Here is a 230686-nt window from a genome sequence, read left to right as displayed (position 1 = left end):
TTCGTGCAACCGCGCCAGCCAGCGGCGCAGTTCTTTACGCACCTTGGCATCAAGCGCGCCGAACGGCTCATCCAGCAGCAGTACTTTCGGTTCGACCGCCAAGGCACGGGCCAAAGCAATCCGCTGACGCTGGCCACCGGACAACTGCTCCGGATAACGATCCGACAGCCAATCCAGCTGCACCATGTTCAGCAACTCATGAACCTTGGTCGCGATCTGGCTTTCGCTCGGGCGCTGGTTTTTCGGTTTCATGCGCAGGCCAAAGGCGACGTTATCGAAAACGGTCATGTGGCGGAACAACGCGTAATGCTGGAACACAAAACCGACGTTGCGATCACGCACATCGTGGCCGGAGACGTCTTCGCCGTGGAAGACGATGTTGCCCTGATCCGGGGTTTCCAGACCGGCGATGATCCGCAGCAGGGTGGTCTTGCCGCAGCCCGACGGGCCGAGCAGCGCCACCAACTCACCGCTGTGGATGTCCAGGCTGATGTTGTCCAGCGCCTTGAAGGCATTGAAATTCTTGCTGACGTTACGCACTTCGATCGACATGAATTATTCCTCCGCGGCGCTGGCGCGCAGGCGGTTGATACGGTTTTCGCTCCACTGCTTGAGCAGCAGGATGAAGAGCGCCAGGATCAGCAACAGGCTCGCCACAGCGAACGCGGCCACGTGGTTGTATTCGTTGTAGAGGATCTCGACGTGCAACGGCAAGGTGTTGGTCACCCCGCGAATGTGCCCGGACACCACCGACACCGCACCGAATTCACCCATGGCCCGCGCGGTACACAGCACCACGCCATAGATCAGGCCCCATTTGATGTTGGGGACGGTGACGTGCCAGAACATCTGCCAGCCATTGGCGCCGAGCAAACGCGCGGCTTCCTCTTCCTGCGTGCCTTGTTCCTGCATCAGCGGGATCAGTTCACGAGCCACGAACGGCACGGTGACGAAGATCGTCGCCAGCACGATGCCCGGCAAGGCGAAGACGATCTGGATGTCGTGATCCTGCAGCCAAGGCCCGAACAGGCCCTGCGCGCCAAACATCAGCACGTAGACCAGACCGGCGATCACCGGCGATACCGAGAACGGCAAGTCAATCAGGGTCACCAGCATGCTCTTGCCGCGGAACGAGTACTTGCTCACGCACCACGCGGCGCTGACGCCGAACACCAGGTTCAACGGCACAGAAATCAACACGGCGAACACGGTGAGTTTCAGTGCCGACAGTGCATCCGGTTCAAAGATCGCGGTGAAGAACGCACCGAGGCCATTTTTCAAACCCTGCGATACCACAATGAACAACGGCAGCAGCAGAAACAGGAAAAAGACCAGCCAGCCAAGGCCGATCAGGATTCTGCGCGAAGTGGCACTGCCACGGCGTGCAGCGTTGGCCGAAGAGGCGGCCGCAATAGACGATTGGGACATGTTCGCGCCTCCTTATGGGGTTTCGATGCGCCGCTGCAGCAAGTTGATCAGCAGCAACAGGACGAAGGAAACCACCAGCATCAGCACGCCGATGGCGGTAGCGCCGGTGTAATCGTATTGGTCGAGTTTGACCATGATCAGCAGCGGCAGGATTTCGGTTTTCATCGGCATGTTGCCGGCGATGAAAATCACCGAACCGTACTCGCCGACGCCACGCGCAAACGCCAGGGCAAAACCGGTCAGCCAGGCTGGCAGCAGCGCAGGTACGAGGATGTGGCGGAACACCTGCAAGGGTTTCGCGCCGAGGCACGCGGCAGCTTCTTCGACTTCACGGGGAATGTCGGCCAGCACCGGCTGTACCGTGCGCACCACGAACGGCAGGGTGACGAAGGTCAGCGCCAGAGTGATACCGAGCGGGGTGTAGGCGATTTTGAAACCGAGGTCAGCGGCGAATTGGCCGACCAGACCAGCCGGCGCATACAGCGCGGTCAGCGCGATACCGGCCACCGCTGTCGGCAGGGCGAACGGCAGATCGATCATCGCGTCGATCACCTTGCGCCCCGGGAAGGTGTAGCGCACCAGCACCCAGGCCAGCAACGTGCCGATGATGCCGTTGATGATCGCAGCGCACAGCGCGGTGCCGAAGCTCAGCTTCAAGGCCGCAAGCACCCGCGGTGCGGAGATGATCGCCCAGAACTGATCCCAGGTGAGTTGGGCGGCGTGGACGAACATCGCCGCCAGCGGGATAAGCACAATCAGGCTGAGGTACACCAAGGTGTAGCCCAGCGTCAGCCCGAAGCCGGGTATGACGGGGGAGATACGACGCGACATAAAAGTCCTTGGTTAAAAAGCATTCCGCTGAACGCACCAATGTGGGAGCGAGCTTGCTCGCGAAGAGGGAGTATCAGCCAACTCTACGTCGTCTGACACTCCGCTTTCGCGAGCAAGCTCGCTCCCACATTTTCCGCGCCTGGCTTCAGGCTTGATGTGTGGCTGAAGTCAGATTACTGCGCCTGATAAATCTGGTCGAACACGCCACCGTCGTTGAAGAATTTAGGTTGCGCGGTTTTCCAGCCGCCGAAGTCCTTGTCGATGGTCACCAGGTCCAGTTTCGGGAACTGCTGGGCGTACTTCGCGGCCACGTCCTTGTCACGCGGACGGTAGAAGTTCTTCGCGGCGATCTCCTGACCGGCCGGGCTGTACAAGTGCTTCAGATAGGCTTCGGCGATCTGCTCGTTGCCCTTCTTCTCGGCGTTCTTGTCGACCACCGCCACTGGCGGCTCGGCGAGGATCGACAGCGAAGGCACGACAATGTCGAACTTGTCGGCGCCGCCATCTTCTTTCAGTGCCAGGAACGCTTCGTTTTCCCAAGCCAGTAACACATCACCCTGACCGTTGTTGACGAAGGTAATGGTCGAACCGCGTGCACCGGTATCCAGCACTGGCACGTGCTTGAACAGGGTCTGCACATATTCTTTGGCTTTGGCTTCGTCACCGCCGTTGGCTTTCAGGCCATAGGCCCACGCGGCGAGGAAGTTCCAGCGGGCGCCGCCGGAGGTTTTCGGGTTCGGGGTGATCACCGAGACGTCGTTCTTGACCAGATCGCCCCAGTCCTTGATGCCTTTAGGGTTGCCCTTGCGCACCAGGAAGACGATGGTCGAGGTGTACGGCGTGCTCGCTTCCGGCAGACGCTTCTGCCAGTCGGCGGGCAGGGTCTTGCCGAGTTTGGCGATTTCGTCGATGTCACCGGCCAATGCCAGGGTCACGACGTCGGCACGCAGACCGTCGATCACCGCACGGCCCTGCTTGCCCGAACCACCGTGGGATTGCTGGATTTTAACGGTGTCGCCAGCGTGGTCTTTCTGCCAGAACTTGATGAATTCAGCGTTGTAGTCCTGATACAGCTCGCGCGTCGGGTCATACGACACGTTGAGCAGTTCGTAATCCTTGGCAACGGCGGAACCGGCAAACACAGCACTGGCCAGGGCGGCCAAAGCGTAACGGCGAATCGACGACATGGTGAAAGCTCCTGGAATTCTTGGTGGTGGCTTTTTCTTATGAATATCTGGAATCGGATGTGCCGGCTAAAGATCGTCCGATCGCGGCCCGAACCTTCGGCAGCTCCTACACACAGCCCCCTGTAGGAGCTGCCGCAGGCTGCGATCTTTTGATCTTCAACTCAGCCCGGTTGTTTGCCCGGCTGCTGCAAACGGAATTTCTCTTTGCGTTCGATCTGCACGACTTGCGCGTTGTGCACAGTGATCTCCACCGCGCCGAAACGCAGATCGCGCAGGGCGCTCTGGATTTCACGCAAGATGGTGCTTTCGTCCTGACCGTCAACGCTGCGAAGGGATGCGCTCATGGTGCTGCTCCTTTGAATGGGATTTGCCTGGCAGTGGGCGGCACTGCGTTCGGCGTAGGAGCAATATAAGAGAGGCGCGGATATTCTTAAAAAGACTATTTAAGAATGTTTATATAACTAGAAACCATTATGTGGCGGGGCAAGGGCTTGCAGCCTGTTGAAGCAAAAGATCGCAGCCTTCGGCAGCTCCTACAGGGATCGGTGTAGGAGCTGCCGCAGGCTGCGATCTTTTGATCTTTTAACCAATCACCGGAGTTCTCGCCCAATCAATCTCCTTTGCCGGACTCGGCCGCCCAAACCAGTACCCCTGCCCCAGGTCACATTCCTGTCCCAACAGAAACGCCGCCTGCTCAACCTGTTCAATACCCTCGGCATGCACCTGCATGCCCATGCTCCGGGCCAACGCGATAATCACCCGGACAATCGCCGCGTCATCTTCATCCCACGGCAACCCGGCAACGAAACCCTGATCGATCTTCAATTTCTGCACCGGCAAGCGCTTGAGCCGTAACAGCGACGAATAGCCCGTGCCGAAATCATCGATGGCCAGGCGAATACCCAGTTCGCGCAAACGATGCATCTGCTCCAGAGCCACCTCTGGATCATCCATCACCGCGCTTTCAGTCACCTCCAGCTCCAGATACGCCGGATCCAGCCCGGTGTCGTGCAGCACCTGCGCCACCTGCTGATACAACTCACGCCGGGCAAACAGGCGCGAAGACACATTTACCGCGACAAAAGACAGCACGATCCCGGCCTGCTGCCACTCACACATCTGCCGACACGCCTGCTGCATGACCCAAGCGTCGATTTCGGCGATCAACCCGGTGCGTTCAGCGATCGGAATGAACTCCGCCGGCGACACCAGACCACGCACCGGATGCTGCCAGCGCACCAAGGCTTCGACGCCAATCAGGCGACTGGTTTTCAAGTCATGCACGGGTTGGTAGTAAACCCGCAGTTCCTGCTGCTCCAGCGCGCGGCGCAGCTCGAATGCGATCTCCACACGTTGCTGGGCGTGGGCGGTAAGTTCTTCGGTGTACAAGGCGTAACCGTTGCGACCGCTACTTTTGGCCTTGAACAACGCCGCATCGGCATTGCGCAACAGTTGCTCGGCGCTTAGCGCATCGCTGGGGAACAGACTGATGCCGAGGCTGGCGTTGATGAACAACTGATTGCCATCAATACAGAACGGCTCCTTCAGCGCATCGAGAATGCGTTGCGCCAGCGCCGCCGCCTGCACCGGCTGTGGACAACTTTCCGCCAGTACCGCGAACTCATCGCCGCCGAGCCGCGCCAGGGTAATCCCGGGGCCGAACAGCGCTTGCAAACGCGCCGCCACGGCCTTGAGCAAGCGATCGCCGACGTTATGGCCGAGGCTGTCGTTGATCATCTTGAAGTGATCGAGATCGAGCATCAGCAATGCACAGCCGCGCTTGTGGTTTTGCGCCGAGGCCAGCGCCTGCTCGGCGCGATCGCTGAACAGCAGACGATTGGGCAGATCGGTCAGCGGATCGTGGTGTGCGAGGTGTTTGAGTTCATGCTCGGAATCCTTGATCGCGCTGATGTCGGAAAACACCGCGACGTAATGGCTGAGCCGGCCCTGATCATCGTGAATGACCCGGATGGTCTGCCACTGTGGATAAATCTCGCCGCTTTTGCGCCGGTTCCAGATCTCGCCGCTCCATTCGCCCTGCGACTCAAGAGTAGCGAACATCGCCTGATAGAACCCTGGCGGATGGTGGCCGGATTTGAACAGACTCGGCTGTTGCCCAATGACTTCTTCACGCTGATAACCGGTAATCTCGATGAACGCGCGATTGACGTGCACGATCAGCCCTTGATGGTTGGTCACCAACACCCCTTCGCGGGTGCAATCGAAGACCGCCGCGGCCTGACGCAGGCGTTCGCGATCAGCGTGGCGCTCGCGCAAACGCGCGCCAATCCCGAGAAACTCACACAATCGCGCCCGCGCCAGGAAAATCAGCCCGGCGCTGAGCGCCGCAAAGACGTAACCGTTGATCAGTTGCCATCGGGCAAGATCGACGGAGTTATCGAAGAAATTGTTTAATAAATGATCAGTACCTTGCAGCCAGACAGCGGCAAGCACGAGATAGAGCAGCGCTGCACGCAATGCATCGCGGTAAGTGGCAGGCATTCGGCTGTCCATGTCCCTACAAAAAGGTTGGAATTATAGGTCAAGAAACATTCAGCGACTCTTATCTGAAAGGGTGACTGGTTTTATCTGTGTGCTTGGTGATAATGCAGATAATGCAACGGCTGTTTTTATCTTTATCGAGGGCCCTATAGCCTATGTGGTACGAAGGTTTTCTTGGCTTGTCGGCCTGGTCTCTGGTCGCAGTCACCTTGCTGATGACCCACGTGACAATTGTCGGCGTCACGGTCTATCTGCACCGTTACTCGGCCCATCGCTCGCTGGAGCTGAATGCTGGCCTGAAGCACTTTTTCCGTTTCTGGCTGTGGCTGACCACGGCGCAGAACACCCGCGAGTGGACCGCCATCCATCGTAAACACCACGCCAAGTGCGAAACCGAAGACGACCCGCACAGCCCGGTCATCAAGGGTTTGTCGACGGTGCTGCGCACCGGTGCCGAGCTGTACCGCGCCGAAGCGCAGAACCCGGAAACCCTGCGCATCTACGGCAAGAACTGCCCCGAAGACTGGATCGAACGCAACGTCTACAGCCGCTACCCGCTGCTGGGCGTGGCAATCATGGGCGTTATCGACCTGCTGCTGTTCGGCACCATCGGCATCACCATCTGGGCGATCCAGATGATGTGGATCCCGGTGTGGGCTGCCGGCGTCATCAACGGTCTGGGCCATGCTGTCGGTTACCGCAACTTCGAATGCCGCGACGCGGCGACCAATCTGGTGCCGTGGGGCATCCTGATCGGCGGCGAAGAACTGCATAACAACCATCACACCTACCCTAACTCGGCCAAGCTGTCGGTGAAGAAGTGGGAGTTCGACCTCGGCTGGGCGTGGATCAAAGTCTTCAGCTTCCTGCGTCTGGCCAAGGTTCAGCGTGTAGCGCCGATCGCTCACCGTGTTGAAGGCAAGGGCAATCTGGACATGGACACCGCCATGGCCATCCTCAACAACCGTTTCCAGATCATGGCCCAGTACCGCAAATTGGTGATCGGTCCGCTGGTCAAGCAAGAACTGGCCAAGGTCGATCATTCGGTGCGCCACCAGTTCCACCGCGCCAAGCGTCTGCTGTCGCGGGAAACCAGCCTGCTGGAAGATCGTCACCACGTGCGCATCCAGACCATGCTCGAGCACAGTCAGGCGTTGAAGGTAATTTACGAAAAACGCCTGGCCCTGCAGCAGATCTGGGTCAAGACCAGCGCAAATGGCCACGACATGCTCGCGGCCATCAAAGAGTGGATTCTCGAGGCGGAAGCCAGTGGCATCCAGTCCCTGCGCGAGTTCGCTGACCAGTTGAAAACCTACTCGCTGCGTCCTGCAGCAGTCTGAGACCGTTGATCGGTGCACCCGGCTCCCGGGTGCACCCTTCGGAACTTCGCTAAAAATCGCCTATCTCAAAGACACTTCGCCATCCCGGCGGGCTGTACTGTGGCCGTTGTCGAATTGCGGCACGTCCTTTGAGATCTGTGCCGATGGTCAATAACAACCAAAAAGACTCATCCTTACCGCAGTGGCCCGAGGCCGCGCAAACCCTGATGGCGTTGATGCATGCCCAAGGCGAGGTCGCTCGGCTAAGCGAACGCGAGCAGCTGTTCAGCTCTTTGCTGGTCAGCGTCAACGCCGTGCTCTGGGCTTTCAACTGGGAAACCCGTCAGGTGCTGTACGTCAGCCCCGCCTACGAACGGATTTTCGGTCGCTCCGCCGGCCTGCTGCTCGCCGACTACAACCAATGGCGCGACAGCATCTACCCCGACGATCTGGAATACGCCGAACGCAGCCTCACCGAAGTCCTGCACAAAGGTGCGGTAGAAGATCGCGAATACCGCATCATCGCCGCCGACGGCCAGGTGCGCTGGCTCAGCGATAAGTGCTTCATCAACCGTCAGGACGAGCCGGGGCAACCGGTGATCATCGTCGGCATCGCCGAGGACATCACTGACAAGAAGCAGATGGAAACCGAGCTGCATCGCTTGGCGACCACCGACGTGCTGACGCAAAGCAGCAACCGCCGTCACTTCTTCGAGTGCGCCAACCGCGAGTTCGAAGAGGCGCGTGCGCAGGGTTCGCCCATGGCGTTTTTGCTGCTCGATATCGATGACTTCAAAGTGATCAACGACAGTTACGGCCATCCCGAAGGCGACAACGTGTTGCAGCGGATTGCCGAGTGCGGGCGTGGCTCGTTACGTCGCGGTGATCTGTTCGGGCGGATTGGCGGGGAAGAGTTTGCGGCGGTGTTTCCAGGGTGCGCACCGGACATGGCCATGCAAGTGGCCGAGCGACTGCAGCAGGAAATTCAGCGGTTGAGCTTCAGCCATGACGGCCAGACGTACGGCATCACAGTCAGCCAGGGGCTGACCAGCCTTACCGGGGAAGACGAAAGCCTCGACAGCCTGTTCGCCCGTGCGGATGCGGCCATGTATGAGGCCAAGCGACAGGGCAAGAACCGCATCATTTCTGCCTGACCCGTATCTCAGCTACACAGAGATCCATTGTAGGAGTGAGCCTGCTCGCGATAGCGGTGTGTCGGACACACAGAATTGACTGACACACCGCTATCGCGAGCAGGCTCACTCCTACATTGGAATTGTGTAAGTCAGGTTATTTGCGCATCCGCATCAACTCCGGCAGCCCGATCTTGAGCAACCGCGCCGTGCGGCTCTTCGCCAACTCCTCCACGCCCTCATGCTCGGTCAAGCGGGCCATCTGCGCCGCCATGTTCATCACCAGCGCCTCACGCGAATACACCCCGCCGCCGAGCTGGTAGACCGAGGCAATCAGCTCCCGCAACTCCAGCGGCAGGCGCCAGCGAGTACGCAGAGCCGAACCGTAAGCGGCGCCAAATTCCGCCAGCGCGTCGCCCACCTCCTCCCACTCATCCAGCTCTCCACCGGCCTGCTGCCATTCCTGCAGACAACGCAGCAACGCCAGATCACCCAAGCGATGCAGCATGCCCGCGCAGTAACAGCGCTCCTGATCGAGATCGAGAAGCCGCGCCAACGTGCGCGCATATTCCGCAGTGTGTAGCGACAATCCCCAATAACGCTCGGCGTAATCCGCCAGACACGGATCACTGAGCCTGGCGCTGCGCTTGAGTGCCAGCCCCAGAATCAGGTTCATGCTCTGTCCGGTGCCCAAGCGATGCAGGGCTTGCGCCAGTGTTTGCACCGGCGCGCCGTGGTGCTGCGCCGCGCTGTTGGCCGCAGCGATCAACACCGCCGTGATCTGTGGATCGGTTTTGATCTCATCTTCCAGCAACTTCAGATCGAGGCCATTGGGATTGAGGCTGCGCTTCACCGCCACCTGCACATCGGTCATCAACGGTGCGCCGTCGGCTTGCTCGCGGCGGCGCTCAAGAAATACTGCCAAGGTCATGCCCGGCGCCAATGCCGGCACCTCACAGAACACCTCTTCACCGGCATTCAGCAACAAGCCTTGTAAACGCTCAGTCAGGTTTTCCATGTTCAGTGGTTTGGTCAGATACGCCGTCGGCGCCAACGGAATCGCTTCGCGCACACTGGCGCTGTCGTTGCGGTTGCTCATCAGAATGAACGGCAGCGGTGGATTGCGCTTGCGCTGACGCACGCTGCGCAGCACATTCAAACCATCGACGCCGGGCAGTTCCCAATCGACGATGGCGAGGTCATACGGAATTTCGCTGAGCATCGACATGGCTTGCTGGCCATCGGCACACAGATCCAGCCGTGCATCGCAACGCACGTTCAGCAACACTTGTTTGAGCAAGTCGCGAGACCACGGATCAGCCTCGGCAATCAGCACTCGCGGTACGGCGGGTAAATCAACGGCAGTCATGCGCGCTCTCCCTTGCAATGCCTGAACCTTAGCCAATGCTGGCCATTCGATACAGCGCTAAAGCGCTCGATGTGTTTCAAGGGGCGTAAAAAAACCCGCCGAAGCGGGTTTTTGTCGATCAGGTCACACGGGGTGATCAGAGCTCGGAGAAGCACTCTTCGATGATCGCCAGGCCTTTATCCAGTTGCTCGTCCGGCGAGGTCAGCGGTACGAGGACGCGCAGAACGTTGCCGTAGGTGCCGCAGGACAGCAGGATCAGGCCCTTGTCGCGCGCCTTGGCCACAACCGACGCTACTGCTGCAGCGTTTGGCTTGTGGCTGTCACCGTTTTCGAAGAGCTCGACCGCGATCATCGCGCCCAGGGCTCGGACTTCGCCAATCACCGGATACTTGGCCTGGATAGCTTTCAGGCCAGTGACCAGACGTTCGCCGACAGCCTTGCAGCGGTCCAGCAGTTGCTCTTCTTCGAACACTTCCATCACTGCCAGAGCAGCGGCGCAAGCGATCGGGCTACCGGCGTAGGTGCCGCCCAGGCCGCCTGGCGCAATGGCGTCCATGTATTCGGCCTTGCCGCAAACACCGGCGAGCGGGAAGCCGCCAGCGATGGATTTGGCGAAGGTGGTCAGATCAGCAGCAACGCCCATCTGTTCCATGGCGAAGAACGTACCGGTACGGCCAGCGCCGGTTTGTACTTCGTCAGCGATCAGCAGGATGCCGTGCTGGTCGCACAGCGCGCGCAGGCGCTTCATGAACTCTTTCGGCGCAACGTAGAAACCACCTTCACCCTGCACAGGCTCGATGATGATTGCGGCGATGTCTTTTGGCTCGGCGTCGTTCTTGAAGATGCGTTCGATGGAAGCGATCGAATCGTCGATGCTCACGCCGTGCAGTTCGTTCGGGTACAGCGCGCGGAAGATGCCGCCTGGCATCAGGCCCATGCCAGCCGAGTAAGGCACGACTTTACCGGTCAGACCCAAAGTCATCATGGTGCGACCGTGGTAGGCGCCGGTGAAGGCGATCACGCCAGCACGGCCAGTGGCGGCACGGGCGATTTTCACGGCGTTTTCCACGGCCTCGGAACCGGTGGTGACCAGCAGGGTTTTCTTGGCGAAATCACCTGGGACCTTCGCGTTGATCTTTTCGCACAGCTCAACGTACGGCTCGTAAGCCAGTACCTGGAAGCAGGTGTGGGTCAGCTTGTTCAGCTGTTCGGTCACGGCGGCGATGATTTTCGGGTGCACGTGGCCGGTGTTCAGTACAGCGATGCCGCCGGCGAAGTCGATGAACTCACGACCTTCAACGTCAGTCACGGTAGCGTTCTTTGCCGATTCAGCGAAGATCGGGTGAATCTGGCCAACACCACGTGGAACAGCTGCGGTACGACGGGCCATCAGTTCAGCGTTAGTCTTGCTCATTACAGTCCTCATTCGCCGCTCATCGGGCGGCGTGGTTCAAGGATTAAGCGGGAGAAATCGACGGTGGCAGCATGCGATGATCGACTGCCACGGCGTTTCTGGCCGCAGAGAAAATTCCGGTTTGAAACCACGCAAAGGGACAGCGCTCTCGTGCCCTTTGCGTTTGCAGCGATCCTTGTCCGAGCTTAGATGCCCAGGCAGAGGTATTTGATTTCCAGGTAATCTTCGATGCCGTACTTGGAGCCTTCACGGCCCAAGCCCGAGGCCTTGATGCCGCCGAACGGCGCGACTTCGTTGGAGATCAGCCCGGTGTTGACGCCGACCATGCCGTATTCCAGCGCTTCAGCGACACGGAACACACGACCGAGGTCACGAGCGTAGAAGTACGAAGCCAGACCGAACTCGGTGTCGTTGGACATCGCGATCACTTCGGCCTCGTCTTTGAAGCGGAACAGCGGCGCCAGTGGACCGAAGGTTTCTTCCTTGGCCACGGCGGCATTTTTCGGCACGTTGGTGAGGATGGTCGGCTCGAAGAAGTTGCCTTCCATCGCCTTGCCACCAGCCAGCACGGTGGCGCCTTTGGCTACAGCGTCAGCGATGTGTTCTTGCACTTTGGCCACGGCTTTTTCGTCGATCAGCGGGCCAGTGGTGGTGCCGTCTTCCAGACCGTTGCCGATCTTCAGTTTGGCCACGGCCACTTTCAGCTTCTCGGCGAACGCGTCGTAGACCGAATCCTGAATGTACAGACGGTTGGCGCAGACGCAGGTCTGGCCGTTGTTGCGGTATTTGGAAATGATCGCGCCTTCGACGGCCTTATCCAGGTCCGCGTCGTCGAACACGATGAACGGCGCGTTGCCGCCCAGTTCCAGCGAGACTTTCTTGATGTCCTTGGCGCATTCCGACATCAGCTGACGACCGATTTCGGTCGAACCGGTGAAGGACAGTTTGCGCACGATCGGGTTGCTGGTCAGCTCGCTGCCGATGTCGCCGGCGCTGCCGGAAACGACACTGAACACGCCCGCAGGAATGCCCGCGCGCTGAGCCAGTTCGGCCAGGGCGAAAGCGGAAAACGGAGTTTGCGAAGCAGGCTTGAGCACCATGGTGCAACCGGCGGCCAGTGCCGGGCCGGCTTTACGGGTGATCATCGCGGCCGGGAAGTTCCACGGGGTGATCGCAGCGGTCACGCCGATTGGCTGCTTGATCACGATCAAGCGCTTGTCTGGCTGGTGGCCCGGAATCACATCACCGTAGATGCGCTTGGCCTCCTCGGCGAACCACTCGATGAACGAAGCGGCGTAAACGATTTCGCCCTTGGCTTCGGCCAGCGGCTTGCCCTGCTCGAGGGTCATCAGGCGCGCGAGGTCGTCCTGGTGCTCGATCATCAGTTCGAACCAGCGACGCAGCTTGCCGGCACGCTCTTTGGCGGTCAGTGCACGCCAGGCCGGCAGCGCTTTATCAGCGGCTTCAATGGCACGGCGGGTTTCGGCGGCGCCCATTTTTGGCACGGTACCGAGGATTTCACCGGTGGCCGGGTTGTTGACCTTTATCGTCTGACCGTTGTCCGCATCGACCCAAGCGCCATCAATGAAGGCTTGCTGGCGGAACAACAGGGTGTCTTTAAGCTGCATGTCGGCTTTCCTTAACAGCACCGCGGCCTGCGCGGAGCAAATTATGATTGTAGAAAGGCGCCTCGCGAGGCTGCCGTCAGGGAAATCAGTGACCGGGTGTGGCGCTTCAACCGTGCACGATTCGAAACACTGGCGCTTCAACGCCCGGTCAACGAGCGTTTGAAATCTCAAACGGATCGTAGGATCAAAGGGGTTAAAGGACAATAGGTCGTTCGAAAAAAAGAACAAAAACGGCGTGTTTGTGGAATTTTTCAGATCAACGCGCCAAAAGCCTCAGCCGCCACAAAACCATAGAACAGTCCCGAGAAAGCGCCAAGCGAGGGTTTTGCAGGACGTTACAGCTTTATGGAATGCAGCGATTTGCGCCGACACGCGCACTGACAATCCGTGCCGAAACCCAGCATGGACGCCCCGAGCCGACCTAGGTATGATGTCGCCCGCTGCACCAGTAGCTCAGCTGGATAGAGTACTGCCCTCCGAAGGCAGGGGTCGTGGGTTCGAATCCCGCCTGGTGCACCATTGATTTAAACGAGAAAGCCCCGGACTGTGATGGTCCGGGGCTTTTTTGTGGGTGACGCAAAGGGACCGGAACGACGTTACTCCGTCGTCCAGTCAAACTCGTCGTAATCATCATCATCGTCGTCTTCTTCCTCCTCAACCTCCTCAAAGACGTCGCCTTCATCAACGACATCCTCTTCCGACTGGTTAAGCAGAAACTCCTTACGCGTCTCGGTAATCGCGCGCCGCATCTCCTCGCCCTTCTCCGGGCAGTTGAGCAGTTGGGCGATGCGGTCAATTTTTGCTGCCACGTTGTCCTCCAGCGCATTGGCAATGTCCCGATAGTGCGCGTTTTTGCGGGGCAATGCCAAATGGCTGGGGGATCTGGCGGTCATTTTTTCTGCAACTGTTCGAGTCGGGCGTCGAGATCGGCGTTCGGGTAGCGTTTGTGCAGGTTGTTGAACAGGCTGTCGGCGGCTTGTGACTGGCCGGATTCACGCAGGCGCAGGACTTCGCGCAGTTGTGCGTCGAGGCCGTTGGCCGGGGCAGCGGCGCGCTTGCTGAATTTGGCTTCATCGGCGCTGATGGCTTGATCTTGCATCGGCGCGGCCATTTCCATCATCGGCACAGGGGCTGGCAGGGCGCCGGCCGGGGCGGACAATCGGTGCAGTTGCGCTGAGTCCGTGTCGGTCATGGGCACTGCTAGCTCGGGGGCAGGAATGGAGTCGTACTGACGCAGCGGCTCAGGAGCACGCTGGACAAGCGACAGCATCAATGCCACGCCGACGAGGCTGGCGAATGCGACTTGCCAGCGCGGTTTGCGGCAGACGTCGAGCCAGCGTTTCCACAGGCTTGGTGTCGGCGCAGGGGTTTGACGCTGCGCGGCGTTGAGGATGAACGCATCGAGGTGCGCTGGTGGTTCGGCGTTGTGCTGTTCGCGCACATGTTTGATCAGCGGATCTTCGGGTGTCTGGCGGGCGTCAGTCATGTCAGTACCTCCTCGGCCAGCAGCCGACGCAGTTTTTGCTGGGCGTAGCGCAAGCGGCTTTTGACGGTTTCCAGCGATGCTTCGGTGAGGCTGGCGATTTGTGCCAGGTCGAGGTCGCCGTGGGTACGCAGCAGGAACACTTCGCGCTGGTCGGCGGGCAGGGTTTGCAGGGCGCTTTCCAGACGCTGGTTGTCGCGGCTCAGGCTGAGCAGTTGTTCGGGATCGTTCGCCTCATCGCTGACGGCATGCGCTTGTTCATCATAACTGTCGTGCAGCGGTTGCTGGGCGCCATGCTTGCGCCAGTAATCGATCAGGCGATTGCGCGCGATCTGGAACAGCCACGTACGAAATGTCGCCCGGCCTTGTGGCTGACTGGCGCTGCGAATCAGGCTCAGCCAGGTTTCCTGAAATACTTCGTCGGCCAGTTCCGGTTTGCCGCTCAAGCCGAGCAGAAACCGGTACAGGCCTTGGCGATGGCGCGCGTACAAGATCTCGAACGCGGCGCCGTCGCCCTCGCGATAACGCGCCAGCAGCGATTCATCGCTGCTGGCGGTTGAGCTGTCTGCCGAGGCAAACAGCTGACTGATGAAGCCTTTCAGACGACTCACTTATTCAATCCGTTGTTCAGTGGCCAACGCGTTCGATGCGGTTGAGTTGCGCAAGCTCTGCGCCAGTTCGACCAGTTGCACGAACTCATTGCGCAAACCGAAGCGATCATCACCACGAGCGCCACGGGCCAGTGTCTCCGTGTCTTTCAGGCTGAAGTCGCCGGTGTAACGGCCATCCTTGAGCTGCTGGGAAAACGCGGCAACGGCAGCAGCAAAACGCAGATCCTCGCTAGCCGGCGCGGTCTGATTGGCTATCGGCCGCTCGATCAGCAGACTTTTCCCACCTTCAGGCTGTTGATAACGCACACGCAGCATCGCCAATTCTCCGCTTTTCCCGGAAACAACCGGCTCCGACTTGCCGTAACGCAGCGGCTCCAGCCAGCCCTTCTCGCCCGCCGGAACAATTTCGTACAGCGCGGTCACCGTGTGTCCTGCGCCGATTTCGCCGGCATCGACTTTGTCATTGCTGAAATCCTCACGCTTCAACGCGCGGTTTTCATAGCCAAGCAGGCGATATTCGCTGACCTGCGCCGGGTTGAACTCCACCTGCAATTTGACGTTTTTTGCCACCACGGCGAGGGTCGAACTCAACTGATCCACCAACACTTTGCGCGCCTCGCGCAGATTGTCGATGTAGGCGTAGTTACCGTCGCCGGCGTCGGCCAGTTGCTCCATCAAATGTTCATTGTAGTTATCCACACCAAAACCCAGCGTCGTCAGCGAAATCCCGCTTTTGCGTTTATCCACAGCCATTTGTTTGAGGCTGTCGAAGTCGCTGACGCCGACATTGAAGTCGCCATCGGTGGCCAAGAGGATGCGGTTGATGCCTTTGGGGATGAAGGCTTGCTGGGCCATTTGGTAGGCCAGTTCGATACCCGAGGCGCCAGCGGTCGAGCCGCCCGCGGTCAATTGCTCGATGGCCGTACGAATTTTCGCTTTTTCCCGTCCGGAAGTCGGCTCCAGCACTACTCTCAATTCGCCGGCATACACCACCAACGAAACGCGATCCTGATCGCGTAACTGATCAACCAACAATTTCAGGGTACTTTTCACCATCGGCAGGCCTTCACGGCGATCCATCGAACCGGACACATCCACCAGAAACACTAGATTGGCCGGGGCCAGTTCCGCCATGGCGCGGTCGGAGGCCTTGATGCCGATGCGCAGCAGGCGGGTGTGTGGGTTCCACGGCGAGGCGGCCAGTTCAGTGGTCACGCCAAACGGCGAGCCATCGCTGGGCAGCGCGTAATCGTAGGGAAAGTAATTGACCATTTCCTCCAGCCGCACCGCGCCTTCCGGCGGCAGACGCCCCTGATTGAGCAAGCGGCGGATGTTGGCATAAGCGCCGGTGTCAACGTCAGCGCTGAAGGTTGAAACCGGGGTTTCGGCGACGCTGTGGATCGGGTTGTCGGCCAGTTTTTGATACTGCTCGCGTGGCTCGTCACGGTAGCCCTGTGGGTAACTGTCTGCAGCCGGCATCGCCGCGAAACTGGCCACGGGCGCAGGATAAGCCATGCGCTTGGCCATCGCCCCTCCGGTCATGACCGCTTCCTGCTGAACCAGCACCTCAGGCTGCGCCGGCGCTGGCACAGCAGCGGAATCGGGTGTGGACGAAGCACCGCAACCGGCGAGCGCCAGTAGCACAGCAATCGCAACAGGACGCAAAAGAGCAAGAGACATGGGGGCTGACCTCGGGATGAAATTGATCATTCATCCACTGAGACGGGCAGCCCTTTCAGTTCGGGTTAAACGCCGCGAAAAAATTTCAGCGGTGATAACGCCGCACTGCACTGCTGTTGCGCAGCACATGACCTTTGATTTTCTCCATCAGTTCGGCCCGGGTCAGACCGGCCGGCAAGGCGTCCGGAGCGAGATCCAGCGCGTAGATCTGGATGATGTAGTGGTGCGCACTGTCGCCGACTGGCGGGCACGGCCCTATGTAATGGGTATTGCCCTTGCTGTTGGTGCCACCGACACCTTCTAACGCGGACTTGGCACCGACGCCAGCGGCAATCTGCCGTGTGGTGGACTTGATGCCGTAGTGAATCCAGTGATCGACACCCAGGCCTTTCTGGCCGTCCGGGTCGTGCATGACGATTGCGTAACTCTGGGTGCCGGCGGGACCTGCGTTCCAGCTCAGGGCCGGCGACTGGTTCTTGCCGCCGCAGCCGGCCGCATCGCTGGCCGCGGCCGAGGTGAACAGGCGGTTATCGGAAACACCCGGGATATTCAGGGTGAAACGCTCCTGGGCCTGCGCCGGAAACTGCACGCAAAGGGTGACGGCAATGGCCGCAAGCCAAGGGTTGAGAGAGGTCAATCGGGTCATTCCGGGAGCACCTTGTGCAGTTGGGCCGTGTTCGGCCTGCAAACTATAGCCGTACCGTTCATGCCGTGGCAGTAGCAAATGGCTGAACCTCGCACTACGACGCAAACTCACAAGAGAAATGCCTGCGAGGAAGTCGCTCATGTCCCTGCACCGCGTCGCCCGTATCGCCGATGTCCCTGAAGACCGTGGCCTGCAAGTTGAAATCGGCGACTGCAAGATTGTGCTGCTGCGCGCCGCTGGGCAATTACGCGCATTTCAAGGCGAATGCCCACATGCCGGGGCGCCGCTGGCTGACGGTGCGTTGTGTCAGGGACGCCTGATCTGCCCGTGGCACAAGGCTGCGTTTCGCGCAGAAGACGGCGCACTATGTGAGCCGCCAGCGCTCGACAGCCTCAAGCGGTATCCACTGGAGCTGCGCGGCGATGACGTTTGGGTCGATGATCAGCCGTTGCCGGATCCGCATGCACCTCCAGCGGATGATTCGCGGACTTTTGTAATCGTCGGTGCCGGAGCGGCAGGTACGGCATGTGCAGCGGCGCTGCGGGAAAAGGGTTTCGGTGGCCGCATCGTCATGATCGACCGCGAGGCCGATGCCGGTTACGACCGTACGGTACTGAGCAAATTTGTTCTCGCCGGGGACATGCCCCCGCAAGAAGTACCACCGCTGCGTGAAGATGACTTCTATAAAGAGCAGTGCATTGAACGCCAACGAGGTGAAATCAGCTCAATCAATGCCTCGGCGAAAACCCTTCACCTCGAAGACGGCCAGTCGCTGCGTTACGACGCGGCGGTGCTCGCCACTGGCGGCGAACCCAATCCGCTGGATTTACCCGGCGCCGATCTTCCGCAGGTATTCGTGCTGCGCTCAAAAGCTCAGGCAGAACGGATCATGAACACTGCCAGACCGGAACAACGTGCAGTGATCATCGGCGACAGCTTCATCGCCCTCGAATGCGCTTCGGCCCTGCGTCAGTACGGCCTCGACGTCACGGTGTTGGCTCGCCACGCGATTCCTTTCGCCGCGCAATTCGGCGAGGCCGTGGGCAAAGCAATCCGTACGCTGCACGAACACAATGGGGTGAAATTCATCACCGAGCACGAAGCCACCGAGATCATCGGCGATGGCAAGGTCGAGGCGGTGCTGCTGGACAACGGTCTGCGTCTTTCGGCGGATCTGGTGCTGGCCGGGGTCGGCGTACACCCGGCTACCGAGTCTTTTGCGTCATTACCGAGGGAAAAAGATCAGTCATTGCGCGTCGATGATGGCATGCGTGTCACCGAGGGCCTGTGGGCCATCGGCGACATCGCCACATTCCCGCTGCACGGCCAGCCGCAACGCATCGAACATTGGCGCCTGGCCCAGCAACACGCTCGCATCGCTGCCGCCAACATGCTCGGTGGCGAAGAACATTACCTCGACGTGCCGTTCTTCTGGACCTGGCATTTTGGCAAGAATTACGACTATCTCGGCCACGCTGAGCAATGGGATGAGGTGGAGTTTCTCGGCGAGCCTGAACATCCGCCATTTATTGGTCTGTTCGGTAGAAACGGTATGGTAGTTGCCGCCGTGGCTTGCGAGAAAGAAAGAGCGATGGCGTTACTCACCGAGCGCATGAAGCAACTGCTGCCGATGGAAGAGGCTTGGGAACTGATCCGCGATTAGCGGCCGATTGATCGTTCCTACGCTCCTGCGTGGGAATGCAGCCCGTGACGCTCCGCGTCACTGGACGCAGAGCGTCCCTAGAGGCATTCCCACGCGGAGCGTGGGAACGATCAATTAACGAAGCAAGGGCTCGCGATTGTCATCATCTTCGGCATGCAGAAAGATCACCCGCGGGTGCTCCAGCGGTGCCAGTGGCGGCGGCAACTCCTGCGGCTGAACCGGCCAGAAATGCGTCACCACATGGCTGATGTCGCCTTCCTGATCGTTGTGAATGGTCATCACCCCGGGCGTGCGCAGTTTCTGAAAGCGGTCATCGCAGAGTTTGAAACTCTTGCTCAGCCCTTCATCGTCAATCACCGGCGACGGCAACCGACGCTGGGCGAAACTGCGACTTTTGCGCTGCTGATAACGCGCCCAACCGATCAGAATCACCGCGTTGACCAAGGCAATCCACAAATAAATCTGCAGGGTGCCCAGCGCGTCGAACGCCGATTTATCGATCAGCGGGCCGCCCGCGTGAGTTTCGACCAGCGGCCACAAGCCACGGATCAGCAGAAACAGCAGGCCAATCCACGCCACCACGGTAAGAATCACATCGACCACGACCAGGAACGGCCGCTGACGGGTCCGGATGATTTTCATTTGATGACCTCCTCTTCGTCGTCGCCGATCGGTTTGATGCCCCGGTCAGGACTGACCCAACGCGCACGTTTCTGATGTTGGCCGAACAGCACTTTGGGGAAGCTGACCAACGTGGTCAGCAGGCTGATAAGCCAGAACACCAACGGATACCAGACCACCCAGAACATTGTGCGACCCAATCCCGGCTCATAGCGCCGGTCGATGACGATGCTGACCGCGAACTGCACCAGGCAGACGAAGGCCAGCAGCAACCCGGTAAACGCCGGCGGCATCAAGTGATCCACCGCGATGGCTTCCGGCATGACCACGAACTTGCCGACGCCCCAGAAAATCACCGACAGCAGGAAGGTGAACGCCCAACCGGTCGACAGGCAGTATTCGAACAGCAGCGGCCACAGGTAACGATGGCGGTACTGCCAGATGCCACGAATGTTCTTGAACAGTACTTCGGCACCGCCCTGGGCCCAGCGCAGACGCTGCTTCCACAGGCCGCCGAGGGTTTCCGGCATGAGGATCCAGCACAGCGCGCGCGGCTCGTAGAAGATGCTCCAGTGATCGAGTTGCAGCTTCCAGCTGATGTCGATGTCTTCGGTGATCATGTCCGGGCTCCAGTAACCGACGCGGTTCAGCGCGGTACGGCGGAACGCGACGATCACTCCGGACACAGTAAAGATCCGCCCGAACACCCGTTGCGTACGCTTAATGAGCCCGATGATCGACGAGAACTCACCCACCTGCACCCGTCCGACCAGCGTCGAACGCGTACGAATCCGCGGGTTGCCGGTCACCGCCCCCAGGCGTGCGTTATCCAGCATCGGTGCGACCAGATAGGCTGCGGTGTTCGGCACCAGCAGCGCATCACCGTCGATGCACACCAGATACTCACTGCGTGCCGCGATGGCGCCCATCCTCAGAGCAACGGCTTTGCCCTGGTTTTCCGCCAGATGCAGCACGCGCAGACGCGGATCTTCCTTGGCCAGCGCATCCAGCACTTCGGCGGTGTTGTCCTTGGAGCCGTCGTTGATCGCGATAACTTCGATGTTCGGATAATGCTGGGCCAGTGCTGCATGGATGGTGTCGGCGGCGTTGTCACCTTCGTTATAGCAAGGGATCAGGATCGAGATCAGCGGCTCGCCTTCCAGCGGTGGCGGCAGCGTGTCGTCTTTCCATGGCCAGTGGCGCTCCCAGTGCAGCCAGAAATACAGGCCGCCGGCGATCCACAACCCGGACATGAACAACGGGTAGAAGAACACGAAGTCCATCAGGAACTGCCCGGTGACCAGGAAGATCAGGCCCAGCGGCAAGCCGAGAACGAGCGCCAGAACAAGCAGGGCTAACAGTCTATCCAGCATGTTATGGATTCCATTTGTTGGAGAGTGCAGGCCTTACGGTTTTCAGGTCCGGCAGGTTGTCGAGGAAGTTGTCCGGGTAGTAACCGAAACTGGTCGCACCCTGACGCTTGAGGCGGCCCATCCAGTCCGCCAGATGCGCACCGTCGATGTCGGCCTGATCCTTTTTCGTCCAGTCCCGCGCTTGCAATTCGAACACCGTGCGATCCAGCGCCCCTGGGCGCTTTTTGACCGTGGCCACCAGCGCTTCCAGCCACGGACCGGACTCTGCCTGGGTCTGTTTTTCCATCAGCGGCATGGCCATCGGCGCCGTCCAGTCGTAGGTCACGAGGAAGTCATCGAGGTTCTGTGCGTACCAAGCTTCGCTCTCGGGGTTGAGCATCGGCTCGGCGAAGATATTGCGCGCGGTCAGCACCTGCGGGCCGCGAATCGCACGGACTTTGGCGGTCAGCTCGTTGGTAAAGTCGATGAGGTATTTGCTCTTGAAACGCGTCCAGCGCTGCATCGCTGCCGGATCGTCGCGCAATGCGGCAATCGAACCCGGCAAACCGTGGGCAGCGTAGGCTTTCAAGGCTTCAGGACCGGCATCTTCGAAATCCGACAGTACCGCGTCGTCGTGGTAAAGAATGCCGTTGACCGAGGTCAGGCGCGCCACGTCTTCGTAGATTTCACCGATGATCCGTCGCACTTCAGGATCGAACGGCGACAAGCGTTGGTACTGATCCGGATCCACCGAGGTGATGCCGGTTTTCGGGTCCCAACGGGTCACGCGCGGCAGTTTCGAGTCGAGACCAAAACTCAGCACCGGCATCCACGCGAAGACCTTCACGTTAGCGCGGGTACGCAGTTGCCAGGCGACGCGGTTGAAAATATCCGCACGCACCGGCAAGTGACGGTTGGGGAAGTACAGCGAATGCACCAGGCCATCGCCCTTGGGATCGGCGAAGGCTTGCAGGAACACCGTGTTGGCGCCCAAGTCAGCGATGCGCTGCACCAGCTTTCCGAGGTTGATGTCCTGCTGCGCCGGATCCGGGTCATAAACGTTGTCCAGATCAACATGCACAACGCGCATGACGAAATCCGACTGCACGTCGACGATACTGTTGGCGAAACGCTCGCCGTCAGGATCCGAAGCGACAAGAAAGCGCGGGCTGCTCATCAGGTTGTCGAGGGCGTCGAGACCGTCTTCGAGGGTCAGGGCCATTTCGTAGCCCTCCTCGCCGACCACGGTCAGCGATGTGCCGTCCGCCGCGCCATACGGCCAGACCCAGACGCGTGGTTTTTTACCGGTGACCTTACGGATTTTTTCCGAGATGTTATTCACGTCGGTGCGAATCCGCGCCTGGAAATCGTCCTCGGATTCATAGCGTTTGGTCACTGGATCGTAGCGCCGGGTCGCCGCCGCCGGCTGCATATTGCCCTGCGGGTTGGCCAGAATCCCTTTGTGATTGGCGTCGGTGTGAGCAGCGATTTCCACCAGCCCGGAGTGTGAGATTTCGCGAATCTGATCCCAGGTCAGAAAGTCGGAACGCGCACGCGGAGCACCGGCGAAATCCACCGGTTGATTGAGCGGCGTGTCGATCCAACTACCGACCGGTGCCAGCAACGCATGCCAGTTGTAGGCGCGAAGCACCGGTAACACGCGAGTGTAGAAACTCGAATAACCGTCGTCGAAGCTGAGCAGGATCGCTTTCGCCGGTAGCTCCGGGCCGCCCTTGCGTGCGGCCATGATCTGGTCGACCGTCACTGGTTTGTAGCCATTCTCGCGCAGCCACGCGAGCTGTTCGATCATGCGCTCGGTGCGCACCGCCACCACGGCCTGATCAGGATCGAGGTCTTCGACGTCGTGATAGGCAATGCCGAGCACGTGATTTTTCGGCCACGGTTTTTCGCTGGCCGCCAGCGGACGCTCGGACGGCGGCGCGAAGGCCGGAGCTTGCTGGGCGCAGGCGCTGATCAGCAGCGCTCCCAGCAGAAGGATGAAACGCGAAATCAAAGGCATCTTCAAACTCTTCTAGAAGCGGAAAGTGAGGTCGACGAGCAGACGCAGATCGGTCTCCCGATCACCGTCGTAAGGCCGATTGATCACACTGAACAAACCGCCCACCTCGAACACGTCGTTCCAGGCATAACGCTGACCGTAACCGAGCAGGGCCATGCCGCCGGTGCCGTGCTCACGCTGGCTGTACGTTCCCGCACCGGCCTGGAATTGTTGGCTCCAGGCCGTTTCGTAGCGGTGGTAGAGCACGTGATTGACGTTGACCAGCGGCATCACGCTGAAGTCGGATTTGGGGTTGAAGTACGGCACGTCATCGGACTTGGAGTTGTGGCTGGTGCCGACTTCCAGTCCTGCATCGACCTGCACGTTCGGCGCGCTGTAGACGCCCTCGCGGCCGGTGAGCAAGGCTTCGACGCGGTTGTTGCCGTCGCTGAAGTGCGACGGGCTTACCGACAGACGCCACTCGCGGCTTTCGTTGGCGCGCCAGCGAATGAAACCGCTGCCGCCATTGGCTTTGATGTCGCTGTTGAGCGCGCGCAATGGTGTCTCGGCCGACAGGTATTCGAGGCTGCCGCCGTACTGCCAGTGGTCATTGATGTCGCGAGCGATCGCCAGACGCGCGCCTTGTTTGTCGCCGAAACCGTAATCGTGATTGGACACTTCCGCTTCGAGGGTCATGTCGCGGGTGCGCCGCTCCAGGCCAACGCGCTGGAAGCGGTGGTGCCCGGTGCCTTCGGCGAAGTCGCCGGTGGCATACCCGGCCCCGGCGAACACCCGCCAGTCTTCATCGATCGGCGGGCTGTACAGGGTGGTCTGGATGCCGAAATCGCGGCTGCCGCTGACGGCGCCAGCATCGCCGCTGCCGCCACCGTTGGCCTTGCCGCCGTAGGCCTCGACGCGCAGCTCGGACATGTCATGCACTTCGCGCTCACGGGCCAGACGCTGTACCTGGCGGTTATCCGGATAGCGGGCGACGACGTCGTCGGTCAGCGCATCCATTTGCCGCCATTCCTGTAATTCCATCGCGGTGTGGGCCTGGCCAATTTCCAGGCCCATGGCGCGCGGCACCATGCTCTCGGTTTCCTTGAGCTGCATTTCTGCGCGGCGCGGCCAGTTACGGGCCAGGTACAGATCGGCCTGAGCCAGACGCAAACCGACGTTACCCGGCGCCTGATCGACCAGCGTCTGCAAGCGCTCCTCGCCATGGGGCAAGTCAGCGCTGTAAGTGCCGGCCTGCGCGGCCAGTTGCTGGGCGTCCATCCATTCATCATTGGGGTTGCCGATCGGCAAGCCCTTGAGTTCAACACGCGGACGCTGGGACTTGGCGGCGTCCTCGGCGACTTTGCGCGCCTCATCAGCGCGGTCGCTTTCCAGCAGCGAGTAGTACAGCGCTGTGGTGTCTACGAGTCGGTCGCCGATATCGGCATCCGGCGCCGCCAGCACTTGGCGATACAAGTCCGCGGCGATTTCCGGCTGACGTTGATCCAGATACGACGCCGCTACCCAGCGCAGGGCGTAAGTCGGAATCTTCACGCCTTCGGCTTGCAGCTTTTGGTATTCAGTGATGACGTCGGCGGTGTGCGCCCGGGCCTTGAGTGCGCCCATGCGGTCGATGCGCCAGCGGGTCACGTCATCCTGAGCGCTGGCGTCCGGCGTCCAGGTGGCGAGCAGTTTGTCGTAATCGGCCAGCGCGCGATCGGCGATGACGTAGCGCTCTTTTTCACTGCGGGTGGCGAGTTCGGCGAGACGCACGCGCTCGGCAGCCAGATCGCCTTCGAGGCGACGCAGGGTTACCGGATCAATCAGGCCCGGACGCTGATTGGCCAGACGCAGCGCCGGCTCCGGCAGACGCGCCTTTTGCAGAGCAACCACGTATTCGCGAGCGACTTCCGGTTTGCTGCCGGCGCGCTTGAATGCTTGATCGTATTCGAACAGGGCATCGTACTGTTTGCTGGCGCGGGTCAACGCGTAGCCCAGCGCCAGACGACGGGAAGGATCATCAGGCTTGGCCACCACCAACGCTTTGGCGCGGGTCACCGCTTCGTCGGGTTTGCCGGCATCCGCCTGAGTCAAAGCCAGGCCCAATTGCAGGTCGGCATTATCCGGCTCCAACGCCAAAGCCTTGTTGTAGACCTGAGTGGCCTGATCCCAACGTTTGAGGTTGCGATAAGCGCGGGCGGTGGCGGTCAGCGCCTGAACCGGCAGGACACGGTCGCGGCCCTGGGTTTCATAGACCTGCACCACTTCGGCATCGAGGCCAGCCCAACTGGCGATTTGCAGGTGATCGCTGATCTGCCCGGTGGTCGACTGCCCAAGTGGCACCTGGCGCAAAACCGTCAGCGCAGGCGTGGTTTGCCCGGCACGGGCGTCGCGCACCATCTGATCGTAGGGGGTGTCGGCAAACGCCAGCGCCGGCCAGAGCAATTGGCTGCACAGCGCGACTCGAAACAAAGGGCGTAAACCACGATGTAATACGGGAACATCAATCCGCGGCATTCGTCAGCATCCTTACATGGCCAGCCGGGTCGCAATGCCCTCCTTGCCCTTTCGTAACGGTGGCCGCCAATGCACATGCAACGGCCAAGCTTAGTCAGGCAGTTTTGCACGCAAGCGCAGAGCAATATCCAGAACACAATAATTGTTCAGAATCGTGCTGGCGGTTCAGCCGAAAACCCGAACGCCAGACAGCAAAACGCCCGGCGTCTGTGCGATACAGAGGCCGGGCGTTGCTATCAAGAACGCAGGATTACTGCACTTGCGTGACGCCGGCGAACTTGCTCATCAGGAAGCCGACGAACTGCTCGACGGTCATCTTCTGGCCGTTGAATTCGACCTGATTGGCGGCGTAATGCAACTTGGTCACGACGTTGCTGCCGTCGACGACCGCCAGCTGCGAACCGACCGCCATGCCGGCGAACATATCGGCCGCTTCCTTGGACTGATCGACGATCGCCTTGGCGTCAGTCTGACCATCCAGTTGCGCCTGCACGCTGAGCAGATCGACCAGCATCGGCTTCGATACCTGAATATTCAGGTCCAGCAATGCGATCAGTTGTTTGCCCAGTTGATCCGGCGGCAAATCCATCGATTGCGGCTTGGTCAGGTCGATCACCAGATTGGCCTTGCTCTCGCCGTTGGCGGTGTTGAACGAGAGGTTTTCCAGCGCAAACTGTGGGCCGGCGGCCAGCAGTTTTTGCAGGTCGGCTTTGACTTGCGCATTTTCCGCTTCGGTCAGGTTCAGCTCTGGCGCTGGCAAGCCCTGGGCTGCAGCTTCGGCGGCGGCTTTTTCATAAGGCTGCAGTTTGGTCTGGTAAATCTGCATCAGCGACATGGTCGACGGGATGTCGAGGTTTTTCAGGCTCATGGCCATATTCGCCGAGCCGACTTTCTTGTCGTTGAGGCTGACTTCGCCAACCTTGTAGTCAGCACGACCCGAGGCATTGCTGCCGTTTTCTTCGGTGAGGTTCTTCATTTCGAAGTTCTTCACACCGAGCACCGACTGCTTGGTGCCGAAAGTGGTTTTGCTGTTGGTCAGCACCAGGGTGTTTTCCCCGGTGTAGTAGCCGTAGCTGCTCTTGGCGAGGTTGCTGGCCAGGGTCAGACCGTTGAGTTCGACCTGCACCGGCGCCTGATCTTCAGCGACGGTGACCAGTTTCAGGTTGTCCATGTAGCCGTCCGCCTTGACCTTCTGCGCTTTGGCGTTAGCGGAGATGTTCATGGTCAGGCCGGAGAACTTCAGACTCGACTGCTCATCCAGTGCGGTTTCGAACGGCAGCAAGTCGAGGGTGCTGGTGGTGGATTCGTCGTAGCCGATGCTGGTCACGCCTTTGAGCGGCGCGGCGCCCTTGGTGGCGGCGAACCACTTCTCGGTGGCCGGGTTCTTTTCCAGCTCGTAGTTGCTGGTGGCCATGACCGGCAGCCATTTCAGCGAAACCAGACGCGAGAACGGCAGCGGGCCATGTTCGATGTGGTCTACGAACAGCAGTTCGACCGGTGCATCGCCGAACATCTCGCCTTCACCTTTGAGGCGGTAGTGCGCGGTGCTGGTGAAGGTGTGGCGCTCCAGCGACACCAGTTCCAGCGACGCAGTGCCATTGGAACCGGCCATGGCCGTTTGCAGCTCTTGGTTGGCATTGCTGACGGCGTTGTTGAGCACGCCTTCGATCTTGGTCCCGGTGTACCAGGCCCCGCCTGCGCTGATCGCGCCGATGGCAACAACAATTCCGAGGAGCACGCCTGCTGATTTATTCATGAATGACCTGATCGATTTCCGTGGCTGTGAGTGTGGTCGTCTTCCCTGAACCCGTGACCGGGTCGCGGCTCGACTGCGCTGAATTCAGCGGTGGAGATTAGCACCGGGCGCGCAAGGTGGCCCAATGTTTAAAGGTTAAAGAGTGTCTATGGGGAGAGTGGACAGTGAGCGGGCTGCGAGAGTTTCGGTGTTTTTTAAGTCGCCATCGCGAGCAGGCGAAGGCCTACAGGGGAACGCATTCCAAATGTAGGAGTGAGCCTGCTCGCGATGAGGCCGGTCGATTCGGCGGGAATCAGGAATACTGAACCTCGATCTCATCCAGCTGATGATCAAAGCTTTTCAGCCGCGCGGTCCAGGTGTACACCAGCACTTCAAAGTCCCGATCAATCACCGCTCCGCCCGAGACGTCGGCGCGCGGATCGCAGAAATCAAGTTGATAACGCTCGCGGGCCATGGCTGTAGCGACATCGGACAATTCCCGGGCATTGTTGAGCCAGTGCCAGCCCTCGCCATCAATCTGCTTGTCGAGTTCCAGACACTGCTTTTTCAGCGCTTCGAGACTTTTTTCCAGCGGCGTGCCGGTGAGTTCGCCCATGACTTCGGCGAATGTCCGGCCCGGCTGCCAGTAACTGCCCCAGAAATACCGGTCGAACACGGTTTCGACCCGGCGCAGGGCGACTTTGGTATCCCAGATCAGCACCAGGGTCTTGCCCTGTTCAAGCTGCCGTTTCTTGACCCGCTGCACCTGGAGCGACGCCCACGCCACGACGACGATAGCCATGACCGCAATCAGCGCGACGGCGCTGTCGAGGAAAACCATGGCCTTGTCGATCTGGTGGGCCAGCATGATGCCGTAGAAATAGGTGGCCGAGAGCAGCACCAGCGCTGCGAGGGCGCACCAGAAGCCGAGAGCGTAAGGGTTTTTCATTATTGGTTTCCCCTAGACCAGCACTAGCAATGTGCGCTGGAAGGGTGCTTTGCACGGGGCGCCCTTCCAACACTTCAAAGCATAGCAACGGCCTCAGGGTTTGCTGGCGGTTGTCGCGTGCGTTCGTCCGCTTTCCCAACCGCCGCCCAAGGCGAGGAACAAATCGATCTGGCTCATCGCAACCTGGGTGTTGGCGGCGGCCAGTTGCGCGGTGACATCGGTGTAGGTGCGCGTTGCTTGCAGATCAGCGAGGAATGACTCGCGGCCGGCCTGGAAGAAGCGGTGGGTCTGGTCGGCGGCCAGTTTCGCCGACTCCTCGGCATCGGCCAGTGCGTCGCGGCGTTGCAGCAATGCGCTGTACTGGGCCAGGCCGGTCTGGGTTTCGCGAATGGCGTTGAGCACCACGCCGTCGAAGTGCGCCAAGGCGCCTTGGGTCGCCGCTTCTGCCTCGCGGATTCGCGCGCGGGCGCCGTTGGTCGGCACCTTCCAGCTCAGCGACGGGCCAAAGCCCCAGCGGTTGGTCGACGGATCACCCAAGTCATCGATGAGACCAACAGTGCCGATGGTCGCGCCGATACTGATGTCCGGATACAACTCGCCAGTGGCGACGCCGATCCCGGCGGTCGAAGCGGCCAGACGACGTTCGGCCTGGCGAATGTCCGGGCGACGTTTGAGCAGCGCAGCGCCATCGCCGACTGGCACCAGTTGGGCGATTTTCGGCAGTTCTGCGCAGGTAGCGGTACCGGCCGGCAATTGATCGACCGGTTTCGCCAACAGCATCGACAGACGGAACAGCCCTGCCTGACGCGCGGCTTCATAGCGGGGCAGTTCGGCGCGCAAGGATTTGAACTGGGTTTGCGAGCGAGTGACCTGGGTTTCGTCACCGCGACCGGCGTCGCGCAGACGCTGGATCAGCGTGGTGCTTTGCGATTGCAGGTCGAGGGAATGCTCGGCGATTTCACGTTCTTCATTGGCCGCGCAGACTTGGGTGTAGGCGCGCACGACGTCTGCCACCAAGGTGATCCGCGCCGTGTCTGCCGCGGCCTGGGTCGCGTCGGCATTGGCCTTGGCGCCTTCGATGCCACGCTGCAAGGTGCCCCACAGATCGAACTGATAAGAAGCGCTGATGCCGATGTCGCCGACGTTATCGACCGGGACTTTTTCCGGCAGCAAGAATGCCTGACCAGACTCTTGCAAACGCTGCGCGCCCATCTTCACACCTGCGCTCCAGCCACCCGCTGCTTCGGCCTCATCGACCTGAGCCCGCGCCCGTTGCAGGTTCGCCGCCGCGACGCGCAGATCGGTGTTGGAAGCCATGGCCTGCTGCACCAGTTGATCCAGCCGCGCATCCTTATAAAGACGCCACCAATCCGCCGGCACCGGCGCCGACACTACCGGTTTGCCGGCGACAGCCAGTTCGCCCTGAAAATCCTTGCGTTGAACCGCCGCATCCTCAGGCACGTGATAGTCCGGCCCGACCATCTGACAGGCCGAGAGCATCACGCCCAACCCGGCGATCATCAGGGCCCTGCTCATTGCCCGGGCTCCTGCTTTTTATCGTCGACCTTTGAGTCTTCAATGATCGAGACCGTAGCAGTGCGACCGGCAATCATGCGGAAATCTGCCGGCACATCATCAAAGGCAATCCGCACCGGAATCCGCTGCGCCAGCCGCACCCAGCTGAATGCCGGGTTAACGTTCGGCAGCAAGTTGCTGCCGCTGCTGCGGTCGCGGTCTTCGATACCGGCAACGATGCTTTCGACATGCCCACGCAGTTTGGCGCGGTCACCGATCACACGGATGTCCACCGACTGGCCGACATGAATACCGTCGAGTTTGGTCTCTTCGAAATAGCCGTCGATGTGAAACGAATTGCTGTCGACCACCGACAACACCGGACGCCCGGCGGTGACGAATTCCTGCGGACGCGGCGCGCGGTCGTTGACGTAACCGTCGACCGGGCTGCGGATTACCGAGCGGTCGAGGTTGAGCTGAGCGCTGTCCACGGTGACCATGGCTTCGGCCAGTGCCGATTGCGCGCGAGCGACCTTCGACTGGCTTTCTTCCAGTTGCTCGGCCGGCACGAGGTTACCGAGGCCACGATTACGCTTGGCCTCACGCTGGGCCTGAGCGAGGGTTTCTTCGCGATCGGCGACAGCCGCTTTGGCCTGACGCAGGGCCAGTTTGAAACGGTCCTGGTCGATGCTGAACAGCACCTGGCCGCGCTTGATCAACTGGTTGTCTTTCACTTCCACCTGCTGGATCAACCCGGACACGTCCGGGGCGATCTGGATGATGTCAGCGCGAATGTGGCCGTCGCGGGTCCATGGCGCAAACATGTAATACATCACCATGCGCCAGACGAGGACAACGGCAAAAGTCACGATCAGCAGGGTCAGTACTACGCGACCGATGGTCAAAAACGGTTTTTTCATGTCATCAGGTATCGACTGAGTGAGTCCACGCCGTACAGCAGTACCGCGTAGAGGGCCACGTTGAACAATGCCCGGTGCCAGACCAGACGGTAAAAGTGCACGCGCGTAAGCACGGCATGCACCAGCAAAAACAGCACATAAGTGATGCCCATCAACACCAGCAGGGTCGGCAGGAAAATGCCGCTGATGTCCAGATCACCGATCATAGGGGCGCTCCATCGGGCAGCGGTTCTTCGGAGTCGGCACTGGAGACGAATTCGACGCCGGGCAACAGCGCCAGACGCAAACCGCTCAAGGCGTGCAACAGGTTCAGACGGGTTTCATCGTCGCCGTGGCCATTGAGCGCGCGGCGGGTACGATCCAGGGTCATCAGCAACGGGGCCGGCGCCGGCAAGCGTTCGCCAGCCTTGAGGCAGGCGCGGAAATACTCGCCGACTTCACTGACCACTTGCTGCAACAGCGCGTTCGGCGCGCCGCTCACCCGAGGGGTGTAGGCGAGCAAATCGAGCAGGTTGAGGCCGACGCGCACTTCGCGCATGGCGATGCCGGTGTCCTGGCCGGTGAGGGCCAGACGCGGCAGGTGCTGCATCAGTCGATCGAGCAACTGCACGCCCAGTTTCCGGTGCTCGGCGAGGTTGGCCGGCTCGGTCATGTGGACGATGTCTTTCCAGCTGAAGCGGGTCAGGCGTTTGGCCGCCAGTTCGGCGCCGAACGGACGCGCCACCAGCGTCCAGATAAACGCGAACAACAGCCCTAACGGACCCGCCAGGTTGGAGTTCACGAAGGCAAAAAAGTCCGCGTCGTAAGCCCCCTGAATACTGATGAACGAGGAGGTGTTAACCAGCGTCAGCAGCATGCCGAGGAAGAACCGCGGCTGCACGGTAAGGGTGCCGACGCAGATGAACGGCACGGAAAACGCCAGCACCAGCATCGGGAAGTCATGCAGGTTGGGCAGAATCAAAAACAGATAAAGGCTGGCGAACAGCACCGACATGCCGGTCCAGAAAAAGAACCGGTAAATCTGCGGTGCCGGGTCGTCCATCGAGGCGAAGAAGCTACAGGCCACCGCGGCGAGAATCACCGCACTGCCGCCGTCCGGCCAGCCGAGCAGAATCCACAGCACCGAGGCGGTGATGATCGCCACAACGGTCGAGGCCGCCGAGTAGAGCATCAGCCCACGATCAATGAACGGCGTCAGACGACCGAGGCGCCAGTGACGGTAGACCGCGCGCCAGCTGTCCTGGCGCTCGCATAGAATCGCGTCCTGCAGACTGCGGCAGTCCTGCCATAAATCGATGAATTCGCCGAGGCGATAAATCGAGTTGGAGAACAGCAGTTGTTTGCGGTCTTGCAGTGCTTCGGCACTCGGTTGCAGGGCTTCGAGCTGATCTTTCAGGGCTTGCCAGCGCTCGAGATCGGCGTCCTGATGAGCGAGCCATTCGCGGGTTGCGGCCAGCAGCGGTTCGAACTTTTCCACCAGTTCCGGCGTGCGCCGTTCGAGGGCATAGAGCGAATCTTCCAGCGCATCGATCACCGGTAATAGATGAATCATTCGCCCGCGCAGTTCTTTGGTGTTGCGCACGGTTTGCGGTAGTGCGCCTTCGTGGGGCAACTGGCCAATCATCAATTCGAGGCTGTTGAAGTTGGCAACCATGGCCATGCGCAGTGCGGTGACTTCTTCGGGCTGCACATCGCGACTGAGGAATTTCAGGCTATAGGTCGTTGCGTCGGCGAACCACTTGCTCACCGCGTCATTGAATACGGGCGCCAGACGACGCGGCCAGAACATCGCGCCGACCACGGCGGCAACGGCGATGCCGAGGAAAATCTCTTCGGTGCGCGCCTCTGCTACGTCCCACACTGCCAGCGGGTTATCCACAACCGGCAAGGCAATCAGCGGCAGGGTGTAACCGGCGAGCATCAATGCGTAGTTGTTGGCCGTGCGCAGTTGCAGAGACAGGAACAACAAAATGCCCGTCCACAGCGCAATGACCACCACCAGCACAAACGGACTCTGCACGAACATCGGCACTAAAAAAACCGCCGCTGCCGCACCGAGAAAAGTACCGATGGCACGGTACAACGCCTTGGAACTGGTCGGCCCGAGAAACGGGCTGGAGACGATATACACCGTGGCCATCGCCCAATACGGACGCGGCATTTGCATGAGCAAGGCGATGTACAGCGCGATCATCGACGCTGCAAAAGTCCGGATCCCGTAGAACCAGTCACGGGCCGGCGGAATGCCGGAGAAAAAACCGTTCAAGAATTAACCACCCATGGCGGGTTGGCCGCCTCAAAAGCTCTGAGTACCCGAAGCGTAGCTTCCAGATCGCTTTGCTCGATGCCTTCGAGCACCTCGTGACGCAAGCGCACCAGTTCGATCTCCACCGCTTGCACCAGTTCACGACCGGTGTCGGTCAGGCTCAGACATTTGGCGCGGCGATCCTGGGCATCTTCGGTGCGGCAGACGTAGCCGGAATGACACAACTGATCGAGCAGACGCACCAGCGACGGACTCTCCATCCCGGCCGCCTGCGCCACCTGAACCTGGCGCACGCCCTCGCCCAAGCGGCCGATCATCAATAGCGGCACGGCGCAGGCTTCGGAGATTCCATAGTTGACCAGCGTGGTCTGGCAGATCTTCCGCCAATGCCTGGCGGCCACCACCATGGCACTGCTGATGTTCATTTGGAGAGCGTCGAGGGAATCGGGCACGGGGAAATGCACACTGTTAGTTTGCTAACTATCAATATCGCATTGGAGGGGAATTTCAGTCAAGTTTTGAAACAAATTGCCTGCTTGCCTGTAGGAATTGGCGCTGAGAGCTTATTCAGCGCTTTTTTGCATTCTCGTAAACACTGCTGCGCTCGCGCTTACCGACTGCGACAACCGAAACAACAACGCGCTCATCGATCACCTGATAAACCAAGCGATAGCCGGAAGCTTGAGTTTGATTTTGTAGCAGTTCGGCATCCCGTGTAGAGCATCAGCAGAAACCCTTGGCAGCTTCAACCTCTCGCCCAGCTTCTTTTTGAATTGTTCTCGTAGTGTATGACCCAACTTGTTCCACTCTTTGTGAGCGGATGGCAAAAATTCGAGCTTATAGGTCATCCAGGCTTACCGAAATTGGCGTCTCATGGCTGCGGGCGCGAACGATTTCAGCAAGCTCCAGATCATCGAGTCGCTCCATCATTGCTTCGTACACATCCGCTGGCACCATATAGCCCATGACGCGATTGTGGTTAAGAACGGCCACGGCGCCGCCATGTGCACCGCTCAGCACTGCGGAAGGGTTTTTCTTTAATTCTGAGACACTGACAGCCATATCGGCCAGAACGCTTTGCATAATAAAGGACCTCAATTGAGGTCGTGATTTTGGTCTATTTTTTGATCCTCAACAACCGTTCCACTCAATTGAATGACAAGAGGTGGGCGTCCAGTCAGCCTTCCCGTCCCTTTCGCAACAACACATCCAACCGATCCACTACCTCCGCCCAGTCGGCGTCATCCAGAATCTCGTCACGCAAAAACTCCGCTTGGCTCTTCGTCCAGAAAAACGCATCAGCCAAATGAAGGTTGGGTTTGAGCGGGGAATGGGTGGTGATGAATTTGTCGATGTTGACCGGATCGTCCGGAAGGCCGAGTTGTTTGAACAGGGATGGCAAGCTGTGCGTTGGGCTTTCCATTGATCAACTCCTTCAAAAATGGGCTGTTTGGAAGATTATTCGCGAGCAGGCTCGCTCCCACAGGGGAATGTGATCAACCTGTGGGAGCGAGCCTGCTCGCGAAGGCGTCAGTGCCGGCGCCACAAAGCCTAATCACTCAACTCCCGCACCTCGGCATGCGGCACCATTTTCAGAAACTCGGGCATGCTCATGTGCAGCAGGTAGTTGTGGTTGCCCGCCTCCAGATAAATATCCTTCTGCCGCGTCAGCAACGGGTCGATAACCATGTCCAGGCCATAGGAGTCGCCCAGCGGCGGCACCGCGCCGCGTTCGCAGTCGTCGAAGATGTGCGCCAGATTGCTTTCGCGGGTCAGTTGCCATTCGCCACTGAGGCGCACTTTGCTCAGGTCAAGGTGACGGCTGGCCGGCAGCACGGCCATCAGGTAGTGACCGTGGTGGTCGTCAAGGATGATCGATTTGGCCACCCGCTCGGCGGGCACCCCGGCGACCCGTGCGGTTTCCAGGCTGCTGGACGAGTGACGGTGAGCGACGATGTCGTATTCGCAGTGCGCCCGGTTCAGGCTGCTCTGCACCTTTCTTGCCATACGCATGATGCACCTCGGTGTTGCGCTGAACGGTGGTTGCCGTGCTTTTGAGTCTAGTTCGGCGGGCCGTCGATGCAGGGAAATCCGCTCACTGGACACATCCTCACACTGATCAAAATTCAACCACTGCAACCCTCAACTAGACTGTAAGAACCAGACATGATGCTCGCGGAGGGTCACGTGAACAGCCGATGTTGTGCGTTTGCCTTGCTCCTGCTGATCAGTGGCTCAGCCCTCGCCGCCGACCCCCCGTTGCCACCGATGAGTCCGGCCGGTTTGTGGCTGATTACCTTGGGCATCGTCTTTCTGATCGCCGAAGCGGCGCTGCCCAATTACGGGGTGATCGGCTTGGCCGGAATCATCATGTTCGTCATCGGCGCGCTGATTCTGAGCAACGCCGAATTGCCGGCGCCGATGATGATCGGCCTTGGTCTTATCAGTGCCCTGCTGTTGCTCGCGCTGCTGATCCGCGCCCTGAAAACCCGCCCGCGCCACGCCGTCAGTGGTGACGCCGGCCTGCTCGGCAGCGTGACCGCGATCACCACGGTGCAACCGGGCGATGCGCGCAACGGCTGGGTGCAACTGCAAGGTGAACGCTGGCAAGTGCTCAGCGCCACCCCGCTGCAAACCGGGCAATCGGTGCGCGTGGTCGGGCGCAAGGGACTGTTGCTGCAAGTGGCCGCGACTGAAGCGGCGCCGCTCGGAGAGTGATCATGGGTCTGCAAATCGGTTTTGTTGCGCTGCTGTTACTGGTCATTGCCTTGGCCGGTTCGACGTTTCGCATCTTGCGTGAATACGAGCGCGGCGTGGTGTTTCAGCTTGGCCGCTTCTGGCAAGTCAAAGGTCCCGGCCTGATCCTGCTGATTCCGGTGGTCCAGCAAATGGTTCGGGTCGACCTGCGCACGGTGGTTCTCGATGTGCCGCCGCAAGATGTGATCACCCGCGACAACGTGTCGGTGAAGGTCAACGCTGTGCTGTATTTCCGCGTGCTCGATCCGCAGAAGGCGATTATTCAGGTTGAAGATTATCTGTCGGCCACCAGCCAACTGGCACAAACCACCTTGCGTGCAGTGCTCGGCAAACACGAACTGGATGAACTGCTGGCTGAACGCGAGCAGTTGAACATCGACATTCAGCAAGTACTCGATGCGCAGACCGACGCCTGGGGGATCAAGGTTGCCAACGTCGAGATCAAGCATGTCGATCTCAACGAATCGATGGTCCGCGCCATCGCCAAACAGGCGGAAGCCGAGCGCGAACGTCGGGCCAAGGTGATTCACGCCGAAGGCGAACTGCAAGCCTCGGAAAAACTCATGCAGGCAGCGGAAATGCTCGGTCGCCAGCCTGGGGCAATGCAGTTGCGCTATATGCAAACCTTGAGTTCGATTGCCGGGGACAAGAGTTCGACGATTGTCTTCCCGTTGCCGATCGAGTTGCTCAAGGGCATGGCGGATTTGTCCGGCAAGTCATGACCCGCCTATTCACCCGCAGGTTCGGTCACGAACAAGCGTGCTTGCATCCCGCCCGCATGGACTTCAGCGCTGGCCCGCCAGGTTGCGGGTAGCGGTGAGAACTCTTGTGGCTCGTCGACGGTTCCGACCAGCCAGACCCGGCCTCCGGCGGGCAGCTCGGTCAGGCTGTTCAGATAGACATCACTCGTTACCAGCGTGCCGAACCCGTACTCATTTGGCCGCGTCGACTGGCCATCGGCGTTCGGTGGAGTGAAGAGGCGCACCTGCGCCCCGGTGCGATCGTAGTAGACGTAGCTCAGATACCAGAGCATGTCGCTGGTGACGATGCGGTCACCGGGAAGGAAATGCTGGTTGACGTACTTCACGACCGTGTCGAGTTGATCATGAGTGTCGACCGTGGCGTTGTTGCTCACACCGACCAGTTCCACGCCGACCAGCGCTACCAGCACCGCCAGTGCAAGCATGCGAACGCGGCTATACAAACGATCAATGGCCAACGCCGCGAGCATCGGTAAACCGAGGGCAAATGCCGTCAGATATCGCTCAATGAATACCGGCGTGATGAACGACACCGCGAACACCAGCAACAGCGGCAGACCGGTGTACAGCGCCAGCAGAATGCTGCCGCGCGACACACTGCGATCGCGCATGACGGCCACAACTGCCAGCACCAGCAGTGCCAACGGCAGCGCGCCAAAGACCAGCAGCGGCAGACTCTCACCATCGTCCTGAATCAGCCATGACCAGATCATCGACGGCAACGACCCCAACGTCACCGCTGGCTCCCAGCCGACATCACCGCCGACTTCGAGTTGTTGCATGTGCTGCATCAAATCAAGAAATTTTGGCAACCAGGGCAGATACAGCACGCCGATGGCCAGATTCGCCAGCCACCAGTTCCCGCGCTGGATATGCCGGAACCGGTAACCGCGCTGTACGCGGATCGCGATCAGATAAAGCCAGTGACACAGCGCCGCGAGCACGGCGAAATAGTGGGTGTAGAGCGCGGCGCTCATCAGCAGCAGGTAATACACCAGATAGCGCTGGCGTTGCGGGCGCCGGATCCAGTAGACCAGCGCCAGGCTTGCGGCAATCAGCAGCGCACCGAGCAGCGCGTACATGCGCACTTCCTGGCTGTAGCGCACCGCCGTCGGTAGCAGTGCGAGTAACAATCCGGCGATGAACGCGGCGCGGCGAGTGGCCAGGCGATCCACCAGCCACACGCCCAGCCCGACCGCCGTAATGCCGGCCAGCGCACTGAGAGCGCGGACCGCGAGAATGCCGTCCCCGAACAATTCGACCCAGCCATGCAGCAGCATGAAATACAGCGGCGGATGCACATCGAATGCCGCGTGCTGCCAGATTTCACTCAGTGAGTAGCGCGCCAGCAGCAGACTGGAACCTTCATCGCCCCAGATCGCTGCCGCTGTCAGATCATAAAAACGCACGAACGCGGCCAGCGCGAGAATTGGCCACAGCCAGTGATTTTTTACCCAGCGCACCCAACGCAGGCTGCCGAACCAGGAACCGGGCACGGCAAACGGATCTTGCGTGTCGCCCATTGGCGTGACTCTGTTGACCGCCATCGCTTCCTCTTGCCGCGCCGCAGCGCCACGAGAGTATGACGCGCCAACCTGCCCATCACTTTAGGTCAGCCACGGCGGAACCGTCGATGCCGGTTGGCGCTTTCACGACACCCGGCAACCCGACGGCGACTTTCGCCTCTGGATACACCGATTGCCAACCGCCGCCCAATGCCTTGTACAACCCGACCATCGCCAGCGACACGCCAGTGGAGCTTTCCACCCACTGCTCCTGCGTCGCCAGCAGCGCGCTTTGCACGGTGAGGACGTTGACGAAATCGACCACGCCTTCGACGTATTGCTGTTGTGCGGTGCGCAGGGCGATCTGGTTCTGCCGTACGGCTTCGGCGAGGCTGTCGCGGCGGCGTTGACTGGCGTTGTAGGCGGTCAGTTGATCGTCAATTTCGTGCCAGGCACGCAGTACGGTTTGCTGGTAGGCGACGGCCGCTTCCTGCTGCTGCGCTTCACGCAATTGCAGCACGCCACGCAGACGTCCGCCGTCGAACAACGGCAGGCTGAATTGCGGGCCGATGCCGAACGCGCGTGAGCCCCACGAGCCAAAGTCGCTGAGTTGCATGGCTTGCGAGCCGAGGTTGCCGGACAAGGTGATGCGCGGATAGAAATCGCCCTTGGCCACGCCGATGTTGGCAGTGGCGGCGTGCAGACGCGCTTCGGCCTGGCGGATGTCCGGGCGGCGTTCGGCCAGTTGCGACGGCAGGCCGATGGCGACTTGCCGCGGCGACTGCGGCACGGCGGCGTCTGTGGATAACTCCTTGGCCAATGCCTGTGGCGGTTCGCCCATCAGCAGGCTTATCGCGTTGATCAACTGCGATTGACGTTGTTCCAGCGCCGGCAAGCGCGATTCGATGGCCGCGACTTGCGCGGCGGCTTCGGCGACGTCGAGATCGGTCGCCACGCCGTCGGCCAGACGCAGTTGCGAGAGTTTCAGGCTGTGCCGCGCGACATCAAGGTTCTGCTCGGTGACGGCGCGGGTGTTCTGCACGCCGCGCAGTTGAATGTAGTTTTGTGCGGTGTCGGCAAGCACCGCCAACAGCACCCCGCGACGGTCGTTCTCAGCGACTTCAAGGTTAGCGTCGGCCGCTTCGGTTTCGCGGCGCACGCGGCCCCAGAAATCCAGTTCCCACGAGGCGGAGAAACCGGCGTCCCACAGGTTGAAGGCGGAATCGCCGTTGTGTCCGGACGGGTCGCTCAGGCCTTTGCCGCTGTTGCGTTGGCGCGCGTAGCTGCCGGTGGCCGCAGTGTTTGGATAGCGGTCAGCGGTGATCACCTGGCGAGCGGCGCGGCTTTGTTGCAGTCGGCTGCTGGCCAGTTGCAGGTCGAGGTTGCTCTTCACCGCACGTTGAGTGAGTGCAGAGAGTTGCGCGTCGTGGAAGACTTCCCACCAGCGTTCGTTGAGGGGTTCGCTGACGGCTTGGCTGGGGGCGGACTTGGCGGGTTTGGCCCAGTCGGCGATTTGTGGGGCTTCGGGCTTCTGGAAGTCTGGGCCTACGGTGCAGGCGGTGAGACTCATTGTGAGCAAGGCACTCAGAGTGATTTGCTGCCACTGGCCTCTTCGCGAGCAGGCTCGCTCCCACATTCTGGAATGCGCAGCTCCTGTGGGAGCGAGCCTGCTCGCGAAGGCGTCGGTTCGATCAACATGGCTCATCGCTGAGTCACCTCACGCACCAACGTCGCCGAGCTGGCGGTATCAATACTCGCCTCCACCGACATCCCCACGCGCAAGCGCTCGGCCAATGGCTGACCCGGTTCCAGCATGATCTTCACCGGAATCCGCTGCACCACCTTGGTGAAGTTGCCCGTGGCGTTATCCGGTTTCACCGCCGCAAAGGTCACGCCCGTCGCCGGGGCAATACTCTCGACCCGACCGCTCAACGCTTCGCCGCCAAGGCTGTCGACACGCACCTGCACCTCCTGCCCCGGCTGCACATCGGTCAGTTGCGTCTCCTGAAAATTCGCCACTACATACGCCTGCTGCAACGGCACCACCGCCAGCAGTTTGCTGCCCGGCGTCACATACGCACCTACGCGCACCGCACGCTCGCCGATCATGCCGTCCTGCGGCGCCGTGATACGCGTGTAGGAGAGTTCGAAACTGGCGATTTCCAACGCCGCTTGCGCGTGTTTCAGACTGCCTTCGGCGGCATCCCGCTGAGCCGTGAGAATGTCGACCTGCTTGCGCTCTGCCGCCAGTTTCGCCGTGGCGGTGTCGAGATGCGCAGTGGCCTGATCGATGCGCGTGCGCGCCTGTTGCGCGTTTTGCACCGTGCCGGCGCCAACGCCCGCCAAGTGGTTGTAGCGATTCAACTCCTGCTGAGCGAAAGCCATTTCCGCCTTGGCCGACACCACCGAGGCCTGCGCCTGGGCGATCACCGAAGTCTGGCGTTCCAGCGTCGCTTTGGCATTCTGCAACTGCGCTCGTGCCACCAGGGTTTGCGCGTCCGCTGCCTCAGCTGAAGCGCGCAGATCGCGATCATCGATCAGCGCCAGCAACTGTCCGGCCTTCACTTGCTGGTTGTCCTCCACCAAGACTTCCTTGATAAACCCGGCCACGCGCGGCACAACGAGCGTGTAGTCGGCGGAGACAAAAGCGTCATTGGTGTTTTGCTGGGTACGTTTGCCAAACACGCCGGGCAGCGCCAGGTAAACCAGCACGCCGACCGCCAGTGCGGCGGCGATGGCCACCGCGAGTTTTTGCTTTGCTTGAGTCGTCATAAAAACCTTCTGTTTCAGTACAGCGATCAGGTCGGCGCGCGCGGCGGATAGATCCGCGTCGGCAGCCAGAAAATCAGCAGGATCAGCGCCACCGCGACGCCGGCCATGCACACGTAGAGATCGGAAGAAGTCAGCACCACGGCTTGTTCGTGCAGGCGATGGGCGAGGCCCGGATCGCTGCGATCGGCCAGCGGCGAATTGCCGAGGCTGTCGACCAACATGCTCGAATGGAAATGCAGACGCGACGTGGTCAGTGCCTCGATCACCCCGGTGGCGACCACGGCCGACAGGCCTTTCACGGTGTTGAACCATGCCGATGCGAAGGGACCGTCCAGCGGTGTGATGCTGCCGGTCGAAAGCATCAACAGCGGCAGCACCGCCATCGGCTGACCGAAAATCTGCAGCCATTGCAGGACGTAGAAGTCGTCGCGAATCCACTGCGAGGTCAGCTGCGATCCACCCAGACAGGACAGTGCCAACATGCTCAGACCGATGCCGAGCACCCAGCGGCAATCGACCCAACGCAGGTTGCATAGCGCCGCCACCAGTGGCAGCGCGATCAACTGCGGCAGCGCGGCGATCAGCATGATCGGCGCGGTCTGCACCGGACGATAACCCTGCACCTGCGCCAGATAACTCGACGGAATCAGCACTACCGCCAACAACACCACCAAAACGCCGGCCAGGGTCATCAGTGCGAACGAAAGGTTGCGGATACCGAGCATCTGCAATTTGAAAAACGGAATCGGCTGCGACCACTCGTTGATCAGAAACGCCACCAGCAACAACGAACCGGCACCGAGCAATCCACAAATCAGACTCGACTCGAACCAGTCCAGTCGATTGCCTTGCAGCAAACCGATCACCAACATGCAGATCGCCGGAAAGCCCAGCAGCAGACCTTTCCAGTTGAACGATTTGAGGCGTTCCAAACGCAGCGGGTCCTGCGGAATGCCCCACGCGACCATCGCCATGGCGATCAGGCAAGGCACGATGATTTGCCAGAACGTCCACTGCCAGCCGACGTATTCGGTCCACAATCCGGCCAGCGGCGTGCCGAGGCCGGGGCCGAATGTCGCCGTCAGTGCGTAGCCGGCCAGGCCATAGAGTTTGATGTTCGCTGGCAAAAAGCGCAGGGCGACGGTCATCAACATCGGCGGCAATGCGCCGCCGGCCAGACCTTGCAGGATGCGCATCAGCAGCAGACTTTCGTAATTGGGTGCGAACGGGCACAGCACGCCGAGCAGAGTGAACAGACCGATCGCGCAGAGGGTGAAGCGGCGTAGCGAGAAGGTCACCGAACACCACGGCGCGAAGGCCATGGCCGCGACTGAGGTGGCGGTGTAACTAGCCACCAGCCAAGTGCCTTCGTCGTAACCGATGTGCAGCGCGCCGCGGATGTCGGCCAGGGCCACCTTGGTGACCATCTCGTTGAGGCCCGACACCAGCACCGCCAGCAGCACGCCGACCAGGCCAATGATGATCCGCGCCCCGAACACCGGTGGCGTCGCCGCCTTCGCCGGGCTGGCCGCAGCGATGGGCGCTGCCGCCGTCAGGGATGTCATGAATACTCACTCCGGAGGGAAAAATACCGGAGCATCTTAGTCGGGCTTGGCAATGACGAAAATTGACTTATTGGCAGCTTATAAGTGCGCCGGACGCAATCATTCAAAGCAAGAGATCGCAGCCTTCGGCAGCTCCTACAGGGATATGCATTCCAGTGTAGGAGCTGCCGAAGGCTGCGATCTTTTGATCTTCAAGGCTGGGCAGCCAGCCACGTTTCGTCGCAACAGGCCTTGAGGGTTTCGCGCAGCCAGCGGTGGGCGGGATCCTTGTCGAAACGCGGGTGCCAGGCCTGGGTCAGCATCAGCGTCGGCAACGGGATCGGCAGGTCGAATGAGCGCAGCTTCAAACCCAGGCGACGCACGCTGAGCAACGCCTCTTTGGGCACCGGCAAGATCAGGTCGGAATCCGGCAGCGCAAACATCGCCGCATGGAAACTCGGCGCGATCACCGCCACGCGCCGCTCCAGGCCTAGCGCATTCAGCGCCGTATCGATCGGGCCGCGCGCGATGCCGCGTCGCGACATGCTGATATGGGAAAACCCGGCGTAGCGCTCGGCGGTGATTTCGCCGTCGAGTAATGGATGATCTTCGCGCACCAATCCGACAAAGTGTGTAGAAAACAGGTTTTGCACTTTGACTTCAGGGGTGACGGGCCGGGTGTTGCTGACGCTCAGATCGATGCGCCCTTCACGCAGGGCTTCATCATCGCCGTCGCCCTCTGGGACGAAGCGCAGTTCGCAGTGCGGCGCGAGTTGATCGAGGGTGTCAAACAGCTTGCCGCCATAGACACCGATGAAGAAGTCATTGGCGCGAATGCTGAAGCGCCGGCGCAGTGTGCCCAACTCTACGGTGTCGGCGGAACGGAACAACAGCGCGGCCTGCTCGACCACGTCGCGCACCTGTTCGCGCAACTCCAGCGCCTTGGGTGTCGGCACCAAGCAACGTCCAGCACGCACGAGGATCGGATCACCGATGGCTTCGCGGATTCGCGTCAGGGTGCGGCTCATGGCCGCCGGGCTGAGGTTCATTCGCCGTGCGGCGCCGACCACACTGCCCTCGTCGAGCAAGGCGTCGAGGGCGACCAGAAGGTTCATGTCCGGGAGCTGCATGCTGAGCACTCTTGGCTGATCAGGATTGATCTGGGCGCAATGCTAGCAAACATCCTTCAGCTTTGGCGGCGCCTTCAAAGACGCCTTCGCGAGCAGGCTCGCGATGAGGCCAGCCGCCACACCAAAAATTACCGCTGCATCCCCCAACGCTTGACGGTCACCCGCTCCAGCGTGTCGAACACCAGATTCTCCACCAGCAACCCGATCAGAATCACCACCGCCAAGCCGGCAAACACCTTGTCGGTGTACAGCTCATTACGATTCTGGAAGATGTACCAACCCAGTCCACCCTTGCCACTGGTCGCGCCAAACACCAATTCAGCGGCGATCAACGTGCGCCAGGCAAACGCCCAGCCGATCTTCAACCCGGCGAGAATCGACGGCAACGCCGCCGGGATCAGGATGAACAGCACCAGCCGCAAGCCCGTCAAACCGTAATTGCGACCCGCCATGCGCAGGGTTTCGGAAACACCGAGGAACCCGGCATAGGTGTTCAACGCCAGTGCCCACAACACCGAATGCACCAGCACGAAAATCAGGCTGTTCTGTCCCAGGCCAAACCACAGCAGCGCCAGCGGCAGCAGGGCAATCGCCGGCAGCGGGTTGAACATCGAGGTCATCGTGCTCAACAGATCACGGCCTAACTGCGTCGATACCGCCAACGTAGTCAGGGCGAACGCCAAAACGATGCCGATCAGGTAACCCTTGATCAGCACCACCAACGATATCCACACCTTGGCCAGCAACTCACCACTGAGCAGCCCCTCGAACAGCGCGTGACTGGTCTGCAAAAAGCTCGGCAGCATAAGGTCGTTGTTCTGAATCCGCGCGACCACTTCCCACAGCACCGCCAGCACAATCAGGATCAGACCTTTACGCAACCAGCCCTGCTGCCACAATCGCGTGCCAAGCGATAGTTCGCGCTCGACCGGCACTTCGGTCAGCGGCTCCAGCACACTTTCGAATTCTTCACGCACAGATGATGAATGGCTCATCGGGTAGTCCTCCTGGCCGCTCAATAGGCGATGCGAATATCGTTGAAGTCGTGGTCACGCTCGGTTTCCGGCGACTGGCCTTCGTCGAACAGCAGACGATGAATGCGCCGCGCCGATTCCTGAAACGCCACGCCACCGAGGCTGTGCAGATCGTATTGATGGCTGTGCACTTCGGCGCGCACTCGGCCGGGATGCGGCGACAGCAGCAGGATGCGATTACCGACCACCAACGCCTCTTCAATCGAGTGGGTGACGAACAGCAGCGTGAAGCGCACCTCTTCCCAGAGCAGCAGCAATTCTTCCTGCATCTTGCGCCGGGTCAGCGCATCGAGGGCGGCGAACGGTTCGTCCATCAAGAGAATTTTCGGCTGCATCGCCAACGCTCGGGCAATCGCCACCCGCGCTTTCATGCCGCCAGACAAAGTGTGCGGATAAGCATCGGCAAATGCCGCCAGGCCGACCTTTTCCAGATAGTGCAGCGCACGTTCTTCGGCTTCTTTTTTCTTCAGGGTGCGCGATGCAAGCAGCGGAAACATCACGTTCTGTTTGACAGTTTTCCACGGCGGCAGTTGATCGAACTCCTGAAACACCACGATGCGGTCCGGCCCCGGCGCGTCGACGCGCTGGCCTTGCAGACGGATCTCGCCTTCGCACGGTTGAATGAACCCGGCGACCGCTTTGAGCAAGGTGGATTTGCCGCAACCGGAGGGGCCGAGCAGCACGTAGAGATCGGCTGGATCGATTTCAAAACTGACCTGGTGGGTGGCGCGCACCACGCGTTGCGGCGTGCGGTATTCGAGGCTGACGTGATCGACCGCCAGCAGCGCTTCGCTGCGGGCGATCGGGTTGCTGGCCGCGTGGCCTGGCAAGGGAGCGTTCATGATTTGATCAATCTCCGGCGAATCAGAAAGGCGCGTCGCCCTGGATGGTCGTGCGATACAGCTTGCGGCGCAGGTGCGCCGGGCAGCCGGCGGCGAGATGGATCAGCGAACGGTTATCCCAGAACACCAGATCGCGGGGTTGCCACTGATGGCGGTAGATGTTCTGCGGCAGCACGCTGTGGGCGTACAGCTCGCTCAGCAGTTGCTGGCTCTCGTCTTCCGGCAGGCCGACGATGCGCGTGGTGAAACCTTCGCTGACGAACAACGCCTTGCGGCCGTTTTCCGGGTGCGTGCGCACCACCGGGTGCACCACTTCCGCGACCTGAGCCAGTTGCTCCGGGGTCAGCGTCGGGCGCCAGTTGCCTTCGAATTTGGTTTCGCTGTAACGCGCCGTGTAGGAGTGCGCGGCACTGCGGCCTTCGACCGCTTTGCGCAACGCTTCGGGCAAGTTGTCCCAGGCTTTGTGCATGTCGGCGAACAGCGTGTCGCCGCCCTCCTCTGGCAACTCCTGAGCGTGGAGCATCGAGCCGAGGCTTGGCAGCTCTTTATAAGAAAGATCGGAGTGCCAGAACTTGCCAGCATCACCGAGGCCGATGTTCTGGCCGTTTTCGATGATGTTGGAAACGATGAGGATTTCCGGGTGGTTGGCCAGCAGGAACTGCTTGAGCACATGGATCTGCAACACGCCGAAGCGGCGGCTGAAGTCGATTTGCTGTTGCGGGGTGATTTGCTGGTCGCGGAACACCACGACGTGGTGATCCAGGTGCGCGCGGTGGATGCGCGCAAAGTCCTGATCATTGACCGGCCGAGAGAGGTCGAGGCCAATGATTTCGGCGCCGACGGCACCGCTGAACGGACGGATTTCAAAGGATTGCGGCGCGGCGGTCGCGGCGCTTGGGGAAGCAGTAGCTGCGGACATCTTTCCATCTCCCACGCACGGCACGCTCACGGGCGCGCTCGTCGATCAGACACTCACGCTGGATTGCGTGTTGGTTCAGGTCGTGCGGCGCGCCGATTGGTCGGCAGGTACGCAGGGGGATGACTTTATAGCTATAAGAATAGGAAATTAAATACCGTTAATGAATAACGATATGGCGAATGGTGAGGAATGGACTGAGTGGTGAGTGACGGTTTTTGTCACTTACTGACAGGGATGCGGTATTCCCACTGACGCCTTCGCGAGCAGGCTCGCTCCAGGGATCGCATTCCATCTGGAGAAATGCGATTACTGTAGGAGTGAGCCTGCTCGCGATGAGGCCAGTGAGGCCACTAAAAAATCAACGCTCGTGCAACGCCTCGGCCCGCGCGCGGATGATCGGCTTGAGCAGATAACTCAACACCGACTTCTTGCCGGTAATGATGTCCACCGACGCGACCATCCCCGGGATGATCAGCAATGGCTTCTCGTCCGTGCCGAGGTGGCTGCGCTCAGTACGCACCTTGATGATGTAGTACGTGGTTTTCTTGTCTTCGTCGGTAATGGTGTCGGCACCGATCTGCTCGAGCTTGGCTTTGAGCCCGCCGTAAATGGTGTAGTCGTACGCGGTGAACTTGACGATCGCTTCCTGCCCCGGATGCAGGAAGGCAATGTCTTGCGGACGGATTTTCGCTTCGACCAGCAAGGTGTCATCCAGCGGTACGATTTCGACCATGTCACTGCCTGGCTGGATCACGCCGCCGATGGTGTTGACCAGCAACTTGTTGACGATACCGCGCACCGGCGATGTCACCAGCGTGCGGCTGACGCGGTCTTCCAGCGCCTTGCCGGTGGCGCTGGCCTTGTTCAGGTCGGTGCGCGCCTCGTTGAGTTGGGTCAGCGCTTCGCTGCGGAATTTGCCGCGCGTCTCGTCGATCTTGCGCTGCACTTCCTTGATCGCCGATTCGGCACGCGGAATCGCCAGCGTCGTTGCATCCAGCTGACCGCGGGTTTCCACCTCGGCACGCTTCAGACGCAAGACTTCCACCGGCGACACCGCGCCCTGCGCCACCAGCGGCTCGGACATGTTGATTTCCTGACGCTGCAAGCCGAGTTGCTGACGATACTGCGCTTGCTTGGAGGCGAATTCGCGCAGCTCTTGCTGACGCTGAATCAACTGCTCCTGCAAACCACCGATCTCGTCGTGCAACTGCTGGCGGCGGCTGATGTACAGCGACTCTTCGCTTTTCGCCTGACCCGGCACGGCTTTAAGTACGTCCTCGGGGAAATTCAGCGGGCGGTCATCGACCTCGGCGCTGAGGCGTTCTACGCGCAGCAGCATCGACAGGCGATCAGCTTCGGTTTCGCCAACGTTGGAAGCAAATCGCGTGTCGTCGAGGCGAATCAACGGCGCGCCTGCTTCAACAATCTGGCCTTCCTTGACGAACAGTTCGGAGATGATCCCGCCCTCAAGGTTCTGGATTTTCTGGATCTTCGACGACGGAATCGCCTTGCCGTCGCCCTTGGTCACTTCGTCGATCACGGCGAAGTTGGCCCACAGCAGCAGGAAGATAAAGAAGCCGATGATCGCCCAGATGGTCAGGCGTACGACGCGCGGGGCGTCTTCGATCAGCGCTTTGTTGACCTCCGGCAGGGGCTGGCCCTGCAACGATGCCGAGCCTTTGAAGTAGCGACGGATCGAATCCTTGAAACCCGACTTAAGCAACACTGATCTGCCCCTTCTTCAACGCTTCCATCACGGCGGCTTTCGGGCCATCGGCGAGAATCTGTCCACGGTCGATCACCAGCAGACGATCGACCAGCGACAACAGTGAAGCCCGGTGCGTCACCAGCACCACGGTCTTGTTTTCAATGACGGCGGCGAGGCGTTGCTTGAGGCGTTCTTCACCGGTGTTGTCCATCGCACTGGTCGGCTCGTCCATGAGCAAAATCGGTGGGTTGAGCAACAAGGCCCGAGCCAGCGCAACGTTCTGCCGTTGACCGCCGGAGAGGTTCTGCCCGCGCTCGCCGACTTGCAGTTCGTAACCTTGCGGGTGCAGGCGGGCGAATTCGTGGACGCCAGCCAGTTCGGCCGCCTGCAGGACCAGCTCGTCTTCGACATAACGTGCGCCGGAGACGAGGTTGTCACGCAGGGTGCCGGCCAGCAGTTGAATGTCTTGCGGCACGTAGCCGATGTTGTAACGCAGTTCGCTGACGTCGATCTGACGAATATCCACACCGTCGACCAACAACGCGCCGTCGTCCGGCTGATACAGACCCACCAGCAGTTTCGCCAGCGAACTCTTGCCCGAGCCGCTGCGGCCGATGATGCCGATTTTCTCGCCGGGACGGATCACCAGATTGATGTTCTTCAGCGCCGGGTTCTGTTGTTCCGGATAAGTGAAGTTGAGCTGGCGGCACTCGATCGCGCCTTGCAGAACCTTGCGGCTCAGCGGGCGCTCTTCGAAGTTGCGTTCTTGCGGCAGCTCCATCATCTGGTCGACCGAAGTCATGGTCACCCGTGCCTGCTGGTAACGGGTCAACAAACCCGACAGCGACGCCAGCGGGCTCAGTGCGCGGCCGCTGAGCATGTAGCAGGCAATCAGACCGCCCATACTCAGGTTACCGGCGATGATCTGGTAGACGCCGAAGACGATCATGATCACCCCGGCCAGTTGCTGGATCAGCAGGGTGATGTTCATCGCCAGACCGGAGAGCATTTTCACTCGCAGCTCGAGGCGGCTGAGGGTGCCAATGGTCTGTTCCCACTGGTACTGGCGCTCGCTCTCGGCGTTGTTGACCTTGACCGCGTCGAGGCCGGCGAGGGTTTCGATCAGGCTCGACTGGCGCTCGGCACCGAGGGCCATGGTGCGTTCCATGGTGGCCACCAGCGGCTTCTGCAAGGCGTAGCCGATCAGCAACGCAATCGGGAACGCCAGCACCGGAATCCACACCAGATGCCCGCCGAGAATGGCGATGACGATGAAGATGAGGATGGTGAACGGCAGGTCGATCAGGCTGGTCAGGGTCAGCGAGGCAAGGAAGTCGCGCAGGCTCTGAAACTCGTGGATGTTCTGCGCAAAACTGCCGACCCGTGCCGGACGGTACTTCATGGCCATGCCGACGATGCGCTCGAACAGCGTAGCGGAAATGATCAGGTCGGTTTTCTTCCCGGCCAGATCCAGGCACAGGGCGCGCAGACTCTTGAGCACCAGGTCGAAGATGTAGGCACCGGTGATACCCAACGCCAGCACCCACAGGGTGGCTTCGGCCTGGTTCGGCACCACGCGGTCGTAGACGTTCATCACGAACAGCGGCGCGGCCATGGCGATGATGTTGATCAGGAAACTCGCGGCGATGGCATCGGCGTACAGCCAGCGCGAACGCTTGAGGGTGTCGCGAAACCACGAGCGCGCACGCGGAATCAGCGTGCCGTGGTTGACGTCGAATTTGTGTTGCGGTTGGGCGAAGAACACTTTGCCGGTGTAATCGTCGGCGAGTAGTTCGCGACTGACCACGGATTCGCCGCCATCGCTTTCGCTGAGCAGCACCCGAGCCTCGTCGTCACCTTGCCAGCCCAACAGAACGGCACTGCGGCCATCCTTGAGCAGCAGCAACGCCGGCATGGCGATCGCCGGAATTTCTTCCAGTTTGCGCTGCAGCACTCGACCTTGCAGACCGGCGCGAGCCGCCGCGCGGGGCAGCAACTCGACACTCAGGCGTTGTTTGGGCAGCGGCAGGCCCGTGGTCAGCATCGCCGCGCTGGCGGGTTTCTGATGGAGCATGCAAAGGGCGAGCAGACCGTCCAGTAACGGATCGTCGTGCAACGCGCGTGGATCATGACTGAGTTGAACTCGACTGACTTCTGATTCCACGCTCGACACTCTTTGACAGTTGAAAAGGGATAACTCAATTCATCCCAGGCAGCTGGACCTTGGGCTTCACGTCGTTCTGCACAACGGATGCCAACGGTGCGACCACTCCCTGGCTTCTGAGCAACTCGCCCATGGTCGCCTTGATTCGGTACTGAGTAAATAACTGAATGTTTTTGATTTCAGCCAGACGCCGCGAAGCGGTGAACAACTCGTTTTCGCTGTCAAGCAAATCGAGCAGGGTGCGTTCGCCGAGGCTGAACTGACGCTGGTAGGCGGTGCGCACCGAGGTGCTGTGATCGACGTACTGCTGCGCGATCGGCACCTGCGCGTTAGCGTTGTTCAAGGCGTTCCAGGCCAGACCCAGCTCTTCGTTCAACTGACGCAAAGCGTTGTTGCGGATGTCCAGCGCCTGGTTCGACAGGTACGACTTGGACTCCAGATCGGCCTTGTTGCTGCCACCGGAATACAGGTTGAAGCGCATGCGCAGCATGGCTTGCCACTCGTTGTTGTGACCGTTCTGGCCGTCGAGATCGTTGTCGGCGGTACGGCCCAGTTCGGCGTCGAAACGTGGGTAGAAGGTCGACTTGGCGGTTTCGTACTGCTTCTCGGCAGCGGCGATGTCGGATTCGGCCGAGCGCAGGATCGGGCTGTTTTCCAGCATCTGCTGGCGCGCTTCATTGAGGTTGGCCGGCATCATCGCCATGAACGGCGCCGGACGCTCGAGTTGATCGGGCATCTGGCCGACGGCGCTGAGGAAGTTGGTTTCCGAGTCGGCGAGGTTGGTTTGCTCGGTGATCAGGTTGTTGCGGGCCTGGGCCATCCGCGCTTCGGCCTGATCAAGATCGGCGCCACTGCCGACGCCGCGCTGGGTGCGCAGCTGGATCTGGTCGTAGATGCGCTGGTGGCTTTTGAGGTTTTCTTCGGCCAGACGCACGAATTCGCGACGGGTCAACACGTCCAGGTAGACCTGGGCAACTGTCAACGCTGTGCGCTCGGAAGTGCCAAGCAGCGAATAGGCGCGAGAGTTAACGGTGGCTTGTTGACGCCCGACTTCGCTGGACGTCGCAAAACCGTCAAAGACCATTTGCGAGAGACGTAAACTTGACTCGCTGCGATTCAGGGTTTCGTAGTGGTTACCGGAATTGGCGCGGGTGGTGACGCTGTCGGTACCCTCACGGCCATAACCGCCGAGCAGATCGACCTTCGGCAGGTATCCCCCTTTCGCCGCTCTTAATTGATAATCCGCCGCCAAACGACTGTTGACCCCTGCCTGGATTTCCGGATGGACATCCAGTGCCTGCTGCATGGCTTCTGGTAAGGATTGTGCTTGTACAAAAGAGGCGGCGAGAGCGAAGGGTACGGCGAAAAGCAGGGGCGAACGCATGATAGGAATTTCCCAGAACTTCTTGTCTTGAATCACAGCAAAACGTGGCGCTGCGTCGGATGATGGCAACCAGATTGACCGTATGTCGGAAAGTTCAAAACAGGAACTGGATCACACGCTGAAGGACAGGTCGCCGCGGAAATATCAATGTGACATTAGTGGGGCGATTGTTTAGGATGGCACCCAGAAGGTCAATAGTTTGGCATAAAGTTAATAGCGAAAGAATATAGCCAAATTATTGACGAAAACACGCGTCAAACTTGTTTCGCAAATTTTTAAAGTACGTCCAGACTGAATCGGCGCCCATGCCGTCAGGTCCATGGAAGTCAACTGAACGTGACACCCGGAGAGTCTTCAATGAGCAGTGTTGTTGCCATCGTCAAAAGCATTGTCGGTCAGGTATTCGTGGTGTCCCCAGAGGGCGTGCGTCGCGTACTCGTTGAAGGCGATCGCCTGTTCGTTGGCGACCAGATCGACACCGGCCTCTCCGGCGCCGTGTCACTTGAATTGGCTGATGGCCGCACCCTCGATCTGGGTCGCGAAACCCAGTGGAGCGCCACCGCGCCCGACTCCAGCAAGGACCTGGCTGAGGCCACCGCGCAGGCTGCGCCGTCGGTAGCAGAACTGCAGCAAGCCATCGCCGCCGGTGTCGACCCGACTACCGCCCTCGATGCCACCGCTGCCGGCCCGAGCGCCGCAGGCACTGGCGGTGCCGCCGGTGGCGGTCACAGTTTCGTGATGCTCGACGCCACCGCTGGCCGCGTTGACCCGACCATTGGTTTCCCGACCGCAGGCATCAATGCTGCCGGTCAAACCGCGCAAAACATCACCGGCGGCCAGACCACCGATACCACCACCAACGCCCTGCGTGAGTCGACCCTGAGCCTCAGCGCCACGCCGACCATCACCGAAGCCGGCGGCGTGCTGGTGTACACCGCAACCCTGACCCAGGCGCCGCTGACCGACCTGACCATCACCCTGTCCAACGGCGTGGTGATCGTGATTACAGCCGGCTCCACCACGGGCACCGTCAACGTGCCGCTGGCGCCGAACGACACCGTTTATAACGACCCGACCCAGATCGACGTGACCGTCACCGGCACCACCGGCGGCAATGGCATCACCGTGACGCCGCCGACCACTCCGGCCACGACCCAGGTCACCGACACCATCGACACCACCACCGTCACCCTGACGGCGGGGCCGAGTGTCACCGAAGGCGGGCAGATCACTTACACCGCAACGCTGACCAACCCGGCGCAAACCCCGGTGACCGTCACCCTGTCGAACGGCTCGACCATCACCATCGGCGCCGGCCAGACCACGGGCACCGTCAACGTGCCGACCCCGGCCAACGACGTCTATAACAATGGCAGCACCGTCACCACCACCATCACCGGTGCCAGCGGCGGCAACTTCGAAAACCTGGTCCCAAACACGACGCCAGCGGTGACTACCATCACCGACTCGATCGACACCACTAACCTGACCCTGACCGCCACCGGCACAGTGGTCGAGGGTGGCCAGATCACCTACACCGCAACGCTGACCAACCCGGCGCAAACCCCGGTGACCGTCACCCTGTCGAACGGTTCGACCATTACCATTGAAGCCGGCCAGACCACGGGCACCGTCAACGTGCCGACCGCGGCCAATGACGTTTACAACAATGGCGGCACCGTCAGCACCACCATTACCGGCGCTACTGGCGGCAATTTTGAAAGCCTGGTGCCGAACACTACGCCGGCGACCACCACGGTCACCGATTCGATCGACACCACCAGCGTCAGCCTCACCGCCACCGGCACAGTCGTTGAAGGCGGCCAGATCACTTACACCGCGACGCTGAGCAACGCCGCGCAAACTCCGGTGACGATCACTCTGTCGAACGGTTCGACCATCACCATTGAAGCCGGCAAGACCACGGGCTCGGTCAACGTGCCAACCGCGGCCAACGACGTTTACAACAATGGCAGTACCGTCAGCACCACCATCACTGGCGCTACCGGTGGCAACTTCGAAAACCTGGTGCCGAACACGACGCCAGCGACCACCACCATTACCGACTCGATCGACGACACCAACCTGTCGCTGACAGCGACCGGGACTGTGGCCGAAGGTGGTTCGATTGTTTACACCGCGACCCTGACCAACCCGGCCGGCACACCAGTCTCCGTGACCTTGAGCAATGGTTCGGTGATCACCATCGAGGCGGGCAAGACCACCGGCACCGTGACCGTTCCGGCGCCAGCCGATGACGTCTATAAAGACGCCGGCAAAGTTGAAGTGACTATCAAGGACGCTTCCGGCGGCAACTTCGAGAACCTGGTGCCGAGCACCGTTCCAGCCGTGACCGAAGTCACCGACACCATCGACACCTCGACCGTTAAATTGACGGCCGACACCTCCGTCGCTGAAGGCGGCACCGTCACTTACACCGCCACTGTCGGCGCGCCGGTGACCGGCTCGCCTGTCATCGTGACCCTGGCCAACGGTCAGAGCATTACCATCGAAGTCGGCAAAACAACCGGCACCGTGACCACCACCGCGCCTAACGATGCGCTGACCGGCAATGCGCCGCTGACCAACTCGATCACTGGGGTTTCGGGCGGTAATTACGAAGATCTGGTTGCCGACAAGACTCCGGTTTCAACCAGCGTTACCGATGTTGCCGACACCACCAACCTGTCGCTCAGCGCCACCGGTTCTGTGGCTGAAGGCGGCCAGATCACTTACGCCGCGACCCTGACCAACGCCGCAGGTTCGCCTGTCACCGTAACCCTGTCGAACGGTTCGGTGATCACCATCGAAGCCGGCAAAACCACCGGCACCGTGACCGTCGCCGCACCAGCCGATGACGTCTACAAAGACGCCGGCAAAGTCGAAGTCACGATCAAGGACGCCAGCGGCGGCAACTTCGAGAACCTCGTTCCGAGCACCGCTCCGGCCGTCACCGACGTAACCGATACCGTCGACACCACCACGGTCAAACTGACCGCCACCGAGTCGACGGCTGAAGGTGGCACCGTCACTTACACCGCGACTATTGGCGCTCCGGTGACCGGTTCACCAGTTGTGGTGACCCTGGCCAACGGTCAAAACATCACTATCGAAGTGGGTAAAACCACCGGCACAGTGACCACCACGGCACCGAATGACGCGTTGACCGGCCATGCACCGATCACCAACGCGATCACGGGCGTGAGCGGCGGCAATTACGAAGATCTCGTCGCCGACAAAACCCCGGTCAGCACCACTGTGACTGACACCACTGACACCACCGACCTGATACTGAGTGCGACCGGCACCGTGGCTGAAGGCGGCCAGATCACCTACACCGCGACCCTGACCAATGCCGCAGGCTCGCCCGTCACCGTGACCCTGTCGAACGGTTCGGTGATCACCATTGAAGCCGGTAAAACCAGCGGTACCGTGACCGTCGCAGCCCCAGCCGATGACGTCTACAAGGACGCCGGCAAAGTCGAAGTGACCATCAAGGACGCCACCGGCGGCAACTTCGAGAACCTCGTTCCGAGCACCGCCCCAGCCGTCACCGACGTCACTGACACCATCGACACTTCGACGGTGAAACTGACCGCGACCGAAACCGCAGCTGAAGGCGGCACCGTCACTTACACCGCGACCTTCGGCGCGCCAGTCACCGGCTCGCCGGTCATCGTGACCCTGGCCAACGGTCAGACCATCACCATCGCCGTCGGCCAGACCACCGGCACCGCGACTGCCACCGCACCGAACGATGCGCTGACCGGTCATGCTCCACTGACCAACTCAATCACCGAGGTCAGCGGCGGCAATTACGAAAATCTGGTCGCTGACAAAACCCCGGTCAGCACCACCGTGACCGACACCACCGACACCACCAACCTGACGCTCAGCGCCACCGGTACCGTGGCTGAAGGCGGCTCGATCGTTTACACCGCGACCCTGACCAACGCAGCAGGCTCGCCCGTCACCGTGACCCTGAGCAATGGCTCGGTAATCACCATCGAAGCGGGCAAAACCACCGGCACCGTGACCGTCGCTGCACCTGCCGATGACGTCTATAAGGACGCCGGCAAAGTCGAAGTCACCATCAAGGACGCCACCGGCGGCGACTTCGAGAACCTGGTGCCAAGCACCGTTGCAGCCGTGACCGACGTCACTGACACCATCGACACCTCGACGGTGAAGCTGACTGCCACCGAAACTGCTGCTGAAGGTGGCACCGTCACCTACACCGCCACTGTTGGCGCGCCAGTGACCGGCTCGCCAGTCGTAGTCACCCTGGCTAACGGCCAAAGCATCACCATCGCTGTCGGCCAAACCACCGGCACCGTGTCGACCACCGCACCGAACGACGTGCTCGCCGGCCATGCACCACTGACCAACGCAATCACCAACGTCAGCGGCGGCAACTACGAAAACCTGGTCGCCGATAAAACCCCGGTCAGCACCACCGTGACCGACACCGTCGACACCACCACCGTTTCGCTGACCGCCACCGGCAACGTCAACGAAGGCGGTTCGATCGTTTACACCGCAACCCTGACCAATCCGGCCGGCACGCCGGTGACCGTGACCCTGAGCAACGGTTCGACCATCACCATCGACGCCGGCAAGACCACCGGTACCGTGACCGTCCCAGCCCCGGCCGATGACGTCTACAAAGACGCCGGCAAAGTCGAAGTGACCATCAAGGGCACCGACGGCGGCAACTTCGAAAATCTGGTGGCCAATCCGACGCCAGCGGTGACCAATGTTGCCGACACCATCAACACCACGCACCTGACCCTCAGCGCCGAAAGCTATGTGCTTGAAGGCACGTCGATCACCTACACCGCGACCCTGACCAACGCCGCGCAAACGCCGGTGACCGTCAACCTGAGCAACGGCCAGACCATCACCATCGAGGCTGGCAAAACCAGCGGTTCGGTGACCATCGCCGCGCCGAGCGACGACGTCTACAAAGACGTCAGCAAGCTCACCGTGACCATGACCGATGCGACTGGCGGCAACTTCGAGAAGCTTGATGTCAGCAAGACCCCGGTCAGCACCACCGTCAATGACACCATCGACAAAACCACGCTGACCCTCAGCGCCAGCGACACCGTCAGCGAAGGTGGCCAGATCACCTACACCGCGACCCTGAGCAACCCGGCCGGCACCGCTATGACCGTGACCCTGGCCAACGGCGCGGTGATCAACATCGCCGCCGGCGCCACCAGCGGTTCGGTGAACTTCGCTGCGCCTGCCAATACGCCGTACATCGACGGCGGCAAGGTACAGACTGCGATCGCCAGCCACAGTGGCGGCAACTTCGAACAGGTCGATGCCAACCGTTCCGCGGTGGTCACCACCGTGACCGACACCGTCGACACCACCAATATCAGCCTGAGCGCCACCGGCTCGGTTGCCGAGGGCGGCTCGATCGTCTACACCGCGAGCCTGACCAACCCGGCAGGCACGGCGATGACCGTGACCCTGAGCAACGGCGCGGTGATCAACATCGCCAAGGGCGCGACCACCGGCACCGCGACCGTCGCAGCACCGGCCGATGACGTCTACAAGGACGCTGGCAAGGTCGATGCGAGCATCACCAAGACCACCGGCGGCAACTTCGAGAACCTGGTGGTCGACAAGACTCCAGCGGTCACCGACGTGACCGACACCATCGACAACAGCACCGTTTCGCTGACCGCTACCGCCAGCACCACTGAAGGCGGCGTGGTGGTTTACACCGCCTCCGTAACCGCTCCAGTCACCGGCGCGCCGGTTGTGGTGACTCTGTCCAACGGCCAGACCATCACCATTCCGGTCGGCGCCAGCAGCGGCAGTGTCAACTTCACCGCACCGAACGATGCCCTCGCTGGCGGCAACACGCTGAGCGTGAAAATCGACGGCGCCAGCGGCGGCAACTACGAAAACCTTGTGGCCGACAAAACTCCGGCCGTGACGTCGGTGACCGACACCGTCGACACCACCAACCTGTCGCTGAGTGCGACTGGCACCGTGGCTGAGGGTGGTTCGATTGTTTACACCGCGACCCTGACCAACCCGGCTGGCACGCCAGTCACCGTGACATTGAGCAACGGCTCGGTGATCACCATCGAGGCCGGCAAAACCACTGGCACGGTGACCGTTGCGGCGCCTGCCGATGACGTCTACAAGGACGCCGGCAAAGTCGAAGTCACGATCAAGGACGCCACAGGCGGCAACTTCGAAAACCTGGTGCCAAGCACCACGCCAGCCGTGACCGAGGTGACTGACACCATCGACACCTCGACCGTGAAGCTGACGGCCGACACCACTGTCGCTGAAGGTGGCACTGTCACTTACACCGCCACTGTCGGCGCGCCGGTCACCGGTTCGCCTGTCGTGGTCACTCTGGCTAACGGCCAGAGCATCATCATTGAAGTCGGCAAAACCACTGGCACCGTGACGTTCACTGCGCCGAACGATGCGCTGACCGGTCAGGCGTCGCTGGGTAATTCGATCACTGGTGTCAGCGGCGGCAACTACGAGAACCTCGTGGCCGACAAGACTCCGGTGTCGACCAAAGTTACTGACACCGTCGACACCACCGATCTGTCCCTCAGCGCCACCAATTCGGTGGCCGAGGGCGGTTCGATCATCTACACGGCGACCCTCACCAACCCGGCCGGTACGCCGGTGACCGTGACCCTGAGCAACGGCTCGGTGATCACCATTGAAGCGGGCAAGACCACCGGCACCGTCACCGTTGCGGCGCCTGCCGATGACGTCTACAAAGACGCCGGCAAAGTCGAAGTGACAATCAAAGATGCAACCGGCGGCAACTTCGAGAATCTGGTGCCGAGCACTGTTCCGGCCGTGACCGAAGTCACCGACACCATCGACACCAGCACCGTCAAACTGACCGCCACCGAGTCTGCGGCTGAAGGTGGCACCGTCACTTACACCGCCACCGTCGGTGCACCAGTCACCGGCTCGCCTGTCGTCGTGACCTTGGCCAACGGTCAGAACATCACCATCGAAATCGGCAAAACCACCGGCACCGTCACCACCACCGCACCGAATGATGCGTTGAACGGCCACACCCCGCTGACCAATGCGATCACTGGCGTTTCCGGCGGTAATTACGAAAACCTCGTCGCCGATAAAACTCCGGTCAGCACCACCGTGACCGACACCGTCGACACCACCGATTTGACGCTGACCGCGACTGGCACCGTGGCTGAAGGCGGTTCGATTGTTTACACCGCGACCCTGACCAACCCGGCCGGCACGCCGGTGACCGTGACCCTGAGCAACGGCTCGGTGATCACCATCGAAGCGGGCAAAACCACTGGCACCGTGTCAGTTCCTGCGCCCGCCGATGACGTCTACAAAGACGCCGGCAAAGTCGAAGTGACCATCAAGGACGCCACCGGCGGCGATTTCGAGAACCTCGTTCCGAGCACCACGCCAGCCGTTACCGACGTCACTGATACCATCGACACTTCGACGGTCAAACTGACCGCCACCGAGTCAGCGACTGAAGGTGGCACCGTCACCTACACCGCCACTGTCGGTGCACCTGTGACCGGTTCGCCAGTTGTCGTGACCCTGGCCAACGGTCAGAACATCACCATCGAAGTGGGTAAAACCACCGGCACCGTGACCACCACCGCACCAAACGATGCGTTAACCGGCCATGCGCCGCTGACCAACTCGATCACTGGCGTAACCGGCGGCAACTACGAAAACCTCGTAGCCGACAAAACCCCGGTCAGCACCAACGTGACTGATACCGTCGACACCACCAACCTGTCGCTGAGCGCCACCGGTTCGGTGAACGAAGGCGGCCAGATCACCTACACCGCAACCCTGACCAACGCGGCTGGCTCGCCAGTCACCGTGACCCTGAGCAACGGCTCGGTGATCACCATCGACGCCGGCAAAACCACCGGCACCGTGACTGTCGACGCACCTAAAGATGACGTCTACAAAGACGCCGGCACCGTTGAAGCGACCATCAAAGGCGCGACCGGTGGCGACTTCGAAAACCTCGTTACCAGCACGACCCCGGCCGTCACCACCGTCAACGACACCATCGACACCTCCACCGTGTCGCTGACCGCCACGGCGAACGTCGCCGAAGGCGAAACCGTGGTCTACACCGCGACCGTGACCGCGCCAGTGACTGGCTCGCCGGTTGTCGTGACCCTGTCCAACGGTCAGACCATCACCATCGCTGTCGGTGAAACCACCGGCTCGGTGAACTTCGTCGCGCCGAACAGCCCGTTGGCCGGCGGTAGCTCGCTGAGCGTGACCATCGACGGCGCCACTGGCGGCAACTACGAAAAACTCGCAGTCGACGGCAAATCCGCCGACACCGCGGTTTCGGACACCACCGACACCACCAACCTGAATCTGACCGCAACCGATTCGGTAGCAGAAGGCGGTTCGATCGTTTACACCGCGACCCTGACCAACCCGGCCGGCACCCCGGTAACCGTGACCCTGAGCAACGGTTCGGTGATCACCATCGAGGCCGGCAAAACTACCGGCACCGTGACGGTTCCAGCGCCTGCCGATGACGTCTACAAAGACGCCGGCAAAGTCGAAGTGACAATCAAAGATGCAACCGGCGGCAACTTCGAGAATCTGGTGCCGAGCACCGCGCCGGCCGTGACCAACGTCACCGACACCATCGACACCACCACCGTCAAACTCACCGCGACCGAATCGGCGGCTGAGGGCGGCAGCGTGACTTACACCGCAACCGTCGGCGCGCCAGTGACCGGTTCGCCTGTGGTCGTGACCCTCGCTAACGGTCAGACCATCACCATCGGCGTCGGCCAGACCACCGGCACCGCGACCACCACCGCGCCGAACGATGCATTGACCGGCCACGCGCCGATCACCAATGCGATCACTGAGGTGAGCGGCGGCAACTACGAAAATCTGGTGGCCGACAAGACCCCGGTTTCAACCACGGTCACCGATACCGTCGACACCACTAACCTGTCGCTGAGCGCGACGGGTTCGGTTGCTGAAGGTGGCTCGATCATCTACACCGCAACGCTGACCAACGCGGCTGGCTCGCCAGTCACCGTGACCCTGTCCAACGGCGCCGTGATCACCATCGAGTCCGGCAAAACCACCGGCACCGTCACCGTCGCTGCGCCGGCGGATGACGTTTACAAAGATGCAGGCAAAGTCGAAGCAACCATTTCGACCGCGACCGGTGGCAACTTCGAAAACCTGGTGCCGAGCACCGTTCCGGCCGTGACCGAAGTCACCGACACCATCGACACCTCGACCGTCAAACTGACGGCCGATACCTCCGTGGCTGAAGGCGGCACCGTCACTTACACCGCCACTGTCGGCGCTCCAGTGACCGGCTCGCCTGTCGTGGTGACGCTGGCCAATGGTCAGAACATCACCATCGAAGTCGGTAAAACCACTGGCACCGTGACCTTCACCGCGCCGAACGATGCGCTGACCGGCCACGCACCGCTGACCAACGCGATTACCGGTGTTACCGGCGGTAATTACGAGAATCTGGTGGCCGACAAGACCCCGGTTTCGACCAGCGTCACTGACACTGTCGACACCACCAATCTATCGCTCAGTGCGACGGGATCGGTCGCTGAAGGTGGTTCGATCGTCTACACCGCGACATTGACCAACGCTGCCGGCTCGCCAGTCACCGTGACCCTGTCCAACGGTGCCGTGATCACCATCGAAGCCGGCAAAACCACTGGCACCGTGTCCGTTCCAGCGCCAGCCGATGACGTCTACAAAGACGCGGGCAAGGTTGAAGCGACGATCTCCACCGCTACCGGTGGCAACTTCGAAAACCTGGTGCCGAGCACTGTTCCGGCCGTGACCGAAGTCACCGATACCATCGACACCTCGACCGTCAAACTGACGGCAGATACATCGGTCGCTGAAGGCGGCACCGTCACTTACACCGCCACTGTAGGCGCGCCAGTAACCGGTTCGCCGGTTGTCGTGACCTTGGCCAACGGCCAGAACATCACCATCGAAGTTGGCAAAACCACCGGCACCGTGACCACCACCGCACCGAACGATGCGCTGACCGGTCAGGCGCCACTGACCAACTCGATCACCGGTGTAACCGGCGGCAACTACGAAAATCTGGTGGCCGACAAGACCCCGGTTTCAACCACGGTCACCGATACCGTCGACACCACTAACCTGTCGCTGAGCGCGACGGGGTCGGTTGCTGAAGGTGGTTCGATCATCTACACCGCAACGCTGACCAACGCGGCTGGCTCGCCAGTCACCGTGACCCTGTCCAACGGTGCCGTGATCACCATTGAGGCGGGTAAAACCACTGGCACCGTCACCGTCGCTGCGCCGGCGGATGACGTTTACAAAGATGCCGGCAAAGTCGAAGCAACCATTTCGACCGCGACTGGCGGCAACTTCGAGAACCTGGTTCCGAGCACTGTTCCGGCTGTGACCAACGTCACCGACACCATCGACACCACCACCGTCAAACTGACAGCGACAGAGTCGGCAGTAGAGGGTGGCAACGTCACCTACACCGCGACTGTCGGCGCGCCAGTCACCGGCTCGCCGGTTGTCGTAACCTTGGCCAACGGTCAGACGATCACCATCGGCGTCGGCCAGACCACCGGTACCGCGACCACCACGGCGCCAAACGACGCATTGACTGGCCACGCTCCGCTGACCAACGCGATCACCAACGTGACCGGCGGCAACTACGAAAACCTTGTTGCCGACAAGACACCGGTTTCGACCAACGTCACCGACACTGTTGACACGACCAACCTGTCGCTGAGCGCGACCGGCACCGTGGCTGAGGGTGGCTCGATTGTTTACACCGCGACGCTGACCAACGCGGCTGGTTCGCCAGTCACCGTGACCCTGTCGAACGGCGCGGTGATTACCATCGAAGCCGGCAAAACCACCGGTACCGTGACTGTTCCTGCGCCAGCCGATGACGTCTACAAAGACGCGGGCAAAGTCGAAGCGACGATTTCGACGGCAACGGGCGGCAACTTCGAGAACCTGGTGCCGAGCACGACGCCGGCTGTGACCAGCGTCACCGACACCATCGACACCACCACCGTGAAACTGACGGCCACCGAGTCGGCGGCTGAGGGTGGCAACGTCGTCTACACCGCAACCGTCGGCGCACCGGTAACCGGCTCGCCAGTTATCGTGAATTTGGCCAATGGTCAAACCATCACCATCGGTGTAGGCCAGACCACGGGCACCGCAACCACCGTAGCGCCAAACGATGCATTGACTGGCCACGCTCCGCTGACCAACTCGATCACCAACGTGACGGGCGGCAACTACGAGAACCTCGTGGCCGACAAAACCCCGGTCAGCACCAACGTGACTGACACCGTCGACACGACCAACCTGTCGTTGAGCGCGACCGGTTCTGTGGCTGAAGGCGGTTCGATTGTTTACACCGCTACGCTGACCAACGCCGCTGGTTCGCCAATGACCGTCACCCTGTCGAACGGCGCCGTGATCACCATCGACGCTGGCAAAACCAGCGGCACCGTGACCGTTCCAGCGCCAGCCGATGACGTCTACAAAGACGCCGGCAACGTGCAGGCGACGATCAGCAACGCCACCGGTGGCAACTTCGAAAATCTGATGCCGAGCACGACTCCGGCTATTACCAGCGTCACCGATACCATCGACACCACCACGGTGAAACTGACCGCGACCGCCACTGCCGCTGAAGGCGGTAACGTCGTCTACACCGCAACTGTCGGCGCGCCAGTGACGGGCTCGCCAGTCGTGGTCACCCTGTCGAACGGTCAGACCATCACCATCGGTGTTGGCCAGATCACCGGCACCGCGACCACTACCGCGCCAAACGATGCGTTGACCGGTCATGCACCGCTGACGAACGCGATCACCAATGTCAGCGGTGGTAACTACGAAAACCTTGTGGCTGACAAAACGCCAGTCAGCACCAACGTGACCGACACTGTCGACACCACCAATCTGTCGCTCAGCGCGACGGGTTCGGTTGCTGAAGGCGGTTCGATTGTTTACACCGCGACCCTGACCAACGCCGCTGGCTCGCCAGTCACCGTGACTCTGAGCAACGGCGCCGTGATCACCATCGACGCGGGTAAAACCACTGGCACCGTGACCGTTCCAGCGCCAGCCGATGACGTCTACAAAGACGCCGGTACCGTGCAGGCGACCATCAGCACCGCCACCGGTGGCAACTTCGAAAACCTCGTGCCGAGCACGACTCCGGCCGTAACCAGCGTCACCGACACGATCGACACGACCACCGTAAAACTCACTGCAACCACAACTGCAGCCGAGGGCGGCAACGTTGTCTACACCGCCACGGTCGGCGCGCCAGTCACCGGTTCGCCGGTTGTCGTGACCCTGGCCAACGGTCAGACCATCACCATTGGCGTCGGCCAGACTACGGGGACTGCGACCACTACCGCACCAAACGATGCATTGACCGGTCACGCTCCGCTGACCAACTCGATCACCAACGTCACTGGCGGCAACTACGAAAATCTCGTGGCCGACAAGACACCGGTTTCGACCAACGTCACTGACACCGTCGACACCACCAACCTGTCGCTGTCCGCGACCGGCACCGTGGCCGAAGGTGGCCAGATCACTTACACCGCGACCCTGACCAACGCCGCTGGCTCGCCAGTCACCGTAACCCTGAGCAACGGTTCGGTGATCACCATCGACGCCGGCAAAACCAGCGGCACCGTGACCGTTCCTGCACCAGCGGACGACGTCTACAAAGACGCCGGCACCGTGCAGGCCACGATCAGCAACGCCACCGGTGGCAACTTCGAAAATCTGGTGCCAAGCACGACTCCGGCTATCACCAGCGTCACCGACACCATCGACACCACTACCGTGAAGCTGACGGCAACGACCACTGCGGCAGAGGGCGGCAACGTCGTCTACACCGCGACCGTCGGTGCTCCGGTGACCGGTTCGCCTGTGGTTGTAACGCTGGCCAACGGTCAAACCATCACCATCGGTGTAGGCCAGACCACGGGCACCGCGACCACCACTGCGCCTAACGACGCATTGACCGGTCACGCGCCACTGACCAACGCGATCACCAACGTCAGCGGCGGTAACTACGAGAACCTGGTCGCCGACAAGACTCCGGTCAGCACCACTGTGACCGACACCGTCGACACCACCAACCTGTCGCTGTCCGCGACCGGCACCGTGGCCGAAGGTGGCCAGATCACTTACACCGCGACCCTGACCAACGCCGCTGGCTCGCCAGTCACCGTAACCCTGAGCAACGGTTCGGTGATCACCATCGACGCCGGCAAAACCAGCGGCACCGTGACCGTTCCTGCACCAGCGGACGACGTCTACAAAGACGCCGGCACCGTGCAGGCCACGATCAGCAACGCCACCGGTGGCAACTTCGAAAATCTGGTGCCAAGCACGACTCCGGCTATCACCAGCGTCACCGACACCATCGACACCACTACCGTGAAGCTGACGGCAACGACCACTGCGGCAGAGGGCGGCAACGTCGTCTACACCGCCACGGTCGGTGCTCCAGTGACTGGCTCGCCAGTTGTGGTAACGCTGGCCAACGGTCAGACCATCACCATCGGTGTTGGCCAGACCACCGGCACCGCGACCACCACTGCGCCTAACGACGCATTGACCGGTCACGCGCCGCTGACCAACTCGATCACCAACGTCACGGGCGGCAACTACGAAAACCTCGTGGCCGACAAAACCCCGGTCAGCACCACCGTGACCGACACCGTCGACACCACCAACCTGACGCTGTCCGCGACCGGCACCGTGGCCGAAGGTGGCCAGATCACTTACACCGCGACCCTGACCAACGCCGCTGGCTCGCCAGTGACCGTGACGCTGAGCAACGGCGCCGTGATCACCATCGACGCGGGTAAAACCACCGGCACCGTGACCGTTCCAGCGCCAGCCGATGACGTCTACAAAGACGCCGGCAACGTGCAGGCAACCATCACCGGTACCAGCGGCGGCAACTTCGAAAACCTCGTGACCAGCAACACGCCAGCCGTGACCAGCGTCACCGACACTATCGACACCACCACGGTCAGCATCACTGGCAGCAGTTCGGTGACCGAAGGCCAGACCGCCAGCTACACGGTCAGCCTGAACCACCCGGCGCAAACCGAAGTGACCCTGAAAATCGTCTACAGCGGCACTGCCGCCGACGGTTCGGATTTCACCGGCGTGTACACCGTGAAGATTCCGGCCGGTGCGAGCAGCGCGCAGTTCAACGTCGCGACCATCGATGACAAGATCACCGAAGGCACCGAGAACTTCGTGGTCAAGATCGATTCGGCCACCGGCGGCAACTTCGAGAACCTCGCGGTCAGCGCCACCAACGGCAGCGTCAGCACGTCGATCATCGACAACGATGCGCCGCCAGTCATCGACCTGGATGCCAACAATTCCAGCGGCGCCACCGGTGCCGACTACAAGGTGACCTTCACCGAAAACACCCCGGGCGCGGGCGTGTCGATTGCTGACACCGACATCAGCATCACCGACCCGGACAGCACCATGCTCACCGGTGCCACCGTGGTCCTGACCAACCGTCAGGACGGCGATGCGCTGAACCTGGGCAACAGCGTCAACGGCATCACCATCAATGCCAACAGCACCAACGGCACCGTGACCCTGACCTTGTCGGGTAACGCGACGCTGGCTGATTACATGCAGGCCATCAAGAACATCAGCTTCACCAACGGCAGCGAAAACCCGAGCACCGTACCGCGGATCATCACCGTGACCGTGACCGATGGCGGCAATTACTCCAACACCGCGACCACCACGGTCAACGTGGTGGCGGTCAACGACGCTCCGGTGGCTGCACCGAGCAATGTCACCGGCACCGAAGACACGCCGCTGGTACTCGGCTGGTCGACCTTCGGCGTCACCGACGTCGACAGCCCGGCCAGCAGCCTCGGCATCAAAATCACCCAGCTGCCGGGCGAAGGCAAACTGCAGTATCTGGACGGTTCGACCTGGAAAGACGTCGCCAACAACCAGACCTTCAGCAAGGCTGACATCGACGCGGGCAAGCTGCGCTTCCTGCCGGATGCCAACGAGTCGGGCGTCAACGGTTACGGCGGCACCGGCCTGGGCAACAATCAGGCGGACTACGCGCAGATCAAGTTCCAGCCAACCGACGGCCAACTGTTGGGTAACACCGGCACCGTGAAGATCGATGTCACTCCGGTGGCGGATGCGCCGACCGTGAGCGTCGCCGACAACAGCGTGAAGTCCACCGGCCTGATCAAGGAAGTCTGGACCGGCCTGTCGGGTCTGGGCACCAACGGCAACGGCGCGGATTCGACCACGTTGAAAAACGTCATCGACGGCGCCGGCACACCGAACACCAGCACTAACGTGAACAACGTCCAGTCCGACGGCAGCGTGACCGCCGGCACCGCGTCGAAGACTTCCGGCCTGATTTATCTGGAAGCCGGCAAGACCTACACCTTCAGCGGCATCGGCGATGACAGCCTGTTGGTCACCATTGGTGGCAAGAATGTGGCATCGACCACGTGGGGCGTGGGCGGCAACCTCAACGGTTCCTTCACCCCGACCACCAGCGGCTACTACACCCTGGACATCTACCACCACAACCAGAGCGGCCCGGGCAGCTACGACGTCAACCTGTCGGTCAACGGCAGTACGCCGATCGACCTGAGCAGCGCCGGCGTACCGATCTACACCGGCGTGAAGGATCTGGTGAATTCGGGCGTGACCGTCTCCGATCTGCACGGCACTAACGGCGAAGGCTATTACGACGGCTACAAACTCAACACCGGCGCCGAAGGCACCACGGTGAAACTGTCGGCGGTCACCACCGCCCTGACCGACACCGACGGCTCGGAAACCCTGAGCGTGAAGATCAGCGGCGCGCCAGTCGGCTCGGTGCTCAGCGATGGTGCGGGTCATACCTTTACTGTTACCGCCAGCAGCGGCGACGCCAACGTCACCGGCTGGAACCTCGGCAGCCTGACCGTAACGCCACCGCCGTACTACAACGGCCAGTTCAACCTGACCGTGACCTCGACCTCCACCGAGATGGTCGGCGGCTCGGCCAGCAGCACCGCGACCATTCCGGTCAGCGTGGTGCCGGCCGTCTACAACGCGGTCGTGGCGACCTCGGGCGATGACACCGTCACCGGCACCGATGGCAACGACATCATCGTCGCCGACATCGGTGGCCTGACCGTGGTCCCGGGCACCAACTACAACATCGCGTTCATGGTCGACAGCTCCGGCAGCATGAGCGCGTCGTCGCTCAACGCCGCCAAAGACTCTCTGACGTCGGTGTTCAACAGCCTCAAGCAGAGCCTGGGCGGCAGCAATTCGGGCACAGTGAACATTTTCCTCGTCGACTTCGATACCCAGGTCAACAAGTCGGTGTCGGTAAACCTCAACGACCCGAACGCGCTGACGCAACTTAAAGCGGTACTGGACTCGATGGCCTCCGGCGGCGGCACCAACTACGAGGACGTCTTCAAGACCACGGCCAACTGGTTCCAGAGCACGGAAGCGTTGGCCAACAGCGGCGCGAAGAACCTTACGTACTTCATCACCGATGGCCAGCCGACCTACTACCAGAGCGGCGAGCAGACCAACCCGACGCTGTACGGCAACGTGAAGCTCGACGATGTAGTGAAAACCAGCAACTACAAGCCGGGCGACACCTTCAGCACCTACATCGACAATACCCATGCGTTGACGATCAACAGCGCCGGCACCGTAACCCTGCAAACCTACAATTCGTGGTGGGGCTGGAGCAGCTCTAATCTGGGCACCATCCACGCGCAGGGCGACGGCACTTATGAGTTGTCGAGCCTGGCGGGTACCGGCAACAGCACTAACTCGTCGACGACCAGCAACTCGACCAGTGGTTTTGCCTTGCTCAGCGGTCTGTCGAGCGTCGAGGCTATCGGACTGAACAACGACGTCAGCCTCAACGATCTGAGACCTTACGATTCGGATAAAACACCGCAGACCAACATCGACCCAAAGGATCTGGCCAACTCGATCATCGGCCACACCGAAGCAACGATGCCGGGCAACGACACCGTCAGCGGTGGCGAGGGCAACGACATCCTCTTCGGCGATCTGGTCAGCTTCAACGGCATTGCCGGCGAGGGTTATCAGGCGATGCAGGCGTTCGTTGCCAAGGAAACCGGGGTCGACGTCAGCAAGGTCACCACCAGCAACGTGCACCAGTACATCACCGAGCACTATCAGGCGTTCGATGTGTCCGGTGCGCATGACGGTAACGACACGCTGTTGGGTGGCGCGGGCAATGACATCCTCTTCGGCTCGGGCGGCAACGACTGGCTCGATGGCGGCAAAGGCAATGACATCCTGCTCGGCGGTACCGGCAACGACACGCTGATCGGCGGTCAGGGCAACGACATCCTGATCGGTGGTTCGGGTGCCGACACCTTCGTCTGGAAAGCGGGCGACACCGGCAACGACGTGATCAAGGACTTCAAGGCCAGTGAAGGTGATCGTATCGATCTGCGCGATCTGCTGCAGGGCGAGACCGGTAGCACCATCGACAACTTCCTGAAGATCACCACGGTCGATGGCACGTCGTCGCTGCAGGTCAGTTCGGCGGGCAAGTTCAACTCGGGCGACGCCGCTGCTGCAACCCCGGACGTGACGATCAAACTGGAAGGCAACAACTGGTCGAGCGCCAACATTCATAACCTGATTGCTGGCAGCGATCCGACCATCAAGGTCGACCACAACAACAGCTGATGCGTGAACAAAACGGCCGCCCCATTTGGGGCGGCCGTCACGTTTGCGCCTACCGCGACGGTGACGATTACGTCGCCGCACCGCATACTCGCGTGCAGTTGGCTATGCTGCTGACAGCATGACGCTGGTTCATTTCCGAGGGATGCTCAATGTTTTACGTGCAACGCGATGCGCAAGGTCTGTTGATTCGCGTGGAAGCCGCGGCCTACGCCGAGGCCACGGAAACGCTGCCGGCCGACAGCCATGAAATCCAGGCCTGGTTCGCCAACGAAGTGGTGGAAACCAGCCTGAAACAGCTCAAGCAGAGTGACTTCGAAATGATTCGGGTCCTCGACGACCTGATTCAGGTGCTGACCCAGAAAGGCGTGATCCGCGTCACCGATCTGCCGCCGGCGGCTCAGGCCAAGCTGATGGACCGGACTCAGGCGCGTGAGGCGTTGGGCGGGTTGAGTCAGTTGATCGATGAGGATGAGGGCGGGTTGATCTGATCCCGTCAGAATCAAAAGCCGACCCTCACCCCAGCCCTCTCCCGGAGGGAGAGGGAGCCGACCGAGGTGTCTGGCGTCATACACCGACCTGAGGAATCGAGTCGATTATGGATTCAGCAGGAGCTGACCGAGGTGTCTGGCGCTGTACATCGACCTGAGCAATCGAGTCGATTATGGATTCAGCGCAAATCGCTCACGTCGGCGTATTGCGTCAATATCCCACGGACAGTCCCCTCTCCCTCTGGGAGAGGGTTAGGGTGAGGGTTGCTCTTACCGCCAAGGCCGCGGCTCACCCAACAACTGCCCCTGAACCCCATACAAACCCATCTCGCGAATCACCGACAACTCCCCTTCCGTCTCGACCCGCTCGGCAATCAGCGGCAGATCAATGCTGTGCGCCGCCCGCTGGATCGCCTCGATGAACAGACGCTTGTCACTCTCCTGATCAATCGCACGAATGTAGCTGCCATCGATCTTCAGGTACGCCAGCCCCAACCGCGCCAGGTTGCCAATCATGCTGAAGCGCCCACCAAAGCGCTGCAGGCTGAGCGAAAAGCCGAGTTCACGCAGACGCCGGGTCAACTGCTCCAGCACCGCCTGCTCCGGCAATTGTTCCTCACCGATTTCCAGGGTCAGGCGCGCGCCCAGATTGGAATGCGCGCGCAGAATCTCGAAGACTTTGTTCAGCGCCTGCGGATCAGCCAGGGTCGCCGAGGACAGGTTCAGCGCCAGCGAATCCTCATGCACTTTCATCTGTTCCAGCACGCGTTCGAGCATCAGCCGATCCAGTCGCGCGGTCCAGCCGAAGCGCTCCAGCCATGGCAAGAAGCGCCCGGCCGGAATGGTCTGGCCCTGATCATCGAGCAGGCGTGAGAGCACTTTGTAATGCAGCACCAGTTGCGTGTCTGCAGCGGCGACCACCGGTTGGAAATACAGCTCGAAACGCTGCTGACTCAAGGCCTGATCGAGCAAGCGGTGCCAGGCGTGGTGATCGTCGCCAACGTCCGCCGTCAGGCTCTGATCGATGCAGGCCCAGTTCTGCTCACCCTGCCCTTCAGCCTGCGCCAGCGCCTGATCACCGAGGCTGAGCACCGACTGCGGCGAATCGCCGTGAGCGAACGGCGCCAGGCCGATCGACGCTACCGCCGCCACATCGGTAGCGCCCGTGGCGTGCAGGCTGCTCAGGGCACTGTCGAGATTCTGCGCCAGTTGCAGCGCTTCCTCGCGCACCAGCCCCGGCGCCAGCACGGCGAATTCACCGCCACGAATACGCGTGACGAGGTTCTGGGTTTCCGGGTATTTGGCGCATTCACGCGACAGTTGCTCGCCTACTGCTTTCAACAATTCATCTGTACGCTGACCGCCCAAGCGCTGGTTGAGCCCCGCCAGATCCTTAACCCGCAACAGCAGCAGATAACCAGAACTGGCCTGCTCCGGGTTGCTCACCCGGTTGTTCAACTGCATCTCGAAATAACGCCGGTTGGCCAGCCCGGTGAGATTGTCCTGATAGGACTCGGCGCGCAGTTTTTCACTGCGCTCGGCCTGCTCCTGGAATAGCGCCTTGAGCTTTTCGACCATCTGGTTCATCGCCTGCACCACGCGGCGCAACTCAGGCGTGCGCGGCAGATCCGGCAGGCTGAGGAATTCGCGGCGGGCAATGGCGTGGGATTGCTTGACCATGTAATCCAGCGGCTTCAACTGCCGGCGCAGCAGTAGTGCCCCGAGCACCGCACTCACTGCGCCGCAGATCAGCAGCCAGCCGAGGCTGCCCAACGCGCTCTGCCACAGCTTGGCCACGGCAAACATCGGATGGCTGACCACTTCGACCCGCGCTGCCTGTTCCCAACCACGGCTGACCAGTGCATCGCCACCAGCCGGTTCCAGACCGATCAGTTTGACGAACCAGTCCGGCACATTGCTGACGGCCGGAATGCCGCTGCGCTCGACGATGGTCTGGTCAGTTTTCAGATCCACCACGCGGATGCTCGCGTAATAACCACTGTCGAAAATCGAGCTGACCAGCAGCTCGACCATCGCCGGATCGTCGATATTCGGCGTCAGCGACAAGGCCAGCGCTGTCGCGGCGTCCTGGGCGTGGGAACGCAACTGGTTGACGTACTGGGTACGCGAGCTTTCCAGACTGACCATGAAGCTGCCGGTGAAGGCGACCACCAGGAACAGACAGATAGCGATCAACAGCTGTTTGAACAAAGACATCTGAGCGCGTGCTCCTAGTTAGTCGTCTCGACCGGGAAACCTTCGGCCTGCATTTTCTTCAACACATCCTGCCAGCGTGACAGACGTTTGGTATCACCGACCTTTTTATTGCCCTTGGCGCCCGGCAAGTACAACCCTTCCGCATTGAAAGAGTAGACCGGCAGCAAATCGGTTCGCTGCGATGCCGGCTGAATCGGATCGATCAGGCTGTCGAGCACCAGCGGCATGGCATCGGGGGTGGCATAGTAAGTCAGGACCATGTGTGCACGGTTCTGGCGCAACGCTTTGACATAGGTGATGCGCAGCTTGTCACTGGAAACCCCGAGGTGGCGCAGGCTGAAATACTTGGCGATCGCGTAGTCTTCGCAGTCGCCGGCGCCTTTCCATAAGGCTTCGATCGGCGTTTCCCAATAGTCGACCTCGTGCCACAGATCGATGTCCTCGACGTAGCGCACCTGTTTGTTGAAGAACAGGTTCACCACTTTGAGCTTTTCCATCTCGCTGACCTGCTTCTGCGTGGCCAACAGATTTTGCCAGGCATCGATGCGCTGCTGCCCGGCACCCAGCGGCCCGTAGAGCGCCGTGGCTTTGCGGCTGATCGTGGAAAAATCCCAATCGGCATGCAGACCGCCCAGCATCATGCCGGCCAGCAACAGTGCGCAGCCTAGCCAGCGCAACGTCCGGGGGATCGCGAAACATACCGCCACAGCAGGTTTCCAGAGGGCAGGGAGGAAAGCGTTTGATGGTGAAGCTTAGCCCGGCAAAAAACAATGGCACCATGAGATCATCGCCGGCGCGCTAAACTTCAGCTGCCAGCACATTGTTTTACAAGGTTTGACAACCTGTAGAGCAATCACTAGTGTCATTTGGATCCAAATCAGGCCGACATACAGGGTGCGTAGTCGTGACACAGAAGCCCAAACCGCTGCACAGCATTAAAGTCGACGGACCGATTCCTGCGCATCTGGCCCGGTCGGTGATCGAAGAAACACTGCGCTCGGCGATTCTCGATGGGCGTCTGCCCTGCGGCACTGCCTTGCGCCAGCAGGATCTGGCCGATTTGTTCGGCGTCAGCCGCATGCCCGTGCGCGAAGCCCTGCGCCAGCTCGAAGCCCAGGAACTGCTCAGCGTTACTGCGCACAAAGGCGCAGTGGTTGCGCCCCTGATTCAAGGCGATGCCACGGAAACCTACGAACTGCGCATCTTGCTCGAATCCGAAGCCATGCGGCAGTCGATCCCGCTGCTGACTTCTGCCGATCACGCCCTTGCGGCGAGTTACATCGAGGAACTGGAGGCGCAGCACGATTACACGGAAATCGGCCGGCTCAACCGTTTGTTCCACATGGCCCTGTACAGCAAGGCGCCCAATAAACGCTTGCTGCGCCTGGTCGAAGACGGCCTCAACGAAGAAGAGCGCTTTCTGCGTTTCAACCTTGAGGCCATGGGTCTGGGCAAATTGTCCCAGGACGATCACCGGGCGATGCTGCAAGCCGTGCAGGAACGTGACATTGAACTGTCGATCAAACTCCTTGAACAGCACCTCAATCGCGGTGTTGACGTGATTACCCGCTATCTCGCCACCCCCGCCGCACAAAGCCGCCAAGCCGCACGCTGAGCGCGCACCCTCCGCGAATCACTCTCTTACAAATCCCCACGCGATCTGCCAGCCCTCGGGTGGGCGGATCCGCGTGCCCGCTCTAACCTCCCTGCGCCGTTCAGCCCGAAATTTGCACCTTGGTGGTGACGAATCGGTAATAGCCGTGGCGCTCATTTACCCGCACTCTTGAACGGCCAACCCCATAAAGAACGGGCGACGCGTCGCACTGACGGCGCAGTCCCCGCACCAGGAACCTACGGAAGGAGCCTTGCCACGGGAAAAAGGAAGTCATGGCGCGGGGTCACGGCCAACTTCCGCCCCTTTTAAATCATTCAACTCTTATTACTGGAAAGTTGCTTCGAGTGAGGCATTCACTCTTGTCGATCAATTTTGGCCGTTATTCGCCGAAAGGAGCAACTACGCCCAAATAAAACTTCAACACGAAGTTTTATCGAAACAACTCAACTTCAAAAAACAGCAAACTTTAAATAATTAAAAATATGCTTGTTAAATACTTAGCCGGTGTATTAGCTTTTCTTCGCCAAGTGTGAACTTCGCCCTTCACCTCGGTATCAGCCCAATGCCGTCGGCTCAGCAGTAGCGGCTTATGGGCAGACATGACGCCATGTCAAAGTTATATCGATCCGCACTTACCTATCAGCAAAGAAGCCTGTCGTCCGTCGACAGAAAACAAGTAAGTCGTCATTTAACTGATTGCATAGCTGCCAGAACAGTTCCATTCAACATCAACGATAAAGGACATCATGATGCCCAATAAGAACCAACTCGCCCTGAAGAAAGCCGAACTTAGCATTCACCCGATCTTTTCCGAGATCACTTCGTTATCGGTATTACAACGTTTCATGGAAACACACGTATTTGCCGTGTGGGATTTCATGTCGCTGACCAAACGCCTGCAGCAGGAACTGACGTGTACCCGATTGCCGTGGTTACCGCCGCGCGATCCTCACGCCGCCCGGTTGATCAATGAGATCGTTCTGGGCGAAGAATCGGATGATCGCCTGACGGATGGTCATTACAGCCATTTCGAGTTGTACCTAGATGCGATGCGCGAAATCGGCGCGAGCACCACGGCCGTGGAGCGCTTCGTCACCCTGCAACAGGAAGGCGTGAGCTATGACGTCGCGCTGCAAAGCGTCGAGGTTGATCCGGCCGCCGCACAGTTTGTCCGCGACACCTTGCGCACCGCCCTGCACGCACCGGGACACAGCGTGGCGGCGGCATTTCTACATGGCCGTGAGAGCGTAATCCCGACCATGTTCCAGCGCATTCTTGACGATTGGGGCATCGGTATCGAACAGGCGCCGACCTTTCGCTATTACCTGGAGCGGCATATCGAGGTCGACTCCGAGGATCACGGTCCGGCGGCAGAACACCTGCTCGAACGCCTGGTCGACGGCGATCCGCAACGCGAGGCCGAGGTCTACGCCAGCGCCATCGCTGCCGTGGAAAGCCGCATCGCCTTATGGGACGGCCTACGCCTGAGCATGCGCGAACCGTTGGCGGAGGTAGCCCAATGAACGCCGCCGACTATCAATCCTTCGCCGACGCCTGGGAGAGCCGCGCCACCATCCGCACCCGCCCGCGTCGTGTACTGGAAGACGATGAACGCCTGATCTACCCGCTCAGTCGTCAGCCGCTGGTGCTCAGCGAAACCTTCTTGCGCGAGTGTCCGCAGCAGCGCGATTTCGCCTTGGTGCAGACGTTGTACAAATTTATCAACGATGTGGTGATTTTCGAGACCGAGATCGTCGACAAGACTGCGCGCAGCATCGCCAAGAATCGCTTCGCCGTGGCCTTCCCGTTTGCCTGTCGTTACGACGCGATGACCGTGGTGGTCGACGAGGATTACCACGCGCTGGTGGCGATGGATTTCATGCAGCAAACGGTCGCGATGACCGGTATCGAACCGATTCAGTTGCCCGATGAAATCGAGCTGAGCCGGGCGATTCCTGCGGCCGTAGCGCTGGCACCGGAGCACCTGCGCAGCGCGGTGGAGTTGATCTGCGTGGCCATCGCCGAAAACACCGTGACCGGCGATGTCGCCGCGTTCGCACGCGACGATACGGTCAAGCCATCGATCAAAGGCCTGATGGCCGACCACTTGCTCGACGAGGGTCGCCATTCGAGTTTCTGGGCGCGGATGGTGCGTATCTATTGGCACACCGCCAGCGCGGCAGATCGCGAGGTCATCGCGCAGATTCTGCCGGTGTTCATCGGCCATTACCTGACCAACGACATCCAGAAATCCTTCGACCTGCGCCTGATCGACGCACTGCCGGTCAGCGAGGCCACGCGCCGTTCGCTCAGGGATGAAATGGCCGGGCTGGCGTTCCCGATCAATCGCCACCATCCGCTGGTGGGCAACATCGTCAAGTTCTTCCACAACAGTTCGCTGCTCGACACGCCCTGCGTGCAGCACACCCTGCGTGACTACCTGGTTTGACAAGGAGGCCGACATGAAACGTCTCGACATTTTGCTGATTGGCGCCAGCCAGGCCATGACCGACCTGGCGCTGGAGCTTGAACAACACGGCCACACATTGCAGCGCAGCGGCGTTGCGGCATCGACGGTGGACTTGATCATCGACGATGGCTTCATCGGCGCTGGCGATCGCTGCGCAATCCCCCACCTGCACCTGCGCTTGGGTATCAATGCGCACAGCAAGGCCGGTTTACCTTCACTCGATCTGCTGTGCTTCCTCGGTTCTTCACTGATCAGCCGCGTGCCGATTGCCGATGAGCCGTCCGGCAATGGTCAGTCACTGCGCCAGCGAGCTCTGACGCAGGTGATCGACGAGGTGACGTTGCTGGTCAGCCGCTTCTCTCGTAATGCTGACTATTTTCAGCAGGCCGCGTCGGTGCCGGCGGCGGATTTCGAGCGGATGGAAGACCTGCTGTTCCTCGACAGCCTGGCGTACATCCATCACCTCAACGACACGGCGAATCCGACGCTGCTGGAACAGGCGCAGACTCCGGCAATCGAGCGCCTGCAACAAAGCCTGATCCACCACGCCGAACGACCGGCGCTGCATCTCGCCGAACAATCGATCAGCTATCGGCAATTACACGCCCACAGTCGCGCGATCCAACAGCGCTTGCAGCCCTTGCTTGAGCAACACCCGCAGCCGTGGGTGGTCGGTATCTGCCTGCCGAAAAGCCCGGCGTTGTTCGCCTCGATTCTGGCAATCCTCGGCAGCGGCGCGGTGTACCTGCCGCTGGAGCCGAGCCATCCGCTGCAGCGTCAGCAATACATTCTGCAAAACGCCGGCGCGTTGTTGCTGCTGCACGATGGCGAGCATCCGCTTGGCGAAACCATGGCGGGGCTGGATGTCAGTCACATCGCCAGCGCAGACGCGGATCTGAGCCAACCGCTGATGTGCCGACGCCCAGAGCTCGATGCGCCGTGCATGGCGCTTTACACCTCGGGCACCACTGGCCATCCAAAAGGTGTGCTGCTCAGTCAGGCCAACCTTGCGCACTTCACCACGTGGTACGCCGATTACGTGCAGTTGCAGGCAGAAAGTCGAGTTTTGCAGTTCTCATCATTGAGCTTCGATTCGTCACTGATCGACATCTTTCCGACCCTGCTCGAAGGTGCCGAACTGGTGGTGCCCGACGACACCCAACGGCGTGATCCGCTGCAACTGATCGCGCTGATCCGTCGCCGACAACTGACCCATGCGTTCCTGCCGCCGGCGCTGTTGAGCATCCTGCCGCTGGAGCAACTGGAAGGCGTGCAAGTGATGACCGGCGGCGATGTCTGCGAGCCGTTCGTCATCGAGCAACTGACCCGTCAGGGCACGCTGCATAACCTTTACGGCCCGACCGAAGCCACGGTGCTGATCACTGCGCGTCAACTGATACCCGGTGACAGCAATCGCAGCCTCGGCGCGCCGATCGCCAACAGCCAAGTGCTGATTCTCGATGACGATTTGCAACCGGTGCCGCAGAACACCGTCGGCGAATTGTTCATCGTCGGCCCCGGCGTCTGCCTCGGTTATCTGAACAATCCACAGCAGACCGCCGAGCGTTATCTGACCTTGAATCTGCCGGACGGGCAGACGTTGCGCGCCTACCGCAGCGGCGACATGGCCAAGTGGGGCGAGCACGGTATCGAGCTATGCGGACGTCGCGATAACCAAGTGAAGATTCGCGGCTTTCGGGTCGAGCCGGAAGAGATCGAGCGCTGCCTGCGCGAGAGCCAGTTGTACCGGCAAGTGGCGGTGGTGATCGACAGTCAGCGGCGCATTCTGGCCTTCCTCGCCCAGCCGCAATCAGACACCGCGCGCGAAGCACTGAAGGCTCACGCCCGACAGTTTTTGCCGGACTACATGCAACCCGTGGCGTGGACCGAGCTGCCGAGCATGCCGTTCGCCAGCAACGGCAAGGTCGACCGCAAAGCGCTGCTGGAACTGCCGGTGAACGTGCAGGACAGCGGGCCGAAATGCCTGCCGGCGAATGCCGATGAAGCACTGTTGCTGGAGATCTGGGCGGAATTGCTGGAGTTGCCGAACAGCGATATTTCCACCGACGAAAGCTTCTTCAATCTCGGTGGTCACTCGATTTTGCTGTCGCGCATGTTGCTGCGTTTGCGTGAGGAGTTCGGCCGCAGCATCTCGATCAATCGCTTCATCGAACTGCCGACCATCATCAAACTCGCCACACTGGTGCGCGGCACCGATGACAACGCGGTGCTCAGCGCCCAGGCCATGGCTGACGCCGAGCGTGCGCTGGACATCGAACCGCTGCCGATCAGCCGCATGGGCGATGTGCACAAGGTCATCGTCACCGGCGCCAACAGTTTTGTCGGTGTGCACATCGTCGAGGCGCTACTCGGTTGGGGCGCCAGCGAAGTCGCGTGTCTGGTGCGTGATGGCGGCGGGAAAACGGCGGTGCAACGGTTTGCCGAGGCACTGCGGGAAAACCGTCTGGAGCATCTGGATCTGCGTCGTGTGCGGGTTTACGCGGCAGATATTTCGCGCCCGCAACTGGGCATGAACGACGAAGATTATCAGCGCCTTGATCGCGAGTTCGGCGCACTGGTGCACAACGCCGCCAACGTCAATCACGTGCTCGATTACGAGTCGCTGGCGGCGGACAACGTCGAGCCGATTTTCGCCCTGCTGCGCTTGTGCGAAGGGCAAAGCAAAAAGGTCTTCAACTTCGTCTCGACGCTGTCGGCCTCAAGCACGGTCGATGATGCGGGACGGGTGCTGGAACTGCCCGCCGCGCTAACGCCACCGATCTACATTCGCAACGGCTACAACCTGTCGAAATGGGTCGGCGAACGCATCCTCGAACGGGCGCGGGAGCGTGGTGTGCGGGTCAATCTGTATCGCCCCGGCAACATCAGTTTCAACAGCTTGAGCGGCGTTTGTCAGCCGCACAAAAACCGCTTGATGCTGATGCTCAAAGGCTCGATACAGCTCGGCCAGGTGCCGGCCTTCGCGCTTAATTTTGACCTGATGCCGGTGGACTTTCTCGCCCGTTTCATCGCCTTCCACGCCAGCCGTTATTCGCCCGACCGCGCGGTGTTCAACCTGCACAACCCCGAGCCTTTGAGCTGGGACGCCTACGTTGCTTCGTTCCGCGAAACCGGCAGCGAGTTCGCATTGGTCAGCGTCGCCGACTGGCAGCAGCAACTGGGCCGGGTAGACGCCGACAACGCGCTGTTCGGCGTGCTCGGTTTCTACCTCAACGGCTTTGAAGAAGACATCGGCGACATTTCCCTGATCGGCCACACCAACGCCGAGGCCGGCGTGCAGCAGATGGGCGCGCAATACCCACAGAAGTCCCCAGCGCTGCTGCGTCGCGGCTGCGATTACCTGAAAGAAATCAACTTCATCTGAAGCCACAAAAAAGGAGCAACACCATGAGCACTCTGCAACCCGACACTCTGATCAAAAATCCGCACGGCTGCCACGTTGTCTCTTCGGTAGAAGTGTCGGCGGACGCGGCGCAAGTCTGGGCGGTGGTCGGCCACTTCGGCGGTTTCGACCGTTTCATTCCGGCGCTGTCGCACATAGAAACTATCGGCGAGGGCGTGTCCTCGCTGCGCAAGAAATGCTTCAAGGATGGCAACGTGGTGGTTGAGCAACTGAACTCCCGCGATGAACACGCACGAAGCATGACCTGGACGACGATTTACAACACCTTGGGCGTGGCGAATCTGTGGGCGGCGATGAATGTGCAATCGCTGGGCGCAAGCAAATCCCGGGCGACGTGGACGATCATTGCCGAGCCTGCTTCGGGGGGTGAAGAGGCGCTGCCGGGGTTCAAGGAGTTTGTGCAGGGGTTTGCGGATGATGCGATGGGGAATGTGCTGAGGCTGTTTGTTTAAGGCCTGAGTTCGGCGGTGAGTTCTAGACCGCTATCGCGAGCAGGCGCACTCCTACAGTTGATCGGGTTCCTTCAGATGGAACCCGATTTAATTTGTAGGAGTGAGCCTGCTCGCGAAGAACGATAACGCGGTCTTCAATCTGAAAATCAGATTTTGAAACTGTCGACCAGTTGCTTCAGGCGATTAGCCTGCTGCGACAACGCATCACAATCCTTCAACGTCTCGTTGAGGTTGGCCACGCTCTGCTGGTTCAGAAGGTTGATCTGGTTAACGTCGACGTTGAGGGTTTCCACCACGGCGGTCTGCTCTTCAGTGGCCGCTGCCACCGACTGGTTCATACCGTCGATTTCACCAATGCGCTGAGTCACGCTGACCAGACGCAAACCTGCCTGATTGGCCACTTCCACGCTTTGCTCGCTGGAGGCCTGACTAGCGTTCATGGTGGTCACCGCTTCGCGCGAACCGATCTGCAGCGAAGTGATCATCTTGTGGATCTCTTCCGCCGATTCCTGAGTGCGATGGGCGAGGTTACGCACCTCATCCGCCACCACCGCAAAACCACGTCCGGCTTCACCGGCACGCGCCGCTTCGATCGCAGCGTTGAGTGCCAGCAGGTTGGTTTGCTGCGAAATACCTTTGATCACATCGAGGATGTGGCCGATGTTGTCGGTGCTGGCGTTCAGGGTTTCGATCTGCGTGCACGACAGGCTGATCTTCTGCGACAACTCGGTCATTGCCTGAATCGTCTGCTCGACCACCTGACGACCGTCATCGGCCTGCTCGCTGGCGCCGCTGGCGTGTTGCGAAGCATCGGCAGCGTTGCGGGCGATTTCCTGAGTAGCAGCGCCCAGTTCGTTGATCGCCGCAGCGACGCTGTTGGTGCGTGCACTTTGCTCGTCGGAGCCGATGATCGAGGCGTTGGACGACGCCATCACCCGTTGCGACAAATCGTGCACATGACGGGTTGCCGAGGACACTTCGGAAATCGACGCGTGAATCCGTTCAACGAACTGGTTGAACGCACTGCCCAACTCACCGAATTCGTCCTTGCTCTCAACCACCAGACGACGGGTCAGGTCGCCTTCGCCCTGAGCAATGTCCTGCATCGCGCGGCCCATGGTGGTCAGCGGACGCATCAGAACGTTGATCAACAGGCTCAGCAGCAAGGCAATCGCGGCCACGGCGACAAACATCGCGATCAACGCCGAAGTGCGGAATTGGCTCAGTGCGGCGTAGGCCTTGTCGCGATCGATCGACAGACCGATGTACCACTGCGCATTCGGCAGGTCGCTGACCGGAGTGAACGACAGAATACGTTCCTGACCGTTAAGCACGACGTTCTGGTTGCCCTTTTCGATGCGCACGCTGGTGTTCGGGTAAATGTCTTTCAGGTTTTTCATGACCTGGTCTTTGTCCGGGCTGACGATCACCTGACCGTCGGCGCTGACCAGAAACGCATGGCCCAGGCCACCGAAGTCCACCGAGTTGATGATCTTCACCAGGGTTTCCAGGCTCAGGTCACCACCGACCACACCGAGCAGTTCGCCGTTCTTTTTCACCGGCATGGCAATGGTCACCACCAGCCCGCCGACAGCAGCCATGTACGGCGGCGTCAGCATGGTTTTGTCAGCTACCACGGCTTGCTTGTACCAAGGGCGCTGACGCGGGTCATAGCCGTCAGGCATCTTCGCGTCAGGACGCTGGGTGAACACACCGTTGGCCTGACCGACGTAGGTGAACTGGAAATTCGAGGTGAAGGCCGGTTGATCGACCAGACCCGGGAAATCCGCGTCCTTGCCCTGATGCGCAACATTCTGCGCGAGGTTTTCCAGCACCAGAATCCGCCCGCTCATCCAGTTCTGCACGCTGCTGGCGGTCAGATCACCGGCCTGCTGTACGGAGGACTGGAGGTTCTGGCGAATGGTGTTTCGCTGCAGGTAGTCGTTGTAGAGGGTGAACAGCGCGAACGCCAGGACCACGACGCCCGAGGCGGCCAACAGGATTTTATGGCTGAACTTGAGATTCATTTCATGGGACTTCTTATGCGAAAAGTGGGGATGCGTTCCGGATGCAACATTCCATGTACAGCGCAGGCAGCGTTCTTCTGGCCGCTCTACTTTGGTGCACGCATGTCTCACCAGTCTGTCGGCACGTGTCGGAGAAATCTTAGGGTTGAGCGGGAAATGGATGGTATTTCTGCCGGATTCCCGCCGAACGGCGTGCCAGAGCTTTCGACCAGGTGTTTTCCAGGAGCAATGTTCGAGCGACGGTTGCAAATTCCGTAACCCTTCATGACAATGCGACTAATTATCATTTGTGACGTCCGCGTTCATGTCCTCACCTGAGTTTGCAGTACAGGCGCTTTACAGTAGTCATCACGGCTGGCTTAACGCTTGGCTGCGCGCACGGCTGGGCAATGCGGCGGATGCGGCAGATCTCGCGCAGGACACTTTCCTGCGTCTGCTGCAACGCACCGAACGCCTCGAACTCAAGGCGCCGCGCGCTTTCCTGCGGACCATCGCTCGCGGGCTGGTGATCGACCATTGGCGTCGCGAAGAAATCGAACGGGCCTATCTGGAAACCATTGCTCATTTGCCCGAAGCCGAGACGCCTAGTGCCGAAGCCCGGGCGCTGGTGATCGAACTGCTGGAAAACATCGCGCGCATGCTTGAAGGACTGAAGCCGAAAGTGCGTCAGGCCTTTCTGCTGGCGCAGTGCGAAGGTTTGACCCACAAGCAGATTGCCGAGCAGATGGGCCTGTCGTTGCGCTCAGTTGAGCGTTACGTCGCCGATGCGCTATATCACTGCTACGTGCTGCGGTACGAAAGCTGATGCCTGTAGATCACACCGCACTCGGTCGCCGTGCCGAGCCACAGCAACACGTGGTCAAACAAGCCATCCATTGGCTGTTGCGCTTGCGCAATAACCATGGCAATTCGCGGTTGAATCGCCAGTGTGAGCAATGGCGTGCCGAACACCACGAGCATGAACTGGCCTGGCAACGCGTGCAGTCGCTGCAAGCCGAATTGAGCAACAATCTGCGTGCAGTACCCGGTGCGCAGGTGGCGTTCAATACTTTGGAAAACAGTGCCCAAGGCCTTGGCCGTCGGCAGGCTTTGAAGCTGTTGTCTGGCGCATTGCTGATGGGTTCCGCCGCCTGGCTGGCCAAGGACACTGCCGCGTGGCAGCAATGGAGCGCCGATTACGCTACGGCGACGGGCGAGCGGCGCGCCTTCCAGTTGCCGGACGGTACCCGGATCGAGTTGAACACGGCCAGCGCGGTGGATCTGGATTACACGGCGCAACAGCGCCTGATCAAACTGACTCGCGGCGAGATCATTGTCACGTGTGGTGGCTCCGACGAGGGCGCGCCGACTGATCGGCCGCTGCGGGTACAAAATCGTCACGGGACTTATGAGCCCGTCGATGCCCGATTCATCCTGCGTCAGGACAATGACTGCACGCGGCTCAGCGTCACCCATGGCCAGGTTGCCATCCACTCCGGCGGCACCTCGGTAGAAGCACTCGCCGGGCAGAGTTATCTGATCGACCATCACCAGGTCCGCCCGGCCCCGACGCTGGACATGGACGCTGGCGCCTGGATCGATGGCTTGATCGTCACACGCAATATGCGTCTGGGTGACTTTCTCGCCGAAGTCGCGCGTTATCGGCAGGGCTTTCTGAACTGTGCGCCGCAAGTGGCGGAGCTGCGTCTGTCCGGCGTATTCCGTCTGGAAGACACCGACAAACTGCTGGCGATTCTGCCGCAGACGTTGCCGGTGCAATTGCGCTATCGCACGCGCTGGTGGGTGACTCTGGAACGTGCGGTCTGAAATTTTTTTGGCGGGTTTTTGCAGCAAGTCCGGCTTAGTCAGTAAGCACTTCAACTCAGCCTTCGCGACTGCCTACGGAAACCTACAATGACTGTCCGCGCCACCTGTAAGAACTCTCTGAATTTCATTGCCGAATCTGGCCTGTTGCGCCACGCCGTTCGAGCGGCGCTGTTTTCGACTGCATTGGGCGTTGGTGTGATGCCTGCAATAAGCATGGCGGCGGCTCCCGCTGGCAGTGAAGTCAGCCACCGCTACAACGTGGCTGCGGGCCCTCTCGGTGAGGCGCTGAATCAGTTTGCCCGTCAGGCTGGCATCACGTTGTCGATGACCCCGCAGCAAACTCAGGGCCGGCAATCGCTGGGCGTACAGGGTGAATATTCGACCGATCAGGCGTTGAGCCATTTGCTCGGTGGCTCCGGTATGGAAGCGGTTAGTCAGGACGGCAGCAGTTACATCCTGCGCCCATTGGCTGAGACCGAAGCACTGGCCCTGCCTACCACCGACATCAAAGGCTTCGCCCTCGGCAACGCTTTGGGCAGCATGGATGGCTACAACGCCACTCACAGCCAGATCGCCACCAAGACCAGTACCGCGTTGCTGGAAACCTCGCAAAGCGTATCGGTGGTCACTCGCGAGCAAATGGATGACCAAGGCTCGCAGACTGTCTCGCAGGCAATGCGTTACATCCCGGGCGTGCTGACCAATCCGTATGGCGCGACTCATCGCTATGACTATGTAGCGATGCGCGGTTTCAACGATGGCTCGGTGGACAACATCTATCTCGATGGCCTCAAGTCGATGGGCGACAGCGGTACTTACAGCACCATGCAGGTCGACCCGTATTTCCTTGAGCGCGTGGACATTCTCAAGGGACCGTCGTCGGTGCTGTATGGCCGCAGTTCGCCCGGCGGCCTGGTGGCGCTGACCAGCAAGAAACCGCTTTATGAGGCTTACCATCAGGTGCAAGCCACGGTCGGGACGCAGGGTCAGCGTGGAGTCGGTTTTGATTTCAGCGGCCCGGTCGATGACGACAAGCGTATCGCCTATCGTCTGACCGGGTTAACGGATCAGTCCGACACGCAATTCGACCACAACAAGGAAAAACGCTTCGCCCTCGCACCCACGCTGAGTATCGATTTCAGTGAAGACACTTCGCTGACCCTGCAGGCTTATCTGCAACACGATCCGGATGGCGGTTACCACGGTGGTGTGCCCGCCGACGGCACGATTCATCAGCGCAATGGCAACCGCATCTCGCCGCACTTCTTCGAAGGTGAGCCAGGCGTTGATGGTTACTCGCGCGATCAGCAGTCGTTCGGGTATCAATTCGAACATCGCTTCAACGATGTCTTCACCGCACGCCAGAACTTCCGTTACCTCGATTCCAAAGTGAACATGGATCAGGTCTACGCCTATGGCTGGACCTCGCCGAGCAGCAACGAGCTGAACCGCTATTACACCGGCGGGGACGAGCGTCTGCATGCGTTTATCGTCGATAACATGCTCCAGGCGGAATTTTTTACCGGTGCGACCAAACACACGGTGCTGATGGGCGCGGATTATCAGCGGCGTAAAACCGTGGTCGACTGGACCAGTGGCGGACTCACGCCGATCAATGCTTTCAATCCGGTGTATGGCAACTCGGCGATCGACATGTATGGCGAGACCAGTTACCTGCGCCGTCTGGAACAGACCGGGGTTTACCTGCAAGACTTGATCGAGATGGACAAGTGGCGTTTCTCGCTGGGTCTGCGCCAGGACTGGGTCGAGACTTCGGACGAAAACCGTATCGCTGAAGCCGGACGTCCGGTTGGCACAGAGATCAATGATCGCCGCACCAAGCTCACTGGCCGTGCCGGTGCGTTGTACCTGTTTGATAACGGCTTGGCGCCGTACATCAGTTACTCGGAGTCGTTCAACCCGAACTCCTATGCCGACAGCGCCGGTAATCCGCTGGCACCTACCGACGGCACACAGTGGGAAGTCGGTTTGAAGTATCAGCCGCCGGGCACTGATAACCTGTTCACCGCCTCGCTGTTTCGCATTGATCAGGAGAACCTGGCGACCAAACTGCCGCAGGAAAACTTCTATCGCGCGGTGGGTGCTGTGCGCTCCCAAGGTCTTGAGCTGGAAGCGCACATGCAGCTGACCGATAACCTCAAAGTCCTTGGCAGCTACACCTTCACCGATATCGAATACTCGAAGTCGATGGTCAGTACGTTGAGCACCCCGACCGACGTGATTGAGAACAAAGGCAACTCACCGACGCAAGCGCCACGTCATATGGCGTCGTTGTGGGCGGACTACAAGTTCGACAGCGCGGCACTCGATGGCCTGCGACTGGGCGGCGGCGTGCGTTATGTCGGCTACAGCTGGGCCGATGCGGAAAACACCCTGAAGGTGCCTTCCTACACGCTGTTCGATGCCTCGATTGGCTATGACTTGGGCAAGGTCGGCTTGAAGGGCGTCGATGTGCGTCTGAATGCGAACAACCTGACCAACGAGTCCTACGTCGCTTCCTGCGCGAGCCTGAACTTCTGCTACATGGGTGAAGAGCGCAACGTGGCGGCGACGGTCAGCTACCAGTTCTAAGCCTTTGGTCCTGTGCATAAAAAAGCCAGCCCCTGAATGTTCAGGGGCTGGCTTTGTCGTTTCTGGGGGGAAATTCCAATGCGTGCGTTTTTGGTGTTGTTGCATCGATATATCGGTTTGGCTACCGCAGTGTTTTTGCTGTTGGCCGGGATTACTGGAAGCATTCTGGCGTTCAACCATGAGTTGGATGAATGGTTGAACCCGGAGTTTTATGCTGCCTCTGCGCAGGGCTCTAGACTGCCGCCGGGTGAATTGGTTGATGCGGTGCAATCTGCGCATCCGAAGCTGCAGGTCTGGTACATGGAGTATCCGCATGAGGCGGGGCATACCGCTTTACTGGCGGCAGTTCCACGTAATGATCCGGCGACGGGTAAGCCATTCGACGAACGTAATCAGGTGTTTTATCTGGACCCGGTGAGCGCTGAGCAGACGGGTCAGCGTTATTGGGGGGAGTGCTGTTTTGAACGGAAGAATTTTGTCCCGTTCATCCTTGAGTTTCACTACAACCTGACATTGCCGGGGAACTGGGGATTGTGGCTGATGGGGTTGGTGGCCGTTGCCTGGGTGATCGATTGTTTTGTGGCGCTATGGCTGACATTACCGAGAGGAAAGCCATTCTGGAAGAAGTGGTCGACGGCCTGGAAGGTCAAGGGTGGGCATGCCTACCGGCTGAACTTCGATCTGCATCGTGCGGGGGGATTGTGGTTGTGGCTGTTGTTGTTGCCGATCGCCATCAGCAGCGTAGCGATGAACTTACCGAGCCAGGTGTTCAAGCCTGCGGTGTCGCTGTTTTCGCCGATTGAGCCGAGCGTCTATGAGGCTCGAGGGCGAATGCCTGTTGGTGATCTTGGGGTGACGCAGTTGAGTTATCAGCAAGCGTACGAAAGGGCACTACAGGAGGGGAAAAGGTTAGGACTGACTGCTGCGATCGGGGAGTTGTATTACAGCTTTGAGTACAACTTCTACGGCGCTGGATTTGGGCAGCACGACACTGAAGCCCATGGTAAATCCTGGTTGTTCTTTCACGGTACGGACGGGCGCTTGTTAGGGCAGGAGATTGCAGGGCGGGGAACGTTGGGAGAGCAGTTTTATCGGTTGCAGCTCCCGATACATGGTGGACGGATCATTGGTGTGACCGGGCAGGTAATGATCGCGGTGTTAGGTGTTTTAATTGCAGGACTGTCAGCGACTGGCGTCTACATCTGGTGGCGAAAATGGCAGGCTCGACGTATCAGCAAGGCACGCAAAGCAGTTTGATGATTGGTTTTTGCAGGCGCTGAAATGACAAAACCCCTGTCTGCGTTAGCAGACAGGGGTTTCGGAATTCAATCTTGACGATGACCTACTCTCACATGGGGAAACCCCACACTACCATCGGCGATGCATCGTTTCACTGCTGAGTTCGGGATGGGATCAGGTGGTTCCAACGCTCTATGGTCGTCAAGAAATTCTGTATCTGGCCCGTCAACACGGTAACAAGCCAGCAAAAACGGATGTTTCTACTAAAACAAAACCCCAACTGCTTTCGCAATTGGGGTTTTGGAATTTAATCTTGACGATGACCTACTCTCACATGGGGAAACCCCACACTACCATCGGCGATGCATCGTTTCACTGCTGAGTTCGGGATGGGATCAGGTGGTTCCAACGCTCTATGGTCGTCAAGAAATTCGGGTACTGAGTCGTGGCCTTGTGGCCTCGCTTCAGCAAATTGGGTATGTGACAGCTTTCGGTGTTTTGTGAACATCGAACTTTCGGCTCGTTTCGTCTTCACACACCGCAATCTGGTCTCTCTCGAGTTCGCAAATTGCTTGGGTGTTATATGGTCAAGCCTCACGGGCAATTAGTATTGGTTAGCTCAACGCCTCACAGCGCTTACACACCCAACCTATCAACGTCGTAGTCTTCGACGGCCCTTCAGGGAACTCAAGGTTCCAGTGAGATCTCATCTTGAGGCAAGTTTCCCGCTTAGATGCTTTCAGCGGTTATCTTTCCCGAACATAGCTACCCGGCAATGCCACTGGCGTGACAACCGGAACACCAGAGGTTCGTCCACTCCGGTCCTCTCGTACTAGGAGCAGCCCCTCTCAAATCTCAAACGTCCACGGCAGATAGGGACCGAACTGTCTCACGACGTTCTAAACCCAGCTCGCGTACCACTTTAAATGGCGAACAGCCATACCCTTGGGACCGGCTTCAGCCCCAGGATGTGATGAGCCGACATCGAGGTGCCAAACACCGCCGTCGATATGAACTCTTGGGCGGTATCAGCCTGTTATCCCCGGAGTACCTTTTATCCGTTGAGCGATGGCCCTTCCATACAGAACCACCGGATCACTAAGACCTACTTTCGTACCTGCTCGACGTGTCTGTCTCGCAGTCAAGCGCGCTTTTGCCTTTATACTCTACGACCGATTTCCGACCGGTCTGAGCGCACCTTCGTACTCCTCCGTTACTCTTTAGGAGGAGACCGCCCCAGTCAAACTACCCACCATACACTGTCCTCGATCCGGATAACGGACCTGAGTTAGAACCTCAAAGTTGCCAGGGTGGTATTTCAAGGATGGCTCCACGCGAACTGGCGTCCACGCTTCAAAGCCTCCCACCTATCCTACACAAGCAAATTCAAAGTCCAGTGCAAAGCTATAGTAAAGGTTCACGGGGTCTTTCCGTCTAGCCGCGGATACACTGCATCTTCACAGCGATTTCAATTTCACTGAGTCTCGGGTGGAGACAGCGCCGCCATCGTTACGCCATTCGTGCAGGTCGGAACTTACCCGACAAGGAATTTCGCTACCTTAGGACCGTTATAGTTACGGCCGCCGTTTACCGGGGCTTCGATCAAGAGCTTCGCGTTAGCTAACCCCATCAATTAACCTTCCGGCACCGGGCAGGCGTCACACCCTATACGTCCACTTTCGTGTTTGCAGAGTGCTGTGTTTTTAATAAACAGTCGCAGCGGCCTGGTATCTTCGACCGGCATGAGCTTACGGAGCAAGTCCTTCACCCTCACCGGCGCACCTTCTCCCGAAGTTACGGTGCCATTTTGCCTAGTTCCTTCACCCGAGTTCTCTCAAGCGCCTTGGTATTCTCTACCCAACCACCTGTGTCGGTTTGGGGTACGGTTCCTGGTTACCTGAAGCTTAGAAGCTTTTCTTGGAAGCATGGCATCAACCACTTCGTGTTCTAAAAGAACACTCGTCATCAGCTCTCGGCCTTAAGATCCCGGATTTACCTAAGATCTCAGCCTACCACCTTAAACTTGGACAACCAACGCCAAGCTGGCCTAGCCTTCTCCGTCCCTCCATCGCAATAACCAGAAGTACAGGAATATTAACCTGTTTTCCATCGACTACGCTTTTCAGCCTCGCCTTAGGGACCGACTAACCCTGCGTCGATTAACGTTGCGCAGGAAACCTTGGTCTTTCGGCGTGGGTGTTTTTCACACCCATTGTCGTTACTCATGTCAGCATTCGCACTTCTGATACCTCCAGCAAGCTTCTCAACTCACCTTCACAGGCTTACAGAACGCTCCTCTACCGCATCATCCGAAGATGATACCCGTAGCTTCGGTGTATGGTTTGAGCCCCGTTACATCTTCCGCGCAGGCCGACTCGACTAGTGAGCTATTACGCTTTCTTTAAAGGGTGGCTGCTTCTAAGCCAACCTCCTAGCTGTCTAAGCCTTCCCACATCGTTTCCCACTTAACCATAACTTTGGGACCTTAGCTGACGGTCTGGGTTGTTTCCCTTTTCACGACGGACGTTAGCACCCGCCGTGTGTCTCCCATGCTCGGCACTTGTAGGTATTCGGAGTTTGCATCGGTTTGGTAAGTCGGGATGACCCCCTAGCCGAAACAGTGCTCTACCCCCTACAGTGATACATGAGGCGCTACCTAAATAGCTTTCGAGGAGAACCAGCTATCTCCGAGCTTGATTAGCCTTTCACTCCGATCCACAGGTCATCCGCTAACTTTTCAACGGTAGTCGGTTCGGTCCTCCAGTTAGTGTTACCCAACCTTCAACCTGCCCATGGATAGATCGCCCGGTTTCGGGTCTATTCCCAGCGACTAGACGCCCTATTAAGACTCGCTTTCGCTACGCCTCCCCTATTCGGTTAAGCTCGCCACTGAAAATAAGTCGCTGACCCATTATACAAAAGGTACGCAGTCACCCAACAAAGTGGGCTCCCACTGCTTGTACGCATACGGTTTCAGGATCTATTTCACTCCCCTCTCCGGGGTTCTTTTCGCCTTTCCCTCACGGTACTAGTTCACTATCGGTCAGTCAGTAGTATTTAGCCTTGGAGGATGGTCCCCCCATATTCAGACAAAGTTTCTCGTGCTCCGTCCTACTCGATTTCATGACTAAGAGATTTTCGCGTACAGGGCTATCACCCACTATGGCCGCACTTTCCAGAGCGTTCCGCTAATCTCAAAGCCACTTAAGGGCTAGTCCCCGTTCGCTCGCCACTACTAAGGGAATCTCGGTTGATTTCTTTTCCTCAGGGTACTTAGATGTTTCAGTTCCCCTGGTTCGCCTCTTGCACCTATGTATTCAGTACAAGATAACCATCTTATGATGGCTGGGTTCCCCCATTCAGACATCTCCGGATCAAAGTCTGTTTGCCGACTCCCCGAAGCTTTTCGCAGGCTACCACGTCTTTCATCGCCTCTGACTGCCAAGGCATCCACCGTATGCGCTTCTTCACTTGACCATATAACCCCAAGCAATCTGGTTATACTGTGAAGACGACATTCGCCGAAAATTCGAATTTCTCAACTAAGAGAACTCACAAATTTTACCTTAGCCTGATCCGTTACCAGTGAAAGTAACGTTCAGTCTATCTTTCTATCACATACCCAAATTTTTAAAGAACGATCTAATCAAAAGACTAGAAATCAATATTCTCAATGGAATACTCATTTCTAAGCTTTCAGAAGCAGTTATATGGTGGAGCCAAACGGGATCGAACCGTTGACCTCCTGCGTGCAAGGCAGGCGCTCTCCCAGCTGAGCTATGGCCCCATAACAAAATTGGTGGGTCTGGGCAGATTCGAACTGCCGACCTCACCCTTATCAGGGGTGCGCTCTAACCAACTGAGCTACAGACCCAATTTCGAGCGCGTAACTGTTAGCTTGGAGCTATCAGCTTGGAGCTTAAAGCTGCTTCTATCGTCTTCTTCAATGAATCAAGCAATTCGTGTGGGAACTTATGGAGCAGCTGATGTCGTCGATTAAGGAGGTGATCCAGCCGCAGGTTCCCCTACGGCTACCTTGTTACGACTTCACCCCAGTCATGAATCACACCGTGGTAACCGTCCTCCCGAAGGTTAGACTAGCTACTTCTGGTGCAACCCACTCCCATGGTGTGACGGGCGGTGTGTACAAGGCCCGGGAACGTATTCACCGTGACATTCTGATTCACGATTACTAGCGATTCCGACTTCACGCAGTCGAGTTGCAGACTGCGATCCGGACTACGATCGGTTTTATGGGATTAGCTCCACCTCGCGGCTTGGCAACCCTTTGTACCGACCATTGTAGCACGTGTGTAGCCCAGGCCGTAAGGGCCATGATGACTTGACGTCATCCCCACCTTCCTCCGGTTTGTCACCGGCAGTCTCCTTAGAGTGCCCACCATAACGTGCTGGTAACTAAGGACAAGGGTTGCGCTCGTTACGGGACTTAACCCAACATCTCACGACACGAGCTGACGACAGCCATGCAGCACCTGTCTCAATGCTCCCGAAGGCACCAATCCATCTCTGGAAAGTTCATTGGATGTCAAGGCCTGGTAAGGTTCTTCGCGTTGCTTCGAATTAAACCACATGCTCCACCGCTTGTGCGGGCCCCCGTCAATTCATTTGAGTTTTAACCTTGCGGCCGTACTCCCCAGGCGGTCAACTTAATGCGTTAGCTGCGCCACTAAGAGCTCAAGGCTCCCAACGGCTAGTTGACATCGTTTACGGCGTGGACTACCAGGGTATCTAATCCTGTTTGCTCCCCACGCTTTCGCACCTCAGTGTCAGTATCAGTCCAGGTGGTCGCCTTCGCCACTGGTGTTCCTTCCTATATCTACGCATTTCACCGCTACACAGGAAATTCCACCACCCTCTACCATACTCTAGCTCGACAGTTTTGAATGCAGTTCCCAGGTTGAGCCCGGGGATTTCACATCCAACTTAACGAACCACCTACGCGCGCTTTACGCCCAGTAATTCCGATTAACGCTTGCACCCTCTGTATTACCGCGGCTGCTGGCACAGAGTTAGCCGGTGCTTATTCTGTCGGTAACGTCAAAATTGCAGAGTATTAATCTACAACCCTTCCTCCCAACTTAAAGTGCTTTACAATCCGAAGACCTTCTTCACACACGCGGCATGGCTGGATCAGGCTTTCGCCCATTGTCCAATATTCCCCACTGCTGCCTCCCGTAGGAGTCTGGACCGTGTCTCAGTTCCAGTGTGACTGATCATCCTCTCAGACCAGTTACGGATCGTCGCCTTGGTGAGCCATTACCTCACCAACTAGCTAATCCGACCTAGGCTCATCTGATAGCGCAAGGCCCGAAGGTCCCCTGCTTTCTCCCGTAGGACGTATGCGGTATTAGCGTTCCTTTCGAAACGTTGTCCCCCACTACCAGGCAGATTCCTAGGCATTACTCACCCGTCCGCCGCTGAATCCAGGAGCAAGCTCCTCTCATCCGCTCGACTTGCATGTGTTAGGCCTGCCGCCAGCGTTCAATCTGAGCCATGATCAAACTCTTCAGTTCAAACATCTTTGGGTTTTTAAGAAACCCTAAACTTGGCTCAGCAATCGTTGGTTACATCTTTGATTTCTCGCGGAGTAACTTGTGATGCTGATAATCTTGTTGACTATCAGTCTGACTCCACAAGCACCCACACGAATTGCTTGATTCAGTTGTTAAAGAGCGGTTGGTTAAGATCTTTCGTCTCAACCGAGGCGCGCATTCTACAGCAGCCTCATTTGCTGTCAAGTGATTATTTTCAGAAGTTTTCGAAGATTTCTTCAACAACTTCAACCACTTGCGCCTCCGATCTCTCGTCAGCGGGAGGCGAATTCTACAGCGTTACACGCTGCTGTCAACACCTCTTTTTCAACTTCCTTTTGGCTTCGATGAACTGAAGCAACCTGCTGCCGAAACCTGCATAACTCATTGAATCTCAAGGAGTTTTCCGTTTCGACTGCGCCGGAAGTGGGGCGAATTATAGACACCTGAAATCTGCCGTCAACCGTTAATTTCGCTTTTCCTTCAATCACTTGCAGATTGGTTAAAAATCGACCAGAAACCTCGACGTATAGCGAGAAAGCACGATCCCTTCTATATAGAAGGGATCGTCAGAGCACCCCAGCCGCCTTCAATTCAGCCACCGCACCCGCCCCCAGGCCCAGCACACTCTGTAGAACCTCCAGCGTATGCTCACCCAATAAAGGAGGCGCTCGGCGATATTCAACCGGTGTCTGCGAAAGACGAATCGGGCTAGCTACTTGGGGCACCATTCCCGCCAACGCATGCGGCAACGCTATCGCCAGACCACGCGCCTTCACCTGCGGATCGTCAAACACCTGCGACAGATCATTGATCGGCCCACAAGGCACGCCCGCCTGCTCCAACTCGGCAACCCACTCGGCAGTCGTCTTGAATACCGTCGCCTGGCGAATCAGCGGAATCAACACCGCCCGATTCGCTACTCGCAGCTTATTAGTAGCAAACCGCGGATCGTCAGCCCACTGCGGCTGCCCGGCCACTTCGGCAAACTTGCGGAATTGCCCGTCATTACCCACGGTGAGAATGAAATCGCCGTCGGCCGTAGGAAAGTCCTGATAAGGCACGATGTTCGGATGCGCATTGCCCAGACGCTTCGGCGGGTTGCCCGTCGTCAGGTAATTCATCGCTTGGTTAGCCAGACACGCAACCTGCACATCCAGCAACGCCATATCGATGTGCTGACCACCACCGTCGTGATCGCGATGAGCCAGCGCCGCCAGAATCGCCACCGTCGAATACAGACCGGTGAGGATATCCGTCAACGCCACACCCACCTTCACCGGGCCGGCACCTTCATCACCCTCGGGACGACCGGTCAGGCTCATCAACCCTCCCAGCCCCTGAATCATGAAGTCATAGCCAGCACGCTTGGCATAAGGCCCGGTCTGGCCGAACCCGGTAATCGAGCAATAGATCAGGTTCGGATTGATCGCCTTCAGCGACTCATAGTCCAGCCCATAAGCCGCCAGACCACCGACCTTGAAGTTCTCGATGAGGATGTCCGACTTGGCCGCCAACTCGCGCACCAGCTTCTGACCCTCAGGGCGGGTGAAGTCGATGGTCACCGATTGCTTGTTGCGGTTGGCCGACAGGTAATAAGCCGCTTCCGAGGTGTTCTCACCATAAGCGTCTTTAAGGAAGGGCGGTCCCCAGGCACGAGTGTCGTCACCATTGCCCGGACGCTCGACCTTGATCACCTCAGCGCCAAGGTCGGCGAGGATCTGCCCGGCCCACGGCCCGGCCAACACGCGCGATAAATCCAGTACCCGCAGATGCGACAGCGCGCCCATGGTCGCTCTCCTATTAATAGAACGCTTGCAGGCCGGTTTGCGCACGCCCCAGGATCAGCGCGTGAACGTCGTGAGTCCCTTCATAGGTATTCACCACTTCCAGGTTGACCAGATGACGGGCCACACCGAACTCATCGGAGATACCGTTGCCGCCGAGCATGTCGCGCGCCATACGGGCGATGTCCAGCGACTTGCCGCAGGAGTTGCGCTTCATGATCGAAGTGATTTCGACCGCAGCGGTACCTTCGTCCTTCATGCGACCCAGACGCAGGCAGCCTTGCAGGGCCAGTGTGATTTCAGTCTGCATGTCCGCCAGCTTCTTCTGGATCAACTGAGTGGCGGCCAACGGGCGACCGAACTGCTGGCGATCCAGTGTGTATTGGCGGGCGGTGTGCCAGCAGAATTCGGCAGCGCCCAGTGCGCCCCAAGAGATGCCGTAGCGTGCAGAGTTGAGGCAGGTGAATGGACCTTTCAGACCACGCACGTCCGGGAAAATGTTCTCTTCCGGCACGAACACGTTATCCATGACGATCTCACCGGTGATCGACGCACGCAGGCCGACCTTGCCGTGAATCGCTGGAGCGCTGAGGCCTTTCCAGCCCTTCTCCAGTACGAAACCACGGATGTCGCCAGCATCGTCTTTGGCCCAGACCACGAACACATCGGCGATCGGGCTGTTGGTGATCCACATCTTCGCGCCGGTCAGGCTGTAGCCGCCGTCGACTTTACGTGCACGGGTAATCATCGCGCCCGGATCGGAACCGTGGTTTGGCTCGGTCAGGCCGAAGCAGCCGATCCACTCGCCGGAAGCCAGTTTCGGCAGGTATTTCTGTTTCTGTGCTTCGGTACCGAACTCGTTGATCGGCACCATGACCAAGGAGGACTGCACGCTCATCATCGAGCGGTAGCCGGAGTCGACACGCTCCACTTCGCGAGCAATCAGACCGTAGCTGACATAGTTCAGACCGCTGCCACCATATTGCTCAGGGATGGTCGCGCCCAACAGGCCGACTTCGCCCATCTCGCGGAAGATCGCCGGATCGGTTTTCTCATGACGGAAAGCTTCGAGAACACGCGGTGCGAGGCTCTGTTGAGCGAACTGCTCGGCGGTGTCGCGGATCATGCGCTCTTCTTCGGTGAGCTGTTGATCCAGCAGCAGGGGATCGATCCAGTTGAAGCTAGCTTTACCGCCCATGAGTGTGTCCTCGCAAATCGGGTGAATTAACGTGGTATTGATCCTAGGCGCGGTTCGCGGTCGCGGCAAACGAGGATTTCGCATTCTGTTGTGCTAATTTCTCACTCCGAAACGTCGTGAAATGCCTTTTATGCGGCGCATTAGTGAGGTTGATGTACATGCGCAGGAAGATCCCCAGCACCACAGCGCTGATCAGTTTCGAGGCCGCCGCGCGTCACGAGAGCTTTACCCGCGCCGCTGAAGAACTTTCCCTCACCCAGGGCGCCATTTGCCGACAGATCGCCAGCCTAGAGGAGTTCCTCAGCGTGGAACTGTTCCGACGCTCGCGACGTGGCGTGAAACTGACCGAGGCGGGACTTTCCTACAGCCGCCGCGTCGCCACGCAACTCGATGCGGTCGAGCGCGACACCCTCTCGGTAATGGGCCAGCAAGGCACCAACGTGATCGAACTGGCTGTGGTGCCAACCTTCGGCACGCAATGGCTGCTGCCACGGCTCAAGGATTTCCAGCTCAAACACCCGGAGGTCACCGTCAACCTGACCAATCGCACTCGCCCCTTCCTGTTTGCCGATACTGAGTTCGATGCCGCGATCTACTTCGGCGATGCCGACTGGTCCGGTACCGAATCCCACAGACTGATGGGCGAGAATCCGATGCCGGTGTGCAGCCCGGTCCTCCTCGGTGACAAGACACATCTGACAGCCGAGGCAATCGCCGAGCTACCTTTGTTGCAGCAGACCACCCGCCCTTATGCCTGGCGCCAATGGTTCAACTCACAACACCTGAATATCCCCCGCGACATGACAGGTCCACGCTACGAGCTATTCTCCATGCTCGCCCAGGCCGCCATGCACGACATGGGCATTGCGCTGATTCCACCGTTCCTGATCCAGCGTGAACTGGCCGAAAAACGCTTGGTGATTGCCAACCCGCAGGCACTCTCCAGCATCAAGGCCTATTACCTGATGATTCCCGAACGAAAGGTCGAATCAGCGTCATTGAAGGCATTTCGTGACTGGTTGGTAACTCAGGCGCAGAGCTACAGCTTAGAAGGATAAAGGCTATCGGCGATATCTAACCCCGTAGTCAGGAAATAAAAAGCCCTACAGATATAAGTATTTGTCGCAATTGCACAGACTGTATCCGAAAGTCGTACAGACGTCCCACAAGCGCCTGACGACGTGGCTTTGAGCCTCCATCGGCGACGCATTGATGCCTATTCACGTCACCGATGAGAAATTTTTCCATAATCGGCCAGAATCCTTGCAAGGCAAGGCCTGCAAGGGATTCAGCTGGCCATCTGCGACATTCGGTCACGGCATGACTTGTAGTTAATTTTCCGTCACCCGTCATAATCCCTTGAAGGGCATAAAGTTCGCCTGCAAAATGCCGCGCCCCGCCCTGATTTGGCGGGATCGTGCTGATCGGCCGCCCCAGTCGCACCATCCGTAGTGCATGGGTTTACTCAATAAGATCACGCAGGAGATTTGACGTGCACATTGGTGTTCCTCTCGAAACCCAGACCGGTGAAACACGGGTTGCTGCAACCCCGGAAACCATTAAAAAGCTGATCAGCCAAGGTCATAAGGTCACTGTGCAAACCGGCGCCGGCGTAAAAGCCAGTGTGGTCGACAGTGCCTATGAAGCGGCAGGCGCAACCATTGGCAGTGCCAATGACGCGTTTGGCGCCGAGCTGATTCTCAAAGTGGTCGCCCCGAGCGATGTCGAACTGACGCTGATCAAGCGCGGTACGGTGCTGGTGGGCATGCTCAACCCGTTCAACAACGAAACCATCGCGAAGATGGCCGAGTGCGGGATTACCGCATTCGCCCTTGAAGCGGCGCCGCGCACCTCGCGCGCGCAGAGTCTCGATGTGTTGTCGTCGCAGGCGAACATTGCCGGCTATAAGGCTGTGTTGCTGGCTGCTCACCACTACCCACGTTTTATGCCGATGCTGATGACCGCTGCGGGTACCGTGAAAGCGGCGCGTGTGCTGATTCTCGGCGCCGGTGTTGCCGGGTTGCAGGCGATCGCCACGGCGAAACGTCTGGGTGCGGTGATCGAAGCGTCCGACGTGCGTCCGGCGGTAAAAGAGCAGATCGAATCCCTCGGTGCGAAGTTCGTCGACGTGCCTTACGAGACCGATGAAGAGCGTGAATGCGCCGTCGGTGTCGGCGGTTACGCGCGGCCAATGCCGGCAAGCTGGATGCAGCGTCAGGCTCAGGCCGTACACGAACGCGCCAAGCAGGCCGACATCGTCATCACCACCGCGCTGATTCCGGGCCGCAAGGCACCGACGCTGTTGAGCGCGGACACCGTGGCGCAGATGAAACCGGGTTCGGTGGTCATCGACCTCGCAGCGGCTCAGGGCGGCAACTGCCCACTGACCGTGGCAGACCAAGTCGTCGTCGAGAATGGCGTGACCATCTGTGGCCCAACCAATCTGGCCGGTGAAGTCGCCGCAGACGCCTCGGCACTGTACGCACGCAACCTGCTGGACTTCCTCAAGCTGGTCTTCACCAAAGAAGGCCAGTTCGACGTCAACCTCGAAGACGACATCGTCGCCGCGTGCCTGATGTGCCGCGACGGCCAAGTCATCCGCAAAAACGCCTAAGCAGGGATTCAGACGATGGAAGAGCTTATCTCCCCCGGTATCTACAACCTGATCATCTTCGTGCTGGCGATTTATGTCGGCTACCACGTGGTCTGGAACGTTACACCTGCGCTGCACACGCCGTTGATGGCGGTAACCAACGCCATCTCGGCGATCGTGATCGTCGGCGCCATGCTCGCGGCCGCACTGACCGTTACCCCGCTGGGCAAAACCATGGGCACCCTCGCCGTGGCACTGGCGGCGGTCAACGTGTTCGGTGGCTTCCTGGTCACCCGCCGCATGCTTGAGATGTTCAAGAAGAAAGCCCCGAAAGTAAAAGAAGAGGCGCCGAAGTAATGAGCATGAATCTCGTCACGACGCTCTACCTGATCGCGTCGATCTGCTTTATCCAGGCCCTCAAAGGCCTGTCGCACCCGACCACCTCGCGGCGCGGCAACCTGTTCGGCATGCTCGGCATGGCGTTGGCGATCATCACCACCGTCGGCCTCATCTATAAGCTCGGTGCCGAGCTCGCGACTGCCGGTATCGGTTATGTCATCGTTGGCTTGTTGGTCGGCGGCACCGCCGGTTCGATCATGGCCAAACGCGTTGAAATGACCAAGATGCCGGAACTGGTCGCCTTCATGCACAGCATGATCGGCCTCGCGGCCGTGTTCATCGCCATCGCTGCGGTGGTTGAGCCGCAGTCATTGGGCATTGTTAAACAGCTGGGCGACTCGATCCCGACAGGCAACCGTCTGGAGCTGTTCCTCGGTGCGGCCATCGGTGCGATCACCTTCTCCGGTTCGGTGATTGCGTTCGGCAAGCTGTCGGGCAAGTACAAGTTCCGTCTGTTCCAGGGCGCACCGGTACAGTTCACCGGTCAGCACAAATTGAATGCAGTGCTGGGTCTGGCCACGCTGGCACTCGGCCTGACTTTCATGTTCACCGGCAACCTCACCGCGTTCGCACTGATGCTGGCGTTGGCGTTCGTGATGGGCGTGCTGATCATCATCCCGATTGGCGGTGCCGACATGCCGGTAGTGGTGTCGATGCTCAACAGCTATTCCGGCTGGGCGGCGGCAGGTATCGGATTCTCGCTGAACAACTCGATGCTGATCATTGCCGGTTCCCTGGTGGGTTCGAGCGGCGCGATCCTCTCGTACATCATGTGCAAGGCGATGAACCGTTCCTTCTTTAATGTACTGCTCGGCGGTTTCGGCAACACGGCCGACGCAGGTCCTGCCGGTGCGAAAGAAGCGCGTCCGGTGAAATCCGGTTCGGCTGACGACGCAACCTTCCTGCTAACCAACGCCGATACCGTGATCATCGTGCCGGGTTACGGCTTGGCGGTAGCCCGTGCACAGCACGCGCTGAAGGAACTGACCGAGAAGCTGACCCACCGTGGCGTGACCGTGAAGTACGCGATTCACCCGGTTGCCGGCCGTATGCCGGGGCACATGAACGTGCTGCTCGCCGAGGCCGAAGTGCCTTACGACCAGGTGTTCGAGATGGAAGACATCAACTCCGAGTTCGGCCAGGCCGACGTGGTGCTGGTGCTCGGCGCGAACGACGTGGTCAACCCGGCCGCGAAGAACGATCCGAAGTCGCCGATTGCCGGCATGCCGATTCTCGAAGCGTTCAAGGCCAAGACCATCATCGTCAACAAACGCTCGATGGCCAGCGGCTATGCCGGTCTGGACAACGAACTGTTCTACCTGGACAAGACCATGATGGTCTTCGGCGACGCGAAGAAAGTCATCGAAGACATGGTCAAAGCGGTCGAGTAACACCCCCACTGCGATACCGAACGCCCCGACTCGTCGGGGCGTTTTTGCTTGCGCAACACGTCTGACAATTTGCCGCGTTGTTGCAGATCCAGTAACGGTGTTTTACTTGAAACCCGCTAAATAGACGCCTCGTTTGCGACCTTGGTAGCGGGACAGGCGCCCGTCAAATTCACTAGACTGCGCATCCTGCTACTCGTTGCCCGAGATAATAATCCATGTACCGTGACCGTATTCGCCTGCCTTCGTTGTTGGACAAAGTGATGAGCGCTGCCGACGCCGCCGCTCTGATTGAGGACGGCATGACCGTCGGCATGAGCGGTTTCACCCGCGCCGGCGAAGCCAAAGCCGTTCCCCACGCATTGGCCGAGCGCGCCAAGGTCACGCCGCTGAAGATCAGCCTGATGACTGGCGCCAGCCTGGGCAATGACCTCGACAAGCAATTGACCGAAGCCGGCGTACTGTCGCGACGCATGCCATTCCAGGTCGACAGCACCTTGCGCAAAGCGATCAACGCCGGGCAGGTGATGTTCATCGACCAGCATCTGTCGGAAACCGTAGAGCAGCTGCGCAACCAGCAACTGAAACTGCCGGACATCGCGGTCATCGAAGCCGTGGCCATCACCGAGCAAGGTCACATTGTGCCGACCACGTCGGTGGGCAACTCGGCAAGCTTCGCGATTTTCGCCAAACAGGTGATCGTCGAGATCAACCTGGCGCACAACGCCAACCTCGAAGGCCTGCACGACATCTATATCCCGACCTACCGCCCGACGCGCACGCCGATCCCGCTGGTAAAAGTCGACGACCGCATCGGCAGCACGGCGATTCCGATTCCGCCGGAGAAGATTGTCGCCATCGTCATCACCCAGCAGGCGGATTCGCCGTCCACCGTGTCGTCGCCGGATGTCGACACCAATGCCATCGCCGATCACCTGATCACCTTCTTCAAGCAGGAAGTCGACGCCGGGCGCATGACCAACAAGCTCGGCCCGTTGCAGGCGGGGATCGGCAACATCGCCAACGCGGTGATGTGTGGCCTGATCGATTCGCCGTTCGAAGATTTGACCATGTACTCCGAAGTGCTGCAGGACTCGACCTTCGACCTGATCGACGCCGGCAAGCTGAGTTTTGCGTCGGGCAGCTCGATCACGTTGTCGGAGCGCCGCAACAGCGACGTGTTCGGCAATCTGGAGAAGTACAAGGACAAACTGGTACTGCGTCCGCAGGAGATCTCCAACCACCCGGAAGTCGTGCGGCGCCTGGGCATCATCGGCATCAACACGGCGCTGGAGTTCGACATCTATGGCAACGTCAACTCCACCCACGTTTGCGGCACGCGAATGATGAACGGCATTGGCGGTTCCGGTGACTTCGCGCGTAACGCGCATCTGGCGGTGTTCGTGACCAAGTCGATCGCCAAGGGCGGCGCGATTTCCAGCGTGGTGCCGATGGTCAGCCACGTTGACCACACCGAGCATGACGTCGACATTCTGGTGACCGAGGTGGGGTTGGCGGACCTTCGCGGCCTGGCGCCACGGGAGCGTGCGCGAGTGATCATCGATAACTGTGTTCACCCGGACTTCCGTCAGGCACTGAATGATTACTTCACGAAGGCCTGTGCAATTGGTGGTCACACCCCGCACATCCTGCGTGAAGCCTTGAGCTGGCACATGAATCTGGAAGAAACCGGACGCATGCTGGCGGTGTAGTTCACACAGATAAACCGCTGATGCAAACACAGTTTGCGTCAGCGGATTGTTCCAACCCTCAAGACTGACAAAAACTGTACTTCTGTACCGGTCTTTTCCTACAGCATTTACCTACCCTTTTCCTTGAATCGAGCAAAAACGCACCACTTGAGTGCGGACAGGTACAGTTTGCTCAAATTTGACCCGTACACCCCCTATAAACAGTTAACTGGTCACTCACAATACAGTTGAACTGTATCTAGAGAGACTAGGCAAACGAGAGGATCATGGGCACCAGTCAAACCACTACCTGATCCCGCCACAAGCGGAAGGATGTCAACCATGGAACGTACACTCAGTTCCGAACTGTTCTTCGAAGACAAAGCTGTAAACACCCAGGCTTCCCTGCCTCTGCGCGTTATCGCCAACCTGATGTTGTGGCAGCGCCGCATCTCCAGCCGCCATCAACTGGCTCGTCTGGATTCGCGTCTGCTGGCTGATGCCGGTATCAGCGAAGCACAACGCTACGAAGAGCTGAGCAAGCCGTTCTGGCGCTAAGTAGCGTCGCTGGCTCTGGTCGTTAGACCCACCGCCAGCAACCCGAATTGAACAAACAAAACCCGTCGCGGGAAACCGCGACGGGTTTTGTCGTTTCAGGTTCTCGAAAGTCTCAATACAGCTGTCTACTGCTCATACAGATACAGTTTTAATTTTTCTAAATCTTAACCAGTACAATTTAGCGCTAGTGTATCTGCATCTTTGTCTGTCACACGCTCAACATGACCTTCCGCCTTCACCGGTAAAAGGAATACGCCATGAAAGACTTACAGGATGTTTCAGAAACTTCGAGCCTGCTGGTTGCTCGCCCCAATGCTCTACGGCGCTTGTTTCGCAGCCTGTGGGAGTTCTTGGAGCGCGCCAGGACGCGGCGCTTGCTGTCCCAGCTCGACGGTCGGGATCTCGCCGATCTTGGCCTCAGCCACGCCGATCGCCTCCATGAGCTGGATAAACCCTTCTGGCGCTAGCACTCTGCCCACTGTGCGAATCCCGCAAAGCAGGCCTAATATCCACGCAGAACGTGGCGAATGCTGTGTCACTGGCGTCTGACTCCTCAGATACCGAGCCACCTCTCAATACGGTTTATCCACAGGAGTTACACCATGTCCCGTCTTCGTCTGCTCAGTGCCGCCGCCCTGCTGGCCGTGGCTGCCAACGCCAGCGCCACCAGCTTCATCGTGACCACCGACGCCGTTGTCGGCGCTCTGAAATCCTCTTCCGACGCCACCTCCGACGTCACGTCGTCGTTCCGTGATGACAAAATTGTCCTTGCCGCCCGTGACGACGCTGCCAGCTTCGTGGCCAGCGAAGGCGAAATCCGTGGCGTGAAACTGGAAAGCGCACTGGATCACATCCGTCATCAGGCGCCACAGCTGCAAGCTACTGACGCACAACTGGCGCAGGCCATCCTGACGATCTAAGCGCCAGGTACCAATCGGGACACGCCGGTCGTGTCCCGATGTTTCGGCGCTGGCTCTGGCCCGGGCATTGCGCTAGCCTTTGGGCTCACTAAAAATTACCGAGTCCGATGCGCTTTCTTCCAAATCTACTGATTCCCTCCGTATTGTTCACCGCCTGCTGGACGGCGCCGGTTAATGCCTTTGATGCTTTCAACGCATCGACCCAAGGCACCGTCGTCAGCGGTTACGCCACCAGCATGGTGTCTTCCGCACCTTTCGACCGTAAACTACTGCTCGCGGCCCACGATGATGCCGCCGCGTTTGTTGCCAGTGACGGTGAATGGCGAGGTGCTCGTCTGGAATCCGCGCTGCATTACTTGCGCAAAACCCGGCCGAAACTTCATGTCAGTGACCTTGAACTGGCAGAGGCAATTCTCGTCCAATAGTTATCCTGTTCCCCAGTTATCCTTGCCCCTCCGGAGTCGTTCCATGCGTAGCCCGCTGATTGCTGCCGCCCTTGGCCTGTTTTTGTTGGCCGATGTGGCCCAGGCGCACACCCTGGTAGCCACCAGTAACATCATCGTTCGTGCCTCCCAGCGCACCATCGATTTCACTTCCGACACCACCACGTCGATTCGCGACTCGAAAATCATCCGCGAAGCCCACGATGACGCTGCCAGTTTTGTCGCCACCAACGGCGATATCCGCGGCGCGCATCTGGAAGCAGCGCTGAACACCCTGCGCACTCGTGTGCCGGAAGCGCGTGACGCCAGCGATCAGGTTCTCGCCGAAGCCATCCTCGCACTGTGAAGTCAATCGGCGCCTGGCTGCTTGCCGGGGCGTTGTTGCTACTTGGCAACAGCGCCCACGCCGGCCTGCAATTGCGGCTCAAGACCGACGGTCTGAGCCCCGCCCAACAACAGGCCAGCCAGGCGCTGATCGATGAGGCGATGCAAAAGCTGCCGCCGAGTTTTATCGAGCGGCTGGATCGGCGTATCGATGTCGGCTGGACCGATGACATGCCCGGCAATGCCTATGGCCAGGCCACGCTGGTTTCCGAACTCGATCTGAATCGCAAACTGCTTGCGGGCCTCACCGATGGCAGCGCAGCCAAAGAAAAAACCAATCGCCCCCACGGCACTGTGCGCCAGGAACTGCTCGCCACGGTGCTGCATGAGATCACCCACATTTACGATCGTGCGCGCTTGTGGCCGGACGCCGAGCGCACGCTGATCCAGCGCTGCACCCGACGTTTCAACAGCGCCGGGCTGATCGGCATTCCCGACGAATGCCGTGGCCAGAATGGCCGGCGCTTCACCCTCAGCGATGATCCGCGCCTGCTCGACCTCGCTGGTTGGCAGCAATACGTCGGTCGTCGTGGTGAACGTGAACAACACAACCGGCAAATCGCTCGCAGCCCGGACCTGTACGAAATCTCCAGTCCCAAGGAGTTCGTCGCGGTCAACATGGAGTATTTCCTCCTCGACCCGAGCTACGCCTGCCGCCGCCCGGCGCTGTATCGCTATTACCAGCAACACTTCGGCTGGGCACCGCCGGCCAAAGATACCTGCAGCAAGACCTTCTCCTTCCTCAATGCTGGCAACGACTTCGCCAAACAGCCATTGGGGCAAGTTGATCCGGAACGGGTCTATGCCGTCGACTATCTGCTGGCCGAGGCCAATCAGAACTGGGTCAGCCGCTGGGGCCACAGCATGTTGCGTCTGGTGATTTGCGCACCCGGCCGTCCACGTGGCCCGGATTGCCGGCTCGATCTGGATCAGCATCTGGTGTTGTCCTACCGCGCCTTTGTCGGTGATGTGCAGCTGTCGAGCTGGGACGGACTGGTCGGCAAATACCCGTCGCGCCTGTTCGTGTTGCCGCTCGCGCAGGTCATCGACGAATACACCAAGACCGAACTGCGCAGCCTCGCCTCAGTGCCGCTGAACCTGTCACGGGACGAGATCGAAGGCGTAGTCGAGCATGCGGCCGAAATGCACTGGAGCTACGACGGCAACTACTTCTTCCTCTCCAACAACTGTGCGGTGGAAGGCCTGAAGCTGTTGCGCAGCGGCAGTAACAACAACCAGTTCGTGGGTCTGGACAGCATCATGCCCAACGGTTTGCTGGAGGTGATGAAGGGCCGTGGCCTGGCGGACACCAGCGTGCTGGATGATCCGAAAGAAGCGTTGCGTCTGGGTTACCGCTTCGACTCGTTCCGCGATCGCTATCAGGCGATGTTCGATGTGCTGAAGAAGCAATTGCCGATCAAGCAGAACACCGTTGAAGAATGGCTTTCGCTGACAGCCGAAGAACGCCGTGAGTGGTTCGAGCGCGCCGACTTGCGCACCAGCGCCGCACTGCTGCTGTTGGAGCAGGCCAGTTATCGGCGCCAGTTGCTGCTGGCACAAGACGAGGTCAAGCAGCGTTACCTCGGTGCGCGCGAGCTGGAAAACGGCGGCATGGACAAGGCCAACGCGACGTTGCAGGAGATTCTCGCCAACAGCGGATTCCTTAGTCGTCCGGCGGAATTGCTCGATTCCAAGGGTTACGGATTGCCACAGCCGACCGAGTTCACTCGACTCGAAGCGGAGAGCAGTCAGCGACAGAAGAAGCTGCTGGCCCTGTCGGGTGATCTGGACGCAGAAGTACGTAAGTTGCTGGAACCCAAGCGTGCTGCGGAGATTGCCGCCAGTGAGGAGAATGTGAAGCAGATCGGCGCGCATCTGCGCAAATTGCACAAAGCCTCTGGGGGCCTGGAACTGCCCTGAAGCAAAAGATCGCAGCCTGCGGCAGCTCCTACACAATCCCATGTAGGAGCTGCCGCAGGCTGCGATCTTTTGACTGACTAAGGATTAATACAAAACCCCGTCGAGAATCTCGTAAACGATCCCGGTACCCACCGCGATCAGCACGATATCGCCTCCCGCCCGACGCCATTCGTAGCCCGGATACACCGGCAAACGACCTAGCGCACGATTATCCAGACGCTCGCCGTAATACCCGTGCGGCAACGGCCGGCCACGCTCCAAATGAATGCCCGGAGGTGGCGGTGCACCGCGTACGAAGTAGCCATGATTGTCACGAATGGTCTGGCGCACCGGGCCGAAGTCGTGCGGCGGCGGACCACCACGGTGATCATTCTGTGGGCCACGGTGGTCGTCACCGTGATTGTCGCCGCGGTTATCGTGCTGGCCCTGCTGCGGGCCGCCGTGGTCGTGATCGTCGCGCTGATCAGCGCTGGCCAGCAGCGGCGTCGCGCTGATCATCAGCACGCCCAGTCCGACCATCAGACGTTTCGGCATTTTCATCGGGTATTTCCTCACGGCACAAACAGCAAAAAAGGCTTCAGAACGATGTTCTGAAGCCCTCGGTCTTGCTCATTTAGTCTGTGCCGCGAAGCGCTAATTCCTCTGTATCAGGAACTTTACCTTCAACTGACGCGGGCCTTACGCACGCCTTCGGAGAGTGCCGAGCACAGGCTCAGTACACCGTCGATGGCCTGGGCTGGCGTCGTTGCGTTGGCGATGTGATCGATCAACGCCGAACCCACCACAACACCATCTGCCAGACGAGCAATGGCCGCTGCTTGCTCTGGGGTGCGGATACCGAAACCAATGCTGATCGGCAGATCGGTATGACGACGCAGACGGGTCACCGCCTCTTCGACGTGCTCCAGCGTTGCTGCACCGGCACCGGTCACACCGGCCACCGACACGTAGTAAACGAAACCGGAGCTGCCATTGAGCACCTTCGGCAGACGCGCGTCGTCAGTGGTCGGCGTGGTCAGACGGATGAAGTCCAGACCGGCAGCCTGTGCCGGGTCGCACAGCTCGGCGTTATGCTCAGGTGGCATGTCGACCACGATAAGGCCATCGACACCAGCCTCTTTCGCATCAGCGATGAAGCGCTCGACGCCATACATGTGAATCGGGTTGAAATAGCCCATCAACACCAGCGGCGTGTCGCTGTTGCCTTCACGGAACTCACGAACCATTTGCAGGGTTTTCAGCAGGTTCTGTTTGGCGCCCAGCGCACGGATGTTCGCCAGTTGAATCGCCGGGCCGTCGGCCATCGGATCGGTGAACGGCATGCCCAGCTCGATCACGTCGGCGCCAGCACCCGGCAAGCCCTTGAGGATCGCCAGCGAGGTGTCGTAGTCCGGATCACCGGCGGTGACGAAGGTCACCAGCGCAGCGCGGTTCTGTTCCTTGAGGTCGGCAAAGCGGGTTTGCAGGCGGCTCATCAGTGTTTCTCCTGCTGGGACTGTTCCATATGGTGCATGACGGTCTGCATGTCTTTGTCGCCACGACCGGAGAGGTTGACCACCATCAGGTGATCCTTCGGCAGCTTCGGTGCACGCTTGAACACTTCAGCTAGGGCGTGGGCGCTTTCCAGGGCAGGAATGATCCCTTCCAGGCGGCAGCATTTGTGGAATGCATCCAGAGCTTCGTCGTCGGTCACCGAGGTGTATTGAACGCGGCCGATGTCATGCAACCACGCGTGTTCAGGACCAATGCCTGGGTAATCGAGGCCGGCGGAAATCGAGTGAGCGTCGATGATCTGGCCGTCGTCGTCCTGCAGCAGGAAGGTACGGTTGCCGTGCAACACACCCGGGACGCCGCCATTGAGGCTCGCCGCGTGCTTGCCGGTTTCAATGCCGTAACCGGCGGCTTCAACACCGATGATTTCGACGCTTTTGTCGTCAAGGAACGGGTGAAACAGGCCCATCGCGTTGGAACCGCCACCGATGCACGCCACCAGACTGTCCGGCAGACGGCCTTCCTGCGCTTGCAACTGGTCGCGGGTTTCCTTGCCGATGACGGCCTGGAAGTCGCGAACCATCGCTGGATAAGGATGCGGGCCGGCAACGGTGCCGATCAGGTAAAAGGTGCTGTCGACGTTGGTTACCCAGTCACGCAGGGCTTCGTTCATCGCGTCTTTCAGAGTGCCGGTGCCGGCAACCACCGGAATCACTTCAGCGCCGAGCAGCTTCATGCGGAATACGTTGGCCTGCTGACGTTCGATGTCAGTGGTGCCCATGTAGATCACGCAATCCAGACCGAAACGTGCGGCGACGGTGGCAGTGGCCACGCCGTGCATGCCGGCGCCGGTCTCGGCGATGATGCGTTTTTTGCCCATGCGCCGCGCCAACAGGATCTGGCCGATGCAGTTGTTGATCTTGTGCGCGCCGGTGTGGTTCAGCTCTTCGCGCTTGAGATAAATCTTCGCGCCGCCGCAGAACTCGGTCAGGCGTTCGGCGAAATACAGCGGGCTCGGACGTCCGACGTAGTCGCGCTGGAAGTAGGCCAATTCTTCTTTGAATGCCGGATCTTCCTTGGCCGTTTCGTATTCACGGGCCAGATCGAGGATCAACGGCATCAGGGTTTCCGCCACGTAGCGGCCACCGAACGAGCCGAACAGGCCGTTATCGTCCGGGCCGTTACGCAGATCAGAGGTGTTCGAAGTCTGGGTCATGAGTCGCTCCAGGTGAATTCGGGTCAAGAGACAATGACGACCACTCTACCCCTGACCTTCTAAGCTGAAAACCGATAAGATCGCCACAACCTGTCAGGAAAACTCACAGATACCATGAGCCATGATCTTCCTCCGCTGAACGCCTTGCGTGCGTTCGAAGCCACGGCCCGATTGAACAGCGTCAGTCAGGCCGCCGAACAGCTGCACGTCACCCATGGTGCGGTCAGCCGTCAGCTGAAAGTGCTCGAAGAACACTTGGGCGTCAGCTTGTTTGTTAAAGACGGGCGCGGCTTGAAACTCACAGATGCAGGCATGCGTCTGCGTGATGCCAGCGGCGAGGCTTTTGATCGGCTTCGCAGTGTTTGCGCTGAATTGACGCAAAGCATGGCGGATGCGCCGTTTGTACTCGGCTGCTCTGGAAGCCTGCTGGCGCGCTGGTTTATCCCGCGTTTGGGCCGATTGAATGCCGATCTTCCGGATTTGCGTTTGCATCTATCGGCGGGTGAAGGCGATCTCGATCCACGACGTCCGGGGCTGGATGCTTTGCTGCTGTTCGCCGAGCCGCCATGGCCGGCAGACATGCAGGTTTACGAATTGGCTGCAGAACGCATCGGCCCGGTCATGAGTCCACTGTTCAGCGGCTATCAACGCCTGCGAACGGCGCCAGCCTCAGCGCTGCTCAATGAACCGCTGCTGCACACAACTTCTCGCCCACAAGCTTGGCCAAGCTGGGCACAGCAAAGCGACCTTGACGCAAAAGCGCTGAAGCTCGGGCAAGGTTTTGAGCATTTGTATTATTTGCTGGAGGCCGCAGTGGCCGGTCTCGGCGTGGCCATCGCGCCGGAGCCGCTGGTGACAGAAGACTTGAAAGCCGGTCGCCTGGTTGCGCCATGGGGTTTCTGTGAAACCCCGGCACAACTGGCGTTATGGCTACCCAAGCGCGCCGCAGACGGGCGCGCTCGGCAACTGGCGCAATGGCTCAAGAACGAGTTGCGCCAGAGCGATCACTCACCGCGCTTGAACAGCAAATAAGCCGCGAGCAGACCGATCGCACCGACGGCCACACCGGCCGTCGTCCATGGATGTTCCTGGGCGTAATCACGGGTGGCGATCCCGGTTTCGCGGGTTTTCACTTTGACTTCTTCATAGGCATCGCTGAGCAGGTGACGCGAATGTTTCAGCGCACTTTCGGCATTGCTTTTCAGCGCCTTGAGGGTCTTGCGCGACTCGTCCGAAGCGTCGTCCTTCAGGCTCTCCAACGACTTGAGCAGACTCTCGATCTCGGCTTCCATGCTTTGCAACGAGGCTTTACGTAAAGAGGTGTTGGCCATGGTGGCTCTCCTGCATTGGTGATGAGTGGCGTGTGTTGGTTGGGACTTCAGCGGTTTGAGAAAGTGCAGAAAATCTGAACTTCGTCTGCGCAAAGCCGCCGAAATCAACAGTGCAGATTCACTGCTAGTCTCAATTCCACACGCCAAGGAGATCGTTATGAGTGACCATCACACGTACAAGAAAGTCGAGCTGGTCGGTTCGTCGACCAGCAGCATTGAAGACGCCATCAACAACGCAATTGCTGAAGCCAACAAGACCATTCGCAACCTGGAATGGTTTGAAGTGACCGAAACCCGTGGTCACATCAAGGACGGCAAGGCAGCGCACTTTCAGGTGACGCTGAAAGTCGGCTTCAAGATTGCCAGCAGCTGAGTTTGGTCTAGTCTTCTGAACTTGCGCGCTGGCCGAGTGCCATAGGAATGGCAAAGCGCTACAGGGTGAGTGCATCGGGTGGATGACCTGATGCCCGCCTCTTTCAATCCGACCAGGGAGTGCGACCGATGAAGAAGTTCATTTTGGCAGTAGGTTTGTTGAGCCTTGCGGGTGGTGCGTTTGCTGCCGGTAAGCCTTGTGAAGAGCTGAAAAGCGAGATCGCGGCGAAGATTGATGCCAAGGGTGCTTCCGGGTATTCGCTGGAGATTGTCGACAAGGGCGCAGATGCTGGCGCCAAGGTCGTTGGCACCTGCGAAGGTGGCACCAAGGAAATCGTTTACAAACGCGGTTGATCGCGCCTGAAATACAAAAGCCGACGTGAATGCGTCGGCTTTTTTGTATCTGGGATTTTGGGGCTTTTGGTGTGTTTGAAATCGAACCCCCTCACCCCAGCCCTCTCCCCCTAGGGGCGAGAGGGAAAGGGAGCCGATCGGGGGGGCTGTTCAGATCCTGAGTACGACTCGTTATTTCAGGTCGATGTATCTCGAACATATAACCCGGTCAGTCCCCTCTCCCTCTGGGAGAGGGCTAGGGTGAGGGTGCCTTTCAGCCCTTCATAACTTGCGCCAACAACTCGTACGAATACACACGATCAGCGTGCTCGTAGAGATCACTGGTGAAAATCAGCTCATCCGCCTGCGTCTGCTCAACCAGCACCTCCAGCTTGGCGCGGATCTTCTGCGGGCTGCCGACCATCGCCAGTCCCAGGAAATCACCGACGGCTTCACGCTCATGCGGCAACCACAGCCCGTCCATGGTTGTCACTGGTGGACGCTGCACCAGGCTCTGCCCACGCATCAACGCCAGAATGCGCTGATACACCGACGTCGCCAGGTAGTCCGCCTGCTCGTCGGTATCCGCCGCCACCAGCGGCACACCGAGCATCACATACGGCTTGTCGAGCACCGCCGAAGGCTTGAAGTGATTGCGATAAACGCGGATCGCCTCGTGCATGAAACGCGGGGCGAAATGCGAGGCGAAGGCGTAAGGCAAGCCGCGCTCACCGGCCAGTTGAGCACTGAACAGGCTGGAACCCAGCAACCAGATCGGCACATTGGTGCCGGTGCCCGGCATCGCGATCACACGCTGATCCGGGGTACGCGGGCCGAGGTAGCGCACCAGTTCGGCGACGTCTTCGGGGAAATCATCGGCACTGCCGGAGCGCTCACGGCGCAGCGCCCGAGCAGTCATCTGATCGGAACCGGGCGCGCGGCCCAGACCGAGATCAATCCGACCCGGATACAGGCTTTCCAAGGTGCCGAACTGCTCAGCGATCACCAGCGGCGCATGATTGGGCAGCATCACGCCGCCGGAGCCGACACGTATGGTCGACGTACCGCCAGCCAGATAGCCCAGCAAAACCGATGTCGCGGAACTGGCGATGCCGTCCATGTTGTGATGTTCGGCCACCCAGAATCGCGTGTAGCCGAATTTCTCGACGTGCTGTGCCAGATCCAGCGAATTGCGCAGCGATTGCGCCGGGCTGCCGTTTTCGCGCACCGGTACCAGATCGAGGGTGGAAAATTTTACGTCGGACAGTTGTTTCATAAACCTGCGTCTCCGAGTGGGGAGGCAGGTTTTTCTTGCGAACGAAAACCTGCCAAATCCATAAGCGTGTTTTGTGCAATGAGGGCATATACCCGAGTTTCAATAGCGGTGATGAAATTTCCTACTAAAAAAGTCAACGATTCAGCCGGGGCTGAACTTTGCTGCGGCGTCTATCCTCAGAAGCCTTGCAAGTAAAAACCACGACGGCGCGGCGTTTCCGCGCCAGATCTTGAGGAGGCAGACATGGCTATCGTGAAGAAAGCATCCGCACATTGGGCAGGCGATCTGAAAACCGGCATCGGCTCCATCTCCACCGAAACCGGTGTCCTCAGAGAAGCGCCGTACGGGTTCAAGGCCCGGTTTGAGGGCGGCAAAGGTACCAACCCGGAGGAACTGATCGGCGCGGCGCATGCTGGCTGTTTTTCCATGGCGTTTTCGATGATTCTGGGCGATGCGGGGCTGAAGGCCGACAGCATTGATACTCAGGCGGAAGTGACCCTCGATCAGGTGGAGGGCGGGTTCGCGATCACGGCGGTGAAGCTGATCCTCAAGGCGAAGATCCCTGGAGCGACGCAGGAGCAGTTTGAAGAGCTGAGCAACAAGGCCAAGGAAGGGTGCCCGGTGTCGAAAGTGCTGAATGCGAAGATTACGCTTGAGGCTTCGCTGATTTCTTAAGGTTCGAATCAGGCGTTGGCTTTGCCGACGCCTTCGCGAGCAAGCTCGCTCCCACAATGAACGGGTCTAGCCAGAACCAATGTGGGAGCGAGCTTGCTCGCGAAGGCGATTTCACAATCAACCCGGAGTTTGAAACCGAAAACACAACTTGTGAGCGAAGTCAGAACCCTCGCTGTAAAAGTATGGTCGAATCAATGACAGCAGCTTCAGCGCACGCCCGTGCGCGCTGCCTCAGGGAGCTTCACTCATGAAACGTATTGGCTTGGCGATTCTCTGCAGTGCACTGGCCACCTCGGTAATTGCGGCACCCAAAAACTGCGAAAAACTCAAGGAAGAGATCGAAGTCAAGATTCAGGCTAAAGCAGTGCCGTCCTACACACTGGAAATCGTAAGCAAAGAAGAGGCCGCAAAACATGACATCGCCATGGTGGTCGGTTCATGCGAGAACGGCACCAAAGCGATCATCTATCAGAAGAACGACAGCTGAGTCGCCTCAGATAATGCAGTTGTAGTCGTGATCCTCGGCGACAATCTCGCGCTTGGCGTTGTACAGCCGGGCACTTGGGGTGAACGCCAGCGAGCGGCCCTCCAGCGTGTAACGCTGGCCGGCCTCGAAATGGTCATAGCGGATGTACATGTAGCACAACCGCTCCACCGGCCCGGTCATCAGCGCGCCACCACCGCCAAACACTTCGAAATCAAACCGCACGCGCAATTCGTGGCTGCCCGGGGTGACCTGAAAGTAGCGCCCGTCATTCAGTCGCTGTTTGTCGAGGCGCTCGGCCATGAGCACTTTACCGCCGGGCGTCGGCGTCGAAAAATCGACCCAGGCCATGTGCGGATCGACCGGGGGCAATGGCGTCTGACAACCGGCCACAAGACTGGCAACGAGCAACAACAGCAACTGGCGCATGACGAATATCCACTGATCTGAATACTCAGCATAGCGCCGTTCAGGTTCGCTGACAGCCTGCCGGCGTGCCCTGGCCTACCACTTTGCGCTGCTCGTCATAGAGCTTGGCCCATGGCCGGAAGCCGATACTGCCGGCCTGTAACTGATAACGCTGGCCGGCATTGAAATCCTTGAATTTCACGCTCAACTGGCAATCGCGCCACAGCGGCTCAGCGTCGGGACCGATGTTGGTCGCCTCCACCGGAAACTGATAACGCACCTTCAATTCATGACTGCCGGGCTGCACTTCAAAATAGCGTTTGTCGGCGGTCGCCTGAGTATCAACCTGCAACGCTTGCAGCGCCGTGTCCTGTTGCCGGGCATCGAGATCGATCCAAGCTTGCGAAGGGTCAGGATCGGGCATTCCGAATCCGGCACAACCGGCCAGCGTCAGCAGGCCTCCTGACAGCATCAACATGCGCATAGCGGTGCTCCTTAAGGCGGGATAGTCTTGCGGACAGACTCTCCGGGGGATTTCTTATTTTGATCAGGCCGTTTCCAAGCCTTGGGTTACTTGATCGCGTTTTTCGGGTTTTGTTTCCGGGTGTGTTGTTTTTGTTGCTCAACGGTTGCGCCAGCGTCAGCTATTACGCTCAGTTGGCCAGCGGCCAGCTGCAATTGCTGCGGGCGCGGGAGCCAGTGGAAAAGGTGATCAATGACCCGAGCCGCGACGAGACACTGCGCGCACATTTGGCGCAATCACAAAAAGCCCGCGCCTTTGCCAGCGAACATCTGCACCTGCCGGATAACGAGAGCTATCGCCTTTACGCCGACATCCATCGCCCGTACGTGGTGTGGAATGTGTTCGCCACTCAGGAGTTCTCCCTGACGCCACAGAACCATTGCTTCCCGATTGCCGGTTGTGTGGCCTATCGCGGTTACTACAGCCAGAGCGCGGCGCGGGGTGAAGCGGCGATCCAGCGTTTGCAGGGCATGGACGTTTCGATTGGCGGCGTTGAGGCCTATTCGACGCTGGGCTGGTTCAATGACCCGATCCTTAACTCGATGATGGGCTGGGGCGATGAGCGTCTGGCCACGCTGATTTTTCATGAGCTGGCGCATCAGCGCTTCTATGTAAAGGACGACACCGAGTTCAACGAGTCATTTGCCACGTTTGTCGAGCAGGAAGGCACGCGGCAGTGGCGAGCGTTTCGGGGGTTGCCGGCGGACACCGATTCACGGCTGAAACAACGCGATCAGTTTATTGAGTTGGTGCTCGATACCCGTTCACGGCTGGAGAAGCTTTATACACAGCCATTAGCGACCGAGCTGATGCGCGAACGTAAAGCGGCCGAGTTCGAGCAGTTTCGCCGCAAATACAGAATGATGAGGGACAGCCAGTGGGCCGGGGACAAGCGTTACGACGCCTGGGTGAACGCGCCGCTGAACAATGCGCGGTTGCTGCCGTTTGGTTTGTATGACCAGTGGGTGCCGGCGTTTGCGGCGTTGTTCAAAAAGGTCGGGGGGGATTGGATGAGGTTTTATGCTGAGGTGGAGGAACTTGGCAAATTGCCGGTGAGCGAGCGCAAGGCGGCACTCAAAGCGTTGGCAGACGCTCAGGCCTTCAGTGGCTAAAAAACCGTCATCGCGAGCAGGCTCACTCCTAAAGGGGAATGCGTTCCAAATGTAGGAGTGAGCCTGCTCGCGAAAGCAATTTGATCAGCGCTGCAAAAAGGCCTGATGCAACTCGTCCAAAGTTTCAAAGTGATAAGCCGGCGCCTCAGCGTTCAACTCTTCAAAACTGCCAAACCCATAACCCACTGCCGCCGCATCCAGCCCGTTACTGCGCGCGCCGATCAGGTCGTGCTTGCGATCACCGATCATCAGCGTATCCGCCGGATCCAGCCCTTCTTCCTTGATCAGATGCGCAATCAGCTCAACCTTGTTGGTCCGCGTGCCATCCAGCTCACTGCCGTAGATCACCTTGAAGTGCCGGGCAAAATCAAAGTGCCGAGCAATCTCGCGGGCGAACTCCCATGGCTTCGAGGTGGCGATGTACAACTGCCGTCCTTGGCCGCTCAGGGTTTCCAGCAACGGCGTAACGCCGTCGAACACACGGTTCTCATAAAGGCCTGTGACCTTGAAGCGTTCACGATAAAAATTCACCGCCTGCCACGCCTTGGCTTCATCAAAATCGTAGAACTGCATGAACGCCTGCAACAACGGCGGGCCGATAAAGTGTTCCAGTCTGGTCAGATCCGGCTCATCGATGCCGAGTTTGGCGAGGGCAAACTGAATGGAACGGGTGATGCCCTCACGTGGGTCTGTCAGGGTGCCATCAAGGTCGAACAGTACGGTTTGGTAATGCATGAAAATTCCTGGGCAGTCGCCAATTCGAATCAGAGTGTGTCGTAGCCTTCGGCCAGATGCAGATCCTTGAGCTTCACGTAGTTCGCCGCGCTGTAGGTGAAGAAGGCTTTTTCCTTGTCGGTGAGCGGACGCACCTGCTTCACCGGGCTACCCACATAAAGGAAGCCACTTTCAAGGCGCTTGCCCGGCGGAACCAGGCTGCCGGCGCCGATGATCACATCGTCCTCGACCACCGCGCCGTCCATGACGATGCTGCCCATGCCGATCAGCACGCGGCTGCCAACGCTGCAGCCATGCAGCATGACTTTGTGGGCGATGGTCACGTCATCGCCGATCAGCAGCGGGAAGCCGTCCGGGTTGAACGGGCCGGCGTGGGTGATGTGCAGCACGCAACCGTCCTGGACGCTGGTGCGCGCGCCGATACGGATGCGGTGCATGTCGCCGCGGATCACGGTCAGCGGCCAGACCGAGCTGTCTTCACCGATTTCGACGTCGCCGATCACCACCGCCGAGCTGTCGACAAAGGCGCCTTTGCTCAGGCTGGGGGTGTGATTCTGGTACTTGCGAACGGACACGATAATTTCTCTCTCTGTCGCCGATAGCTGCGGATGATGCCGATTGTAATTAAGATGGGGCAATGTTTCCCCAGCCAAGGTGCCAACCGTGAGCGTGAACAACCCTCTGCTGCAGTCCTACGACCTGCCACCGTTCTCCACGATCCGTGCCGAACACGTCCTGCCCGCCATCGAAACGATCCTGGCCGACAACCGCGCCGCCATCGCCGAAATCCTCAAGAGCCAAGTCCATAACCCGACCTGGGCCGGCCTGGTACTGGCGATGGACGAACTCAATGACCGTCTCGGCGCTGCCTGGAGCCCGGTCAGCCACCTCAACGCCGTGTGCAACAGCGCCGAGCTTCGCGAAGCTTACGAGTCGTGCCTGCCTGCCCTGAGCGCCTACTCCACCGAGATGGGCCAGAACCGCGAGCTGTTCCAGGCTTATGAAGCGCTGGCCAACAGCCCGGAAGCCGCTGGTTTCGACGTGGCGCAAAAGACTATTCTGGAACACGCTCTGCGTGACTTCCGTCTGTCGGGTATCGACCTGCCGGAAGCCGAGCAGAAACGCTACGCCGAAGTGCAAAGCAAACTGTCCGAGCTGGGCAGCCGCTTCTCCAACCAACTGCTCGACGCTACGCAGGCTTGGACCAAGCACGTCAGCGACGAAGCCGCCCTCGCCGGCCTGACCGATTCGGCCAAGGCGCAAATGGCTGCCGCCGCGCAAGCCAAAGGCCTCGATGGCTGGCTGATCACCTTGGAATTCCCGAGCTACTACGCGGTGATGACTTACGCGCAAGACCGCGCGCTGCGTGAAGAAGTCTACGCCGCCTACTGCACCCGCGCCTCGGATCAAGGCCCGAACGCCGGTCAGAACGATAACGGCCCGGTGATGGAAGAGATCCTCGATCTGCGTCAGGAACTGGCCAAGCTGCTGGGTTTCGCCAGCTTCTCCGAGCTGAGCCTGGCCACGAAAATGGCCGAATCCAGCGATCAGGTACTGAGCTTCCTGCGCGATCTGGCCAAGCGCAGCAAGCCGTTCGCTGAGCAGGATCTGCAACAGCTGCGCGCCTACGCCGCCGAACAGGGCTGCGCCGATCTGCAAAGCTGGGACAGCGGTTTCTACGGCGAAAAGCTCCGTGAACAGCGCTACAGCGTTGCCCAGGAAACCCTGCGTGCGTACTTCCCGATCGACAAAGTGCTGGGCGGTCTGTTTGCCATCGTTCAGCGTCTGTACGGCATCGAGATCGCCGAGCAGAAGGGCTTCGACACCTGGCACCCGGACGTGCGCCTGTTCGAAATCAAGGAAAACGGCCAGCACGTCGGCCGCTTCTTCTTCGACCTTTATGCCCGCGCCAACAAGCGTGGCGGGGCGTGGATGGACGGCGCCCGCGACCGTCGTCGTACCGTCGACGGCGTGCTGCAAAGCCCGGTGGCCAATCTGGTGTGCAACTTCACCCCGGCCGACAGCGGCAAGCCTGCGCTGCTGACCCACGACGAAGTGACCACGCTGTTCCACGAATTCGGTCATGGCCTGCACCACCTGCTGACTCGCGTTGATCACGCCGGTGTTTCCGGGATCAACGGCGTGGCGTGGGACGCGGTCGAGCTGCCAAGCCAGTTCATGGAAAACTGGTGCTGGGAGCCGGAAGGTCTCGCGCTGATTTCCGGTCACTACGAATCTGGTGAGCCGCTGCCTCAGGACCTGCTCGAAAAAATGCTCGCGGCGAAGAACTTCCAGTCCGGCCTGATGATGGTCCGTCAGCTCGAGTTCTCGCTGTTCGACTTCGAACTGCACGCCACCCACGGTGACGGCCGCAATCCGCTGCAAGTGCTGGAAGGCGTTCGCGACGAAGTGTCGGTGATGCGTCCGCCGGCCTACAACCGCTTCCCGAACAGCTTCGCGCACATCTTTGCCGGCGGTTACGCGGCGGGTTACTACAGCTACAAGTGGGCGGAAGTGCTGTCGGCCGATGCCTTCTCGAAGTTTGAAGAAGACGGCGTGCTCAACGCAGAAACCGGCCGCGCCTTCCGCGAAGCGATTCTGGCGCGCGGCGGTTCGCAGGCGCCGATGGTGCTGTTCGTCGACTTCCGTGGCCGTGAGCCATCGATTGACGCACTGTTGCGCCACAGCGGCCTGAGTGAGGACGCGGCAGCATGAGTGAGGGGCCTGTGATTACCAAGAAGCGCTTTATCGCCGGGGCGGTCTGCCCGGCGTGCAGCGAACCGGACAAGCTGATGATGTGGAACGAGGACGGCGTGCCGCACCGCGAATGTGTGGCCTGCGGTTACTCGGATACGCTAAACGAGCAAGGGCTGTCGGTGCCGAAAGAATTGGGCACGCGGGTCAACACCAGTGCGCTGAACAAACCCGCGCCGGACAAGACCGTGCAGGCCGTACAGTTTTTCCCCAACCCGAAACTGAAAAAAAAGCCTGACCAGCCCAATTGAGCCATGACTGCCTCGCACCGAATCAGCGGTGCGAGGTGGTATCTATCTAATGCCTTGCCCTTGCGCTTTCTCCGTAGGCTGATTTTTTTCAACCTGCGGTCAAGGAAGACGCGATGCCCCCTACCAATCCCCTGCTACAACGCTGGCAGCTGCCGGCCTGGTCCGACGTGAAGGCCGAGCACCTGGCACCCGCCATCAATGCCATCGTGGCCGATAATCAGCGGATCATCGCCGAAGTGATCGCCACCCAGACCGACCACCCCAATTGGGATGATCTGGTGGTGGCCGTCGCCGAAGCCGACGCACGGCTCGCTGAAACCATGGGCATCATTGAAGTGCTCTCGACCGTCAAAACCACGGACATCGACTGGATAGAGCAAAGCGCCCTGTGCAGCATTACTGCGGCTCGCTATCGGGTGCAGAAGGCTGCGAACCTGGAGCTTTATCACACGTATCAACGTCTGCAGCAGAGCCCGATCGCCGACAGCTTCGATGACTTTCGCAAAGCGTCGTTGGCCAAGACTCTGCGTGGTTTTCGTTTGTCGGGCATTGAGTTGCCTGCCGAACTGCGACAGCGGTTAACCACGATAAACCTCGACATCGAGCTTCAGGAGCAATTGTTCCAGATCAATCTGGAGCGCAGCAGCGCTGGCTGGAGCAAGCAGATTAGCCAGGCTGCGACCCTCGACGGCCTGTCAGCCGCGTTCCAGGATCGGCTGGCGCTCAACGCGCGTCGAGCGGGGAAAAGCGGCTGGTTGTTGACGCTGGATCGAAACACCTACGAATACATCATGAAAAATGCGCGAGATCGGCATTTGCGCGAAGAGTATTTTCGCGCTTATTGCACCCGGGCCTCGGATCAAGGACCGCATGATGCGCGGTTCGATAACGGACCCGTCTTGCAAAAACTGCTCGGCTTACGCCATGAAAAAGCCCGGTTGCTGGGCTTCGAGAGCTTTGCACACCTGCGGCTTTCGAACCACATGGCCAACTCGCCCGCCCAGGTCGAACATTTTTTAAAGCAACAGATCGAGCACAATCGCACATCACTGGAGCAGGACATGCAGGCCCTGCGAGCATTCGCCACAACCCAGGGCGTCACAGAACTGCAGGCTTGGGATTTCGAGTTTTTCGTCGAGCAATTACGTCAGCAACGCTCGGCGAGCGCACTGAACGGACTTGGCGAGTATTTTCCGCTGGATGAAACGCTGTGTCGGTTCTGCCAATTCAATGAACATTTATTCGGTATCAAACTGACCGAGCAGAAGGACCTCAGCCATTGGCACGAGGAAGTGCGTCTGTTGGAAGTCAGCGAATACGGACAGTTGATCGGGTACATCTACTTCGATCCCTTTCATCGCGAGGACGCCCCCGACTTTGCCCTGACCAATACCATGCGCAACCGACGCATCAATGCCGAGGGTCGGCCGGCCCTGCCAATCGCTATCCTCCACTGCAACTTCCCTGCCGCGACCAGCGAACATCGCTGCCTGCTTTCACACAAGGACCTGCGCGTGCTGTTCCATGAGTTCGGGCATTGCCTGCAACAGGTGCTGACCCGCTCGCCTCACCACAATCTGTCGGGTATCGCGCAACTGGGGCGTGATACCGGTGAGTTTGCCGGGCAACTGTTCGAACAATTCAGCCTTTCAGCGGAGCTGCTTCAGTGGCTGTCAGCACACCACGAAACCCGCTCGCCGCTAAAGCGCGCACGGCTAACGTCAGCACTGGCCGCCATCGCGACGCTTACCAGTCGCGATACCGCCACGCTGCTGCTTGAGGCTTTACTCGATCTTGAATTGCACCGCAGCGAAGAAAATGGCCAAAACCCGCAACAGCGCTTCGAAGCGGTGCTGCTGGAAATACCGCAACTGCAATTGCCCGCCTATTGCCGCTTTGCCAACAGTTTCGATTATCTGGTGACCGGTTACGAAGCATCGGTCTACGCCTACAAATGGTCAGGCGTACTGGCCAGCGAGGCGTTCAAGCACATTGAGCGTGATGGGGTATTCAATGCGCAAACCGGCCGAAAGTTGCGTGAAGCGTTCTTCTCCGGTGATTCGATTTCACTGTTGGCCGCGCTGGAAGTCTTCGTCGGCCAGGCAGTTCAGACAGATCTGGCAGCGCAACCGGACTGACGCGCCGATCACTCGACGTGGGCGGACTTGAACCAGCTTTTCATCGAACAGGTGGCGAAAGCACTGGTGCTGCAATCGCCATTGGCCAGCGCCGTGCGCAGCTTGTCGACATCGGCCTGCATCACGTAGCGCACGCTATCGCGGAAGTGCCCGCTCTCACCAAAACCGCCCTGAGTCATCTCGCTCAAGGCATCCTCTTTGCTCCAGCCCTGCACCACCACACGGTACATCGCCGCCATCAGGCCGGTGCGGTCGGAGCCGTGTTTGCAATGCATCAATACCGGACCGCTGGCTTCGGCAGACTGAATCGCCCGCAGGGTCTTGAGCACATCGGCGTCGTCAACGTGATTGGTGCGATACGGCAGTTGCACCTGATTGATGCCGGGCTCGGACAACCAATTACTGTCCGCTTCCGGAAGGAAGTTGATCACCGTGGCGACTTTCAGATTCTTCAGCAACGGCACCGCACCGCCATCGGGCAAGGCGCTGCGATAGAGCGTCGGCGACATCTGGAACAGGTTGTATTGCACTTCGACCGGTTGCGCCCAATCAGCAGGACGAACTGTCGCAGTTGCCGCAGCCTGGGCAGGCATCCAGGGCAACAGCACCAATAGCGATAAGCACAAAGCGGAAAAAAAACGCACTCGGGACATGCTGGGGTAACCGTGTCGGGGTTCATCGGTGAGAGGAACGGCAGCTTCGATGTTGAGCGGTCAAAGCCCTGTGAGGCGCTTGTCAAAGAATCGTGAATCCGCACGGTTTCATGCACTGGCATGCGGAAAACCGCTGTTTTTTTCCACTGAATCGATTCATCCCGAAGCTTAGCCTGCTACCATTTGTCACACGATGTTGCAGACGAGTCCCCATTTTCCGGGTCATACCGTCACGTCGCGACGAAAACTCCTCAAGCCGCTCGCAGAAGCGGCTGTCCCCTAATGCCTGATGAGGTGCACCCCATGTCTGATGAAAGTCGAGACAACCCGCGGCGTGAATTCTTACGCAAATCCCTGACCCTGATTCCGGTGGTCACCCTGGCTGGCACCGGTCTGGGCAGCAGCGTCTTGCAAGCAGCGCCTGAAGCCAAACCAGCTGCGCCCGCGCCGCAACCGGTTCGCACTGATGCCAGCGTGTATCAGCCGAGCTATTTCACCGCCGAAGAATGGGCGTTCATCAATGCCGCCGTCGCACAGCTGATCCCCAACGATGCCCAAGGCCCGGGCGCGCTCGAAGCCGGCGTGCCGGAATACATCGACCGGCAGATGAACACGCCGTACGCCGCCGGTGCGCTGTGGTACATGCAAGGCCCGTTCAACGCCGACGCCGCTCCGGAAATGGGCTGGCAGAGCAAACTGGTGCCCAAAGAGATCTATCGCCTCGGCATCGCCGCCACGGATCAGTGGGCAAAATCCCTCAACGGTAAAGTATTTGCTGAGCAAGACAGCGCTACCCGAGACGATTTGCTCAAGCAACTTGAAACCGGCAAAGCGCAGTTCGACGCGGTTCCGGCGAAGATTTTCTTCAATCTGCTGCTGCAAAACACCAAGGAGGGGTTCTTCTGCGACCCGATCCACGGTGGCAACAAAGGCATGGTCGGCTGGACAATGATCGGCTTCCCCGGCGCCCGCGCCGATTTCATGGATTGGGTGGAACGTAACGAGCAATACCCCTTCCCGGCAGTTTCGATTCGCGGCGAGAGGGCGTAAGCATGGCAACGGTAATGAAGAAGGTTGACGCAGTCATTGTCGGTTTCGGCTGGACTGGCGCGATCATGGCCAAAGAATTGACCGAAGCGGGCCTCAACGTGCTGGCGCTGGAGCGCGGGCCGATGCAGGACACCTACCCGGACGGCAACTATCCGCAGGTGATCGACGAACTCACCTACAGCGTGCGTAAAAAACTCTTTCAGGACATCTCCAAGGAAACCGTCACCATTCGCCACAGCGTCAACGACATCGCCCTGCCGAACCGCCAGTTGGGCGCGTTTCTGCCGGGCAATGGTGTTGGCGGCGCCGGACTGCACTGGTCGGGCGTGCACTTCCGGGTCGATCCGATCGAGTTGCGCATGCGTAGCCACTACGAAGAGCGCTACGGCAAAAGCTTTATCCCCAAGGACATGACCATCCAGGACTTCGGCGTCAGCTATGAAGAACTGGAGCCGTTCTTCGATTTCGCCGAAAAAGTCTTCGGCACCTCGGGCCAGGCCTGGACGGTGAAAGGCCAATTGGTCGGTCAGGGCAAGGGCGGCAACCCGTACGCGCCGGATCGCTCCAACCCGTTCCCGCTGGAAGCGCAGAAAAACACAGTCTCCGCACAGCTGTTCGGCAAAGCAGCGACTGAAGTCGGTTACAAGCCCTACAACTTGCCTTCGGCAAACACCTCGGGGCCTTACACCAACCCTTACGGCGCACAGATGGGGCCGTGCAACTTCTGCGGTTTCTGCAGTGGTTACGTTTGCTACATGTATTCCAAAGCCTCGCCGAACGTGAACATTCTGCCGGCGCTCAAGCCGCTGCCGAATTTCGAGCTGCGGCCTAACTCGCATGTGTTGCGGGTCAATCTCGACAGCAGCAAATCCAAAGCCACCGGCGTGACCTACATCGACGGACAGGGTCGCGAGATCGAGCAACCGGCGGATCTGGTGATTCTCGGCGCGTTCCAGTTGCACAACGTGCGTCTGATGCTGCTGTCCGGCATCGGCAAGCCATACGACCCGATCAGCGGCGAAGGCGTGGTCGGGCGTAACTTTGCCTACCAGAACATGGCGACCATCAAGGCGTTCTTCAACAAGGACACCCACACCAACAACTTCATTGGCGCCGGCGGCAACGGCGTGGCGCTGGATGACTTCAACGCCGACAACTTCGACCACGGCCCGCACGGCTTCGTCGGCGGCTCGCCGATGTGGGTCAACCAGGCTGGTAGCCGACCGATTGCTGGCACCTCGAATCCGCCGGGTACACCGGCGTGGGGCAGTGACTGGAAACGCGCCACCGCCGATTACTACACCCACCAGGTGTCGATGGATGCCCACGGCGCGCATCAGTCCTACCGTGGCAACTACCTTGATCTCGATCCGGTGTACCGCGATGCCTATGGTTTGCCGCTGCTGCGGATGACCTTCGACTGGCAGGAAAACGACATCAAGATGAACCGTTTCATGGTCGAGAAAATGGGCAAGGTCGCCGAAGCGATGGGCCCGAAAGCCATTGCGGTGATCGGCAAGAAAGTCGGCGACCACTTCAACACCGCGTCGTACCAGACCACCCACCTTAACGGTGGCGCGATCATGGGCACCGACCCAAAGAAGAGCGCGCTGAACCGCTACTTGCAGAGCTGGGACGTGCACAACGTTTTCGTTCCGGGTGCCTCGGCATTCCCGCAAGGCCTCGGTTACAACCCGACCGGGCTGGTTGCCGCACTGACCTACTGGTCGGCGAAGGCGATCCGCGAGCAATACCTGAAAAACCCCGGCCCGCTGGTTCAGGCTTAAGGAGCGATGACCATGAAAAATCTCGTTATCGCGACTCTGGCGCTGCTCGGCAGTGCCTCAATTCATGCGGCTGAAGTTGATCAAAGTCTGATCAAACAGGGCGAATACCTCGCCCGCGCCGGTGACTGCGTGGCCTGCCACACCGCCAAGGGCGGCAAACCGTTCGCCGGTGGCCTGCCGATGGAAACCCCGATCGGCACGATCTACTCGACCAACATCACCCCGGACAAAACCGGCGTCGGTGAATACAGCTTCGAGGACTTCGATCAGGCCGTACGCCATGGCGTCGCCAAAAACGGTAGTACGTTGTACCCGGCGATGCCGTATCCGTCCTACGCGCGTGTCAGCGAAACCGACATGCAAGCGTTGTACGCGTACTTCATGCACGGCGTAGAACCGGTGGCGCAAGAGAACAAGGCCAGCGACATTCCGTGGCCGTTGAGCATGCGTTGGCCGTTGATGGGCTGGCGCTGGATGTTTGCGCCGAAGGTCGAGGACTACAAAGCGACGAGTACCGACCCGGTGATCGATCGTGGTGCGTATCTGGTCGAAGGCCTCGGTCATTGCGGTGCCTGCCATACGCCGCGCGCCCTGACCATGCAGGAAAAATCCCTGAGCGCGGCCGATGGCAAAAACTTCCTCGCCGGCAGTGCGCCGCTGGAAGGCTGGATCGCCAAAAGTCTGCGTGGTGATCACAAGGATGGCCTCGGTAGCTGGAGCGAAGAGCAACTGGTGCAGTTCCTCAAGACCGGGCGTAGCGATCGCAGCGCCGTGTTCGGCGGCATGAGCGATGTGGTCACCCACAGCATGCAATACATGACGGATGCCGATCTGACGGCGATTGCCCGCTACCTCAAGTCGTTGCCGGCCACTGATCCGAACGATCAACCGCATCAGTACGATGAAAAAGCCGCCAAGGCGCTGTGGAACGGTGATGACAGTCAGCGTGGCGCTGCGGTGTACATCGACAACTGCGCCGCGTGCCACCGCACCGATGGCCACGGTTATACCCGGGTGTTCCCGGCGCTGGCGGGTAATCCGGTGCTGCAATCGGAAGACCCGACTTCGTTGATTCACATCGTGCTCAAGGGCGGTACGTTGCCGGCGACACACACGGCGCCGTCGACCTTCACCATGCCGGGCTTCGCCTGGCGTCTGTCGGATCAGGAAGTGGCGGATGTGGTGAGCTTCATCCGCGGCAGTTGGGGTAATAAAGGTGCGCCGGTCAGCGCCAAAGAAGTTGCGGGTTTACGCAGCGACGATATGAAAACTACGTCCACTGATGATCTTGGCCAAGTCACCGATCATCATTAAAAACAAAAACCCTGCATGAACCATTCATGCAGGGTTTTTTAATGACAGATATCGCAACAAGTTCCAATCTTACGGATTAACGATACTTACATAAGCCTTGGCCAATGCAATCAGCTTCGCCTTGTCGTCGTTATCAATATCACCATCACCGTCCACATCGTTCTTGTTGGTGCGAACAGTGAACGTTTTGCCACGGTCGCTGGACACTGCCACCACGTAGTCCGAGTCAACCAGAGTCTCGGTGGGCAGCTCCTGCTCGGCGTTCCAGCCCAGTTCCTTGCGCGCAAGTTGCATCGAAACAATGGTATTGGGCTCCGATGCATTGGGCAGCATCATTTGCATAAAGACGCCACGCTGATTGAGATAAGACATGAATTAAATCCTTTTAATTTAGTTACCGGACAAATGCCGATGGAAGTGGCCAAGACTATATTCGATAACTTGGCGCGACAACGGGACATATGTATCTCGGATTGTACTTTGCACTTATATATAAACTTTGCCAGTCAGCGCGTATCCCATCGCTGAACGGTACTGGATCACACCGGGTGCGCTCAGGTACTGTATGCATATACAGATCAGGAGCCCGCCCAATGATCAACCCTCTCCCGCCCCGCGGTCGCGGAACCGCCAGTAACCCGCACAACCGCTTCGCGCCGAACCGCTCGGTGGCGGAGGATGACGGCTGGTATCAGGAAGTGCCGCTGACGCAAGGCACCGAGGTGATGATCGAAACCGCAAAAACCATCATCACCCGTAACACTTCACCAGACTTGCCGTTCGACCGTTCCATCAATCCCTATCGAGGCTGTGAGCATGGCTGCATCTATTGCTACGCACGGCCCAGCCACGCCTATTGGGACATGTCACCCGGGCTGGATTTCGAAACGAAACTGATCGCCAAGACCAACGCCGCCCAAGTGCTGGAAGAACAGCTCGGAAAGAAAGGCTATCAATGTGCGCCGATCAACCTGGGTTCCAACACCGACCCGTATCAGCCGATCGAGCGTGAACACAAAATCACCCGCCAGACCCTCGAAGTGCTGCTGCGCTATAAGCACCCGGTGACCATCATCACCAAAGGCTCGCTGATTCTGCGCGACCTCGACCTGCTCACCGAACTGGCGCAGCAACGGCTAGTGGCCGTAATGATCAGCCTGACCACGCTGGACGACGAACTCAAACGCATCCTCGAACCGCGCGCCGCTGCACCCAAGGCACGATTGCGCGCGATCCGGATGATGCGCGAAGCAGGCATTCCCGTTGGTGTGCTGTGTTCACCGATGATTCCAATGATCAATGACAGTGAAATCGAAAATCTGCTCAACGAAGCCCACGCCGCCGGTGCGCAAAGTGCTGCGTACATGATGTTGCGTCTGCCGCTGGAAGTGGCGCCGCTGTTCGAGGAATGGCTTCAGTCGCACTACCCGCAACGCGCCGCGCACGTGCTGAGCCTGATCCGCCAGAGCCGTGGCGGCGAACTCTACGACAGCCGTTTTGGTGCACGCATGCGCGGTGAAGGGGTGTTCGCCGACCTGCTCGCGCAACGCTTTGCCAAAGCGATCAAGCGGCTTGGCATGAATCACCGCGAAGGCTATAACCTCGATTGCACCGCCTTCTGTCCGCCGGGTCGCCAGATGTCGTTGATTTAGCGACAATTGGCCTATGGTTGAGGGGTTGGAATCCTTCCGCCGAAATCACCCAGTCACGTTTTTTGTGACCTGGAACACACGTTCTAGAGCGTTTGATTCAGTTTGAGTTAAGTTTCGGCGGCTACCTTGTTCATCGAGTGACTGACGGGTCGGGATGACCCGGATGTTTAAACAGCCACTGGCTTCATACCGGAATACATGGGAATGACTCCCCTAATCCGCCAAAGAGGATGAATCATGAGTGACAAGGATAAACAGCCGTTGGCTGCGTCGGGGCAAACCCCTGAAGCGGAATCCGCCGATGCAGCGCTGCGACAGATCGTAGACGGCTTTTTGCATTTTCATCATGAGGTCTTCCCACAGCAGGAAGAACTCTTCAAGAAACTCGCCACGGCCCAAGCGCCCAAGGCGATGTTCATCACCTGCGCCGACTCGCGCATCGTCCCCGAGCTGATTACCCACAGCTCGCCCGGCGATCTGTTCGTGACCCGTAACGTCGGCAACGTCGTGCCGCCTTACGGGCAGATGAACGGCGGCGTTTCCACCGCGATCGAATACGCGGTACTGGCGCTCGGCGTGCAGCACATCATCATCTGCGGCCACTCCGATTGCGGCGCCATGCGTGCGGTGCTCAATCCGGACAGCCTGGAAAAAATGCCGACAGTGAAAGCCTGGCTGCGCCACGCTGAAGTCGCGAAAACCATGGTGCATGAAAACTGTAACTGCGCCGACGAAAAAGAAAGCATGCCGATCCTCACCGAGGAAAACGTCATCGCCCAACTGCAGCACTTGCGTACCCATCCTTCGGTAGCCTCGCGCATGGCGAACGGTCATTTGTTCATCCATGGCTGGGTCTACGACATCGAAACCAGCGAAATCAAAGCTTACGACGCGGATCAGGGACGTTTCCTGCCGCTCGACGGTAGCCATCCGATTCCGGTGGCGACGCCCAAAGCGCGCTTCTAAATCTTCCTAAAAATCTGTGTGGTTTGACGCCGGCCGCTGTTTCAGCGGTTCGGCGAAGCCATGCCTGAAGAAAACTTCGGGAGAATCGCTATGCGTGCGGCTCAATTGAAAGCGGTGTTGCCACGGGAGTTGCTCGCTTCAGTGGTTGTGTTTCTGGTCGCGTTGCCGCTGTGCATGGGTATCGCGATTGCGTCAGGGTTGCCACCGGCCAAGGGTTTGATCACTGGGATCATCGGCGGTCTGGTGGTCGGTTGGCTGGCGGGTTCGCCGTTGCAGGTCAGCGGGCCGGCGGCGGGTCTGGCGGTGTTGGTGTTCGAACTGGTGCGCCAGCACGGCATCGAGATGCTCGGGCCGATTCTGCTGCTCGCCGGTTTCCTGCAACTGGTCGCCGGGCGCTTGAAGCTCGGTTGCTGGTTTCGGGTCACGGCGCCAGCGGTGGTCTACGGCATGCTGGCGGGGATTGGCGTGTTGATTGTGCTGTCGCAGGTGCATGTGATGCTCGATGCGTCACCAAAGCCCTCGGGCCTGGATAACCTTACGGCGTTCCCGGCAGCAGTGGCGCAGGCCTTGCCGTCGTTCGGCTGGCAGGCCGGGCTGCTCGGACTGTCAACGATTGCGGTGATGTGGTTGTGGGAAAAATTTCGCCCGCATTCGTTGCGCTTCGTTCCGGGCGCATTGCTCGGTGTCGGTCTGGCGACCGGGGCAAGTCTGTTGCTGGCCCTGCAAGTCAAACGCGTCGAGGTGCCGGCGAATCTGGCCGAAGCCATCGATTGGCTGAAACCGGCGGACTTGCTCAGCCTGGCTGATCCGACGCTGCTGATCGCCGCGTTCGCCGTGGCGTTTATCGCCAGCGCCGAAACGTTGCTGTCCGCCGCAGCGGTAGATCGCATGCACAGCGGCGTGCGTTCGGACTTCGACCGTGAGCTGTCGGCGCAAGGTGTCGGCAACATGCTCTGCGGTCTGCTCGGCGCGCTGCCGATGACCGGGGTGATCGTGCGCAGTTCGGCCAACGTCCAGGCCGGCGCAACCACGCGTTACTCGACGATCTTCCATGGTCTGTGGCTGCTGGCGTTCGTGCTGTTGCTGTCGAGTGTGCTGCAAAGCATTCCGGTGGCGAGTCTGGCGGGTGTGCTGGTGTACACCGGGTTCAAACTGGTCGATCTCAAAGCTTTCCGAGGCTTGAGTCGTTATGGCCGGATGCCGATGTTCACCTATGCCGCGACGGCGTTGGCGATCATCTTCACCGACCTGCTGACGGGCGTGTTGATCGGTTTCGGTCTGACGATGTTGAAACTGGCGTTCAAGGCTTCGCGATTGAAGATCAGCCTGATCGATCTGCCGCAGGAGGGTGAGATGGAATTGCGTCTGGTCGGTGCGGCGACCTTCCTCAAGGTGCCGGCGCTGACGCAAGTGCTGGGCAGCATTCCCCAGGGGACGACGGTGCATGTGCCGCTCAATAATCTGAGCTACATCGACCATTCGTGTCTGGAGTTGCTGGAAGAGTGGGGCCGGGCGAATGCGGCGAAGGGCTCGAAGCTGTTGATTGAGTCGCGCGGGTTGAAGCGCAGGCTTGAGGGACGGATTCGAACGACTACCGGGATCGGCGCTGCCGGCTAAATTTGCTGGTTGAACTCAACCCCTGTAGGAGCTGCCGCAGGCTGCGATCTTTTGATTCTGATTGTAAAAGATCAAAAGATCGCAGCCTGCGGCAGCTCCTACATTCGATTGTGTGTAACTCAGGCAGCAGGCTGGTCCAGTTCCAGACCCACACCCAGTCGGCGGCCCATGCACGGCCAGCGTTTCCACGCGGCGCCGGTGTCCGGGCTGCTGAGTTTTTCGCGGTAGACCTCTACCGACTCCAGGGCAAAACTTTCGTCGTTGAGCATCTCGTCAATGGCGTGATGCACCGCTTCGTCCAGTTGGTTGGCAAATTCCTCACCGATCAATTGGTGAGCAATCAAGTTGGCGACCGTCATGTCCAGGGGGATCAGTGGCTGGCCGAAATGCTTGATGTACAGGTCGTTGACCTCTTCGACAAAACGGTGCGCCAGATAGGCTTCATCAAGCAGGCTGTCCAGGCCAACGTGCCCGGCCATGATGGCTGGCGGCTGGAGGAAATACTGCTCGGCGATTTTCAGCACCGGTTTGATCTGCGATTCGATTCCCGCTTCCCTGGCGACTTCATTGGCTGCATCCAGCAGGTCTGGCACTTCATCGATGTAGGCGGCGACAAAACGCGTCAGCACGCCCTGGGCGTCGGCTTCCGGCAATTGGATCGCCGGGTGTAAATGAGGCAGCTTGCTTTCCAGCTGACGGGTCAGCAGGCCGGTGTCTTTTTCGTGTTGTTGGGCTTTTTGGATCTGCTCGCGCAATGCGGCGGTGTTCATGGAAACTCCAGGAAACAAGGCAATGAAATAGGGAAGACATAAGTTAGCTGGCTTACGAAAAATGCTAAGACGCATTTGTCATAATTATTTCATCCTTGATGCGCCTGCGTTATATCGGTTTGCCACCACTCGTCTGCATCCTTCTCCATTCGTGCCCTTGAACGCAAGTGCCAGCTGTTTCAGTTGATTTACGTGTGCACATTGCAATTTCCCGTCGCTGTCTATACTCGCCAGTGAATGGAGTTAGCTGATGACGCCCGACTGCACCCGCAGCAAGGCCCGGCGATTCAAGTTCGTAGTCTGATGCAGCCGCTCCCTTGCCGCAGGCGAAAGCCGGCGGGATAACAAGAACGATAAGGGGAACCCGCAATGATGCGACATCCACACGTCTGGATGGGCCTCCTGTTGTGGTCGATTTTCAGTCCGGCGCACGCCGCATGGACTGTGAATATGGCGCCTGGAGCGACTGAAATCAGTCACGCAGTATTCGACCTGCACATGACCATTTTCTGGATCTGTGTGGTGATCGGGATCATCGTCTTCGGCGCCATGTTCTGGTCGATGATGGTGCACCGCCGTTCTACCGGGCAGGTCGCCGCAAAATTCCACGAAAGCACCACCGTCGAAATTCTCTGGACCGTCGTACCGTTCCTGATTCTGGTGGCGATGGCCGTGCCGGCGACCGCCACCCTGATCAAGATGTACGACACCAGTGAGCCGGATATCGATATCCAGATCACCGGTTACCAGTGGAAGTGGCACTACAAATACCTGGGCCAGGACGTCGAGTTCTTCAGCAACCTGGTCACCCCCGCCGAACAGATCCACAACAAGGAAACCAAGGGCGAGCATTACTTGCTCGAGGTCGACAAGCCGCTGGTGCTGCCGACTGGCGCCAAGGTGCGTTTCCTCGTGACCTCGGCCGACGTTATTCACTCGTGGTGGGTGCCGGCCTTCGCGGTGAAACGCGATGCGATCCCGGGATTCGTCAACGAGGCGTGGACGCGCATCGACAAGCCCGGCATTTACCGTGGCCAGTGCGCCGAACTGTGCGGCAAGGACCATGGCTTCATGCCGATCGTGGTCGAGGTCAAAGAGAAGGCCGACTACGACAAGTGGCTCGCCGAGCGCAAAGCCGAAGCCGCGCAGCTTAAAGAGCTGACCAGCAAGGAATGGACCCTCGAGGAACTCAAGGAACGTGGCGACAAGGTTTATCACACCACCTGCGTTGCCTGTCACCAGGCCGAAGGCCAAGGCCTGCCGCCGATGTTCCCGGCGCTCAAGGGCTCGAAAATTGCCACTGGCCCGATCAAGGATCACTTGAGCATTGTCTTCCACGGCAAGCCCGGCACCGCCATGGCGGCGTTCGGCAAGCAGCTGTCGGAAGTCGATATCGCAGCGGTCGTGACCTACGAACGTAACGCCTGGGGCAACAACAAGGGCGACATGGTCACGCCAAAAGAAGTGCTGGAGCTGAAACAGGCGGAAAGCAAATGAGCCGGTCTATCGCGTACCTCGTGAACCGGTCGGGGCAACGCGCCCCGGCCTGCCTCATTCACTCACGTAAAGGAGACCGGCCATGAGCGCTGTCATCGATGAGCACGGTCATGCCGACCACGCCCACGGCCCCGCCAAAGGCCTGATGCGCTGGGTGCTGACCACCAACCACAAGGACATCGGCACGCTGTACCTGTGGTTTGCGTTCTGCATGTTCCTGCTCGGCGGTACGTTCGCGATGGTGATTCGCGCCGAACTGTTCCAACCAGGGCTGCAGATCGTCGAACCGGCGTTCTTCAACCAGATGACCACCATGCACGGTCTGGTGATGGTCTTCGGTGCGGTGATGCCGGCCTTCGTCGGCCTCGCCAACTGGATGATCCCGTTGATGATCGGCGCGCCGGACATGGCCCTGCCGCGGATGAACAACTTCAGCTTCTGGCTGCTGCCGGCGGCGTTCCTGATCCTCGTGTCGACCCTGTTCACCCCCGGTGGCGGGCCGAACTTCGGCTGGACGTTCTATGCGCCGCTGTCGACGACGTATGCACCGGAAAGCGTGACCTTCTTTATCTTCGCCATCCACTTGATGGGCATCAGTTCGATCATGGGCGCGATCAACGTGGTCGCGACCATCCTCAACCTGCGCGCTCCCGGCATGACCCTGATGAAAATGCCGCTGTTCGTCTGGACCTGGCTGATCACCGCGTTTCTGCTGATCGCGGTGATGCCGGTGCTGGCCGGGTGCGTGACGATGATGCTGATGGACATCCACTTCGGCACCAGTTTCTTCAGTGCTGCCGGTGGCGGTGACCCGGTGCTGTTCCAGCATGTGTTCTGGTTCTTCGGGCATCCCGAGGTGTACATCATGATCCTGCCAGCCTTCGGCGCCGTCAGCTCGATCATTCCGACCTTCTCGCGCAAGCCGCTGTTCGGCTACACCTCGATGGTCTACGCGACGGCGAGCATCGCCTTCCTGTCGTTCATTGTCTGGGCGCACCACATGTTCGTGGTCGGCATTCCGCTGGTGGGCGAGCTGTTCTTCATGTACGCCACGCTGCTGATCGCGGTGCCGACCGGGGTGAAGGTGTTCAACTGGGCCAGCACCATGTGGCAAGGCTCGCTGACCTTCGAGACGCCGATGCTTTTCGCCGTGGCGTTCGTGATCCTGTTCTCCATCGGCGGTTTCTCCGGATTGATGCTGGCGATCGCCCCGGCGGACTTCCAGTACCAGGACACCTACTTTGTGGTCGCGCACTTCCACTACGTGCTGGTGCCGGGGGCGATCTTCGGCATCTTCGCTTCGACCTACTACTGGCTGCCGAAATGGACCGGCCACATGTACGACGAAACCCTCGGCAAGCTGCATTTCTGGCTGTCGTTTGTCGGCATGAACCTGACCTTCTTCCCGATGCACTTCGTCGGTCTTGCGGGGATGCCTCGGCGGATTCCGGACTACAACCTGCAGTTCGCCGACTTCAACATGGTCTCCTCGATTGGCGCGTTCATGTTTGGCGCGACGCAGATTTTCTTCTTGTTCATCGTGATCAAGACCATTCGCGGCGGCCCGCCAGCACCGGCCAAGCCTTGGGATGGTGCGGAAGGTCTGGAGTGGAGCGTGCCGTCACCGGCGCCTTATCACACCTTCACCACACCGCCGGAAGTGAAATGAACACAGATCTCCCTGTGGGAGCGAGCCTGCTCGCGAAGAACGATGACGCGGTTCATCTGGTGCACCGAGTTGTCTGCTTCGCGAGCAAGCTCGCTTCCACAAGGGATCTGGTGAGAGGCATGAACCATGGCTGACTCGATCTCGCTGAAAAAACTGGTCACCCGCCTGCTCGGGGTGGTGGTGGCGATGTTTGTCTTCGGCTTTGCCCTGGTGCCGATCTACGACGTGATGTGCAAGGCCTTCGGCATCAATGGCAAGACCGGTGGGCAGTACGAGGGTGAGCAGGTGGTCGACACTTCGCGCCAGGTGCGCGTGCAGTTCCTGTCGACCAACACCGCCGACATGCCATGGGACTTCTACCCCAAGCACGACGAACTCACCGCCAACCCCGGCGCAGTCAACGAGATGATTTTCATCGCGCGCAATCCCACCGACAAACCGATGAGTGCGCAAGCCGTGCCGAGTATCGCGCCGAGCAACGCGGCGGCGTATTTCCACAAGACCGAATGCTTTTGCTTTACCCAGCAGGTGCTGCAGCCCGGTCAGCAGATCGAGATGCCGGTGCGTTTCATTGTTGACCGCGACATGCCCAAGGAAGTGAAGCACCTGACGCTGTCCTACACGCTGTTCGATATCACCGCCCGACATCCGCCGGTGGCTGTAAACACTGGCGGTTGAGCGTGCCCGATAAGGAGAACAATAAATGGCAACTCATGAGCATTATTACGTTCCGGCCCAGAGCAAATGGCCGATCATCGCCACCTTCGGCATGGCCATCACCGTTTACGGCCTGGCCGTCTGGTTCAACGATCTGAAGGCGACGCGCCCGGAATCCCACGGCCCGTACATCTTTTTCGTCGGCAGCCTGTTGCTGGCGTACATGCTGTTCGGCTGGTTCGGGGCGGTGATCAAGGAAAGCCGCGCGGGCCTTTACAGCGCGCAGCTGGATCGCTCGTTTCGCTGGGGCATGAGTTGGTTCATCTTCTCCGAGGTGATGTTCTTCGTCGCCTTCTTCGGCGCGCTGTTCTACGTGCGCCACGTCTCCGGGCCGGCGCTCGGTGGCGAAGGAACGAAAGGCCTCGCCCATATGCTCTGGCCGAACTTCCAGTTCACCTGGCCGCTGCTGCACACGCCGGATCCGAAACTGTTCCCGCCGCCCAAGGACGTCATCAGCCCGTGGGGCCTACCGCTGATCAACACGATTCTGCTGGTCAGCTCCAGCGTGACCATCACCATCGCCCACCATGCCTTGAAGAAGGGCCATCGCGGCGCGCTGAAAATCTGGCTGGCGATAACTGTGCTGCTCGGCTGCGCGTTTCTTGGCTTCCAGGCTGAGGAATACATTCACGCCTATCACGAACTGGGCCTGACCCTCGGTTCGGGCATTTATGGCGCGACGTTCTTCATGCTCACCGGGTTCCACGGCGCCCACGTAACCATCGGCACGATCATTCTGTTTGTGATGCTGATGCGCATCATGAAGGGCCATTTCGACAACGAACATCAGTTCGGTTTCGAAGCGGCGAGCTGGTATTGGCACTTCGTCGACGTGGTGTGGATCGGCCTGTTTATCTTCGTTTATGTGCTCTAACAACAGCTGCAAGCCACAACAAAAGCTGCGAGCTGCAAGCTTCAAGGCAAAACGGTAAGGCTTTTAACTTGTAGCTTGCCGCTTGCCACTTGCAGCGAGTGTCTACCACGTCACGTGGGACACCAGTTGGCCGCTGTAAAAGCCCCAGGCAATCAAGCCGACGGTGGCAGCGGCCAATGCCACCCGAACACTCAAGGCGATGACCAGGCGATTCGAGCTGCTGTCGTCCTTGACCAGGAAAAACAGGCCGCTGAACAGGCTGATCACCGTGGCAATCAGCATCAGGACGATCGCTGTTTTGAGCATGGGAAGAACTCCGGGGGACAGGCGATGCAATTGAGTATAGCGAGCGCAACGACTGACTTTGTGGCGCAGCCATGAAGCGTTTTCGCCCGGGCGTGATACCGACCGTGATGGTGGCGCTTTTGCTGCCGCTGCTGGTGTCGCTGGGCTTCTGGCAACTGAGCCGGGGCGCCGAGAAAACCGCCCTGCTCGCCAGTTACGCCGAACGCCGCGCCGCCGAACCGATGGCCAGCACTCAGTTGCTAAGCGGCGCCGATCCGGCCTATCGCCGCGTGCATCTGCACGGCCAGTTCGATGCCGCGCACAGTTTGCTGCTGGATAACCGCCAGCGTAACGGCAAGGTCGGCGTCGAGTTGCTGCAACCCTTTCAGGATCAACGCACCGGATTGTGGCTGCTGGTCAATCGCGGCTGGCTGCCGTGGCCGGATCGCCGCGTGCCGCCACAATTCACTACGCCCAGTGAAGCGTTGAATGTCGATGCCTGGGTCTACGTCGCCCCTGGCGCCACTTTTCAGTTGCACGCCGACCCGGTCAGCAGCACCTGGCCGCAAACCATCACTGCCGTCGAACCCGTCAAGCTGTGGAAAACCCTTGAGCGCGACGGCTTCACCTACGAATTACGCGCCGAATCCGGCCCGGCCAGCTACGAGGCCGATTGGCCGGTGGTCGCCATGGGCCCGGAAAAACACCTCGGTTACGCCGTGCAGTGGTTCGCCATGGCCACCGCCCTGCTCGGCCTCTACGTCTATTTGGGCTTGCACAACGCAAAGGAGAACCACCATGGGAACGGCCATGAATCCACCCAGCATGTCTGAGGCGAAGCCTGCCGCCCCCCGTCGTCGCGGGCGCATTCAGTTATTGCTGATTGTGCTTGGCGTGATCGGGCCGATGGTGCTCGCCACCGGCATGTACAAATTGCAGTTCTGGGTGCCAGAAGGTCGCAGCTATCACGGCGAACTGATCGGCAACGGCCAGACCCGCGCCGACCTCGGCGTGCAAGCGGAGGAAGAGCGCTGGCAGATACTGGTCACCGCACCGAAAGAATGCGCGGTGGACTGCCAGCAACTGGTGTATCTGGCGCGGCAGATCCAGATCGGCCTCGGTCGCGATGCCGGCCGCGCAAGCCACGCCCTTGCTGCTGCGCAACCGGTGAGCGCTGATTACGACGCCAAGCTGACCCGCGAATATCCGCAACTGCAACGCTACCCGCTGGACGCCGGTGTGTTCAGCAAGACAACCGGCGACAAAGCCACGCCGCAACTGTGGATCATCGACCCTCACGGCAATCTCGTACTGCGTTACGAGCCGAATGTAAAAGGCAAGGATCTGCTCAACGACCTGCGGCACCTGCTGAAACTGTCGAACATCGGATAAGGGCATCGTCATGGCCAAACCTGGATTTCGCCTCGCGCTGTTTGCCACCCTGCTGGCACTTATTGTGGTGCTGCTCGGCGCCTACACGCGCCTGACCCACGCTGGCCTCGGCTGTCCGGACTGGCCGGGCTGCTACGGGTTTATCAGCGTGCCGAAAAGCGAAGCCCAACTGGCCCATGCCGAACTGCATTACCCCGACTCGCCAGTGGAGACGCACAAGGGCTGGAACGAGATGATCCACCGCTATTTCGCCGGCACCCTCGGCCTGCTTATTTCGATTCTGGCCGGACGCGCGTGGGTTAACCGTCGTCATCCGGGGCAGCCGTTGAAACTGCCGCTGTTTCTGCTGGCTGTCGTGATCGCACAAGCGGCGTTCGGCATGTGGACGGTGACGCTCAAGCTTTGGCCGCAGGTGGTCACCGGGCATTTGCTCGGCGGGTTTGCGACCTTGAGTCTGCTGTTTTTGCTGACGTTGCGATTGTCCGGAGTGTTGCCGGCGCTGACCGTGCCCAAGCGTTTGCAGTATTGGGCGACGGCGGGATTGTTGTTGGTGATTGGCCAGATCGCGCTGGGTGGCTGGGTCAGTTCCAACTACGCGGCGGTGGCCTGCATCGACTTCCCGACCTGCCACGGGCAATGGCTGCCACCGGCGGATTTCGCCAACGGTTTTCACCTGACCCAGCACATCGGCCCGAATTATCTGGGTGGGCAACTCGACAGCGATGCACGCACGGCGATTCACCTGACTCATCGTATCGGCGCGCTGCTGGTGACGCTGGTGCTGCTCGGTCTCGCTTGGCAATTGAAAGTGGTTGGCATGACGCGGTTGGCCGGTCTTGTGTTGATTGCCCTCGCGGCGCAGATCACCCTCGGCATCAGTAACGTGCTGTTCCATCTGCCGCTGCCGGTGGCGGTCGCGCATAACGCTGGCGGTGCGGCGCTGTTGCTGACCATGGTGCTGGTCAATTACCACGCGCGCACCAGTCTGGTTCGGGTCAAGCAACCGGTGCTCGCGCGCTGGCGCTTGAGCCCGCGCAAACATTCCGCCGCGCCCATCACTATTAAAGGAGAAACGCCGTGGCGATTCTGATTGGCGAACGTCCGCATCAGGCGATCTGGCGTGATTACCTGGAGCTGACCAAACCGAAAGTCGTGGTGCTGATGCTGATCACCTCGCTGGTCGGCATGTTCCTCGCGACCCGCGCCGGGGTGCCGTGGACGGTACTGGTGTTCGGTAATCTGGGCATTGCGTTGTGTGCCGGTGGCGCGGCGGCGGTCAATCATGTGGTCGATCGGCGCATCGATGCGGTGATGGCACGCACGCATAAACGGCCCCTCGCTGAAGGACGGGTTTCGCCGGCGGCGGCGCTGACGTTTGCACTGGTGCTGGCGTTGCTCGGTCAGGCCCTGTTGCTGACTTTCACCAATCCGCTGACCGCTTGGCTGACCTTGGCCTCACTGCTCGGTTATGCGGTGATCTACACCGGTTTCCTCAAACGCGCGACGCCGCAGAACATCGTCATCGGTGGCCTCGCCGGCGCCGCACCGCCGCTGCTTGGCTGGACCGCTGCCACCGGCCACGTCAGCGCCGAACCGTTGTTGCTGGTGCTGATCATCTTCGCCTGGACGCCGCCGCACTTCTGGGCGCTGGCGATTCATCGCAAAGAGGAATACGCCAAGGCCGACATCCCGATGCTGCCGGTCACCCACGGCGAGCACTACACCAAGGTGCATATTCTGCTGTACACGTTTGCGCTGCTGGCGGTGAGTCTGCTGCCATACGTGATCCACATGAGCGGTGTGCTCTACCTGATCTGCGCTCTCGGTCTGGGCGCAAGGTTTCTGCAATGGGCCGTGGTGCTGTACCGTGGCACTCGGCCGCACGCGGCGATCAACACCTTCAAGTACTCTATTTGGTACTTGTTTTTGCTGTTCATTGCCCTGCTCGTAGACCACTACTTACTGTTGAACCTATGACTCGAACCCAGAAAACCGTCTTCATCCTCGTCGCCGTGATCGCGCTGATCCTCGGCCTGACCGTCAACAAAGTGCTGAGCGGCAAGGGCCAGGGCGACCCGACGGCGCTGATCGACGCCGGCATTATCCTGCTGCCGCAGAGCCGTAATCTGCCGGACGTGACGATGACCGATCAGGACGGCAAACCGGTGGCGATCAATGAGCTCAAAGGTAAGTGGAGTCTGCTGTTTTTCGGCTACACCTTCTGCCCGGACATCTGCCCGACCACCCTCGCCCAGTTGCGGCAGATCAAGAGTGAACTGCCCAAGGACGCTGTGGACAAGTTGCAGATCGTGCTGGTCAGCGTTGACCCGAACCGCGATAACCCCAAGCAGTTGAAGCAGTATCTGGGTTACTTCGATCCGCAGTTTGTTGGCCTGACGCCGACCTCGATTGAAGAGCTGCAGAAGGTGGCGAATGCGGTGAGTATTCCGTTTATTCCGGCGGATACCAGTAAGCCGAATTACACCGTCGACCATAGCGGCAATCTGGCAGTGATCGGGCCGGACGGGACGCAGCGTGGGTTTATTCGAGCGCCGTTGAATAACGCCAAACTGGTTGCGCAACTCCCGGTCATGCTTAATCGCAAGTAATCGCCTAAAGGCAAAAGCCCCTCACCCTAGCCCTCTCCCAGAGGGAGAGGGAACTGATTGGGGGATATTCAAGAGTTACGCCGACCTGAAAGTTATCCGCTGAATCCATAATCAACTCGGTCTGTCAGGTCGATGTAGAACGCAAGACACCTCGGTCGGCCCCCTCTCCCTCCGGGAGAGGGCTGGGGTGAGGGGAAGCTTCACAGCAGGTCCAAAGCCCAACACCAGACACAAAAAAGGGGACGCCATTAGCGTCCCCTTTTTCATTGCAGCCAGCCCAATCAGAACGCCGGCAGCACCGCGCCTTTGTACTTCTCGGTAATGAACTTCTTCACTTCCGGGCTGTGCAGCGCAGCAGCGAGTTTCTTCATCGCGTCGCTGTCCTTGTTGTCCGCGCGGGACACGAGGATGTTCACGTACGGCGAATCATTACCTTCAATCACCAGCGCATCCTTGGACGGATCAAGCTTGGCTTCCAGCGCGTAGTTGGTGTTGATCAGTGCCAGATCAACCTGAGTCAGCACGCGCGGGATGGTCGCGGCTTCCAGTTCACGGATTTTCAGGTCTTTCGGATTTGTCGCAATGTCTTTGACGGTCGACAGGATGTTGGTCGGATCCTTCAAAGTGATCACGCCAGCCTTGGCCAGCAGCAACAGCGCGCGGCCGCCGTTGGTGGCGTCGTTCGGGATCACCACGTTGGCGCCGCTTGGCAGATCCTTCAGGTCCTTGAGCTTGCTCGAGTAAGCGCCCAGCGGCTCCAGGTGCACACCGGTCACGGCAACCAGACTAGTGCCCTTGGCCTTGTTGAACTCATCGAGATACGGCTGGTGCTGGAAGAAGTTGGCGTCCAGACGCTTTTCCGCGACCTGTACGTTCGGCTGAATGTAGTCGGTGAACACCTTGACCTTCAGCTCCACGCCTTCTTTGGCCAGCGCCGGTTTCACGAACTCGAGGATTTCTGCGTGCGGCACCGGGGTGGCAGCAACGGTCAGGGTTTCGGCATGGGCCGAGAATGCCGCAACGGCAGCGAATGCAGCGATCAGTTTTTTCATTCAGCTAACTCCTTTTCAAAGCGCCCGTCTGGCGCCTGCCAGCGAATGGCCGGCTCATCTCTTGATTACAAAAACCGGTTATTTGCGCGAGAAATGCACGACCAGTCGATCACCGACCATCTGCAGCACTTGCACCAGTATCAGCAGCAACACCACGGTGACGATCATCACGTCAGTCTGGAAACGCTGATAGCCGAAACGGATCGCCAGGTCACCCAGACCACCGGCACCGACCACACCGGCCATCGCCGTGTAGGACACCAGTGTAATCGCCGTCACCGTAATCGCCGCGAAGATGCCCGGACGGGCTTCCGGCAGCAGAGCGTTGATGATGATCTGCCGCGTGGTCGCGCCCATCGACTGGGTCGCTTCGATGATGCCGCGATCGACTTCACGCAGCGCGGTTTCCACCAGACGCGCAAAGAACGGCGTCGCACCCACAACCAATGGCGGAATCGCACCGGCCACGCCCAGCGACGTGCCGGTGATCAGCACGGTGAACGGGATCATCACGATCAACAGAATAATGAACGGCAGCGAACGCAGGATGTTCACCGCCAGCGACATGAACGCGTAGAGGCCACGGTTTTCCAGCAACTGACGCGGGCTGCAGAGGAACAGCAACACGCCCAGCGGCAGGCCGAGCAACACGGTGAACAGCAGCGAACCACCGAGCATCAGCATGGTGTCACCGGTGGCCAGCCAGATTTCGTACCAGTCGATATTGGTGAAGAAACTGATCAGGTCTTCCATTAGCGCAATACCTCCATGTGAACGTCAGCGGCGGTGAAGCGGGCGAAGGCCGCTTCCATGTCGCCACCGGTGACGGCGAGGGTCAATTGCCCGTACGGAATGTCTTTGATGCGGTCGATGCGACCGGCAAGGATGCTGTAGTCGACGCCGGTTTCCCGGGCGACGGTACCGAGCAGCGGCGCGTAGGTCGCTTCGCCCTGGAAGGTCAGACGCACGATGCGGCCCGGCACGTGAGCGAAGTCATCGCGCTGCTCGCTTTCGTCGATCTGCTCGCTTTCCTGAACAAAGCGTTTGGTGGTCGGGTGCTTCGGATGCAGGAACACATCGGCCACCGAACCTTGCTCGACGATTACGCCGGCATCCATCACCGCGACTTGATCGCAGACGCGACGGATGACATCCATCTCGTGGGTGATCAGGACGATGGTCAGTTTCAGTTCGCGGTTGATCTCGGCCAGCAATTGCAGAACCGACGCGGTGGTCTGCGGGTCGAGGGCACTGGTGGCCTCGTCGCACAGCAGAATCTTCGGCTTGGTCGCCAGGGCGCGGGCGATGCCGACGCGCTGCTTCTGGCCGCCGGACAATTGCGCCGGGTACTTCTTGGCGTGGGCAGACAGACCGACTCGCGCCAGCAACTCGGCAACGCGCTTGTCGATGTCACTGCTCGACAGTTCGCCGGCCAGGGTCAGCGGCAACGCAACGTTGTCGGCCACGGTCTTGGAGGCAAGCAGGTTGAAGTGCTGGAAGATCATCCCGACTTGCTGGCGGAAACGGCGCAGGCCGTTGGCATCCAGCGCGGTGACTTCTTCGCCGTCGACGTAGATCTTGCCGCCACTGGAGTCTTCCAGGCGATTGATCAGACGCAGCAGGGTACTTTTGCCCGCACCGGAATGGCCGATCAGGCCGAACACCTGCCCGTTCTCGATAGAGAGACTGGTCGGGTGCAGCGCGGGAATGTCCTTACCGGCGACGCGGTAAGTCTTGTGGACGTTTTGAAACTCGATCACGTAGCGAACCTTGTGGGGCGCGTTAGAAAAGGATCAGCGGTTAGCCGGGCGCGCATTTTAGCCTGTCCGTATAGAGGTTCTTAGCATTTATTTCGCAATTAACCTTCGATTTGGCAATAACAAGATCAAAGGTCATAAAAAAGGAACGTCCAAAGCAGCCCATCAGTCACTAAGTAAGCGACTTGAAAACCCTGGGTGCCGTGCCCGGGAACCACTCAAGAGTCCCCGGCAAACCACGGGGTCAACCGAGGAGTTTACGACTGATGAGCAAGAAGCCTACGACCGATAAAAGCCAGATGGCCGGTACCGATGCCCCGGATCGTGCCAACACCAACGCCAAACTCGACAGCCTGGAAAAGTTTCGCTCCGATGCCACCGGCCAGGCGCTGCGCACCAACCAGGGCGTGAAGATCGCCGACAACCAGAACACCCTCAAGGCCGGCCCGCGTGGGCCGTCGCTGCTTGAAGACTTCATCATGCGGGAAAAGATCACGCATTTTGACCATGAGCGGATCCCGGAGCGCATCGTTCACGCCCGCGGCACCGGCGCGCATGGTTTCTTTCAGGCGTACGAGAACCATTCGACGCTGACCAAGGCCGGTTTCCTACAGGATCCGGGGAAAAAGACCCCGGTGTTCGTGCGCTTTTCCACCGTGCAGGGCCCGCGTGGCTCCGGCGACACCGTGCGTGACGTGCGTGGTTTCGCGGTGAAGTTCTTCACCGATGAAGGCAACTTCGACCTGGTCGGCAACAACATGCCGGTGTTTTTCATTCAGGACGCGATCAAGTTTCCCGATTTCGTCCACGCGGTGAAACCCGAGCCGCACAATGAAATTCCTACCGGCGGCTCGGCCCACGACACTTTCTGGGATTTCGTGTCCTTGGTGCCGGAGTCCGCGCACATGGTCATCTGGGCGATGTCCGACCGGGCGATCCCGAAAAGCCTGCGCAGCATGCAGGGCTTCGGCGTGCACACCTTCCGCCTGATCAACGCCGAGGGTAAATCGCGCTTCGTCAAATTCCACTGGCGCCCCACTGCCGGCACGTGCTCGCTGGTCTGGGACGAGGCGCAGAAGCTCGCCGGTAAAGACACCGACTACCATCGTCGCGACCTCTGGGAAGCGATCGAGATGGGCGATTACCCGGAATGGGAACTCGGCGTACAGGTCATCGAGGAGGAAAACGAGCACGACTTCGATTTCGACATCCTCGACCCGACCAAGCTGATCCCAGAAGAAATCGTGCCGATCACGCCGCTCGGCAAAATGACCCTGAACCGCAACCCGGACAATTTCTTTGCCGAGACCGAGCAGGTCGCGTTCTGCCCTGGCCACATCGTGCCGGGCATCGACTTCTCCAATGACCCGCTGCTGCAAGGCCGACTGTTTTCCTACACCGATACGCAAATCAGCCGACTCGGTGGGCCGAACTTTCATGAGCTGCCGATCAACCGCCCGGTCGCACCGTTTCATAACGGCCAGCGTGATGCCCAGCACCGCTCGGTGATCGACAAGGGGCGCGCTTCGTATGAGCCGAACTCGATTGATGGCGGCTGGCCGAAAGAAACCCCGCCGGCCGCGCAGGACGGTGGTTTCGAAAGTTATCCAGAGCGCATTGATGCGAACAAGATCCGCCAGCGCAGTGAGTCGTTCAGCGATCACTTCTCCCAAGCGACTCTGTTTTTCAACAGCATGAGCGATCACGAGAAGGAGCACATCATTGCCGCTTACAGCTTCGAGCTGGGCAAGGTTGAGCGCGAGTTCATCCGTGCGCGGGAAGTGAACGAGATTCTGGCCAACATCGATCTGGAACTGGCCAAGCGCGTGGCGGCTAATCTGGGTCTGCCTGCGCCGAGCAAAGGCACGGTGGATGTGCGCAAGGTGTCATTCGATCACTCGCCAGCACTGAGCCAGGCGAATCTGCTGCCGGAAAACATCAAGACACGAAAAGTGGCGATTCTTGCTGCTAACGGCGTCGATGGTGCGGCGATTGATGCGATGAAGAAGGCATTGGCGGCTGAAGGTGCGCATGCCAAGTTGCTGGGGCCGACTTCGGCGCCGGTGAAAACTGCGGACGGAAAAATGTTGCCTGTGGATGCTTCGATGGAAGGCATGCCGTCGGTTATTTTCGATGCGGTGTTTGTGCCGGGCGGTGCGGCGTCGGTGAAGGCGTTGAGCGGTGACGGCGTGGCGTTGCATTACCTGCTGGAGGCGTACAAGCATTTGAAGGCGATTGCGTTGCACGGGGATGCCAAGCAGTTGCAGGATCTGCTGAAACTGGAAGCGGATGCCGGGTTGTTGCAGGGCAAGGATGTACCGGCGCTAACCAAGCCGTTCTTTACGGCGATCGGGCAGCATCGGGTTTGGGATCGCGAGCCTAAGGCCAAGGCCATTCCAGCTTAAGATTTTTGCTGGCTGAGAGGACGCTTTCGCGAGCAGGCTCGCTCCCACATTGGGATTTTCAGTGAACACAATTCCTGTGATCGACGAAAATCTACTGTGGGAGCGAGCCTGCTCGCGAAGCTTTTTAGGGTTTACGCGGGCTCAGAACCATCTGCGCCGGCACTGTGCGCACGATTTGCTTCTCAATCTTCAGATCAAAATCCGGGTTCAGCTTCTTTACCCGTTTGGTCAGCAACGTCGACAACCATGGATAGTCATTCGTCCGTGGTGCCTGAATGGTCACCCCACACTCATAATTCACCACATCAGCAGCGATCGCATCCAGTTGACGGCGAAGTTTGCGACTATCGGTGATATTCAACGCAACCGTGGTGCTCTCTGCAGTCGGATCGATCACCTTGGCTTTCGGCTTCGCCTCGGCGGCCAGCAAGGCTGCTTCGGCCTTTTCCAGCTCAGCCTTGCGCGCTTCGGTGATGGCGCCGTTGACGCCACCGGTCAGCGCCGGCGCTTTGGGCATCAGCACGCGGGCACGGCTCAATGCTGTGGCGGCGGCATTCACATCACCCTTCTGCAACACGATCTGGCTGCGACGCAGATACGCTTCGGCAAGCTGCCGCTGGTACTGCTCAAGGGACTGATCGTTTGGGGCGTCTTTCTGCAAAGCAGCCAATTGGTCTTCAGCGGTGGCCAGTTCGCTGCTGGCCAGGCTTTGCTCCAGCTGTGCGATGGCCGTAGCCCGCGCATCGGGGGCTTCAACCACCGGTGGGGTACTTTGGCAGGCGCCCAGCAGCACTGAAAATGCGACAAGGAGCAGATAACGGGAGGCGAACGGCTTCATTCCTGCGACTCTCTATTTGCGCAAAAAGCGGCCAAGTCTACACCCCACGACGGGGCAGAACAAAACTCAGCAGAAACAGTGCGGCCGCCGTCACAACGATTGACGGGCCTGCCGGGGTGTCCTTGAACCACGACAAGGCCAGCCCGCCACACACCGCGAGCATGCCCAGCAGGCTCGCGCCCAGTGCCATCTGCTCCGGCGAACGGGCGTGACGCTGTGCCGCAGCTGCCGGGATGATCAACAGTGAAGTAATCAGCAACACACCGACGATTTTCATCGCCACCGCGATCACCACCGCGATCAACAGCATCAGTGCCATGCGCAGGCCAGCGACCGGCAGGCCTTCGACTTTGGCCAACTCTTCGTGCACGGTAATCGCCAGCAATGGCCGCCACAGCGTCACCAGCAACACCAGCACCGCCGCGCTGCCGCCGAGGATCCACGCCAGATCAGTCGGGCTGATCGCCAGCAGGTCGCCGAACAGATAGGCCATCAGGTCGATCCGCACTTCATGCATGAAGCTTAGTACCACCAGACCGAGAGAGAGCGTGCTCGGTGCGAGAATTCCCAAAAGCGTGTCAGACGCCAGCGGTTGACGCTGTTGCAACGTGACCAGCAGCACCGCCAGCAACAGACAGCCTACGGTGACCGCAACGGTCGGGCTGACATCCAGCAAAAAGCCCAGCGCCACGCCGAGCAATGCGGCGTGGGACAGGGTATCGCCGAAATAGGCCATGCGCCGCCAGACCACGAACGAACCCAGCGGACCTGCAACGATCGCCAACGCCAGACCTGCAAGCAGGGCATACAACAGAAAATCAGCCATGCTTGCAGTTGTCTCCGTGAACGTGAGGCTGGCCAATGACCGGCCCTTTGACCACTGAACCGTGCAGGTCGTGAGCGTGGTCGTGATGATGGTGATAGACCGCCAGGCTCTGCGCGTTCTTGCCGAACAGCTCAACGAACGCCGGATCGCCACTGACCTGCTCGGGATGCCCGGAGCAGCAGACGTGACGGTTGAGGCAGACCACCTGATCGGTGGTGCTCATCACCAGATGCAAATCGTGGGACACCATCAACACGCCGCAACCATGGCGATCGCGCAGACGGGTGATCAGGCTGTACAACTCGGCTTGCCCGGCGACGTCGACGCCCTGCACCGGCTCGTCGAGCACCAGCAATTCCGGTTCGCGCAGCAGCGCCCGAGCGAGCAGTACGCGCTGCATTTCCCCCCCGGAAACGCTCTGCACCGGGCTGTCGATGACGTGTTCGGCGCCGACTTCTTTCAATGCCGCCAGCGCACGCGGACGGTCAACGCCCGGCACCAGCCGCAGAAAGCGCAGCACCGACAGCGGCAAGGTCGGATCGACGTGAAGTTTTTGCGGCATGTAGCCAACGCGCAGCTTCGGCTTGCGCCAGACGCTGCCGCTGTCTGGTTTCAACAGCCCGAGCACGGCGCGCACCAGCGTGGTCTTGCCAGCGCCGTTGGGACCGATCAGGGTGACGATCTGCCCCGGCTCGACACTCAGCTCGATGTTGTCCAGCACAGTCTGCCCGGCAAACGTGACGGCGACCTGCTCCAGACGGATCAGCGCATTGCTCATCAAGCCCCCTGGCAACCGGAGCACAGGCCGACGACTTCGACGGTCTGCGCTTCGACGATGAAACCGACGTCTTTGGCGCTGTTGATGATCGCGTCGCTGATCACTTTTTGTTCAAGTTCGATGGCAGCGTGACAGTCACGGCAGATCAGGAACTGGCCCTGATGCGCGTGTTCCGGGTGTACGCAGCCGACGAAGGCGTTCAGCGAAGAGATGCGATGCACCAGGCCGTTTTCCAGGAGGAAATCCAGCGCGCGGTACACGGTCGGCGGCGCGGCGCGGCGGCCGTCCTGCTCGCTCAGCACCGCGAGAATATCGTAGGCGCCCAGTGGCTTGTGGCTCTGCCATACCAATTCCAGCACCCGGCGGCGCAACGCGGTCAGGCGCAAGCCTTTCTGGGCGCACAAGGTATCGGCCTCGGACAAAGCGCTGTGTACGCAATGAGAGTGGTCGTGGGGACGGCTGGCAATCGGTGTAATAGGCATGGGCGGCGACGAGTTTTGATAGAGACGTTATTATGTTACCCGTTCTCGCCTCCTTGAGTGGTCATCGTGTCCCGACTTTTTTCTGTTTTTGTGGCTTTTGTCGCCAGTTTTCTGCTGATCGGTTCGGCTCAGGCCGAGGTCAAAGTCCTCACCAGCATCAAACCGTTGCAGCTGATTGCAGCGGCCGTGCAGGACGGCGTGGCGGTTCCCGAAGTGCTGCTGCCGCCGGGTGCTTCGCCACACAATTACGCGCTGCGGCCATCCGACGTACGGAAGGTGCAGTCGGTGGATCTGCTCTACTGGATCGGCCCGGATATGGAAGGTTTCCTGCCGCGCGTGCTGAACGGTCGTACGCTGCCGAGCGTCGCCGTGCAGGATCTGCCAGGGATGAAACTGCGGCGTTTTGCCGAGGACAGCCATTCCCACACCGAAGACGCCGACGAGCATGATCACGATCACCGCCCGGGCACGCTGGATGCGCATTTGTGGTTATCGCCGGTGAATGCGCGGGTGATTGCCGACAAAATGGCCGCAGACCTCAGCGCCGCCGACCCGGCCAACGCCGCGCGCTATCAGAGCAACGCCAAGGCGTTCGACGAGCGTCTCGATGCACTGGATCAGCGTTTGAAGAAGCGTCTGGCCAGCGTTGAAGGCAAGCCGTACTTCGTCTTTCACGAGGCGTTTGATTATTTTGAAGAGGCTTATGGCCTGAAGCACACCGGCGTGTTCAGCGTTGCGGCGGAAGTGCAGCCGGGTGCGCAGCATGTTGCGGCGATGCGCAAGCGGTTGCAGGAAGTGGGCAAGACTTGCGTGTTCAGCGAGCCGCCGTTGCGCCCGCGTCTGGCCGAGACTTTGGTGGCCGGGCTGCCGGTGAAACTGGCTGAGCTGGATGCGTTGGGCGGGTACACCCCGGCGACGGCTCAGGGTTATGAGCAGGTTCTGGAAAAGCTCGGCAATGATCTGGCCGGGTGCCTGGAATCGTTGTAAGCCATAGAAAAAGATCGCAGCCTTCGGCAGCTCCTACAGGGGATTGATGTAAATCCTGTAGGAGATGCCGAAGGCTGCGATCTTTTGATCTTAAAGCGCGAAAGGCAAAGGTGTGTGCACCTGCTGCCGCTGCGCCAAGCGCTGCTCAAACTCCTGCGGATCGTGAATCAACACATCCTGCCCGGCGAACTGCTCCGCCGCGATCAATCGCGACAGCCAGAACCGCACACAGGCCACGCGCAGCATGGTCGGCCACAACTCGGCCTCCGCAGCCGTGAATGGCCGCAGCGCCGCGTAGGCGCCGAGAAACGCGCGGGCTCGCGGCCCATCGATCAAACCGTCCTCGTCCGAACACCAGTCATTCAAGGCAATCGCCACGTCATACAGCATCGGCCCCGAACAGGCGTTGTAGAAGTCGATCAGCCCGGTCAGGTGCGTGCCTTCGAACATCGCGTTATCGCGAAACAGGTCGGCATGAATATTCGCCCGCGGCAGCGCGAGAATCTTGTCTTTGCGCTCGGTGATTTCATCCAGCGCCTTTTGCAGCAGTGCACGCGGTTCATCGCTCAGGTGCGAAAGAAACTCCGTGCCCTCCTCCAGCATCCAGTCGAGGCCACGATCGGTCTTGCGCTTGATCATGCGCTCGCCCTGGGTCGCAAGGTGCAGATGCGCCTGCAATTCGCCAACCTGCGCGCAATGCTGAGCATTGGCGACTTTGATGTGCTTGCCGGACAGGCGCGGTTGCAACAGCGCCGGTTTGCCTTTCAGCTCACGCAACGCCACGCCGTCGGTGGTGCGCAGTGCATACGGCACCGGCAAGTCGGCTTCATGCAGCACGTCGAGCAGGTCGATGAAGAACGGCATCTCCTGCACCGGGCCGCGCTCAACCAGGGTCAGGACAAACTCGCCCTGCTCCAGGCTGATAAAGAAGTTGGTGTTTTCGCTGCCGGCGGCGATCCCCTGGAAATCAAGCAGACGGCCAAGCCCGTAAGGGGCGAGAAAGGTTTCCAGCTCGGGCCGAGCCAGGGGAGTGAACACAGACATGTTTTAACTGCCAGTACGGGCGCCGCCAATTGCGGCGCCGGGTGAATTAAAAATCTACTTCCATTCGAAAATCTTCCACGACGGAATCAGCATATCCGGCTGATCCGAGCGGATGAAGTTTGCATCCGTCCCGTCTGCACGCACCAGAAAGTAGGGTGGTGCGCCCTTCGGCGTGACTTTGATCGCGTACAGGAACCCGTTTTGACGGTACTCCTGAATCGTCTTGTCGCCTTCCGTGCGAATGGTGACTTCAGGATCTCCCGACGGCGCATCATCCGCCGCCATCGCGGCCAACGGTGAGGCAGCAATCAGACCGACCAGCAGCAAGCGATTTAACGTACGCATGATAACCTTGTCCCTTTGTCGTCAACGGTCCCGCTATTCTAGCGCCGGACCCGCCGAAAAGGTTGATCCTGCTCATGAGCCAAGCCCCCCTCGTCCTGGTGGACGGTTCGTCTTACCTGTACCGCGCGTTTCACGCGCTGCCACCACTGACCACTTCCAAAGGCCTGCCGACCGGTGCGGTCAAAGGCGTGCTGAACATGCTCAAGAGTCTGCGCAAGCAGTACCCGGACAGCCCGTTCGCCGTGGTGTTCGACGCCAAGGGCGGGACATTTCGCGATGAGATGTACGCCGAATACAAAGCCAATCGCCCGAGCATGCCCGACGACATGCGCGTGCAGATCGAGCCGCTGCACCAGAGCGTGATCGCCCTCGGCTTCCCGCTGCTGTGCGTCGAAGGCGTCGAGGCTGACGACGTGATCGGCACCCTCGCCCGCAGCAGCGCGGCGGCGGATCGCCCGGTGGTGATCTCCACCGGCGACAAGGACATGGCGCAACTGGTCGACGGCCACATTACCTTGGTCAACACCATGTCCGGTAGCTCGATGGACGTCGAAGGCGTGAAGGAGAAATTCGGCGTCGCACCGGAGCAGATCATCGATTATCTGGCGCTGATGGGCGATTCGTCCGACAACATTCCGGGCGTTCCGGGCATTGGCCCGAAGACCGCTTCCGGCCTGCTGGTCGGCGTCAACGGCGGCTTGACCGAGCTGTACGCCAATCTCGACATCGTCCCGACCCTGCCGATTCGCGGCGCGAAAACCCTGCCGGCCAAGCTTGAAGAGCACAAGGAGATGGCGTTCCTCTCCTATCAACTGGCGACCATCAAGGTCGATGTGCCGCTGGACGTCGAACTCGATGACTTGCAGATGGGCGCGGAAGACCCGGCCAAGCTCTACGAGCTGTACTCGCTGCTGGAATTCAAAAGCTGGATCAACGATCTGGATCGCGACGCCAAACGTCTGGAATTGAGCGCAGGCAGCGAGCCTGCGCCGGCTGGCGATCTGTTCAGCGCACCAGCAGAAGAAGCGCCTGCCGTTCCTGCTGAAGCCGCTTACGAAACCATCCTAGATCAGGCGCGCTTCGACGTCTGGCTGGAAAAACTCAACAACGCCAAACTGTTCGCCTTCGACACCGAAACCACCGGCATCGACGCGCAGCAGGCGCAACTGGTCGGCCTGTCGTTCGCCGTGCAGGCCAACGCAGCCGCGTATATTCCGCTGACCCACTCCTACATCGGCGTGCCGGAGCAGTTGGATCGCGACACCGTGCTGCGCGCGCTCAAGCCGATTCTCGAAGACCCGAGCAAGCTGAAGGTCGGCCAGCACGCCAAGTTCGACATGAACATTTTGGCCAACTGCGCCATCGGTGGCGACCAGAACAACGGCATCACCGTGCGCGGCATCGCCTTCGACACGATGCTTGAGTCCTACGTGCTCAACTCCACCGCGACCCGCCACGACATGGACAGCCTCGCGCAAAAGTACCTGGATCACACCACCGTGAGCTTCCAGGACATCGCCGGCAAAGGCGCCAAGCAGCTGACCTTCGACCAGATCGCGCTGGAGCAGGCCGGGCCGTACGCCGCCGAAGACGCCGACATCACCCTGCGTCTGCACCAGACGCTGTTCGAAAAACTCAGCGCGATCACGAGTCTGGCCAGCGTTTTGACCGACATCGAGATTCCGTTGGTGCCGGTGCTGGCGCGCATCGAACGCCAAGGCGCGTTTGTCGACGCTGAGCTGCTCGGCATCCAGAGCATCGAGCTGGGCAACAAAATGGTTGCGCTGGAGCGCGAAGCCTTCGAAATCGCCGGGGAAGAATTCAACCTCGGCTCGCCGAAGCAACTGGGCGTGATTCTCTACGAGAAACTCGGCCTGCCGGTGCTGAAGAAGACCGCCAAAGGTCAGCCGTCCACTGCTGAAGAAGTGCTGGCGAAACTTGCTGAAGACGATCACCGCTTGCCGAAGGTGCTGATGGAGCACCGCTCGATGAGCAAGCTGAAAAGCACCTACACCGATCGCCTGCCAGAGCAGATAAACCCGCGCACCGGGCGTATTCACACCTCGTATCACCAGGCCGTAGCGTCGACCGGGCGCTTGTCTTCCAGCGATCCGAACCTGCAGAACATCCCGGTGCGCACCGCTGAAGGTCGACGCATCCGTCAGGCGTTTGTAGCGCCAAAGGGCTACAAACTGCTGGCGGCGGACTATTCGCAAATCGAACTGCGGATCATGGCGCACCTGTCCAAAGATGAAGGCCTGATGAACGCCTTCCGCAACAATCTGGACGTGCACACCGCCACCGCTGCCGAAGTGTTCAAGGTCGAACTCAACGAGGTGACTTCCGACCAGCGCCGTGGCGCCAAGGCGATCAACTTCGGCCTGATCTACGGCATGGGCGCGCAGAAACTCGGCAAGGACATCGGCGTAGACACCAAAACTGCCAAGGCTTACATCGACACCTACTTCGCCCGTTATCCGGGGGTTCGCGAGTACATGGATCGCACCCGCACGCAGGCGGCGGATCAGGGTTATGTCGAGACCTTCTTCGGTCGTCGCCTGTACCTGCCGGAAATCAACTCGAACAAGCCGCAGGAGCGCGCCGCCGCCGAACGCACGGCGATCAACGCGCCAATGCAAGGCACGGCCGCCGACATCATCAAGAAGGCCATGGTGGCTGTGGATAACTGGCTGGCGACGTCCGGACTGGACGCCAAAGTCATCCTGCAGGTACACGATGAATTGGTGCTGGAGGTTCGCGAGGATCTGGTCGAACAGGTCAGCGCCGAGATTCGCGTGCACATGAGCGAAGCGGCGAAGCTGGATGTGCCACTGCTGGTCGAAGTGGGTGTGGGCAACAATTGGGATGAGGCTCACTGAGCCATTTGAATACGGTTTTGCCGCGACATGACGTCGCGGCAGCCCCGGAAAATCTGCTTATTTCGAAAAGCGCTTGGGATTATTCCAAAGCTTTTTGAAAAAAATCTGAACTAATCTGGAAGGACACTACTCAGAGATACTGAATGGCTGGTGAAGCCCTTCGATGCTCCTATGTTGTGTTAAGTGTTGGCAGATATCTGAACCCCGCCCTAGCGGTTCGGAACTTAAACCCCGGAATTTCTCCCTCCCCAATGAAATCCGGGGCTTTTTTTGCCCAAAAATCGGCTGTAGCGCGGCCATGCTGCGTTAAAGGCGCTACTCAAAATGCTCATTTAGGTCCCCTAAACTCCGCTTTTGAGCATCACCTTTGCCTTGCCTGAGCACACTACAACCAATTTTTCCCAATCCCGACTTACTCGGCTGCCGCTTCGGCGCCTTTGTCTGCCAGTTCCATCCAGCCGGCCAGTACAGTGTAGGCCTCTTCCAGGCCCATGCGTTTTGGCGCGGAGAACAGCTGGATGGTCACCAGATCGCCCCAGCCCTTGCGGATTTCCGACTGCACTTTGAGCAGGGTGTTCTTGGCTGCGCCATAGGTGAGCTTGTCGGCCTTGGTCAGCAGGATGTGCATCGGCATGCCGGCGGCAACGGCCCAGTCGAGCATCAGCAGGTCGAAGTCGGTCATTGGATGACGGATGTCCATCATCAGAATCAAACCCTTCAAACTCTCGCGGCCACCGAGGTACGCCTCAAGGTGACGCTGCCAGTGCATCTTCAGCGGGATCGGTACTTTTGCGTAACCGTAGCCCGGCAGGTCGACCAGACGGCGATCTTCGTCTAGCTTGAAGAAGTTCAACAGCTGTGTGCGGCCCGGAGTTTTCGAGGTGCGCGCCAGGCTGGCGTGAGTCAAAGTGTTCAGCGCGCTGGATTTGCCGGCGTTGGAACGACCGGCAAACGCTACTTCGAAGCCTTCGTCGTCAGGGCATTGATCGACTTTGGCGGCACTGAGCATGAACGTGGACTGTTGGCACAGGCCGAGGATGGGATTCTTGAGTTGCATGGGATTTCCGATGTGGGCGGCGCCGGGATTGGGCGCGGAACGCGGTGTCGCTTCCGTTTCAGTGACGCCAGTATATAATGCCGCAGATTTTGTGTGTGCTTTGTCCCAGCGAAGGATGAAGTTCACGAGAGCGACAGACTTTGATTGCGCATTAGAACGCAGAACGCTCTCAACCCTGAAAAGGTCGTTTTATGACGAAATGGCTGCTGGCTGCCGGAGTCTTGATGCCGCTTTACAGCGCACAGGCTACACAGGATCCGGAAGCTGTGTACAACCGTGTTTGTGGTGCCTGTCATTCCGGCCAACTACCCATGGCGCCCAAAAGAGGCGATCAGGAAGCTTGGACGCCGAGGTTGGCGAAAGGTATGGGGACGCTGGTGCAACACGTGACCCAGGGTTTCAAGGCGATGCCGCCGCGTGGTTTGTGCATGGACTGCAGTGCCGAGGATTACCAAGCCATCATCCTTTGGATGAGCGAGTAAACCCGGTCCATAACTTAACCCTTAGCCGTAGTTGGATTAGCTGATGAACAAATTGATCGTGAGTCTGCTGTTGACCGTGGGAATCTCAGGCTTCGCCCATGCTGCCGGTGATGCCGCAGCGGGCCAGGCAAAAGCCGCCGTTTGCGGAGCCTGCCATGGCCCGGACGGCAACAGCATGGCGCCAAACTTTCCGAAACTGGCAGGTCAAGGTGAACGGTACCTGACCAAGCAACTGCACGACATCAAGTCGGGCAAGCGCACCGTTCTGGAAATGACCGGCCTGCTGACCAACCTGAGCGATCAGGATCTGGCCGACATCGCCGCCTACTTCGCCACCCAGAAGGGCAGTGTCGGCGCCGCCGATCCGAAGATCGTTGCACGCGGTGAGGCCCTGTTCCGTGGCGGCAACCTGGCCAAGGGCCTGCCAGCTTGCACCGGCTGCCACTCACCGAACGGCGCCGGCAACGCGGCTGCCGGCTTTCCGCACCTGGGTGGCCAACACGCTCAATACATCGCCAAGCAGCTGACCGATTTCCGCAAGGAAGAAGGTGGCCGCACCAACGACGGCGACACCATGACCATGCAGACCATCGCCAAGCGCCTCAGCGACGAAGATATTGCGGCGGTCTCCAGCTACATTCAGGGTTTGCACTAAGCGCGCCGGATCGGGCGTTGAGCGAGGCTGAAGATCAAAAGATCGCAGCCTTCGGCAGCTCCTACAGGGGTGTTGCGTGATTCAATGCAGGAGTTGATATCTCCGGCAATGTTAACGCTCGATTAATCCGTCGCAGCAAGTATAAAAAGGGTGGCTTTGGCCGCCCTTTTTTGTGGCCGCTGCCGTTACACTACAGAACTCATGCCCGCCAGGATCTGTCTGAAAACAGGTCGCGCGAGGCGACCCAAATTGTCCAGGAGTAAAGCATGCGTAATCTGATCATCAGCGCCGCCCTCGTCGCTGCCAGCCTGTTCGGCGTGACCGCTCAAGCCGCCGAAGCCCCTGCCGCCCCTTACGTGGAACTGGCCAACCCGGTTCCGGTTGCAGAGCCTGGCAAGATCGAAGTGGTCGAGCTGTTCTGGTACGGCTGCCCGCACTGCTACGCTTTTGAGCCCGTGATCAACCCTTGGGTTGAGAAACTGCCGTCCGACGTCAACTTCGTACGTATTCCAGCCATGTTCGGCGGCCCATGGGACGCTCACGGTCAGATGTTCCTGACCCTCGAAGCCATGGGCGTCGAGCACAAGGTTCACAACGCCGTATTCGAAGCAATCCAGAAACAACACAAGAAGCTGACCGACAAGAACGACATGGCTGACTTCCTCGCCACCCAGGGCGTAGACAAGGACAAATTCCTCGCCACGTTCGACTCGTTCGCCATCAAAGGTCAGATCGTAAAAGCTCGCGAACTGGCCAAGAAGTATGAAATCACTGGAGTGCCAACCATGATCGTCAATGGCAAGTACCGCTTTGACATCGGCTCCGCCGGTGGTGCCGAACAAGCGCTGCAACTGGCTGACCAACTGGTCGCCAAAGAGCGAGCGGCAACCAAGGCTGCTGCCAACTAAGCGCGGCTACCGCCATGCGCCGCTGGAAGTCTGAACGCATCGTTGGCCTGCATGATCCGCAGGTCAACGAGCATCACCTGGAGTCCACGGGCCTGCCCGCAGACCAGCGTTTGCGTCTGCTCAGTTTCAATATCCAGGTCGGCATCAGCACCGAGCGCTATCGGCATTACCTGACCCGTAGCTGGCAGCACCTGCTGCCGCACAACGGCCGTTCAGGCAACCTGCAAAAGATCGGTGACTTGCTCGGCGACTTCGATCTGGTCGCTCTGCAGGAAGCCGATGGCGGCAGCTTGCGTTCGGGCTACGTCAATCAGGTGGAACATCTGGCCCAACTCGGCGCCTTCCCTTACTGGTATCAACAACTCAATCGCAACCTCGGCCGACTCGCTCAGCACAGCAATGGCGTGCTCAGTCGCCTGAAACCGTCGGCGATCGAAGATCACCCGCTGCCCGGCCCGAAAGGTCGCGGGGCGATTCTGCTGCGTTTCGGCGAAGGCCCGGAAGCGTTGGTGGTGGTAATGATGCACCTGGCCCTTGGTGCGCGAACACGCAGCCTGCAACTGGCCTATATTCGTGAGCTGATCGGTGGTTATAAACACCAGGTGTTGATGGGCGACATGAACACCCACGCCAGCGATCTGCTACAACACTCTCCGTTACGCGATCTCGGCCTACTGGCCCCGCAGGTGGAAGCGACTTTCCCCAGCTGGCGTCCTCAACGTTGCCTTGATCATATTTTGCTCAGCCCGACCCTGACCCTGGAAAAGGTCGAAGTGCTGGCCCAACCGATTTCCGATCACCTGCCGGTCGCGGTAGAGATTCGTCTGCCGGGTTCGCTCACGGCCGATGCATTGCCCGCGTTGAGTCCTGCCCCTCGCGGAACCCCTGAATGAGCGACGACGCCCAGCGCTGGAAAGAGAAGTACCTCAAAAGCATCGAACAGCAGGACAAACTCGAACGCCGCTGGGCCGCCAGGCTCGACTTGCTGCGTCGCGGTCTGGTGCGCAGCACACTGGCGGCTGAAGGTACCGACAAGGTCGTTGATCAGTGCATGAAAGAGATGCGCGACGTGGTGCGCACCGACGACATGGACGCCGGCCTGGCCGCCCTTTTGCCGCGCCTGGAAAAAGCCGTGCTCGATTCCGAGCAGCGCCGCGAAACCCGCATTGATCAAGTCAGCAGCGCGCTGACATCGCTGGTCACGCAGTTGCAGGCTTTGCCGCTGCCACGTGAAGTCGCCCAGCCCTTGAAGAAGTTCGCCAAACAACTGGATGGCCGCGTCGGCTCGGCGCGGGAAATGCCGCTGCTGCTGAGTGAGCTCAGTGGTTTGCAGGGCAAGGCGTTGAGTCAGTTGGACACCCCGGCAGAGCCGGGTCGCCCGGGTCTGCTGCAACGGCTGTTTGGTAGCCGCGACAGCGAAGAAGCGCCAGCGACAGAATCACCCGCGCCGCCGCAACGGCTTGGCCCACCGGCGCCCGAACCAGAAGCCACACAGCCCGCCCCTGTCGCCGTGATCGAAGCCATGACGGCAGCGCCTGTCATCGAAGCAGTGGTGCCCGTCGAAACAACGACGCCAGCCACCCAGGCTCATTTGGAACCGGAACCGGCAGAGGTGGTTAACTTTGTACCACCCACGGTCGTCAGCAAAGTCAGCAGCCATCCGGTCGAACCGCAGGCTGAGCACATCAAGCTTGAGCCTGTTTTCACCCCGGCTCCTGCTCAGAATGAAATCGCGCCTGCCGCCATCAATCCCGATGAACTGATCCACCCCGGCGATCCGACTCCACTGATCCTCGACAGCTTGCCACTGCCCGAGCCAATTGCCCTGGCGCTGGCCGCCATCGACCCGGAGCAGCCCGAGCACGACATCCTGTTCGCCCTGCCAGACACCCCCGAGCCATCCTATAGCTCCGTGGCCAAACACATCGAAGACACCCTGATCGGGCTGCTCGACGACCTGACTCTGCCTGAACGTCACCGTCCACAAGCCGAAGCCATGCGTGAACGGCTCAAACACGGTTTGAACTGGTACGAATTGATCCCGATCCTCGACGATCTTGCGACGTTGATGCTGGCGATCACCGACAGCGGTCAGCACGAATTCGAAGCCTATCTGCAACAGCTCAACGAACGCCTCGAAGCATTCCAGAGCAACCTGCAAGCGGCCAGCGAAGGCCATGCCGACAACAGCTCGGCGGCGCGGGCAATGGACACGCAGATCCGCGAGCAAGTCGACGGCCTGCAGACCAGCGTGCAGGAAGCAGCGGATCTGGAAGACCTCAAGCACGTGCTGGAGAACCATCTCGAAGGCCTGCTCGGCACCATGGATCAGCACCAGAAGCAGCGCGACGCCCGCGAGCAGGAAGTCGCCACGCGGCTGAAAAGCCTGTCAGAGCGCGTAGCGCATATGGAACAGGAAGCCCAAGGTTTCCGCGAACATCTTGAAGTACAAAGACAGAAAGCCTTGATCGATCCGCTCACCGGCCTGCCCAATCGCGCCGCGTGGAGCGAACGCCTCGAGCACGAAATCCAGCAGTGGCAACAACACGGCAACACCCTGAGCCTGGCCATGCTCGACCTCGATCACTTCAAACGGATCAACGACAACTACGGCCATCTGGCCGGCGACAAGGTGCTGAAAATCATCGCCACCGTGTTGCGCAAACGCCTGCGCGGCTCGGACTTCATTGCCCGTTTCGGCGGGGAAGAGTTCGTTCTGTTGATGCCGGCAACGCCGCCGGCAGTAGGCGCCAAACTGCTGGAGGCCCTGCGCGCAGCGATCGAAGCTTGCCCGTTTCACTTCAAGGGCGAGCGGGTGACGATCACCATTTCCATGGGACTGGCATCATTCCGCGCTGGAGAACACAGCGATCTGGTACTGAAAAGAGCCGATCAGGCGCTATACCGCGCTAAAAATGCAGGACGCAATCGGGTCGAGCTGGGCTGAGCAAATTGTTCCATTTTGTTTAAATCCGCCCACTGGCCGTCGAGACGCAAGGCAGTACGTTACACTGTTGCATTACTGTCTTGCGTGTACTGCCTTCTGCCATGAAATTCTTTGCCCTCCTCGCTTCGCTGCTCGTTCTGGCCGCTTGTTCCAGCAGCCCGCGTTACGACATCAGCCATCCTTCGGCCAATTACGACAGCCGTATCCAGTTCGTGATCGTGCATTACACGTCGGCCTCGCTGGAGCGCTCTCTGCAATTGCTGACCCACGGCGAGGTCAGCAGCCATTACCTGATCGGCGACGACAAGGGCGGCACCGTCTATAAACTGATGGATGAGAACCAGCGCGCCTGGCATGCCGGCGAAAGCCAATGGCAGGGCCGTACCTGGCTCAACTCCAGCTCGATCGGCATTGAAATCGTCAATCCAGGCTTCAAAGACACGCCGACCGGGCGTCTGTGGTATCCGTACAGCGAAGCGCAGATCCAATCGTTGATCGTCCTGCTCAAGGACATCAGCAAGCGCAACGGCGTCAGCCCGCGGCACATCATCGGCCACAGCGACATCGCACCACTGCGCAAACTCGATCCGGGCCCATTGTTCCCGTGGAAGCGCCTCGCTGCCGAAGGCCTGGGCATATGGCCGAACGAACAGGCGGTTGCGCGTCAGCAGATGCTGTTCAACAGCAGCGAGCTGCCAAGCATCAGCTGGTTCCAGGCGCAATTGGCGCACTTGGGTTATGACACACCACAGACCGGCGAGCTGGACATCGCCACGCGCCATGTCCTCGCCGCGTTCCAGATGCACTTCCGGCCCTCGCGCTTCGACGGCACGCCGGATGCGCAAACGGCAGCGTTGTTGCTGGTACTTAACCAGACAAAATAATGACGCCCGCCCGACGGTTAGGGCGAAATCGCAATCAGCAGCTATAACTCATTGGTAATTCTTCGGATATTCCATGATGGTTGCTACCCGAGAGACGCTGCGTAGCTGGTTTTATCGCCCGTGGTTTTTGGCGATGATCGCGGCTGTCCTCAGTGCCTGCCTGCTGATCGCCGGCGGAATGTTCGTGGCAATGCGACAGGTCGAGCAAAGCGAAAGTCAGGAAATGAACGCGCAAGGCGAACGTTTCCTCGCCCGCCTCGAACAATTGTTCGGCCAGTTACGCGAAAGTCTTGACGATCTCGAAGCGCAGCCATTGCGCAGTTGTGACGATGAAATGATCGCGACCCTGCAGCAAGTCACCTTCAACTATCGCTTCGTCTACGAAGCGGCTTACATGGACGCCACGCGGATCTGCTCCAACCGCCCACGTCAGGAAGGCGTGTCGGTAGTACGGGCGCCGGATATCAGAGGGCCGACTTACAGCTATTGGCTCAATACCACCACCGAACCCGATGAAAACCGCGCCGCGCTGATGCTGGGCCGCGGCAATTTTCGTGTGGCCACATCACGTGGGCATCTGACCGACATGGTCGATCTGTCGCCCGGCAGCAGCCTTTTGGTGGTTCTCGATCACGGCACCCGGGCGATCCCGGTCCTCGGTACGGCGCAGGCCTGGCCACCGACCGAACATTGGCCACCGAAAAGCCGCGAGTCATTACAAGTCACTCAGACTCGGCTGATCTACCGCATGCCCACCAACAACCCGGAATATCAACTGGTGCTGATCACGCCGCGCACCGGCATGCACATCCCTGCGATCTGGTGGTGGATGGTTCCGGCCTGTCTAGTGCTCGGCGCATTCCTAGGGTTCTTTGTGTTCTTGCTGGTGCGCCAGCGCCAGTCACTGGACGCCGAACTCAATGGCGCCATTCGCCGGGGCGAGCTACAGGTGCTCTACCAGCCGATCTTCGACCTCGACAGCCGCAACTGCGTCGGCGCCGAAGCGCTGCTGCGCTGGCGCCGCCCCGACGGCACACTGACCAGCCCGGACCTGTTCATCCCCATGGCGGAAAATACCGGGCAGATTCGGCAGATGACCGACTTTGTCCTCCAGCGTTTGCTGGAGCAACTGGGTCCGGTGCTGCGAGCCAATCCGCAACTGTATATCTCGGTCAACCTGGCTGCCTGCGACGTGATGGTGCCGCGCATCGGCCAGGTCATGGCGCGGCTGCTAACGCTCCATCGTGTAGCCGCGCGGCAGATAGCCTTCGAGGTCACTGAGCGTGGCTTGATTGACGTGGTGGTGGCGCGGGAAAACCTGCAAGCCTTGCGCGATGTCGGCCATCAGGTGTTGATCGACGACTTCGGCACCGGCTATTGCAGCCTCGCCTACCTGCAAACCTTGCCGGTGGACTGCCTGAAGATCGACAAAGCGTTTATTGATGCACTGGGTCATGACGCCGCCAGCAGCGGCGTCGCTCCGCACATCATTCACATGGCCCAGGCGCTGGATCTGAAGGTGATTGCCGAAGGCATCGAACTGGAATCACAGGCTGAGCTGCTCAGTAGCGAAGGCGTGAAATTCGGTCAAGGCTGGTTGTTCGCCCATGCGCTGAGCGCGGTGCAGTTCATCGAACTGATCACCCGTGGCCGACGCCTCGCGGGAAGGCGTATGGACGACGAAGCCTAAACCGCGAGCGCCATATAGAACTGCGTGCCCTGCCCCGGCCGCGAATAAACCCCCATGCGTCCGCCATGCAGCTGGACGATTTCCTTGCACAGCGCCAGACCCAGTCCAGCGCCGCCCTTCTTGCGCCCGACCTGCACGAACGGCTCGAAGATTCGCCCTTGCTGGCCGTAGGCAATGCCTTCACCGTTGTCTTCGACGCTGATTATCACCCGCTCGCCATGCCGACGTGCCTGCAAGCGAATCTGACCGTCGCGGGCGGTATGGCGCAGGGCGTTGTCGATCAGGTTGTCGAGCACGCGATCGAGTTGCGCCTGATCAGCCTGCAAACGTGGCAGCGGCGCCTGTACTTCGACATTCAGGGCGATGCCCTTGGCCGCCGCCGAATCGGCAAAGCGCAGCTGCGCCTGCTCCAGCAAGTCTTCGATGGAGCATGGCGCCAGTGTGAGTTTCTGCAGGCCATTCTGATAACGCGAGAAGTTAAGCAAGTCATTGATCAACTGCATCAGGCGCTGCATTTCCTCATTCACGGTGTCGAGCAGATCAGCCTCGCGCGACTCCGCTGGAAACTTCGCTCGCTCGCGGAACAAACCGAAGGCCATGTGCATGCCGGTAACCGGCGTGCGTAGCTCATGTGAAGCGCGCAGCACGAATTCACTGCGCACCCGTTCGAAGGCACGCTGCTCGGTGACATCGTGCAGCACCATCACCGCGCCGAGAATATGCCCTTGGGTATGACTGACCGGCGTCAGGCTGTAGGTCAGCAGGCGTGATTCGCCGTCAACCTCAATACTCAAATCTTCCGGCGCCCGCTCCAGCGTGCCGCCGCGCAGCACCAGTTGCAGCTGCGCATCCAGCTCTGGTCGTTCCAGCGCCGTGCCCAGTCCCTGGCCGAGACGATCATCGTCCCAACCCAACTGCCGCTGAGCGACGGGATTGAGGTGCTCCAGATTCCCCTGGCGGTCGATCATCAGCAAGCCGTCATCGATGCTGTCGAGTACCGCTTGCAAGCGTTGCTGGCCGGCGAGCAATTCATCGACGTTGGTCGCCTGATGTTCGCGCAGTGCCTCAGCCATCATGCCGAAACGCTTGGTCAGCTGATTCATTTCCATCGCCGACGAAATCGGCAGGGTCACTTCAAAATTGCCTTGGCCGATATTGTCCGCCGCTTGCGCCAGCGCCTCGATCGGCGCGCCAAAACGCCTGGCAATCCCGTGGGCCGTGATGAAACCGATGATCAGCACCGCCAATCCGACAAATCCAAGCAGACCCGCAATCAACAAGGCACGGTCACGCGCCTCACGCTGTACCGCGTTGATGTTATCCAGTGCATGCTTGTGTTCGGTGATCAGTCCGTTGCGCAACGTATTGAAGCGCTCCCTGAAGTCAGCGCTGCTGCTTATGGAGCCGGCCGGGTCACGCGACAAATCGAAAGCTTCCAGGAAGCTCAGATAATCCGCTTTTGCCCGACTGAAGCCGTATAGCCGACCATCGCCCTCTTGCTCTTGGGCGATGCCTTGGTCCAGCAACTCGAAGTAATGCTGTTTCGACGCTTCGAACGCCACGGGATCAGGCTTTTCGGCCAGCATGATGATCAGTTGATCACCCAGCGTCTGCCGCAACTTGAGCCCCAGATCCAGAGTGACGAAGTTGCTGCGCACCAAAGCTTCTTGAGTGCCGGCCATCTGCATCACGCTGACCAGCCCGAGCAACAGCCCGAGCAAGGCCACCGTGATCAAGGCGGAAATACTCAGGAACAACCGCGTGCGCAACTTCATCGCCAGTTTCATCGCCCGGCGCTCACAGGTTGTACTGCTTGCGCTTGCGATACAGGGTCGAGGCGTCGATGCCCAGGGTTTTCGCCGCTTGATCCAGCGTGCCGGCGGTGGCGAGCACCGCGCCGATATGGGCTTTTTCCAACTCGTCGAGACTCAGCGCCGCACCGACTCTTGGCGCATTGTTGGCCGGTTGTTCGGCCATGCCGAGGTGGCTGATTTCCACGCGTTCCTGCGGGCAGATGATGCTCGCCCGCTCAACCACGTTACGCAGCTCACGAATGTTGCCCGGCCAGCGGTAGCCCAGCAGCGCCTCGCGAGCCTCGTCGCTGAAGCCCCGTGCCGGACGTGCGTACTCTTTAACGAAGCGAGCGAGGAAGCGATCAGCCAAAGTCAGAATGTCTTCGGCGCGCTCACGCAGTGGCGGCAAGTGCAGGGTGATGACGTTCAAGCGATAGAGCAGGTCTTCACGGAAACGCCCGTCACGGACCATGTCTTCCAGGTTGAGGTTGGTCGCAGCCAGAATGCGTACGTCAGCGCGACGGGTGACTGGATCCCCTACCCGCTCATATTCCTTGTCTTGAATGAAACGCAGCAACTTGGGTTGCAATGTCAGGGGAAAATCGCCGATCTCGTCGAGAAACAGCGTACCGCCGTCGGCCTGATTAACCCGGCCCAGCGTGCTTTCACTGGCGCCGGTAAACGCACCGCGACTGTGGCCGAACAGCTCGCTTTCCATCAGTTCGGCGGTCAACGACGGGCAGTTGATGGTCACGCAGGATTTCTTCTCACGTTTGCTCCAGCCATGAATCGCTCGGGCCAGCTCACCTTTACCGGTACCGGACTCGCCGAGGATAAGAATGTTGGCGTCGGTGCCGGCGACCTGGCGGGCGGTTTCCAATACGACTTTCATCGCCGGGCTGTGGGAATCGAGCCCGTCCTTCGGTTTGCGGATCTCGCCTTCCAGCGCTTCGAGGCGCGCTGACAGTTGGCGCACTTCCAGTTGCTTGGCGGTGGCCAAACGCAACTGATCCGGGCTGCACGGCTTGACCAGATAGTCGGCGGCGCCCGCCTGGATCGCATCGACGGCGGTATCGACAGCCGAATGCGCGGTGACGATGACCACGCGCATCCACGGCGCCTGAATGCGCATCTGCGCCAGCACGTCGAGACCGTTGTCTTCGCCCAGGCGCAAATCAAGGAAGCACAGGTCGAAGACCTGGCGCTGCAACAATGCCTCGGCCTGAGCCGCGCTGTTGGCGGTGGCCACCGTATAGCCCTCGTCTTCGAGGCAATAACGGAAAGTACGCAGGATGGCGGATTCGTCGTCCACCAGCAGAATGCGGCCTTGATGCTCAGTGGCAGATTCCATTTTTCCTACGCTCCATAGTGATTGGTCTTGGGTTAGTCCCGGAAAAATCGGGCAAGTTGCATGGTTGATTCTGAACGATGCCAGCCATAGGAGGGTAGCTCTCTCCTGCCTTTACAGCCAAGTTGTTGGTTTTGCTGGTTTTTTAAACAAATTCAGATTTGCAGGGCATTCCCTGCGTACTTTTCTGACATCTACGCCCTGCTCTCAATTCCATAAGAATGAATTCTCCTACGAAAAAATCGTGCATTGCGCACGACCCCAGAGGACCCATCGTGCAGGATGCGTCGCAGACGTTTTTCATCATGCTTACAACTCATTGATTTTATTGAATATTTTTCAAATAAAAAACTGGCATGCAGGCTGCAATATCTCACTCATCCCGGGCAGATCAGAACTGCCCCAACCGAATAAGAGTGAGGAACCCAGGATGACTCGCCCACGTGCCGCCCAAGTGCGTATCTCGCCACTGCACATCCAGCAAGGTCTGTTTGGCGTATTGGCGCTGCTGATCACCCTGATCGCCTGCCAGCAATACCTGCGCTGGGAAAACAGCCAGCAGGTTGAGCCGTTGATTTCGATCCAGCACAACACGCAAACGCACTTCAGCGCCGTCAGCAGCAGTCAGGCCGAAAGCGCCTCGATGCGCATGATGGACGTCGATCAGGCGCAGCCACTGGATCAACTGCCACGTGAAGAGCGCTGGGTTTTCTAAAGAGCAAACGAATTCGGGCGCAGAGCGCCGGAACACGTAACACCCCCAAATAGAGAAGTAAGGAGAATCACCATGTTGAGCTGGGCAATTACATTCTTGATCATTGCCATCATCGCTGCAGTACTGGGCTTCGGTGGTATCGCGGGCACCGCCACGGGTATCGCCAAGATTCTCTTTGTCGTGTTCCTGGTGATGTTCATCGCTTCCTTCTTCTTTGGCCGTCGCGGCCGAGGTTAACGATGAGTGTGTTAAAGACACTGGCAGCCGCCCTGCTTCTGGGCGGTAGTGCCATGGCGATGGCGGCCAATGACGGCCAGACGCGAGTCAACGAACTGTTGAGTTCCGACCCGCAATACCGGGAAACCTGGGAAGGCGTGGTGAAGAAGGAAGAGCGCCTGCCGGAATGGGTGATGAACCTGTCCGGCACGCCTGACCAGCAAATGAATGCCGTAACTGAAGATGGCGACCAGTATCTGGTCGGGCCGCTCTGCGAATCCGCAGACAAGTGCTTGAACCACCGCTTGATCGTCGCGTTCAGTTTCGACAAGAAAGACGCTTACGCCATGCTCGTTGATGTGCCCGAGGGACTGCCGGCCGACAAGTCGCCAACGCGACATGCCACCTACCGCTTCCTCGGCAAACCCGACCAGGGCATGCAGGATCTGCTAATGGAAACCCTGAAAAAAGATCCGAAGTGGTACTGATCTGAACATGAAGACAGCAGCCCTGCTGTCTTCCATTGCGCCGACCTGAGGAAGGCTGGCGCATGACCAGGGGGCCGGGACGTTCTGACTGTTGCAGGGTCGGAGTGACCTACGGGTACAGGGAGTGCCTGCGCGAGGGCCGGGTCAGGGTAAAAGCTGCGCCGCAGGTTCGCCGACCCACAGTGGTTCGACGGACTTGCGCTGAGCTTTCAAACACGCAAAACATTGATCCAGAGCGTCCAGCTCATCCTTTTTATCGCTGACACTGCGCGCAAAAACATTACGCGGTGTTTCACGGCGACCGTATATCGACAAAGAGACCGTTTAAACAGTAGGACTTCTAGTCTTCCTGCGTAGGCTTTTTCCTAGATTTTTTGTCGATTTTTCTCGTTCAAAAAATAACCAACCCACGCTGTAAAGACCGGTTCACGGCACTTATGCCGGCCGAAATGTCACAATCGAACCGGTTGGGACGCCAGTTTCATTTAAAAAAGCTCATGCCGATTCGGCATAGGGTAGGCGTTTACGGCATTAGACGGCGCAACCTTGCATCGGAATAGTTGCGCCTTTTTTCGCCTGCCGAAGAGCCGTAATCACGCGCTTCGGGGCACCTTATACGGAGGCAGATGCACAGACTTTTCCGCTAATGAGCGTTCCAGTTCCTGCATGTGCCTGAGTCAAACGCAAGTAAGGGTAAAGATAATGAAGAAGGCAAAAATTAGCCTCGCCTGGCAGATCCTCATCGGTCTGGTTTTGGGTATTGCAATTGGTGCGTTGCTCAACCACTTCAGTGCCGAGAAGGCCTGGTGGATCAGCAACGTCCTGCAACCGGCAGGCGATATCTTTATCCGTCTGATCAAGATGATCGTGATCCCGATCGTCATCTCTTCCCTGATTGTCGGCATTGCCGGCGTGGGCGACGCCAAGAAGCTCGGGCGTATCGGCCTGAAGACGATCATCTATTTCGAAATCGTCACCACCATCGCCATCGTCGTCGGCCTGTTGCTGGCCAACCTGTTCCATCCGGGCACAGGCATCGACATGAGCACCCTCGGCACGGTGGACATCTCCAAGTACCAGGCAACCGCCGCCGAGGTACAGCATGAACACGCGTTCATCGAGACCATCCTCAACCTGATCCCGTCGAACATCTTCGCGGCCATGGCCCGCGGCGAAATGCTGCCGATCATCTTCTTCTCCGTGCTGTTCGGTCTCGGTCTGTCGAGCCTGCAGTCGGACCTGCGCGAGCCGCTGGTGAAGATGTTCCAGGGCGTCTCGGAAAGCATGTTCAAAGTCACCCACACGATCATGAACTATGCGCCGATCGGCGTGTTCGCACTGATCGCGGTGACCGTCGCCAACTTCGGCTTCGCCTCGCTGCTGCCGCTGGCCAAACTGGTGATCCTGGTTTACGTCGCCATCGCCTTCTTCGCCTTCGTGGTACTGGGCCTGATCGCCAAGCTGTTCGGCTTCTCGGTGATCAAGCTGATGCGCATCTTCAAGGATGAGCTGGTGCTGGCCTACTCCACTGCCTCCTCGGAAACCGTGCTGCCACGGGTGATCGAGAAGATGGAAGCCTACGGCGCACCGAAAGCCATCTGCAGCTTCGTGGTACCGACCGGTTATTCGTTCAACCTCGACGGTTCGACCCTGTACCAGTCGATCGCCGCGATCTTCATTGCTCAGCTGTACGGCATCGATCTGTCGATCAGCCAACAACTGCTGCTGGTGCTGACCCTGATGGTCACCTCCAAAGGCATCGCCGGCGTACCGGGCGTGTCCTTCGTGGTACTGCTGGCCACTCTGGGCAGCGTGGGTATTCCGCTGGAAGGTCTGGCGTTCATCGCCGGTGTCGACCGCATCATGGACATGGCGCGTACCGCTCTGAACGTGATTGGTAACGCCTTGGCGGTACTGGTTATCGCACGTTGGGAAGGCATGTACGACGACGCCAAGGGCCAGCGCTACTGGAACTCCCTGCCGCACTGGCGCAGCAAGGAAAAACTGCCAGCAGGCGAAATCTCCAAGAACTGACACAAATCCCTGTAGGAGTGAGCCTGCTCGCGATGAGGGCTGTACATTCAACATCCCTGTTGTCTGATACACCGCGATCGCGAGCAGGCTCACTCCTACAGTGGACCGAGTCAGCCAAACGAACCCCGGAGAAATCCGGGGTTTGTCGTTTCTGGCGACCCCGCTATCATTCGCCGCATTCTTCGGGGGATTTGACTGATGCTTAATGGCCTGTGGCTTGGCTTCTTCATCGTGGCAGCCGTATCGGCGCTCGCGCAGTGGCTGATCGGCGGCAACGCCGGGATCTTTGCGGCGATGGTGGAAAGCATTTTCGCCATGGCCAAGCTCTCGGTCGAAGTCATGGTGCTGCTGTTCGGCACCCTCACCCTGTGGCTGGGCTTTCTGCGCATCGCCGAGAAGGCCGGGATCGTCGAATGGCTGGCCAAGGTACTCGGCCCGCTGTTCCTGCGGCTGATGCCGGAAGTCCCGGCCGGCCACCCTGCCCTTGGCCTGATCACCCTGAACTTCGCCGCCAACGGTCTGGGCCTCGACAACGCGGCCACGCCGATCGGCCTGAAAGCCATGAAGGCGCTGCAGGAGCTCAATCCCAGTGCCACCATCGCCAGTAACGCGCAAATCCTCTTCCTGGTGCTCAACGCCTCCTCCCTGACCCTGCTGCCGGTGACGATCTTCATGTACCGCGCCCAGCAAGGCGCGCCGGACCCGACACTGGTGTTCCTGCCGATCCTGCTGGCGACCAGTTGCTCGACGATCGTCGGCTTCCTCTCGGTGGCGTTCATGCAGCGTTTGCGGATCTGGGATCCGGTGGTGTTGGCGTATCTGATTCCCGGGGCGTTGATACTGGGTGGTTTCATGGCGCTGCTGGGCACCCTTTCGGCGACGGCTCTGGCAGGATTGTCGTCGATCCTCGGCAATCTCACGCTGTTCGGGTTGATCATGCTGTTCTTGCTGATCGGCGCGTTAAAGAAAGTGAAGGTCTACGAGGCGTTTGTAGAGGGCGCCAAAGAGGGCTTCGATGTCGCGAAGAATCTGCTGCCGTATCTGGTGGCAATGCTCTGTGCTGTAGGCGTGTTGCGTGCCTCTGGTGCCTTGGACTTCGGGCTGGACGGAATTCGCCATCTGGTCGAGTGGGCCGGTTGGGACACGCGCTTTGTCGATGCGCTGCCGACAGCAATGGTCAAACCGTTCTCCGGCAGCGCGGCACGGGCGATGTTGATCGAGACGATGCAGACCTCGGGGGTCGACAGCTTCCCAGCGCTGGTCGCGGCGACGATTCAGGGCAGTACCGAGACCACGTTCTATGTGCTGGCGGTGTATTTCGGCGCGGTGGGGATTCAGCGGGCGCGGCATGCGGTGGGGTGTGCGTTGCTGGCGGAGTTTGCTGGTGTCGTTGGCGCCATTTTCGTCTGCTACTGGTTCTTCGGCTGAACAAATATCCAATGTGGGAGCGAGCCTGCTCGCGAAAGCGGTGTGTCATTCACGTTGATGTGTCTGACACGACGCCTTCGCGAGCAGGCTCGCTCCCACAGGGATTGATGCCTGGCTTAAGGTTTCGGTGGGGCAAGTCTTTGGCCTTGATCTACGGCCCACGCGACGACTTTCGCGGTGAGGCGATCACTGGCCTGGCCAAACCCGGCGACCACCGCCGGCACCTGAACATCACTCAACGGCTGACGCTCTTCAAAGCGGCGACTGGCCAGAATCCGCTGGTCATAACCACGCACCAGCAACGCATCAACCCGCACCACGACGCTGGCCTGCGTGCCCTGATACTCGGTCTGAAACGCCTGCAAACTGCCGCCCAATTCCAGATCCGCAGCAAAGTTGCTGTCATCGGTACTGAGCAACGTCACCCGACCATCACTCTGAAACCCATCCAGCAGACGATTACGCACCAGCACCGGCGCCGGATCGCTCCAGCGCGAGCCCTTGTAGCTGCTGATCACATCGCCCTGCGGAATCACCGCAATCGTCGGCCGGTTCAACGCCTCACTGGCCTGCAGCTTGTTCAGCCGCAACGACCACTGCTGCGTTGCCGCCGAGCTGGCCGAGGCGGGCGCCTGTGCGGCCGGCAGGCGATAGACATCCGACGGCTCGGACTGGGGCAGAATCGAACAGGCGCTGATCAGCGTGAAGCCGGCGAGGAGGGCAAGTCGAGTCAGCTTCATGGTGTGAATTCCTTGTTCTTGTCACGGCCCAGCAGGTAGCCGCTGGGGTTGGCCTCAAGGCGTTGCGAGATGGCGCGCAACGAAGTCAGCGTCTCGCGCAGTTCGCGGATCGCAGGGGCCAGGCCATTGAGGCCCTGCATGCCGTTATCGAGGGAGTTTTCGTTTTTGCTGAGCAAAGTGCTGATGGTTGTTGTGCTTTGCTCTAGCGACTTCATCGCTTGCTCGGCGCTACCCAACGCTTGCTTGCCCTGATCGTTGATCAAGCCGTTGGCGTTGCGCATCAGTAACGAGGTCTGTTCGAGCATGCTGCCGGCCTGTTTACCGACGGTCGCCAGTTGCTGCATGGCTTGCTTGATGTCACCGCGCTGATCATTGATGGTGCCGGTAGTCTGCTCCAGATGGGCGAGGGTTTTGCTGACGCGCTCGACGTTCTCGGCAGAGAACATCTGATTGGCGTTCTGCAGCAGCGCAGTGATGCCGGTCATCAAATCGTTGGAGTCATTGAGCAAGCGCGAAATAGGCGAGGGCGACGCGACGATGGTCGGCAGATTACCGTCATGCCCACGCAGTTTCGGGCTTTCCGGGGTACCACCGCTGAGCTGGATGATCGACGTCCCCGTGATCCCGGCCAGCGCCAGCTTGGCCTGGGTGTCTTCCTTGACCGGCGTATCACCGGCCAGACGAATCCGCGCCAGCACCCGCCGTGGATCTTTTGGATCAAGGCGCAGGTTGATCACATCGCCGACCTTGATCCCGCTGTATTGCACAGGGCTGCCCTTGGACAAGCCACTGACCGCCTCGCTGAAGACAATCTCGTAATCCTTGAATTCGGTGTCGACGCTGGACTTGGCCAGGAACAGACCGAAGAGCAGGGCGCCTGCCACCACAATCACCGTGAACAGGCCGATCAACACATGATGGGCTCGGGTTTCCATGTCAGACCTCGTTGAGCAATTTGGCGGCGTCCAGCGCCGAGCGGCCGCGCGGGCCGTGGAAGTATTCGTGAATCCACGCGTCGTCGGTTTCCGAAACGACGTCGATGGGACCTGCGACCAGGACTTTTTTCTGCGCCAGCACCGCCACGCGGTCGGTGATGGTGTAGAGCGTGTCGAGGTCGTGGGTCACCAGAAATACGCTCAGACCCAACGCATCGCGCAGGGTCAGAATCAGTTGATCGAACTGCGCAGCGCCTATCGGATCAAGGCCGGCAGTCGGCTCGTCGAGAAACAGAATATCCGGATCCAGCGCCAAGGCCCGCGCCAGCGCAGCACGCTTGATCATGCCGCCGGACAGCGACGCCGGGTATTTGTCCGCCGCCGACAGCGGTAATCCGGCCAACGCCAGTTTCACTGCCGCCAGGTGCTCGGCATCGTTGCGGCTGAGGCCCGCATGTTCGATAAGGGGCAGGGCGACGTTCTCGGTGACCGTCAGCGAGGAGAACAGCGCGCCTTTCTGGAACAGCACACCGAAGCGTCGTTCGACCAGCGAGCGCTCATGCTCGGACAGGCTCGGCAGGTTCTTGCCGAACACTTTGACCATGCCTTCGCTGGGCCGGCGCAAACCGACGATGCTGCGCAGCAGCACCGATTTGCCGCTGCCGGAGCCACCGACCACGGCAAGAATCTCGCCTTTGTACAAATCCAGATCGAGGTTCTCGTGCACGCTTTGGCTGCCGAAGCGATTGCACAGGCCACGGACTTCGATCACCGCCTCCGAGGGCGCGCGGGGTAGACGAATCACCAGCCCATCTCCATGAAGAACAGCGCGGCCACCGCATCGAGCACGATCACCACGAAAATCGATTGCACCACAGCGGAGGTGGTATGGGCGCCGACCGACTCGGCACTGCCGCTGACCTTGAAGCCTTCCAGGCAACCAATCGCGGCAATGATGAAGGCAAAGATCGGCGCTTTGACCAAGCCAACCAGAAAGTGCTGCACGCCGATGTCCGACTGCAACAGCGTCAGGAACATCGCCGGCGAGATATCCAGCGACACCGCACACACCACGCCGCCACCGATGATCCCGCAGAGCATGGCGAGAAAGGTCAGCATCGGCAGCGCCACCAGCATCGCCAGCACGCGCGGCACCACCAGCAGCTCCATCGGGTCGAGGCCAAGGGTGCGGATTGCGTCGATTTCTTCGTTGGCCTTCATCGAGCCGATCTGCGCGGTGAACGCGCTGGCGGTGCGCCCGGCCATCAGGATCGCCGTGAGCAGCACGCCGAATTCGCGCAGGAACGAGAAGCCCACCAGATCCACGGTAAAAATCGTCGCGCCAAAACTGGCCAGCACCGTCGCCCCGAGAAACGCCACCACCGCACCGACCAGAAAGGTCAGCAACGCCACAATCGGCGCGGCGTCGAGGCCGGTCTGCTCGATGTGCGCAATCATTGGGGTGATGCGCCAGCGCTTGGGCCGGAACAGGTTGCGAGCGATGGTTTCCATGATCAGGCCGACGAACCCGAGCAGTTGCAGGGTGTCTTGCCAGACCGTGTCGACCGCGCGACCAATGCGCGTCAGCAGCTGCACGCTGACGCTGATTTCCGCTTCCTTGATCGGCACGCAGAAATCGGTCATCGAGCAGTACACGGTTTGCAGCAGCGCGCGGTCGGCGGAGGTCAGGGTGCAATCGGGGTGTTCGGCGGATTTGCCCAGGCGCTCGGAGCCGAGCAGTTCGACCAGCAACGAAGCGCCAGCGGTGTCGAGGGCGCCGAGGCTGTTGAGGTCGATCGGGGTGTTGGCATCGTACTGGCCGTGGAGCTTTTCGCTCAGTTGCTTGAGCTCGGCGTAATGGGCAAGCGTCCAGTCCCCCGTGACCCGCAGGCGGGCAGGGGTTATCGACGTGTCCAGTTGGGCATTACCGCTGATCGAGCTGCTGGTCATAAGCTCCGTGCTTGTTCGGCCTTTATGCGAACTAACGTAATAGCACGAACCGGATTACTTTTCTTTGATCACTGTGCTGTCCGTGACTTCGAAGCGCAGCACGCCGATCACCTGGCCATCCTCGGTCAGCACCCGCACCTGCCACTTGCCCGCCGGGTTGCCGGGGAAGTTCTGCTTGTGCGTCCACGCCCGGTAGCCTTCCTTGCGCCCGCCGTGGATATCGAGGGCGATGCGGTCGACCTCTTTGCCGTTGAATTGCCAGACGTGATAAATCCGCTCATCCAGCCCGCGCGGCGCGTTGATTGCGGTGTAGGCATACAGGCCATCGCCGCGAATCTGCTCGGCGCTGACCGTGTCGAGGCTGGCACCGGGGGTGCGGTCCTGCATTTGCGTGCTGATCGCCACGTCGGTCATCCACAGCGTCGCCGGCGGCACCCACGAACGCAGCGCCCAACCGACGCCGCCAATACCAACGGTAATGCACAGGATCGCCAAGGCATTGCGCAGCGTGCGGATCGGGAAGATCGACGCCAGACTCGGGAACGACAACAGCACGGCAATGCCCAGCGCCCACTTGAAGCTCTGCGCGGTGGTCAGGTGCATGATCACCGGCAACGCAGTGAGCAGGGCGGCGAACAGGGTCAGGGTGTGCAGCGCGAGAAACGCCCAGCGCCGTGGCGCCAGCCATTTGTAATAGAGCGGATCAACGATCGAGATCAGTGCCGCCACGCTGAGCAGGCCGGTGAAAAACAACTGGCCACTGTTCCAGGTCGTGGTGATGAAGAAAAACGGCAGGACGAAAAACAGGCTTTCCTGATGGATCATCTGCGTCGCGTAACGCAGCAGCGGCTGGGGGATCTCGCGTTTGAAGATGCGAGTGAAGAGGCCGGTAAGGGTGTTCTCCAGCATCAGCCAGATCCAGCTGAGCAGCATGATCACGGTGACCCAGCTCGCCAGACCCTGCTGACGATCGACCATGATGAAACTGCCGACCCCGGAGATGAACCCGCCAAGCGCAATGACCCCGGGATAGCGCTTCATCAGTTCGAGAATGCGCTGGATCAGGAGCTGTATTTTTGGCATTTGGGCGGTTCACGACTGGATAGGAAAAAACCTCGACAGAGTAGCGCCCGCCGGGCGCTGTGGCGAGGCTGCCGGTCACTTAAAACCAACGCATTCCCTTGTAGGAGTGAGCCTGCTCGCGATAGCGGTGTATCAGCCGAAGAAATGGTGACTGAAGGACCGCTATCGCGAGCAGGCTCACTCCTACAGGATTAGTGCTCGGCCGGCCGGCGGCGGTGATGCAAACGCCAACCGATCAGGACCAGCAACACCAGACCCAAGCCACCCGCACTCAACCACAACACCTGATCATCACTGATCAACGGCTTCTCGATCCGCAGATACCCCGGCTGCAACAGCAACTCACGCATGGCCTTGTTCGCCGCTTCCAGCGTCACGCCTTGAAGCTCGCGCGCCGGGTTGGCAAAGCGGCCGTCCTGATAATCGCCGAGGGCGCTCCAGTAGTAATCCGCCAGCGCGCTGTTGCCCTGCACCGCCCAGGTCTGATGGGCGATGGAAGCCTGTTTGATCCGCGCAAAGGTGTCCGGATCGAGGCCGTTTTTCAGCAGGTCGGCCTTGAGGTCTTCCAGCACCTGAATGGCTTCGTCGACGTCATCACGATCCAGATCGGCGTTCAGACTCATGAAGCCCACACCGCCAAATACCTCACGCTCAGCCCATGGCCCGTAAGACAAGCCGTGGTTGAGGCGGATCTGTCGGTACAACGCCCAGTCGAGGTAATCCTTGAGAATGTCGAAGGTCTGGTCGTACTGATCATCGAGCATCGGTTCCGGCACCAGCCAGTGCAACTTGGCGCTGTCGCCGATAAAGCCACGGGTGAGGGTGCGTTCATGGGCGGCGCTGGTGCTGATGTCCGGCAGTGCACGGTGCTCGCTCGGCTCAACCGCTTCGAGCGCGCCCCAGGTGCGCTCCAGATAGGCCGGCAGCAGTTTGTCGAGTTCGCCGACGACAATCAGGGTCATATTGTTCGGCGCATACCAGGCCTTGCGCACCTTCTCCAATTGCTCCTGAGTCAGGTGACCGACCTCGGCGCGCTGCGGGCATTTCAGGCCCAGTTCGACGGCGAGCTGATTGCTCGCGGTGTGGCCGAGATCCTGACGATCGAGAAAGCGTTGCAGGCGCGTGTAATGGCCACCGTCCTCACGCTCGACCACGCGTTTGGCGGCGTTGATCGCATTGTCGTCAATGCGCGTTTGCGTGAGCAGAGCGAGCAGCAGGTCGAGGACCTTGCGCTGATTCTTCGCCGGTGCTTCGATGACGAACGTGGTATCGGCGTTGCTGGTAAAGGCATTCCAGTCACCGCCCAGTGCTTGCATGCGCTCCTCCAGACCGCCTTCGCCAGTGGCGTCGATGCCGCTGAACAACAGGTGTTCGAGCAGGTGCGGCAGCTCTTTTTCAGCGCAATCGAAATCATCGAGGCCAACGCCAACCACCAAGCGAATCGCCACATGCCCGCGTTCGGTGCCGGGTTTGAGCATCAGCTGCAAACCGTTGGGCAGCGCATAGCCTTCGACCTGAAAACGATCCAGGGCAAAGGCGGGCAGGGAACCGAGCAACAGACAGGCGAACAACAGGCAACGCATAACAGGCTTCCGTACGGCTGATTTGGAGATCCGTGTCGCTATTCAGGCCGCCATTCGCGAGCAGGCTCGCTCCCACAAGGGAATATATTTCAAATGTGGGAGCGAGCCTGCTCGCGAAGGTCTTAAGGCTGAATCAATGTAACTGACTAAACCCAGCCCCAGTCGTTCAAGGCGAATGCGTAATGTCGGCAATATCATCCGCCGCCAGCGCTCCGGTGTCCGCCGTTTCCAGCACCACATACGCACTGCCGCAAAACAGCGAATTCAGGCGTTTCATGTCGGCAATCAACTCCAGATGCAGCGAGCTGGTCTCGATACTCTGGACGATCTTGCGTTGCAAACGGCTGACATGCGCATGGGCCAGACGGCGCTCCTGTGCGCGAAAGCGGCGTTTCTCGCGCAGCAACTGCCGGGCGCTTTCACGATCGCCACTGAGGAATACCGACAGGCCCAGACGCAAGTTAGAAATCAGTTGCTGCTGCAATCCGGCCAGATCCTCCAGACCTTCCTCGGAAAACGAACGGCGCTGCGAGGTCTTCTGCTGCTGGATCTTGCGCAGCATGCGTTCGATCAGGTCGGCAGCCAATTTGAGGTTGATCGCCAGCTCAATGATCTCGGCCCAGCGTCGACTGTCCTGCTCGCCGAGGTCTTCGCGGGGCATCTGCGCCAGATACAGCTTGATTGCGCTGTACAAGGATTCGATGTCATCGGTCAGCCGACGTATTTCCTGCGTGACAGCGGTCTGCTTGCCGCGCAGTACATCAAGAGTGGCGTCGAGCATGTTCTCCAGCAGATCGCCCATGCGCAGGGTTTCCCGCGCGGCGTTGGCCAGCGCCAGGCTCGGTGTGACCAGTGCAGTCGCGTCGAGGTGACGCGGTTTGGCAGTGCCGTTGACCTCCGGCCGTTCCGGCAGTAGCCACGCGCAGAGGCGCGCCATCGGGCCGACGCTTGGCAGCAGAATCAGGCAGCGCGCGGTGTTGTAGAGCAAGTGGAAGCCGATGACCATTTCCTGCGGGCTGAAGTCGAGGCTGTCGATCCAGTGCACCAGCGGGTCGAGCACCGGGATGATCAACAGCAGGCCGATCAGTTTGTACAACAGACTGCCCAGCGCCACTTGACGGCCAGCGGCGTTCTGCATGCTGGTGCTCATGAACGCCAGCACGCCGCTGCCGATGTTGGCGCCGATCACCAGACCAATTGCCACCGGCAAACTGATGACCGCAGCACCGGCCAGCGTCGCGGTGAGCAGCACGGCGGCGAGGCTGGAGTAGGAAATCATCGCGAATAATGCGCCGACCAAGGCGTCGAGGAGGATGTCGCCAGTCAACGAGGCGAAAATCACCTTCACGCCTTGAGCGTGGGTGATCGGCGCGGCGGCTTCGACGATCAATTGCAGCGCGAGAATGATCAGCCCGAGCCCGATGGACACCCGGCCCATCTGTCCGAGCCGCGTCTGTTTAAGCGACAGAAAGAAAATCACCCCGAGAAAAATCAGCAGCGGCGACAGCCATGACAGGTCAAACGTCAGCACCCGCGCCATCAGCGCGGTACCGACGTCGGCGCCGAGCATGGTCGCCAGCGCCGGGGTCAGCGCCATCAGTCCTTGGCCGACAAATGAAGTGACGAGCATCGCGGTGGCGTTGCTGCTTTGCACCATCGCGGTCACGACGATGCCGGCGACAAAGGCGAGCCAGCGCTTGGACATGTTTTGGCCAATCACATGGCGCAGGTTGGTGCCGTACACCCGCAGGATGCCGGTTCGGACGATGTGCGTGCCCCAGATCAACAGGGCCACGGCGGAAAGCAGATTGAGCAGGGTGAGCATACAAACCCCCTGTAGTAGCAGCGCCCCAGAGGGGCAAGTTGACGGTACCGCGCGGTTTCTACGTTTTTGATACTTAAGCTGTAGTTGGCTAACGGTCTGGGCGCCAGCATTGCACAGCTAAAGTGTCGATTGAAACAAAAGTGCCATGAAAGGCGCTTCATCCACCCACCTGAATCCGACACGGTTCCCGTGTGTTGCCGAAAACAAATGTGGGAGCGAGCCTGCTCGCGAAAGCGGTGGATCAGCCAACATTTCTGTCGACTGACACTCCGTCTTCGCGAGCAGGCTCGCTCCCACAGGGGTACTGCGTATTGCCAGACTACCGGGTTACTGGCCCGGGATGTCCTTGCGCAGTTTCACCGGGTCTTGCTGCTGTTTTTTCTTGGCCATCGCGCCGCGCAGCTTGATGTTGATCGCTTCCACCGCCAGCGAGAACGCCATGGCGAAGTAGACGTAGCCCTTCGGCACATGCACGTCGAACGACTCGGCGATCAGCACGGTACCGACCACCAGCAGGAACGACAGCGCCAGCATCTTCAGCGACGGGTGCTTGTCGATGAACTCGCTGATCTTGCCCGAGGCCAGCATCATCACCAGCACGGCCACAACGATCGCCGCAACCATCACCGGCACGTGGGAAACCATGCCCACGGCAGTGATCACCGAATCCAGCGAGAAGACGATGTCGATGATCGCGATCTGGATGATGGTGTAGAGGAAGTTGCCGCCCTTGCCGCCGGGGGTGTCGTCGCTTTCGTCTTCGCCTTCCAGTGCGTGGTACATCTCTTGCGAGCTCTTCCACAGCAGGAACAGACCACCGAAGAACAGGATCAGGTCGCGGCCGGAAATGCCTTGGCCGAACACTTCGAACAGGTCGGCGGTGAGACGCATGACCCAGGTGATCGACAGCAGCAACAGGATGCGCGTGATCATGGCCAGGCCAAGACCGAAGATCCGGGTGCGCTGCTGCATGTGCTTGGGCATGCGGCTGACCAGGATCGAAATCATGATGATGTTATCGATGCCGAGGACGATTTCCAGGGCGGTCAGGGTGAAGAAGGCAACCCAGATTTCGGGGTTGGTCAGCCATTCCATGTGTATTCCTTTGAGCGATTGTTAAACCGAAAAAGGTCCGGGCTTCAAACCGCGAAGCCAGGACCCGAAACGGTGAGTCTTGGGCTTATAGAGTGCTGAACACCGGGAAAGTCCCCAACAGCAGTGCAGCAATCAGGATGCAGATACATACCAGGATCGCCCATTTCAGGGTGAAACGCTGGTGGTCACCGAAATCAATGCCGGCCAGGGCCACCAACAGATAGGTCGATGGCACCAACGGGCTCAGCAAGTGGACGGGCTGACCGACGATCGAGGCACGGGCCATTTCGACTGCGGTGATCCCGTAGTGGCTGGCGGCTTCGGCCAACACCGGCAACACGCCATAGTAGAACGCATCGTTGGACATGAAGAAGGTGAACGGCATGCTCACCAGCGCCGTGATCACGGCCAGATACGGGCCGAGGAAATCCGGAATCACTGCCAACAGGCTCTTCGACATCGCATCGACCATGCCGGTGCCGGACAGGATACCGGTGAAGATACCCGCCGCAAAGATCAGCCCGACCACTGCCAGCACGCTACCGGCGTGAGCCGCGACGCGATCCTTCTGCATCTGCAGGCAAGGGTAGTTGACGATCATGGCAATACTGAACGCCACCATGAACAACACCGGCAATGGCAGCAGGCCGGCGATCAGCGTGCACATCAGGCCGAAGGTCAGGGCGCCGTTGAACCAGATCAGTTTCGGACGGCGGGCATCCGGGAACTGCGACACGCTGATTTCGCTGTGATCGACATCATCGCCAACCAGATGCAGCTCACCGAGACGTGCACGCTCACGCTTACCGTAAAAGTAGGCGATGACCAGGATCGCCAGAACACCAGCCGCCATCGCCGGAATCATCGGCACGAAGATGTCCGACGGGTCGACATGCAGAGCACTGGCGGCACGGGCAGTCGGGCCGCCCCACGGGGTCATGTTCATCACGCCACCGGCGAGGATGATCAGACCGGCCATGATCCGCGGGCTCATGCCGATGCGGCTGTACAGCGGCAGCATGGCGGCCACGCAGATCATGTAAGTGGTCGCGCCGTCACCATCGAGGGAAACGACGAGCGCCAGTACGGCGGTGCCGACCGAAACCTTCAGCGGGTCGCCCTTGACCAGTTTGAGGATCTTGCGCACGGCCGGGTCAAACAGGCCAGAGTCGATCATCAGGGCGAAATAGAGAATGGCGAACATCAGCATCACGCCGGTCGGCGCAAGCTTGGTGATGCCTTCGAGCATCATCGGACCGATCTTCGGTGCAAAACCGCCGAACAGGGCGAAGACGATCGGGATGATGATCAGAGCGATCAGCGCGGACAGGCGCTTGGTCATGATCAGGAACATGAACGTGATGACCATGGCGAAGCCAAGGAAAGTCAGCATGGGAATACTCCAGGCGTAGCGCGGCTAGTTAAATGAGCAGATCGGACGGGATCAGCGCAGAACGGGAAGCACGAGACGTACGGGCGGAGTTGAAGCGAGGAGGCGGGTTACAGAGGACATCAGAATCACCATTGTTGTTGTTAATTGGGCCGTTCGTGCGAGGTATCACACGCATTGGCCAACCGGTCTGTTGCCGGAAGTGGAGGCGATGCTAATCGGGGAAGCTTTCAGCTACCTTTCGTTGAAGAAAGCTTTGGGTGAACGGTCAACCGGCCGTCGGATGCGAACCAGAGTCAATAAACACGGGAAGGGGAGCTTCGAAATGAGCGAATTGCACAGCGGCGGCTGCCATTGCGGACACATTCGTTATCAGTTCAGCGGGGCGTTGCAGGATATCGCCCATTGCCATTGTTCGATTTGCCGCAAGGTCAGTGGCGGGATTGTCACGACCTGGATCACCGTGCCGGTGGCGAATTTCCAGTGGCTGGCCGCCGCGCCATCGCGATATGACTCGTCGGGTAGTTGCGCGCGGTTCTTCTGCCCGAACTGCGGTGCGCAACTGGCGCTGGTGACGCGGCTTAGCCCCGATAGCATCGACGTGACCATCGCTACCCTTGATCAGCCGCAACTGGCGCCGGCCGAGCGGCATATCTGGACTGACAGCCAATTGCCCTGGCTGCATCTGGACGAGCATCTGCCAGGCGAAGCCGAAGAAACGCTGTAGGTTTACAAGAGCCTGATCAAAAAATAGACAGATCCAGCGTTCGGATCGCGCCCATCCAGATCGCGTGCTCAGTATGATCGAGCAAGTCATCGCCAGTGTCCGGGTGCAAAAACACCACCAGGCCTTTGCGATTGAGCGCCAGCCACGGCAGCACATCGCCGATCAGCTCAGGGCCGAAGGCCAATTGGCAACTCCAGTCCGGATGCGGCCCGACCGGGCGTTCGTGGACGCGGCCCATTTTCAGCGCAAATAATTGCGCGGCCTGCTCGCACAAGGCCCGCGCCTGCTCGATGGTCCTGGCGTCGAAATAGACATGGGCGTGATAACCCTTGATCGCTTGCATCTGAAAGCCTCTGAATCGGTTCGAACCCTCGGCGTTGCTCGTATGTCACACGCCATACAAGGGATAAGAAAAGGGATCAGCCATGAAAAATGCCGAAACCCCGGCGGTAAAAGTGGTGCTCTATGGTGCCATGAGTAGCCTGGGCAGCGCGTTGATGGCTGAGTTGCTGCGCCGTCAGCACGAAGTCATTGCCATCCTCGACGATTTGACCGCACTGGCACCGCGTCCGGGTTTGCGCACCAAAACCGGCGATTTGTTCGACTCGGAGCGGATCAATCAGAGCGTGGCCGGTAGTTCGGCGGTCATCTGTTTACTGGATGCGCCGGGGTTGCCGTTCAGTAGCGATCAGGTTGAACGGGCCGTCGTGCTCGGGCCGGTCGAGCAGGTGCTGGCCGTCGATGCGCTGGTCGATGGGCTGCAAGCGGCCAATGTGTCGCGGCTGTTTCTGGTGGGCGATTTTGCCGTTCTTGATGAACCGGATGTCGATGATCGCCTGCAACGCCATGCCGCCGAGGAAATTCGCGAAGCCGTGCAAAGCAGTCCGCTGCACTGGACGCTGGTGAATGCGCCACATGGCGTCGCGGGCCTGACGATTGAGCATTTCAGTCAGGTCGGCGGCAATCTGGAACCGGGTCTGGCCGAACCGCTGGAGCGTTTGAATCGCGTGGCGGTGGGGATTGCTGATGAGCTGCGGTTGAATCTGCATGTGGGCCAGCATGTGAATTTCGTGGCGGCTTCAGATTCGTAAAAGATCGCAGCCTGCGGCAGCTCCTACATGAGATCGGTGTAGGAGCTGCCGCAGGCTGCGATCTTTTGATCCTCAAACCGCAATCGAAGGCAGCGCCAGCCCACTCAAGGACTCCGCGCTGCTCGCCTGTTCCGCCATCAGCCAATCGACAAACTGCTGAATCAACGCACCCCGGCGTTTGCGTTGCGGCAGCACCACGTAATAACCGAGGCGCGACAGGGTCGTTTCGGCGATGGGACGGCACAGCAAACCCTGACTCAGCAAGTTATCCACAAGGTGGCGCCAACCAATCGCCACGCCTTGGCCGCCAATCGCCGCTTGAATCAACAGCGTGTAATTGTCGAAGCGCAATTGCCCCGGCGCCGGCGGTGTATTGATACCGAGTTCACGGAACAGACCACTCCAGTCAAACCAGTTGCTGCTGTTTTGCCCGCGCAGGTGCAACAACGGAAACTCCAGTAACGCCTGAGCCGGCAGGGGCTGGGCGCGATCCTTGAGCAACTGCGGACTGCACACCGGGAACACTTCTTCGCTGAACAGCCAATGGCTTTCGCCCTGTTTAAAGCGTCCATCGCCAAACAGGATCGCCACGTCGATATCGGTGCGCAGCATGTTGTGGTTGCGTTCACTGGTCACCAGGCTGACGTCGACCTGCGGATTGGCCTCGTGAAAACGATGTAGCCGCGGCATCAACCAATAAGCGGCGAAGGCAAAATCGGTGGCAACTTGCAGGACCTCGTGTTGCTGTTGTGAGCTGATCGCGCTCAATCCTGCGTCGATGTTCTGCAAACCAAGGGTAACTTGCTCGAACAGGATCGCACCGACTTCGGTCAGCTCGATCCCTCGGTAAATCCGATCAAACAGCCGTGTGCCGAGCTGTTCTTCCAGCCGTTTGATCTGCTGACTGATTGCTGGTTGCGTAGTGCCAAGCTCAACCGCCGCGGCGGTAAAGCTGCGCTGGCGAGCGGCCGCCTCAAAGGCGCGCAGCAGGTCGAGGGACAGATCACCCAAGGCGTCATACATAAGCTGTGCTTATCCTAGTCATTGTCGGGCGCGGGCTTTACCAGACAAAGCATGAACTCCATGCTCGATCGCAGCAATGTCGCATAAATATTCACTATGGAATGCCGCGATCACATGAAGCGCAAGAATATTCTTTTCATCATGGCCGATCAGATGGCCGCGCCAATGTTGCCGTTCTACGGCCCTTCGCCGATCAAACTGCCGAATCTTTCCCGCCTCGCCGCTCAAGGCGTGGTATTCGACGCCGCATACTGCAACAGCCCGTTGTGCGCGCCGTCTCGCTTCACCTTGGTCAGCGGCCAATTGCCGAGCAAGATTGGCGCCTATGACAACGCTGCCGATTTCCCCGCCGATGTGCCGACTTACGCCCATTACCTGCGCCGTCTCGGCTACCGCACCGCGCTGTCGGGCAAGATGCATTTCTGTGGCCCCGATCAGTTGCACGGCTACGAAGAACGCCTGACTAGCGACATCTACCCGGCCGACTATGGCTGGGCGGTGAACTGGGACGAGCCGGATGTGCGGCCGAGCTGGTATCACAACATGTCTTCGGTGCTGCAGGCCGGACCGTGCGTACGCACCAATCAGCTGGATTTCGATGAAGAGGTGGTGTTCAAGGCGCAGCAATACTTGTTCGATCACATTCGCGAAGATGGCGATCAGCCGTTCTGCCTGACCGTGTCGATGACTCACCCACACGACCCGTACACAATTCCCAAGGCTTTTTGGGATTTGTACGACGATGGCGAAATCCCGCTTCCGACAACGCCGGATCAACACGAACTCGATCCGCACTCGCAGCGTCTGCTCAAGGTCTACGACCTGTGGGATAAGCCATTGCCTGTGGATAAAATTCGTGATGCACGCCGGGCGTACTTCGGTGCGTGCAGCTATATCGACGCCAACGTCGGCAAACTTCTGCAAACGCTGGAAGAAACCGGGTTAATCGATGACACCATCATTGTCTTCTCAGGCGACCATGGCGACATGTTGGGCGAGAAAGGCCTCTGGTACAAAATGCACTGGTACGAAATGGCAGCCCGTGTGCCCCTGTTGATAAGTGCGCCGGGGCAGTTCGAATCGGGCCGCGTCAGCGCTGCCGTGTCGACCGCCGACCTGCTGCCGACATTCGTTGAACTGGCCGGCGGCACGCTGGAATCGGGCTTGCCGCTGGACGGCCGCTCACTGGTTTCACACCTGCAAGGGCAGGGCGGTCATGACGAAGTGTTTGGCGAATACATGGCCGAAGGCACCATCAGCCCGTTGATGATGATCCGTCGCGGTGCCTACAAATTTATCTACAGTGAAAGCGACCCTTGCTTACTCTTCGACGTAGACAACGATCCGCGTGAGATGGAAGAACTCAGCCAATCGCCGCAGCATCGCCAGCTGTTCGATGATTTTATCGCCGAAGCGCGGGCCAAATGGGACATTCCGGCGATTCACCGTGAGGTCCTCGCCAGCCAACGCCGTCGCCGATTTGTTGCCGAGGCGCTGACCATCGGCAAGCTGAAGAGCTGGGATCACCAGCCGCTGGTGGACGCCAGTCAGCAGTACATGCGCAACCACATCGACCTCGATGATCTGGAACGCAAAGCACGTTATCCACAACCCTGCCAAAACCAATAATGTTAAGGGGAAGTCCATGCGTAAGTTATCCACAGTAGTGATGGTTGGCCTGCTCGCGCTGAGCAGCGCATCGGCCTTCGCCGAGCAAAGCTGCGACACGGTGAAAATGGCCGACCCGGGCTGGAGCGATATTGCCGCGACCAATGCGATCACCGGGTTTCTGCTGGACGGCATGGGCTACAAGGCCAAGGTCGACACACTCGCGGTGCCGATTACCTTTGGCGGTTTGAAGGACGGCCAGGTGGACGTGTTCCTCGGCAACTGGATGCCGGCGCAGCAGGGCTTCTATGACAAGTTCGTCGCCACCGGCGATGTCACGCAACTGGCGAAGAATCTCGACGGCACCGAATTCACCCTCGCCGTGCCGGATTACGTGTGGGATGCGGGTGTGCATAACTTTGCCGACCTGAACAAATACGCGGACAAGTTCGAGCGCAAGATCTACGGCATCGGCTCCGGCGCGCCGGCGAATATCTCGTTGCAGGAAATCATCAAGAAAAACGACTTCGACATGGGCCAGTGGAAGCTGATCGAATCCAGCGAACAGGCGATGCTGGCTGAAGTGTCGCGGGCCGTGAAGAAACAGAAATTCGTCACCTTCCTCGGCTGGACCCCGCACCCGATGAACGTGCAGTTGAAGATGCATTACCTGAAGGGTGGCGAGAAGTATTTTGGCGATACCGGCAGCGTGTTTACGTTGACGCGCAAAGGCTATGCCGAGGCGTGTCCGAATGTGGGTAAATTGCTGAGCAATCTGTCGTTCACCCAGGAGATGGAGAACAGCATCATGGCTGAGGTGGTGAACAAGAAGGTCACTAATGCCGAGGCGGCGAAGGCGTGGATCAAGGCGAATCCGGCGGTGCTGGATAAGTGGCTGGACGGGGTGAAGACGGTTGACGGGAAGGATGCGTTGGCGGCGGTGAAGGCGAAGCTTTGATCGTGGGGTTGCTGGAATTGTTTACGGCTTGAGATTTATTCCCCCTCACCCCAGCCCTCTCCCCCAAAGGGGGCGAGGGGGAAAGGGAGCCGATCGTTGTTTGATTCGAGACCTGAGTTCGACGCTGATTCCTCAGGTCGATGTAGCCAGTCCAAACACCTCGGTCAGTCCCCTCTCCCTCTGGGAGAGGGCTAGGGTGAGGGGCCTTTCCCCAGGCACCCTGATAACCTTGAACAAAACCCCAACCGCGAGGACCCATGGCCTTCCCCAGCCGCCACTCTCTCTTGCCCTTCCTCACCTGGCTACCGCGGCAAACCCGCGCCAGCGTCGGACGGGATCTGATCGTCGGCCTCAGCGGTGCGATTCTCGCGTTACCCCAGTCGATTGCCTACGCGTTGATCGCAGGTCTGCCACCCGAGTACGGCCTCTATGCGGCGATCATCCCGGTGCTGATCGCCTGCCTGTGGGGTTCGTCGTGGCATCTGATCTGCGGCCCGACGGCGGCGATTTCCATTGTGCTGTTTGCCAGTGTCAGTCCTTTAGCGATTCCGGCGTCGCAGGACTACATCACGCTTATCCTGCTGCTGACCTTCCTCGCCGGGATTTTCCAGTGGCTGCTCGGTTTACTGCGTTTCGGCGCGCTGGTGAACTTCGTCTCGCACTCGGTGGTGCTGGGGTTCACCCTCGGTGCCGCAGTGGTGATCGCCATCGGGCAATTGCCGAACCTGTTGGGACTGGAGTTGCCGGCCAAGGCCACAGCGCTGGCGAGTTTGATGGATCTGCTGCAACACCTCAGGGCTGTGGATAAACCTTCGTTGGTACTCGGTGTGGCAACGGTAGTCGTCGGTGTGGTGTTGAAACAATTGCTGCCACGCTGGCCGACGCTGTTGATAACCCTCGCATTGGCCAGTCTGCTGGTGTGGCTGTGGCCGGCGATGTTCGGCCATGTGCATCTGGTCAGCGCGTTCGTCGGACGGCTGCCGCCATTCAGTGCGTTGCCGCTGGATCTGGATTTGATCTTGCGCCTGCTGCCGAGCGCCGTCGCAGTGGGCATGCTCGGGTTGGTCACCAGCCTGTCGATTGCCCGCTCGATTTCGGCACGCTCGCAGCAATTGCTCGATGCCAATCAGGAAGTCCGCGCGCAGGGCTTGTCGAATATCGTCGGGGCGTTCTTTTCCGGATCATTGTCGGCGGGCTCGTTTACCCGTTCGGGCCTCAGTTACGAGGCGGGCGCATGCTCGCCGCTGGCCGGGGTGTTTTCAGCGATTTGGGTGGCATTGTTTGCGATTTTTGGCGCGGGGCTGATTGCGCACATTCCGATTCCGGTGATGGCGGGCAGCATTCTTTTGATTGCCTGGGGGTTGGTCGATCATCGCGGGATTCGCGCCTTGCTGCGGGTCAGTCGCGCCGAGTTCGTGGTCATGGCCCTGACGTGTCTGGCAACGTTGCTGCTGGAATTACAGACAGCAATCTACGCGGGCGTGCTGGCATCACTGTTCTTCTACCTCAAGCGCACTTCGCAACCGCGTGTGCAGCATTGGCGCGACGGTGAGGACGATGTGTTGCGCGTCGGCGGGTCGATCTTTTTCGGCGCCAGTCATTACCTGCAAGTGCGTCTGCAACGGATGCATGGCGCGCGGGTGGTGATCGAGGCGCAGCAGATCAACTTCATCGACTATTCGGGGGTGGAGATGCTGCATCAGGAGGCGCGGCGGTTGTTGAGCCAGGATCGCAGCCTGACCCTGCGCCGGGCGCGGCCGCAGGTGGTGGAGGAGTTGCGGAAGCTGGAAGGACCGGAGAAATGCCCGATCCGGTTTGAGGATTGATTGGCAATAGAGGTAATCCTTGTGGGGGCGAGCCTGCTCGCGAAGACTGCGGCACAGCCAACATTGATGTGTCAGACAGACCGCTTTCGCGAGCAGGCCCGCTCCCACATGGGTATCTATTGGGCCAACTGGCGGCGTAGTTCGGCCAGCACGGGCGCCGTATCCGGGCGCACACCGCGCCACAAAAAGAACGCCTCAGCCGCCTGTTCAGCGAGCATGCCCAAGCCATCCATCACCACCGCCGCACCCTGTTCGCTGGCCCAGCGGCAGAACGCCGTCGGTTCCTTGCCGTACATCATGTCGTAGCACAGGGTTTTACCCGGCTCGATCAGGCTCGGCGCAATCGGCGGTACATCGCCGGTCAGGCTCGCCGACGTGGCATTGATGATCACGTCCACCGGCTCGCGCAGCCAGTCGAAACCACTGGCCGACACCGGCCCCAGGTCGCAGAACAGCTCCGCCAGCAACTCAGCCTTGTCCACCGTACGATTGGCGATGACTACCGATGCGGGTTTCTCCGCCAGCAAAGGCTCCAGCACCCCGCGCACAGCGCCACCCGCCCCCAACAACAGGATGCGCTTGCCAGTCAGGCTGAATCCGGCGTTCACCGTCAGATCGCGCACCAGCCCGGCGCCGTCGGTGTTGTCACCGAGCAGCGAGCCGTCAGCCAGTTTGCTCAGGGTGTTCACCGCGCCGGCCCGTTGCGCACGAGCAGTCAGGCTGTTGGCCAAACGGTAAGCGTCCTCCTTGAACGGCACGGTGACGTTGGCGCCGCGACCTTCCTGGAAAAACGCCGTGGCGCAGCCAGCGAAATCTTCAAGCGGCGCCAGCAAGGCGCTGTAGTCGAGGCGCTGACCGGTCTGCTCGGCGAACAGTTTGTGAATCATCGGCGATTTGCTGTGACCGATCGGGTTACCGAAAACGACGTAACGATCCATCAGAAATCCTCAGGCCTCGGCCAGCCAGTCGCGATCTTGCAGGAAGTACTCGGTCAGGCGCGCTTCTTCGCTGCCAGGCGCAGCCTTCCAGTCGTAACCCCAGCGCACTTGCGGCGGCAGCGACATCAGGATCGACTCGGTACGCCCGCCCGATTGCAGGCCGAACAACGTGCCACGGTCGTATACCAGGTTGAACTCGACGTAGCGGCCACGGCGGAATTCCTGGAACTCACGTTGTTGAGCGGTGAACGCGGCGTTTTTGCGGCGCTGCACGATCGGCAGATAAGCGTCGATGAAAGCATCGCCGATGGCGCGCATGAAGGCGAAGCTGGTGTCGAAGTCCCACTCGTTCAGGTCATCGAAGAACAGACCGCCGATGCCGCGCGGTTCGTGGCGATGCTTGATGTGGAAATAGGTGTCGCACCAGGCCTTGTAACGCGAATATACGTCCGGCCCGAAAGGCGCACACGCCTGTTCGGCAACGCGGTGCCAGTGGATGCAGTCTTCTTCGTTGCCGTAATACGGGGTCAGGTCAAATCCGCCGCCGAACCACCAGACCGGCTCTTCACCTTCTTTCTCGGCGATGAAGAAACGCACATTGGCGTGGGACGTCGGCACGTGCGGGTTGTGCGGATGAATCACCAACGACACGCCGAGGGCTTCAAAACCACGGCCGGCCAGTTCCGGGCGGTGGGCGCTGGCTGACGGTGGCAGACCGCTGCCAAAGACGTGGGAAAAGTTGACGCCGCCCTTTTCGATCAGCGTGCCGTTCTCGATCACGCGGGTGCGACCGCCACCGCCGGCAGGCCGGGTCCAGGCGTCTTCGACGAAGCGCGTGCCGCCGTCCTCGGTTTCCAGAGCCGCGCAGATGCGGTCTTGCAGGTCGAGCAGATAGGCCTTTACGGCGTCGGTGCGGGTCGTCATGGCTTCACCTTGAATCGGGCGGCGCCCCGCAGGCGGGCGACGCAAATGGGCGCGTAGCATACCACCGCACAACGGCGCGCCGCAGTTGACGAAGATCAAGCATGAGAGTTGGATAGGGGGCTTACGAAAGACCCAAGGAGAGCAGGCAGATGGCAAAGCGTATCCAGTTCCGCGCCCACGGCGGCCCCGAAGTGCTCGAGTATGTTGACTACGAACCCGCCGCGCCCGGCCCGAATCAGGTGCGCGTGGCCAACAAGGCGATCGGCCTGAACTTCATCGACACCTATTACCGTAGCGGGCTGTATGCGCCACCCGCCTTGCCATCCGGCCTGGGAGCTGAGGGTGCAGGCATCGTCGATGCAGTGGGCAGCGACGTCACCCGCTTCAAGGTCGGCGATCGCGTTGCGTATGGCAGCGGCCCATTGGGGGCTTACAGCGAATTGCATGTGCTGCCCCAGGACAATCTGGTGCATCTGCCCGACGAAATCAGTTTCGAAACGGCTGCCGGGGTCATGCTCAAGGGCCTGACCGTACAATATCTGCTGCGCCAGACCTACGAACTCAAGGGTGGCGAAACCATTCTGTTCCACGCGGCGGCCGGTGGCGTCGGGTCGCTGGCCTGTCAGTGGGCCAAGGCCTTGGGCGTGAAGCTGATCGGCACCGTCAGCTCCAAAGAAAAAGCCGAACTGGCCAAGGTCAATGGCGCTTGGGCGACCATTGATTACAGTCACGAAAACGTCGCCCAGCGTGTGCTGGAGTTGACCGACGGTAAAAAAGTCCCGGTGGTCTATGACGGCGTTGGCAAGGACACTTGGCTGACCTCGCTCGACAGCGTATCGCCGCGCGGTCTGGTCGTGAGCTTCGGCAATGCTTCCGGTGCGGTGGACGGGGTCAATCTGGGCATTCTGGCCGCCAAAGGCTCGCTATACGTGACCCGGCCGACGCTGGCAACTTATGCCAACAATGCCGAGAATCTGCAGCGGATGGCCGATGAATTGTTCGAAATGATCATCAGCGGCAAATTGAAAGTGGACGTCAGCCAGCGGTATTCATTGGCCGACGCAGCGAAGGCGCAAACCGAGCTGTCGGCGCGGCGCACTACCGGCTCCACCGTTCTGCAACCCTGAAACGCAGCCATCAAACGAAGCACCCGGGCGAGCCTCACGAGGCTGGCCCGGGACGTCACCTCTCGACAAAGAACGGCGTCTTGCCTGCCAGGGTGGTTGCGAAATCACCACGGGGCAGACGCTGTACCTGCATGCCCAACACACCGGGCAATCTGAGCAATGCGCTCGCTTGCGCCTCGTTGTGCAAAGCCTGTTCGATGACACGTTCAGCAGCGGCGGGTAATCGGTCCTCCGCGATAAGCAGCCGCAGCTGCGCACCGTCGGCCTGTCGATCAATCTGCACCTGCACATCCGAAGCGTGCAGTTCGGGCAACGCTTCTGCGAGCACGCTCAGGACCTGTCGCTGAGTGATGATCGCTCCGCCCAGCTTGATCGAAGTTTCGATTCGACCCTGCAGTTCCAGTATTGGCAAAGCGCTGCCACAGGCACAGCCGGATTGCCTGGGCAAAACTCGCCCACGATCACCAATGCGGTACCGCAACAAAGGCACCTGATCGGGCAGCAAAGGGGTCAGCAGAAACTCGCCGGGTTCACCGTCCACCACCGCTTGCAGGCTTAAAGGATCGACCACTTCAAGCAGCATGGCATCTGCATGCAGATGGTAGAAACCATGCTCAAGGTGCGCGCACTGGAAACCGATCGGGCCGGTCTCCGTCGAGCTATAACCCAACGATCGTATGTTCAGGGCTGGCCAGTCTCGTGCCAGTTGCTCGCGTAGCGGCTGACGGCAAGGTTCACCGATGTAGTAGAGCCATCTCAAACTGCGCAGCTGCACTCCATCGACATCGGCATGATTGAACAGCGCCTCGGCGAACGAGGGCGTGCAGATCAAAGCGTCGGCCGCTTGTGAATGAATCAACCCGGCTATGCGCTGCATGCCCATCAGCGCGCCTGCAGGCAGCAGACGCGCGCTAATGTGCTGGACGATGGCCGCCGCGTATTGAAAGGCTCCCTGCATTTCACCAGGCGTCAGGCAATTGATGACGACTCGTGGCAGGTCATCGGTCGCAGCAAATACTCGCGCGCCCAAGGGCACGATGCTTTCGTTGAATGCCCAGGAATGGGTGATGTGCTTGCAATTGCCGGTGCTGCCACCTGAAGTCAGGGTCAGCCCACCGCCCGGTGCGCGATGTGACGCATCGCTGAGGTGAGTAAACAGCAACCCGCCCTGATCGTCCTCCACGGCGAGGATCGGTAGCCGATGCAGATCCTCTGCGGTCTGTACGTGTTGAATCTGCGGACACAAGGTGCAGAACCATGGCAGAGACCGCGCATCGTCCAATTTACGCGCGAAGGCCTCTGCAGCTGCAGCCTGAATGGTCTTTGCACAGCTCCGTTGCATCAGGTCACTGCACATGATGCGGCTCTCCCTGACGAATGCCCAACTCAGCGAATCCTTCGTTGACGGCACTCGCCAGATGCTTCAACTGAACCTCGCTGTGATTGGCGCTGATGGCCAGTCGCAGGATTGCTTCACCTTTGGCCACCACCGGAAACAAGGCCGTGGTGACCGCGATGGCGTGCCGACGCAGGTGCAACGCCAGGCTGATGGCGTCTCTTTCGGCTCCGACCCGGACGAAACGTATCGGTGAAGCAATCTGATGGTTGCCCAGAACCGGCCCGAGCAGACCATCGATAACTTCAACATTTTTCCATAATGAAGCCTGCAACTCCCGCAAACCTGCAGATAGATGAATCTTTGTCGAGGCGACTGCCGCACCGACTCCGCCCATGGACAGTGGGCCCCCGAACGTATAAGTCGACGCATGACGCCGAATCAGCTCGGCATCGACCGACGTCAGCACCGTAATTGCACCGCCGGTTGCGCCGAAGGCTTTGGACAATGACGACAACAGGATCAAACGATCGCGCAACGGCTCAGCGGCGACATCAAGCGCATAACCGCCCCCGTTCAGGCCATGGATCGAAGTGCCGTGAGCGTCATCCGCATACAGATAACCCTCAAAGCGCTCAGCCAGTTGCAGCAGCCTGTTAACGGGATAAAGCCCGCGCATCGAGCCGATGCTGTCAGTCAGGATAATGGGGGTATTGCCGGCAGCGACAGCGGTGGAGCAGGCATCTTCGACTTGCTGAAGATCACTGCAATCGCAGCGCTGGACAGGGCCGAACTGCCACAGAATGCCTTGCAGTACCTGCATTGAAGCATGGGCCGCGCGGTCAACGATCCAGCCCGGGCCACGGCGCAGGGGGTACGACGGCAGCTCACCGGAGCCCAGCAGCGGCAGACAACCCAGATGGGCGCTGCCCACCGAGTTGAATGTCACCGTATGCCCCTGGAAAATGCGGTTCAACTGCCCATCGAGTTCGCGCATCGGCGGTAGCAGCGCTCGGGTGCGGGCGGCAGCAAACTGCACACCGAAAGACTCGACGGCTTGCACTGCGCCTTGAACCAGACGGGGATCGCTCTCGAGTCCCAGATAGGAGCACGAGAGAAATTCGGTTAACTGCTCGCCACTGCTCAACTCTATGACCTTGCCATCGCGCGCCACAAGGTTCAGGCCATTGAGCCCGGCGTCGAACAATTGCTGTTGATCGTCACGCGCCTGACGGACACGGTTCTTGACCCAATTGACGGTCGGATGAGGTGTGTTCATCGAGATACCTGCACAGATGATGTCTGGCGATAGACCTGTACTCGCCAGAGTTGAGTTTTTTCTCGTGCGATCGCCTCCTGAAACTTCGCGGTAACGTCGCAGAAGCCTGTGCTATCGGGCCTGACCACATGCAAATGGCCACGAATAACCGTCAGCGCATCCTCGCCCAGGGCGGGCCGGAGCCGCTGCAGGACATCCATGCCAACCTCCGCCGGCAGGAATGAAGGCACGTCGGAAAACGAGACGAAGTCGACATCCCTGCATCTCGAAGCACAGTCGAAGATATCGCCCTGCACCACAGTCAACCGGCATTGCTGCTGCGCCTTGCGTGCCAGTTGAAAAACCTGTGGATTGCACTCCAGCGGAAAGCCCTGCGGATATCGCAGTTCACCGAAAAACAGCATTTGCAGGAAAAAGCTTTCGCGCACGACCTGGGTGGTAAACAAGGTATGGAAGATATCCAGATACACCTCGCGGGAACTGATACCCAGGTTGTTGCGGGGAAACGCCCCTTTGTACAACAGCGAATTGAGCACCGCTGCGTTGCCCAACAAGGCGATCACAGCCTTCCAGCGCTTGAGGGGAAACCGGCTTTGGTAATAAGCCGATTGCTCTCCCAGATCACGAAACTGGAAAATCGCCCGCCCCGCCTTGCCGGTGAACAAACCATTGATCTTCGCCAACCGCTGCAGGGTCTGCTCGAAGGCCCCTTGGTAAATCGGTGCCTGCCAATGACGGGAATGAAACAGGTCCGCCAGCCAGCGGCGATCAAGCGGAGGCAGATCCAGAAGGCGAAAGATGGATTTGCGCCGTGCCACCGACGTTTCCGGCCAGTAGCCCATGAAATCCATGAACGACTGGCGATCGGTCTGCTCAAGCAAAGCTAAACGCAAGCGGGTGAAGGCCAGTTGCGGCGCACTGATATCAGCGCAAGTCATGCGGGCAGGGTGACGGGCCAGCAACGGCAGAAGCCGCCCGCCGCAGCCGGCTACACCCAACACATGCCTGGATTGCTCGGGCAAAATCGTGTACTCGAGTGCGGTGTCTTCATCCCCCAACGCGTAGTTCAACCGCTCGAAGTAGTCAGCCATCTCGACCTCCGCCTGCCCGACGTGAAAATGAACGGGAAGGCGTCATGATTTATCCAGCACATGGAGGAATTCGTAGCGGGGCGCGAGGCCGTTTTGCCAGGCTTCATATTGCTCATAAACGGCTTCGAGCATGTTGCCGGTCAGGCGCAGACTGGTTTCCATCACGGTGGCAATGGCATCCCAGTCAGCCTGACGCTTGCAGGTCCGCTGGAGGATGAGTTTGATCTCATTGAAGTGCTCGACATCGATATCCGAATGAGCAATGAAGAACGTCAGTTGAGCGGGCTTCAGCGCCAGTGTTTCACTCAGCTTGGCGATCAACGGAGTAATAAAGTGATAAGCGTTTTCCGCCCAGTAACTGTATCCCAGCCGCTGTAACGGATTACCGGTAAAAGAAATCCAGTACAAATAAGCAATCAATACTTCCGTCGCCGGAAGTGCCGGTGGCATATCAAAGACTTCATTCTTCAATCCCAGGCTCATGACATCATGCAAGGCCATTTTTTCATGACCGACTTCTTGCGCAGCATGTTCAAAACAGAATTTCGCATAAACAGGATTATCGGCATGCCGCACACCGACCAAACCCTGATTTCGGGCATTGTGTGCGGTGTAATGAAAGGTTTCGATCATGTAGATCGCATATAACGCTCTGGAAACACTGCCCTCGCGGATAGCCTTGACCATCCGGGAATTATCCAGAATATCGGCCCACGCTTTTTCAATGCGCTGATCGAGCAGAATCAGCTGTTGTTCAAAACTGACGGACGCATTCATCGCGACTCTCCGGGTAGTTGCCGTTGATGGGGAAAGGTTGTTGCAGCGCCGTGAGGACTTCCCGCCATTGCGCAGACAGCAGCCAGTAATCGCCGCGCGCGCGGTGTTCGATATGCAGTGAGCTGGAAGTGATCGGGGTCAGGCCAAAGCGCTGGAACAGTCGCCGTTGTGGCGATCGGCACAAGGCCGTCACACCTTGATAGCCGCGATCGATCGCCCATTCGGTGGCGGCTGCAAGCAGCACATTGGTCAGCGCCGGTCGGTGCTGTTGCGAATGCGTGATCAGGCGACTGAACTCGACATGACGCGCCAGCGCCACGGTCGGAGAAACATACTGGTGCGCCAGCGAAGCCCATTCGAAAGGCGAAGGGGTCACTCGCAAAACCGCCGTCAGTTGATCGCGTTGATACAGCAGAAAATGTGTACTGCGCGATGAAATCGCCAGCCTTGTTTCAAGTGCCCGGGCTCTGGAAGTCAGCATGTAATGCTTTAATCGCAGACGAAACTGGCGGCCGATGAATCGTTCAAACTCGCTGGCATCTGACCCCGCATCAAGCATAACAATACGATAATCGGCATGCTGCCTGGTTAATGTCTCTTGAAGCCCCTGCAGATAATCCTTGAGTTGTAAGTTCGTAGTATCCATTCCTTCTCCGCAGACGTTAACTTATCGAAGTTTCTGAGCGCATTGAAATAATGGATGCTTTTAGAAATATCGCCACTACGCGACTTCTGATAATGACGTGGGAAAAGTTACTGAAACTTCTAACTTATCGATTTATCTGACACACAGCAGTACAACATAAACAACAGATTGTTTAAGTTATGCAGATTACCAAGGATAAATCGCAGACAGAAAAAAACTCCTCGCCAAAACAGTCGAGGAGTTAAAAACAGGTGAGGCGGAAATCGGGTCAGTCGGGACGAATAACCTTACCCGTCGCCAGATCGCGAATGACGCTAGGATTTTTCCGCCCGCCAAGGCTGCCGCCCAATACCAGATCGATCTGGCCACGGAAATATTGCTCAACCCGTAAACGCGTGCGCGCTGCCGGGCGACCCTGCGGGTTGGCAGAGGTCGAAATCAATGGCCCGATCATCGAGCACAAATCACGCACTTGCGGGTGATCGCTGACCCGCAGTGCCACGGTGTCGTGCACGCCGGTGACCCATTCCGGCAACAAGCCCTGATGTGGCACCAGCCAGGTGTTCGGCCCCGGCCAGGTGCTGGCCATGCGGTCGATCCACTCTTGCGGGAAGTCTTCGAACAGGAAGTCGAACTGGCGAATGTTGTCGGCGACCAGGATCAGCCCTTTGACCACCGAACGATTCTTGATCGCCAGCAACCGATCCACTGCCTCTTCGTTCCACGGGTCGCAACCCAGCCCCCAGACGGCTTCGGTTGGATAGGCAATCACCGCTCCGGCGCGAATCTCTCGTGCGGCTTGCTGCACACGCCAACTGTTGACCATGAAAAAACTCTCCGCAAACAGGTTTCGCGCAGTTTACCGATCTTCCTTGTAAAACCTAGCGCGTCCTGGCCAACCAGCGACCGTTTTCGCACACCGCACGGCCATCCATTTCCAGTTCGGTGAGGGCCGCCAGCACTTTCGGTAATGCCCAGCCGCTGCTGTCGGCCAAGCCTTCGCTGGTGTGCGGCGCGGCGTGGAGCAGGGCGAGCAACGGATGATCGACTTTCGGAGAATCCGTGGACAACGGCAAATGCTGCCAGCCACGCAACGCTTCGAGGATGTGTTCGATGGTTTCCACCAGCACTGCACCGTCTCGAATCAACTGGTGACAACCGCGCGCACCGGGGTGATGAATCGAACCGGGAATCGCGTAAACCTCGCGCCCCTGTTCCGCCGCCAGCCTTGCGGTAATCAAAGAGCCGCTGGCAACGCTCGCCTCGACTACCAGAACGCCAAGGGACAAACCACTGATGATGCGGTTGCGTCGCGGGAAGTTGCTCGCGGTCGGCCCGGCGTCCAGAGGAAACTCCGAAAGCACCGCGCTGCCGGACGCAATCATCGCATCAGCCAAGCGTCGATTGCGCTGTGGATAAAAGTTTTCCAACCCGGTGCCGAGTACGCCCACGGTCAGCCCGCCAACATCCAGAGCAGCCTGATGCGCAGCGGCATCGATACCCAACGCCAACCCGCTGGTGATGACAAAACCGGCCCCGGCGAGGCAGCGGGAAAATGCTGCGGCGGTGTCCATTCCCGGACGCGACGCGCGACGGCTACCCACCATCGCCAGTTGCGGTTTCTCGAGAATCAGCGGATCACCGGCAACGAACAACATTGGCGGCGGATCAGGAATCTGCGCCAGCAGCGCCGGGTAATCGGCTTGATCCCACATCAGCAAATGATGCTCTGGCCGCTCTAGCCAGCGCATTGCATGGCTGGCACCGTCGCGAACGTCTGGACAGCGCCGCGCTTCGGCGCACGTCGCCGGCAAACCCAACGAACGCCACGCACTGGCCGGAGCGCTGATGGCTTTTGAGGCCGAGCCGAAGGCTTCAAGCAATTTGGCAAAGCGCTTCGGGCCGACATCCGGCAAGCGGTGCAGGCGCAGGCGCGCTTCCAGTTCCGCTGGGGAAACCGGCGTACAGACAGGCAATATCATGGATCATCCTTGATCGTTATAAGCCCCGAACCATTCGGAACAAGCTGTGGATAACTCTGTTGGTAACTTGTTAAGCAAGCTTACGGATTTCGCACCTTGTCGAGCACCGCCAGCGAGCGTGAAGCGTTGAGAACGAGGCCGTAGCTGAGTTTGTCGTAGGTGCGGAACACCATCAGCAACCCGGCGCGTTCGTCGGGAATTTTCAGTGGCTGGCCGGTAATGCGGTCACGCACGGTTTCGCCGGTTTTCATCACCACCAAAACGTTGCCTTCGGCGAGACCATCGCGCTTGCCTTTGTTCAAAGTGACCACGTCCATCACACCAATCTGGGTAACACCACGCGGAACATCGATGATCACGCCGTTGATGCTGGTCGTTGGCGCGCTGGGCATGAAGGTCGAATTGATCGAACGCTCCTCGCCGCTGAACAAGCGGTCGCCGAGGCGCACTTCTTGCGTGGTGCGTTGCAGGGCGAGGGTGGCGACGTCGCCTTCGGTAGCGACAATTTCACCGCCACCGATATCGTCGGCGTTGATCCCCAGAAACTCCTTGGTCTGAGGATCTGTGTAGACCTTGCCCTGACGGAAGATCCCGTAAACCGGCTGATCTGTATCAAAATGGCCACGGGCGAAGATCCGGTCACCGGTGCCGCTGAGCACGCGTTCGGCATCACCGGCGACGATGTAAGGTGCCTTGTCGAAATCCTCGACCTTGTCAACGATGCGGTTGCTCAGCAGAAAGCTGTTGATCGACTTCAGTGGAATGCTCGGAATCGCCTCGGCTACCGGGCTGGTGCGAATACGCGGCGAGATCTTGATGGTGCCGCGTGACTCGCCACGATTGAGCGTCAGACGCGGTTGGCCGTCGACATAGCTGAGCGTCAGCGTGTCGCCGGGATAGATCAGGTTGGGGTTTTCGATTTGCGGATTGGCCCGCCACAGTTGTGGCCATTGCCAGGGCTCGCGCAGGTATTTGCCGGAAATGTCCCAGAGTGTATCCCCCGAAACCACCGTATATTGCTGTGGAAAACCTTCCCTGAGTTGCACTTGCCCTTGCGCCACGCCAGCCGAAGCCAACAGCAGCAGGGCGAGTAGTGTTTTCCTCATGCAGTGAATCCCTTTATCATGTGCATTCGCGTGAACCGTCAGAGCCCCCGTGGCTCGCTTGTGCAAAATGCACAAGCTACGCTTCACAACGGTAGCCTGCATCTTCGGACCTGCCAGGCCATCGCCCGACTTTACTCAACGTGTGCAGCAATCAAAGCCTATGGCCATTTTAAACATCCTCGAATTCCCGGACCCGCGTCTGCGCACTATCGCCAAGCCTGTGGCTGTAGTGGACGACGAAGTGCGTCAGTTGGTCGATGACATGTTTGAAACAATGTATGAAGCGCCGGGCATCGGCCTTGCCGCGACCCAGGTCAACGTGCACAAACGTATCGTCGTGATGGACCTTTCCGAAGACCGCACCGAACCGCGGGTGTTCATCAACCCCGAGTTCGAATCGCTGACCGAAGAAATGGAGCAATACCAGGAAGGCTGCCTCTCGGTACCGGGTTTCTACGAAAATGTCGATCGCCCGCAAAAGGTCAAAATCAAGGCGCTGGACCGCGACGGCAAGCCCTATGAGCTGATCGCCGAAGGCCTGCTCGCGGTGTGCATCCAGCACGAATGCGACCACCTCAACGGCAAATTGTTCGTCGATTACCTGTCCACGCTCAAACGCGACCGGATCAAGAAGAAACTGGAAAAGCAGCACCGCCAGAACGCTTGATGCCCCTCCTTCAAAGGCTTGCTGCGGCAAGCCTTTTTCTTTTCAAGAGACGCCCTTCATGACTGAGCCACTGCGCATCGTTTTTGCCGGCACCCCGGAATTCGCCGCCGAACACCTCAAGGCCCTGCTGAACAGCCCTTACGAGATCGTTGCGGCTTACACCCAACCGGATCGTCCGGCCGGTCGCGGGCAAAAACTGATGCCGAGCCCGGTCAAACAGCTCGCCCTGGAAAACCATATCCAGGTGTTGCAGCCGCCGACATTGCGCAATCCTGAGGCTCAGGCTGAACTGGCCGCGCTGAAACCGGATCTGCTGGTAGTGGTCGCCTACGGACTGATCCTGCCGCAAGTGGTGCTGGATATCCCGCGTTTGGGCTGCATCAACAGTCATGCCTCGCTGCTGCCACGCTGGCGCGGTGCGGCGCCGATTCAACGCGCCGTAGAGCACGGTGATGCCGAGAGCGGCGTAACCGTGATGCGCATGGAAGCCGGCCTCGACACCGGGCCGATGCTGCTCAAGGTCGTCACGCCAATCACCGGTGAAGACACTGGTGGCTCCTTGCATGATCGCCTCGCAGAAATGGGCCCACCAGCCGTGGTGCAAGCGATTGCCGGTCTGGCTGCTGGCACGCTGGAAGGCGAAGTGCAGAATGATGAGCTCGCCACTTATGCACACAAGCTGAACAAGGACGAAGCGCGCATCGACTGGAGCCGTCCGGCGGTTGAGCTGGAGCGACTGGTGCGCGCCTTCAACCCATGGCCGATCACCCACAGCACCCTTAACGGTGAAGCGCTGAAAGTGCTGGCGGCGACACTCGCCGACGGCAAAGGCGCCCCGGGTGAAATCCTCAGCGCCAGCAAGGACGGTTTGGTCGTCGCCTGCGGCGAACAAGCCCTGTGCCTGACCCGCCTGCAACTGCCCGGCGGCAAAGCGCTGAACTTCAGCGACCTGTTCAACAGCCGCCGTGAGAAGTTCGCGGTTGGCACCGTGCTCGGCGCAGCGGTGGACGCACAATGAATCCGCGTCTGGCCGCCGCCAAGGCACTCGCCGCCGTGCTCAGCGGCAAAGCCTCGCTGAACAGCTCCCTGCCGACGCAACTGGACAAGGTCGAGGATCGCGATCGCGGTTTCACTCAGGATCTGGCCTTCGGCACCGCGCGCTGGCAGCCACGTCTTTCGGCATTGGCCGAGAAACTGCTGCAGAAACCGTTCAAAGCTGCCGACGCCGATGTCGAAGCGTTGCTGCTGGTCGGCCTCTACCAATTGCTTTACACCCGCGTGCCGGCCCACGCCGCCATTGGCGAAACCGTCGGTTGCGCCGAGAAGCTGAAAAAGCCGTGGGCCAAAGGCCTGCTCAACGCCGTGTTGCGCAATGCCCAGCGCGAAAGCGAGACGATTTTCGCCGAGCTGGAACGTGATCCGGTGGTGCGTACCGCTCACCCACGCTGGCTGCAAAAATCCCTCAAGGCTTTCTGGCCGGAACAGTGGGAAGCAATCTGCGAAGCGAACAATGCGCATCCGCCGATGATTCTGCGGGTCAATCGCCGTCATCACAGCCGCGACGCTTACCTTGGTTTGCTGACTGAGGCCGGGATTGCCGCAACACCGTGCATTTACAGCCGCGACGGCATCATCCTCGAAGCCGCTGCTGACGTGCGCAGCCTGCCAGGTTTCGCCGAAGGCTGGATCAGCGTGCAGGACGAAGCGGCGCAACTGGCTGCCGATCTGCTCGATCTGGCGCCGGGGCAACGCGTGCTCGACGCCTGTTGCGCGCCCGGCGGCAAGACCTGCCACATCCTCGAAGCCGAACCGGCGCTGGCCGGTGTGGTGGCGGTGGATCTGGAAGCCAAACGGCTGGTGCGCGTTAAGGAAAACCTCGAACGCCTCGGCTTGAACGCGGAACTGATCGCCGCCGACGGTCGCGACACCGAGAAATGGTGGGACGGCAAACCCTTCCAGCGCATCCTGCTCGACGCGCCGTGCTCGGCCACCGGCGTGATCCGTCGCCATCCGGACATCAAGCTGACCCGTCAGCCGGCCGACATCGTCGCCCTCGCGCAACTGCAAGGCGAACTGCTCGATGCGATGTGGAAAACCCTCGAAGTCGGCGGCATCCTGCTGTACGCCACCTGCTCGACGCTGCCGACCGAAAACACCGAAGTCATCGCCGCGTTCCTCGAGCGTACGCCGGGTGCCCGCGAACTGGATCTGGCCACCAGTGCCGGGATCAAACAGCCCCATGGTCGCCAATTGCTGGCCCAGCAGGGCGGGCATGACGGGTTCTACTACGCCAAGCTGATCAAGATCGCTGCCGCGCGCGGCTAAATGGGTTCAATGGAGTGACTGGATGAAAATCATCATCCTCGGGGCGGGGCAGGTCGGCGGTTCGCTGGCTGAGCACCTCGCCAGCGAAGCCAACGACATCACCGTGGTCGATACCGACGGCGAGCGCCTGCGCGACCTCGGCGACCGCCTCGATATTCGTACCGTGCAGGGCCGTGGCTCGCTGCCGTCGGTGCTGCGTCAGGCCGGCGCCGACGACGCCGACATGCTGGTGGCGGTGACCAACAGCGACGAAACCAACATGGTCGCCTGCCAGGTCGCCCACACGCTGTTCCACACCCCGACCAAGATCGCCAGGGTGCGCGAAGCGTCTTACCTCCATCGCGAAGAACAGCTGTTCCAGAACGAAGCGATTCCGGTCGACGTGCTGATCAGCCCCGAGCAAGTGGTGACCAACTATATCAAGCGCCTGATCCAGCATCCGGGCGCCTTGCAGGTGATCGACTTCGCCGAAGGCGCGGCGCAACTGGTGGCGGTGCGCGCTTATTACGGCGGGCCGCTGGTCGGTCAGCAATTGCGTCAGTTGCGCGAACATATGCCGAATGTCGAGACGCGCGTGGCCGCGATTTTCCGCCGTGACCGACCGATCCTGCCCCAGGGCGATACGGTGATCGAGGCCGATGACGAAGTCTTCTTCATCGCCGCCCGTGAGAATATTCGTGCGGTCATGAGCGAAATGCGCCGTCTCGACGAAACCTACAAACGCATCGTCATCGCGGGCGGCGGGCAGATCGGTGAACGGCTGGCCGAGGCCATCGAAAGCCGCTATCAGGTGAAGATCATCGAGATGAACCCGGCGCGTTGCCGTTATCTCTCCGACACCCTCGACAGCACCGTGGTGCTGCAGGGCAGCGCGTCCGACCGCGATTTGCTGCTGGAAGAGAACATCGCCGACGCCGACATTTTTCTAGCGCTGACCAACGATGACGAAGCCAACATCATGTCGTCGCTGCTGGCCAAACGGCTGGGGGCGAAGAAGGTCATGACGATCATCAACAACCCGGCCTACGTCGACCTGATTCAGGGCGGCGATATCGACATCGCCATCAGCCCGCAACTGGCGACCATCGGCACCCTGCTGGCCCACGTCCGTCGTGGCGATATCGTCAGCGTGCACTCACTGCGTCGCGGTGCGGCGGAAGCCATTGAGGCGATTGCCCACGGTGATGCGAAGTCGAGCAAGGTGATCGGTAAACCGATCGAGAAGATCGGCCTGCCGCCGGGCACCACGATTGGTGCCGTGATCCGCAACGAACAGGTGATCATAGCCCACGATGACACGGTGATCGAAGCGGGCGACCATGTGATTCTGTTCCTTGTGGATAAAAAGCATATTCGCGATGTGGAGAAGCTGTTTCATGTGGGGTTGAGCTTCTTCTGATCCGGATTATCGGGGGATCAGACTGGTGTCATCGCGAGCAGGCTCGCTCCCACATTTGGAATGCGTTCCCCTGTAGGAGTGAGCCTGCTCGCGATAGCGGTATCCCATAGCAAGACTCATCCCTGACACACCTCATTCAAGGAATCTCCCATGCTCGAATCCCTGGAAAAAATGCTCGCCAAGGGTGTGGATAACTCATTGCTGCGCTTCGGCCTGGGCAAGGGTTATCTGGATCTGGGCGAAAACGCCAAGGCTGCCGAGCATTTCCAGCGCTGTGTCGGTTTTGATCCGAAGTATTCGGCGGCATGGAAACTATTGGGCAAGGCGCATCTGGCGCTGGGCGATCACGTCGCCGCGCGGCAAGCGTGGGAACAAGGTCTGGAAGCGGCCCGCGCCCATGGCGACAAGCAGGCCGAAAAGGAAATGACGGTGTTTCTAAAGAAACTGGATCGTCAGGCGCAGTGAATCAAAGGTAACGAAGACCGATGCCTTCGGCATTCACTGTCACCACTTCCATGCGCACCCGCGGCGCGCCTGTGGGTAACCCCTGCACCTGGCCGTAAACCACTGCACCTTTGGGCAAAGAAGCCAAAACCGGATGCTGCACAAACACCCCGGTAGGCGACAGGTTGCGCGTCTGTCCGAGGCATTCGCCGAAGCTGTCGTGGGTGATCTTGATGCGGAAGGATTTGCGTTGTTCGGACATCTTCTTGCGCCCTTTGATGAACGGTTGTGGATAACCTCACCAGTGAGGTTATCCACAGATCATGCCAATCAGCTCAGTACCAGCGCTCTTCGCCCGGCGGACGCTTTTTGAAGCGCTTCATGCTCCACATGTACTGGCTTGGATACGCCGCCACATAACGCTCGACGACTTTACTCATCGCTGCGCAGGATTCGGCGGTATCGGTGCTGTACATGGCTTCCGGCGCCGCTTCGAGGATCACTTTGTAGCCAGAACCGTCTGGCAGGCGCAGCGCATGCAGGAACACGCCAACGGCTTTGCCGCCGGCCAACATGTTCGGCACGAATTTACTGGTCAGCGCTTGAGTCGCGAAGAACGGCACGAAGATCCCGGCGGATTCGGCCGGTTCCGGGTCAGCGGGAATGCCCACTGCACCACCTTTGCGCACTTCCTTGATGACGCTGAGGATGCCTTCCTTGGTGGAAGCAGCGACTTTGTTGCCCAGTTGCACACGCTGTTTGCGCAGCAATTCATCCACAGCCTTGAGCTTCGGCGGACGGTAGAAAATGATCGGTTTGCACTGGCTGCAATAGAAGTGGTTGAGCACTTCCCAGTTGCCGAGGTGGCTGGTGATGCCGACCACGCCTTTGCCCGAGGCCAGCGCATCCTTGAGCACGTCGAGACCTTCGACTTCACGCACCAGGTCGATCGAACGCTGCGCCGGCCAGATCCACGCGCAGGCGCTTTCGGTCAACGACTTGCCGATGTCTTTCAAACTCTGGCCGACCAGACGTTCACGTTCGACCGGATCCATCTGTGGAAAACATTTGGCGAGGTTGATCCGCACCACGTCGCGGGAACGGTTGGGGGTTTTCCACATGATCCAGCCGATCGCCGAACCCACGGCCTGCACGGCCCGCCATGGCAGCAGGGCAAACAGCCGCAGAGCGCCTACCAGCAAGGCGCCTTTAAACTTTTCCACAGGTCACTCCTGATCTTGTGCGGTTCGCGAGGCGGCCATTCTAACCGCCGTTGGCGAGCTGCGCGTAGCGGTCGCAGTCCTGCGTGTGGTCCATGACCATGCCCGAGGCCTGCATCAGCGCGTAGCAAATGGTCGGGCCGACGAACGTGAACCCGGCCTTTTTCAGGCCTTTGCTCATCGCCAGCGCTTCGGGGGTGATCGCCGGGACTTCGCTGCGATCCTTGAAATGATTGATGATCGGTTGGTCGTTAACAAACGACCAGAGGAACCCCACCGGCTCCTCCAGCGCCAGCCAGGCCTGGGCATTACGGCGGGCGGCATTGAGTTTGAGGCGGTTGCGAATAATCCCCGGATCGAGCATCAACTCGTCGATTTCGGCGTCGCTCATCTGCGCCACACGCTGTACGTCGAAGCCGAACAACACCTCGCGATAACGCTCGCGCTTGCGCAGCACGGTGATCCAGGACAACCCGGCCTGGAACCCTTCGAGCAAAAGCAACTCGAACAAACCCTGCGCATCGCGTAGCGGCGTGCCCCACTCCTGGTCGTGATAAGCCATGTACAGCGGATCTTCGGTACACCAAAAGCAGCGTGGCATAAGGCTCCAGGGGGCGTGCGCAGCAATGAATCGGGTATACTCCCGCTCTTTAAATCGCAGCCCAAGAAACAGGTGAATTTCGTGAGCCAGCCTACGCCAGCCGTGCGTACCTTCCAAGACTTGATCCTCGCGCTCCAGCAATACTGGGCCGAGCAAGGTTGTGTGGTACTTCAGCCCTACGATATGGAAGTAGGCGCCGGCACTTTCCACACCGCGACCTTCCTCCGCGCCATCGGCCCGGAAACCTGGAACGCCGCCTACGTGCAGCCAAGCCGCCGTCCGACTGACGGCCGTTACGGTGAAAACCCGAACCGTCTGCAGCACTACTACCAGTTCCAGGTGGTCCTCAAGCCGAACCCGGACAACTTTCAGGAGCTGTACCTGGGCTCGCTCAAGCATGTCGGCCTGGACCCACTGGTCCACGACATTCGCTTCGTCGAAGACAACTGGGAATCGCCGACCCTCGGCGCCTGGGGTCTGGGCTGGGAAGTCTGGCTGAACGGCATGGAAGTGACTCAGTTCACTTACTTCCAGCAGGCGGGCGGTATCGAGTGCTACCCGGTGACCGGCGAGATCACTTACGGTCTTGAGCGTCTGGCCATGTACCTGCAGGGCGTGGATTCGGTCTACGACCTGGTCTGGGCTGACGGCCCGATGGGCAAAGTCACCTACGGCGACGTGTTCCACCAGAACGAAGTGGAGCAGTCCACTTACAACTTCGAACACGCCAACGTCGACAAGCTGTTCGAACTGTTCGACTTTTATGAAGGCGAAGCCAAACGTCTGATCGAACTCGACCAGCCGCTGCCGTTGCCGAGCTACGAAATGGTCCTGAAGGCGTCGCACACCTTCAACCTGCTGGATGCGCGCCGGGCGATCTCGGTAACCGCGCGTCAGCAATACATTCTGCGCGTACGCACCCTGGCGCGTTCCGTTGCGCAAGCCTACCTGCTGGCACGCGCCAAGCTGGGCTTCCCGATGGCGACCCCGGATCTGCGTGACGAAGTACTGGCCAAGCTGGAGGCTGCACAATGAGTGCGCAAGATTTTCTGGTTGAACTGGGCACCGAAGAACTGCCACCGAAAGCCCTGAACACCTTGGCTGAGGCGTTCCTCGCCGGTATCGACAAAGGCCTGCAAGCCGCCGGCCTGAGCTACGAGACTAAAACCGTCTACGCCGCGCCACGTCGTTTGGCTGTGCTGATCACCGCGCTGGCGACCCAGCAACCGGATCGCAGCATCAACCTCGACGGCCCGCCACGTCAGGCGGCGTTCGACGCTGAAGGCAATCCGACTCAGGCAGCCCTGGGCTTTGCCAAGAAGTGCGGCGTTGATCTGAGCGAAATCGATCAGAGCGGTCCGAAACTGCGTTACAGCCAGAGTATCGCCGGCAAGCCGACCGCGAGCCTGCTGCCGACCATCGTCGAAGATTCGCTGAACGACCTGCCAATCCCGAAACGCATGCGTTGGGGTGCGCGCAAGGAAGAGTTCGTGCGTCCGACCCAATGGCTGGTGATGCTGCTCGGTGACCAGGTCATCGATTGCACCATCCTCGCGCAAAAGGCTGGCCGTGATTCCCTTGGTCACCGTTTCCATCACCCGCAAAGCGTGCGCATCGGTTCGCCGTCGAGCTACCTCGCCGACCTGCGTGCCGCTTATGTACTCGCCGATGCAAACGAGCGTCGCGAGATCATCAGCAAGCGCACCGAAGAACTGGCCACCCGTCAGGAAGGCACGGCAATCGTTCCGCCGGCACTGCTTGACGAAGTGACCGCGCTGGTTGAATGGCCGGTGCCGCTGGTGTGCTCGTTCGAGGAACGTTTCCTCGACGTGCCGCAGGAAGCGCTGATCACCACCATGCAGGACAACCAGAAGTACTTCTGCCTGCTGGATGCCGACGGCAAGTTGCTGCCACGTTTCATCACTGTGGCCAACATCGAAAGTAAAGATCCGCAGCAGATCATCGCCGGTAACGAAAAAGTGGTTCGCCCACGCCTGACCGACGCCGAGTTCTTCTTCAAGCAAGACAAGAAGCAGAAACTCGAAGCTTTCAATGATCGCCTGAAGAACGTGGTGTTCCAGGAAAAACTCGGCAGCGTCTACGACAAGGCCGAACGCGTATCGAAACTGGCTGCGTACATCGCCGCACGCATTGGCGGCAACGCTTCGTGGGCTGCTCGCGCTGGCCTGCTGTCGAAGTGCGACCTGGCCACCGAAATGGTCGGCGAGTTCCCGGAGATGCAAGGTGTCGCCGGCTATTACTACGCCCTCAATGATGGCGAGCCGGAAGACGTCGCGCTGGCGCTCAACGAGCAGTACATGCCACGCGGTGCCGGTGCAGAACTGCCAGCCACCCTGACCGGTGCAGCCGTCGCGATCGCTGACAAGCTCGACACCCTGGTCGGTATCTTCGGTATCGGCATGCTGCCAACCGGTAGCAAAGACCCGTACGCCCTGCGCCGTGCGGCACTCGGCGTGCTGCGTATCCTCATCGAGAAAAAACTCGATCTGGACCTGAACGACGCCGTCGCATTCGCGGTGAATGCGTTCGGTGCCAAGGTCAAGGCTGCCGGCCTCAACGAGTCCGTATTGGAGTTCATCTTCGACCGTCTCCGTGCACGTTACGAAGACGAAGGCGTTGAAGTGGCGACTTACCTGTCGGTGCGTGCCCTGAAGCCGGGATCGGCGCTGGACTTCGATCAGCGTGTGCAAGCGGTTCAGGCCTTCCGCAAACTGCCGGAAGCGGCAGCGCTGGCGGCGGTGAACAAGCGTGTATCGAACCTGCTGAGCAAACTCGAAGGCGCGGTGCCGACCGAGGTGCAAGCCAAGTATTTCGACAACGCCAATGAGTTCTCGCTGTACTCGGCGATCCAGCAAGCGGATCAAGCGGTGCAGCCAATGGCCGCGGCGCGTCAGTACAACGAATCGCTGGCCCGCCTGGCGGCATTGCGTGAGCCGGTGGATGCGTTCTTCGACGCGGTGATGGTCAATGCCGACGACGCCAATGTGCGGGCCAACCGTTACGCGCTGCTGGCGCGTCTGCGTGGCCTGTTCCTCGGTGTTGCCGACATTTCGCTGCTGGGTTGAGGGATTGCTGTTGAAACTGCTGATTCTCGATCGGGACGGAGTGATCAATTACGACTCCGACGCTTACATCAAGTCCGTGGCGGAGTGGATTCCGTTGCCCGGCTCGATCGAAGCGATTGCGCAGTTGAGCAAGGCCGGCTGGACGGTGGCGGTGGCCACCAACCAGTCGGGCATTGCTCGCGGCTATTACGACCTCGCCACCCTCGATGCCATGCACGCGCGTTTGCGCGAGTTGGTGGCGGAGCAGGGCGGTGACGTCGGGCTGATCGTGTATTGCCCGCACGGGCCGGACGAAGGCTGCGATTGCCGCAAACCGAAACCGGGAATGTTGAAAACCATCGCGGCGCATTACAACGTCGAGCTGACCAATGTCTGGTTCGTCGGCGACAGCCTTGGTGACCTGGAGGCCGCCAAAGCCGTCGATTCACAGCCAGTTTTGGTAAAGACCGGAAAAGGCGCAAAGACTCAGGGCAAAACCCTGCCGGTTGGCACTCTGATTTTTGACGATCTGGCGGCGATTGCCGCAGAACTTATCCACAACTAGAGTACTTCTGAAGTTCCTGACCAGGGATTGATCGGGAGTGCGCTTGAACACTCGGGCATTGCCCCGTCACGGTAAACGTCACTATGTCGATACTGCGGGCCATCAGGATTTTTCTCTTTTACCTGCTGCTGGGCACCACCTCCCTGCTGTGGTGCAGCTTGAGTTTTTTTATCGCGCCGTTTTTGCCATTCAAGGCGCGTTATCGTTTTATCAACGTGTACTGGTGTCGCTGCGCCTTGTGGTTGACCAAGGTGTTTCTCGGTATCCGTTACGAAATCAAAGGCGCGCAAAACGTGCCTGACAGGCCCTGCGTGATTCAGTCGAACCACCAGAGCACTTGGGAGACGTTCTTTCTCTCCGCTTATTTCTCGCCGTTGAGCCAGGTGCTCAAGCGCGAACTGCTTTACGTGCCGTTCTTCGGCTGGGCGATGGCCATGTTGCGGCCGATCGCGATTGATCGCGATAACCCGAAAGCTGCTTTGAAACAAGTCGCGGCGAAGGGTGATGAGTTGCTGAAGGACAACGTTTGGGTGCTGATCTTCCCGGAAGGTACACGCGTTCCTTACGGCACTGTCGGCAAGTTCTCCCGCAGTGGTAGCGCTTTGGCGGTGAATGCGGCGCTTCCTGTGCTGCCGATTGCACACAATGCCGGCAAGTTCTGGCCGAAAATCGGCTGGGGCAAGAAGTCCGGGGTGATCACCGTAGTCATCGGCGAACCGATGTATGCCGAAGGCACAGGCCCGCGCGCCATCGCCGAGCTGAACGACCGGGTGCAAGCCTGGAACGAGAAGACTCAGCGCGAAATGGGCTCGCTGCCACCGGCCCCGCAGGCACCTGCTGCAAGCGATCAAGTGGCTGTCTGAGATTTTGTGGATAACCTGTGTACGGTTTTGTTGAAAACGCTTGAATATTGATAATAAGTGATTGATTTACTTATATATTTCTCAAGCTCATAAAAGACCGTAAAAGGTGCATAAGTTTTTTTCGGATGTAAGAAAACCGGCTGATATAGCCGGTTTTTTTGTGCCTGATCAGTCGGGGACAAGCGGTAACTCAAGCAGGAAGGTGGTGCCTTGATCAACCGCGCTGCGGCATTCAATTTTGCCGCCGTGATGATCGACTACCGCTTTGACCATCGATAAGCCGAGGCCCACGCCGTCGATGCCCTGCGCGGAAGAAAAACGTCGGTATTGACTGAACAGGTCGGGCAATTCATCAGCGGCGATGCCCTTGCCTTGATCGATCAATTCACAGTGCAACCATTCCTCGCGGCAACTGAAGCGCAGGGTGATAGTGGTATCTGCCGGGCTGTACTTGATCGCGTTCTCCAAGAGGTTGAACAGCGCGCGGGTCAGCAAGCCCTGATCAGCATTGATCAGACGTTCTTGCGACTCTTCATCCATGTCATGCAGCAGCTCGATACGTTTCTGCTGGGCGATGGGCAACGCTTGATCCAGCACGTCCAGCACCAACATCGCGAACAACGTCGGCTGAAATTGGTAAGCCTCGGATTCGGCACGCGCCAGCAGAACAAACCCGTCAGTCAGATCCAGCGCGCGACGTACCTGGCGTTCGATTTGTTCGAACAACGGCGCATCGGCCCCCACTTGATGACGGTGCACATCGAGCAAGGCGAGGATCGCCGAGTGCGGGGCGCGCAGGTCGTGGGAAAGAAAGCGCAGCAACACGCTACGTTGTTCCTCGGCCTCGCGTTCAGCGCTGAGGTCAGTGAGGCTCAGGAGCCAGCCAATTGGCGTGTCACCGTCCACCGGAAGGAGGGCGGCACGCTCGAGACGCAGGCTGCGTTCCTTGCTATCGCGAAACTCCAACAGCGGCAGGGCGGACAAAGTCGGTCGCGCTTCTGTGGATAAATCCGGGTAACCGAGGCTCGCCAGTTGATCGAGAACATCGTCCCCCACCAAGTTGTGATCGAATAGCTGGCGAGCCTTGCGATTGCCCAGCAGGATCTGGCCCTTGGGATCGCTGATCAGCGTGGCGACTGGCAGATACTCCAAGCCGTCGGCAATAAAGCGCCGGGTATCGCGGGTACGGCTCATGGCTTGCTCAAGCGCCATGATCTGGCCCTGCAGGCGATCAGCACCCGTGAATTGCGAGCGACGGCGTTCGGGGAAAACTTTCGGCTCGCTGTCGAGCCGTGCCAGCTCCCAACCGAAATAGGTCAGCACTACACTCAGGCGCCGCCAGTTCCAGATCAGATAACCGAACAACATCCCCAGCACTGCCGGCGTCGGCGACCACCAACGACGCGCTTCCGCTAAACCTGCACTGGTCAGCAACGCGCACGCCATGCCGATCAACGTTACCCAGAGCGCCCAACGCGGGCGCCATAACAGAAATCCAAGACTGCCCGCCACCAAAGCAACTGACAACAACGCGCCCATAACTGGAGTCGCATCGTGCAGGTTGATCTGCGCGCGATAAGACAGCAACGCAGTCAGCGGCAACAGCACTAGACTTATCCACAACCACTCACGCACCAACTGTCGAAACAGTCGCTGCACCTGACTCGGCTCACGGCTTTCGCGCCGGCGCTGATTGTTCATGGGGAAAAAGGGCGGGGCAGGGTGAATGCTTTCATAGGTCACAGGTCTGAGACGTAGACCCGAAGAATCATAGCGGACGTCGACCAACGGCGGGCCGCTTACTTTCAAGGTGATGACCAAGCGACTATGGTTGACGCCCAACTGCCCAAGCAACAAGGAACTATCGCGTATGCGCGTTGCGATACTGGACGACGAACCCGCCGAACTGCGCCGGGTCGAGCAAACCCTGCAGCAGATGGCCGATACCGGCGAACAGCCGTGGTCACTGCACAGTTTCGAACGCGGTGAGGACCTGCTGCGCCAACTGCGCCGGGAAACCTTCGACCTGCTGATCCTCGATTGGCAACTGCCCGACCTCACCGGTCTGGCCCTGCTGCGCTGGACCCGCGAGCATATGGAAGCGCCACCGGCGGCGATTATGCTGACCAGTCGTGATGGCGAGAGCGATATTGTTCAGGCGTTGAATGCCGGGGCTGATGATTATGTGAGCAAGCCGTTTCGGCCGAATGAGTTGAAGGCGCGGGTGGCTGCGGTGTTGCGTCGGCATAGCCAGCAACGGGCGGCGGCTAGCGAAGTATTGAGCTTCATTGACCTGACCTTCGATGACGCCGAACTGACCGTCACCCGCGAGGGCAAACCCATCGTCATGACCGAGCGTGAGTATCGACTGGCTCGGTGTCTGTTCAGCAATCTGGGCCGGCCATTGTCTCGGGATTATCTGTATGAGCGGTTTTGGCCGCATGAGGAGATGGCATCGTCACGGCCGTTGGATACGCATATCTATAGATTGCGCAACAAACTCGGGCTGACGGCGGATCGAGGGTGGCAGTTACTGACTATTTATGGATATGGGTATCGGTTGGAGAGTGTGGCAGCGGTAAACGAGTGAGTTACGTGCAATAAATTGATCAAAAGCGCCTGCACGCTCCAAGTTAAGTTTCCCATCTTGACCAAGATGTTGCCGGCGACAGGCCTCGATCAATGGGGTGGAGCACTTGTCGGTTGACGCCAGGTTGAATACAGAAACACGATCGCCAACAGGGTGAACGGGACGGCGGTGACAGGAGCAAATCCCGAAACTATATAACCCGCTGATCCTCCTACCATAATTGCCAATGCGAGAAAGAAATAGTCACTTTTTTTATGGGTGTCTCGGATAATAAGTTTAAGCATCTTGATTTCCGCGAATAGTTGAACATCGTGATCCATAGAGCGCCGTATGCTGTCGCGGTGTGTTCAATCTTTCCCGCAATTAACACGGTCGCAACTTGAATGCTGTCAGGATAAACATGGGCACAGCATATGTTTTAACCAAAGACGGCATTCCAATCCAATTTATTGTAATCGGCACAGGTCAATTCACCCGCCTGACTTCAGCATTAAAGGCAACAGCGCGTGACATTAATCGCAGGTACTGCGACGCACTACCCAAAACAATCAATAGTAGTTTTCCTGGAAAAATCACGCCGCCCTAAAGTTTATGCAAACGCACTTAGATTAAATCTCTATCCCTCGACCGACACCAGCGCGCCGGTGATACTCCAAATGCTTTTTTGAAATGCTTGGTCATGTGGCTTTGATCAAAAAAACCTGCCTCTACCGAAGCTTCCACCAGCGATTTACCCGCAAAAATCGCCGCTTTGACTCGGTCCAAACGTCGCATCGTCAGATAGCGGTGGGGGCTTGTGCCGAAATAAACCCGATAGTCTTTGGATAAACTCCACTTGTCCCGACCGGTGCAATCAGCCAGGTCATCCAGGCTGACCGGTTGCTGAAGATTATCGTTCATATACTCCCGCGCTCTGTCGGCCGCCGTAAAGCAATTGGCACCGGTAGCGGCACGCTCGCCACATATGGCTTGCAGCGTGGTGAAGAGTTGAAATATAGCGTCGTCCTCCTCTAGCGGATCGAGCGGATCATCCAACGCGGAAAGTATGTTGTCAGTTGCAGCGGCAAACCGGGGATCACTGGAGATGCCTCCTTTCAGGAAGGGCAAAGGTTTACCGTGCAGCACCTGCTGAGCTAACTCCGGAGTGATATACAGCATTCGATAACGGAAGCCCGAATCGCTGCCGGCATGGCCGTCGTGTTCTTCATCTGGGTGCAGGACCAAGGTTTCCCCTGGCAGGCTATTCCGATTCTCCCCGCGATAGCGAAAACTTTGCACGCCCGAAAGTGTCCGGCCAATGGCATATGTGTCATGCCGATGAGGGTCAAAACCATGTGCGCTAAAAAAAGCTTCCAACCGCTCGAGTTTTGATGTGTGAGGCGAATGTCGTACCCAATCCTTCGGAGATGGAAGCTCAATCATGGCCGAACTACCTGGCTTTTGAAGATTCCTGACATAGTGCTGATCCTTAGCGAGATGGTCTAACGTTTGACAATTGGCAGGATAATAAGCATGCCCAGCTTTCAAGAAGCTAGCACTGTGCTCTGATTTTTTGAAGAGCCACCTGCTCTCCAGCACAGAACTTTCATCTAAGGTATGAGTACTATAGATCCAGTCGTGTTACGACTTTCCAACAACGTGTGTGCTCGCTCGGCTTCCGCAAGCGACAGGGTTGCGCCCACTTGAACCTTCATCCCCTCTCGCAAACACTGGAAAAATTCCTCCGCATAGCTTTGCAGTACTGCTGAATCGCTGATGTAGTCGAACAATATGGGGCGGCTGACTGTTAGTGATCCCGCGCGTGCCAGTTGCGCTAGTGCCACGTTTTCAACGGGCCCTGATGAATTGCCAAAACTGATGATATGTCCGCAGGAAGCTGTGGCATTCAGCGAGGCTTGCCAGGTAGAACGCCCGACTGAGTCGTAGACAAATGGCACCCCCTTTCCGCCGGTTAGCCGCCTTGTCTGGTCGGCGATGTCATCTCCAGCAAGCAGGGTCGTCCACGCTCCCGCCGAGCGCGCCAACTCAGCCTTGGCTTGCGTTGAAACAACGCCGATCAGGCGAATACCTTTGCGCTTGGCGTATTGGCAGGCCAGCAAGCCCACGCCACCGGCTGCGGCATGAAAAAGAACCGTATCCCCGCTTTTCGGCTGACTGACCCGATTGAACAAGCAAATCGTGGTAAGACCCTTTAGCAAGCCGCCGGCGGCGGTTACGTAGCTGATATCGTCCGGCAGGTGAACAAGTCGGCTTTGATCCACCCAGTGTTGTGTTGCATAGGCGCCCAGCGAAGATTGTACGTAAGCAACCCTGTCACCAATCCGGAATCGCGTCACATCGTCTGCACATTCAATCACCGTACCAGCGCCCTCGGTGCCCAACCCTGAGGGCAACGCAGGAGGAGGGTACAGCCCGGAGCGGAAGTAGGTGTCGATAAAATTCACACCAATCGCGTGATTGTGGATTCTCACTTGTCCCGGCCCCAACGCATTGACCGCCATAGACTGGTACTCAATCACGGAAGGTGATCCGTGGGAACGAAAGATCACTTGTAGTGTGTCGTCAGTTTTCATTTGAGTGCCGAGCAAGTCAGGTAAATGGAAAAGGAGAGTAGAGACAGCCCGATCAGTTTGGGCACCCAGAGTTGCATGGCATGGCTTGGAGCTGTCCGTACGACCTGCCCCAACCAGGCCCAGGCGAATCCAATCGGCACGACGATCAGGACGAAGGACAGCAGCGCCCAACTGTAGAGCTGCGCAGTACCATAAACTTCTCGCGGAAACACCACAGAGGCAAATAACAGTGCCTTGGGATTGAGCAACGTTGCCGTCAGCAATGATCTGGAGCTTACTGCCGGTCGGCGGGACTCGCTTGCCAGCAGCTTCGTCGAGGCAATGCGCACAGCCAGATAAGCCAGATAGGCCGCGCACAGTAACTTCACTGCTGTACCGATGCCCGGATACCGTGCGGACAATGCTATGAGTACAAACCCCCAAGCGCTGATTGCAATGCTGTAGCCAAATGCTTCGGTGGCGATCAGAGGCAAAGTTTTGGCTGGGCCACAGGTATAACCGGATGTCATTAGCAAGGTGTTGGTAGGGCCAGGCATCATCAAAATCAACGATGCACCTGTGGTGACGTTGAGAAACACGTTAATGAAATCCATTTCAAAGGCGATCCAGTCGAGTTACAAGGCGATAAAATCTCGCAGGCTGTCTATTACTTCCGGCAGGTTCTGACGAACGAAAAAGTGATCACCAGGGAACACTTGGTGGAAACAATTCTCCGTGGTCTTGCTAGACCATGCCTCCAAACCGGAGATCGGGACAGAAGGGTCGGCATCGCCGCCGATCGCGAGAACGGGTATTGAAACCGGGTCAGCGTCAGCAAGATTTATGCTTTCAGAAAGACTGAAGTCGCTACGCAAGGTCCTCAGGGCAATCGCACGCAAACCCGGATTAGCCGCCACTTCTTGGGGAAGACCTCCGAGCCCCATGATGTACTTCATGAACTGCTCGTCGTTCATGGTTGATGAACACAATCGATCTGCGGCAGCTGCTGAGCTCGCACATGCCGTAAGCGAAACTATCCGCGCATTGGGATAGAGAGAATCGCAGTAGGTAGCGAATTTATGCGCGATGCCAGCACCCAGGCTGTAGCCAAACAAGTGCAAAGGCAGCTTGAACAGATCGCTGGCAGCGTGGACCAATGGCGGCAAAAGATCATTGATATCCGTGATGAACGGCTCGCCAAAACGTGCTTCCCGTCCTGGTAACTGGATAGCGCAAACTTCAATTTGCGGGCCCAGCATCGCTTGCCAGTCTCTATAGAACGAGGCGCTGCCGCCGCCGAACGGAAAACACAGCAATCGACTGCGAGCTGCCGGTTGGACAGTTCTCTGCAGCCATCTGGTCGAGGGTGGGTTACGCATCGTTCGCCTCGACCGGCCGTTCGAAATAGTCGTTGCCATTCGTGGTGAACCAGTCGCGGCGTGGTGGCGTAAACACATCAAGGTCGATCGTGTCCTCAAGGCACTCCGCTGCGTGCGGTACATTGGCTGGAAAGTGCAGAACGTCCCCCGCACACAATGTTGTGCTCTGCTCCATATCCAGCCCGTGTGTGAAGCGGATTTTTCCCTTGAGGATATAAGTCATCTGTTCGTTGGGATGACTGTGATGCTTAACGACGGCGCCAGCCTTCATCGTCAGCTTGACCATCATCAGCTCATCACCGCTGACGATCTGCCGGACTATCAAGTCGCCCAATTGCTCTCTCGGGACGGTATCCCAATTGATCACTGGCTGTTGCTTGTGCATGTCAGAGTCCTTGCGTGTGAGCGTAGAAGTCGTAGAGCATGAAAGCCGCACAGATCGCCAGAGCGATACCCATCAGCCGATTGAAGAAGTTGAAGTAAGACTCTTTGGTGATGCGCTTGCCAAGAACAGCGCCCAGCAGCGAATAGATACCGGGGGCTCCTGCGCCGCCCAGTGCGATCATGGTTGATACCACCGCGATACTGGCACCGGTGACATGGGCAGCCGGGAACATCACCGTGGTGATGGGCAGAACCACCATCATCCCTTTTGGATTCAGCGCCTGGATCAAGAAGCCGTTCCAGAATGTAAGTGGTTTGTCCGGCGACTGCGTCTCTTCGGTCTTGCCCGGCAGAACCACTTTTGAGGTAAAGACCTTGAACGCCAGGTACAAGGTATAAAGCCCACCGATGAGCGCCAGGTATGGCAGTACGGAGCGAGAAATCAGCGCCTCGCCGGTGTAACCAAAAATAAGGAATAACGCGAACATCGCGCAGCCTACGCCGATGAAGAATCCGACCGTGCGACGAAACTGTCCCGTGAGTCCGGCATTCAGACCCATCACATTGACCGGACCGGGGCTGTACATGACGCTGAACGCGTAGAGGAAGATTTCCATGTCGTGATCTCCTGTTTCAGGCCGATTTGAGGCCAAATGTTGAAAGAATCGAGGTGTAGGCAGACTGGTCGACTACTTCATCGTTAGCGACCATCTGCTTCTGCCATTGGTAAAAGGTCCGGAAGGCCGAGACCGGATCGCCTTGGGTTAGCGCGGTAGTCACTTGAGCAGGCGGCAATGCACCGTTCTCTCCCAAACGAGCTGAAAGCTTCTGACAACCATTGAGGAAACTGTCGATCTGGTCGATCAAAGCCTTGCGGATCACTAGCACCTTCTCGGGTTCTTCCCCAACCAAAAGCGCAAGGTCTACCGCTGGATCGCCTTCACTGCGGCTACCGGCATACTCGACGGACTCAAGCAGCGTCAGAGGAACAAATGCCTCTAATCCACCCAAATCGAAGATCAGCCCGGCAAGCACACCAATATTCTTCTTCTGTATTGCCGCGTCGACTTGCAGATGATCCGGGCGATGCGCGACCGTGGTCACCGCTGCCTGAAAACTCGGACTGAAATCCACCCGAACGGGTAATCCTTGGGTAGATTCCTGATGGAATGTCCCGTGTTGAGGGCTCCAGTACAGTTCTGCCCTCTCTGGCGAAGTTTGCTCAATACGAGCAATCACTTCGCCAGGGATGCGTTTATCTTCGTGCAACCGAGCGCTACCCTTGCGCAGAAGCACGTTGATTGTGTCGTTGTGGACTTGCGCCGCAGGCTTGCTATCAAGCCAACCGGTGCGGATGGCGAAACCAGCTTTGAGCACAGGAGGGGTCGGCATCGAGTGCTCGTCCACTTGCGCATCGAGAGAGAGGGCGAACCGAATCGGCAGGCCGACCTGCTTGGCGAACTCAAGATCAGTCTTGTTGTGAGCAGGGTTAACCAGTACGGCACCCGTACCGAAGTCGGGCTTGACCCAGTCCGCGACCCACACGGACATCAGGTCGCCAGTTAACGGATTACGGACATAGGCACCGGTGAAATAGTTGTCGGCATCGGGGCGTTCGGACAATCGACGTGTGAACCAGTGATATTTGTGTACGGCGATGGCGCAGGCTGCTGTGCAGGAGCTCCAGTCCGTGACGAATACATCGATGGACTCTGGCGAATCGAAAAGCTTCAACGAACAGATCGCGCCCTGGGATTGACGCACGCTCTTTCGAATCCGCGAGACAATTTTTTCCGACCAGAATGGAATCTGTGTCGAGATTTGCACCGTGGCATCGCTGGATGGACCATAGAATGCCTCGAATGAACCATCTTCGAGTGTGTTGAAGTGCACTTGACCATTTTCCAGCAGCCGGTTCAGGTGCAAGCCCGCCTCGATCTTATCGGCAGTGACCGGCGCGCATTGGGTTGCACGACTCATGAACGCGGCAAACAGCGAGCCTCGCTTGAAGGTAAGGTCAGCAGCTTCGCCAGTTTGTGGCTGCTCCAGCAATGCAAAAGTTTTCATCATTTTTTCTCCAGATAAGCCGGCCCACGCAGCTGACGCAGGCCGGCCCAGGCTTAGGCCGTTTGCTCGGTCAGCGTTGGTTGGATGGCCTTACTCAGTTTGATAACCGAGGAGTTTCGGAACAGTGACTCCATGTTGATGTGAACTTTCAGATCCTCATGCAGTTGGCGTTGGATCTCGGCCATCATCAGGGAATGGCCTCCGACGTCGAAGAAGTCCTCATCCATTTCCAGTTGCGGGTAGTTCAGGACTTCTGAGCAGATCTTGTGAATAGCATTCAGCATGGGGTTTTCTCCTCTGCCGGAGAGAATGAGAACTCTTGGCCGCGGTTGTTGGCATTGCGAATTTTGTTGTGGTCGTAGGTGTCCTCACCGGATACGAGCACCGTCGCGTAGTCAGCGAGGTCGAATGTTTCGCCATGCGCGTTATAGCTCTTCAGATCTGGATAGACGCGGACATGGGTCGGAACATAGCGGCCGGAAATAGCCAGACGGGTCTGCCGTTCGGTGGTGTTGTCGTGAGAAGCGTGTGCGCAGGACGCCGTAAAAATCACGCACTCGCCAGCTTGCAGTTCCATATCTACCGGGTTTGCACTTTCAGGGTCCCAGGATGGGTCAACCTTGAATTCGGAAAAGTCGTAACCGAAGAAACCGGTGTCCGTCTGGGTGTGCTGGTATTCACCGTTACGCCCCGTGGAGACGCTTTTCTTCTCATCGTAGTAATACTTTTTATGCGAGCCCGGCAGGAAGCGCATGCAGGCCGTTTCCTTGGTAGCGGGCGTGAACGCGGTCCATACCGTCAGATCGATGTAGGCGTTCCAGTCTGTCTGAGTCGGGACAATCAGTGGGTTGCCATCGGTATAGCTGTAATCGCGAACCTGGTGCCATTCAGTACCTCGCCCGCCTGGAAATTTGGCGAACCATTCCGAACGCCAGCACAGCAGATCGGCCCCCAGAATGCCGCGAAGGTACTTCAGAATCGTTGGGTGCATGATGTGACGGGACAGTTCGGGAATATCGAAATGTCGGTCGTAGTTCATGTTGTTGTCATAAAGAATGTGCGAACGATCATGGTTTGCAGCGCGTAATGCGCGCAGGATTTCTGCCGCTTCATCCGGTTCGTACAGTTTGATCGGACCGATGAAGCCATTTTTTTCGAAGAACTCGATATCCTTCTGAATGTCATCAGTGATTACTGCGCTCGCAGGTAATCCAGTCGTTGCCGAAATTTTTTGGTCCATCTGGCTCATGTGTTGCTTCCTTTTTTGGATGTTGCGTACGCTTGGTTCAGGCCAGGTTCAAAAGAGCCTGGCGATCAATCTTGCCGTTCTGGGTCAGGGGAAACTGTTTGCAGGCCACATAGCGGCGTGGATGCATATGGCGGGGCAGGAGATTCCCGAGCCGATGGCCGATATCGCGGATCGGTGGAAGTTCGCCCGCGGTCGCCACGAAGGCAGTGAGCTCCGGATCCTGGCCGGGTACGGCTTGAGTGTTCAGGACAATCGCGTCCTCGGCAGCTGGCAAGGCGTTGCGAACCCCGTTCTCGATCTCGGACAGATTCACCAGCATGCCTCGGATCTTGATTTGGTTATCCCGTCGACCCAGGCAGATAGACTTGTGCTCAGACAGGCGCCGAGCGTAGTCACCGGTGAAGTACGCCCGCTGTACAACGCCATCAATGGATATTTCCCGGAAGCGCTCTGCCTGCAGAGGGAGGTTGTTCAGATAGCCTCGGCCGACCCCCATGCCGGAGATAACGATCTGGCCGATATCGCCGACCGACACAGGCCGATCTTCGTCATCAAGTATGTCGACCCGGCAATTACCGACAGGGCTTCCCATTGGAATACCTTCGGCCAGATAGGACTCGTAGTCGGACATCGAATAGGACGTGGCAACATCGGTACACTCGGCAACGCCGTACTGATGGATCAGGTTGCATGCTGAACCTTTTTTCCGCGCCCACTCCATTACCCGGGCTGTAGCCAGTGCTTCGCCGCCGATGAACAGATGCCGTAGTGTGGCGAGACGATCACCCGCCTGTCCGGCCTGGATGATCAGATAGAGCGAACTTGGAGCCAGGTGAATACTGCCAATCCGGTGACGCTCAATGAGGTCGACAATCTCATACCCATCGAATACAGCACTGCTGGTTAGCGAAATCGCCGCCCCGCAGTACAGAGGTGTCACGAGGCTGCGCTGGGAAATATCGAACCCGAACGCCGACACCAGGATGCCGTTGGCTTCGCGGTCAAGGCGGTATTCATCCACATGCCAACTGATCAGGTTCGCCCAACTGCGATGGGTGATTGCTACCGCTTTGGGAATACCGGTGGTGCCCGACGTGAATACGGTGTAGCAAAGATCGTCTTCACGGGCAGACGAAACTACCGCAGTGGCTGTCGGAGCTGCTGCCAAGTCTTTACGCAATGACTCGATTTCGATGACTGCAATCGGCAGATCCTGCAGCAGATCAGCGGCATTTTCGGAGGTGAAGATAAGTTTGAGATTCGCCAACTGTTGAATCATCAATGTCAGTCGGGCAGCCGGATTGGCGATATCCAGCGGCACATAGGCAGCACCGCTTTTAAGAATGCCAATGATGCAAACCAGGGTCGACACAGAGGGCTGAAGAAATATTCCGACCAGATCTCCCGCCTGAATTCCTTGCTCACCAAGATAGGAAGCCAAAGCGCTGGATTCGCGATCAAGTTGGGCATAATTCAATGTTTCATATGCACTTCGTACAGCAATCGCATCAGGCGTTTCATTCGCCCAATACGTTACTTTTTCATGAATCATGGGCGCGCGAGGGCCCTGCTTATCATTAACAGACATCGACTTATTTCCTGAAGTGGCGTCAGTTGGCAGTAGAAAGTTTGGCCGCGGTCTCGATGATGATGTCTTCCTGTCCAGCCACTAACTTGCGTTGCCCCAACAATTGATAGAGGCGAAATTCATCCACGCTGAACTGTTCCGCTGCGCGTCTTATATGCGGCGCAAAACCAGAGAACAGCCCATAAATGCCACTAGCGATATTGGCAGCGCCAATGTGCGGCGTCAGGCAATCGAGATATTGTTCCGAAGTGCGAGCTAGTCCGGCGACAGCCTCGAAGGAACACTGAGTCCGATACCCCAAGCGATTCAACACGGCGATCAGGGTCTCCAGTTGCGTATTACCGGCACCCGCTCCAAAGCCCTTGATGCAAGCATCCAGCAGTTCAGCACCTTCCTCGACTGCAGCAATTGAGTTGGCAACTGCCATGCCGAGATTGTTGTGTGCATGGAAGCCAAGCTTGGTGTCGGTTAACCGCTGGATAGCCTGAATTCGCCAACGCACGTCGTCAGGCGTCAGGTGACCTGCACTGTCCATCAAAATGACCGCATCGGCGCCGTAGCCAGCCATGAGTGACGCCTGCTCAGCCAGTAACTCAGGCTCAGCCATATGAGTCATCATCAAGACGCCGTATACGGTTTTGCCTTGATTCTTGACCGACTCGATGTAGGGAGCAGTGATGTTGGCTTCCGTGCAGTGGCTGGCTATACGGAAAACATCTACACCGACGTCGATAGCCATCTCAAGATCTGTCGATTTGCCCAGCCCAGGGATGAAGTGGATACCCAAACGTCCGTTTTGAATGGCCGATCTGGCAATTTCGAGCATTTCTCGATCATCGACGCAACTGATACCCAGAAGTGCCGAAGAACCGCCAAGTCCGTTGCCGTGGCCGACCTCGATAATATCGATGCCTGCAGCGTCGGCCTGCGCTGCATATCGGTGAATCTGTTCTTTTGAAAGCTGGTGCCGGACAGCATGATTGCCATCACGCAAGGTGCAATCGGTAATGGTGATCATGCGGCGTTACGCTCCCAACAGGCAGAGTGGAATTCGGCTACGGCAATCGCGGCGCAGTTGATGATGTCCAGGTTGCCTGCGTAGGCGGGAAGGTAGTCACCGCTACCCCGTACCGTCACACTCATGGTCAAGTGGCCTTTCGACTCGATAGGTTCCAGAACCATCTGATAGCCAGGTACATATTGTTGAACACGGGCAACCATCTGCCGAACGCTCGCCCGCACCTTCTCGATGCATTCGTAGCGGCCTTTGGCGAATACCGTCGTCTGCATGTCGATGCCAGGTTTAGCCGGGTTGATATTCAGAACCGCTTTGGTCGAGCCCGCACCGCTAAAGTGTCGTAATGCCTGCTCGGTGGTCAAAATGTACTGATTAATGTTTTCCCGAGTCGCCAGACCGGCGCTGTCCGATGCGATGGTCGAAGCAACCTCGATGTACTCCAGAGATTCGAACGATTGAGCAATCGCAAAGGCCAACGGAATACTTGCCTGTCCGCCACACGTAACCAGATTCACGTTGCGCTCATTGGCGATGCTGTCGAGGTTGATCGATGGCACACAGATCGAGCCAATCTTGGCCGGGGTCATGTCAATCGCCAGGAGGTTAGCCTTGCGAAATACCTGATCGTTAATCCTGTGTGATTGAGCAGATGTCGCGTCAAAAACAATATCGAGCTCATTGGCGTGTTGCGCCAGAAACTCAATTCCATCGGACGACGTAGCAATGCCCAACTCACGGGCTCTAGCCAAACCTTCGCTATTGGAACTGCGTCCTATCACCATTCTGAGATCCAGATGGTGAGAGCGCATCGCCTTGTACATCAAATCGATTCCTATACTTCCCGATCCGATTATTGCTGCGCGTTTGCGAGGTATTACTGATTCCATTTTTGCTGCCTCCAGATCTGACATCCATCCCCGTTACCTCGCTTGGGACTCAATTTCCGAGAGCCCCGAACCCGTATAGAGACCTTAAGCCAGCGACCTAGAGCGTTGCTTGTACGTTCTTGGGTAGATGAGGAAATAGAAACAATTTATTGCGGAGTTCACTGACTGGCTTAGAAGCGAAGTGTCAGGACAGGTAACTGGATGAGGCGGGAATCTTGGACGAGGAGCGCTTTTTTCCCACAAAAAAGGCCAACCCACAGGGGTTGGCCTTTTTTATCGGGGCAATGAAAGCAACTGATCGTGAAATACAGTCGCTTCCGGGATCCTGCAACCGGATCAGAAATCCAGGTTCGAAACCGCCAGTGCATTGCTCTCGATGAAGTCACGGCGAGGTTCGACCGCATCACCCATCAGGGTGTTGAAGATCTGGTCTGCGCCAATGGCGTCTTCGATGGTGACTTTCAGCATGCGGCGCACGCTTGGGTCCATGGTGGTTTCCCAAAGCTGATCCGGGTTCATTTCGCCCAGACCTTTGTATCGCTGAATGGTGTGGCGCTTGGTGCTTTCTGCCATCAGCCAGTCGAGTGCTTCCTTGAACTCAGTGACCGCTTTCTTGCGCTCGCCACGCTGGATGTACGCGCCTTCGTCGAGCAGGGTGCTCAGTTGAGCACCGAGGGTGACGACGGTCTTGTAGTCGTTGCTGCCGAAAAAGTCGCGGTTGAAGGTGACGTAGTTTGACAGGCCATGGGAGATCAGTTCGACCTCTGGCAGCCAAACGCCACGTTCACGGTCTTCACGCAGGCTGGCCTTGTAAACCAGACCGGACTTTTCCACGGTGCGCAGACGCGCTTCGTACTGAGCCAGCCACTCTTGCATCGCTGCGTGGTCGCCAAGCTTTTCCAGGCTCACGGCCGGCAGGTAGATGAAGTGCTCGGTCAGCTCCTGCGGGTACAGGCGCGACAGACGCTTGAGGGTCTTCATCACCATGCGGAAGTCGTTCACCAGACGCTCAAGCGCTTCACCGGAAATGCCCGGGGCTTCTTCGTTCAGGTGCAGGCTCGCATCTTCCAGGGCCGACTGCGTCATGTACTCTTCCATGGCGTCGTCGTCTTTGATGTATTGCTCTTGCTTGCCTTTCTTGACCTTGTACAGCGGCGGCTGGGCGATGTAGATATAGCCGCGCTCGATCAGCTCCGGCAACTGACGGAAGAAGAAGGTCAGCAACAGGGTACGGATGTGCGAACCGTCGACGTCAGCATCGGTCATGATGATGATGTTGTGATAGCGCAGCTTGTCGATGTTGTATTCGTCGCGACCGATACCGCAGCCCAGTGCGGTAATCAAGGTGCCCACTTCCTGGGAAGAGATCATCTTGTCGAAACGGGCTTTCTCGACGTTGAGGATCTTGCCCTTCAACGGCAGGATCGCCTGGGTCTTGCGGTTACGTCCCTGCTTGGCAGAGCCGCCCGCAGAGTCACCTTCCACGAGGTAAAGTTCGGACAGTGCCGGGTCTTTTTCCTGGCAGTCAGCGAGCTTGCCTGGCAGGCCGGCGATGTCCAGCGCGCCTTTGCGGCGGGTCATCTCACGAGCTTTGCGCGCCGCTTCACGGGCACGGGCGGCATCGATCATCTTGCCGACAACCAGCTTGGCTTCGTTCGGGTTTTCCAGGAGGAAGTCGGAGAAGTACTTGCCCATCTCCTGCTCGACCGCGGTCTTCACTTCGGAAGACACCAGCTTGTCTTTGGTCTGCGAGCTGAACTTCGGATCCGGCACTTTTACCGAGATGATCGCGGTCAGGCCTTCACGGGCATCATCACCGGTGGTGGCGACTTTATGCTTCTTCGCCAGACCTTCCTGCTCGATGTAGTTGTTTAGGTTACGCGTCAGTGCCGAACGGAAGCCCACCAGGTGAGTGCCGCCGTCGCGCTGAGGAATGTTGTTGGTGAAGCACAACAGGTTCTCGTTGAAGCTGTCGTTCCACTGCAGGGCGATTTCCACGCCGATGCCGTCTTCACGCTGGATGTTGAAGTGGAACACCTGGTTGACCGCAGTCTTGTTGGTATTCAGGTATTCAACGAACGCACGCAGACCGCCTTCGTACTTGAACAGCTCTTCCTTGCCGCTGCGCTCATCCTTGAGGACGATGCCGACACCGGAGTTGAGGAAGGACAGTTCACGAATACGCTTGGCCAGGATGTCCCAGCTGAAATGAATGTTCTTGAAGGTTTCGCTGGAAGCCTTGAAGTGGATCTGGGTACCGGTGGTTTCGCTGTCGCCAACGATGGCCATCGGCGCCTGAGGTACGCCATGGACGTAAGTCTGTTCCCAGATCTTGCCGCTGCGGCGAACGGTCAGTACCAGCTCTTCGGACAGTGCGTTCACTACCGACACACCCACACCGTGCAGACCGCCGGAAACTTTGTAGGAGTTGTCGTCGAACTTACCGCCAGCGTGGAGGACAGTCATGATGACCTCGGCGGCGGAAACGCCTTCCTCTTTGTGCACGTCTACCGGGATGCCACGGCCGTTGTCTTTAACGGTGATGGACTCATCCGGGTGGATGATGATGCTGATGTCGTCGCAGTGGCCGGCGAGGGCTTCGTCGATCGAGTTGTCGACCACCTCGAACACCATGTGGTGCAGACCGCTGCCATCATCGGTGTCGCCAATGTACATACCGGGACGTTTGCGTACGGCATCCAGGCCTTTCAGCACTTTAATGCTCGTTGAGTCGTACGTATTTTCTTCGCTCAATGCCTTCACTCCCGATGGTCGTGGGTCTGGGTGATACGGCCCTGTTCCACGTGGAACAGAGCGACTGGCGTTTCCGTCTGCCAGCCTTCCCTCAATAATTCGTGATCTACACAGGTGATGAACACCTGGCAGCGTAAGTCTTCCAGCAAGCGGCACAGCGCGCGACGGTGGCCCTCGTCCAGCTCGGACGGCAAATCATCCACCAGATAAATACACTGACCGCGGCGGGCCTGGCTGACCAGATGCCCTTGGGCAATCCGCAGTGCACAGACCACCAACTTCTGCTGACCCCGGGACAAAATGTCCGCGGCATTGTGCGCGCCCAATCTAAGACGCAAATCAGCCCGTTGCGGTCCGGCCTGGGTATGACCCATTTGCTGATCCCGTTGTACGGAACCAGCCAGTACGGCGCTCAATTCCCGGTCTTTGTCCCAGCCTCGGTAATAGCTGAGCGTCAAACCTTCGAGCTCAACCAGTTCGCTCAAGGTTTGTTCAAAGACTGGTTTCAAGGCTTTGATGTAAGCGCGGCGGTATTCATCGATTTCAGCGCTGGCCTGGCACAGTTCCCTGTCCCAAACCGCTTGCGAAACGGCGTCAAGTGTACCATGCCGCAGCCATGAGTTTCTCTGGCGCAAGGCCTTCTGCAAACGCTGCCAAGTGGCCATGAACCGTGGCTCGACGTGGAACACGCCCCAGTCGAGAAACTGCCGACGAATCTTCGGCGCGCCTTCGAGCAGACGGAAGCTGTCGGGGTTGATCAACTGCAGCGGCAGGATCTCCGCCAGTTGCGCAGCACTACGGGCGTTCTGGCCGTCGATGCGGATCTGGAACTCACCCTGACGATCGCGCGAGATGCCCAAAGCGCTATGCCCACCCTCGGCCAATTCGACCTGACCGAACACGGTACAGGCAAGTTGCTCATACTGGATGACCGGCAACAGCCGCGTGCTACGAAACGAACGGGCAAGCCCCAGCAGATGAATGGCTTCCAGAACACTGGTTTTGCCGCTGCCGTTAGCGCCGTAAAGAATGTTGATGCGGGGGGAGGGGGAGAAGGTCACCGGGTGCAGATTGCGCACCGCGGTGACCGAAACACGACTTAAGGACATCCAGGGTCAGCTGATTACAGACGCATCGGCATGACAACGTAAGCCGAATCGTCGTTGTCGGACTCTTGCACCAGCGCACTGCTGTTGGAGTCGGACAGGATCAGACGAACCTGCTCGGTAGTCATCACGCCCAGCACGTCGAGCAAGTAGCTCACGTTGAAGCCGATTTCCAGCGAGCCGCCGTTGTATTCAACGCCCACTTCTTCTTCCGCTTCTTCCTGCTCCGGGTTGTTGGCCTGGATCTTCAACTGACCACTGGCCAGCTGCAGACGGATACCACGGTACTTCTCGTTGGACAGAATCGCGGTACGGCTGAATGCTTCACGAAGAGCCTGACGATCGCCCAGTACCAGCTTGTCGCCGCCCTTTGGCAGAACGCGCTCGTAGTCCGGGAACTTGCCGTCGACCAGTTTCGAGGTAAAGGTGAATTCGCCGGTAGTGGCGCGGATGTGGTGCTGGCCCAATACGATACTGACATTGCCGTCCGGCTCGGTGAGCAGACGTGCCAGTTCGAGAATACCTTTGCGCGGCACGATCACCTGATGGCGATCCGGCTGGCCGATATCGGCTTTCATCGAGCACATGGCCAGACGGTGACCGTCGGTGGCCACGGCGCGGATGATGCCTTCGGACACTTCCAGCAGCATGCCGTTGAGGTAGTAACGCACGTCCTGCTGAGCCATGGCGAAGCTGGTGCGTTCGATCAGGCGACGCAGTTTGCTTTGCTCCAGGCTGCAGGTCAGCGAGCCCGGACCTTCTTCAACGGTCGGGAAATCGTTGGCTGGCAGGGTCGACAGGGTGAAGCGACTACGGCCAGCCTTTACGACCAGCTTCTGCTCGTCGACCTTGATGTCGATCAGCGCATCGTTGGGCAAGCTTTTGCAGATATCCATCAGCTTGCGCGCAGGCACGGTGATGGAACCTGTTTCAGCCGGCTCTTCAAGTTGCACACGACCGACCAGCTCGACTTCCAGGTCGGTACCGGTCAGCGACAGTTGCTGGCCTTCGACAACCAGCAGCACGTTGGAGAGTACCGGCAAGGTCTGTCGGCGCTCGACGACGCCTGCGACCAGTTGCAGGGGTTTCAACAGGGCTTCGCGTTGAATGGTGAAATGCATGGTCTAGTCCCTTGCCTTAATAAGCTGCGCTGGTGTTCATCAAGTGGTCAGTGTACGCAGCAGGTTCTTGTAGTCCTCGCGGATGTCCGCGTCGGATTCCTTAAGTTCGTTGATCTTGCGACAGGCGTGCAACACGGTGGTGTGATCGCGGCCGCCAAACACATCGCCGATTTCCGGCAGGCTGTGGTTGGTCAGTTCCTTGGACAAGGCCATGGCCACCTGACGCGGACGCGCTACCGAGCGCGAACGGCGCTTGGACAGCAAGTCCGAGATCTTGATCTTGTAGTACTCGGCGACGGTGCGCTGAATGTTATCCACAGAGACCAGTTTGTCCTGCAACGCCAACAGGTCTTTCAGGGATTCGCGAATCAGCTCGATGGTGATGTCGCGGCCCATGAAGTGCGAGTGGGCGATCACGCGTTTAAGCGCGCCTTCCAGCTCACGGACGTTGGAGCGAATGCGCTGGGCAATGAAGAACGCGGCGTCGTGCGGCAAGTCGACTTTGGCCTGGTCGGCCTTCTTCATCAAGATCGCCACGCGGGTTTCCAGTTCCGGCGGCTCGACGGCAACCGTCAGGCCCCAGCCGAAGCGGGATTTGAGGCGCTCTTCAAGGCCTTCGATTTCTTTCGGGTAGCGGTCACTGGTGAGAATGACCTGCTGGCCACCTTCAAGCAGGGCGTTGAAGGTGTGGAAAAACTCTTCTTGCGAGCGCTCTTTGCGGGCGAAGAACTGAATGTCGTCGATCAACAGAGCATCCACCGAACGGTAGAAACGCTTGAACTCATTGATCGCGTTCAGCTGCAGTGCCTTGACCATGTCGGCCACGAAACGCTCGGAATGCAGATACACGACCTTGGCATTCGGGTTCTTCTTTAACAGATGGTTACCCACCGCGTGCATCAAGTGAGTCTTACCCAAACCAACGCCACCATAAAGGAACAGTGGGTTGTAGCCGTGCTTGGGGTTGTCCGCCACTTGCCAGGCCGCCGCGCGTGCGAGCTGGTTGGATTTACCTTCGACGAAGTTTTCGAAGGTGAAGGTGCGGTTCAGGTAACTGGTGTGCTTGAGCGCGCCTTCGACCTGCACGGTGCGCTGTTCGGCGCGGACCGGGGCTTGCTGCGAAGCGGCACCGGACATCGGGTCGAAACTGTCGCGAGACGGCTCATCGCTGACTTCAGGGCTTTTCTGCGTCGAACGCTTGGCTGCCGGCGCTGGCGTCTGCGTGGGTGCCGGCGTACTCACAGGCGTGGCATTTGCCTGGGCCTGCTGGGAAACCTGCGCGGCTGCAAGCGGCGCGTTCGGTGCTGCACGCGGAGCGGAACTGCGTTTGCTGCCTATTAATAAGGAAAGCGCAGGCGCCATGCCGTTGCCGTGCTCATCCAGCAGTTCAAGGACGCGGCCCAGGTACTTTTCGTTGACCCAGTCCAGCACAAAACGGTTCGGTGCGTAGACGCGCAACTCGTCGCCTTCGGCTTCGACCTGTAGTGGACGGATCCAGGTGTTGAATTGTTGGGCAGGCAGCTCCTCGCGCAAAAGCTCCACGCACTGCTGCCAAAGTTCCACTGACAC

Annotated in this window: 192 protein-coding genes, 3 tRNA genes, 4 rRNA genes and 1 pseudogene (1 of these 200 cut by a window edge); 83 read left to right on the top strand and 117 right to left on the bottom strand. The window is 59.3% G+C overall.

From position 1 onward, the window contains the following. The 6 genes from PspR84_RS01000 to dibA all read right to left on the bottom strand — a co-directional run. On the bottom strand, window positions 1–552 hold the 5' portion of the coding sequence (locus tag PspR84_RS01000) for a sulfate ABC transporter ATP-binding protein (protein ID WP_003220514.1). The gene continues 438 nt to the left of window position 1, outside the view; the window shows 552 of its 990 coding nt (coding positions 1–552); its start codon is at window positions 550–552; its stop codon lies beyond the left edge, outside the window. 3 nt (window positions 553–555) lie between these two features. Continuing rightward, entirely contained in the window at window positions 556–1428 is an 873-nt protein-coding gene (gene cysW / locus PspR84_RS00995; protein ID WP_038367233.1) for a sulfate ABC transporter permease subunit CysW, read from the bottom strand. Window positions 1429–1440: 12 nt separating this feature from the next. Further along, window positions 1441–2259, bottom strand: coding sequence for a sulfate ABC transporter permease subunit CysT (gene cysT / locus PspR84_RS00990; RefSeq protein WP_008080019.1), 819 nt, complete (start codon window positions 2257–2259; stop codon window positions 1441–1443). A gap of 173 nt (window positions 2260–2432) precedes the next feature. Then, window positions 2433–3446 carry a sulfate ABC transporter substrate-binding protein gene (locus PspR84_RS00985; RefSeq protein ID WP_007917681.1) on the bottom strand — a complete coding sequence of 338 codons (1014 nt, stop codon included), beginning with the start codon at window positions 3444–3446 and terminating at the stop codon, window positions 2433–2435. Between the two features lie 161 nt (window positions 3447–3607). Continuing rightward, window positions 3608–3790: a sulfur starvation response protein OscA gene (oscA, locus tag PspR84_RS00980; RefSeq protein WP_007917682.1), complete on the bottom strand. Its 183-nt coding sequence runs from the start codon at window positions 3788–3790 to the stop codon at window positions 3608–3610. Window positions 3791–4028: 238 nt separating this feature from the next. After that, the gene (dibA, locus tag PspR84_RS00975; RefSeq protein WP_160054666.1) at window positions 4029–5948 is read right to left on the bottom strand and encodes a phosphodiesterase DibA; all 1920 of its coding nucleotides are present in this window, start codon (window positions 5946–5948) and stop codon (window positions 4029–4031) included. A 155-nt stretch (window positions 5949–6103) separates the two neighbouring features. Here dibA and desA point away from each other — a divergent pair, with 155 nt between their 5' ends. Continuing rightward, window positions 6104–7288: a delta-9 fatty acid desaturase DesA gene (desA, locus tag PspR84_RS00970; protein WP_160054664.1), complete on the top strand. Its 1185-nt coding sequence runs from the start codon at window positions 6104–6106 to the stop codon at window positions 7286–7288. A gap of 143 nt (window positions 7289–7431) precedes the next feature. Further along, the gene (locus PspR84_RS00965) at window positions 7432–8421 is read left to right on the top strand and encodes a sensor domain-containing diguanylate cyclase (RefSeq protein WP_160054662.1); all 990 of its coding nucleotides are present in this window, start codon (window positions 7432–7434) and stop codon (window positions 8419–8421) included. A gap of 136 nt (window positions 8422–8557) precedes the next feature. On the opposite strand, the gene PspR84_RS00960 is transcribed toward PspR84_RS00965, so the two are convergent. The 3 genes from PspR84_RS00960 to gabD all read right to left on the bottom strand — a co-directional run bounded on the left by PspR84_RS00960 (window position 8558) and on the right by gabD (window position 12811). Continuing rightward, window positions 8558–9769: a response regulator gene (locus tag PspR84_RS00960; RefSeq protein ID WP_160054660.1), complete on the bottom strand. Its 1212-nt coding sequence runs from the start codon at window positions 9767–9769 to the stop codon at window positions 8558–8560. Window positions 9770–9905: 136 nt separating this feature from the next. Further along, window positions 9906–11183 carry a 4-aminobutyrate--2-oxoglutarate transaminase gene (gene gabT / locus PspR84_RS00955; protein ID WP_007917687.1) on the bottom strand — a complete coding sequence of 426 codons (1278 nt, stop codon included), beginning with the start codon at window positions 11181–11183 and terminating at the stop codon, window positions 9906–9908. A 185-nt stretch (window positions 11184–11368) separates the two neighbouring features. Further along, window positions 11369–12811 (bottom strand): NADP-dependent succinate-semialdehyde dehydrogenase, encoded by a 1443-nt coding sequence (gene gabD / locus PspR84_RS00950; RefSeq protein WP_160054658.1) that lies wholly within the window; start codon window positions 12809–12811, stop codon window positions 11369–11371. A 442-nt stretch (window positions 12812–13253) separates the two neighbouring features. On the opposite strand from gabD, the gene PspR84_RS00945 reads away from it, so the two are divergent. Beyond that, window positions 13254–13330: transfer RNA gene (locus tag PspR84_RS00945), tRNA-Arg, on the top strand. Between the two features lie 77 nt (window positions 13331–13407). Here PspR84_RS00945 and PspR84_RS00940 read toward each other — a convergent pair. The 5 genes from PspR84_RS00940 to PspR84_RS00920 form a co-directional block, all read right to left on the bottom strand. After that, window positions 13408–13680 (bottom strand): hypothetical protein, encoded by a 273-nt coding sequence (locus PspR84_RS00940; RefSeq protein WP_174244489.1) that lies wholly within the window; start codon window positions 13678–13680, stop codon window positions 13408–13410. Between the two features lie 20 nt (window positions 13681–13700). Next, window positions 13701–14297: a hypothetical protein gene (locus PspR84_RS00935; RefSeq protein ID WP_160054656.1), complete on the bottom strand. Its 597-nt coding sequence runs from the start codon at window positions 14295–14297 to the stop codon at window positions 13701–13703. After that, the gene (locus PspR84_RS00930; protein ID WP_160054654.1) at window positions 14294–14905 is read right to left on the bottom strand and encodes an RNA polymerase sigma factor; all 612 of its coding nucleotides are present in this window, start codon (window positions 14903–14905) and stop codon (window positions 14294–14296) included. The genes PspR84_RS00935 and PspR84_RS00930 overlap by 4 nt, the downstream gene beginning before the upstream one ends. Then, entirely contained in the window at window positions 14906–16585 is a 1680-nt protein-coding gene (locus PspR84_RS00925; RefSeq protein WP_160054652.1) for a VWA domain-containing protein, read from the bottom strand. An 85-nt stretch (window positions 16586–16670) separates the two neighbouring features. Further along, window positions 16671–17231 carry a YbhB/YbcL family Raf kinase inhibitor-like protein gene (locus PspR84_RS00920; protein ID WP_160054650.1) on the bottom strand — a complete coding sequence of 187 codons (561 nt, stop codon included), beginning with the start codon at window positions 17229–17231 and terminating at the stop codon, window positions 16671–16673. Window positions 17232–17370: 139 nt separating this feature from the next. Between PspR84_RS00920 and PspR84_RS00915 the strand changes: the two genes are divergently transcribed. Continuing rightward, a complete protein-coding gene (locus tag PspR84_RS00915; RefSeq protein WP_160054648.1) occupies window positions 17371–18894 on the top strand; it encodes an FAD-dependent oxidoreductase in 1524 nt (507 codons plus the stop codon). A 114-nt stretch (window positions 18895–19008) separates the two neighbouring features. On the opposite strand, the gene pgaD is transcribed toward PspR84_RS00915, so the two are convergent. The 15 genes and pseudogenes from pgaD to PspR84_RS00840 all read right to left on the bottom strand — a co-directional run bounded on the left by pgaD (window position 19009) and on the right by PspR84_RS00840 (window position 34778). Continuing rightward, the gene (gene pgaD, locus PspR84_RS00910) at window positions 19009–19536 is read right to left on the bottom strand and encodes a poly-beta-1,6-N-acetyl-D-glucosamine biosynthesis protein PgaD (protein ID WP_160054646.1); all 528 of its coding nucleotides are present in this window, start codon (window positions 19534–19536) and stop codon (window positions 19009–19011) included. After that, window positions 19533–20888, bottom strand: a complete 1356-nt coding sequence (gene pgaC / locus PspR84_RS00905) for a poly-beta-1,6-N-acetyl-D-glucosamine synthase (protein ID WP_160054644.1) — start codon at window positions 20886–20888, stop codon at window positions 19533–19535. The genes pgaD and pgaC overlap by 4 nt, the downstream gene beginning before the upstream one ends. A 1-nt stretch (window position 20889) precedes the next feature. Continuing rightward, complete coding sequence (gene pgaB, locus PspR84_RS00900) at window positions 20890–22887, bottom strand: poly-beta-1,6-N-acetyl-D-glucosamine N-deacetylase PgaB (RefSeq protein WP_160054642.1); 1998 nt, start codon at window positions 22885–22887, stop codon at window positions 20890–20892. 12 nt (window positions 22888–22899) lie between these two features. After that, window positions 22900–25380, bottom strand: coding sequence for a poly-beta-1,6 N-acetyl-D-glucosamine export porin PgaA (pgaA, locus tag PspR84_RS00895; protein ID WP_160054640.1), 2481 nt, complete (start codon window positions 25378–25380; stop codon window positions 22900–22902). A 250-nt stretch (window positions 25381–25630) separates the two neighbouring features. After that, window positions 25631–27136: a YdgA family protein gene (locus PspR84_RS00890; protein ID WP_160054638.1), complete on the bottom strand. Its 1506-nt coding sequence runs from the start codon at window positions 27134–27136 to the stop codon at window positions 25631–25633. Window positions 27137–27428: 292 nt separating this feature from the next. Then, entirely contained in the window at window positions 27429–28064 is a 636-nt protein-coding gene (locus tag PspR84_RS00885) for an NADH:ubiquinone oxidoreductase subunit N (RefSeq protein ID WP_160054636.1), read from the bottom strand. A 93-nt stretch (window positions 28065–28157) separates the two neighbouring features. Next, window positions 28158–29600, bottom strand: a complete 1443-nt coding sequence (locus tag PspR84_RS00880; RefSeq protein WP_160054634.1) for an efflux transporter outer membrane subunit — start codon at window positions 29598–29600, stop codon at window positions 28158–28160. Further along, window positions 29597–30499, bottom strand: a complete 903-nt coding sequence (locus PspR84_RS00875) for an HlyD family secretion protein (RefSeq protein WP_160054632.1) — start codon at window positions 30497–30499, stop codon at window positions 29597–29599. Before PspR84_RS00875 ends, PspR84_RS00880 begins: the two co-directional genes overlap by 4 nt. Continuing rightward, the gene (locus tag PspR84_RS00870; RefSeq protein ID WP_007917703.1) at window positions 30496–30705 is read right to left on the bottom strand and encodes a DUF1656 domain-containing protein; all 210 of its coding nucleotides are present in this window, start codon (window positions 30703–30705) and stop codon (window positions 30496–30498) included. Before PspR84_RS00870 ends, PspR84_RS00875 begins: the two co-directional genes overlap by 4 nt. Next, the gene (locus tag PspR84_RS00865) at window positions 30702–32765 is read right to left on the bottom strand and encodes an FUSC family protein (RefSeq protein WP_160054630.1); all 2064 of its coding nucleotides are present in this window, start codon (window positions 32763–32765) and stop codon (window positions 30702–30704) included. The genes PspR84_RS00870 and PspR84_RS00865 overlap by 4 nt, the downstream gene beginning before the upstream one ends. Beyond that, window positions 32762–33190 carry a MarR family transcriptional regulator gene (locus PspR84_RS00860; RefSeq protein WP_038367319.1) on the bottom strand — a complete coding sequence of 143 codons (429 nt, stop codon included), beginning with the start codon at window positions 33188–33190 and terminating at the stop codon, window positions 32762–32764. The genes PspR84_RS00865 and PspR84_RS00860 overlap by 4 nt, the downstream gene beginning before the upstream one ends. Window positions 33191–33332: 142 nt before the next feature. After that, window positions 33333–33613, bottom strand: a pseudogene (locus PspR84_RS00855) (type II toxin-antitoxin system RelE/ParE family toxin). After that, complete coding sequence (locus tag PspR84_RS00850) at window positions 33603–33848, bottom strand: type II toxin-antitoxin system Phd/YefM family antitoxin (protein ID WP_095122322.1); 246 nt, start codon at window positions 33846–33848, stop codon at window positions 33603–33605. The pseudogene PspR84_RS00855 and the gene PspR84_RS00850 overlap by 11 nt, the downstream one beginning before the upstream one ends. 94 nt (window positions 33849–33942) lie before the next feature. After that, entirely contained in the window at window positions 33943–34188 is a 246-nt protein-coding gene (locus PspR84_RS00845; RefSeq protein WP_160054628.1) for a DUF2789 domain-containing protein, read from the bottom strand. Window positions 34189–34316: 128 nt separating this feature from the next. Next, window positions 34317–34778 (bottom strand): YbaK/EbsC family protein, encoded by a 462-nt coding sequence (locus tag PspR84_RS00840; RefSeq protein WP_064389062.1) that lies wholly within the window; start codon window positions 34776–34778, stop codon window positions 34317–34319. 174 nt (window positions 34779–34952) lie between these two features. Here PspR84_RS00840 and PspR84_RS00835 point away from each other — a divergent pair, with 174 nt between their 5' ends. Together PspR84_RS00835 and PspR84_RS00830 are read left to right on the top strand one after the other, a co-directional pair. Continuing rightward, entirely contained in the window at window positions 34953–35483 is a 531-nt protein-coding gene (locus PspR84_RS00835; RefSeq protein ID WP_174244424.1) for an NfeD family protein, read from the top strand. Between the two features lie 2 nt (window positions 35484–35485). Then, entirely contained in the window at window positions 35486–36244 is a 759-nt protein-coding gene (locus tag PspR84_RS00830; RefSeq protein ID WP_007917711.1) for a slipin family protein, read from the top strand. A gap of 5 nt (window positions 36245–36249) precedes the next feature. On the opposite strand, the gene PspR84_RS00825 is transcribed toward PspR84_RS00830, so the two are convergent. The 11 genes from PspR84_RS00825 to PspR84_RS00775 form a co-directional block, all read right to left on the bottom strand. Next, the gene (locus tag PspR84_RS00825; RefSeq protein ID WP_160054624.1) at window positions 36250–37830 is read right to left on the bottom strand and encodes a glycosyltransferase family 39 protein; all 1581 of its coding nucleotides are present in this window, start codon (window positions 37828–37830) and stop codon (window positions 36250–36252) included. A gap of 55 nt (window positions 37831–37885) precedes the next feature. Beyond that, window positions 37886–39493 carry an efflux transporter outer membrane subunit gene (locus PspR84_RS00820; protein ID WP_238785189.1) on the bottom strand — a complete coding sequence of 536 codons (1608 nt, stop codon included), beginning with the start codon at window positions 39491–39493 and terminating at the stop codon, window positions 37886–37888. After that, a complete protein-coding gene (locus PspR84_RS00815) occupies window positions 39490–40560 on the bottom strand; it encodes an HlyD family secretion protein (protein ID WP_160054622.1) in 1071 nt (356 codons plus the stop codon). Before PspR84_RS00815 ends, PspR84_RS00820 begins: the two co-directional genes overlap by 4 nt. A gap of 26 nt (window positions 40561–40586) precedes the next feature. Continuing rightward, entirely contained in the window at window positions 40587–42125 is a 1539-nt protein-coding gene (locus PspR84_RS00810) for an MFS transporter (RefSeq protein ID WP_160054620.1), read from the bottom strand. A gap of 191 nt (window positions 42126–42316) precedes the next feature. Continuing rightward, complete coding sequence (locus tag PspR84_RS00805) at window positions 42317–43234, bottom strand: LysR family transcriptional regulator (protein ID WP_160054618.1); 918 nt, start codon at window positions 43232–43234, stop codon at window positions 42317–42319. 128 nt (window positions 43235–43362) lie between these two features. Continuing rightward, window positions 43363–44229 (bottom strand): ABC transporter permease, encoded by an 867-nt coding sequence (locus PspR84_RS00800; protein WP_160054616.1) that lies wholly within the window; start codon window positions 44227–44229, stop codon window positions 43363–43365. 20 nt (window positions 44230–44249) lie between these two features. Next, window positions 44250–45110, bottom strand: a complete 861-nt coding sequence (locus tag PspR84_RS00795) for an ABC transporter ATP-binding protein (protein WP_160054614.1) — start codon at window positions 45108–45110, stop codon at window positions 44250–44252. A gap of 22 nt (window positions 45111–45132) precedes the next feature. Further along, a complete protein-coding gene (locus tag PspR84_RS00790) occupies window positions 45133–46029 on the bottom strand; it encodes a TauD/TfdA family dioxygenase (RefSeq protein ID WP_160054612.1) in 897 nt (298 codons plus the stop codon). Between the two features lie 358 nt (window positions 46030–46387). Further along, a complete protein-coding gene (locus tag PspR84_RS00785; protein ID WP_007918311.1) occupies window positions 46388–47755 on the bottom strand; it encodes an HlyD family type I secretion periplasmic adaptor subunit in 1368 nt (455 codons plus the stop codon). Then, complete coding sequence (locus PspR84_RS00780) at window positions 47745–49901, bottom strand: type I secretion system permease/ATPase (protein WP_160054610.1); 2157 nt, start codon at window positions 49899–49901, stop codon at window positions 47745–47747. Before PspR84_RS00780 ends, PspR84_RS00785 begins: the two co-directional genes overlap by 11 nt. 34 nt (window positions 49902–49935) lie before the next feature. Beyond that, window positions 49936–51285 carry a TolC family outer membrane protein gene (locus PspR84_RS00775; RefSeq protein ID WP_007918308.1) on the bottom strand — a complete coding sequence of 450 codons (1350 nt, stop codon included), beginning with the start codon at window positions 51283–51285 and terminating at the stop codon, window positions 49936–49938. A gap of 357 nt (window positions 51286–51642) precedes the next feature. Between PspR84_RS00775 and PspR84_RS00770 the strand changes: the two genes are divergently transcribed. Beyond that, window positions 51643–69081 (top strand): immunoglobulin-like domain-containing protein, encoded by a 17439-nt coding sequence (locus tag PspR84_RS00770; protein ID WP_160054608.1) that lies wholly within the window; start codon window positions 51643–51645, stop codon window positions 69079–69081. 149 nt (window positions 69082–69230) lie between these two features. Beyond that, window positions 69231–69569: a hypothetical protein gene (locus PspR84_RS00765; protein WP_007918987.1), complete on the top strand. Its 339-nt coding sequence runs from the start codon at window positions 69231–69233 to the stop codon at window positions 69567–69569. 270 nt (window positions 69570–69839) lie between these two features. Here the strand turns inward: PspR84_RS00765 and lapD are convergent, their stop codons facing one another. Together lapD and lapG are read right to left on the bottom strand one after the other, a co-directional pair. Continuing rightward, window positions 69840–71786, bottom strand: coding sequence for a cyclic di-GMP receptor LapD (gene lapD / locus PspR84_RS00760; RefSeq protein WP_160054606.1), 1947 nt, complete (start codon window positions 71784–71786; stop codon window positions 69840–69842). Between the two features lie 14 nt (window positions 71787–71800). Next, window positions 71801–72493 (bottom strand): cysteine protease LapG, encoded by a 693-nt coding sequence (gene lapG, locus PspR84_RS00755; protein WP_160054604.1) that lies wholly within the window; start codon window positions 72491–72493, stop codon window positions 71801–71803. 197 nt (window positions 72494–72690) lie between these two features. Here lapG and PspR84_RS00750 point away from each other — a divergent pair, with 197 nt between their 5' ends. From PspR84_RS00750 to PspR84_RS00730, 5 genes are all read left to right on the top strand, one after another. Then, window positions 72691–73401 (top strand): GntR family transcriptional regulator, encoded by a 711-nt coding sequence (locus PspR84_RS00750; RefSeq protein WP_160054602.1) that lies wholly within the window; start codon window positions 72691–72693, stop codon window positions 73399–73401. A gap of 746 nt (window positions 73402–74147) precedes the next feature. Next, window positions 74148–74924, top strand: coding sequence for a DUF3050 domain-containing protein (locus PspR84_RS00745; RefSeq protein ID WP_160054600.1), 777 nt, complete (start codon window positions 74148–74150; stop codon window positions 74922–74924). Continuing rightward, complete coding sequence (locus PspR84_RS00740; protein WP_160054598.1) at window positions 74921–75850, top strand: diiron oxygenase; 930 nt, start codon at window positions 74921–74923, stop codon at window positions 75848–75850. The genes PspR84_RS00745 and PspR84_RS00740 overlap by 4 nt, the downstream gene beginning before the upstream one ends. Window positions 75851–75863: 13 nt before the next feature. Continuing rightward, on the top strand, window positions 75864–79256 hold the full coding sequence (locus PspR84_RS00735; protein WP_160054596.1) for a non-ribosomal peptide synthetase: 3393 nt from the start codon (window positions 75864–75866) through the stop codon (window positions 79254–79256). A gap of 23 nt (window positions 79257–79279) precedes the next feature. Further along, the gene (locus PspR84_RS00730; protein WP_160054594.1) at window positions 79280–79747 is read left to right on the top strand and encodes an SRPBCC family protein; all 468 of its coding nucleotides are present in this window, start codon (window positions 79280–79282) and stop codon (window positions 79745–79747) included. 146 nt (window positions 79748–79893) lie between these two features. Here PspR84_RS00730 and PspR84_RS00725 read toward each other — a convergent pair whose 3' ends face one another. Beyond that, window positions 79894–81774, bottom strand: coding sequence for a methyl-accepting chemotaxis protein (locus PspR84_RS00725; RefSeq protein WP_034151784.1), 1881 nt, complete (start codon window positions 81772–81774; stop codon window positions 79894–79896). Between the two features lie 304 nt (window positions 81775–82078). Here PspR84_RS00725 and PspR84_RS00720 point away from each other — a divergent pair, with 304 nt between their 5' ends. From PspR84_RS00720 to PspR84_RS00705, 4 genes are all read left to right on the top strand, one after another. Beyond that, window positions 82079–82579, top strand: coding sequence for a sigma-70 family RNA polymerase sigma factor (locus PspR84_RS00720; protein ID WP_160054592.1), 501 nt, complete (start codon window positions 82079–82081; stop codon window positions 82577–82579). Beyond that, window positions 82579–83580 carry a FecR family protein gene (locus PspR84_RS00715; protein ID WP_160054590.1) on the top strand — a complete coding sequence of 334 codons (1002 nt, stop codon included), beginning with the start codon at window positions 82579–82581 and terminating at the stop codon, window positions 83578–83580. Before PspR84_RS00720 ends, PspR84_RS00715 begins: the two co-directional genes overlap by 1 nt. Before the next feature lie 87 nt (window positions 83581–83667). Continuing rightward, window positions 83668–86172: a TonB-dependent siderophore receptor gene (locus tag PspR84_RS00710; RefSeq protein WP_160054588.1), complete on the top strand. Its 2505-nt coding sequence runs from the start codon at window positions 83668–83670 to the stop codon at window positions 86170–86172. Window positions 86173–86250: 78 nt separating this feature from the next. Next, window positions 86251–87429, top strand: coding sequence for a PepSY domain-containing protein (locus tag PspR84_RS00705; protein WP_160054586.1), 1179 nt, complete (start codon window positions 86251–86253; stop codon window positions 87427–87429). A gap of 72 nt (window positions 87430–87501) precedes the next feature. On the opposite strand, the gene rrf (PspR84_RS00700) is transcribed toward PspR84_RS00705, so the two are convergent. From rrf (PspR84_RS00700) to PspR84_RS00665, 8 genes are all read right to left on the bottom strand, one after another. Next, window positions 87502–87617 (bottom strand): 5S ribosomal RNA (gene rrf / locus PspR84_RS00700). Window positions 87618–87722: 105 nt separating this feature from the next. Further along, window positions 87723–87838, bottom strand: a 5S ribosomal RNA gene (rrf, locus tag PspR84_RS00695). Window positions 87839–87994: 156 nt separating this feature from the next. Continuing rightward, a 23S ribosomal RNA gene (locus PspR84_RS00690) occupies window positions 87995–90888 on the bottom strand. 234 nt (window positions 90889–91122) lie between these two features. Continuing rightward, a tRNA-Ala gene (locus PspR84_RS00685) sits at window positions 91123–91198 on the bottom strand. A 10-nt stretch (window positions 91199–91208) separates the two neighbouring features. Beyond that, window positions 91209–91285 (bottom strand) — tRNA-Ile (locus PspR84_RS00680). A 123-nt stretch (window positions 91286–91408) separates the two neighbouring features. Continuing rightward, window positions 91409–92945 (bottom strand): 16S ribosomal RNA (locus tag PspR84_RS00675). The 16S, 23S and 5S rRNA genes sit together here with 2 tRNA genes alongside, the layout of an rRNA operon. Window positions 92946–93532: 587 nt before the next feature. Next, window positions 93533–94753, bottom strand: coding sequence for a CaiB/BaiF CoA-transferase family protein (locus PspR84_RS00670; RefSeq protein ID WP_160054584.1), 1221 nt, complete (start codon window positions 94751–94753; stop codon window positions 93533–93535). Window positions 94754–94766: 13 nt separating this feature from the next. Continuing rightward, window positions 94767–95948 (bottom strand): acyl-CoA dehydrogenase, encoded by a 1182-nt coding sequence (locus PspR84_RS00665; protein ID WP_007953903.1) that lies wholly within the window; start codon window positions 95946–95948, stop codon window positions 94767–94769. 158 nt (window positions 95949–96106) lie between these two features. Between PspR84_RS00665 and PspR84_RS00660 the strand changes: the two genes are divergently transcribed. From PspR84_RS00660 to PspR84_RS00610, 11 genes are all read left to right on the top strand, one after another. Further along, complete coding sequence (locus PspR84_RS00660; RefSeq protein ID WP_160054582.1) at window positions 96107–97006, top strand: LysR family transcriptional regulator; 900 nt, start codon at window positions 96107–96109, stop codon at window positions 97004–97006. Window positions 97007–97440: 434 nt separating this feature from the next. Further along, entirely contained in the window at window positions 97441–98562 is a 1122-nt protein-coding gene (locus PspR84_RS00655; RefSeq protein WP_160054579.1) for a Re/Si-specific NAD(P)(+) transhydrogenase subunit alpha, read from the top strand. A gap of 15 nt (window positions 98563–98577) precedes the next feature. Next, complete coding sequence (locus tag PspR84_RS00650) at window positions 98578–98898, top strand: NAD(P) transhydrogenase subunit alpha (protein ID WP_003187417.1); 321 nt, start codon at window positions 98578–98580, stop codon at window positions 98896–98898. Further along, on the top strand, window positions 98898–100331 hold the full coding sequence (locus tag PspR84_RS00645) for an NAD(P)(+) transhydrogenase (Re/Si-specific) subunit beta (protein WP_160054577.1): 1434 nt from the start codon (window positions 98898–98900) through the stop codon (window positions 100329–100331). The genes PspR84_RS00650 and PspR84_RS00645 overlap by 1 nt, the downstream gene beginning before the upstream one ends. A 215-nt stretch (window positions 100332–100546) precedes the next feature. Continuing rightward, on the top strand, window positions 100547–102040 hold the full coding sequence (locus tag PspR84_RS00640; RefSeq protein WP_123593397.1) for an acetyl-CoA hydrolase/transferase family protein: 1494 nt from the start codon (window positions 100547–100549) through the stop codon (window positions 102038–102040). A 321-nt stretch (window positions 102041–102361) separates the two neighbouring features. Next, on the top strand, window positions 102362–102577 hold the full coding sequence (locus PspR84_RS00635) for a DUF1127 domain-containing protein (RefSeq protein WP_007911656.1): 216 nt from the start codon (window positions 102362–102364) through the stop codon (window positions 102575–102577). A 257-nt stretch (window positions 102578–102834) separates the two neighbouring features. After that, entirely contained in the window at window positions 102835–103044 is a 210-nt protein-coding gene (locus tag PspR84_RS00630; protein WP_160054575.1) for a DUF1127 domain-containing protein, read from the top strand. A gap of 135 nt (window positions 103045–103179) precedes the next feature. Then, window positions 103180–103497 carry a DUF2388 domain-containing protein gene (locus tag PspR84_RS00625; protein WP_007911658.1) on the top strand — a complete coding sequence of 106 codons (318 nt, stop codon included), beginning with the start codon at window positions 103180–103182 and terminating at the stop codon, window positions 103495–103497. 107 nt (window positions 103498–103604) lie between these two features. Next, complete coding sequence (locus tag PspR84_RS00620; protein ID WP_077575231.1) at window positions 103605–103922, top strand: DUF2388 domain-containing protein; 318 nt, start codon at window positions 103605–103607, stop codon at window positions 103920–103922. A gap of 43 nt (window positions 103923–103965) precedes the next feature. Continuing rightward, complete coding sequence (locus PspR84_RS00615; RefSeq protein WP_007911662.1) at window positions 103966–104286, top strand: DUF2388 domain-containing protein; 321 nt, start codon at window positions 103966–103968, stop codon at window positions 104284–104286. Beyond that, on the top strand, window positions 104283–106244 hold the full coding sequence (locus PspR84_RS00610; RefSeq protein ID WP_160054573.1) for a DUF4105 domain-containing protein: 1962 nt from the start codon (window positions 104283–104285) through the stop codon (window positions 106242–106244). The genes PspR84_RS00615 and PspR84_RS00610 overlap by 4 nt, the downstream gene beginning before the upstream one ends. 84 nt (window positions 106245–106328) lie before the next feature. On the opposite strand, the gene PspR84_RS00605 is transcribed toward PspR84_RS00610, so the two are convergent. The 3 genes from PspR84_RS00605 to trpB form a co-directional block, all read right to left on the bottom strand. Continuing rightward, a complete protein-coding gene (locus PspR84_RS00605; RefSeq protein ID WP_160054572.1) occupies window positions 106329–106784 on the bottom strand; it encodes an anti-virulence regulator CigR family protein in 456 nt (151 codons plus the stop codon). A gap of 122 nt (window positions 106785–106906) precedes the next feature. Continuing rightward, a complete protein-coding gene (trpA, locus tag PspR84_RS00600; protein WP_160054570.1) occupies window positions 106907–107719 on the bottom strand; it encodes a tryptophan synthase subunit alpha in 813 nt (270 codons plus the stop codon). After that, window positions 107719–108951 (bottom strand): tryptophan synthase subunit beta, encoded by a 1233-nt coding sequence (gene trpB, locus PspR84_RS00595; RefSeq protein ID WP_160054568.1) that lies wholly within the window; start codon window positions 108949–108951, stop codon window positions 107719–107721. Before trpB ends, trpA begins: the two co-directional genes overlap by 1 nt. Before the next feature lie 114 nt (window positions 108952–109065). Here trpB and PspR84_RS00590 point away from each other — a divergent pair, with 114 nt between their 5' ends. Continuing rightward, on the top strand, window positions 109066–109983 hold the full coding sequence (locus tag PspR84_RS00590) for a LysR family transcriptional regulator (RefSeq protein ID WP_160054566.1): 918 nt from the start codon (window positions 109066–109068) through the stop codon (window positions 109981–109983). Here the strand turns inward: PspR84_RS00590 and PspR84_RS00585 are convergent. After that, on the bottom strand, window positions 109956–110282 hold the full coding sequence (locus PspR84_RS00585; protein ID WP_007911686.1) for a DUF883 family protein: 327 nt from the start codon (window positions 110280–110282) through the stop codon (window positions 109956–109958). The genes PspR84_RS00590 and PspR84_RS00585 overlap by 28 nt on opposite strands. Window positions 110283–110439: 157 nt before the next feature. Here PspR84_RS00585 and PspR84_RS00580 point away from each other — a divergent pair, with 157 nt between their 5' ends. Both PspR84_RS00580 and PspR84_RS00575 read left to right on the top strand, forming a co-directional pair. Next, window positions 110440–110655 (top strand): dodecin, encoded by a 216-nt coding sequence (locus PspR84_RS00580; protein WP_016985551.1) that lies wholly within the window; start codon window positions 110440–110442, stop codon window positions 110653–110655. 128 nt (window positions 110656–110783) lie between these two features. Further along, window positions 110784–111008 carry a DUF1161 domain-containing protein gene (locus PspR84_RS00575; protein WP_160054564.1) on the top strand — a complete coding sequence of 75 codons (225 nt, stop codon included), beginning with the start codon at window positions 110784–110786 and terminating at the stop codon, window positions 111006–111008. A 253-nt stretch (window positions 111009–111261) separates the two neighbouring features. Here the strand turns inward: PspR84_RS00575 and PspR84_RS00570 are convergent, their stop codons facing one another. Beyond that, window positions 111262–112263: an LLM class flavin-dependent oxidoreductase gene (locus tag PspR84_RS00570; RefSeq protein WP_160054562.1), complete on the bottom strand. Its 1002-nt coding sequence runs from the start codon at window positions 112261–112263 to the stop codon at window positions 111262–111264. A 243-nt stretch (window positions 112264–112506) separates the two neighbouring features. Between PspR84_RS00570 and PspR84_RS00565 the strand changes: the two genes are divergently transcribed. Both PspR84_RS00565 and PspR84_RS00560 read left to right on the top strand, forming a co-directional pair. Beyond that, a complete protein-coding gene (locus tag PspR84_RS00565) occupies window positions 112507–112938 on the top strand; it encodes an OsmC family protein (protein WP_160054560.1) in 432 nt (143 codons plus the stop codon). Window positions 112939–113185: 247 nt separating this feature from the next. Then, complete coding sequence (locus PspR84_RS00560; protein ID WP_160054558.1) at window positions 113186–113425, top strand: DUF1161 domain-containing protein; 240 nt, start codon at window positions 113186–113188, stop codon at window positions 113423–113425. 6 nt (window positions 113426–113431) lie between these two features. Here PspR84_RS00560 and PspR84_RS00555 read toward each other — a convergent pair whose 3' ends face one another. After that, window positions 113432–113851 carry a hypothetical protein gene (locus PspR84_RS00555; RefSeq protein WP_160054556.1) on the bottom strand — a complete coding sequence of 140 codons (420 nt, stop codon included), beginning with the start codon at window positions 113849–113851 and terminating at the stop codon, window positions 113432–113434. Between the two features lie 40 nt (window positions 113852–113891). Continuing rightward, a complete protein-coding gene (locus PspR84_RS00550) occupies window positions 113892–114314 on the bottom strand; it encodes a hypothetical protein (protein WP_034152270.1) in 423 nt (140 codons plus the stop codon). A 59-nt stretch (window positions 114315–114373) separates the two neighbouring features. Here PspR84_RS00550 and PspR84_RS00545 point away from each other — a divergent pair, with 59 nt between their 5' ends. Further along, complete coding sequence (locus tag PspR84_RS00545; RefSeq protein WP_160054554.1) at window positions 114374–115465, top strand: aminopeptidase; 1092 nt, start codon at window positions 114374–114376, stop codon at window positions 115463–115465. Between the two features lie 84 nt (window positions 115466–115549). On the opposite strand, the gene PspR84_RS00540 is transcribed toward PspR84_RS00545, so the two are convergent. Both PspR84_RS00540 and PspR84_RS00535 read right to left on the bottom strand, forming a co-directional pair. Beyond that, entirely contained in the window at window positions 115550–116200 is a 651-nt protein-coding gene (locus PspR84_RS00540) for an HAD family hydrolase (protein WP_160054552.1), read from the bottom strand. A 29-nt stretch (window positions 116201–116229) separates the two neighbouring features. Then, window positions 116230–116775 (bottom strand): gamma carbonic anhydrase family protein, encoded by a 546-nt coding sequence (locus PspR84_RS00535; RefSeq protein WP_160054550.1) that lies wholly within the window; start codon window positions 116773–116775, stop codon window positions 116230–116232. 88 nt (window positions 116776–116863) lie between these two features. Between PspR84_RS00535 and prlC the strand changes: the two genes are divergently transcribed. The 3 genes from prlC to PspR84_RS00520 all read left to right on the top strand — a co-directional run bounded on the left by prlC (window position 116864) and on the right by PspR84_RS00520 (window position 121343). Then, window positions 116864–118915, top strand: coding sequence for an oligopeptidase A (prlC, locus tag PspR84_RS00530; protein WP_160054548.1), 2052 nt, complete (start codon window positions 116864–116866; stop codon window positions 118913–118915). After that, window positions 118912–119205: a YheV family putative zinc ribbon protein gene (locus tag PspR84_RS00525; protein WP_150652827.1), complete on the top strand. Its 294-nt coding sequence runs from the start codon at window positions 118912–118914 to the stop codon at window positions 119203–119205. Before prlC ends, PspR84_RS00525 begins: the two co-directional genes overlap by 4 nt. Before the next feature lie 113 nt (window positions 119206–119318). Continuing rightward, window positions 119319–121343: a M3 family metallopeptidase gene (locus PspR84_RS00520; RefSeq protein WP_160054546.1), complete on the top strand. Its 2025-nt coding sequence runs from the start codon at window positions 119319–119321 to the stop codon at window positions 121341–121343. Between the two features lie 8 nt (window positions 121344–121351). On the opposite strand, the gene PspR84_RS00515 is transcribed toward PspR84_RS00520, so the two are convergent. Further along, entirely contained in the window at window positions 121352–121996 is a 645-nt protein-coding gene (locus PspR84_RS00515; RefSeq protein ID WP_160054544.1) for a dual specificity protein phosphatase family protein, read from the bottom strand. Between the two features lie 303 nt (window positions 121997–122299). Between PspR84_RS00515 and PspR84_RS00510 the strand changes: the two genes are divergently transcribed. The 3 genes from PspR84_RS00510 to PspR84_RS00500 are packed head-to-tail and all read left to right on the top strand — an operon-like array spanning window position 122300 to window position 126147. Beyond that, window positions 122300–123046 (top strand): gluconate 2-dehydrogenase subunit 3 family protein, encoded by a 747-nt coding sequence (locus PspR84_RS00510; RefSeq protein WP_160054542.1) that lies wholly within the window; start codon window positions 122300–122302, stop codon window positions 123044–123046. Window positions 123047–123048: 2 nt separating this feature from the next. Next, window positions 123049–124833 (top strand): GMC family oxidoreductase, encoded by a 1785-nt coding sequence (locus PspR84_RS00505; protein WP_160054540.1) that lies wholly within the window; start codon window positions 123049–123051, stop codon window positions 124831–124833. A gap of 12 nt (window positions 124834–124845) precedes the next feature. Next, window positions 124846–126147 (top strand): cytochrome c, encoded by a 1302-nt coding sequence (locus tag PspR84_RS00500; RefSeq protein ID WP_160054538.1) that lies wholly within the window; start codon window positions 124846–124848, stop codon window positions 126145–126147. Between the two features lie 69 nt (window positions 126148–126216). Here PspR84_RS00500 and PspR84_RS00495 read toward each other — a convergent pair whose 3' ends face one another. After that, window positions 126217–126519 carry a hypothetical protein gene (locus PspR84_RS00495; RefSeq protein WP_160054536.1) on the bottom strand — a complete coding sequence of 101 codons (303 nt, stop codon included), beginning with the start codon at window positions 126517–126519 and terminating at the stop codon, window positions 126217–126219. A 221-nt stretch (window positions 126520–126740) separates the two neighbouring features. On the opposite strand from PspR84_RS00495, the gene PspR84_RS00490 reads away from it, so the two are divergent. The 3 genes from PspR84_RS00490 to PspR84_RS00480 all read left to right on the top strand — a co-directional run bounded on the left by PspR84_RS00490 (window position 126741) and on the right by PspR84_RS00480 (window position 130382). Continuing rightward, window positions 126741–127799: a PA0069 family radical SAM protein gene (locus tag PspR84_RS00490; protein WP_160054535.1), complete on the top strand. Its 1059-nt coding sequence runs from the start codon at window positions 126741–126743 to the stop codon at window positions 127797–127799. A 237-nt stretch (window positions 127800–128036) separates the two neighbouring features. Beyond that, the gene (locus tag PspR84_RS00485; protein ID WP_102902576.1) at window positions 128037–128765 is read left to right on the top strand and encodes a carbonic anhydrase; all 729 of its coding nucleotides are present in this window, start codon (window positions 128037–128039) and stop codon (window positions 128763–128765) included. A 90-nt stretch (window positions 128766–128855) separates the two neighbouring features. Further along, window positions 128856–130382 (top strand): SulP family inorganic anion transporter, encoded by a 1527-nt coding sequence (locus PspR84_RS00480; protein WP_160054533.1) that lies wholly within the window; start codon window positions 128856–128858, stop codon window positions 130380–130382. Window positions 130383–130501: 119 nt separating this feature from the next. On the opposite strand, the gene PspR84_RS00475 is transcribed toward PspR84_RS00480, so the two are convergent. Beyond that, a complete protein-coding gene (locus PspR84_RS00475; protein WP_122596900.1) occupies window positions 130502–131152 on the bottom strand; it encodes a hypothetical protein in 651 nt (216 codons plus the stop codon). A 369-nt stretch (window positions 131153–131521) separates the two neighbouring features. Here PspR84_RS00475 and coxB point away from each other — a divergent pair, with 369 nt between their 5' ends. From coxB to PspR84_RS00455, 4 genes are all read left to right on the top strand, one after another. Next, entirely contained in the window at window positions 131522–132649 is a 1128-nt protein-coding gene (coxB, locus tag PspR84_RS00470) for a cytochrome c oxidase subunit II (RefSeq protein ID WP_160054531.1), read from the top strand. A gap of 82 nt (window positions 132650–132731) precedes the next feature. Then, window positions 132732–134318, top strand: a complete 1587-nt coding sequence (gene ctaD, locus PspR84_RS00465; protein WP_160054529.1) for a cytochrome c oxidase subunit I — start codon at window positions 132732–132734, stop codon at window positions 134316–134318. Window positions 134319–134444: 126 nt separating this feature from the next. Then, window positions 134445–134996 carry a cytochrome c oxidase assembly protein gene (locus PspR84_RS00460; RefSeq protein ID WP_160054527.1) on the top strand — a complete coding sequence of 184 codons (552 nt, stop codon included), beginning with the start codon at window positions 134445–134447 and terminating at the stop codon, window positions 134994–134996. 25 nt (window positions 134997–135021) lie between these two features. After that, window positions 135022–135909, top strand: coding sequence for a cytochrome c oxidase subunit 3 (locus PspR84_RS00455; RefSeq protein WP_160054525.1), 888 nt, complete (start codon window positions 135022–135024; stop codon window positions 135907–135909). Window positions 135910–136011: 102 nt separating this feature from the next. Here PspR84_RS00455 and PspR84_RS00450 read toward each other — a convergent pair whose 3' ends face one another. Continuing rightward, entirely contained in the window at window positions 136012–136215 is a 204-nt protein-coding gene (locus tag PspR84_RS00450; RefSeq protein WP_102902573.1) for a twin transmembrane helix small protein, read from the bottom strand. A gap of 71 nt (window positions 136216–136286) precedes the next feature. Here PspR84_RS00450 and PspR84_RS00445 point away from each other — a divergent pair, with 71 nt between their 5' ends. From PspR84_RS00445 to PspR84_RS00425, 5 genes are read left to right on the top strand one after another with little or no spacing between them, the layout of a single operon-like run. Beyond that, window positions 136287–137027, top strand: coding sequence for an SURF1 family protein (locus PspR84_RS00445; RefSeq protein WP_160054523.1), 741 nt, complete (start codon window positions 136287–136289; stop codon window positions 137025–137027). Next, complete coding sequence (locus PspR84_RS00440) at window positions 136993–137586, top strand: hypothetical protein (protein WP_160054521.1); 594 nt, start codon at window positions 136993–136995, stop codon at window positions 137584–137586. The genes PspR84_RS00445 and PspR84_RS00440 overlap by 35 nt, the downstream gene beginning before the upstream one ends. A gap of 10 nt (window positions 137587–137596) precedes the next feature. Continuing rightward, on the top strand, window positions 137597–138676 hold the full coding sequence (locus tag PspR84_RS00435; protein ID WP_160054519.1) for a COX15/CtaA family protein: 1080 nt from the start codon (window positions 137597–137599) through the stop codon (window positions 138674–138676). Next, entirely contained in the window at window positions 138664–139563 is a 900-nt protein-coding gene (gene cyoE, locus PspR84_RS00430; RefSeq protein WP_160054517.1) for a heme o synthase, read from the top strand. The genes PspR84_RS00435 and cyoE overlap by 13 nt, the downstream gene beginning before the upstream one ends. Then, complete coding sequence (locus PspR84_RS00425; RefSeq protein WP_007911741.1) at window positions 139560–140195, top strand: SCO family protein; 636 nt, start codon at window positions 139560–139562, stop codon at window positions 140193–140195. Before cyoE ends, PspR84_RS00425 begins: the two co-directional genes overlap by 4 nt. A 281-nt stretch (window positions 140196–140476) precedes the next feature. On the opposite strand, the gene PspR84_RS00420 is transcribed toward PspR84_RS00425, so the two are convergent. The 3 genes from PspR84_RS00420 to PspR84_RS00410 form a co-directional block, all read right to left on the bottom strand. After that, window positions 140477–141247, bottom strand: a complete 771-nt coding sequence (locus PspR84_RS00420) for a MetQ/NlpA family ABC transporter substrate-binding protein (RefSeq protein ID WP_095125096.1) — start codon at window positions 141245–141247, stop codon at window positions 140477–140479. A 78-nt stretch (window positions 141248–141325) separates the two neighbouring features. Next, window positions 141326–142000, bottom strand: coding sequence for a methionine ABC transporter permease (locus PspR84_RS00415; protein WP_160054515.1), 675 nt, complete (start codon window positions 141998–142000; stop codon window positions 141326–141328). Further along, the gene (locus PspR84_RS00410; RefSeq protein WP_160054513.1) at window positions 142000–143007 is read right to left on the bottom strand and encodes a methionine ABC transporter ATP-binding protein; all 1008 of its coding nucleotides are present in this window, start codon (window positions 143005–143007) and stop codon (window positions 142000–142002) included. The genes PspR84_RS00415 and PspR84_RS00410 overlap by 1 nt, the downstream gene beginning before the upstream one ends. 260 nt (window positions 143008–143267) lie before the next feature. Here PspR84_RS00410 and katE point away from each other — a divergent pair, with 260 nt between their 5' ends. Further along, a complete protein-coding gene (katE, locus tag PspR84_RS00405) occupies window positions 143268–145409 on the top strand; it encodes a catalase HPII (protein WP_160060036.1) in 2142 nt (713 codons plus the stop codon). A 124-nt stretch (window positions 145410–145533) separates the two neighbouring features. Here the strand turns inward: katE and PspR84_RS00400 are convergent, their stop codons facing one another. Genes PspR84_RS00400 through PspR84_RS00385 form a run of 4 tightly spaced genes read right to left on the bottom strand, consistent with a single transcriptional unit; the run spans window position 145534 to window position 148333 of the window. Then, window positions 145534–146247 carry a PA5502 family lipoprotein gene (locus PspR84_RS00400; protein WP_160054511.1) on the bottom strand — a complete coding sequence of 238 codons (714 nt, stop codon included), beginning with the start codon at window positions 146245–146247 and terminating at the stop codon, window positions 145534–145536. A gap of 37 nt (window positions 146248–146284) precedes the next feature. Beyond that, window positions 146285–147073, bottom strand: coding sequence for a zinc ABC transporter permease subunit ZnuB (gene znuB, locus PspR84_RS00395; RefSeq protein WP_007911758.1), 789 nt, complete (start codon window positions 147071–147073; stop codon window positions 146285–146287). Beyond that, a complete protein-coding gene (znuC, locus tag PspR84_RS00390; protein ID WP_008081224.1) occupies window positions 147066–147851 on the bottom strand; it encodes a zinc ABC transporter ATP-binding protein ZnuC in 786 nt (261 codons plus the stop codon). The genes znuB and znuC overlap by 8 nt, the downstream gene beginning before the upstream one ends. Then, window positions 147851–148333: a Fur family transcriptional regulator gene (locus PspR84_RS00385; RefSeq protein ID WP_007911760.1), complete on the bottom strand. Its 483-nt coding sequence runs from the start codon at window positions 148331–148333 to the stop codon at window positions 147851–147853. The genes znuC and PspR84_RS00385 overlap by 1 nt, the downstream gene beginning before the upstream one ends. 66 nt (window positions 148334–148399) lie before the next feature. On the opposite strand from PspR84_RS00385, the gene znuA reads away from it, so the two are divergent. Next, complete coding sequence (gene znuA / locus PspR84_RS00380; protein WP_174244423.1) at window positions 148400–149320, top strand: zinc ABC transporter substrate-binding protein ZnuA; 921 nt, start codon at window positions 148400–148402, stop codon at window positions 149318–149320. A 90-nt stretch (window positions 149321–149410) separates the two neighbouring features. On the opposite strand, the gene PspR84_RS00375 is transcribed toward znuA, so the two are convergent. Both PspR84_RS00375 and PspR84_RS00370 read right to left on the bottom strand, forming a co-directional pair. After that, window positions 149411–150364 carry a homoserine kinase gene (locus PspR84_RS00375; protein WP_102902565.1) on the bottom strand — a complete coding sequence of 318 codons (954 nt, stop codon included), beginning with the start codon at window positions 150362–150364 and terminating at the stop codon, window positions 149411–149413. A 54-nt stretch (window positions 150365–150418) separates the two neighbouring features. Then, window positions 150419–150709: a DUF2782 domain-containing protein gene (locus PspR84_RS00370; RefSeq protein WP_064389732.1), complete on the bottom strand. Its 291-nt coding sequence runs from the start codon at window positions 150707–150709 to the stop codon at window positions 150419–150421. A gap of 74 nt (window positions 150710–150783) precedes the next feature. On the opposite strand from PspR84_RS00370, the gene polA reads away from it, so the two are divergent. Next, complete coding sequence (gene polA, locus PspR84_RS00365) at window positions 150784–153588, top strand: DNA polymerase I (protein ID WP_160054507.1); 2805 nt, start codon at window positions 150784–150786, stop codon at window positions 153586–153588. 412 nt (window positions 153589–154000) lie between these two features. On the opposite strand, the gene yihA is transcribed toward polA, so the two are convergent. Continuing rightward, the gene (gene yihA, locus PspR84_RS00360) at window positions 154001–154645 is read right to left on the bottom strand and encodes a ribosome biogenesis GTP-binding protein YihA/YsxC (RefSeq protein WP_008081236.1); all 645 of its coding nucleotides are present in this window, start codon (window positions 154643–154645) and stop codon (window positions 154001–154003) included. Window positions 154646–154836: 191 nt separating this feature from the next. Here yihA and PspR84_RS00355 point away from each other — a divergent pair, with 191 nt between their 5' ends. From PspR84_RS00355 to PspR84_RS00325, 7 genes are all read left to right on the top strand, one after another. Beyond that, window positions 154837–155127, top strand: a complete 291-nt coding sequence (locus PspR84_RS00355; RefSeq protein ID WP_038365005.1) for a c-type cytochrome — start codon at window positions 154837–154839, stop codon at window positions 155125–155127. Between the two features lie 43 nt (window positions 155128–155170). Continuing rightward, on the top strand, window positions 155171–155782 hold the full coding sequence (locus PspR84_RS00350) for a c-type cytochrome (protein WP_160054505.1): 612 nt from the start codon (window positions 155171–155173) through the stop codon (window positions 155780–155782). Window positions 155783–156048: 266 nt separating this feature from the next. Next, on the top strand, window positions 156049–156690 hold the full coding sequence (locus PspR84_RS00345) for a thiol:disulfide interchange protein DsbA/DsbL (protein WP_160054503.1): 642 nt from the start codon (window positions 156049–156051) through the stop codon (window positions 156688–156690). A gap of 14 nt (window positions 156691–156704) precedes the next feature. Further along, window positions 156705–157583: an endonuclease/exonuclease/phosphatase family protein gene (locus PspR84_RS00340; protein ID WP_007911779.1), complete on the top strand. Its 879-nt coding sequence runs from the start codon at window positions 156705–156707 to the stop codon at window positions 157581–157583. Beyond that, a complete protein-coding gene (locus tag PspR84_RS00335; RefSeq protein ID WP_160054501.1) occupies window positions 157580–159637 on the top strand; it encodes a GGDEF domain-containing protein in 2058 nt (685 codons plus the stop codon). Before PspR84_RS00340 ends, PspR84_RS00335 begins: the two co-directional genes overlap by 4 nt. 101 nt (window positions 159638–159738) lie before the next feature. Then, window positions 159739–160521: an N-acetylmuramoyl-L-alanine amidase gene (locus PspR84_RS00330; protein ID WP_160054499.1), complete on the top strand. Its 783-nt coding sequence runs from the start codon at window positions 159739–159741 to the stop codon at window positions 160519–160521. A gap of 76 nt (window positions 160522–160597) precedes the next feature. Then, window positions 160598–162211, top strand: a complete 1614-nt coding sequence (locus tag PspR84_RS00325; protein ID WP_174244487.1) for an EAL domain-containing protein — start codon at window positions 160598–160600, stop codon at window positions 162209–162211. On the opposite strand, the gene PspR84_RS00320 is transcribed toward PspR84_RS00325, so the two are convergent. Then, a complete protein-coding gene (locus tag PspR84_RS00320; RefSeq protein ID WP_160054495.1) occupies window positions 162208–163998 on the bottom strand; it encodes an ATP-binding protein in 1791 nt (596 codons plus the stop codon). The two genes, PspR84_RS00325 and PspR84_RS00320, sit on opposite strands and share 4 nt — an antisense overlap. A gap of 10 nt (window positions 163999–164008) precedes the next feature. Beyond that, window positions 164009–165355, bottom strand: coding sequence for a sigma-54-dependent response regulator transcription factor AlgB (gene algB / locus PspR84_RS00315; RefSeq protein ID WP_047297450.1), 1347 nt, complete (start codon window positions 165353–165355; stop codon window positions 164009–164011). Window positions 165356–165782: 427 nt separating this feature from the next. On the opposite strand from algB, the gene PspR84_RS00310 reads away from it, so the two are divergent. The 5 genes from PspR84_RS00310 to PspR84_RS00290 all read left to right on the top strand — a co-directional run bounded on the left by PspR84_RS00310 (window position 165783) and on the right by PspR84_RS00290 (window position 170233). Continuing rightward, a complete protein-coding gene (locus PspR84_RS00310; RefSeq protein WP_160054493.1) occupies window positions 165783–166067 on the top strand; it encodes a hypothetical protein in 285 nt (94 codons plus the stop codon). 72 nt (window positions 166068–166139) lie between these two features. Beyond that, the gene (locus tag PspR84_RS00305; protein WP_003177151.1) at window positions 166140–166304 is read left to right on the top strand and encodes a DUF1328 domain-containing protein; all 165 of its coding nucleotides are present in this window, start codon (window positions 166140–166142) and stop codon (window positions 166302–166304) included. A 2-nt stretch (window positions 166305–166306) separates the two neighbouring features. After that, window positions 166307–166771: an inhibitor of vertebrate lysozyme family protein gene (locus PspR84_RS00300; RefSeq protein ID WP_160054491.1), complete on the top strand. Its 465-nt coding sequence runs from the start codon at window positions 166307–166309 to the stop codon at window positions 166769–166771. Window positions 166772–167473: 702 nt separating this feature from the next. Then, window positions 167474–168805: a glutamate/aspartate:proton symporter GltP gene (gene gltP, locus PspR84_RS00295; RefSeq protein ID WP_160054489.1), complete on the top strand. Its 1332-nt coding sequence runs from the start codon at window positions 167474–167476 to the stop codon at window positions 168803–168805. Window positions 168806–169003: 198 nt separating this feature from the next. After that, entirely contained in the window at window positions 169004–170233 is a 1230-nt protein-coding gene (locus tag PspR84_RS00290) for a spore maturation protein (RefSeq protein ID WP_150731535.1), read from the top strand. A 116-nt stretch (window positions 170234–170349) separates the two neighbouring features. Here PspR84_RS00290 and PspR84_RS00285 read toward each other — a convergent pair whose 3' ends face one another. The 9 genes from PspR84_RS00285 to PspR84_RS00245 all read right to left on the bottom strand — a co-directional run bounded on the left by PspR84_RS00285 (window position 170350) and on the right by PspR84_RS00245 (window position 180837). Further along, window positions 170350–170973, bottom strand: a complete 624-nt coding sequence (locus PspR84_RS00285; protein WP_160054487.1) for an ABC-type transport auxiliary lipoprotein family protein — start codon at window positions 170971–170973, stop codon at window positions 170350–170352. Continuing rightward, on the bottom strand, window positions 170970–171908 hold the full coding sequence (locus PspR84_RS00280) for an MlaD family protein (protein ID WP_016986431.1): 939 nt from the start codon (window positions 171906–171908) through the stop codon (window positions 170970–170972). The genes PspR84_RS00285 and PspR84_RS00280 overlap by 4 nt, the downstream gene beginning before the upstream one ends. A 1-nt stretch (window position 171909) precedes the next feature. Continuing rightward, complete coding sequence (locus PspR84_RS00275; RefSeq protein ID WP_160054485.1) at window positions 171910–172713, bottom strand: ABC transporter ATP-binding protein; 804 nt, start codon at window positions 172711–172713, stop codon at window positions 171910–171912. After that, the gene (locus PspR84_RS00270; protein ID WP_160054483.1) at window positions 172710–173858 is read right to left on the bottom strand and encodes an ABC transporter permease; all 1149 of its coding nucleotides are present in this window, start codon (window positions 173856–173858) and stop codon (window positions 172710–172712) included. Before PspR84_RS00270 ends, PspR84_RS00275 begins: the two co-directional genes overlap by 4 nt. A 54-nt stretch (window positions 173859–173912) precedes the next feature. After that, entirely contained in the window at window positions 173913–174941 is a 1029-nt protein-coding gene (locus tag PspR84_RS00265; RefSeq protein WP_160054481.1) for a DUF5924 family protein, read from the bottom strand. A 191-nt stretch (window positions 174942–175132) separates the two neighbouring features. After that, window positions 175133–176524 carry an insulinase family protein gene (locus PspR84_RS00260; protein WP_160054479.1) on the bottom strand — a complete coding sequence of 464 codons (1392 nt, stop codon included), beginning with the start codon at window positions 176522–176524 and terminating at the stop codon, window positions 175133–175135. 166 nt (window positions 176525–176690) lie between these two features. Beyond that, window positions 176691–178349 (bottom strand): Na/Pi cotransporter family protein, encoded by a 1659-nt coding sequence (locus PspR84_RS00255; protein ID WP_160054477.1) that lies wholly within the window; start codon window positions 178347–178349, stop codon window positions 176691–176693. A gap of 327 nt (window positions 178350–178676) precedes the next feature. Further along, entirely contained in the window at window positions 178677–179444 is a 768-nt protein-coding gene (locus PspR84_RS00250) for a TerC family protein (protein ID WP_034152222.1), read from the bottom strand. Between the two features lie 85 nt (window positions 179445–179529). Then, window positions 179530–180837 (bottom strand): CitMHS family transporter, encoded by a 1308-nt coding sequence (locus tag PspR84_RS00245; RefSeq protein WP_095119664.1) that lies wholly within the window; start codon window positions 180835–180837, stop codon window positions 179530–179532. A gap of 322 nt (window positions 180838–181159) precedes the next feature. On the opposite strand from PspR84_RS00245, the gene PspR84_RS00240 reads away from it, so the two are divergent. Next, entirely contained in the window at window positions 181160–181561 is a 402-nt protein-coding gene (locus tag PspR84_RS00240) for a GFA family protein (protein WP_160054475.1), read from the top strand. A gap of 16 nt (window positions 181562–181577) precedes the next feature. Here PspR84_RS00240 and PspR84_RS00235 read toward each other — a convergent pair whose 3' ends face one another. After that, a complete protein-coding gene (locus tag PspR84_RS00235; protein ID WP_160054473.1) occupies window positions 181578–181904 on the bottom strand; it encodes a DOPA 4,5-dioxygenase family protein in 327 nt (108 codons plus the stop codon). An 82-nt stretch (window positions 181905–181986) separates the two neighbouring features. On the opposite strand from PspR84_RS00235, the gene PspR84_RS00230 reads away from it, so the two are divergent. After that, on the top strand, window positions 181987–182652 hold the full coding sequence (locus tag PspR84_RS00230) for an NAD(P)H-binding protein (RefSeq protein WP_077575182.1): 666 nt from the start codon (window positions 181987–181989) through the stop codon (window positions 182650–182652). Window positions 182653–182724: 72 nt separating this feature from the next. On the opposite strand, the gene PspR84_RS00225 is transcribed toward PspR84_RS00230, so the two are convergent. Then, entirely contained in the window at window positions 182725–183675 is a 951-nt protein-coding gene (locus PspR84_RS00225) for a LysR family transcriptional regulator (RefSeq protein ID WP_160054471.1), read from the bottom strand. Between the two features lie 114 nt (window positions 183676–183789). On the opposite strand from PspR84_RS00225, the gene betC reads away from it, so the two are divergent. The 3 genes from betC (at window position 183790) to PspR84_RS00210 (ending at window position 188067) form a co-directional block, all read left to right on the top strand. Beyond that, on the top strand, window positions 183790–185304 hold the full coding sequence (gene betC / locus PspR84_RS00220) for a choline-sulfatase (protein WP_160054469.1): 1515 nt from the start codon (window positions 183790–183792) through the stop codon (window positions 185302–185304). Window positions 185305–185320: 16 nt separating this feature from the next. Further along, entirely contained in the window at window positions 185321–186241 is a 921-nt protein-coding gene (gene choX, locus PspR84_RS00215; protein ID WP_160054467.1) for a choline ABC transporter substrate-binding protein, read from the top strand. A 257-nt stretch (window positions 186242–186498) separates the two neighbouring features. Beyond that, complete coding sequence (locus PspR84_RS00210) at window positions 186499–188067, top strand: SulP family inorganic anion transporter (protein ID WP_160054465.1); 1569 nt, start codon at window positions 186499–186501, stop codon at window positions 188065–188067. A gap of 116 nt (window positions 188068–188183) precedes the next feature. Here PspR84_RS00210 and aroE read toward each other — a convergent pair whose 3' ends face one another. Then, window positions 188184–189005 (bottom strand): shikimate dehydrogenase, encoded by an 822-nt coding sequence (gene aroE, locus PspR84_RS00205; protein WP_160054463.1) that lies wholly within the window; start codon window positions 189003–189005, stop codon window positions 188184–188186. A 9-nt stretch (window positions 189006–189014) separates the two neighbouring features. Beyond that, window positions 189015–189929, bottom strand: coding sequence for an oxygen-dependent coproporphyrinogen oxidase (gene hemF, locus PspR84_RS00200; RefSeq protein ID WP_160054461.1), 915 nt, complete (start codon window positions 189927–189929; stop codon window positions 189015–189017). A gap of 149 nt (window positions 189930–190078) precedes the next feature. On the opposite strand from hemF, the gene PspR84_RS00195 reads away from it, so the two are divergent. Then, window positions 190079–191056, top strand: a complete 978-nt coding sequence (locus PspR84_RS00195; protein ID WP_160054459.1) for an NADPH:quinone reductase — start codon at window positions 190079–190081, stop codon at window positions 191054–191056. A 55-nt stretch (window positions 191057–191111) separates the two neighbouring features. On the opposite strand, the gene PspR84_RS00190 is transcribed toward PspR84_RS00195, so the two are convergent. From PspR84_RS00190 to PspR84_RS00155, 8 genes are all read right to left on the bottom strand, one after another. Continuing rightward, entirely contained in the window at window positions 191112–192398 is a 1287-nt protein-coding gene (locus tag PspR84_RS00190; RefSeq protein ID WP_238785188.1) for an AMP-binding protein, read from the bottom strand. A 4-nt stretch (window positions 192399–192402) separates the two neighbouring features. Then, window positions 192403–193671 carry an aminotransferase class I/II-fold pyridoxal phosphate-dependent enzyme gene (locus PspR84_RS00185; RefSeq protein ID WP_160054457.1) on the bottom strand — a complete coding sequence of 423 codons (1269 nt, stop codon included), beginning with the start codon at window positions 193669–193671 and terminating at the stop codon, window positions 192403–192405. Then, the gene (locus PspR84_RS00180; RefSeq protein ID WP_160054455.1) at window positions 193668–194762 is read right to left on the bottom strand and encodes a DUF3419 family protein; all 1095 of its coding nucleotides are present in this window, start codon (window positions 194760–194762) and stop codon (window positions 193668–193670) included. The genes PspR84_RS00185 and PspR84_RS00180 overlap by 4 nt, the downstream gene beginning before the upstream one ends. A gap of 42 nt (window positions 194763–194804) precedes the next feature. Then, on the bottom strand, window positions 194805–195539 hold the full coding sequence (locus tag PspR84_RS00175; protein ID WP_160054453.1) for an iron-containing redox enzyme family protein: 735 nt from the start codon (window positions 195537–195539) through the stop codon (window positions 194805–194807). Next, a complete protein-coding gene (locus tag PspR84_RS00170) occupies window positions 195517–196185 on the bottom strand; it encodes a hypothetical protein (RefSeq protein ID WP_160054451.1) in 669 nt (222 codons plus the stop codon). Before PspR84_RS00170 ends, PspR84_RS00175 begins: the two co-directional genes overlap by 23 nt. Before the next feature lie 268 nt (window positions 196186–196453). Next, a complete protein-coding gene (locus PspR84_RS00165; protein WP_160054449.1) occupies window positions 196454–197011 on the bottom strand; it encodes an L-threonylcarbamoyladenylate synthase in 558 nt (185 codons plus the stop codon). Between the two features lie 55 nt (window positions 197012–197066). After that, window positions 197067–198167, bottom strand: coding sequence for a DNA-processing protein DprA (gene dprA, locus PspR84_RS00160; RefSeq protein ID WP_160054447.1), 1101 nt, complete (start codon window positions 198165–198167; stop codon window positions 197067–197069). Window positions 198168–198247: 80 nt separating this feature from the next. Next, a complete protein-coding gene (locus tag PspR84_RS00155) occupies window positions 198248–199273 on the bottom strand; it encodes a LysM domain-containing protein (protein WP_160054445.1) in 1026 nt (341 codons plus the stop codon). 160 nt (window positions 199274–199433) lie between these two features. Between PspR84_RS00155 and def the strand changes: the two genes are divergently transcribed. From def to PspR84_RS00130, 5 genes are all read left to right on the top strand, one after another. Beyond that, window positions 199434–199940, top strand: coding sequence for a peptide deformylase (gene def / locus PspR84_RS00150; RefSeq protein WP_064116564.1), 507 nt, complete (start codon window positions 199434–199436; stop codon window positions 199938–199940). A 58-nt stretch (window positions 199941–199998) separates the two neighbouring features. After that, window positions 199999–200958 (top strand): methionyl-tRNA formyltransferase, encoded by a 960-nt coding sequence (fmt, locus tag PspR84_RS00145; protein WP_160054443.1) that lies wholly within the window; start codon window positions 199999–200001, stop codon window positions 200956–200958. Next, a complete protein-coding gene (rsmB, locus tag PspR84_RS00140) occupies window positions 200955–202265 on the top strand; it encodes a 16S rRNA (cytosine(967)-C(5))-methyltransferase RsmB (RefSeq protein WP_160054441.1) in 1311 nt (436 codons plus the stop codon). The genes fmt and rsmB overlap by 4 nt, the downstream gene beginning before the upstream one ends. Window positions 202266–202287: 22 nt before the next feature. Continuing rightward, window positions 202288–203664 carry a Trk system potassium transporter TrkA gene (gene trkA / locus PspR84_RS00135; protein WP_077575169.1) on the top strand — a complete coding sequence of 459 codons (1377 nt, stop codon included), beginning with the start codon at window positions 202288–202290 and terminating at the stop codon, window positions 203662–203664. Between the two features lie 150 nt (window positions 203665–203814). Further along, on the top strand, window positions 203815–204129 hold the full coding sequence (locus PspR84_RS00130) for a tetratricopeptide repeat protein (protein ID WP_095119685.1): 315 nt from the start codon (window positions 203815–203817) through the stop codon (window positions 204127–204129). Between the two features lies 1 nt (window position 204130). On the opposite strand, the gene PspR84_RS00125 is transcribed toward PspR84_RS00130, so the two are convergent. The 3 genes from PspR84_RS00125 to PspR84_RS00115 all read right to left on the bottom strand — a co-directional run bounded on the left by PspR84_RS00125 (window position 204131) and on the right by PspR84_RS00115 (window position 205929). Beyond that, the gene (locus PspR84_RS00125) at window positions 204131–204370 is read right to left on the bottom strand and encodes a PilZ domain-containing protein (protein ID WP_095119686.1); all 240 of its coding nucleotides are present in this window, start codon (window positions 204368–204370) and stop codon (window positions 204131–204133) included. A 73-nt stretch (window positions 204371–204443) separates the two neighbouring features. Next, window positions 204444–205331 (bottom strand): lysophospholipid acyltransferase, encoded by an 888-nt coding sequence (locus PspR84_RS00120; protein ID WP_160054439.1) that lies wholly within the window; start codon window positions 205329–205331, stop codon window positions 204444–204446. A 40-nt stretch (window positions 205332–205371) separates the two neighbouring features. Continuing rightward, entirely contained in the window at window positions 205372–205929 is a 558-nt protein-coding gene (locus PspR84_RS00115) for a DNA-3-methyladenine glycosylase I (protein ID WP_160054437.1), read from the bottom strand. Window positions 205930–206010: 81 nt separating this feature from the next. On the opposite strand from PspR84_RS00115, the gene glyQ reads away from it, so the two are divergent. The 4 genes from glyQ to PspR84_RS00095 all read left to right on the top strand — a co-directional run bounded on the left by glyQ (window position 206011) and on the right by PspR84_RS00095 (window position 210422). After that, on the top strand, window positions 206011–206964 hold the full coding sequence (gene glyQ, locus PspR84_RS00110; RefSeq protein WP_034152298.1) for a glycine--tRNA ligase subunit alpha: 954 nt from the start codon (window positions 206011–206013) through the stop codon (window positions 206962–206964). Next, window positions 206961–209015: a glycine--tRNA ligase subunit beta gene (glyS, locus tag PspR84_RS00105; RefSeq protein ID WP_160054435.1), complete on the top strand. Its 2055-nt coding sequence runs from the start codon at window positions 206961–206963 to the stop codon at window positions 209013–209015. Before glyQ ends, glyS begins: the two co-directional genes overlap by 4 nt. A 4-nt stretch (window positions 209016–209019) precedes the next feature. Then, window positions 209020–209559: a D-glycero-beta-D-manno-heptose 1,7-bisphosphate 7-phosphatase gene (gene gmhB, locus PspR84_RS00100; RefSeq protein ID WP_174244422.1), complete on the top strand. Its 540-nt coding sequence runs from the start codon at window positions 209020–209022 to the stop codon at window positions 209557–209559. 83 nt (window positions 209560–209642) lie between these two features. Next, window positions 209643–210422, top strand: coding sequence for a lysophospholipid acyltransferase family protein (locus tag PspR84_RS00095; protein WP_160054431.1), 780 nt, complete (start codon window positions 209643–209645; stop codon window positions 210420–210422). 168 nt (window positions 210423–210590) lie between these two features. Here the strand turns inward: PspR84_RS00095 and PspR84_RS00090 are convergent, their stop codons facing one another. Then, window positions 210591–212123 (bottom strand): HAMP domain-containing sensor histidine kinase, encoded by a 1533-nt coding sequence (locus tag PspR84_RS00090; protein ID WP_160054429.1) that lies wholly within the window; start codon window positions 212121–212123, stop codon window positions 210591–210593. A 169-nt stretch (window positions 212124–212292) separates the two neighbouring features. Between PspR84_RS00090 and PspR84_RS00085 the strand changes: the two genes are divergently transcribed. Beyond that, the gene (locus tag PspR84_RS00085) at window positions 212293–213012 is read left to right on the top strand and encodes a response regulator transcription factor (RefSeq protein WP_160054427.1); all 720 of its coding nucleotides are present in this window, start codon (window positions 212293–212295) and stop codon (window positions 213010–213012) included. A gap of 603 nt (window positions 213013–213615) precedes the next feature. On the opposite strand, the gene PspR84_RS00080 is transcribed toward PspR84_RS00085, so the two are convergent. From PspR84_RS00080 to dnaA, 16 genes are all read right to left on the bottom strand, one after another. Beyond that, a complete protein-coding gene (locus PspR84_RS00080; RefSeq protein WP_174244421.1) occupies window positions 213616–214434 on the bottom strand; it encodes an AraC family transcriptional regulator in 819 nt (272 codons plus the stop codon). Window positions 214435–214601: 167 nt separating this feature from the next. Further along, window positions 214602–215585, bottom strand: a complete 984-nt coding sequence (locus PspR84_RS00075; protein ID WP_160054425.1) for a quinone oxidoreductase — start codon at window positions 215583–215585, stop codon at window positions 214602–214604. Then, window positions 215582–216178: a LysE family transporter gene (locus PspR84_RS00070; protein WP_160054423.1), complete on the bottom strand. Its 597-nt coding sequence runs from the start codon at window positions 216176–216178 to the stop codon at window positions 215582–215584. The genes PspR84_RS00075 and PspR84_RS00070 overlap by 4 nt, the downstream gene beginning before the upstream one ends. A gap of 21 nt (window positions 216179–216199) precedes the next feature. Continuing rightward, complete coding sequence (locus tag PspR84_RS00065; RefSeq protein ID WP_160054421.1) at window positions 216200–216943, bottom strand: thioesterase domain-containing protein; 744 nt, start codon at window positions 216941–216943, stop codon at window positions 216200–216202. After that, window positions 216936–217328 carry a cupin domain-containing protein gene (locus PspR84_RS00060; protein ID WP_160054419.1) on the bottom strand — a complete coding sequence of 131 codons (393 nt, stop codon included), beginning with the start codon at window positions 217326–217328 and terminating at the stop codon, window positions 216936–216938. Before PspR84_RS00060 ends, PspR84_RS00065 begins: the two co-directional genes overlap by 8 nt. A 1-nt stretch (window position 217329) precedes the next feature. Next, a complete protein-coding gene (locus tag PspR84_RS00055; protein WP_160054417.1) occupies window positions 217330–217944 on the bottom strand; it encodes a LysE family transporter in 615 nt (204 codons plus the stop codon). Window positions 217945–217960: 16 nt separating this feature from the next. Then, window positions 217961–219394: a class I tRNA ligase family protein gene (locus PspR84_RS00050; RefSeq protein WP_160054415.1), complete on the bottom strand. Its 1434-nt coding sequence runs from the start codon at window positions 219392–219394 to the stop codon at window positions 217961–217963. A gap of 53 nt (window positions 219395–219447) precedes the next feature. After that, on the bottom strand, window positions 219448–219678 hold the full coding sequence (locus tag PspR84_RS00045) for an acyl carrier protein (RefSeq protein ID WP_160054413.1): 231 nt from the start codon (window positions 219676–219678) through the stop codon (window positions 219448–219450). Beyond that, window positions 219672–220643, bottom strand: a complete 972-nt coding sequence (locus tag PspR84_RS00040; protein ID WP_202982144.1) for a chlorinating enzyme — start codon at window positions 220641–220643, stop codon at window positions 219672–219674. The genes PspR84_RS00045 and PspR84_RS00040 overlap by 7 nt, the downstream gene beginning before the upstream one ends. 37 nt (window positions 220644–220680) lie before the next feature. Next, window positions 220681–222231 carry an amino acid adenylation domain-containing protein gene (locus PspR84_RS00035; protein ID WP_160054411.1) on the bottom strand — a complete coding sequence of 517 codons (1551 nt, stop codon included), beginning with the start codon at window positions 222229–222231 and terminating at the stop codon, window positions 220681–220683. A gap of 22 nt (window positions 222232–222253) precedes the next feature. Beyond that, window positions 222254–223249, bottom strand: coding sequence for a 4-hydroxy-2-oxovalerate aldolase (gene dmpG, locus PspR84_RS00030; protein WP_160054409.1), 996 nt, complete (start codon window positions 223247–223249; stop codon window positions 222254–222256). Further along, window positions 223246–224136 carry an acetaldehyde dehydrogenase (acetylating) gene (locus PspR84_RS00025; RefSeq protein ID WP_160054407.1) on the bottom strand — a complete coding sequence of 297 codons (891 nt, stop codon included), beginning with the start codon at window positions 224134–224136 and terminating at the stop codon, window positions 223246–223248. The genes dmpG and PspR84_RS00025 overlap by 4 nt, the downstream gene beginning before the upstream one ends. A gap of 336 nt (window positions 224137–224472) precedes the next feature. Continuing rightward, window positions 224473–226890: a DNA topoisomerase (ATP-hydrolyzing) subunit B gene (gyrB, locus tag PspR84_RS00020; protein WP_007911885.1), complete on the bottom strand. Its 2418-nt coding sequence runs from the start codon at window positions 226888–226890 to the stop codon at window positions 224473–224475. Window positions 226891–226895: 5 nt separating this feature from the next. After that, window positions 226896–227999 (bottom strand): DNA replication/repair protein RecF, encoded by a 1104-nt coding sequence (gene recF / locus PspR84_RS00015; RefSeq protein WP_038359568.1) that lies wholly within the window; start codon window positions 227997–227999, stop codon window positions 226896–226898. 14 nt (window positions 228000–228013) lie between these two features. Beyond that, window positions 228014–229117, bottom strand: coding sequence for a DNA polymerase III subunit beta (gene dnaN, locus PspR84_RS00010; RefSeq protein WP_007911887.1), 1104 nt, complete (start codon window positions 229115–229117; stop codon window positions 228014–228016). A gap of 39 nt (window positions 229118–229156) precedes the next feature. Next, on the bottom strand, window positions 229157–230686 hold the full coding sequence (dnaA, locus tag PspR84_RS00005) for a chromosomal replication initiator protein DnaA (RefSeq protein WP_038359566.1): 1530 nt from the start codon (window positions 230684–230686) through the stop codon (window positions 229157–229159).

Source organism: Pseudomonas sp. R84 (genome assembly GCF_009834515.1).
Classification (GTDB): Bacteria; Pseudomonadota; Gammaproteobacteria; order Pseudomonadales; family Pseudomonadaceae; genus Aquipseudomonas.
This window is presented reverse-complemented; position numbering and strand designations above follow the sequence as displayed.

Coding starts and splice junctions, on each gene's coding strand:
- cysW (WP_038367233.1), bottom strand. CDS start 1,428: ATGTCCCAATCGTCTATTGCGGCCGCCTCTTCGGCCAACGCTGCACGC.
- cysT (WP_008080019.1), bottom strand. CDS start 2,259: ATGTCGCGTCGTATCTCCCCCGTCATACCCGGCTTCGGGCTGACGCTG.
- PspR84_RS00985 (WP_007917681.1), bottom strand. CDS start 3,446: ATGTCGTCGATTCGCCGTTACGCTTTGGCCGCCCTGGCCAGTGCTGTG.
- oscA (WP_007917682.1), bottom strand. CDS start 3,790: ATGAGCGCATCCCTTCGCAGCGTTGACGGTCAGGACGAAAGCACCATC.
- dibA (WP_160054666.1), bottom strand. CDS start 5,948: ATGCCTGCCACTTACCGCGATGCATTGCGTGCAGCGCTGCTCTATCTC.
- desA (WP_160054664.1), top strand. CDS start 6,104: ATGTGGTACGAAGGTTTTCTTGGCTTGTCGGCCTGGTCTCTGGTCGCA.
- PspR84_RS00965 (WP_160054662.1), top strand. CDS start 7,432: ATGGTCAATAACAACCAAAAAGACTCATCCTTACCGCAGTGGCCCGAG.
- PspR84_RS00960 (WP_160054660.1), bottom strand. CDS start 9,769: ATGACTGCCGTTGATTTACCCGCCGTACCGCGAGTGCTGATTGCCGAG.
- gabT (WP_007917687.1), bottom strand. CDS start 11,183: ATGAGCAAGACTAACGCTGAACTGATGGCCCGTCGTACCGCAGCTGTT.
- gabD (WP_160054658.1), bottom strand. CDS start 12,811: ATGCAGCTTAAAGACACCCTGTTGTTCCGCCAGCAAGCCTTCATTGAT.
- PspR84_RS00935 (WP_160054656.1), bottom strand. CDS start 14,297: ATGACTGACGCCCGCCAGACACCCGAAGATCCGCTGATCAAACATGTG.
- PspR84_RS00925 (WP_160054652.1), bottom strand. CDS start 16,585: ATGTCTCTTGCTCTTTTGCGTCCTGTTGCGATTGCTGTGCTACTGGCG.
- PspR84_RS00920 (WP_160054650.1), bottom strand. CDS start 17,231: ATGACCCGATTGACCTCTCTCAACCCTTGGCTTGCGGCCATTGCCGTC.
- PspR84_RS00915 (WP_160054648.1), top strand. CDS start 17,371: ATGTCCCTGCACCGCGTCGCCCGTATCGCCGATGTCCCTGAAGACCGT.
- pgaD (WP_160054646.1), bottom strand. CDS start 19,536: ATGAAAATCATCCGGACCCGTCAGCGGCCGTTCCTGGTCGTGGTCGAT.
- pgaC (WP_160054644.1), bottom strand. CDS start 20,888: ATGCTGGATAGACTGTTAGCCCTGCTTGTTCTGGCGCTCGTTCTCGGC.
- pgaB (WP_160054642.1), bottom strand. CDS start 22,887: ATGCCTTTGATTTCGCGTTTCATCCTTCTGCTGGGAGCGCTGCTGATC.
- pgaA (WP_160054640.1), bottom strand. CDS start 25,380: ATGCCGCGGATTGATGTTCCCGTATTACATCGTGGTTTACGCCCTTTG.
- PspR84_RS00890 (WP_160054638.1), bottom strand. CDS start 27,136: ATGAATAAATCAGCAGGCGTGCTCCTCGGAATTGTTGTTGCCATCGGC.
- PspR84_RS00885 (WP_160054636.1), bottom strand. CDS start 28,064: ATGAAAAACCCTTACGCTCTCGGCTTCTGGTGCGCCCTCGCAGCGCTG.
- PspR84_RS00880 (WP_160054634.1), bottom strand. CDS start 29,600: ATGAGCAGGGCCCTGATGATCGCCGGGTTGGGCGTGATGCTCTCGGCC.
- PspR84_RS00875 (WP_160054632.1), bottom strand. CDS start 30,499: ATGAAAAAACCGTTTTTGACCATCGGTCGCGTAGTACTGACCCTGCTG.
- PspR84_RS00870 (WP_007917703.1), bottom strand. CDS start 30,705: ATGATCGGTGATCTGGACATCAGCGGCATTTTCCTGCCGACCCTGCTG.
- PspR84_RS00860 (WP_038367319.1), bottom strand. CDS start 33,190: ATGAACATCAGCAGTGCCATGGTGGTGGCCGCCAGGCATTGGCGGAAG.
- PspR84_RS00850 (WP_095122322.1), bottom strand. CDS start 33,848: ATGCAAAGCGTTCTGGCCGATATGGCTGTCAGTGTCTCAGAATTAAAG.
- PspR84_RS00845 (WP_160054628.1), bottom strand. CDS start 34,188: ATGGAAAGCCCAACGCACAGCTTGCCATCCCTGTTCAAACAACTCGGC.
- PspR84_RS00840 (WP_064389062.1), bottom strand. CDS start 34,778: ATGCGTATGGCAAGAAAGGTGCAGAGCAGCCTGAACCGGGCGCACTGC.
- PspR84_RS00830 (WP_007917711.1), top strand. CDS start 35,486: ATGGGTCTGCAAATCGGTTTTGTTGCGCTGCTGTTACTGGTCATTGCC.
- PspR84_RS00825 (WP_160054624.1), bottom strand. CDS start 37,830: ATGGCGGTCAACAGAGTCACGCCAATGGGCGACACGCAAGATCCGTTT.
- PspR84_RS00820 (WP_238785189.1), bottom strand. CDS start 39,493: ATGAGCCATGTTGATCGAACCGACGCCTTCGCGAGCAGGCTCGCTCCC.
- PspR84_RS00815 (WP_160054622.1), bottom strand. CDS start 40,560: ATGACGACTCAAGCAAAGCAAAAACTCGCGGTGGCCATCGCCGCCGCA.
- PspR84_RS00810 (WP_160054620.1), bottom strand. CDS start 42,125: ATGACATCCCTGACGGCGGCAGCGCCCATCGCTGCGGCCAGCCCGGCG.
- PspR84_RS00805 (WP_160054618.1), bottom strand. CDS start 43,234: ATGCAGCTCCCGGACATGAACCTTCTGGTCGCCCTCGACGCCTTGCTC.
- PspR84_RS00800 (WP_160054616.1), bottom strand. CDS start 44,229: ATGAGCCATTCATCATCTGTGCGTGAAGAATTCGAAAGTGTGCTGGAG.
- PspR84_RS00795 (WP_160054614.1), bottom strand. CDS start 45,110: ATGAACGCTCCCTTGCCAGGCCACGCGGCCAGCAACCCGATCGCCCGC.
- PspR84_RS00790 (WP_160054612.1), bottom strand. CDS start 46,029: ATGTCCGCAGCTACTGCTTCCCCAAGCGCCGCGACCGCCGCGCCGCAA.
- PspR84_RS00775 (WP_007918308.1), bottom strand. CDS start 51,285: ATGCGTTCGCCCCTGCTTTTCGCCGTACCCTTCGCTCTCGCCGCCTCT.
- PspR84_RS00770 (WP_160054608.1), top strand. CDS start 51,643: ATGAGCAGTGTTGTTGCCATCGTCAAAAGCATTGTCGGTCAGGTATTC.
- PspR84_RS00765 (WP_007918987.1), top strand. CDS start 69,231: ATGTTTTACGTGCAACGCGATGCGCAAGGTCTGTTGATTCGCGTGGAA.
- lapD (WP_160054606.1), bottom strand. CDS start 71,786: ATGTCTTTGTTCAAACAGCTGTTGATCGCTATCTGTCTGTTCCTGGTG.
- PspR84_RS00745 (WP_160054600.1), top strand. CDS start 74,148: ATGATGCCCAATAAGAACCAACTCGCCCTGAAGAAAGCCGAACTTAGC.
- PspR84_RS00740 (WP_160054598.1), top strand. CDS start 74,921: ATGAACGCCGCCGACTATCAATCCTTCGCCGACGCCTGGGAGAGCCGC.
- PspR84_RS00735 (WP_160054596.1), top strand. CDS start 75,864: ATGAAACGTCTCGACATTTTGCTGATTGGCGCCAGCCAGGCCATGACC.
- PspR84_RS00730 (WP_160054594.1), top strand. CDS start 79,280: ATGAGCACTCTGCAACCCGACACTCTGATCAAAAATCCGCACGGCTGC.
- PspR84_RS00725 (WP_034151784.1), bottom strand. CDS start 81,774: ATGAATCTCAAGTTCAGCCATAAAATCCTGTTGGCCGCCTCGGGCGTC.
- PspR84_RS00720 (WP_160054592.1), top strand. CDS start 82,079: ATGTCCTCACCTGAGTTTGCAGTACAGGCGCTTTACAGTAGTCATCAC.
- PspR84_RS00715 (WP_160054590.1), top strand. CDS start 82,579: ATGCCTGTAGATCACACCGCACTCGGTCGCCGTGCCGAGCCACAGCAA.
- PspR84_RS00710 (WP_160054588.1), top strand. CDS start 83,668: ATGACTGTCCGCGCCACCTGTAAGAACTCTCTGAATTTCATTGCCGAA.
- PspR84_RS00705 (WP_160054586.1), top strand. CDS start 86,251: ATGCGTGCGTTTTTGGTGTTGTTGCATCGATATATCGGTTTGGCTACC.
- PspR84_RS00670 (WP_160054584.1), bottom strand. CDS start 94,753: ATGGGCGCGCTGTCGCATCTGCGGGTACTGGATTTATCGCGCGTGTTG.
- PspR84_RS00665 (WP_007953903.1), bottom strand. CDS start 95,948: ATGGGCGGTAAAGCTAGCTTCAACTGGATCGATCCCCTGCTGCTGGAT.
- PspR84_RS00660 (WP_160054582.1), top strand. CDS start 96,107: ATGCGCAGGAAGATCCCCAGCACCACAGCGCTGATCAGTTTCGAGGCC.
- PspR84_RS00650 (WP_003187417.1), top strand. CDS start 98,578: ATGGAAGAGCTTATCTCCCCCGGTATCTACAACCTGATCATCTTCGTG.
- PspR84_RS00645 (WP_160054577.1), top strand. CDS start 98,898: ATGAGCATGAATCTCGTCACGACGCTCTACCTGATCGCGTCGATCTGC.
- PspR84_RS00640 (WP_123593397.1), top strand. CDS start 100,547: ATGTACCGTGACCGTATTCGCCTGCCTTCGTTGTTGGACAAAGTGATG.
- PspR84_RS00635 (WP_007911656.1), top strand. CDS start 102,362: ATGGAACGTACACTCAGTTCCGAACTGTTCTTCGAAGACAAAGCTGTA.
- PspR84_RS00630 (WP_160054575.1), top strand. CDS start 102,835: ATGAAAGACTTACAGGATGTTTCAGAAACTTCGAGCCTGCTGGTTGCT.
- PspR84_RS00625 (WP_007911658.1), top strand. CDS start 103,180: ATGTCCCGTCTTCGTCTGCTCAGTGCCGCCGCCCTGCTGGCCGTGGCT.
- PspR84_RS00620 (WP_077575231.1), top strand. CDS start 103,605: ATGCGCTTTCTTCCAAATCTACTGATTCCCTCCGTATTGTTCACCGCC.
- PspR84_RS00615 (WP_007911662.1), top strand. CDS start 103,966: ATGCGTAGCCCGCTGATTGCTGCCGCCCTTGGCCTGTTTTTGTTGGCC.
- PspR84_RS00605 (WP_160054572.1), bottom strand. CDS start 106,784: ATGAAAATGCCGAAACGTCTGATGGTCGGACTGGGCGTGCTGATGATC.
- trpA (WP_160054570.1), bottom strand. CDS start 107,719: ATGAGCCGCCTGCAAACCCGCTTTGCCGACCTCAAGGAACAGAACCGC.
- trpB (WP_160054568.1), bottom strand. CDS start 108,951: ATGACCCAGACTTCGAACACCTCTGATCTGCGTAACGGCCCGGACGAT.
- PspR84_RS00590 (WP_160054566.1), top strand. CDS start 109,066: ATGAGCCATGATCTTCCTCCGCTGAACGCCTTGCGTGCGTTCGAAGCC.
- PspR84_RS00585 (WP_007911686.1), bottom strand. CDS start 110,282: ATGGCCAACACCTCTTTACGTAAAGCCTCGTTGCAAAGCATGGAAGCC.
- PspR84_RS00580 (WP_016985551.1), top strand. CDS start 110,440: ATGAGTGACCATCACACGTACAAGAAAGTCGAGCTGGTCGGTTCGTCG.
- PspR84_RS00575 (WP_160054564.1), top strand. CDS start 110,784: ATGAAGAAGTTCATTTTGGCAGTAGGTTTGTTGAGCCTTGCGGGTGGT.
- PspR84_RS00570 (WP_160054562.1), bottom strand. CDS start 112,263: ATGAAACAACTGTCCGACGTAAAATTTTCCACCCTCGATCTGGTACCG.
- PspR84_RS00565 (WP_160054560.1), top strand. CDS start 112,507: ATGGCTATCGTGAAGAAAGCATCCGCACATTGGGCAGGCGATCTGAAA.
- PspR84_RS00560 (WP_160054558.1), top strand. CDS start 113,186: ATGAAACGTATTGGCTTGGCGATTCTCTGCAGTGCACTGGCCACCTCG.
- PspR84_RS00555 (WP_160054556.1), bottom strand. CDS start 113,851: ATGCGCCAGTTGCTGTTGTTGCTCGTTGCCAGTCTTGTGGCCGGTTGT.
- PspR84_RS00550 (WP_034152270.1), bottom strand. CDS start 114,314: ATGCGCATGTTGATGCTGTCAGGAGGCCTGCTGACGCTGGCCGGTTGT.
- PspR84_RS00540 (WP_160054552.1), bottom strand. CDS start 116,200: ATGCATTACCAAACCGTACTGTTCGACCTTGATGGCACCCTGACAGAC.
- PspR84_RS00525 (WP_150652827.1), top strand. CDS start 118,912: ATGAGTGAGGGGCCTGTGATTACCAAGAAGCGCTTTATCGCCGGGGCG.
- PspR84_RS00520 (WP_160054546.1), top strand. CDS start 119,319: ATGCCCCCTACCAATCCCCTGCTACAACGCTGGCAGCTGCCGGCCTGG.
- PspR84_RS00515 (WP_160054544.1), bottom strand. CDS start 121,996: ATGTCCCGAGTGCGTTTTTTTTCCGCTTTGTGCTTATCGCTATTGGTG.
- PspR84_RS00510 (WP_160054542.1), top strand. CDS start 122,300: ATGTCTGATGAAAGTCGAGACAACCCGCGGCGTGAATTCTTACGCAAA.
- PspR84_RS00505 (WP_160054540.1), top strand. CDS start 123,049: ATGGCAACGGTAATGAAGAAGGTTGACGCAGTCATTGTCGGTTTCGGC.
- PspR84_RS00500 (WP_160054538.1), top strand. CDS start 124,846: ATGAAAAATCTCGTTATCGCGACTCTGGCGCTGCTCGGCAGTGCCTCA.
- PspR84_RS00495 (WP_160054536.1), bottom strand. CDS start 126,519: ATGTCTTATCTCAATCAGCGTGGCGTCTTTATGCAAATGATGCTGCCC.
- PspR84_RS00490 (WP_160054535.1), top strand. CDS start 126,741: ATGATCAACCCTCTCCCGCCCCGCGGTCGCGGAACCGCCAGTAACCCG.
- PspR84_RS00485 (WP_102902576.1), top strand. CDS start 128,037: ATGAGTGACAAGGATAAACAGCCGTTGGCTGCGTCGGGGCAAACCCCT.
- PspR84_RS00480 (WP_160054533.1), top strand. CDS start 128,856: ATGCGTGCGGCTCAATTGAAAGCGGTGTTGCCACGGGAGTTGCTCGCT.
- PspR84_RS00475 (WP_122596900.1), bottom strand. CDS start 131,152: ATGAACACCGCCGCATTGCGCGAGCAGATCCAAAAAGCCCAACAACAC.
- coxB (WP_160054531.1), top strand. CDS start 131,522: ATGATGCGACATCCACACGTCTGGATGGGCCTCCTGTTGTGGTCGATT.
- ctaD (WP_160054529.1), top strand. CDS start 132,732: ATGAGCGCTGTCATCGATGAGCACGGTCATGCCGACCACGCCCACGGC.
- PspR84_RS00460 (WP_160054527.1), top strand. CDS start 134,445: ATGGCTGACTCGATCTCGCTGAAAAAACTGGTCACCCGCCTGCTCGGG.
- PspR84_RS00455 (WP_160054525.1), top strand. CDS start 135,022: ATGGCAACTCATGAGCATTATTACGTTCCGGCCCAGAGCAAATGGCCG.
- PspR84_RS00450 (WP_102902573.1), bottom strand. CDS start 136,215: ATGCTCAAAACAGCGATCGTCCTGATGCTGATTGCCACGGTGATCAGC.
- PspR84_RS00445 (WP_160054523.1), top strand. CDS start 136,287: ATGAAGCGTTTTCGCCCGGGCGTGATACCGACCGTGATGGTGGCGCTT.
- PspR84_RS00440 (WP_160054521.1), top strand. CDS start 136,993: ATGGGAACGGCCATGAATCCACCCAGCATGTCTGAGGCGAAGCCTGCC.
- PspR84_RS00435 (WP_160054519.1), top strand. CDS start 137,597: ATGGCCAAACCTGGATTTCGCCTCGCGCTGTTTGCCACCCTGCTGGCA.
- PspR84_RS00425 (WP_007911741.1), top strand. CDS start 139,560: ATGACTCGAACCCAGAAAACCGTCTTCATCCTCGTCGCCGTGATCGCG.
- PspR84_RS00420 (WP_095125096.1), bottom strand. CDS start 141,247: ATGAAAAAACTGATCGCTGCATTCGCTGCCGTTGCGGCATTCTCGGCC.
- PspR84_RS00415 (WP_160054515.1), bottom strand. CDS start 142,000: ATGGAAGACCTGATCAGTTTCTTCACCAATATCGACTGGTACGAAATC.
- PspR84_RS00400 (WP_160054511.1), bottom strand. CDS start 146,247: ATGAAGCCGTTCGCCTCCCGTTATCTGCTCCTTGTCGCATTTTCAGTG.
- znuB (WP_007911758.1), bottom strand. CDS start 147,073: ATGGCTGATTTTCTGTTGTATGCCCTGCTTGCAGGTCTGGCGTTGGCG.
- znuC (WP_008081224.1), bottom strand. CDS start 147,851: ATGAGCAATGCGCTGATCCGTCTGGAGCAGGTCGCCGTCACGTTTGCC.
- PspR84_RS00385 (WP_007911760.1), bottom strand. CDS start 148,333: ATGCCTATTACACCGATTGCCAGCCGTCCCCACGACCACTCTCATTGC.
- PspR84_RS00375 (WP_102902565.1), bottom strand. CDS start 150,364: ATGTCTGTGTTCACTCCCCTGGCTCGGCCCGAGCTGGAAACCTTTCTC.
- PspR84_RS00370 (WP_064389732.1), bottom strand. CDS start 150,709: ATGCGTACGTTAAATCGCTTGCTGCTGGTCGGTCTGATTGCTGCCTCA.
- polA (WP_160054507.1), top strand. CDS start 150,784: ATGAGCCAAGCCCCCCTCGTCCTGGTGGACGGTTCGTCTTACCTGTAC.
- yihA (WP_008081236.1), bottom strand. CDS start 154,645: ATGCAACTCAAGAATCCCATCCTCGGCCTGTGCCAACAGTCCACGTTC.
- PspR84_RS00355 (WP_038365005.1), top strand. CDS start 154,837: ATGACGAAATGGCTGCTGGCTGCCGGAGTCTTGATGCCGCTTTACAGC.
- PspR84_RS00350 (WP_160054505.1), top strand. CDS start 155,171: ATGAACAAATTGATCGTGAGTCTGCTGTTGACCGTGGGAATCTCAGGC.
- PspR84_RS00345 (WP_160054503.1), top strand. CDS start 156,049: ATGCGTAATCTGATCATCAGCGCCGCCCTCGTCGCTGCCAGCCTGTTC.
- PspR84_RS00340 (WP_007911779.1), top strand. CDS start 156,705: ATGCGCCGCTGGAAGTCTGAACGCATCGTTGGCCTGCATGATCCGCAG.
- PspR84_RS00335 (WP_160054501.1), top strand. CDS start 157,580: ATGAGCGACGACGCCCAGCGCTGGAAAGAGAAGTACCTCAAAAGCATC.
- PspR84_RS00330 (WP_160054499.1), top strand. CDS start 159,739: ATGAAATTCTTTGCCCTCCTCGCTTCGCTGCTCGTTCTGGCCGCTTGT.
- PspR84_RS00325 (WP_174244487.1), top strand. CDS start 160,598: ATGGTTGCTACCCGAGAGACGCTGCGTAGCTGGTTTTATCGCCCGTGG.
- PspR84_RS00320 (WP_160054495.1), bottom strand. CDS start 163,998: ATGAAACTGGCGATGAAGTTGCGCACGCGGTTGTTCCTGAGTATTTCC.
- algB (WP_047297450.1), bottom strand. CDS start 165,355: ATGGAATCTGCCACTGAGCATCAAGGCCGCATTCTGCTGGTGGACGAC.
- PspR84_RS00310 (WP_160054493.1), top strand. CDS start 165,783: ATGACTCGCCCACGTGCCGCCCAAGTGCGTATCTCGCCACTGCACATC.
- PspR84_RS00305 (WP_003177151.1), top strand. CDS start 166,140: ATGTTGAGCTGGGCAATTACATTCTTGATCATTGCCATCATCGCTGCA.
- PspR84_RS00300 (WP_160054491.1), top strand. CDS start 166,307: ATGAGTGTGTTAAAGACACTGGCAGCCGCCCTGCTTCTGGGCGGTAGT.
- gltP (WP_160054489.1), top strand. CDS start 167,474: ATGAAGAAGGCAAAAATTAGCCTCGCCTGGCAGATCCTCATCGGTCTG.
- PspR84_RS00290 (WP_150731535.1), top strand. CDS start 169,004: ATGCTTAATGGCCTGTGGCTTGGCTTCTTCATCGTGGCAGCCGTATCG.
- PspR84_RS00285 (WP_160054487.1), bottom strand. CDS start 170,973: ATGAAGCTGACTCGACTTGCCCTCCTCGCCGGCTTCACGCTGATCAGC.
- PspR84_RS00280 (WP_016986431.1), bottom strand. CDS start 171,908: ATGGAAACCCGAGCCCATCATGTGTTGATCGGCCTGTTCACGGTGATT.
- PspR84_RS00270 (WP_160054483.1), bottom strand. CDS start 173,858: ATGACCAGCAGCTCGATCAGCGGTAATGCCCAACTGGACACGTCGATA.
- PspR84_RS00265 (WP_160054481.1), bottom strand. CDS start 174,941: ATGCCAAAAATACAGCTCCTGATCCAGCGCATTCTCGAACTGATGAAG.
- PspR84_RS00260 (WP_160054479.1), bottom strand. CDS start 176,524: ATGCGTTGCCTGTTGTTCGCCTGTCTGTTGCTCGGTTCCCTGCCCGCC.
- PspR84_RS00255 (WP_160054477.1), bottom strand. CDS start 178,349: ATGCTCACCCTGCTCAATCTGCTTTCCGCCGTGGCCCTGTTGATCTGG.
- PspR84_RS00250 (WP_034152222.1), bottom strand. CDS start 179,444: ATGGAATGGCTGACCAACCCCGAAATCTGGGTTGCCTTCTTCACCCTG.
- PspR84_RS00245 (WP_095119664.1), bottom strand. CDS start 180,837: ATGCTGACTTTCCTTGGCTTCGCCATGGTCATCACGTTCATGTTCCTG.
- PspR84_RS00240 (WP_160054475.1), top strand. CDS start 181,160: ATGAGCGAATTGCACAGCGGCGGCTGCCATTGCGGACACATTCGTTAT.
- PspR84_RS00235 (WP_160054473.1), bottom strand. CDS start 181,904: ATGCAAGCGATCAAGGGTTATCACGCCCATGTCTATTTCGACGCCAGG.
- PspR84_RS00230 (WP_077575182.1), top strand. CDS start 181,987: ATGAAAAATGCCGAAACCCCGGCGGTAAAAGTGGTGCTCTATGGTGCC.
- PspR84_RS00225 (WP_160054471.1), bottom strand. CDS start 183,675: ATGTATGACGCCTTGGGTGATCTGTCCCTCGACCTGCTGCGCGCCTTT.
- betC (WP_160054469.1), top strand. CDS start 183,790: ATGAAGCGCAAGAATATTCTTTTCATCATGGCCGATCAGATGGCCGCG.
- choX (WP_160054467.1), top strand. CDS start 185,321: ATGCGTAAGTTATCCACAGTAGTGATGGTTGGCCTGCTCGCGCTGAGC.
- PspR84_RS00210 (WP_160054465.1), top strand. CDS start 186,499: ATGGCCTTCCCCAGCCGCCACTCTCTCTTGCCCTTCCTCACCTGGCTA.
- aroE (WP_160054463.1), bottom strand. CDS start 189,005: ATGGATCGTTACGTCGTTTTCGGTAACCCGATCGGTCACAGCAAATCG.
- hemF (WP_160054461.1), bottom strand. CDS start 189,929: ATGACGACCCGCACCGACGCCGTAAAGGCCTATCTGCTCGACCTGCAA.
- PspR84_RS00195 (WP_160054459.1), top strand. CDS start 190,079: ATGGCAAAGCGTATCCAGTTCCGCGCCCACGGCGGCCCCGAAGTGCTC.
- PspR84_RS00190 (WP_238785188.1), bottom strand. CDS start 192,398: ATGCAACGGAGCTGTGCAAAGACCATTCAGGCTGCAGCTGCAGAGGCC.
- PspR84_RS00185 (WP_160054457.1), bottom strand. CDS start 193,671: ATGAACACACCTCATCCGACCGTCAATTGGGTCAAGAACCGTGTCCGT.
- PspR84_RS00180 (WP_160054455.1), bottom strand. CDS start 194,762: ATGGCTGACTACTTCGAGCGGTTGAACTACGCGTTGGGGGATGAAGAC.
- PspR84_RS00175 (WP_160054453.1), bottom strand. CDS start 195,539: ATGAATGCGTCCGTCAGTTTTGAACAACAGCTGATTCTGCTCGATCAG.
- PspR84_RS00170 (WP_160054451.1), bottom strand. CDS start 196,185: ATGGATACTACGAACTTACAACTCAAGGATTATCTGCAGGGGCTTCAA.
- PspR84_RS00165 (WP_160054449.1), bottom strand. CDS start 197,011: ATGGTCAACAGTTGGCGTGTGCAGCAAGCCGCACGAGAGATTCGCGCC.
- dprA (WP_160054447.1), bottom strand. CDS start 198,167: ATGATATTGCCTGTCTGTACGCCGGTTTCCCCAGCGGAACTGGAAGCG.
- PspR84_RS00155 (WP_160054445.1), bottom strand. CDS start 199,273: ATGAGGAAAACACTACTCGCCCTGCTGCTGTTGGCTTCGGCTGGCGTG.
- def (WP_064116564.1), top strand. CDS start 199,434: ATGGCCATTTTAAACATCCTCGAATTCCCGGACCCGCGTCTGCGCACT.
- fmt (WP_160054443.1), top strand. CDS start 199,999: ATGACTGAGCCACTGCGCATCGTTTTTGCCGGCACCCCGGAATTCGCC.
- rsmB (WP_160054441.1), top strand. CDS start 200,955: ATGAATCCGCGTCTGGCCGCCGCCAAGGCACTCGCCGCCGTGCTCAGC.
- trkA (WP_077575169.1), top strand. CDS start 202,288: ATGAAAATCATCATCCTCGGGGCGGGGCAGGTCGGCGGTTCGCTGGCT.
- PspR84_RS00130 (WP_095119685.1), top strand. CDS start 203,815: ATGCTCGAATCCCTGGAAAAAATGCTCGCCAAGGGTGTGGATAACTCA.
- PspR84_RS00125 (WP_095119686.1), bottom strand. CDS start 204,370: ATGTCCGAACAACGCAAATCCTTCCGCATCAAGATCACCCACGACAGC.
- PspR84_RS00115 (WP_160054437.1), bottom strand. CDS start 205,929: ATGCCACGCTGCTTTTGGTGTACCGAAGATCCGCTGTACATGGCTTAT.
- glyS (WP_160054435.1), top strand. CDS start 206,961: ATGAGTGCGCAAGATTTTCTGGTTGAACTGGGCACCGAAGAACTGCCA.
- PspR84_RS00095 (WP_160054431.1), top strand. CDS start 209,643: ATGTCGATACTGCGGGCCATCAGGATTTTTCTCTTTTACCTGCTGCTG.
- PspR84_RS00090 (WP_160054429.1), bottom strand. CDS start 212,123: ATGAACAATCAGCGCCGGCGCGAAAGCCGTGAGCCGAGTCAGGTGCAG.
- PspR84_RS00085 (WP_160054427.1), top strand. CDS start 212,293: ATGCGCGTTGCGATACTGGACGACGAACCCGCCGAACTGCGCCGGGTC.
- PspR84_RS00080 (WP_174244421.1), bottom strand. CDS start 214,434: ATGATTGAGCTTCCATCTCCGAAGGATTGGGTACGACATTCGCCTCAC.
- PspR84_RS00075 (WP_160054425.1), bottom strand. CDS start 215,585: ATGAAAACTGACGACACACTACAAGTGATCTTTCGTTCCCACGGATCA.
- PspR84_RS00070 (WP_160054423.1), bottom strand. CDS start 216,178: ATGGATTTCATTAACGTGTTTCTCAACGTCACCACAGGTGCATCGTTG.
- PspR84_RS00065 (WP_160054421.1), bottom strand. CDS start 216,943: ATGCGTAACCCACCCTCGACCAGATGGCTGCAGAGAACTGTCCAACCG.
- PspR84_RS00060 (WP_160054419.1), bottom strand. CDS start 217,328: ATGCACAAGCAACAGCCAGTGATCAATTGGGATACCGTCCCGAGAGAG.
- PspR84_RS00055 (WP_160054417.1), bottom strand. CDS start 217,944: ATGGAAATCTTCCTCTACGCGTTCAGCGTCATGTACAGCCCCGGTCCG.
- PspR84_RS00050 (WP_160054415.1), bottom strand. CDS start 219,394: ATGAAAACTTTTGCATTGCTGGAGCAGCCACAAACTGGCGAAGCTGCT.
- PspR84_RS00045 (WP_160054413.1), bottom strand. CDS start 219,678: ATGCTGAATGCTATTCACAAGATCTGCTCAGAAGTCCTGAACTACCCG.
- PspR84_RS00040 (WP_202982144.1), bottom strand. CDS start 220,643: ATGAGCCAGATGGACCAAAAAATTTCGGCAACGACTGGATTACCTGCG.
- PspR84_RS00035 (WP_160054411.1), bottom strand. CDS start 222,231: ATGTCTGTTAATGATAAGCAGGGCCCTCGCGCGCCCATGATTCATGAA.
- dmpG (WP_160054409.1), bottom strand. CDS start 223,249: ATGATCACCATTACCGATTGCACCTTGCGTGATGGCAATCATGCTGTC.
- PspR84_RS00025 (WP_160054407.1), bottom strand. CDS start 224,136: ATGGAATCAGTAATACCTCGCAAACGCGCAGCAATAATCGGATCGGGA.
- recF (WP_038359568.1), bottom strand. CDS start 227,999: ATGTCCTTAAGTCGTGTTTCGGTCACCGCGGTGCGCAATCTGCACCCG.
- dnaN (WP_007911887.1), bottom strand. CDS start 229,117: ATGCATTTCACCATTCAACGCGAAGCCCTGTTGAAACCCCTGCAACTG.